This window comes from Microcoleus sp. FACHB-831 (assembly GCF_014695585.1).
GTDB lineage: Bacteria > Cyanobacteriota > Cyanobacteriia > Cyanobacteriales > FACHB-T130 > FACHB-831.
The window spans coordinates 1-167,853 of the sequence record NZ_JACJON010000034.1 but is presented as its reverse complement, the minus strand read 5'-3'; the positions used below and the strand labels follow the sequence as shown (position 1 = coordinate 167,853).

The following is a 167,853-nucleotide window of genomic DNA, read 5'->3' as shown; positions in this document are numbered from 1 at the left end:
GCGCAGGGGAATAGTAATATACCCGACCAGCCTACGAATACGAAGCGATCGCGCTTTAGCCAGTCGTCTACGGTGTCAAATATACCGCGTGACGCACTTGCGCGTCCAACTGCAATGGTCATTTCAAATCCTCTTACTATTGCGGTAAATCGTCTGAACTTGAGGAATTTACATTTCCCTTTGACACCATCGGCGCATAAACCACCGATTCTTGGAGAAGTTTGCTAATTATGTCAATTGACAAACTAACTTTATTCTCTCATAGGCCAACTCTAGACACCTGTGCCCCCTTTTCAGGTTGCAGGCTACTTTTGGCACTACCTGTCTGCACGTTCAGTTGACTTACATGATAAAAAAATATCAGAAATTTTACAATTTGACACTTCCCCTCTCATAAATTCCTGGGAAATCAGATAAATAACCCAATACCATAGATACTTGAAAAGCTAGATAATCTAGATCGGAGCTAGTGCGTTTGTAGTATTTGTGCTTACGCGATCGCTACCAACGTACAAACCCTACCTTTCTGGAAATCTTTCCTAAATAACTTTAGACTAATTTAAGCTTTAATTCATGGCTGCACCGACAACATCCACAGCAATATCCACAGATAACACCGTACTCCGTCAAGAAATTTTAGGCTCTCGCCGCTTCAGTAGCTACTTTTTCGCCATTATCGTCTCTATCGGAGCTACAGGCTTTCTTTTGGCAGGTATTTCCAGTTACCTCAAGGTCAACCTCCTGCCCTTTGCCGACCCTACGCAGCTACTCTTTATTCCTCAAGGAATTGCAATGACATTTTATGGGGTTGCCGGAATACTACTGGCACTATACCTGTGGCTGGTGATCCTTTTGAATGTGGGAGGCGGTTACAACGAGTTTAATCGCGAAACAGGATTGATAAAAATCTTCCGATTGGGATTTTGGGGTAAAAACCGCCAGATAGAATTAACCTGCAAGAAAGAAGACGTCCAAGCAATTCGAGTCGATGTTAAAGAGGGAATCAATCCGCGCCGTGCCCTATATCTGCGTGTTAAAGGACGGCGGAATATCCCCCTAACTCGCGTTGGACAACCAATAGCCATAACAGATCTAGAAAATCAAGCAGCGGTACTAGCGCGATTCTTGGAAGTGCCGATTGAAGGTCTATGAATCAATAACTTGAGCTGGAACCAATCTGCATGAGAAAATTCAGTAGCTATGGATACGAATAGGTAAATTCAAAATGCAGATAGTAATCCAGCGGTGTTTATTGTTACTCATAGTCATTAGCGGTTTGGTGCTGGGAGGCTGCAACACCCAGCAGGCTGCTTCTTTGGACTCTAACAAGCCCGCAGCGACAGAAACTCCGTCTGTCCCTCCTAGCCCGGTTAAAAGTCCCTCAGTTAGCGATTTACCTAGGCTTGAAGGTAAAGCTACAGTGGTCATAACAGTCAAGGGATCGCCAATTACGATTCAAGTCGATGGAACGAATGCCCCAGTCACAGCAGGCAATTTTATCGATTTAGTCCAACGAGGCTTTTATAACGGGCTAGTATTTCACCGCGTAGTTCCCCAATTTGTGGTTCAGGGTGGCGACCCGCAAGGTAAAGACCCGAACTTTCCTGTAGACCTGTTGGGAACGGGGAGTTTTATTGACCCAACTACAAATCAACCGCGTTACATTCCCCTCGAAATCAAGCCTAAAAAAGCACAAACCCCTGTTTACAGCAAGACATTCAAGAGTGCAGGCATCTCTGGCGTCCCCGAATTGAACCATACTCGCGGTGCTGTTGCTATGGCTCGTTCGTCTTTGCCAGACTCGGCTTCGTCGCAGTTTTACATTGCTTTAGTCGATCTTTCGTCTCTAGATGGTGACTATGCTGTTTTTGGCTATGTCACTCAGGGGATGGATGTGGTGGACAAGATTCAGCAGGGCGATCGCATTGAATCTATCAAGGTAACGCAGGGGATCGGCAACCTCAAAAAAGGGAAGTAAAATTCATTGGTCAAATATCAACGGATTGTTGGTAGGAATACCAATCCCTAATGGATGTTGTTGTTACAGGCATTGGTCTGGTTTCAGCCTTGGGCAAGAGTTTGGAAGCTAGCTGGCGACGGCTGGTATCTAGTAAATCTGCCATAGGGCTGCATCAACCTTTTGCAGAAATAGCACCACGACCTCTAGCCTTGATTGGAAATGCACCAGCTGAGTTTAAATCGCTAACTCAGTTAGTTGTATCCGCTGCACTACAAGATGCTGGGTTAGTTCCACCATTGCCCGACTGTGGGGTGGTAATTGGTTCGAGTCGCAGCTGTCAGGCGTCATGGGAGAAGTTAGCCCGACGATTATATCAAGACTATCCCCCTCAGCCCGCCTTTAGTAAGGAAGGGGCACAGGGGGATCTATTTTGGTTGGATACCCTACCACATATGGGGGCGATCGCTGCTGCTCGTCAAATCGGGTCAACTGGGACGGTATTAGCACCAATGGCTGCCTGTGCGACTGGAATATGGGCGATCGCGCAAGGGTATGAGCTAATCAAGACTGGGCAATGCGACAGGGCGATCGCTGGAGCAATCGAAGCACCAATTACACCACTAACCCTGGCTGGCTTTAACCAGATGGGCGCTTTAGCTCAAACTGGCGCTTATCCTTTTGACAGACACCGCGAAGGATTGGTACTGGGCGAGGGGGGAGCTGTGTTTGTCCTGGAATCAGCTGAATTAGCTCTGCGGCGGTCAGCACGGGTTTACGGTCAAGTGCTGGGTGCTGGCTTGACAGCAGACGCCTATCACCCTAACACCCCGGAACCCGGGGCTAAAAGCGCGATCGCGGCTGTAAGTTCCTGTCTCAAACGCAGCAGCCTTTCACTAAAGGAAATAAATTATATCCACGCTCACGGAACTGCTACCAACCTGAATGACCGAACTGAGGCACAGCTGATTGAGCAGATGTTTCCTCAAGGGGTGCCCATCAGTTCAACTAAGGGAGCGACGGGTCATACACTAGGCGCATCTGGAGCCTTGGGAGTAGCTTTCTGCCTGATGGCTTTGGAGCATCAAACTTTACCGCCTTGTGTGGGGTTGAAAGAACCAGAGTTTGAGTTGGATTTAGTGACTGCGGCGCGTCCGGCTGAGATTCAGAATGTGCTGTGTTTTAGCTTCGGATTTGGGGGCCAGAATGCAGTATTAGCGGTGGGCAAAGGTACAACACTATAGCGATGCCCTTCCCTAGAACGTCATATACAAGACCACAATTCATACAAAATTATAAAGAACAAGAGGGGTGTTACCCCCCACCTATGCTAGTTGCGATAAAATCAAGCATCTTACCCCAGTAAAAATTCCCGGTAATCTCCTATGGAGCTGCAATCCCACAGGTTTATATCCTCTTTTGAACCAGAGCAAGCTCTAGAACTATGTCGTCTCGCTGTTCTAGAACACTATCCCAATAAAACAGTAATTTTTGAAGAAGGCGAAATCCCAGATTATTTATACCTAGTTTTAGAGGGTCAAGTGGAGTTTAGAAAGCGCACCAGTTTTGAAAAATATCAAACTATAGCCTTAGCTAAACCTAACGACTTTTTTGGGGAGTTCGGGATTTTGGATGGTCAGCCCCGCAGCGCACAGGCCATTGTCTGCAAAGAGGCAACATTAGCCAAAATTCCGCGCGACCTCTTAATGGAAATTTTGAATAACACGAGAGGTAGCGCGGTACTAAAGCTGTTTGGTTACGTTATTGAACATATGCGCTCGACAACGGCGCAATATGTAAACCAAATGGTTCACAAAGAAAAAATGGCCTTAGTTGGAGAGATGGTTAACACTATCATTCATGATTTTAAAAGTCCTGTCACTGGCATCCATTTAGCAAGTGCAATGGTTAAAGAACTGCATCCTGATGAAGAGACAACCGAATGGTGCGATTTGATTCAAGCGCAGGTTCAGCGGATGTTGGTGATGACCGAGGAATTATTAGAATTTGGGCGGGGCAGCTCTACGTTGCAAAAACACCCTGTTAATTTATCTTTATTATTACAGCGTTTTGAGAAGCTGAATAGTGTATATTTTAAAACTTATCATTTAGAGTTTGCCTTTGAGGCAGCAGACGTAATAGTGAATGGAGATGAAAACAAGCTGATGCGTGTTTTCCAAAATTTAGTCGGTAACGCTGTGGAGGCTTTAAAAAATCGTGGTGGCAGGATAAATATCGCCGTTTGGGAGAACAGGAAAACAGCAGAAATCAAGATTTGTGATAACGGGCCAGGTATACCCGAAGAAATACGCGATCGCTTATTTGAACCTTTTGTGACGCATGGAAAGCAGGGCGGTTCGGGATTGGGGACGGCGATCGCTAAATCAATTATCGACGCGCATGGCGGACAAATATCTTTCCATTCCAGTTCGGAAGGAACAACGTTTCACATTATTTTACCCATTTTAAAAGTATAAAATATCAAATAATTACAGCAAGCTTTGTTTTGGTAGATTTTTCGTCATTATTATTTTTGCTTGCTAGAGTATTTGATTGTACAAGATATATTTGGGTTGAAAAATATGGTAAATTATATTACTTGATGCCTTATCTTATTTAAAAATATCACGATGAGCAGATATAGGAGCGCAAGTGTATAACTATAGATGCGATCGCATACATAAACTTTCATGAATTTAACCGAACAAATTCTCTCGCGTTTACCCGGAGATACGCTTGGAGGACTCCGTAAAGCTGATAACTTCTGGAAAGCATTGCGAGAAGGCACTTTACCGCTGCCGACAGTATTCAAAGAATCCTCAGAAGTTTTAGGAACTATAGACTGGGATATCGTAATTTGCGGAGGTACGCTGGGAATTTTTATTGGCGCTGCCTTAGCTAAACTTGGCTTTAAGGTTGCCTTGATAGAGCGAGGGATTTTGCGAGGCAGAGATCAAGAATGGAATATCTCTCGGAAAGAACTAGAGGTATTCTTAGAACTGGGACTGCTTTCTGAATCAGAACTAGAGACAGCGATCGCAACTCAATATAACCCAGCTCGCGTTAGTTTTCTCAATGGAGCCGAAGTCTGGGTGCGAGACATTCTAAACATCGGTGTCGATCCAGTATTTCTCCTCGATACCTTAAAATCAAAATTCCTCGCCGCTGGTGGCAAGTTATTTGAAAATACCAGCTTTGAAAGCGCCGTTGTTCACCCAGATGGAGTCCAAGTCAATGTTGGATTGCCTAACAATTCAGAGATTCTTGAAACTGACGAGCAGCTTAATAATCCAAAATCCAAAATCTCAAATCTAAAATCCCTTAAGGCGCGGTTGTTGATAGACGCGATGGGGCATTTTTCACCCATTAGCCAACAAGCGCGACAGGGGGAAAAACCTTCTGGAGTGTGCTTAGTAGTTGGCAGTTGTGCTAAAGGATTTCCCCAAAACGAGGCTGGCGATTTGCTGGTTTCTTTCACCCCAATTCAAAATCAATGCCAATATTTTTGGGAGGCTTTTCCAGCAAGAGATGGCAGAACAACCTACTTGTTTACTTACATGGATGCAGATCCCAACCGCCCCAGTCTAGAATTTTTGTTTGAGGAATATCTGCGCCTGTTGCCAGAATATCAGGGAGTTGATATTAATCAACTGGAATTTCAACGAGCGCTATTTGGCTTGTTTCCTTCCTATCGGCAAAGTCCAGTCAGGATACCAGTTAATCGTATTTTGCCAGTAGGAGATAGTAGCGGCAATCAATCTCCTGTAAGTTTTGGGGGATTTGGCGCTATGGTAAGACACTTGAAGCGTTTAACACAAGGAATTCAAGAAGCATTAGAAAACGATGCCCTTTCGCAAAATGCTTTAGCGCTGCTACAACCTTATCAGCCAAACATTGCCGTGACGTGGCTGTTTCAACGGGCAATGAGCGTGGGTGTTGAGCAGAAAATTGATCCTAATCAAATTAACCAGTTACTAGGTGGGGTATTTGAAGGAATGGAAAAACTGGGAGACAACGTTCTCCGCCCGTTTTTACAAGATGTGGTGCAGTTTGGCGGTTTGTCGCAAACGCTGCTAAAGACGGCAGTTACTAAGCCGGGATTAGTATTGCCAGTGATACCACAGGTAGGAATACCAACCCTAGTAGATTGGATGATGCATTACATAAATTTGGGCGGCTACAGCGCTTTATATCGAGCCGCGGAGTTGAGCAAGCCTATAGTAAAATCATTGCCCCCATTACAAAAATATTACTGCGATCGCTTGTTTGATGCTTGGCGATATGGCTCTGGAGGCGATTACTAAAAATGCATTTCATAAAATTATGATCGCCAGGACGTTTTTAATTTCAATTATAGGGTTAAAAAATGCTACTGCGGTACTGGATATTCTACTTTAAGCTACCTTTTAGTAATTAAAAATATACCGTTGTTTTATTCGCAAGATTACTAGCAATCGCACAAGCAAAACCCTCATTAGGAAAATTACTCCAAGGGCACGCAATTTAACAAACACCAACCTTGAGTAACGAATAATTATGGTGATAATTTAGAAGCGATCGCGCACTTTTTTATAACAAATTACCGAACGCATATAAAAAATAAATACCTTCTCCTTCACTTTGCCTTCTCGACTTTGTTACGGTAAGAAAATATTCAGCTATGTTAGCCAGAATAAAGCTAGCATAGGGAAGAGTAGGCCAGATAATTCCTCAACATGGACTTTCCTCTAGGGCGTCAATACTTATACCAAGAGATACACAGATCTGACGACAAGATCGATCTGGCTAAGGCAGCACTATATATTGCTCAGGAAGAATATCCCAACCTCGATCCAGATGAGTATCTCAACGCCCTGGATACTATGGCGGCTGAGGTGGCAGAGCGTTTGCCAGAGCAACGGTATCCCTTGCGTATTATTCAGACTATCAACAAATACCTATACGACGATCTGGGATTTACTGGAAACACTAGCGATTACTACGATCCGCGCAACAGCTTTTTAAATGATGTCATCGATCGGCGCACTGGCATCCCCATCGCTTTGTCCCTTCTGTACCTAGAGATTGCCCGAAGGCTTGATTTCCCTATGGTTGGCATAGGAATGCCAGGACATTTCCTGATTCGCCCGGAATTTGAGCAAGTGGGGATTTATGTTGATGCTTTCAATCGCGGCGAAATTTTATTTGAGCAAGATTGTCTCGATCGGCTAATTCAGATATATCAACAACCTATAAAGGCGATCCCGCCGACGTTTGTAGAACCCGTGCGTCCGAAGCGCTTTTTGGCGCGGATGCTGACGAATCTGAAAATGATTTATATGAACGGGCAGCAGTTACAAAAAGCCTTGGCGTGTGTTGAACGGATTTTGCTACTGATTCCAGAAGCAGCAGTGGAATTACGCGATCGCGGTCTTCTTTACTACCAACTGGGACGGTGGACTGAAGCCTGTAAGGACTTAGAGGCTTATTTAGCTAAAGTTCCCACTGCTGAAGATGCTACTGTAATTCGCCAGTTGCTCAGCCACTTGGATATGGATATTTAGGGAATAGAGTTATGAGTTTTGAATTGATAACTCATAACTTAAAACTCTCATTCTCCCTTGTATTTATCGAAAGCCTTGGTTGATTTCCTCTGCCACACGTTTGAGGCGTCGGAGTTGGGCTTTCATATCTTTTTGAGTCCAGGCGACGGCAAATAGGTTGAATCCCCAGTTAACAACAGGGTTAGGGATCTCGAACTCAAAGCGATTGAGTAGGCGCGTGCCGATGTCGGCTGGCAGACACTCCCAGCGATCGCGCCCTTTGAAAAATCCTTCAAACCCCCAAACAACCAACCCCGGCTCCCTTTCAATAACTACACTTTTGAGAGTCGGCTGCAATAAGGGAATTTGAATAACAAAGCGGCTTTCGCTCCCTACATCTGTGCGCCACTCACCTATTGGTTCGCAACGCAGCACAGGATTTAACCAGCGGTGCATCAGGGCGTTATCTGTAATACAGCGTTCAACGACAGTAGCACTAGCATTAATTTGGACTGATTGCTCAAATACGCGAGAACGTGGCATCTTTAACAACAACTGCATTACTATACTGCTGGGGACAAACAGCCTCGTTGAGGCATACCCTTAAAATTGTGCAAATATCCGATTTTTAAGCCTTAATTCACTATAAAGATAGATGCAAAACTCCTAATGTTGGTCTATATCTATCTCATCGTGTCTAAGTGGGTGATTTGCTAAATAAGCTTTAGGCAGAAAATCAAGAATTTCCTGTACTGGCAATAAATGTCAGTATATTTACCCATAGAATCTGAGGTTAACATAGCAAAGCCATGAATGGAACTTGGCAAGGAATTGCACAAACAATTGATGCTGGATTATCCGGGTCATCGCCAGCACTCTTGGCCCAGAATACAACGGGCTTCCCGGCGTTAGACACAATTAAGGCACAACTTGGCACGCAACTTGGTTCGTATTTTGGCACTTCGCTGCTAAATCTCATATATGGGATTTGTGCCCTAATAATCGGCTTCTTGGTCGCTAAAGGTGTCCAAGGTCTGACAGAAAACCTGCTGAACCGCACGAACATCGATAATCGAATAGCAGCCTGGATTACCGGACGCCAAGGCTCTGAAGCACCAGCGGTAGAAAAATGGATTTCGGGTGCCATTTTTTGGCTGATCATGCTGTTTGCTATCGTCGCATTTTTACAAGCGATACAGCTAACAGCGGTTTCCGGCCCCCTCAATAGTTTATTAGAGCAAATAACAAGGTTCGTGCCTCGCCTAGTGAGTGCAGGGATTTTGTTAGGGATAGCTTGGGTGCTAGCAACCCTGTCAAAGCTGCTGCTGACGCGGGGGTTGCGGACGTTTCGCTTGGATGAGCGTTTGGGTCAACAAGTAAACGGAGCGCCTGCAACAAACCAGTTTACGCTCAGCGACACCCTCGGAAATGCGCTCTACTGGTTCATTTTCTTACTGTTCCTACCGTCGATATTGAGTACCCTGGAGTTGCAGGGAACGCTGCAACCAGTGCAGCAGTTGCTCAATCAGATACTCTCGGTTCTGCCGAATATTTTCGGGGCGGTGCTGATTGGTGCTACGGGTTGGTTTATTGCCCAAGTGGTGCGGCGGATTGTAACAAATCTGCTAGCAGCAACGGGGACCGATGGGCTTGGTGCCAGATTCGGCATATCACCTGCAAGGGGCGGACAGACGCTATCCTGGCTGCTGGGGACAGCGGTCTACGTGTTAATTTTGATTCCGACAGCGATCGCGGCGCTTCAAGCTCTCAAAATTGACGCCATCTCTGCCCCCGCTGTCTCGATGCTGACCCAGATTCTCAATGCTATACCGCAAATTTTTACGGCGGCGTTGATTCTGGCTCTCGCTTACTTCTTGGGTCAATTTGTCTCAGACCTAGTAACCAACATCTTAACGAGCGTTGGTTTCAACAACATTTTCTACTGGATGGGATTGCAATCGCGACCCTATAGCCGCAATCAGGCTGTATCCCCTCCCCCTCCTGCTAATGAAGCGAACCTAGAGGATTTTACAGATCCCCCACCTCGTACCAGTTCAGTAGGAGAAGAATTTGGTTTACCTCGTACCAGTTCAACACCAGAAGAATTTGGTTTACCTCGTACCAGTTCAGCAGCAGAATATGGTTTACCTCGTACCAGTTCAACAGCAGAAGAATATGGTTTACCAACTGCACAATCTACCGCCCTTCAGTCAACAGCAACTCCAACTCGAACTCCGTCAGAACTGGCGGGTATTGTAGTTCTGGTAGGCATTATGTTGATTGCTACAGTCGCCGCAACTGACGTGCTGAGGATTCCGGCTTTAAGCGCAATTGTCAGCGGGATTGTTGGGGTATCCGGTCGGATTTTAGGTGGGTTGGTGGTATTTGCCATTGGTCTGTACCTGGCGAACTTAGCCTTTAACCTGATTCTTAGTAGCGGTACGAAGCAATCGCGGATACTGGCTCAGACGGCGCGGATTGCAATAATTGCCCTCGTTTCAGCAATGGCGCTGCAACAGATGGGGATTGCCAGCGACATAGTTAATTTAGCGTTTGGATTGTTATTTGGAGCGATCGCTGTTGCCATTGCCCTCGCCTTCGGTTTAGGCGGTCGGGATATTGCCGCACAGCAAGTCCGTGAATGGTTGTCATCATTCAAAGATAGCAATCCGTCTTAGTAGATAATTTCCATAGGGTGAGTCCTGCTCACCTTATTAATCCAACAAAACACACACAGCAACCGGGTATCTAAAAGAAATCCGGTTTTTTATTAGGTGCGTAGATTATGAGTTTTTTCTAAAAATATGGTCATATTTTCTGAACAAAGTGTTTAGCCAACTATCATATTAGTGTGAATAGAAATCTTTCGTATATTCAACGTTAAGTGTCTGGCAAGGATAATGCTTTTGACTTGCTTACTTGCTTACCTACTACCTAGCAGGATAAAAACATGACCCCAGAAGAAAAAAGGCTAGAAGAAGCACGAAATAAACAAGCTCATTGGAGGCGTTGGGGGCCATATTTGAGCGAACGGCAGTGGGGAACCGTGCGAGAAGATTACAGCCACAGCGGATCTGCGTGGGATTATTTTACACACGAACAAGCCCGCTCCCGCGCCTATCGCTGGGGTGAAGATGGAATTGCCGGAATTTCTGATAACCATCAGCGATTGTGTTTTGCGATCGCCCTCTGGAATGGCGAAGATCCAATTTTGAAAGAACGACTTTTTGGGTTAAGCGGAACTGAAGGCAATCATGGGGAAGATGTCAAAGAATACTACTTCTATTTAGACAGCACTCCTACCCATTCCTACATGAAATGTTTATATAAATATCCCCACCGAGCTTTTCCTTATTCCCAACTGGTTGAAGAAAATAAATCTAGAAGCCGTCAACAGCCAGAGTTTGAACTGCTTGATACGGGAGTTTTTGATGGCAATTGCTACTTTGATGTTTTTATAGAGTATGCAAAAAATTCTCCCGATGATATTCTCATTAAAATTACTGCCACTAATCGGGCAACTGAAGAGAAAACATTACATCTTTTACCTACTCTTTGGTTTCGCAACACTTGGTCGTGGAATCCCAGCAACGAGAAGCCATTACTGAAAGCCAGCAAAGCCGAAGCTGAATTTAGCATTATAGAAACTGAACATTCAACATTGGGAAAAAGATGGCTGTATTGTGACGGTTCCCCGGAACTTTTGTTTACAGAAAACGAAACCAATGAAGCAAGGGTATTTGGCGTCAGCAATAATTCTGCGTATGTTAAAGATGGTATTAACGATTATCTTGTAGGCGGTCGGAAAGATGCTATAAACCGCAATAAGAAAGGGACTAAATTTGCAGCCAATTATTTGCTAACTATTGGTGCAGTTGAAACTAAAACAATTCAACTACGCCTGAATGAATTACCGGATTTATTGCAACCATTTGGCTTGGATTTTAATAATATTTTTAAAAGTCGCAAGCAGGAAGCCGATGAATTTTATCAACGCCTTGCTCCATTATCGCTATCAGAAGATATGCGTAACATACAGCGACAAGCTATGGCAGGAATGTTGTGGAGCAAGCAATTTTATCATTATGTTGTAGAAGAGTGGTTGAAAGGCGATCCCGCTGCTCCACCGCCACCGAATGAACGCAGAAACGGGAGAAATCACGATTGGATTCATCTCTACAATGATGATATTCTCTCGATGCCAGATAAATGGGAATATCCTTGGTTTGCTGCTTGGGATTTAGCTTTTCATACTATCCCTCTAGCAATGGTCGATCCAGATTTTGCTAAAAAGCAACTGGATGTATTAACGAGGGAGTGGTATATGCACCCCAACGGGCAGATTCCGGCGTATGAGTGGGATTTTAGCGATGTTAACCCGCCAGTTTATGCTTGGGCTGCATGGCGTGTCTATAACATTGAGCAAAAAATGTATGGACGCGCAGATAGACATTTTTTGGAACGGGTGTTTCAGAAGTTATTGCTTAATTTTACTTGGTGGGTGAATCGTAAAGATGTAGCAGGCAAAAATGTATTCCAAGGTGGATTCTTAGGATTAGATAATATTGGAGTTTTCGATAGAAGTTCTCAGCTGCCAACTGGCGGATATATAGATCAGTCCGATGGTACAAGTTGGATGGGAATGTATTCTCTAAATATGCTAGCGATCGCGCTCGAATTAGCCAAGTCTAATTCAGCTTACGAAGATATCGCCAGCAAATTTTTCGAGCATTTTCTTTATATAGCTGACGCCATGAACCACATTGGCCAAACCAACGCCGAATTATGGGATGAAGAAGATGGCTTTTATTATGATGTTCTGCATCTACCCGACAAGCAAAATTTAAAGTTGAAAGTTCGTTCGATGGTTGGGCTGATTCCGCTTTTCGCCGTTGAGACACTTGAACCGGAAACTTTAAACCAGCTTCCAGGCTTTAAAAAACGGATGGAATGGTTTATTAGCAATCGTCCAGACTTGAAACAAAATGTTGCTTGTATGGAAACTCCCGGTATCGGTGCTATAAGACTCCTGGCAATTGTCTATCGCGGTAAACTCAAGCGAATTCTGCAAAAATTGCTGGATGAAACGGAGTTTTTGGGAGATTATGGGATTCGTGCGCTTTCCAAATTTCATGCCACCCATCCTTATATTTTTCATATAAATGGGTGTGAATTTCGCGTAGATTACGATCCAGCAGAATCTAGCAACAATCTTTTTGGTGGAAATTCCAACTGGCGCGGGCCAGTTTGGTTCCCGGTAAATTATCTAATCATTGAGTCTTTAAGGAAGTTTCACCATTACCTGGGAGATGATTTTAAAATCGAGTGTCCTACTGGTTCTGGTCAAGAAATGACTTTGGCAGAAGTTGCAACTGAATTATCTCAAAGGCTAGTGCGGATTTTTCTAAAAGATGCCGCTGGAAATCGTCCTGTGTATGGCGGAATTGAAAAATTCCAAACCGACCCTAATTGGCGCAATTTGATTCTTTTCTATGAATACTTTCATGGCGACAATGGGGCAGGTCTTGGTGCCAGCCATCAAACTGGATGGACGGGTTTAGTGGCAGAAATGATTCACATATGTGGCGCAGACTGGGGTTAACAATGACATTTAGCGATAGTGTTTAATCGGCTTAACCCACGATGCGATCGCTAACAACATTTACCCAGTTAATTTATAAAAACTTGGTATCTTTCCTCTCCAAGTTTCCAACCCAACCTAAGTTCCAATGCGCTTTTTTACTTATCCCCGCGCACGGGACAAACGTCCCATGCGCGTCAAGCGACATACTTTTCAAGTGCTGTATGTAGCTAGACAAATACAATTACTATATTATGATGTTCCGTTGCAAAACACAAGTAGTTTGGGAAAATTTTACATAATATTTTTTGGGGGGGGAAAGATGGGGTAATTTGGGATTGATTTAGGTAAGATTTAAACAAGGGCAAGCTCGTGGCGATCGCCCTCTAAAAAAAGCAAATAAAACCATTCAACTACCTAACTTCGCACTCAACTCATTCTTAATTCGATTAAGAATAGAAGTCTCATCAAGAGATGCAAGAATGCGGCTTACAACAGCTTTAGGGCCATCTGGCCCCCAAGACGCGCCATTAGCCAAATAAGTTTTAGTTACTTGCCCAATTGCATAAGATGAAACACCCGCAACACCCGCCTGAGTTATAGCGACCGAAAGATAAGGCGCTAACGAAATTCCCCCCGTTACAGGTGCCGATAATCCCAACAACCCTTTGAGCGAACTAAGCCCCAAAGTCGCCAAAAGTTCGCTAGCACTAATTCCACCCATACTAATAGCAATTCTTTTGAGCAAACCAACAGCACCCTGTTGATTCATCGATATTCCATATAACCTAGATAACCCCAAAATCATGGCAATATCGATCGCCGCGCCGCTGAGGAGATCTACAACAGTAACAGGATTGAGAGCGATCGCTAGCGCCTTCGTCATCACCGCCTTCCAAATTAACTGATTCGCACTCTCCTCCCTAATCTCCATCTTCCGCTGCACCAGTTGCTCGTTCACATCACCCGCATACAGCATCGTATTCAGCGCCACAAGGGATTTCCCCTCTCTATGCAAAATCTCGATAATTTTCCGCTTCAGTTCCTCAACTTGCGGCTTTCCTGGGACTCGCTGCACCCCCCTACCCCCATCCGCACGCCGCACCGCCTGCGCGACTAAGGGTGAAGCAGCAACCATGACAATTTCTTCTGGTGAGAGTAACTCCTTCACCCGTTCATCCCGAATTTTGCGGTAAATAGCCATGCGGTCTGCATCAGGATACTGGTCGATCTTGTTAAACACCAGCAACATTGGTTTACCAACTTCCCGGAGTTGCGACAGCGCCTCAAATTCCACTTTTGTCATATCGCCGGAAACGATAAACAGCAGCAAGTCAGCATTTTTCGCAACCTGATGTGCCAGTGCTTCCCTCTGCGTACCCTCCACTTCGTCAATTCCAGGCGTATCAATCAACTCAATCTGCGAATTCGCCACACCAGGGAACGCTACTCGCAAAACATCACCACTGTCGCCCGTCCAGTTAGCACCTTGGCTGGTGCGGGTGACGCCGTGCAGCGGGCCAGTTTCAAAGACATTCTGACCCAGCAACGAGTTGAGGACGGAAGATTTGCCTCGTCCCACCATGCCAAAAGCTGCTATCTGGATGCAAGTGCGTTCTAACTTGTCCAGCATCGTTGCCAATCCATTAATTTCTGACTCCAGACCCACTACTTCCTGTGCAGTTAGGTCGAGATTTTCTACCAGTTCCCGTAGTGAATCCTGTGCCTTTTTATAGTTGAGTTCCGCTTGAATTTCTTCAAAACTAAAAATGGCACTGTCGAATTCTCGGTCTAGATTTGAGGTTGGGTCAGACGATAAACGGGTCAAAATCATACCTCCTGTTGCTGTGCGTTACTTCTTCGATCCTAGTTACTCCTGGGATAGTATGGGTATTTTCTCGTACAAGCTGGATATCACCTTAGCAGGATGATGTGATGTTGAGCGCGATCGCAATCTGTTTGATATCGTGATTTGTTAAAGCAGCTAAAAATCAGTTCCATTGTGAAGAAGTATCTCCCTGAAACCACCGCCCACGTCCGCATTACCCAGCTATCCTGGCAACAGGGGCAAATCATCGGGGAAGTTACGGCGGCGGAATACCAGTGGCAGTTCCAGTGGTCTTTCCGTCGGGGTCAGCTATCGGTTAAGCCTTCCCTGGGACGCGCTTTAATTCAAGAACCGCTAGGCCGATTTTTAGAGCGATGCGATTACCAGCTAGAGCCTGGTGGCGATTATGCGTTTACTATCCGCGCTGAACTTTAAGACTTGTTAGATTGATTTTTTTTGATTTGTCGATTCACCCTTGAAAATTATTTGTAGACGTTAGTTGTTGCAGATATCGCTCGATGAGAAGGATGGCGACAATATCATCAACGGGTCGGGGTGGTTGCCGCAATCCTTGGGGTATCAAGCTAGAAAGACCTTTGGGGGGATACATTTGCCAGTAGCGATCGCGTGCTTCCAAACTACTGTAACGCTCATCAACCAAGACAATCTTCACCTCTTGTGACAAGGAGGTAGAAAGTTTTTGCTTCCATTTTTTGGAAGTAGTTTGATCTCCCATTACGAGAGTAGCGATAGGAAACTGCGTCTGCAAGCTTTCAATAGTAGCGATCGCATCTTCTGAGGGCACAACCTGATGGTAATGCAGTTGCCTATCAACCCCCAATACAGCTAAACCACACTTATCGCGCCCTGGATCGAATCCTAAAAACATATAAAGTATTGTTAGTTAATTGTTCATTGTTGATTGTTCATTGATCGTGGTTATTGTTGATTACAATAACCAATAAAACATAATATTTACGTGCTAAAAATAACTTGTCCTTTTTTAATTGCCACCAACTTCATTTTAAGGGGGCCAGCAGTGTAAGTATCTTCTGCTATCACTGCTACGAGATCTACAGGCTCTTGATACTGCTTTAGCTGCTCGATGAAATTGATCAGCGTAATGATGCGACCGTCACCAATTTGGACTTTATCACCCAGAATTCCACCACGACGCGCCCTGAATTGCGACGCTACAACTAGCTGCTCTAAGCGCTGTCGCATTTGTTCCTCACTCATCGTAGCGGAATCAGCAGAAGTTGTGGCTATAACATCACCAGCCTTAAAAACAACCTGATTAACAACAGCATTTGCCAAGACTTGTACTTGTTTTTCTCCCTTCACATAGTTCCCACCGGAGAGAATTCTCACCACATAGTCTCGCCCATCCTTAATCTCGCTCAACAACCGATCCACTTCTGCTTGGGTAATTTGCACCACCCGTTGATCTACATCGGTAGTACCCAGCTTAGTTTGCTCAATCGCAGTCCGGTTTGCTTCGGTTAACAACTGATCTACAGCTTTGCGAGCCGCTGAGGGATCGACAATACGAACGACGCCCGACGCCAGAACCTCACCTCGCAGCAAGGCGACGTTACCCTGGCGGAGAACTTGATAAGACTGATAATACTGCTCTAGGGCGGCTACTTCCTGTTGTAGGAAAGCTAGTTGTTTTTCTCGTTCTTGGAGTTGTTGCGATCGCTCTTGCAGTTCTCGATTTTTTTGGGAAATTTGTCTATCCTTTTGCGATAGGTTTTCCTCCAGTTGTTTGAGCCGAGTTTCGCGCTGGACAATCACTCGATCTTGCCCTGCTATTTTGTTCTCGCGCTCGGTAATAGTTCGCGCTTTATTAGCAATTTCCTGGTCGCGTTCCCTAACTTCAGCATTTAGTTGTTGGTTTTGAGTTTTTAGCTGATTATTTTGAGCGCCCAGTTGATTGTTTTGAGTTTTTAATTGATTATTTTGAGCGCTTAATTGAGTATTCTGAGCGCCCAGTTGGTTGTTTTGAGCGCTCAATTGAGCATTTCGAGCGTCCAATTGATTATTTTGAGCGCTAACTTGCTCGTTTTGAGCTTTCAGCTGCTCGTTTTGACCTTTGAGGGAATTATTCTCAGATTTTATTGAGGTGTTTTCAGCTTTGAGTTGAGTATTTTCAGCCAATGCTTGGGTATTTTCAGCTTTAAGTTGAGCAAGTTCAACCTTAACTAAATCCCGCTGTTGGATCAGTTGTTCGCGTTCTGCTCTTGTTTTTTGGATGTCGGAACGCAGCAACTCAGCTTGTGAAGAAACAGAACTCAACTGAGTTTGAGTGCGATTGAGCTGAGTGGCTGTTTCTGCTTGTTTGGCTATAGCCGTCTTCAAAAACTCATTAGTAGTATCTAAACGCTTCTGGGCATCAACTTGGTCGGCTCTAGCTTTGGTTAGTTCGCTTTCAATCTGTTTTTTTTGTTCAACAGCTGCATCTAAATCTCTACGGGCTGCTCTAAGCCTTTTCTGAATAGTTTCCAGCCTAAAAACTCCAATCCGCAATTGTTCGCTGGTAGCAAATAGAACTGCCAGAGTTGAGGCTGAAACCATAACACCCGTCAGCATTGTCACTACAACAGCAGTGCTGCGGGGACGCAGATTGAACAGACTCAGCCGCGCCTTTCCCACCTTCGTACCAATGCGATCGCCCGCAGTCGCGATCGCGCCGCCCAAAACTAAAATCGACAAAACCAGGACGAACGCGCTGGTGGTCATCTAAATTCCCTCGCTTCATCCCCATCCTAACTAGGCTTTACTGGTGCAGGGGAGAGTCGGAGAGTCAGAGAGCCGGAGATTAAACTCAAAACTCAAAACTCATTTTCCTTCCCCAAACCAAGTTTAGGTAAACTGCTGGGACAAGGCTACGGGGTTATGAACGGTAATTTTTTTCTTATGGATAGAAATCATTTTTTCCTGCCGAAGTTCTCCAAGTAAGCGCGTTACAGTAACGCGGGTTGAGCCAATTGCTTCGGCGATCGCCTGATGAGACAGCTTCAGATCGATCGTAATTCCATCACCCGTCGGCATCCCAAAATCGCGACAGAGAATCAACAAAAAACTCACCAATCGTGAACCCATATCTCGGTGCGCGAGGGTCTCGATCATCATTTCGGTTTGCAAAATCCGCGAAGAAAGACCCCGCAACATCAACATCGATAGTTCTGGATTGTCCTTCAGTGATTGCTCTACCTGATCGATCGGTGCCGAAAGCAGATCTACTGGAGTAAATGCAACCGCGTGGTAAAACCTATCAGAACGGTGTCCGGTAATCAGCGACAACACCCCGAAAACGCTGTTTTCTCGCAACAGTGCGACGGTTATTTCTTCTCCAGCCTCGTAAACCCTGGATAGCTTGACGGCACCTTTAAGCAAAAAATACACCCGTTCGGCTGGGTCTCCGGGGAAAAAGATAGTCTTGCCCCGTTCAAACGTCTCCACCATCGGTGGAAACCCTCCACCTCCCATTTGACGGAACACAGTTGCTAGTGGTCTATCTTGCGTCACGACCCTATCCATTGCTATAACTAACGCCCTGGCAACTTCTGCCAACAGATTGCCGATCTTACCCCATATATCGCCCCACCGAATGTGAGAGATTCTTGAGTGTAGTAAAGATTACTAAATCTGAGTCTAATACAGTTTTTTGTATAGTTTAATACAAAATAACTGAAAATCACGATCTGACCCCGCAATAAAATGTATTAGCGCGATCGCCGTAGATAATAGGGTAGCGCGGATTGCAATATTTCCAAAATACTGCCTATGCTCGTGCTGTTGGCTTTTTATCAACTCCTCATTGCCTATAAAATATTGCCTTTGTGTTTAGTTAGCTGCTCATTGCCTATAGGATAGAATATTATGCTGAATCTAACCGGAAAAAAAGCCCTTGTCACTGGCATTGCCAACAATCGCTCCATCGCGTGGGGCATTGCCCAACAGTTGCACAAAGCAGGAGCCGAGTTGGGTATCACTTACCTACCCGACGAAAAAGGCCGCTTTGAGAAAAAAGTCGCAGAACTGGTAGAACCCCTGAACCCCAGCCTGTTTTTACCCTGCGATGTCCAAAACGATAGTCAAATCCAGTCTACATTCGAGGCCATCGGCGACAAGTGGGGAAAGCTAGACATCCTCATCCATTGCCTCGCGTTTGCCAACAAAGACGATTTATCGGGTGACTTTAGCAAAACCACACGCGCAGGTTTCACCCAAGCCTTAGAAATCAGTACCTACTCGCTAGTCCAACTAGCTGGCGCAGCTAAACCGCTGATGACAGAAGGCGGCAGTATTGTCACCCTTACCTACCTCGGCGGCGTCAAGGTAATTCCCAACTATAACGTTATGGGAATCGCCAAGTCTGGCTTGGAAATGAGCGTCCGTTACCTAGCAAGCGAACTTGGCCCCTCTAACATCCGAGTCAATGCTATTTCTGCGGGTCCCATTCGTACCCTAGCGTCTTCAGCAGTGGGGGGAATTCTCGATATGATTCACCACGTTGAGGAAATAGCACCGCTGCGGCGCACGGTGACTCAGTTGGAAGTGGGAAATGCCGCTAGTTTCTTGTGCAGCGATTTGTCCAGCGGAATTACTGGCCAAGTTCTGTATGTGGATGCTGGTTACGAAATAATGGGAATGTAACAAACTGGGAATAGGGAATGGGGAATCGGGAATAGGGAATGGGAAAAATCCAATTCGCCATGCCTGATGACCGATTACCCAATACCGCACGCCCTCGAAGCAATTACCAATATGCAGACAAGCGATCGCGCAATTCCATCCTTACAACACCCACAACAGCTAGACGGTGCCCGAATTGCCTCTGTTAGCCGCAAGACTGGGGAAACAGATGTACAAGTTACTATCAATCTAGATGGTCAGGGACGCTGCATTGCGTCTACGGGAGTCCCATTTTTAGACCACATGCTCCATCAAATCGCCTCTCACGGGTTAATAGATTTGGAAGTTAGGGCAACGGGCGATATAGAAATTGACGACCACCACACTAATGAAGATGTGGGGATTACCTTGGGACAAGCATTGGGCAAAGCGCTGGGCGATCGCAAAGGTATCGTCCGCTTTGGTAATTTCCTTGCGCCCTTAGATGAAGCATTGGTTCAAGTAGCGCTAGACTTCTCTGGACGCCCTCATCTTAGCTATGGCTTAGAGATTCCCACCCAGCGAGTAGGTACTTATGACACCCAACTGGTGCGTGAGTTCTTTGTAGCTGTCGTGAATCACAGCCAAATGACGCTGCATATCCGACAGTTGGATGGAATTAATTCGCATCACATTATCGAAGCGACATTTAAAGCATTTGCGCGATCGCTCCGCCTAGCAGCAGAAATTGATTTGCGCCGTGCTGGTGCAATTCCTAGTTCTAAAGGCGTGCTGTAATTTAATTCTTTAAGGGATGGCGAACATAGCCATACTTGTCCCCAACCTTTACCCGCGCCATCCCTTGGGAAAAAGACAAAGCACCATCAAATTGCGGCTGGATTGCTAAGTTACCCTTTTTGTCGATATAGCCCCACTTATCGCCAATCTTGACCGCTGCCATCCCAGATGAAAAATCATATATCCTATCAAATTGCGGCGAGATGACGATGTTTCCCATTTTGTCAATGTAGCCCACCTTGTCGGCTATCGATATCGCCGCCAGACCTTCAGAAAAACCCCCGCCCCAATCAAATTGTGGTTCTATTGCCAAGTCTCCAGTCTTGTCAATATAGCCGCATTTTCCTTCCGTGTTTACCGCCGCCAGCCCTGAATAAAAGTCACCAGCCTCATTAAATTGCGGTTCGATCTCAAACTTGCCATTCTTATTGATATAGCCCCAATTGTCGCTAATCTTTACTGCTGCTAGACCTTCTGAAAAGCTTCTAGCCTCGTCAAATTGCGCCTTTATGGTAAATTTGCCAATATTGTTGATATACCCATATTTGCTACCGATCTTTACTACGGCTAGCCCTTCGGAAAATCTTCTATCCTCCTCAAATTCAGGCTGTATGGCTAACTTGCCATTTTTGTGGACATAGCCCCATTTTTTGCCTATCTTTACCGCTGCCATATCCGAGGAAAAATCATTACCATGATCGAATTGTGGCTGGATAACTAACTTGCCAGTTATATCGATATAGCCCCATTTGCGTCCCATTTTTATCGCTGCTAGACCAGAGGAAAAAGACAGAGCAACATCAAATTGTTTTCTAATTATAAATTTGCCAGTTTTATCGATATAGCCAAATTGGCGGCCTATTTTTACCGCCGCCAGCCCAGCAGAAAAGGTACGAGCCGCATCAAATTGCGGTTGGAGGGCAACTATTTGCGGGTTGATGGCTTGTTCCCTAGAAGAAACAGCGTTATTTTTAACTATATTTCTATTTCCTACTAATTCACAGCCGAATAGTAGAGCGATCGCTAATAGCAAAACTAGGCTTAATTTGCGGTTAAACCAACCGCCTAAACTCGATCTAACGGTCAGACGCGACTGCGATCGCATACTTTATATAAAACTAACTATGGATTCTGCCACCCTTAAAGAATACCAGGCCAACTTCTTAAAACTCTTATTTTATCGGTATCGCTATAGTTAAAAAATGTTGTTGGCGATCGCCAATTTTGGCATCTCAGCCTCGATAAAATTACCCTTGGGTATCTGCGGGAAAAACAAATAAAAAACCAGCCACGAAGGGCGGCTGGTACTAGCTTGCTGTGTTGGGAGGAGGAAAACCTTGATACCAAGACGGTTGAGCTATGCCAAATAATGTGCCAAAACTTCAGGCGTCCTCTAGTTCTATCGGCTTCCTGTAAATTAATGTAACAATTTTCCGCAGTCCTCGCAACATTTATTTATGATTTCTACCAAAAGTGGGAGTTGGTTGTTGGTCGTCAGGAGAGAGTGGGAGAGGGGCATCCGCGTAGACTACGAAAAGGTTATGCTAAAAAATCCTTTTTTTGCGCCCAATTGAAAATCCAAAATTAAGCGCTGGCTTGCCAGATAATCCAGGCTCCCCATACAGCAGACGCACAGGCAAGGGCAGTTACCCAAATTGGAAATTTCGCAGTAATATTTACCCCTCCTGGGGCGCTGATGGTCTCCAAGTCAATCCAGGCAGTTGCTCCCCGACGGAACCAGCCAGTAACTGTAACCTGCCGCTCTATAAAATCGCTGGGACGGACTGCCCGCGCCCAGAGGTTGCCAAAAGGCCCCAGAAAGGAATAAAAGTGTAGTTTGACCAGACCCTTTGGCGTTTCGAGAATTAAATCCTGTCCCAGCCAGTTGAGACAACCGGGACGCCCCAAGAGTTTGCCTGTTAATGCGACAGGAAGACTATCTGCAACCATTAAAGTGGGATTAGCCACTAGGTCAGGCAAACTAGATTGTTTTGGCAAATTGTCAGTTTTGATATCTGGAAAATAGGCGTTGATGTGCATGAAAATGCTGAGGCTAAAACCAACTAGCAGACAACCAACAAAAAGGGTGCTAGAGCCAAACATCCATATCAGTTGCCAAATGTTAAGTAGGTTGCCAATTCCTCCCAAGATCCAGAACAGTATCCTTAGCGCAATAGCTATCAGCAATCCAAAAAATAGCGCACTTTGCAATAAAGGCAATCCTTTGTGGCTGCCTAAAACTTTCTCAGCCTTAGCAGGTAAGGTACGGGGGAAAGGGGCGCTGGGCTGCAAATCTAGTTCCGTCTCTAGTTGCCAAAATTGGGCATAGCGGGAGAGGAGTTGCAAGCGATCGCCAGTGAGAGGATGAGAATAAGTAGTAACTAACCAGTTACGGTAAGGATTGATACAATCCCAGGCTAAGAGTTCTTCAAACGGCTTTTGGGGATAAAAACTGCCCAGCGCAATAGCTTGTCGATATCCCAGAGGTGTCAGCAAGTCAAAGCCTTGCAGAAGCCAACTGGTTAACCGCTGTTCTTTCACATCGGCACTCGTGCCCATAGCGATTTTCAGCAAAGCGCGAGTTAAGCCATTGGGATTGCCCGTCGTCTCAGCAGCTATGCGATCGCTATAGTAAATCCTAGCCCTAGAAAACCACAAACCAGGCCAACGCAGCAGCCAATATAAGCCGTAACTTACCGCAGCCACGACTCCGGCTGCATAAAGTTCCGCCCTATAAACGAAAAGGACAAAACCTTGCAATTTTTCGGTTTGTATTTTTAATTTGATGCCATTTGCCCACTTTGCCACTTGCCAGTATGCGCTGTAGGGTATCTGGATTATTAAGACGATCAGGGACATCAGGGCTAAATTAAACCCAACAGGTAAACACGCTATGGCAATCCACCAGCAATAGCCAGCCAGTTCAAAGTTGCCCGCCAGAGTTAACAAGCCGCCAATTAAGTACACTACAGCTGCGATCGCTAAACCTATCGGTTTGTGTTGGACAATATGCCCCAACTCACCAGCATAGATATTAGCTATCTCGTCATCTGTTAATTGCTGCAACAATCCCTGACTTACCACAATCCTCGCGTTACGAGGCAGATTTCCATAACTCAGTGCAATCGGTGCATTAGTTGGTAAAACCTTCAAAGCGGGCATAGAAACGCGATGCTGGCGGCAAACACGAGGCAACACCTTGGCTGCTTCTGGGCTGTGTTTTGCAAGCACTGGCAGAGATAGAGAGCTAATTTGGGGGTAAAAAAGTTTTAGCAGCGCGTCGATTAACCAAGGGGACGTGCAGAGAAGGACGAGCAGAAAAATTGAGAGGGGGAGAGTCGGAGCGTTATAGAAACTTATAATCTGTTGACCGAAGGGCAAGGAAGGGAGAATACCGTAAATACTGGCTAAAGCCCAGTGGATGAGGCTGTTAATCAACCAAAAAAGAGCGATCGCAGTTCCCGCTTGCACCATCCACAGGCGTCTTAGCTTTATTGGCTTCATCGTACGCCAAGAAGAGGCGCGTCCAGCCTGTCGCCAAGAGGCTAGTGTTGAGTTTTGAACGTTTACTAATTCTTCAGTTTCCGTTAGTTCTTCAGTTTCCGTTAGTTCTTCAGTGCTAGCTGAATAATTCTCTTCCTCAGCTTTTATTAGGGGTTTTTCTGGCTTTTCTGCTCTGTTGCTCTTCTTCTCTGCGGGAGGTACGGGGATACTGCTCCTACCTCCTTGGGGAGGGACGGAGGAAGGGGGGCGAGGCGATTTCTCTGTTGTTTTTCCCGCTTGAGACGTTTGATTTATTGGGACAAAACCCGTACTTTCTGATGCGGGCGATCGCGTCCGATTTGCAGGTGTCTGGTCTAATGACACGAAGCCCGTGACATCCGATCCTGCTGCGGATATCGGATTGGGAGGTTGCTTCTGGTCTATGGGCACAAAGCCCGTTACATCTGATGCTGGTTGTGGCGCGGAGTTGACGCTATTGGCCAAACCTCCAGGGTAACGCTTTGCTATATCTGCAAGAGCGCGATCGCCCCATTGTTTCACTTTGGGGTTCGAGCTTTGAGCTAGGGTTTGGCATAGCGCGATCGCTCTTTCGACTTCGCCAGCGCGTTCATAAGCTGCTACCAGCCCCATTTGAGCGCGTAATACTATATTTTCACTTAGCTCAAACTGGCAGACGTTTTCTAAGAGCGCGATCGCGCGAGGGTAATCAGACTTCTTTAAAGCCGCTAACCCGGCTTCTAGGGATGTTTCTGATGCCTTTGAGCCTTTGTTCTTCGATGAAGGGGGATCGGGAATCAAGGTTACAATTCCTCCCGTGACTTACTTCCCAACCATAACCCACTAACCTTTTGTAGTATGCAGCCGAGTTGTAATAGCGATCGCGCCACCAATTGCTCTGTGCCCATAGCAATTTTAACCTCTGATATCTTCAGGCATTGGCAGTATTCTCGCCTCTGCCTTATGAAATAACATTACATTCTCTTTAAAAAATCATTACAATTTTAAAGTTATGGTTGTTTTTGCAACAAACTGATAAAAGAGCTAGCCAATTATTTTATTAAATGATAAAGGAAAATTGTTGCTTTATAATTAACTAACAGCAGAAATGATAACCCTCATTTATGGCTTATAACTTTTTTAAAGTTGTTGCTAATAGTAATTTCATTTTGTTGGTGAAGCTACCAGGCTTTTACCATCCAGTGGGGAGACATTAGTTGGTAGAAGCATAATTTGGGCTTTTTGGCTTTTTATCTTAAATTAAGTATTAACAAGCGAACTGATAATTCCTAAACGCTTAAGTTCCAAAATCTGAACCAAAGCGCCCCCAGCGGCGATGTAAACTCAAAACTAAAGAACTCAACTATGGCAACGAGCGTCCTACAGCGGAATAATGTAAACGTGCTGGGCAATGGCAAGCAGACACTCGTGTTTGCCCATGGCTTCGGCTCCGACCAGACAGCTTGGAGACACCAAGTAGCGGCATTAGCATCGAAATATCGCATCGTACTCTTCGATCACGTAGGTGCGGGAAAATCAGATTTTAATGCTTACAGTCCGCGCCGCTACAGCAGCCTCCATAGTTACGCCGAGGATTTGCTAGAAGTGTGCTACGAATTAAAACTTAAAAATTGCCTGCTGGTGGGGCACTCAGTTAGCGGGATGGTGAGCATGCTAGCGGCGTTGGAAGATCCAGAACTGTTCAGCCATCTGATATTCGTAAGCGCATCGCCCCGCTACCTGAACGATACAGGATACGTCGGCGGCTTCGAGCAATCTGACCTGGATGCATTTTATGCTGCCATGTCATCCAATTACCATGCTTGGGCGAGTGGATTTGCGCCAATAGCAATGGGCAACCCAGAGCGTCCAGAACTGGCTACTGAGTTTGCAAATACCCTTTCGGCAATCCGCCCGGATATAGCGATCGCCGTAGCACGGGTGATTTACCAATCCGACCACCGCGCTGAATTGTCTCGCCTGAAAGTACCAACACTGGTTTTACAGTCGAACAACGACGTTGCCGTGCCTACAGAGGTGGGCACTTACATATCGCGAAACGTATCTACCAGTAAACTGCTACCCATAGCTGCAAATGGTCATTTACCTCACATGAGTTCGCCCGACGTAGTGACAAGCGCGATCGCCAAAGTTGCAGCAGCCGCCTGGAACTAAAAATCTACGTTCCCAGCCAGGTATTAAATCAGGCTACCATCTGTGTGATGGAACGAACATCAAAATATTGGAGTTTTACCATAGAATGTGGCCTGCTAATGCGGCAAAGTTGGCTATTTTTTACCAACTCTCCGCACAATCATCCGGCTCGGCTACCAACTTTTAGACCAACTTTAATAGGGCTAACAATTGCAATTGTGGGGTTGGGAGTTCTAGCCGGACTGTCTCCCGTTCTACTTCTAACACCGCTGCTATTGGCGGTAGGGGCAATGCTACCCCTCCCACCAGCGCAGGGTTTGCTAGCAGCAGGGGTAGCATCGTTGCTGACAGGAGCGCTCTTGGGTAGCGACGTGTTGCTGACGCATCAGGCGCATTTTGAGACAAGAGCGATCGCCAGCGCAATTGGGGCTGCCCTACTAGGTATACTATTACGCACATTTATCCTCCGTATTGAGTGGGATTTGGCATCTCGCTCAGTACTAGCTACGCTCACTAATGCCGATAACGCTGCTACTCCCGACAGCGTTATCGAGCAAGCGATCGCCTTGCTGCGAGACTTTGCGCTTGCTGATGCGGCTTTTGCACTGCGGCAACTCGACGATGTTACTGCTGAAGCATTCGTCTGCCTCCCCCCCAAGGGAGCCAAGGGCTGTGCGCCTCTGCCCAATAAACTAACAACTCCCAAACTATTTGAGTCGGCACTTACAGACAACCGCTGCCGCTACTACCCTGAGTATGCTTCTAGCCCTGATGCTGCGCGTATTTTGGTTGCTAAAGGAACCCAGTCGCTGGCGATTTTACCACTCCAACCCCCCTTCGATCCTGCCGTTAGTAAGGGAGACTCTTCAGGGGTGCAGGGGGCGATCCTGCTAATTTGGTATACCCGCACTGACATCTCTTTAAATCTGCGACGCTTCATCGAGTCGGTATTAGGGGGGCTGAGAACTGTATTGCGGTTTCAACACACCACCTTCAGCTTCGACAAACTACAAGCACGCTACAGCGCTATTTTAGAGACGATACCGCAAGGGGTGGTGTTTGTTGATGAGAGTGGCGAACATGGCTGGCTGAATCAGACTGCCGCAGATCTACTCAGTCTAATGCCAGGGGATGTCGAACCGCTGTTGATATCGCAGGCTATGGCAAAGTTACGGATGAGCGCTGAAAATCGCGAGGCGATCGCTGTTCAGGGGGCGCAGTTTTTTTCTCAACAGGGGGCTGAAATTCGCGATTGGCACTGGATTTTTAGCGGCGACGATCCAACGGTACTGAGTATTTCCAGTACCCCGACTAAGGTACGCGATGTGCCCGGTCGTCTCTGGCTGATCGACGATATCACCATTAAGTATTTCGGGCAAGTCGCCCTTAAAGAGCGCACCGCCCAACTGGAAGTAGTTAATCAAGAGCTAGAAAGCTTCAGCTACTCTGTATCCCACGACTTGCGTGCCCCGCTGCGCCGCATTGAAGGTTTTAGCAAAATGCTGGTGAGAGATTATGCTGACAAGCTGGGTGGTGACGGTCAAACATACATAGAGCGCATTCGTTATTCTACAAACCGGATGTCTCAACTGATTGAGGATTTGCTAGCGCTGTCGCGAGTTACGGGCTGCGAGATAAAGCGAGAGGAAATTGACATGAGTGCAATGGCTGGGGCGATCGCCAAAGAACTGCAAAAGACGCAACCGGAACGCAGTGTGGAATTTCAAATCCAAGCAGGAGTAGTTGCCAACGGCGATCGCAGGCTACTCCAGATCGTACTAGAGAACCTGATCGGTAATGCTTGGAAGTACACATCCCAACACGACCGCGCTAGCATCGAATTTGGCGTTATTGATGCTTCATCGGGACTAGAGACTCAGGAGTTAACCCCCAATCTAAAATCTAAAGTTCCAAATCCAAAATCGAACCAATCCCCATCCATAACTCCCAATCCCCCTATTTATTTCCTGCGAGATGACGGTGCTGGGTTTGATATGACCTATGCCGATAAACTCTTTGGAGCTTTTCAGCGCCTGCACGTAAATAGTCAGTTTGAAGGTACGGGTATTGGGTTAGCAACCGTGCAACGCATCATTCACCGTCACGGCGGGCGTATCTGGGCGAAAGCTGCTGTCGAGCAAGGCGCAACATTTTATTTCACACTTTAATTAGGGCTTTTTTAGTTTTTGATAGTAATTAATTGCTTGATTGAACTTTAGCCAAGTTACAACATATCAGACACAACCCTCTTGGTACTAAACCAATTAGAAAGGGGTATAAAAATTTAAATTTTTGAATGCAGATGTAATTTATGCGAACAAGCGAGCAAATCAAAGCGGAAATTGAGGATAAATTTGGGTTTTTCCCGACATTTTTTACTCCAGCCCAAGATAACCCCCAGGTTTTGGAAAATCTGTGGCAACAAACACTTGCTGCGTATGTCGGTAATCCTCTGTCGTCCCTGTTCAAAGAAAAATTTTCTGCATACCTCTCGCGATACTGTGCTGTTCCGTACTGCATGGTTTGCCACAGTTGTTCGTTGCTTAGCCTTGGGGTGAAGGCACTGGACGTGTTAGAACTGCTTGAAACACCTCCGCCAACGGAAACGGAGATCGACGAACACCTCAGAGTGCTAAATGCACATTCTGATAAATTAACCGCTATGGAAGACTGGAGTGCGGAAGTTGAAGAGAGTATTCTTAATTGTTCAATATTTACCTTTATCGCCGGAAATGACGCAGAATACTACCGAAACGAGCTGCGCCTGCTTCTGGGTTCTACCAATTACCAGCACATAGTCTCATTTGGCTGTTACGTTAAGACATGTCATGTGTGGATGGAAGCACATCCTGAAGTTGCCTATTCTTATCAAGCAGACAAGCGGGTTATTAATAATCTAGACGCATTAATAGAACAAGCGCCTGGGTTGGCTGATTTTTTCCGAGACTACCGGGAGATGGTAAGGCAAGAACAACTGAACTGGGCGATAAAGATAGCGCAAATAAACGAGCGCAAGCGGACGCAAGCCCAAATTATGCAGTTAAATGCAGATTTGCAGCGACAGACGGCGGAATTAGAAGTTGTTAATCAGGAGCTAGAAAGTTTCAGCTATTCAGTTTCCCACGATCTACGCGCACCCTTGCGTCGCATAGAAGGGTTCGCTGTGATGCTGCTGGAAGACTGCGATCAACACTTGAATACGCAGGGTAAAGAATATCTAAAGCGCATGCGTGTTTCTACTCAGCAGATGTCAAACCTGATTGAGGATCTGCTGTCGTTGGCGCGGGTGACGCGGGGCGAGATGAGGCGACAGGAAGTGGATATGAGTGCAATTGTGGGCGCGATCGCTCTAGATTTGCAAAAAACACAACCCTCACGCCAAGTGGAATTTGTTATAGCCCCAGGTATCGTTGCTAATGCAGATCGCAGACTGGTAGCGATCGCTCTAGAAAACCTTCTCGGTAATGCCTGGAAATATACAGCCAAACATCCAACCGCCCGAATAGAATTTGGCACCGTTAATTTTAGCTGGGGACAGGGAAACCCATCCGCGATCGCCAACACCCAATCCCTAATGCCCAATCCCCCTATTTATTTCGTGCGCGATGACGGTGCTGGATTTGATATGGCATATGCCGATAAACTATTTGGAACTTTCCAACGCCTGCACAAGAATACTGAATTTGAAGGTACTGGCGTAGGGCTAGCAACCGTGCAACGCATCATTCACCGTCACGGCGGGCGCATCTGGGCTAAAGCTAATGTCGAGCAAGGCGCAACATTTTATTTCACACTTTAAAACATTAATTCTTTTTACATTTTTGAAATTTTGTTGAGGCTTCATTTGTTTTATGCAGCCTGCAAAATGCTATGGCGATCGCCATAAAGCTTTTGGTAGGAAAACAATGATTTATTAGGTTTAAAAACTCCCAGTTTCTTACCTTCAGGCATTTTTTGAGTGGGGTTCTTTAAAAACCCGCTTGATTATAGAAAGCGGGTTTTTAATAATTTCCCTAAAGGTTTATAAACTTACTGGTTCTTGTCCAGCAACTACGGGGGCTGAAATATTCAACTTCAACTCTGGGTGATCCGTTTCTACTTGTTGCACGTTCCATTCATTTTTAAACAGCAACACTGGTCGTCCCCAGCTATCCTTCACCGTTATACTGTTGAACAAACGCCCAACTCTGTGCAATGCTTCCCAGCCACCAGCAACCCAACGAGCAACGCTATAAGGCAGCAATTCCAACTGAGTTTCGACGTTGTACTCATTTTGCAAGCGGAACTGCACCACCTCAAATTGCAAATTTCCTACTGCTGCCAAAATTGGGTCGCGCTTAGCATCATCGGCTGAGTACATAATTTGCACCGCACCTTCTTCTCGCAACTCAGAGACACCCTTTTGAAATTGTTTGAACTTGGAAGGGTTGGGGTTTCTCAGATAGGCAAATATTTCCGGCGAAAAGCAGGGAATGCCTTCATACTCCAGTTTCTTACCCGTATAAATAGTATCGCCAATCGCAAACACGCCAGGATTGTTCAAACCAATAACATCACCTGGATATGCATCTTCAATTGATTCGCGATCTTGGGCAAATAGTTTTTGAGGGCGCGACAAACGCACGGTTTTGCCACTACGAGCATGGTTTACAATCATATCCTTTTCAAACTTGCCAGTACAGACGCGGACGAATGCTACCCTATCGCGGTGCTTGGGGTCCATGTTTGCTTGCAGTTTGAAAACAAAACCGCTGAATTCTGGGTAAGTTGGGGGAATTTCCCCTAATGTGGAATTGTGGATACCTGGTTTGAGGGCGTAGTCGAGAAAGGCATTTAGGAATAATTCGACACCAAAGTTGGTCATGGCGCTACCAAAGAATACAGGTGTCATTTTGCCTTGGTGAACCAGTTCCAGATCTAGTTCTGAGCCAACGCCTTCTAGTAGTTCTACATCTTCTTTGAGTTGATTGAATAGGTCTCGATCCAACAACTGTTCAAGCTTGGGATCGCCTAAATCGATAACAGTATCGAGGGCTTCGCGTTTACCATGTTCGCTGCGCTCGAAGAGGTGAATTTTCTGCTGTCGGCGGTCGTAAACACCTTTAAAGCGATCGCCCATCCCTATCGGCCAGTTTACTGCATAAGTCTGCAAGCCTAGTTCCTGCTCAACCTCGTCTAGCAGTTCAAGAGGCTCGCGTCCGGGTCGGTCGAGTTTATTAACAAAAGTAAAGATAGGCAGCGATCGCATCCGACAAACCTCAAACAACTTGCGCGTTTGCGGTTCCAAACCCTTAGCCGCATCAATTAGCATCACCGCATTATCCGCAGCCGCTAGAGTGCGATAAGTATCTTCACTAAAATCTTGGTGTCCGGGAGTATCGAGCAAGTTAATCTGACAGTTGTGATATTCAAACTGCAAGACTGTCGAGGTAATGGAAATTCCCCGCTGTTGCTCCATCTCCATCCAGTCAGAAGTCGCCTTGCGCTGCGACCTGCGTGCTTTCACCGCACCAGCTTCGTGAATAGCGCCTCCGTACAGCAACAATTTCTCAGTCAGCGTCGTTTTACCTGCGTCGGGGTGAGAAATAATAGCAAAGTTGCGCCTGCGCTCAACAGCAGCTTCTAATTCAATTTCAATTGTAGGGTCTTGGACTTGTGAATCTGTAATCATGTGGATACCTATGTGGGGCTTTTACGCAAAAAAATTTAGGCGTTAACATTTATATTGGCAGAGATACACTATGACATATTTACCGCCACAACAGCCTGAAATCTCCGCAGCAAATGGGTTTGGGATGGCGATCGCCCAGATGTTCTATCTGCTTAGCCACGCTAGTCAAACACTTTTGTATAAGTTTAATCTTGGGCAACTTTTCGCGGCTGTATGAAGCAGGTGTCAATGATATCGATATCTGCAAAACTATTGATAACATAATCGCTATTGTGCTTCATCGCCTAAAAGAGTAACGGGGCCACGTTGCTATTGATGCGGTTAAACCCGTGCGGCTGCCATCATGTTTAGGATTGTCAATCAGCTATCCAAGAGGGGTAGAAAAACACGGCGAACAATTGCAATGTATTTTAGCGGCGGGGCGGCGGCGGAGTTAATAATATAGACTCCTCGAAGGTAGCGACCTGGAAGAAAAAGTAAGCTTTCTGGCTGTGCGGATGCAGAGTGCTAACCCTTAATTTTGGGTACGGGAAGCCGCTCTTAAGAGTGACCGCATCCAGGGCGATCGCGTGTTAGAGTCGAAACAACAGGAAAGATATGAGGGGGTTGAGATGTACGACACGGACAAGCGGAAGCTGTTATCGGCACTGTGTCATGGCTCGATATTTTTTAGCGCTGCGCTTGTGTCTATTGGGATACCCATTGCGATCTTGTTCGTAGCTGAAGATCCAGTTGTAAAAGAGAGTGCCAAAGAAGCCATCAACTTCCACTTCAATGTGTGGCTTTATGGGGCAATATTTGGAGTCCTGGCTTGGGTCTTAATTGGTATACCGCTGCTGGCGTTGTTGCTGTTTTTAAGTTGGGTACTGCCAATTCTGGCAATTATTCAGTCTCTGACCAATCCTGACCAGAGCTACCGCTACCCATTTATTTTTCGCCTTTTTTAGTGTCCCGCCGTTGGCAACAGTTAAATGTTTTGGCGTCGCTTCACTAGCTAGGCACAAACAAGGCAATCATATAAAAACCCGTTTTCTTAAAGAGAACGGGTTTTTTTGATGAAGCTCGAATCGAGCAGTAATCGCGTAGCAGTTCGGTCACTTGTGGTTGAAAGTAGTTGAGGTGGGATAAAAAAACTCCATCGTGCGGCGAGACGGGGAGGGCGATCGCAACACTAATCGAACGACTATGCGATCGCTTGTACATTCAACAGCCCCAAACCGCTAATATGATGATTTGACCAACTCAACTCTCCTCAAGCGAACGATGGCAGAAACCTTATTCTTCAACGCCCTCCGAGAAGCCATTGATGAAGAAATGGCTCGCGATCCCGCTGTATTCGTTCTTGGTGAAGACGTAGGTCACTATGGCGGCTCCTACAAAGTCACCAGAGACCTCTACAAAAAATATGGCGATCTGAGGGTTCTAGACACCCCTATTGCCGAAAACAGCTTTGCTGGGATGGCAGTCGGTGCCGCAATGACAGGTTTGCGCCCGATAATCGAAGGCATGAATATGGGCTTTTTGCTCCTCGCCTTCAACCAAATCTCCAACAACGCCGGGATGCTGCGCTATACCTCCGGCGGTAACTTCAAAATGCCAATGGTAATTAGGGGGCCGGGTGGTGTCGGTCGTCAGCTTGGTGCGGAACACTCCCAGCGACTAGAAGCTTACTTCCAAGCAGTTCCGGGTATTAAGATTGTTTCCTGCTCGACACCTTACAATGCCAAAGGTCTGCTCAAGTCTGCCATCCGCAACGATAACCCAGTTCTATTCTTTGAACACGTCCTCCTCTATAACTTGAAGGAAAACTTGCCAGACGAAGAATATCTAGTACCCCTAGATAAAGCTGAAATGGTACGAGAAGGCAAAGATGTCACCATTTTGACTTACTCGCGGATGCGTCACCACGTCATGCAAGCAGTGCCCAAGCTGGTTAAAGAAGGTTATGACCCAGAGGTAATTGACCTAATTTCCCTCAAGCCTCTCGATATGGAAACAATCACCGCTTCCGTAAAGAAAACCCATAAGGTGATAATTGTAGAAGAATGCATGAAAACGGGCGGAATTGGCGCAGAATTAATTGCATCTATTAATGACCGCTTGTTTGATGAACTAGATGCCCCCGTGCTGAGACTCTCTTCGCAAGATATCCCCACGCCTTACAATGGCGCTCTGGAAAGATTGACAATTGTGCAACCAGAGCAAATTGTAGAAGCAGTCGAGAAAATGGTGGCGTTGCGAGTATAAACGGATTTTAGATTTTAGATTAGGGGTGACAAGTTAAAACAAAAGAATGTGGGATTAACTTGTTACCCTTGAATCTCAAATCAAAAATCTAAAATTGAGTTATCCAAAATCTAAAATACAAAATGGGAAGACAGCAACGTGCATTATTAGCTCTAATCTTAATTCTGGTGGTCGCCTCAATTACAACGATCGCCAAAATTCCCATAAGACTGGGATTAGACCTGCAAGGCGGGTCGCAACTGACGCTTCAGGTAAAACCCACAGAGCAAGTTAAGGAAATCACCCAGCAAGATTTAGAAGATGTTCAGAAGGTAATAGAAAATCGAATTAACGGCTTGGGCGTGTCGGAAGCGCTTGTGCAAACTGTTGGCAACGATCAGCTTGTAGTGCAGTTACCCGGTGTTAATGACCCGCAACAGGCAGAACGGGTACTGGGCGGGACGGCACAATTGGATTTTCTCAAACAGAAGCCCGGTACAGAAGCTCGACTGCCGATTGAACAACAGGTGCGACAAGAAATTTTACTGAAGCAGGAGCAGTTGCTCAAGCTGGGCAACACGGAAGAACTTGCGGCTACTCGGGCGGCTCTAGAGCGGAGTAACAAAGCGATCGCCGAACTTTTTGAACGCGCTGGCTTAACTGGCACAAACCTCAAAGATGCTAGCGCCGAACCCCTTCAAACCAGCAACAGCTGGAATGTGGGCATCCGCTTTGATGAGGAGGGAGGCAAAAAATTTGCCCAGCTCACCAAAGATTTGGCGGGGACTGGTCGCAGCATTGGTATTTTTCTGGACCAAGCACTCATCAGCGCCCCCACCGTTGGACCTGAATTTGCTGAAAGTGGCATTGTCGGCGGTAATGCCGTAATTACAGGCAACTTCACTGCACAAACTGCTAACGATCTGGCTGTTCAACTGCGTGGTGGTGCCCTACCCTTCCCCGTAGAAGTTGTGGAAAACCGCACGATAGGAGCTACACTGGGGCGAGACAGCATCCAGAGCAGTATTTACGCTGGTCTTGGTGGTCTGTCGTTGGTGTTGATCTTCATGGGCGTCTACTACCGACTACCTGGCTTAATTGCCGATGTCTCCTTAGTCATCTACTCGCTGCTATGTTTCGCTGGCTTTGTTTTACTGGGCGTTACTTTAACCCTGCCAGGAATTGCGGGTTTCATCCTTAGCATCGGTATGGCGGTTGATGCCAACGTACTGATTTTTGAGCGGACTCGGGAAGAATTACAAGCAGGTAAGACTTTATATCGCTCGGTCGAGTCTGGTTTTTACCGGGCCTTCTCTAGCATTTTGGACAGTAACGTCACTACTTTGATTGCTTGTGGCGCGCTGTTTTGGCTGGGATCGGGTTTAGTAAAGGGCTTTGCCGTAACTCTGGCTCTGGGCGTTGCAGTGAGTATGTTTACTGCCATCACCTGTAGTCGTACCCTGCTGCTGTTGCTGGTGCTGGGAGTTCCAGCATTGCGTCAGAAGCCGGAACTATTTGCTCCAAATATCCCGGCGTCAGCAAGATAATAAGCAAGAGGTATTTAAGGTTGGGAGACTCGATGAATCGGCGTCTCTACAAGAACTGGTGGACGGGGAATAGGTCTGGGCGAGCAATTTTGAGTTCTAAATTAGAGAATTGACCTCAAAGCTCAAAAAGAAGCTCATACCTCTTCTTCCCAACCCCTAATTGGCGATCGCCAACCCCGTTTTTCACAATCTTAATCCCTAATCCCCAATCGCCTGCTTACAATTGCCCTACCTAGGTCAGTAAAATCATAGGGGGATAGAAATCAAGTTTTGAGTTTTGAGCAAAGATGAAATTCAGCGTTATTAAACAGCGGCGCTTGTGGTGGATTATTTCTAGTGTCGCCATTCTCAGTGGCTTGATAGCAATGGCAATTTCTTGGAGCCAGTTTGGTTCGCCACTGCGTCCCGGTCTTGATTTTGTGGGTGGTACTCGCCTACAGGTTGAACTGGATTGTTCTAAGCAGAACAACTGCGACAAGCCAATTGACACCAAAGCTGTGAGGGAAGTTTTAGACTCCAAGGGGCTAGGTAGTAGCAGTAGCATCCAAGTTCTAGGCAAAGACCAGCGCGGACTATCAATTCGGACAAAAGCATTAGATGTTGACCAACGCACCCAATTGGCAACAGACTTGTCGGCTAAAATTGGGGCTTTCGATCCTCAAAAAACTCAAATTGATACAGTAGGGCCAACCTTGGGCCGTCAGCTGTTTCAGTCTGGAATGCTGGCACTCGTACTCTCTTTCGGCGGCATCCTGCTATACCTTACCTTTCGGTTTCAGTTCGACTACGCCTTCTTCGCCTTCGTTGCCTTGTTTCACGATGTTTTGATCACCATTGGGAGTTTCTCAATATTGGGTTTGGTGCAAGGCGTCGAAGTTGATAGTTTATTCGTCGTTGCTCTTTTGACGATTATCGGTTTTTCAGTTAACGATACAGTAGTCATTTACGACCGAATTCGAGAAGTAATCCAGCTAGATCCGGATCAGCCTATAAACAAAATAGTGGATGATGCCGTCAATCAAACGCTAACGCGGTCGATTAATACAACATTAACAGTACTCCTGACCTTGCTTTCCATCTATCTATTTGGTGGAGAAACGCTGAAAAACTTTGCCCTTGCTTTAATTATTGGTTTCGCAGCTGGGGCTTATTCTAGTATCTTCATCGCCAGTACATTATTCGCATGGTGGAGACAGCGCAACGTTCAACGCAAGCCTGTTGCTGTAACAGATTCCATCCCTCCGAGTAATTAAGATTTGTGGATGGAGAATTGTTGATTTAAGGCAAAATTCATGATTCAAAACTCAAAGCTATTTGAGATTTCCCATGAGTGAAACACCAGCGACAGACCTTGATGCTAAGTTTAAAGATCAAGTGCAAAAACTATACGGCCTAACGGTTTGGGGGCGGTGGTTTGTTGTAGGAATACTTTGGATTAGCGTCGGCTCTTTGAGCCTGTGGAGCTTACGCTATCACATTAGTCTGTTGCTGGAATATTTTACTTGGGCAGCGGTGCGTTATAGCCTGATTTTCAATACGCTGCCTACTTTAGGGCTGTCTTTATGTATTGGTATGACTGTTGCTGTCTTGGTATGGCAAATTCGGAATAGTATGTTGGGGCTGCCCGCAGAAGAACAGCGACGCTTAGAGCAACAGGTACAGAGGATTCGTCAGCAGGGGCCAAGTCATCCGCTTTGGAAGCTGGTTTGTAAATCTTGACAGCAAGTGGATATTTTAAGCTGGTAAAGGAAGGGTTAGATAGCTACCATCTACCTCTAAATCAAAACTGATATGACGCCCTAGCTAAAAGTATCAGCGCGATCGCTTGATTGATTGCAAATTCCTACCGCGTTAGTTGAAAAACTCAAACTCTACAGACGGCGGCGAGTTCACAACCAACAACACTCAAGCAACCTATGTTTGTGCCTCCACACGAAGGCTTAAAACGGGGATACTGATAACACTTAAGAATGGGGATTAGGAGCAATTGGGGCGTTATTCCTATTCCCCAGCGATTGCTCTATACCCAAAAAACTCAACAATTTAACCCAGCGCAAGCTGTTGTTGAGCAGTGACTTCCGCCTGAGAAGATGCGGCGGCATAACTCGAAGGCGATCGCAATAACGCAGGTTCCTGGTATCGCGACTTTATGGGAATCTCAATCAAAAATTCTGCCCCATTACCAGGACTAGAAACACACGTCAGTTGACCGCCGTGCTTTTCGACAACAACATGGTGCGAAATCGACAAACCCAAACCCGTACCTTTGCCTACTGGTTTTGTCGTAAAGAAGGGGTCAAACAGCCGATTAAGAACATCCTCCTTAATGCCGGAGCCGTTGTCAGCAATGCGGATAAAAATGCGATCGCCGCCTTTGACACTGGTGCTAATCTTAATCGTGGGAGTTGCCATATCCGCCTGAACGGTCTCTTCTGCACTCACCCGCGCCGCACGATATTCCTCCAAAGCATCTATAGAATTGCTTAAAAGATTCATAAACACCTGATTTAGTTGCCCTGCATAGCACTCAACTAAAGGCAAATCGCCGTACTCTTTGACAACTGCGATCGCTCCTCTACTAGATGTGGCATTCAGGCGGTGTTGCAAAATCAGCAGCGTGCCATCAATGCCCTCGTGAATATTCACGCATTTCTTCTCCGCTTGGTCGTGCCGCGAAAAGTTTCGCAGCGACAACACAATCTCGCGGATGCGTTCGGCTCCTAACTTCATCGAAGATAGCAGTTTGGGCATATCAGCTAGCAGGAAATTTAGGTCGATGTCATCTATATGAGCCTGAATCTCCCCCACTGGCTGTGGATAATACTTGCCATACATCTTCAACAATTTCATCAAATCTTGTATGTAGCTACTTGCATGATCGAGATTGCAGTATATGAAACTGACAGGATTGTTAATCTCGTGAGCTACACCCGCTACCATTTGACCCAAGCTAGACATTTTTTCAGTTTGAATTAGCTGGGTTTGGGTTCGTTTTAATCTACGCAACGCTTGTTTTAGCTGTTGGGTTTGTTGCCTCAACGATGCCTCAGTTTTACGCAATGCTTCCTCAGCCTGCTGACGTTCCGCAATCTCTCGCCTGAGAAGCGCATTAGCTTTTTGTAGCTCTGCTGTACGTTCCTCCACCCGTTTTTCTAAGTCGTCGTGAGCTTGTTGCAGCGCCTCCTGTGCTTTTTTGCGCTCGGTGATGTCTCGCGTCACTGTAGCAAAGCCGCGCAGGAACCCATTATCGTCCCTTAACGAAGTAACTACGACATTTGCCCAAAACTCCGACCCGTCCTTGCGCTGGCGCAAAGTTTCGCATTCGCACCTACCCTGAGAAGCCGCTTTGTGCAAAACTTCCTCTGGCTTGCCGATCGATATCTCCTCGCTAGGAAAAAAACACGAGAAATGCTGACCGATAATTTCTTGCGCCTGATACCCGTTAATGCCCTCCGCCCCTTTATTCCAACTGATCACTCGTCCGCTGGTATCGAGCATATAAATGGCATAATCTTTCACATTCTTGACCAACAAGCGGAAGCGTTCTTCGCTTTGCCGTAGAGCCTCCTCTGCCTGTTTGCGTTCTGTGATATCGCGGGCGGCGACGTAAATCAATTGCTCTTGAGGACATATGGCTGCATTCCACAGCAGCCATTTATATGAGCCGTCTTTGCAGCGGAAACGGTTCTCATAAGAAATATTATCCCCCCCGGTGGCTAGTTCTTCTAATTTAGTAATCGTAGGTTCACGATCTTTGGGGTGGATCAATTTGATAAGCGGTTTGGCAAGCAATTCTTCACGTGTGAAGCCAAGCGCTTTTTCGCACATCGGGTTCATTTGCTTGAGATAGCCGTCAAAACCCAAGGCTAAAAATATATCCAGCGATAGGGTGAAAAACCGATTCTCAATAGCTTCGACTCCTCCACCCTCACTTATACAGATTTGTGCCACTTGATTTGCCATTTTTTTAACTACCTAGTCACAAGGGATCAACATTTTTGGGCTGTTTTAACAGTCAGATGCAGACTGAAGTGATTTAAAGTTGTAATTTTTATAGTAAGTTTATACTCGATTTATTTTTATATTAGTACTTTAACAATTATTTAGATTTTTTATGTCAAAGATAATGGTTTTGCCTTAAAATGCCGTAGAGGAGGGCTGCATTTGTCAAGGCTCAATCGCGCTCCCCTTAGTGTCTACAGGTAGTTGGTGGAGGCTATGTCTGTATTTAGTAGCGGTGTATATCTAATTACATATAAAAACATAAGGTGATGATGCGATCGCGTTGATAAGGAGCCGTTTTTTAAGTGCGATCGCATCTATCCCTCGTATGATATAAACCAAAATTAATGTAAGATTTCAACTAAAAATAATATAGCAAGAAAGAAAAATACCATTGCTTCTTATAATATTGAAAAAAGATAAAACCAAAGTTGCTATCAAGGGAAAAAATTAGTTTAAAAAATAGGTACTCGTTTCTTTGAACTGGAACTCAAATCAAAGTTTACTTTACCGCTAAAAAATAAACGAACTATCTGGTGGATATTTTGAGCCAGCGATCCCGCAACTATCTTATTTATGCTGTATTAATAAGTGTTTAGGGGAAAATAAAATTTTTCCTTTGTATAACAAAAAATATTTGTTTAGAGTGCAGGTGAAGATGGCTTATGGGTAACGCAAAGAGCGATCGCGTTGCAATATAGGGGAGCATCGCAATCCGTCCCTAGTTCGCGATCGCAAACTTTAATTATTTTTAATAATTCCGCTTCTGAGCTTCTTCAACGTATGTCTCTCTCTATCAGGCAGGTTCGCTGTTTGGCTCAGGTATCGGTTCTGCGCGTACTTTACCGTGAAAATACGCAGACATTTTATTAAGATAGCTAGGTATCCGTAATATTATCACTTTTAAACTTAAAATATAGTAGTATTGAACTGTCAAACTTAAAGCATCTATCTAAAGTATGAAAGTAAAAACTCCCTACACTGCGGCTATATTTCAAAACATGAACTCCTTTCAATTCGCTGAGGAAATCAGCCATAGTCGCGTGGATGCTGACGAAAGTAAGGAGAATTACTTAAACCATCCTACATTTGGCCTGCTTTACAGCCTGTGTCACCTTGAAGATAACCAAGAGTTATTCACTACCCTGTACGCCAAGCGTATATTTTTTGTGGCTACAAGCAGTGCTACCAAAATCAAACTTGAACCAATTAATCGTAATGATGCTCGTCTTCTAGTGGAAAGCCGTCTCCGCCATCTCAGCCGCATCAGTAAATCCCACGAGTACGACAAGCTTCAATTTGTGTATAGGCAAACGTTTTAGTGTTGCCAGTAAGTATTGTTACTTATAGCCATATCTTAATAGCACTGAGACGCGGTGGCTTAGCAGGTACTTGACGGCGCTTATCCTCCCCTCGCAAGCTAGTGACAATCCAGTTGAAGTTCTATTTTCAGGGGAGGAGGATGGTTGAGCGATCGCGATGTAGGGGAAAAGGGCGATCGCACTTAGCCTATTGGTATCAGTCTTGTAATCTCAACAACTGGGTAAACAACAACCTCACCTGCAATCTTATTTCCTACAGCTAGTAACTCCCATCGATTGCTATTAAAATGCTTTGAGCTGTTGTTCTTGGAACCTCCACCAAACTGGAGCAGTCAAAACGACGACAGCCACGATAGCCATCTATAAGCGTTTGACCAAGTTTGATAGATGTGGGGTGAGCGTCTTGTCCCTTAGTTAACAAATAAATAGTAATAATATCTGCCTTGGGATATATAAAAATTTAAGGCAGTGCTACGCTCGCACGCCATTAATGCATCACTTAACCTATGCGCGATCTTGCTAGTAATAATTACCTAAGCAGTAGGATAGGTAGTTATGCTATAAAACTTTAGACTTTGTGCTGATGTGGGTGGGGGTAGGAAAAGCGAAAGTAGTTATACATAAAGCGCAACAAATCTAAACAAATAGTGTATTATGAAATACACTTCTGTATCGAACTAAGAGGTGATATGTATGTCATTGGGTTTCCTAATTCCACTGGCGATCGCTCTAGGATCTGCCTATATCTTTGAAAAATCAGCAGAAGAGATGGCTCTCCTCGCCGCTTCAATTGGTATTGTCAGCCTGCTGCTGAGTTTAATACTGTTACCTTGGCAAATGCAGCTTATGCTTCTAATGTTTGTCTTAACCAAGGCTAATATGCTGTCGCTGCCTTTTAAGGGCAGATTCTAACTAATCCTCTACAAATATACAGGGCTGTTTGCATCAGAGTGGCTAGTACTGATAAAAATCAGAATTTAATTAAAAACTTTGTCCCCGTTCGGATTTGGGAAACATAAGTCAAGCGATCGCTTTGCTCTTAACCTACAATGGGCGGCTCATTGATAACCCCAAACCAGTGCTTTGCTGTACCTTTGGCGTGCCAAAATTCGGTGGTGCAAACGTCGATTGCAATCTGGCGTGAGTTTCACAAAAGCGACTAAGTAATATAAACGTATTCCCGCCAGGGAGTAAAGGCTGGGATGAAAAAGAACGGAAAGCTATGGCCTTTAATACTTTTGGCCAGTGATAAATAACATTCGCACGAAAAGTGTTACTGGTTGTTCAAAGCGATAATTTTATTACTTGAGCAACAGATAATATAGGTTTCCGGTGCTGACTGTGACGCCAGCGCGATCGCCCGCTTGTTTGCCAGTTCCTAAAAAATAATCTACTCGACCAGCTCCTTTAATCGCGCCACCTGTATCCTGGTCAAGAACGTAGCGGCTAACAATACGATGCTCTATTTTTCCAGAGTTATTAACAAAAGGAATAGAGGTGCGAATGAAGGCTAAAGCGCCAGGAGGCATTAGGGATTTATCTGTTGCAATGGAGCGTTCTGCTGTCACTGGTACGTTGATGCTACCCATCGCTGGTTTACCTTTGTTGTCCTGAAAGAAAACAAAGCTGCGATTGCGCGGTAGATAGTTATTCAATTCAAGAGGATGCTTGTTGAAATACTGGAGAATAATTGGCATAGTCATGCCCTCTAATGGTAATTTGCCATCTTCTGCCAGTTCTCGGCCTATGCTGGTATAGGAGTATTTTGTATTTCCGGCATAGCCTACAGTAGTCTGACTACCATCAGTCAACTCAAGTCGGGCAGAACCTTCGATTTGAGCTATGAATGCATCCATGCGCGATCGCAGCCAGAACAACTCCAACCCCCGCAACCGAGTTTTGGAAAATTGCAAACCATCCTTGCCTTCTAGTTGTTCCCTAGTAGGATGGGGCTGAGGCCAAGACTCCAAATCTGGTGGTAGCCGATAGATGGGATAGCGATATTCTGCGGTACGAACGCGACTGGCGGCATAAATCGGCTCGTAGTAGGCGGTAAACAAAACGCTTCCTTTGGCGTCGTGTCCCACAGACTGGTAAAAGATAAACTCGCGGTTGACGGCTGCTTGAAGTTCTGCGGCTGAATTAGACTTGAGTACCAGTTCGCGAAATCTTTTGAGACTGCGAAGGACGCGATCGCGGGTAATCCCAGCGACTTGATAGCGTTTGTAAACAGTAGCAGCATCCCCAGTTTGCAAGTATTGCAGACTTCGCGCGATCGCGTTCAACAGTGCTTTTTTATCTCCTGGTTGACCGTTTCGCTCCCATATCTGCACATCTAGGCAAGTGCTAAGCGGACAACAAGCCACAGTTTGCAACCCTTTGGTGGGTAAGAGGGGTACGCGCTTGGTCGCTTTTTGTTTCTGTGCGGGTGTCTTTTTAGGTTGGGGAATGGCGGCTATTGGTATATTCTTCTGTTTCACGGGACATTCAGACTGACTGAGTTCCCCATTCCCCAAAGGTTGCATGCGCCAGAGCAGAATAAAAAGAGCGACGGGTAAGCTGAGGGTGATGTAAGCAAATATCTTTTTCATCAGGAAAATGCAGTGCGATCGCATTAGTGGTGTCTTTGCTGCACCCTGGTAGGATTTTATATTTTAGATATAACTTAGCAAATAATTTGGCTCTGCTGGCTTACATTACATTAGCGATCTATTATAAGTAGCCACACTTAATTATTTCTAGAATGTGGATAGGGGAAGCGAAACCTCAACTCAATCTACAAAATGACAGGATTTCACTCAGTTATTTTACTTGTTTATGTATTATTAACTACAAATAATAGTGAAATACATATGCTGGTATATAACCAGTTATTTAAAGATTAAAACAAATCACGCAATCAGCCAGGGTAGCCAAATAGCTAAACTCAGAAGCGTTACAAACAAAACTGGCAGGGTGAGGATGATGCTGGTGCGAATATATTGAACCCAACTGATGCGGATTCCTTTGCGCGCCAATACGTCCATCCACAGCAGAGTTGCTAAACTACCAATGGGAGTTATTTTTGCTCCCAAATCGCAAGCGATCGCATTGGCGTAGATCATTGCTTCTCTAATATGAGGACTGGTAACATCAGTGTCTTGAATTGCTATAGCGTTAATCAGCACTGCGGGCAGATTGTTCATCACTGAAGCCAGCAAGGTAGCCAAAAACCCAGTACCAATTGCCACTTGGGTAATTCCCCAATGGGAAAGATATTGTAAGCGATCGCTGAGTCCGTTGGTTAAGCCAACATTGCGGAGTCCTGTGACAACTAAATACATACCCAAGCTAAATAAAATTACTTGCCAAGGCGCTTCCCGCAAAACTTGCTTTAAGTTAATTACCCTAGCTGTTTTTCGGTGAAACCAGCGTCCAGCTAGCGCCAGCATGAATAAGGCTCCCAAACCAGCAATGAAGGAAACTGGAGCCCCTAGCGGTTCAGCAAAGAAGTAGCCAAGCAGCAGCAATCCTAAAACAACAAAACTATAACGGAAAACGAGGGGATCTTTTATGATGCGATCGCTTGTTAGTTGTAAACCGCTAATATTATAAGTCTTGGGTATATAGCGACCAAAGTAGAACCATAAAACCCCCAAACTGGTTGCAATCGCTACTAAGGTACACGGAACCATAACCAAGGAATAGCGCAAAAAGGAAATTTTAAAATAGTCAGCAGTAATTATATTCACCAGGTTACTAACTGGAAAGGGTAGGCTTGTAGCGTCGGCAATAAAGCCGCTTGCTATAACAAAGGCCAAGGTTGCTTCCTTGCTAAAGCCCAGCGCCAGCAGCATTTCCATTACAGTTGGCGTCCAAATCAATACCGTGCCGTCGTTTGTTAATAGTGCCGTTACTGCTGCTCCCAACAACACCACAAGTGAAAACAACAACCCTCCTCTTCCTAGCCCCCACCTTGCAAGGTGCATTGCCAACCACCGAAAGAATCCGGCTGCATCCAGGATCAGGGAAATAATTATTAGAGCAACTAGGGTAAAAGTGGCATTCCAAACAATACCCCAAACCTGGGGAATATCTTGCCAACTGACAACGCCAGTAGCAAGAGCAAATATAGCTCCTGCGATCGCGCTAAATCCTATGCCCAGTCCTCGCGGTTGCCAGATAACTAGGATGAGAGTGACGATGAAGATCGCGATCGCCAAAGGTGCTGCATAGGCAGATTGCAAGATACCCATTAAATTACATCTACCTAAATATTTAAATAATGTAAAACTAAATAGTTATTTTTGCAACCGAAAAGGTAGTTAATTTTTTATATAGTAAAGAAGAGGATTAAATTTTTACTAGCACGAAGGGCGGGCGTTTGGCTAAGACAGCAAATGCCCGCTTTTACATCACTAATTATGTCATGAAACACCCTATTTCAAAGAAGGTGAATATGATTCAATCTAATAATCAATACTCCCTAGCCGTGATTCGAGATGAAGTGCGGATGCTTGTAGAGAAGGGAGTTGTTAGCCGTCGGCAACGCATAGTTAGCCTGTGGAGATACATTGCTGCTCGCGAATGGATTTATATGGAGCAGGAGTTAGAAAATAGCAACTTTCTGCTCAGGGATTACATTGGCGATTTGATTGGCTCGGAAGAATGGGACAACGACTAACTAGAATTGGTTAACAGGTCAATAAACGGAAGCGAGGATAATTAATTTTACAAAAAATTACCAATAATTAGTAAAATTATAAGTGCGATCGCACTGTGGTTAATATGAGCGAACCCAACATCAAATTAAGGTTTATTTAGGCATACTTTAGCTAGTCAGTATGCAGAGGTATCAGCTTCACTCATATTAGCCCTATCCCAAGTTAATATTCTTCTTAGCTTGCCTAACATTTTAACAAGAGTGATGCTTATCTGTTAGCAAGCGCCGCAGTTGATTTTTTGCACGCAGAAATTATGCGTTGATCGTTGGAACTAACTTGTTTGATGGGATACATGCTAGTCAGGTTAACTTTAACCTTAGCAACTTGGGAATCGTTAGGATTCTCCGACTTAACATCTAGCGCATTGTTTTTTACATTGCCACTAAAGCAGTCAAACCCAGAACTAGGGTAATAAAAAGCTCCCACAACTTTGCCCTTTTGACGTTGAAAGACCACATAAGCCATACCAAGTTGATTGGGGCGAGGAATTTCGCCAAATAGATATGTTCCATCAGCAAGGTTACTTAATGGAATAGACTTAGCGGGCGCGGCGTGGGCAACGCTCCCCAGTGTTTCCAAACTGAGGCAAGCTAGAGTTAGTGCAGCTCCCAAGGCAATTTTTGACATTTTCAAGTTAACAGATGCAGGTTGATTCATTAATTCTTCTCCTTGCTTTACTGTTAGGTATAGTTAAACGTTAAAACTGTTAAGGACAGGGGGTGTATTCCCACAGAAAGAATAAAGCATGGGCTTGATATATCTTTTGATGGATATCGACACCCAACGTTGTGCCCAAAACCCTTGAAAATGCCTTAAGCAAAGTTCTTTTATTTGTAATATCTGTAAAAAAAAAGCCTCTCATTTGAGAGGCTTGCTGTGAGGTTATCCAAAGATATCGGCTAGCGTTTAACCGCCCCGGACTGCTAATGCTCCAGCGATCGCGCTAGCAATTGCTGAGGTAGCTGCCGTGCCAAACAACCACCATGCTGCTGTAGCTGCGGCTTTGCGGGTTTCCTCGGCTTGGCGCTGGGCTTGCCGTTTAACATCTTCCACCCGTCGTTGCGCTTCTTGCTGCAAGCGTTCCGCCCGTTGAAGCACGCTCGTGCGCGTCCGTTCGATCTGGTCTACGATGCGATTGGCGTCAGCTTCCGAGATATCCTCGCGGGAACTGAGGAGCGCTACTACGGTATCGCGATTAAAGTGACCAAGGCGATCTTTGAGAGCATCAAAACCAGCTTGCGGGTCATCAAACAAGGTGCGAACATCGTGCTTGATGCCGTCATAGTTAAGTTCTGGCCGATCCAGCGAGTTGAGGTAATTGCGAATTTTGGCAAATACCCCATCAATAACCGATTGAATGCGACGCTGGATATCGCGAACTTGTTCTACAAATTGCTCGCGCACCGCCAAGACTTGATCCACAATTCGGTTCGCTTCTTCTTCAGAAATATCCGGGCGTTGCGACAAGAGCGAGACTACTGTTTCGCGGTCAACCTTAGATAGGCGGTCGGCAAAACTCTCCACTCCAGTTCGGGGATCGTGCAGCAACAATTGCAAGTCGCGCTTGATACCTTCGGGATTGAGTTCGTCCTTCCCAGTGTTCCGCAGGTACTCTTGAAGAGTTGATTGAAAATCCTGTACTTTGGCTTGAGTACGAGCAGCTAAGCGGCGGGGCGCTCTGACGATGCTGCGAAGGTTTTCTTGCACCTGATCGATGATTTGATTGACTTGCTCCTCGCTGAGATCTTGCCGTTGGCTGAGCAGCTTGACGAGGGTATCGCGGTCGATATTACTTACGCGATCGCGCAGCGCCAGCGCTCCTCCTTTGGGATCGTCCAACAATTTCTGCAAATCGCGCTTGATGCCTTCGGGGTTGAGTTCGTCCTTGCCAGTGTTGCGGAGGTACTCGGCGATCGTATTTGTTGTTTTGTCGTACTGGTCTTTAGCCGTACCAGTCAACTCTTTAGCTTTATCTGCTACTGCTTGCGGTGCATGCATAACGCTATTCCAGCGGCTCTGCACTTGATCTACGATCTGATTCGCTTGATCCTGGCTTATGTCTTGGCGCGATGAGAGCAATTGCACTAAGGTATCGCGGTCAAAGCGAGACGCACGGGCACGCACTAAACTCAATCCTATACGGGGATCGTCTAAGAACAAACTTAAATCCCGCTTGATGCCTTCTGGATTCAGTTCATCCTTACCAGTGTTACGCAGATAAGACTCTACCTTGAGCCACAACGCCTCTGCTTGAGATTTGGCTTGTTCTTCTTGCGACTGAGCATCTGTTAAGACGCGATCGCGGGTGCTTATCAAATTCGTTACTATCGGCTCGGCTTGTGCTGCATTTATATCTGTCCGAGCTAACAGCATTTGCAAAAGCGTGTCGCGGTCAAACACTGCAAGGCGACGACGCACCGTTTCATAGTCTGCGTCGGGATCTTCCAGCCACGCTGGGAAATCTCGATCGATTGCTTCTTGCGACAATTGTTCGACTGGAGTGTAGCGCAGATAATTTTCTACACTCTTGCGGAGTGTTGATATCTTTTCTTCTTCTTCAGCTTGCCGCACTGTTGCCAAAACATCTTGGCGGACGGCTTCTAGCCGATCGGCAATTTCGTTGATTTTGGCTTGAGTAAATATGCCCCGCTGTTGCAGCAAATCTACAAAATCTGACCGCTTCAACTGCTCTATTTGCTGGCGAACTTTCTTGGGATCTGCTTGCGGATCGTAGATAACATCCCGAAATTCCTGCGCCAGCACTTCTGGCTTCATCTGCCACGAGTATGTGTTGAGCAGGTAGTTATCTACGTCGGCGCGAATGGTGCTGTAAGGAAGCGCTGGGGTACCGCTAACCTCGCCTGCTATTTTATCGCTTACCTCGTTTACTTTGGCTTTAGCTGTTTGTAGCTGACCCAGAATTTTTTCGAGATCGAGATCCGATATATCGGTTCTGCCCATTACCACGCCAAGAACTGGGCTTAGCGTAGTGATTAAGCGATCCATCATACCTGGAGTTTGTTGATCTTGGTTTTCTCCCGGCTGTTTATTCGAGCGCATTTCTCCAATCAGCTGATCGAGCTTTCCGCCTAGTTCGTTCGTCAGCTTATCTGGGGAAGCCGATTTGAGATAGTCCAACAATTCGCCCATCCCATTTTTAGCTTGAGGCGCTTGCTGGTCTACAACCTGTTTCCAGACATTCTCTAGCTGATCGACGATTCTTTTCACGTCTCGCTTCGAGAGGTCGGTGCGACTGCTGACTAATTCAACAAACTTCGATCTGTCGATGTCGCGGAGATTTTCTGGAGCGATCGCTTTCAATTGGGGATCGTTGAGCAATTTTTCAAATTCGCCCCGAATTGATTTGAGGTCTAGTTCTGCTGGTCGCAGCCTATCAAAATAATCTTCTAGCGTCTCGCGTATGCTTGTTGGGTCTATCGCTGACCCCAATTCGCGGCGCACCGCTACGGCTGCTGCTTCGGCTGTCGCCACAACCTGATCGTTTACTGCTTTTGCTCCCAGTGCGGCGGTTGCTGTTCCAAAAATTGTTTGCAATCCGGAACTTGCGGCATTAACTACCGAACCGATTAAGGAACCGACTTTTGCCGAACCCACCCAGACGAGTAGGGAAAAATAAGTCCCCCAAATTACTAAGCCTATAATAGCTCCCAAGAAGCGATCGCTGTTATTTAGGCTCAGTTTCACTGCTAGGAAACAAGCTATGGATAAGGCAACCGTTACACTGATTAATGTTGCCAACCCTAGCGCGGTTCCAATTTTGCGAATGCTGGTTCCTAAGCTGTCTGCATCGTCATCATGCGATTTAGAATCTGAGGTATTTCCCAATAAGTAGGCAACACCCAAGTTTGTTATCAGCAATTGGATTGCAAACGCCAGAACCACCCCAGCAACCAATGCCATCAAAAACTGCGGCCCTGCAAATATAAACGCTGCCTCTTTGGGCGTGGTTGCTGTGTTATCCACGGGAACCTGACCGAGCCAGAATAGTGTTTTGCACAGCCCCCAAGTCATTCCTGTACTTTGTAACATGGTATTTCCTTCATCCAAGCTTATGTCCGCGCAAATTTTTTAGCCCTCAGCTCTCATCCGAAAGCACGATGCGTAAATTGTGAAGGATGAATTTAAACGTTTCATCCTTCATTGTTCACGCTTTTATGCTTATTGCTGGTGGCTTGCTGCTAGTTAGAGGTTTTTTAAGTAGAAGTCTGAATTTTTGCAAAACTACACTCTATAGCCCAGAATCACCGAATACGGTTGATTAAAGCATCCACCCAAGGAAGTAAACGCCTCACCACTAAAAGGAAGAATAATCTTTGGCTGTTATCCCTTTTTGTTTTGAGGATAACTAAGTTTGATTGAACATTTATGTTATGCACCTGCTGGGCGTACCACTTAGCAGGTGCTTTAAAGTTACATACATATCTCTATCGATAGATGTATTTTTAACAAAGCTAATAACTCCTCTGCCCTTAGCAATATATTTATCTTGTATCTTTAGACAGACCTCAGTGCCGATCCAGGAAATTAGGATGAAAGGGTAAAGATTTATAAAGGAGTGTAAAGAATGCAAACAAGCACACCTGAACTAGCTCCTAAAACTCTTGCTTATAACGGCAAAGACCGTAACACTTTTCTGTTTGGCTGGAATCCTCAAGCTGAACTTTGGAACGGACGCTTGGCAATGCTGGGCTTTGTTGCGTATTTGCTGTGGGATATTGCTGGTTATAGTGTGGTTCGGGACATCCTTCACTTGATCGGCTAATTTGAAACCTTAATTCCTAGCTATGTTCCGCGATCGCCCAGGCGGCTTTATTTAATAAAGCCGCCTGTTTCATTTATACGCTATCAACTTAATGGCTACTTCTTGCCAAGTTTGCCATTCTTTAGCTGTAGCAAAGAGTACATTTTTATAGCAAAAATAAAAATAATGTTATTAATTTTACATTTGCACTTTTCTCCTGTCTACCGTTAGCAATGCGTGCAGTTTGTACCTATAGGTATAGATCGTTAAGTGTTATTGTTGCTATTGTAAAGATAAGTTAAACAACGCAATTAAAGGAAAAAAAATGGAAACCCGCACACCTGATTTAGCTCCTAAAACTCTCGCTTATAATGGTAAAGATCGCAACGCCTTTTTGTTTGGCTGGAATCCTCAAGCTGAACTGTGGAACGGACGCTTGGCGATGATAGGTTTTCTAGCTTACTTGCTTTGGGATCTTGCTGGCTATAGCGTGGTGCGCGATATCCTCCACCTCGTTTCATATACTACTACAGTTCGCTAACATTAGAATTGGATAAAATAGAGCTGGAGGTTTTACTAATTAAAACCTCCAGCTCTATTTTTATATAAATAAAGTTAAAACTTAGCTACTTTTACTTAAATTAAACGTAGCCCGGCATTGCCCACTAAAGGTTTTATTGTCTTTTAATAAATTAACCCACGTATAGGTTGGGAAGTTACTCCTCGGCTAGGGCAAACCCCGTCGAACGACGTGTGTTTAAACCACCAAACCCTAGTGTTACAGAGGGTTTTTGGGTTCGATTCGTTTAATAAAACCACCACTTATTCTTGTTAATGAGATTAGCTTGTTATGATATCTGCCATTAGTAATGCGTCAACTTTGTACCTATAGACAGACATCAGTTTGAGGTCATGTTGAATAATATAAAGATAAGTTAATTAACAAAGTTTAGGAACAAAAACAATGGAAACTCGCACTACTGATTTACCTGCTGTTGCTAAAGCTTACAACGGCGTAGACCGCAATGCCTTTCTGTTTGGATTCAACCCCCAAGCTGAACTATGGAACGGACGCTTGGCAATGATCGGTTTTCTTGCTTACTTGCTTTGGGATTTAGCTGGTTATAGCGTTGTCCGCGACATCCTGCACCTGATTTCTTACTAATCGCTCAGCATCGTAATTTTAAAACATCATTTAGGAGAAACAAAATGGAAACTCGCACTACCGATCTACCTCCTGTAGCTAGCGCTTACAACGGTAAAGACCGCAATGCATTTTTGTTTGGCTTCAATCCCCAAGCTGAACTATGGAATGGACGCTTGGCGATGATCGGTTTTCTTGCTTACTTGTTGTGGGATTTAGCTGGGTATAGCGTTGTCCGCGACATCCTGCACCTGATTTCTTACTAATTAGGTCGGTAATATCATTAAGCTATAGGGTGGGCATTGCCCGCCCTATTTAAGTTCATGTGTATATATAAGCGGGTATGGTGGCGAAGAGCCGCGATCGCACAGTATAAATAATAAAAAACTAAACAAAAAATCCCAAATTATCGAAATTTGGGACTAAAAAACAGATTAAATTTGTTGCGAATAGCTAATCTTCTTGGTGGCAATCCGAAGGAATTCCCAAAACCGGGCAGGGGAAATCAGCACCTAATTTCTGGACAAGTGGATGATTCGCAGAAGTACAGCCCAAAAACAATAGAGCCGCCGCTTCAGATTCAACAACTTTTCTTAGTTCCGCAGCAACGCAACCAAAGCGGAGATGGGCTTTGAAGGAACCGCGCCATTCGTCAGCGAGACTGCGTGCTTGGGATAATATGCGGTTTGCTTGGTCTAAGTGATTATCTTGGTAAAAGGTAGCTCTTAAATAAGATGGCTCTATGGAGGTTACTCGTGGCGGTGTTGCCATAGCCATTTGTGATGGTTGAGTTAAAACAGGGGTAGGAGATCTTAATGCAGATGATTCGGCAAACTCCAAGGGTATGTGAGGGGTTGAGTTGACGATATCTGAACTTTTAGTGGGTAGTTCGCTATCTAAAACATAGACAACTTGAACTGTGACTTGCGCCTTTGTGACTAAACGAGTTTGATGGGCAATCCATAGAGTAAGATCTAGAGCTGTTTGGCTGCTAGGGGATCTGTTATAGCCAACAATTAGGTTAACCGATTTTGTAAATTGCTCCCGCTCTTCAGAAGATGATGCAGGAGTAGGCACCAAAAGCATTTGTTCCGTTAAGTCTTGACGACCCATTGCGCTTTCAAGGCGCAGTAACATTGACTTGATATTCACAGATTTAACCTCCTTAATTGCATTATTAGGCTACCTACTCAATAACTCACATAGGACAGCTATTAATTACTCGTCATGGGAAAAATAGCGATCTAGAAAGTTGAGAGCATGGTTGCGAAGTTCAAAATACTCGCGAGAGTTGCGTAACTCTTGGCGATCGCGCGGATGAGGAAAAGGAACTTCCAAAATTTCGCCAATTTTTGCGTGGGGGCCATTAGTCATCAGCACGATCCTATCTGACATATACAGCGCTTCATCCACATCATGCGTAATCATCATAACCGCTTGCTTATGGTTTTCCCAAATTTCCAGCACTTGCCGTTGTAACTTGCCCCTAGTCAGCGCATCCAGCGCTCCAAATGGTTCATCCATCAGTAACATTTTCGGACGAATTGCTAATGCTCTTGCAATGCCAACTCGCTGTTTCATTCCCCCAGAAATTTCATCGGGATATTTGTCAGCGGCTGCGTTTAAATTCACCATTGCCAAGTGTTCGTTAACAATGCTGATTTTCTCGGCACGAGTGGCATTCTTTAGCACTTCATCTACCGCCAAACGGATATTTTCCTTCACTGTCAGCCAAGGAAGCAGAGAATATTGCTGGAACACCATCATGCGCTCTGCACCGGGTTTGCGAATTTCTTTGCCGTCTAGTCGCACCGAGCCGGAAGTCTGTTGTTCTAAACCAGCGACTATTTTTAGTAGCGTTGATTTACCGCAACCAGAGTGACCAATTACGCAGATGAATTCGTCTTCGTTTATGCTGAGATTAACACCGTCTAGGACGACAAACTTACTGCCGTCAGCACTTGGATACGACTTTACAAGATTTTCAATTTCCAAAAATCCCTGGCGGGAGTTAACCATGATATTTTGTCCTGTGGGGTAAGAAGTAGATTGAGTCATAAAAGGCTCCTAGATAGTGTCATTTTTGGCAATTTTAAAGGCGTTAACAAGCAGACTTCTGTTAACAGAAAACAAATCATCAACTTCCGCTTGTTAAGACATGAAGAAAGAAACCGGGCTATTATGGCGGATTTCAAAACTTTTTAGATAGCCGACTGGATCGCTGGGATCGAAGCCTTTTTTGTCAATAAAGACTTCAGGGGATTCGACTTTGTAATCATCTTTGGGGCACTCAATTCCCATTTCGGCGGCAATATTGCGATAGAGATCGGTTCGCCAGCCTTTGCTTGCCAGTTCTTCGGCATTTTTAGGAAATTCCTTAATTTGTCCCCAACGAGCTGCTTGAGTCATCAACCAAATGCTTCTAGAGCGCCAGAGAAACGTTGAATGTTCTCCTGGCTGTTTGGGAATGCCGTTAGGAATATCGAAGAAAATTGTGCCGTCAGCGGCTTTTATAGTGCGGTCTTTGCTATCAAAGCCCCCATAGTTGTATTCACCCATAATTGCAGGGCGCGTAAACTTATCCACTGGGCCTTTTTTAGGTTTTGCACCCGTAAACGAGCGCTCGGTAAGTAGCGTGGCAACTTCTTGGTGGTTTTCGGGTTTGCTGCAATACTGGCAGGCTTCAATCATTGCCTTGACTAGGGAACGATAAGTTTTGGGATTTTTATCAATAAATTCTTCCATAACTCCCAAAAGTCGGTCTGGGTGTCCCAACCATACTTCTTTACCTTGAGCGAAGGTAAAACCGATTCCCTGTTCGCCAGTAATTGCTTTTTCGTAAATTGCTCGTGTATTCCAAGGTTCTGCAACCATGTAGGCTTGCATTGCACCAATCCGCACGTTACTAACCATCTGCGGCGGGGGAACAATGATGATGCGAAACTCTTTGATGGGATCGACTCCGGCGGCGGCGGATAAATAGCGGACGAAGTATTCGTAAATGGATGAACTTAGTACAACAGCCCAAACTCTCTGTTCTGGTGGTTGGCTGTCAAAGTAGGCTTTAAATTGTTTGCCAAATTCTTCTAAAGCGCGATCGCCGTACTGTTGTTGGTACTCGTACCAGGGACGCAACCCAAAATCCCACATGGCTTTGTTCATCGTCATGGCGTTACCGTGACGGTGAATTACCATAGCGGCACACATGGGAGCGTGGCGTGCGCCTTCGGCTCCGATTCTGGCATTGGTTACGGCTCCGGATACAACAGGCGCGGCATCGGTGCGACCGAATATTAATCCGTCGCGTGAGGTTGCCCAGCTAGCTTCGCGGACGAGTTTGACGTTAAGGCCGTATTTGCGGAAAAATCCTTTTTTCCATGCGATCGCAAAGGGCGCGCAGTCATTAACGGGAACGTATCCAACGGTAATGTCAGATTTTTCTAAATCGCCGGGTTTTACTACCTGTTCAATTGCCCTAGCTTCTTCCGTGAGGCCTTTGGCAGAGCGTGAAGCGGAGCTATCGCCGTCAGGCGAATCGCTGCTTACTGCACATGAAGAAAGTGCCATTCCCGCCGCCGTCGCACCCAACCCCGTGATAAAACTTCGCCGCGTCCAGTTCGTGGTGTCACTCATAGTTTGTTCCATTAATGCTTTAAGTCTGCTCAACCGCATTGGGTTGAGCTATTGCCAAGCTTTTGCCATACCATTGACGCCAAAGAAAACTTGCGATTGAAGTAGCGATCGCATCCAAGTAATAAGATTTTAGAAATTAGCACTTTTTCTATTTTGAATAGAAGTGCCAATCTAAAATCTCTGAGTTAATAACTAAGAAACAGGCTTCGGGCGGCGGCGAGTAACTAAAACCTCAAGTTGACCCACTGCATAATCTAGAAGCAGACCAGTTAAACCAATTACCAGCACTGCCAAAAACACGGAACTCAGGTTTAAGCGGCTCCATTCATCCCACACAAAAAAGCCGATACCAACACCGCCAGTTAACATTTCTACAGCGACGATTACTAGCCAAGCAATACCCAAACTTATCCGCAATCCTGTGAAAATATAGGGCAAACTTGCAGGCCAAATAATCTTGGTAATTCGTCGCCACCGGGGCATTTCCAGCACTCTCGCCACATCTATATAATCTTTGGAAACGCTAGAAACCCCAAGGGCAGTGTTGATAATTGTCGGCCACAAAGAAGTGATGAAGATAACAAAAATCGCCGATGGATCTGCCAAGTTGAATATTGCTAAAGCAATGGGCAGCCAAGCCAGGGGCGATACTGGTTTGAGAATTTGAATAACGGGATTTAGCGCCATCATTGCTGGTTTGGACATCCCGATGAGAAAACCAACCGGAATGGCAACAATAGCACCAAGTCCAAACCCAATTAATACCCGTCGCAAGCTGGCTATTAATAGCCACCCAATGCCTAAATCGCCGGGGCCGCGCTGATAAAATGGGTTGAGTATAAAGTCTAAATTTGCGACTAAAGCTTGAGCTGGGGTGGGCATCAAATCGCTTCGCCACAGGGCTATAATCCACCACAGCAGGATCAGCCCCAAAAACCCAAGGGCAGGAAGTATTACAACATCCCGTAATATTACGGGTTTCGCTTTTTTCCAGGCCATTTGCCCAGCAACAGCGATCGCAGACAAGTTTAGCTGCAATATCATTATTTATCCTCAGAGTTATGAGCAGGTACAAGAAAGCCGAGCAGTACCAGCCGAGAACACTGACGAGTTCAGAAATTTATAAAAATGCTGACTCTATCAGTCTTCTCTCAATGCCTACGAAGTTAGCTGACGGGCTAGGACTGAGAGATGTCCTTCTCTGCTCACCTCCCTAAGTAGAGATATACAAAAGCAGAGATACGCCCCAAAAGTTGGTTCCTCCGTTCCAATTTCACCTCGCATATGCGGGTGAAACATCGGATTAGGCTGACTTACTCAATTTTTTCACAATTTTAACACGTTTACTCAAAACCGTCTAGCTTGACGATTGCATAATTATTTAGTATCTGCTGGCCAAATTAAACTTTTAATAGCAAATTATAAATTTTTCTTAAAATTAACTTATTAGTTTTTTTGTATCTAAAAACACAATTTTTATTTATATAAATGCGAACTCTAGATAGAGCAAATTTAAGTCGAAAGATTTATAATTGAAAGGAAACAAAAAAATATAAGCTGAATAAAGATTCAAGGAAGAAAACAGGATGCAAGCAACTTATAATGTGGGTTCTGAAAAACTAGCTCAAGAAGGCGAAATATTTTTATGCTTTTATACCAACTACACTAGCAAAATCCAAGTTGCTAAAATTAATAATATTAAAGACTGTAACTTTGAGCGTGTTGTTTTTCCAGGACAGCGTATGTTATTTGAAGCAATGCCAAACGCTCAACTGGAAATTCATACGAGCGGGACGGGCAAGGAGATTTTATCAGATAGAATTAACTGCGACGGCCTGCGAGTAAATTAAAAATCGAGGTTGTGGCATCGGTAATTCAAGAGAATTTGGCACTTAAACCTCGCGATCGCTCTCTATACCATCAGGCTCAAGTAATTTAGCGCATCCTAAGTTAATCTATTCTAGGAATGCCTTTGCTACTGCTATGCGTGCCTGAGCCATGATGGATTTTAGTCAAGTACTGCGCGATAAAATTGACATAATTGTTGAAACGTGGGTGGAGGCAGTTCGCCAGGATGAGCAGATTGAAACTGCCAAAGATTTAACATACAAGGGCGTGCGTAATAGTCTTCCCATTGTTCTCCAAGCGATCGTTACAATGCTTTCCCAATCACAGGACAGCGATATTAAAACGCTAGTGGAGACAAGTTTGGAGCATGGCATTCTCAGGGCAAAACAAGGCTACGATGCAGAAGAAATGGCACGCGAGTACCGTTTAGTGCGCTGGACTATCTTCTCGGTATTAGAGGAAGATTTACTCAAAGGCTCACCATCGGAAGTGATTCGAGCCATGCGTCTGATTGATACAGCGCTTGATGAAGTGATTGCCCGATGTTTCAAAAGTTTTACAGAAGAGCGATTGCGGGAACTACAAGAGCTTCAAAGCCAACTACAGCTTACAAATCAGGAACTAACTCGCTTACTTCGTGCCAATCAAGATAATCTTTCGCACCTAGCTCACGAACTGAAAACGCCTCTTACATCAATTATTGGCTACTCAGACTTGTTTTTGCGGCTACAACGAAACAAATCTGCGACAAACGACACCGTTCCTAATTTAGGACATATCGAGCGCGTACTAAATAGCGGGCGGCAGTTACTTCACCTGATCAACGATACGCTAGAAATTTCAAGGTCTCAAGCGGGCAAGATGAAATTGCAGCCAAGAGCAACGGATGTACGCTCTATAGTTAACAACATTGTGGAGATGGTAGAGCCGTTGGCGCATTCAAAAAAACTAGAAATTGTAGTTGAGTGCGATCGCGCCCCCGAACAAATCATCACCGACTGCTTGCGATTGCAGCAAATTATAACCAACCTTCTAAGTAATGCGATTCGCTACACAGATGCAGGGGTTGTCAGATTAACCTGCGAAGTTGTATCAGATCAACAGTGGGCGATCGCCGTAACAGACACGGGTATTGGTATTTCTACAGAAGATCAAAAGCATATATTTGACGCTTACTTTCGAGCTGGCAAGAGCGGCAGTTTATTGCCAGAAAGTACCGGATTAGGTTTGGCTATTGTATTAAGCCTGGTAAAACTATTACAAGGAAAAATCGAGCTAGTTTCAGAGGTCGGGGTTGGCTCCACTTTCACTGTAACTTTGCCCCTAGAAGTTAAAATATCAGAAGCCATGTTAAAGCTTTAGTACTTAATATAATTGGCCTGAATTATTTAAGCTCATTTTACAAGCTTAAATTAATAGCCCGCCACTTATGTGACGGGCTATGGATTTTTCTAGAACTTTAACGCTTCGCGGCAAATAGGTTGTCTATGATGTTCAAAACCTATTAGTCATCACCAAAAACTTGGCGAGCCTTAAGTTCAATTGTTTCAGGAATATTTTCGCCGAGCTTTTTAATGTTCTTCAAGCCAGTCTCACCAATATCTCGGCGGCCCTCACCCAAATCTTCCGCCTGGTCTTGGATACTCTTAATAGTAGCCTTAGTACCAGCGTCGATATCGTTGTTGTCTGCCTGAATTATCTTAGCCCCTCCCCGTTCGCCAAAAGGACGGTTGCCCTCTTTGTTCGCTTTTGTAACGTCTGCCGGAATACCTGTCGCAGCGTCTGCCTGAACTGAGGCAGCGGGTAAGCCAATTAGTCCAATTAGACCCGCCAGCAGTACCATTAAGATTGTGCGGCGCAGTAACTTAAAGACTCTATTGATTTCAAACATTGGAGAATATCTTTTTACTAGCTTTTGGTTGTAACTTCAAATGCATTTTAAGAACTAACAGCTGAGTTAGCGTCTTCCCCAAGGCTGGTTTCTCAATAGAGTCTTCTACGGAAAAATCTCCTTTAAGAGAGATCGCTAATTGCTACTTGCACTCTATCATTAACCACTCTAGCCAGATAAGTGGGAACGCTTACAGTTTCATCATCAAAACATTGTCCAGTAATTAAGTTGAAATTTTGCTTGTAAATCGGTGATGCCACTTTGGGAATACCATTGCGATCGCCTATAATTCCCCTCGACAGCACGAACGTCTTGCTAAAAGGATCGTAGTTGCTAATTGCATACAAATCAGCATCTTTGCCCACTCGAAAAATTGCTATCTGTTGATTTTCTACTAAGGCACAAACTCCAGTATTAGGCTTAATAGCGGAAAGGTGACACACATCCACCCAATTGGTAATACGTTCGCGAATCGCTAATGCTTGAACCATGTTCTTTTCCTCTAAATTTTGCTTTTGTGTAGTCCGTTTTGTGTAGTCCGGGGCACTGCCCACCATCTCTATTTAGGCGAGCAATGCCACCCTATGCCAGCCCCGGTTAATTTAAGCTACCAACTGGGGATTTTTCGTGTTCGTAAGCTGGGCGCTTTTGGCCCCGCTCTTCTATATGCACCAAACTGGGATCGGGAGAATCATCATTCACGAAATGGCGGAAACGCTGAATTTTTTCTGGATCTTCTATCGTGGCTTTCCACTCACACTCATAAGTGTTTATCAAGTGCGTCATTTCTGCTTCCAACTCAGCACAAATTCCCAAGGAATCTTCAAGAATCACCTGCTTCAGGTAATCAATTCCACCTTCTAATTTGTTGAACCAAGTAGCCGTTCTTTCAAGTCTGTTCGCCGTGCGGATATAGAACATCAAGAACCGATCTACATACTTAATCAGCGTTTCCTTGTCAATATCCGAGGCTAACAATACTGCGTGTTGAGGCTTCATGCCACCATTACCGCACACATACAAATTCCAGCCTTTTTCTGTTGCGATAATGCCAAAATCTTTGCTTTGAGCTTCGGCACATTCCCGCGTGCAACCAGAGACAGCAGACTTGAGTTTGTGCGGCGCTCTTAAACCGCGATAACGCAATTCTACCTCGATTGCCAAACTTGTAGAATCCTGCACGCCAAAGCGACACCACGTACTACCGACACAAGATTTCACAGTGCGGAGTGCTTTTCCATAAGCGTGTCCAGATTCAAAGCCAGTATCTATCAATCGCCTCCAAATGTGGGGTAATTGATCTACACGCGCTCCAAACAAATCGATGCGCTGTCCGCCAGTAATCTTGGTGTAAAGTCCAAAATCTTTGGCAACTTCTCCTAATACAATCAGCTTATCTGGTGTTAGCTCGCCGCCAGGAACTCTAGGCACTACGGAATAAGTACCATCCCGCTGAATGTTTGCCAGGTAGTAATCATTAGTATCCTGCAAACTAACATGGGGAGTTTCTAAAATATGGTCGTTCCAAGTAGAAGCGAGAATCGAAGCAACAGCAGGCTTGCAAATTTCGCAACCCATTCCCTTGCCGTGTCTGTGAATCAAATCATCAAAGGTTTTAATGTTGTGGGTACGCACCAAATGATAGAGTTCTTGACGAGAATAGGAGAAGTGTTCGCAGAGATTATTTTTAACTTCTATCCCCGCTTTCTTCATCTCAGACTTGAGGATATCTGTCACGAGGGGAACGCAACCGCCGCAACCCGTACCAGCTTTGGTACATTTTTTGAGTGTAGCAATATCTGTAATATTGCCTTCTTGAATAGCTGTACAAATTTGAGCCTTGCTGACATTATTGCAAGAGCAAATTTGGGCTGTATCGGGTAGGCTGTCTACTCCCATACCCACTGCGGCGGCTTTCCCTTCGCGGGGCGGCATTAGCAAATCTTCGGGATGGGGTGGGAGAGCGATCGCATTCTGCATAAATTGCAGCAGCGTGCCGTAAGCAGATGCATCTCCTACTAGAATTCCACCTAATAAAAGAGTTCCATCCTGATTCAAAACCAACTTTTTGTAAACACCTTGGACTGAATCAGCGATCGCAATTTCTTTAGCACCAGGAGTTTTAGCAAAATTATCGCCAAAGCTGGCAACGTCCACGCCCAAAAGTTTTAGTTTTGTGGACATATCCGCGCCAGTAAAGCTGCTCTTCGCACTGTTGCTCAGGATATCTGCTACGACGCCTGCCATTGTGTAGCCGGGTGCTACTAAGCCGTAGATGCGATTTTGGTAGAGGGCGCATTCTCCAATAGCGTAGATGTTTGGATCGGAGGTTTGACAATAATCGTTGATAATAATTCCACCGCGATCGCCTACTTCTATTCCACTATTTCTAGCAATCTCATCGCGGGGACGAATTCCAGCTGAAAACACAATCATGTCTGTTTCCAAAAAGGAACCGTCAGCAAACAGCATCTTCACAACTTTGCCGTTTTCGTTGAGAATTTCCGTCGTTGATTTGTTGGTATGAACCGACACTCCAAGTTCTTCTATTTTATTGCGGAGAATGGCACCGCCAGCATCATCAATTTGTACTGGCATCAGTCGCGGTGCAAATTCAATAACATGGGTAGTCAAACCCATATTCTTGAGAGCGTTAGCGCATTCCAAACCTAATAAGCCACCGCCAATAACTACCCCAACTTTACAAGTTTTGGCGTAGGCAGACATTGCCTCTAGATCGTCGATTGTCCGATAAACAAAAGTGCCTTGCGCATCTTTTCCCGTAATAGGAGGCACAAAAGGATAAGAACCAGTTGCAAGAACAATCTTGTCGTAAGTAACTTCTACTCCATTCGCCGACGTAACTGTTTTTTCTTCCCGGTTGATGGCAACTGCTTTATCACCGATATGAATCTCAATACCGTTTTCTTGATATAAACCGGGTTCAACTAAAGATAAATCTGCGGCAGTTTTGCCTGAAAAGTAGCCGCTGAGGTTGACGCGATCGTAAGCTACGCGGGTTTCTTCACAGAAGGTAACTAAATTCCATTGCTGCGTCGCTCCTTTGGCGATCATCAACTCTAAGAACTTGTGCCCAACCATGCCGTTACCGATAACTACGAGATTCTTTTTGGCGGTCATAAATTTCTCAGCGCTTTGTGTCTTAGTCATCCTATAAGACCGCTCAAAAAATCTTCAAGTGGCATTTCGTATATTTGATTACAAACCAGTGTTTCGCTATGCAAGGTATGCTCGATCCCCATTTATTTTTTGCATTTAGTGTTTAAAAATCTCAGCCGCAAAAAAAATGCCCTACCCTGGAAGGGTGGGGCTATAGGACAAGAAGCTTTGACTAAGCGGGGTTTAGAGCAATACTCCAGCAATACTATTTGAGTTGTGAGATGGCAGAGGTTCAGATACCCGACTTCTTAGGGAAATCGGGTATCACGCCTTCACGAATCATGTAGGACGGCTATATGAGGCACAGCTTCGCGAAAGAATGGGCCTAATATAGTCTCTCAGCAGTAACGAAAACTCAAAGTTTTCCGCCGCCAAATTTGCACTGTCCCAAGTATTGTTAAAGGAAAATCAGAAATAATCTTTTCTTGTGGAGTGGGCATCTTGGTTGCCCTGTTCCATTGCTACCTGTTTTTCTTTTTTCCTTTACCTTTCCCCATCTGGGTAACGCCCCGATAAGCGCCGACGATCGCGCTGAGTGCTACCGCCGCTGGATGTGGTGACTTTCGCTTATTTTCCCGTTGCTGAATATTGTTAGATGCATTATCGCTTTCAGCTACTGCGTCGTTGAGATCTTGCTTATGGGGTATTCCTTGCTGTGCCCTAGTCTCTTTGGTGACGAATACCGCATTCTTATCGGGGACAATTTGGGAGCCAAACTTATTGGCATAAACCTGAGTAAATTCAGCCCCAAAAAACAGAATTTGTGCAGAATAATTCACCCACAGAAGTAGAACCACAAAGGAACCAGCTGCACCATAAGTTGAACCGACGCTGCTATTACCTAGATACAGCCCAATCAGCCACTTACCGATGCTAAATAGTAACGAAGTGATAGCAGCACCAATCCATACATCACCCCAGGCGATTTTTGCATCGGGCAAAATTCTGTAAATCATCGCAAACAGGACGGTGATGACGCCGAAGGAGATGAGGAAGTTTAAGGTTTGCCACAGTATGGCTAGATTGGGAACCAGATTGCCAAAATAATTTCCCAATGCTGCCAAACCCGCACTCAATACGAGCGACACCAGCAGCAAGAAACCAATCACCAACACCATTGTGAAAGACAAAAAGCGAGAGCGTAGGATGTTCTTAACGCCTGCATCCGGCTTTGGTGCTACTTCCCAGATAGTGTTGAGCGAATCTTGCAATTCGGCAAAAACTCCAGAGGCACCAAAGAAGAGGAGGACGAAGCTGATGATGGTGGCGATTGTGCCCTCGGCTGGTTTCTGGGAATTTTTAATCATGTCTTGGATGGCTGTTGCGCCTTCCGAGCCAATTAAACCTCTAAGTTGATCGTCAATAGTGCCTTGGGCGGCTTCTTGCCCAAAAACCAGACTAGCGATCGCGATCGCAATAATTAATAGTGGTGCCAGCGAGAATGTGGTGTAGTATGCCAGCGCTGCCGCCAGCCGCGACGCCTTATCTTCTTGCCATTCTTTAAATGTCTCTTTGAGCAGCCCAAAAATCACCTTGGGTGTCAGAGACACAGATTGTTTTCTGCGGGGAGGTGCCTGTGTCATTGCTGCTATTGTAAAAAGCTGGACGAACAACGCTGAAACTAATTCTGTCTTTATTAGTACGCGAGTTACTACAGCATTTCATCTAACCGCCGCCATAGATTAGTAAGCAACCAAGACTATTTTCCTAGCGCTCGCACTTTGGTTCATAGGATGCGGGCTAACATGTTTACATCAGCCCTCGTTTTTTCAGCTTCGCGATCGCATCTTCAGCTGCACGCTTTTCAGCATCTTTTTTGCTGCTCCCCGTACCGCTTCCATACTTGGTGTCACCCACACGCACTTCAACAGTGAACTTTTTATCGTGAGATGGCCCTTCCTCCTTGATTGTGAAGTACTTAGGGAGAAGCGAGCTAGTGTTCGCCTGCGCCCACTGCTGAAACACATTCTTGGAGTCTACAAGAATCTGAGAGTCTACATCGGACTGATAAGAAACCACTTCTTCAGCTACCGATGTAAACAAAGGTGACAACAAATCGCGGGCTGCATCAATGCCCGAATCAAGAAAGTAAGCACCGATAATTGCTTCAAAAGTGTTACTAAGCAATAAAGAATTTGTACGTCCTCCATCTATCATCGTCCCCTTACCTAGTCGCATCCATTTGCCTAGCTCTAGGGCATTAGCAAATCTTGCCAATTGTTCCTCATCGACTAACTCCGAGCGTAGACGAGTCATTTGAGCTTCATTCATTTCCGGGTAAAAACTATACATAAACTCGCTGCTTAGAAAACCCAGAACAGCATCACCCAGAAACTCTAGGCGCTCGTTGTCCTCGCTTACTTCTCTGGGGTTTTCATAAAGGTATGAGCGGTGGGTAAGTGCGCGATGTAGGAGAGAAGCATCCTGAAATGGCAGTTGTTTTAATAGTTCATCGAATCTCTCTCTAATGCGAGATTCTTCAGCTGAAATACGGCGATTTTCATAACGTGTTTGCTCTTGAGACAGGATTCGCATAACTTCTTGCTTCTGCTTTTCTACTGTATCTGCCTCTAATGCAGAAATAGCCTTGAGGAGCCGGGCAATACTGTCAAGAGCGCGATAGGTGTCATCTGTAGAAAAGGTAGGTTTGTGCGCCCATTTGTTGCGGATTTCAATTATTTCACTCACTAGAGCGCGTTCAACGTAACTCAGTTTTTGTTTGAAGACGCTATCCCACTGCCTTGACATGACTGTTAGTAAAGCAGAAACGTCCTCACGCATAACTTCTTCACCCCGGTCGTAGGGTAGGCTCGATGTGGCGGCTGTCAGCCAGCGATCGCCGTAAACGGCCTGCATTTCCCGCTCGACATACGGGTACAATCCTTGACGTAAAAAGGTTAAAGCTCTCCCAACTTGTTCGTGGTTGCTAATAGCCATTTTAAAATTTTAGATACTATAAGCTAGTATGTCATTTCCTCAAAAGGCTTCCGTCGTTATAATTTCTATTAAAATATAAATTTTACACAACTGGCTGCATACTTTTATTTGTTTGTTGTGAGAGGGTGCGATCGCGGCTCTCCTTAAATCAACCGCGCGATCGCACCCCTAATTCACTGCTTAACTATGTTCTGGCTTAATTAAGTTATAAGCATAAACAGCTAAAACCGCACCAATTATCGGCGCTACAATAAACAACCATAATTCTGTTATTGCCCATCCGCCCTGATAAACTGCAACTCCAATGCTTCTGGCAGGATTTACTGAAGTATTGGTTACAGGGATACCCACAAGATGAATTAATACCAGCACCAAACCTATAGAAATCCCTTCAAATCCGAGTGGGAATTTAGGATGGCTAGTTCCCATAATTGTGAATAACAAGAAAAATGTTAATACAATTTCCGTTACCGCTGCTGCAATCAGATTGTAGCCACCAGGAGAATGTTCTCCATACCCATTAGTTGCAAATCCTTTACTTATATCAAAATCAGCCGTTCCTGATGCTATTAAATACAACACGCCTCCGGCTATTATTGCTCCCGAAAGCTGACCAATTATATAAAAGGGCAGCAATCCTTTATCCATTTTTTTTGCAACAAATAAACCAACAGTGACAGCTGGATTAATATGGCATCCTGAAACTCCCCCAATCGTATAAGCCATCACTAATAACGACAAACCAAAGGCAATCGATACTCCCAGGTAGCCAATATTTTTTCCTGCTAAAACAGCACTTCCGCATCCACCTAAAACCAACACAAAAGTGCCAAACGTTTCAGCAAGCAGTATTTTTGCATTCTTGTTCATGTTTGCATCCTCCTTGAGTTAGATATTTACGAATTCCTTATATTGAAACTAAGGAATATCTTATGATATGTCAATCAATTATTAAGCTTAGTTAATAAATTTAGAGAATTTACTAACTCTAGACAGACTCTCCGGAACATATAGACAGTAGAAAGTAGGTAATCATGCCTGCTACCAGCTATAACGCGGTTATAGAGTCAGAATGATAGAAAAAATAGAACCATCGCTCAGTTTAGGCAGCTAATTTTAGTATTCCCAGCAGAGGAGGCGATCGCACAGGCAATAAAAAAACCCAACCATAACCTTTAGAACGGAGGGCAAAGTTGATATGCTAAAAACCTGGACTAGCGAAGATTAAACCGATGCCTGCGCCTACTACCACTTCTACAATTACTGCTTTTCCCCTCACAGCTGTTGTGGGACAAGAGGCAATCAAACTAGCGCTGCTTTTGGCAGCAGTCGATCCGGGACTGGGGGGAGTTGCGATCGCTGGTCGTCGCGGGACGGCCAAATCCGTTATGGCACGCGCCATACACGCACTTTTACCACCCATTGAAGTCGTAAAAGGCTCTTTCTGCAACGCCGACCCCAACGATGGATCGGAAACCGAAGTTATCCCAGCACCTTTTGTACAAATTCCTCTGGGAATAACAGAAGATAGATTGCTGGGTTCAGTTGATGTCGAGCAATCTGTAAAACAGGGAGACACCGTATTTCAACCAGGCTTGCTTGCAACTGCAAATCGAGGCGTTTTGTATGTCGATGAAATTAATCTACTCGACGACCAAATTGCCAACCAACTGCTAAGCGTATTATCCGAAGGACGCAATTTAATTGAGCGAGAAGGGATTAGTTTTGAACACCCTTGCAAGCCTTTGTTGATATCTACCTATAATCCGGAAGAAGGCGATATTAGAGAACATTTGCTAGACAGAATTGCAATTACTCTTAGCGCTGATGCCGTCCTGGGATTAGATCAACGAGTCGAAGCAGTAGATCAAGCGATCGCATACGCCAAATCTGCCCAAGATTTTCTCACTCAATACACCGAAGACATCGACGACCTCAAAACCCAAATCGTGTTAGCACGGGAATGGCTGAAAGATGTCCGCATCACCCACGAGCAAATCGAATATTTGGTGAATGAAGCAATTCGAGGCGGAGTGCAAGGACATCGAGCCGAATTATTTGCCTTGCGAGTTGCCAAAGCAGCAGCAGCGCTAGAAGGACGCACGGAAGTAACCGCAGAAGATTTGCGGCGTGCTGTCGAATTAGTAATAGTTCCTCGCGCCACAATCGTGCAAACTCCACCCGAAGAAACGCCACCACCACCACCGCCACCACCGCCACCGCCACAAGATGAATCTCAGCAAGAACAAGATGAGCAGGATGAACAAGATGAGGAGGAAAAGCCAGAAGAACCGCAACAGGATCAGCCAAATGTTCCCGAAGAATTTGTCTTCGATCCAGAAGGAGTAATTCTCGACCCCAGCGTACTTTATTTTGCTCAGATGGCGCAGCGACGGGGTAAGTCTGGAAGTCGCAGTAAAATCTTCTCGGAAGATAGGGGACGCTACATCAAACCGATGTTACCCAAAGGGCCAGTGCGAAGGATTGCAGTTGATGCTACTTTGAGAGCAGCTTCACCTTATCAAAAAGCAAGGCGAGCGCGTCAACCCAACCGCAAAGTAATAGTAGAACAGGGAGATATTCGCGGCAAGCGCTTAGTACGCAAAGCTGGTTCTTTAGTAATTTTTGTAGTTGATGCTTCTGGCTCGATGGCGCTTAACCGAATGCAATCTGCTAAGGGTGCCGTCTTGCAATTACTAACAGAAGCTTATGAAAGCCGCGATCAAGTGGCGCTGATTCCTTTCCGGGGAGAACAAGCAGAAGTTTTATTACCTCCGACTCGTTCGATTGCATTAGCGAGACGGCGTTTGGAGAGAATGCCATGCGGGGGTGGTTCGCCTTTAGCGCATGGTTTAACTCAAGCCGTGCGCGTGGGAACTAATGCTCAGATGAGCGGAGATATCGGTCAAGTTGTGATTGTGGCGATTACCGATGGAAGGGGTAATATTCCCCTCGCTCGTTCTTTGGGTGAACCGATGCAGGAAGGGGAGAAGCCGGATATTAAGAAAGAACTTTTGGAGATTGCTGCTAGGGTTCGCGCTTTGGGAATTCAGTTGTTAGTAATTGATACGGAGAATAAGTTTGTTTCCACTGGTTTTGCCAAAGAATTGGCTAAGAATGCTGGAGGGAAATATTATCACTTACCCAAAGCCAATGATAAGACGCTCGCTGCTATGACGAAAGGTGCGATCGCAGATATGAAATCCCGGTAACATCAACATATTCCGGCGATTTTAATCGCGCCTAGATACACAAACCCCACCTGGGCGGGTTTCAAGAAATTAAGGTGCGATCGCAGACATGAAATCCCGCTAGTCATCTGAGGTAATAGAACTTATTGTTGGTAGTAACAAAAGAGGAGAGCGATAGTCGCTCTCCTCTTTTCTTTGTATTTGGGGAATTAGCATCATCCAAAAGCGATCGCGTCATCTTAGATATACAGTTTCTGTTCTGGAGTCAACAAATCCCAATCTATTTTATGTTGCATATCCCAGCGGAACTCCGCCAGCAACACTACGCTCAGTCCCATCACAATCCCCGTCGTTAAAAACTGCCAACTCTCCACTAAAGGCAAAATTAATATAGCTAGCAAGTGGATTATCCCAGTCAGGAAAAAGGTGCGCGATCGCATTTCCACCCCAGTCCACAAATAACAAAACGCCACCAATCCCAACCACATCGGACACAGGCGCATCAAAACTTCCCCCCATCCCAGGAAAATGCTCAAATCTGTGATCGCCAGACCTGCAAGCATCATAGTTATCCAGCAATATAGTACAGAATGGAGTTTTTCCAGCCTTACCCGAAACCAAGTGAGATTAACCATGCAAATCGTACCAACAATAGTCAGCGTTGACCACCAGACTGCTTGATCTATCCAACTAATAGGCAGAAATTGGGCAGTTATAAAGATCGCTGCTGATATCAAACCCCACAAAATACAAGCTTGATCCAGCCTTGTATAGAAAGTTGAAAAAATTGTAAGTTTTCCAATATGCAAGTGTATCCTCAATATGCCTGGAGAATTTTGCACATCTTGAGTTATTTCTTTTCTGCGAAAAATCGGTGTCTGCAAGTTAAAGAAGCTCATTTGAAGTGTTGGTAAAAAATTAGATTTGTTAAGTGTTTCGCTTATCTAAAGTTTCGTCCGGAAGCCAGACTTAACACATTCAATATTTGCTCAATAATTCCTAGTTTATAATCTGCCCTCAGAAATAAGGATAATTTTTATAAGCTCTGCCTTCAGTGGTAATGTACTTGTATTATTGAAATTAGTTAATAAATCAGTATGAATTCGCACATTTCTTAAAAAATGTTCTTGTAAGCGCTCGCTTTTTTATATCGAGGCAGAGATTTATGTAAAGTTCCCTAGTTGTGATTTTATTATCTCTCTACTTCCTTTTTGTAGGTAATTTTGTATCATAAATAGCAATTGCGCTTATTGTAAAAGTCATTTATTTCTCTAGATTCCAGGCGCTATTCTTACAGTCGCTAGGAAGTAGAAGGTTTTCATCTGCCAAGCGATATAAGTGGAATAAGGGGGACGCTTAGAAATATGTAAACAATCGGATTATTAAAACCTGAAAAAAATAATTATTTTTGCCATTTTGTATCAAAAATAACTGTTAACGATGATATGGTTTGGGATTATGGATATTACTATTGGCTGAAAAAATCGCTTTGGCTTAGTAGGGCGCTGCGGGCAAGGGGCGATCGCGCCTATGAAGCCCACTCATAAATAATTCGCAGTAGCGAGATACCGGACTTCTTAGAGAAGTCCGGTATCTGAAGGAAAAAATTAAAAAGAGCGATCGCTCCCCCTTTAAGTAATTTATGTTTAGTAGCTAGGACAAGCTATAAAATCCTGCACGCGCTAAGTTCCTGCTACAAACTAGGCAGCTTCAAGGGTTAAACGTCCGAAATGCCATCAACCATTAAATAAATAGTGCAAAGGCGGGGAAATGCCGGATATACGACAATAGCAGCATTACCATAGTTAATTTTCACAAGTTAAGCCTAACGGCTGTGAAAAAAGCTGCTATCCCCGACAACTTTAAGCGAAACAGAAGCCAAAAGGCAAAAAGCTTCCTTTTAAATTTTCGTTGTAAATTGTAATGGTTTAGCTAGCCAGCCGCTCTGTAGCTTGAGGCTGCAACAGCAACACGAGCTGATCGATTCCTCGGTTAAGATGGCGCGTCACCGTCATCGGACTAACACCAATTCGCTTGGCGGCTTCCTTACGCGATAACTCCCGCAACAACACCAACTCAATTGCAGCCTGCGTCTTCTCTTCCAACAAGTTAAGAGCGCCTTCGAGCTGTTGCCGATCTTCTTCTAAATGCTGTAGCGCTAGTTCGCGCTGATCTGGTAGCGTATCTGCCAAAGTTATAGGTAAATCAACCTGTTGTCCTACAGCCGCATCTAAACTCACGGGCAGACGGTTCTCAGTCGCCGTCTTGCTTTCGCGCCACTCTTGAACAGATACGCGGAGTGCTTGGGCAATCTCAGCATCTTTAGGGGAACGTCCGAGTTTTTCTGTCAACTCTTTACGAACTTTTTTGCCTTCCTTTTGCAGTTCCTGCCAGCGGCGCGGGATCTTTACCACACTGCCTTTGTCGCGCAAATAATGCAAAATTTCGCCGCGAATATAGGGAACCGCAAAAGAGCTGAAAGCACAGCCTTGATGAGGGTTAAACCGCTCAACAGCTCGAATCAAACCAAGATAGCCTATCTGCTCCAAATCTTCATAAGGTTCAGCACACTGCTGGCTGGCTCTATGAGCCATTGTTCTTACCAACCCAGCATTCAACTGAACTAGCTGATTGCGAACTTTTATAGATGGATTGCGGTAGTAAGCAACCAAAAGTTCCATACCCCTCGAACAAAAAAACTGAGTTGCCATATCAAGAAGCCCCAGCAGTGAAAATAAATCAGTTTAAATTGATTAACTTTATCAATCCAATCTGAATTCATTGTCTGCATATACAAGGCAAGCCACCATCGTCGTTTTACGGAAATCCCCGCAGTGGGTGCTGGCAAACTACGCATAAATACGCAAAATACCTATTTACAGCAAGCTGAGAGGCAGTTTGAGGACAGAAAACCTATAAGTAGGTTTTATAACAACGCCGAATCTCAAAAAATCTCAGTCACAATAGAAGTAATTACCAGTTCCCGTCCATTACTTAAGTGTTTTGAAATATCCCTATGAGCAATACCAGCAACTTTCGTCAAGCGATGCGCGAGGCTAAAAATCACGCGCTTGTAGGCCCCAATGTTATTGCCAACGCTCTCCCCTATGTAGGCGGCGGGCTTGTTTTAACTGCACTGGGTACTTATGGAGGGCTGGGCGTTCTCCGTTCCAATCCAGGGCTATTTATGACAACCTTCTGGGTTGCGTTGGTTGTCGAGATTGGTCTCTTCTTTGTCGCCTCTGGCGTTGCCCGAAACGGTAACAAGAGCGTCGCCCTGCCTCTCCTTGCTACCTACAGCCTGCTGTCGGGCTATACTCTCAGCGGCTTGGTGTTCCTTGCTTTGAGGACACAGGGCGTTGGTATGGCAGGCATTGGTATTGCTGCCCTAAGTTGTGGCATTACCTTTATTGTCGCCAGACAGATTGGCTCGAACCTCTCCGAGTCTGACGGTATGGCTTTGAGTAAGACTGTACAGCTGGGTATAATTGCCCTGTTTGTAGTCGTACTAGCTCAGGTGGGATTTTCGTTCTTTGGCGTATATACACCCACATGGCTAGAAATTGGGATTTCTGGAATAGGGGTTTTTCTGTTCGCTGGTGCTGCTGTGGTGGATTTCTATATCTTGCCCCGCACCTACCGCGATGACGAATATCTGCCAGCAGCGCTGTCGATGTACCTGACTTACATCAATTTGTTTATCTTCATTTTGCGCTTGCTGATTGCTATCAATAGCCGCGACTAATGGCGCTTCTGCTCCGAGGGGGCAAAGTCTAAGTTAATAGAAAACCCCGTTAACCGTGAGGTGCGGGGTTTTTTCTTGGTATTGGACGTTGCTAACTAGAAGAGGCTGCAACATTGCAAGTGGCGATCGCTCTTCGTAGATACTCTAGCTGCTTTGGGACTGCTAGAATTTCAAGCCGACGCTGAACTGTTGCAAGAAGCCCAAACCAACATTATCCACCTCAACCAAGAAATAGAGCATTGGGAAAGACAAGAACTGTTGTCTCCCGCTTACGAACAAAACCCCGTATATCTAACCAGTAATCCTGCGGCTGGTGTCTAAGATACTTAGAAGAATCTGCCACTCTTTCTAGGCGTTCGAGCAATTGCCGAAATACAGCGCGATAAAATTGAAGCTGCCTATAGCAAAACAATCCGCGAATATGTCTTTGTTCCTTACCAAAAAGTGAAGGATCTGCGTACAGGAGTAGAAACAACTGCGATCGCGGAAGTTTTCAAAGGCGAAATCGACCAGTTCATTAACGCCTATGCGAAGCAGAACAACAAACCATTAGTCTAAACTAGAGTTTCTGCACTGCGAGGGAGACTCCAGCTAAGATCGACAACAAAGCAATAAAAGCGATCGCTCTCTAAATCACGCTAAGAACCATGATTGACATAACAGACATCAAACGCGCCGTCGAAACGTTGTCTCAGCGCCTGGGTAAAACCCAGGACTATCTTTGACGTACCCGCTCTGACTGCTAAAATTCAAGACCTAGAGCAGGTAGCGGCTCAACCAACATTCTGGGACGACCAAAATACAGCCCAAAAAACGCTCCAAGAACTTAACGACCTTAAATCCCACCTAGAGCAATTCCACCAATGGAAAACCAGCCTCGAAGACGCCAAGGCTGTAATGGAACTGCTGGAATTAGAAACAGATGAGGCACTGCTGCAAGAAGCCCAAACTAACCTTACCCAGCTTAACCACCAACTCGATCGATGGGAGCTGGAACAGCTGCTATCCGGTACATATGACCAAAAAGGCGCCGTCTTAACAATTAATGCTGGTGCGGGCGGCACGGATGCCCAAGACTGGGCGGAAATGTTGGTGCGGATGTACACTCGTTGGGCGGAAAATCAGGGCTATAAAGTAACGATGGCGGAAATTTCTGAGGGTGAGGAAGCAGGAATTAAGTCTGCCACCTTGGAAATTGACGGGCGTTATGCTTATGGCTACCTGAAGGCAGAGAAAGGGACGCACCGACTCGTGCGAATTTCCCCCTTTAACGCCAACGATAAGCGACAAACTAGCTTTGCTGGCGTCGAAGTTATGCCGCTGATAGATAACTCGGTAAAGCTGGACATTCCAGAAAAGGATTTAGATATCAGCACCACTCGTTCTGGGGGCAAGGGGGGCCAGAATGTCAACAAGGTGGAAACAGCGGTGCGGATCGTTCATATTCCCACTGGGATTGCTGTGCGCTGTACCCAAGAGCGAAGTCAGCTACAAAACAAAGAAAAAGCCCTTGCTATCCTTAAAGCCAAGTTGCTAATTATTGCCCAAGAGCAACGCGCCCAGGAAATTGCCCAAATTCGAGGCGATATAGTGGAAGCAGCTTGGGGCAACCAGATCCGCAACTACGTTTTCCACCCCTACCAGATGGTAAAAGATTTGCGTACTGCTGTGGAAACGACTGCGATCGCTGATGTGATGAATGGCGAAATTGACTCATTCATTGAAGCCTACCTTCGCCAAGAAAATCAGTTAGCCTAATTCTGGTAAAAGTTAGTACGTTCGGTAGGCAGTGCGCCTTAAAAAATCCAACCCCTAGAAACCCGTTTTCTCGCGAGAAAGCGGGTTTCCAGTTTCTACCTGCGAGTTGCGTAATTTAGCCTAATTTGTGAACAAACTGTTACATTGTTGGATGAATAGTTCCTCACCAACTTTTTGACTCACACCACCTACTCTTATGAGCAGTCCTTCCTCAGCCCCTCAATCGCCCCAGGCACCAACTAATGCTTCCAGCGAAAGCCAAGAACCCAGTTACGTCAAACTAGCGATGCGTAATATGGTACGCAAAGGAGGCACTTCCTTAAAACACTTTGCTCTTACAACCATCGGCTTACTGGCTGTTCTCGTAGGTCTTGCCTACTTGACTCATTAACTATAGAACAGCAAGGCATGACCATCCAAGTTGAAATTAGCGTCCAAGATTGTTTTTACAGCAGCCATATATCACCGTTGGCTGGTGCTGAAGCGTTAGAACCCCCCATTTCCGCTGAAACATGGGAAATATGGTTCCATCATTGGCTGCAAAATCTGCACTCAGATACTCAACCAGTAACGACAAACTACGAACTCAGCCTGCGTCTCACCGACGATGCGGAAATTCAAGCCCTGAATTCACAGTACCGTCACCAAAATAAACCCACAGATGTATTGGCATTTGCAGCCTTAGAGGTAGACTGTCCTCAACCCGCTGATTTAAGCGAGTGCGAGCCTTTGTATCTGGGTGATATTGTAATTTCTGTTGATACAGCTAACCGACAGGCTCAACAACAGGGGCATACGTTAAAAACAGAGCTAGCATGGTTAGCTGCTCATGGACTGCTACATCTACTCGGCTGGGATCACCCCGATGACGACAGCCTGACTCAAATGCTCAACGAGCAAGAAAGGTTGCTTAATATCGTCGGTGTGGATACAAAGTTAGCATAAAGCCTTTAGCTGGGGTTGTACGATTAGTTTGATTCAATTGCGACCTATCCAGACTAAAGTTTTATTTACTTAAACTGGATGAAAGGTTAATTTTTTAGAGGCACGCAAAAAATCCTGCCATGACTCAAGAACTTTCAAAGCCGACTTCTAATTGCTCTGTAATGCCCCAAAAGCCAAACCGTGAATTAGCGTGGAATATTGCTCCTAACTTAGTCACAAGTTTTAAATACGCTTGGGCTGGACTAAGCTATGCTTTTATAACTCAACGCAACTTTCGCATCGACGTTGTAATAGGAACGGGTGCGATCGCGCTAGGCGTGTTTTTGCATTTATCGCGTGTGGAAATGACGGTTATTGGGCTAACTATCGCCCTAGTTATGGGTATGGAATTATTAAATACGGCGCTTGAGTCTGTAGTTGACTTAACGGTTAAAAATTCATACCACGAGCTTGCTAAAATTGCTAAGGATTGTGCAGCAGGTGCGGTTTTAGTTAGCGCGATCGCGTCTGTGTTGGTAGCTGGTTCGCTGCTACTCCCCCCCTTGTTAGCTTTAATTCAATCTGCTGTGCGTTAGCAGCTTCTTAAGTTTTTGAGTAGCCCGGTATTGCCCACCATCCTTAGAAGGAGCGATGGCCTTTGATTATTGTTATTGATAACTACGACAGCTTTACCTACAACCTAGTGCAATATCTAGGCGAACTAAGCTATGAATTCCCCTCGTTGGGTGATATTCGGGTTTACCGCAACGACCAAATTTCTTTAGAAGAAATCCGCAAGCTGCAACCAGATGGAATTGTCATTTCTCCTGGCCCCGGACGCCCAGAAGATGCTGGTGTTTCCCAAGAATTGATCGAAAACCTCGGTTCTAGCATTCCTATTCTAGGAGTTTGTTTGGGACATCAAGGCATCGGTCAGGTGTTCGGCGGTAAAGTTGTTTCTGCCCCAACTTTGATGCATGGCAAAACCTCTGAAATCCATCACATGGGGGTCGGCGTTTTCCAGGGATTAGAAAATCCTTTCACCGCTACCCGCTATCATAGTCTGGCTATCGAGCGGCAAACTTGTCCAGATATCCTGGAAATTACCGCGTGGGTTGATGATGGAACTATCATGGGCGTCCGACACCGGAACTATCCGCACATTCAAGGCGTCCAATTCCACCCAGAGAGCATTCTTACGACTTCAGGCAAGCAACTGCTCAGGAACTTTCTGGAGTCGCTTTAGCGGTCGTTGGTCATTTACCAATTGACAACTAACGAGCGTGAGGTGGTAGTGTTGGTGCGATCGCTCTTTCGTGAATGCGATCGCCAAAAATCTACCAAAGCTAAACAGCTACAGACAAGGAACAACGAACAACGGATGATGAAACGGCGAGAGTTGATGCGCTATGCTGGGGCAGGCTTGCTTGCAGCTATGGGAACAGGCTTGACTTCTGGATTCAGGAGTTACCAAGCTGCAACGCCCAGTGGTTCGCTTTCAGTGCAATGGCTGGGCCATACCTGCTTTCTTTTTAGCGGGAGTGGTCTTAAAGTCCTGGTAAATCCGTTCCGCAAGCTGGGCTGCACGGCTGGGTATCGATCGCCCAAAGTGGCGTCAGATGTTGTGCTAATCAGCAGCCAGATGCTAGATGAAGGAGCTATTGAAGATCTGCCTGGTGAGCCGAAGTTCCTTTACGAACCGGGCGCGTATAAGGTGGAGGGTCTGCAACTCCAAGGAATTAGTTTAAACCACGATCGCGAGGGCGGGCGCAGATTTGGAACTAATGTTGCTTGGCGCTGGACCCAAGGGGGAATCAATATTCTCCACTTAGGCGGAGCTGCTGCGCCGATTGAGGTCGAACAAAAAATCTTAATGGGGCGCCCCGATGTGGTGCTGGTTCCTGTCGGGGGTGGACCTAAAGCCTACAAGGCTGAAGAAGCGATGCAGGCTGTGCAAGCTCTTAACCCAAAACTGGTGATTCCTACGCATTACCGCACGCAGGCTGCTGATGCCAATAGCTGCGATCTTGCCTCGTTAGATGAGTTTCTAGGATTGGCGAATGGAATGAACGTGCGTCGCGTCGCTAGTGACACGATAAGTATTAAGCCAGCCGATATTGCTGGTAATGGAAGCGCGATCGCAGTTTTGAGTTACAAGTTTTAAGATCGGGGTTGGTAATTGGGAATGGGGTATCGGGTATGGGGTCATTGAATTCCACAACCACCATTCCCTAGCATCTATGTGATTGCCAAATACAGGTTATTAAACTCATCATTTGGTATCAAACGCCTTGAAGTTAATGACAATCCTTCTTTAATCCCGGTGACAAGATACATATCGACTTCACCTTTATTTTTGGCATTAATCTTCCCACGATATTCACACTCAAAGAAATCCTTTGCTAACTCATAAGTTGCTTGGGAAATATTTATGCATCCAGGAAGACCCGATGATTCCATTCGAGATGCAATGTTAACAGTATCGCCCCAAACATCGTAAGCAAACTTCTTATGGCCAATTGTACCCGCTAGTAATGGCCCTGAGTGGATGCCAATGCGGATTTCCCAGTAGGGTTGATTGTTCTGCTGCTTCTCTAGCTTGCGCCATTGCATAAAAGCTTGAATTTGTAGGGCGGCTAGGATGGCATCAATTGCATGGGTTTGGTTAGGAGTAGGAATCCCCCCAACACACATATAACTGTCCCCAATTGTTTTCAATTTCTCCAAATTGTGTGCATCGATAATCATATCGAAGGAAGAAAAACAATAATCTAGTTCATCTACTAGCTCTTGGGGTGTTAAATATTCGGATAATTTAGTAAAGTTTTTGAAGTCCGTAAATATAACAGAAGCTGATTCATAATGAACTGGTTTGACTTTGCCAGTACGCTTCAATTCATCGGCAATATTGGCTGGAAGTACGTTTAAGAGCAGGTGCTCAGAATTGCGTTTTTCGGAATTTATTTGGGCATACAGGAGATTTAACTCTTCAAAACAATTAGCGTTGCGGATAGCTGCTGATACTTGCACAGCCAGTAAATAGCCGATACGCACGTCTTCTAGAGTGTAAACCGACCGTAGTGTTGTGGCAAAATTGATCGTACCCATAACTTGGCGATCGCTTCCCAATGGGATGATAATCTGCGAGGCATAAGGCTTGAGAAAATCGTTTGCAGAACCTTCGCGGATCAGTTGTGATTGATTGGTTTTGATGGCTTTATTCACAGGACTGCTATCTGCGATCGCGGATTCATCAAAGTCTACACGAGGGCCAAAAAGTTGAATGAAGCGACAGGAATCATTCTTGCAAAGATAGACGCTAAGGTGTTCAAAATCTAACAACCATTTAGCTTGTTTGCCCACTACTCGCAAAATTTCATCTAAGTTCAGAGAACGGTTAATTACTGTGGCAATTTCATTGACGGCGGCGATGCGCGAAGAAAGTGCTTGGGCTTCTGCAAGCAGGCGGCGGGCTGTCAGCAACAGTTGTTCGCGATCGAGATTATCCAGCCCATTGCCATTAATAGCCCGAGGTAAAGTGTTCATGCGGAGTGTTGCCCATTAAGTAAAATCATTGTCTGGAAGGGCGACGAATGAACGCATCATTCGGAACAAGCCAACGAGTTGCACCCTGAAGAAAATCACAGCATTTTATAAGGAGTCAATTTCGAGGGCGATCGCATCTGTATATCGATTGACGCTGGCGAATAAATCTGCTGTTGCTATAATCTCAAAAATTTCTGACTCATCCAGCCCCAAATCCTTTAGTTGTTGGTAATCCGCAGCCGTCAACTCATGGGGCTTTGTACCAGCCCTTAAACCAAAGCTAATGACAGCTTTTTCTCGTTCGGGTAGCGGGCAAGCAACAAAGTCTGAGACTAACGTCTTGAGAACTTCCTCGCTCATCCCCAAGGCTGATAATCCATGCAGGTGAACGTTTAGGGCATAGGGACTGTTGTTAGCTTGCGAGATGGCAACACCAACCATTTCCTTGAGCGTGCGAGGCACATCCCCTTGTAAGATTGTAGCGCGGAACTTTTTCCAGTTGGCTTCCAGTACGTCTGGGTTTGTAGCCATCGATTTAAACAAATTGGGGATGATGCCAAACCCCAGTTCTGCCATAATTTCCTCGTAAACTGCTTTCACCTTTGCATCGGTGACGCTATCGTATTCCAGTATGGGAAAGTGAGCCATTGTTGCTTTTTGTCTTGACTTCTACTATCTTCTTTAATAAATTTTTGGTTTGCTTCAGCAAAAATGCTTAAAAAGTATATTATTTAACCTAATTAATAAGCAATAAAATTTATTTTACCGATAACTTTAAAATCTTTCGCAAGACAGATGAATATAGAATTAATTCTAAACACTAACCTTGTTAAAACTAGGAGGTATATAGTTTTAACAAGGTAAAAAGTGGTTTGTAAAGATGTTAAGAAAACAAAGCTAGGGGAGCATGCAAGCAGAATACCGCGAGTCACTAAGGGATAGCTACGTTTCACGCCGCGAACAGTTGATGGCTAAGATTGGCAGAGGAACTGCTATATTTCGCAGTGCGCCAATGGCTGTGATGCACAACGATGTCGAGTACGTTTTTCGACAAGATAGCGATTTTTACTACTTGACGGGGTTTAACGAACCAGAAGCAGTAGCAGTTTTAGCACCGCATCACGATAAACACCGATTCATTTTGTTCGTCCAGCCGAAAGATCCGGTGAAGGAAACGTGGACGGGATACCGAGTTGGAGTGGAAGGGGCGAAGGAACGATATGGGGCTGATGAAGCGTATCCGATTAGCGAACTAGATAAGAACTTACCGCTATATTTGGAAAAAGCGGAGCGAATTTATTACCATTTAGGACGCGATCGCCCTTTCAATGACAAGATCCTCAAACACTGGCAAAACTTAATGGCGGGTTATCCCAAACGGGGGTATGGGCCAATTGCTATTGAAGACACAAACCCCATCGTTCATGCGATGCGACTGGTGAAAAGTCCCGCTGAGTTGGAGTTAATGCGAAAAGCGGCAGAAATCTCGGTTGAAGCGCACAACCACGTCCGTGAATTTACGCAACCAGGGCGTTACGAATACGAAATTCAAGCCGAACTCGAACACATATTTCGCCTGCGGGGCGGAATGGGGCCAGCTTATCCCTCAATTGTGGCATCTGGCGCTAATGCCTGCGTGCTGCACTACATCGAGAATAATCGGCAGATGCTGGATAACGAGTTGCTGTTAATTGATGCGGGTTGTGCATACGATTACTACAACGCTGACATTACTCGCACATTTCCAGTAGGCGGCAAATTTACGCCAGAACAAAAGGCGATATACGAGTTGGTTTTAGAGGCGCAACTACAAGCGATCGCGCAAGTTAAACCTGGCAATCCTTATAATCTAATTCACGATACAGCAGTGCGCGTTTTGGTTCAAGGTTTAATTGATTTAGGACTCCTAGCTGGTAATATTGACGAAATTATCAAAGAGGAGAAGTACAAACCTTTTTATATGCACAGCACCGGACATTGGCTAGGGTTAGACGTGCATGATGCTGGGGTTTATAAGCACGGTGAAGAAGTCTGGCAAAGTTTACAACCTGGACATGTGCTAACAGTAGAACCTGGAATTTATATCGCACAGAATATCAAACCAGCCGAAGGACAACCAGAGGTAGATGAAAAATGGCGCGGAATTGGAATTCGGATTGAGGATGATGTATTAGTTACCGCAGAAGGACATGAGGTATTAACTGATGCTGTACCCAAGGAAGTTGCAGCAATAGAACGCTAAAAAAATCACCAGTCCTTGATGCTAATAAGCGCAGTCAAACGCCTAAGTGTTCGCGTAGAATAGGGCTATCAAAGGTGAGTTTATCTGTGGCGATGCTGTCAATAATCTCGCCTTTGACCATGATATAAACTTGCTGTGCTAGAGACTGAACAACCTCTAAATTTTGTTCCACTAGGATTATGGTCGTTCCAAATAAAATATTGATTTCCTTAAGTTTATGAGTAATTTCAAGCACGATGGATGGCTGAATGCCATCAGAAGGTTCATCAAGTAGTAAAATTTTGGGACGGGATGCTAAAGCGCGTGCGATCGCTAGTTGCTGCTGTTGACCACCAGATAAGCGATCGCCTCTTTCATTCAGCTTTGGTTTCAGCATCGGGAAAATATCAAGCAGCCACTCCATGCTGGTGTTATCAGATTTTTTTCTCCCATACTGACCAGAAATAATATTCTCGCGCACAGATAGCGAAGCAAAAATTTCTCGACCTTGGGGGACATAACTAATTCCACGACGCACCCTTTGATGCGCTGGCAAATGGGTGAGGTCAACGTTGCTAATACTAATTTTCCCTGTAGTTATAGGTACTAATCCGATAATGGTCTTTAATAGCGTTGTTTTGCCAACCCCATTACGGCCCAAAACCGCAACAATAGAACCATCCGCCACATTTAAATTAACTCCCCTGAGAACTTGAGTTGAACCGTAACCCGAGGAAAGATTATCAACGCTAAACATGAGCTTTTCCCAGATAAACTTCAATTACGCGCTCATCTTGCTGGATGTTTTCTATCGTTCCCGTTGCTAATACTTTACCTTGAGCAAATACCGTAGTAAACGCACCAAGTTGGCGAACAAATTCCATATCGTGTTCAACTACAATTACTGTAGAATTATTAGCCAATTTATTGACAAGTTCAACTGTTTTTAGGGTTTCCCCGCGACTCATACCGCCCGTTGGCTCATCTAGCAATATTAGCCTGGGGTCTGTCACCGCCGCCATGCCAATTTCTAGCCATTGTTTTTCGCCATGTGAAAGTTCGCCTGCGCGAGTATTGAGGCGATCGCGCAGCCCAATTTCGTCCACAATTTGAGCCATTTTGGCGTGTTTTTCTACTAAATTAGGGTAGCGAATAGCTGCTGCCAGCCAGAGGTTTTCATATACGCTTAACTCATTGTAAATATTAGGAATTTGCAGCTTGATACTGATTCCCCGCCTAGCACGCTCAAAAGGCATTAACGCGGTGACATCCTCGCCATCATAAATCACCTGTCCACCAGTTGCTCTCAGGCGACCTGTGAGCAAGTTGAAAAAGGTTGATTTACCCGCTCCATTAGGGCCAATTATGCAGTAAGGTTGTCCTGTTTTAAACTCAAGATCTACGCCATCAACTGCCCAAAAATTACCAAATTTACGCTTAAGATTTTTAGCTATGAGAATTTCGTAGGATTTATTAATTTCCAGCGGTGTATCTACTAGAGAGATGGGCGTAGACAAAGGTAAGTCAACCTGGCAATTTATAGGGAAAACTTGCTGCCATAGTTTTTCAATCGCGGGCGCAATTCCTTCGGGTAGGAAAAGCACGAGCGCGATTAAGGTTGCACCCAAAATTAACGGGGTTGCGTACTGGGCTGTTGTACCCAAAAAGTTGGAAAAAGACTGGATGAGTGCTGCACCCAGAAAAGCACCCCAAAGTTTAGTTCGTCCTCCCACCATTACCCAAATTGCCACTAGAGTCGCTTGATCTAAGTTAAAAACTGTTGGGTTAATAGTGTTTCCCCAAGAGGTATGCAAGACTCCTGCTAAAGCCGCGATCGCTCCCCCAATTACAAACCCTGTAAGTTTTAACCCGCGCACATCATAACCTAGCAACTCCGTGCGTTCTTCGTTCACTCGTACTGCATTAAATACCCGACCAAAACGAGTGCGCCGCAGCGACACAAGCAATGCGAAAGCCACTACGGAAATAGCGGTAACTAGCCAATAGGTGAAGGTAATATCTAAATCCAGCAAAGTTGGCACTCTTTGCATACCATTAAACCCTCCCAACGCTGCTTCACCTATTTGGTATTGAGCGCCCGAAGTACTGACAAATAGGTTGTAAAATATCAAGGTAGTAGCGAGAGTAATAATAGCAACGTATAAGCTAGCAACCCGACCGTAAAACATGAAATAACCCATAATTGTAGCGGCTAAAGCTGCTATTATTATCCCAACGAGTAAACCTAAAATTGTCCCACCAATTCCCTGAATATTTAGGCTAACTATACCGTAGGTATAACCAGCCAGCCCAAAAAAAATAGTCTGCCCAAAACTAAAAATTCCCCCGATGCCCCAAACAAAGCTTAGGCTGAGGGCAAGCAATCCGCAAATCAGCCAATAAGTTGAATTGACGATAGTAAAGGGATCGGCGACTATTGGTAGCAGCAAAAGAGCTGCCAGCAAAATCAAACCTGGAGAAAATTGCAATAAAGTATTTAAATAAATAGTTTTAGCCATAAAGTGAAATGCATTTAATAAATAATTATGGGCGATTAAACATCTGTGGCATTTAGACCTTAATCTAAAATCACAATTAAAGCGACCTTCCCCAATTACCCGAAATTCCTTTAGGAAAAACACGCAGCAGCAAAACTGAAAAAGCCAACAACGCCACCTGGCCAAATACAGTCGTAGTTGCAAAAGCAACGACACTCTCGACTAAGCCAAGAACTCCCGCTGAAGTGGCTGTCCCCAATATAATTGCAGGGCCACCTACTAAAGAAGTCATAAACGCCCGCGCCATAAATAAGCCAGACATTGAGGGCGTAACTGCTGTGAAAGGGGCTAGCATTGCTCCCGCAATCCCCGCCAGCGCCGAACCAAAGGCAAAAGTCCACATATTAACTTGTGAGGCGTTGATACCTACTGCCGCCGCCATACTAGGGTTACTAATTGCTGCTCTTGCTTCCAATCCGTAGCGGGTGCGGGTGAAGATTAAGTAAGTGAAAACGCTTAGAGCGATCGCCACTACAATCGTTAATAATCGGTAGGATGCGATCGCTGTATTCCCAATCGTTACACTACCCAAAGGCATCTGTACGCTGCGGCTATCTGACCCGAACATCAATCTGGTAACTTGAATTAGAAACATACTTAATCCCGCAGTTGCCAGAAGCGTATCAATTACCCTTCCGTACAGCCTGCGAATAATTAAACGCTCAATTATTAATCCAAAAATTCCTGACACAATGGGCGCGGCTAGCATTGCTATAACTAAGGGAACTTTTGCCTGAGTTAGTACCACGACCGTATAAGCGCCGATCGTTACTAACTCTCCGTGAGCTAAATTTATAACGCCCATCATTCCTACTGTAACTGCAATACCTAAAGATACAATTAGCAACAGTGAAATACTTGTCAAAGCGTTTATGAAAAGTAGGGTAATTTGTTCCAAAGTTGCTCACCTATTAATAAACTAGGCAGACAGACCAACATAACAGGTAAAACTTCCACATTACACGGCCATAATTTTTTTGCTTTTAAAGGCATTAAATTTTTCATTAAAATTTAGGCACAAACTGCTTAGAAGTATTAGCCTTAGCCTTCAAATCGCATTGCCCCTGATCGTCAACAGCCCTGAGATTATTATAAGGGCCATCTACCAAGTTAAACCCCTGCTCTGCATTAGATTTGAGGATATAAATTGTGTGATTGACATGGTGGGTTTTATCAAAACTCTTAGAACCCAAAGGGCCGCGATCGTAGATTAATCCGTCTTCTAGTGCCTTAATTACTGCCTCATTTTCAGTCGTGCCAGCTTTTTTAACAGCCTCAGCCCAGAGCATTACACCCGTATAAGTATCTGCTCCAAAAAAATTGATATATTTGCGATCGCCATATTGCTGGTGAAACTTACTAACAAAGTTTTTGTTAGCTTCCCTTGGCTCGTTAATGTAATAAGAATGAGCTGAAATGTAGCCTGCTTTTTCAGGCCTTTTGCTGCCATCCTGGTCGTAAGGCTGCACAAAAGTTGGGGACAAATAGGGTATTTTGTTCTGCAACCCTGCTGCTGCCCACTGACCAAAAAAGCCCTCATGGTTGCTACCAACTAAAACAGAATAAATTACGTCTGGCTTGGCTTGCTGGATTTTGCCGATTGTGGTGCTGAAATCAGAAACATCAAGGGGTATAAATTCTTCGCTCACCACTTGCATATTATTTTTATTGGCATAAAGCTTTCCCCAATCGGCTGTAATTCGGCCAAAATTATAGTCAGCGGCGATAGTGTAGATTCTTTTTGCTTTAAGTTTTTTAGCGGCGTAGTCTATTAATAACTTCGACTGGGATGAGGGAGTCACCCCGGTACAAAAAACGTATTTGTCGCACACTCCCCCCTCATACTGGGTATTGTAGAAATAGAGTTTCTTGTACTTGTCAACAATAGGACGAATTGCCTCGCGAGAAGCGCTGGTGATGCCACCAACCAGCACATCAACTTTATCCCCCAGGATGAGTTGTTGGGCAAGTTGCGTATATTTCTGGATGTCGGATTGGGTGTCGTATTGCTTAAATTCTACTTGGCGACCTAGCAGACCCCCGGCAGCATTGATTTCCGCGATCGCCATTTTAGCCGCAGAAACCATCTGCACGCCGTATAGTGCGATCGCCCCCGTTTCATCATGGAGTCCGCCGACTATAATCGGCTTGCGGTCGTTGCTGCTAGAAGAAGTCTTTGCACAACCTTTCGCCAACAAGCTAGTGCCAAAAGCAGCGGAGCCATACAGGATAAATTTACGCCGATTAAGTTTTCTTTCCATAGTGCTTTTGTCTTAACGCTTATCTAACTAATACCAACGCCGCTATGTAGGTAGATAAGCTCTACATCTACATAAACTTAACCAATCAAATCTAAAATGAATAAGTATGTTTAACATGAATTAACTTAAGTGCCACTTTACTCATACATTTCGTAATACAACTCTTTTTGGCGGCAGGTAAACTTAAGTTTGTGGGATTAATTTGATAAAAATAGCAAGAGTAAATTGGAAAAGAATATTTATTGTAGCTGCTATTGTTTATGTATATTTTTACTAACTATTTTTAGCGTTTATACATTTATTTTAAGTGTTATTACTTAAATAGCGCTAGATGTTGATTACCCTCTAGCTCAGTAATAGTACGGCTTAAGTACATGAAAAACTATATTACCGGACAGGTAGGGAGCGCTTGCTGTTTTTTTAGTATCGCCCCAACTCATTTACTAATAGCTATATATTAATCTATCTGAAGATATGTAACAAATGTAACAAAATTGTTGGTCTTTGAAATAATTTGAATTACGATGAAATTTTAGGGCGCGATCGCCATTAATATTTAGGTATAAAGAAGCACTATGCAACCACTTGCCGGATATATTCTAGAGGACAAAATTCATGAAAGTGCCAAGACAGTAGTCTATCGCGGTCATCGCGACTCGGATGAAACACCAGTTGTTATTAAACTTCTAAATACTGCCTATCCTACACTCAGCGAACTTATCCGTTTGAGGAATCAATATACAATTGCCAAGAATTTAAATTTATCTGGTATTATCAAACCCTTGAGCTTGGAAAACTATCACAATGGGTTTGCGCTAGTATTAGAAGACTTTGGCGGCAAATCTTTAAAAGATTATATTACCTTTTATAAACTAACCTTAACTGAGTTTTTGAAACTAGCCATTCAGATAGCGGAAGCTTTAGAAGGACTGGTTTTAAATCGCATTATTCATAAAGATATAAAACCACACAACATCCTAATTAATCCCCAAACTTTTGAGGTAAAAATTACTGATTTTAGCATTTCTTCTCTACTACCTAAAGAACAAGCCAGCATAATTAACCCAAACCGACTTGAAGGCTCTTTAGCTTACATATCACCCGAACAGACTGGGAGAATGAATCGGGGCATTGATTATCGCAGCGATTTCTACTCTTTAGGAGTAACATTCTATGAAATGTTAACAGGTCAGCTGCCATTTACTACCAGCGATCCGATGGAATTAGTCCACTGTCACATTGCTCTTCAGCCGATGCCACCAAGATTTGTAAATTCCGCAATTCCTAGTGTGGTTTCGGATATTGTAATGAAATTAATGGCTAAAACTGCTGAAGAAAGATATCAGAGTGCCAGAGGTTTAAAAGCCGACTTAGAAACTTGCCTGAGTCAGCTAGAAAATAAGGGGAAGATTGAAAGATTTGTTCTGGGAAGGCGGGATATTTCTGAGAAATTCCACATACCTGAAAAGTTATATGGAAGGCAAGCAGAAATTGATACCTTGATGGCGGCTTTTGAGAGGGTAAGCCTGGGTAGCACGGAAATGATGTTAGTAGCTGGTTACTCTGGCATCGGGAAATCAGCCTTAGTCCATGAAGTTCATAAACCGATTGTAAGACAGCGCGGATATTTTATTTCCGGCAAATTTGACCAATTTAAACGAAATATTCCCTTCGCGTCTCTTGTCCAGGCATTCCGCGACTTAATACAGCAATTATTGACAGAAACTAAAGTTGATATTGCTATTTGGCACAAGAAACTTACCACAGCATTAGGCAGTAATGGTCAGGTAATTATCGATGTTATTCCTGAAGTTGAAAAAATCGTTGGTCAACAGCCTCCGGTGCAGGAACTGGGACCAACCGAATCGCAAAATAGATTTAATTTAGTATTTCAAAACTTTATCCGGGTGTTTACTCAAGCTGAACATCCGTTGGTTTTATTCCTGGATGACTTGCAATGGGCTGATTCAGCTTCCCTGAAGTTGATTCAGCTACTTATGACTGACCCCGATACAAAATACTTATTTTTTATTGGCGCTTATCGAGATAACGAAGTCAGTCCAGTTCATCCAACGATGCTGACTTTAGATGAAATTAAAAAAACGGGCGCTACAGTCAATAAAATTGTTTTGCATTCTTTAGGTCAAAGCGATGTAAATAGCTTAATAGCTGATGCCCTAAGCTGTCCGCAAGAACAATCAAAGCTACTTTCTGAACTGGTGTTTCAGAAGACAGAAGGCAATCCATTTTTTGCGACTCAGTTTTTAACGTCTCTGTATAATGACGAGCTGTTATCTTATGACTGCGATCGCGGCTATTGGCAGTGCGATCTTGCCAAAGTAAAAGCCTTAGCAGTTTCTGATAATGTAGTCGAGTTCATGGCTGCTCAATTGCAAAAATTGCCAATTCATGCACAAGGGGTATTAAAACTTGCTGCTTGTATTGGTCATAAATTCGACTTGGAAACATTATCGATTGTTTATGAAAAATCTCCTACTGAAACCGCTGCTGATTTGTGGAGAGCATTGCAATCAGGCTTAATCTTACCTTGCTCTGACATTTACAAGTTCTTTCATGCAGATACAATCCAAGATGGGTGGTCGCTAGAAGAACAACGGCCAACTAGCAATGGACAACTGACAGTTTCCTATAAATTTTTACACGATCGGGTACAGCAAGCAGCTTATTCTCTTATCCCAGAAGCCGATAAAAAAGCTACTCACCTAAAGATTGGTCAGCTTTTACTAAAAAACACTAAATCTGTTGATTTAGAAGAAAATATATTCGATTTGGTCAATCAACTAAATATCGGCAGTGAATTGCTAGCAAATAAGTCAGAAAAAAATAACCTGGCTTCTCTAAATTTAATAGCAGGTAGGAAAGCAAAGTTAGCGACAGCTTATGAACCCGCTGTCAGATATTTGAATAGTGGTCTGGATCTACTTGCGGCTGATAGCTGGACTGATAATTATGAATTAACACTACAACTCTATGTGGCAGCAGTAGAAGCAGAATACTTAAACATTAATTTTGAAAAGGCCAAGCAACTATCTGAAGAAGTATTGCGATACGCCAAAGATATCCTAGATGGGGTCAAAGTTTATGAGCTACAAATCCTGTTTTATGTAGCTCAAAACCAGCCGCGCGAAGCAATATCAACGGCTAGGTCAGTTCTTAAAATGCTAGGTATATCTATACCTACAGAAGAAGAGGAAATAAATATTTGCGCTACTAATTTGAAAAACGAGTTAAGTTGGAGTGTCAAACGAATCGAAGATCTAGCTAACTTACCAGTAATGACCGACCCTTATCAACTGGCAACAATGCGAATTCTTATGAGTACGTTAGCTCCAGCTTATCAGGCCGACCCTCTATTGTTGCAACTAATTGCTTGCACAATGGTCAAGCGTTCTATTCAATATGGAAATTCGCCCCAAGCTATTCCTGGCTATGGGTATTATGGGGTTTTGTTATGCGGAGTTTATGACGATTTAGACTCAGGATATCGATTTGGGCAACTAACTGTAAAGGTATGGGAGCAATTTAATGTTCCTGAACTTAAAGTTAAAGCAATAAATCTATTTAACTCGTTTGTAAGATACTGGAAAGACCATGTTAAAGACACTATTGAACCTTTGCGTGAATCGGTGCAAAGCGGAATTGAAGCTGGGGATTTAGAATATGCCTTTTATAATGCTGTCCATCATGGAAACCACCTATTTTTTATTGGGGAACCGCTAGAATCTCTTAATCTAAAGCTGGCGCAATATATAGAAATGACGGAAAAGCTCAAACTAGAGCTTCATATTTCTTGGTTCAAAATATGGAGACAGAGGGTTTTAAATCTGTTGGGTCAATCAGAAGATCCATGCCAGTTAGTAGGAGAAAGTTTTAATGAATTAGAAGTTTTGCCGATTTGGGAAAAAGAAAACTCTGCTCTTCTGGTTTTCTCCCTCTATTGTTGTAAAACTATGCTCATGTATTTGTTCCAAGAATACAAAGGGGCAGTTGAAGCGGCTAAGTTAGGAGAAAAATACGAACAAGGCGGCACGGGACTAATTTATGTGCCTGAGCATAACTTTTATTATTCTTTGGCGCTTTTAGCTCACTATGATGATGCCGATGTAGAAACCAAAAAGCACTATTTGGAGAAAGTACAGTCTAATCAGGAGAAAATGGCGAAATGGTCTAACAATGCCCCAATGAACTTTCAACATAAGTATGACTTAGTGGAAGCAGAAAAGAGTAGAATTTTGGGTCAAAATCATAAAGCTCAGGTGCTTTACGACCGCGCAATAAGCGGAGCGAGCAAGGCTGGATATATCCAAGAAGAAGGTTTAGGAAATGAACTAGCAGCCAAATTTTATTTATCTATAAGTAGAGAAAAGATTGGTCAAGTATATATGACTGATGCCTACTATGCTTATATCCGTTGGGGAGCGATCGCCAAAGCTCAAGACTTAGAAAAACAATATCCTCAGTACCTCCACAAAACTTCTAAACAGGATATTCCCGACTACTTGAATGCGTTCAATACAATAGAAACAATATCTATAAAATCCACTCATACAACTAGCCCGACTACCACAGGCGAATCCAGCGTGCTGGACTTAACAACGGTGATGAAAGCTTCCCTTGCTCTTTCTGAAGAAATTCTTCTTGATAAGTTGCTTGAGTCGCTGATGAAAGTCATCCTTGAAAATGCTGGGGCGCAAAAAGGCTGCTTGATTATGGAAAAAGCAGGCAAGCTAGTAATCGAAGCTATAGGGTCAATAAATCGTGATGATGTTGCTGTCTTACAATCTATTCCCATAGAAGATAGCTGCTTGCTACCAGTAACAATCATAAACTACGTTGAAATAACTCAATCAAATCTAGTGCTTAAAAATGCATTAAAAGAACCATTATTTAAGCACGACCCTTATATAAATAAATTTGAGCCAAAATCTATCCTGTGTTCCCCAATCATCTATAAAGGCAAACGCCAAGCAATCCTTTACTTAGAAAATAACTTGAGTACGGGAGTATTTACAGAAGATAGGTTGCAGGTTCTAAAGTTGCTGTCCTCTCAAGCTGCTATTTCTCTAGAAAATGCCTTGCTTTACCATAATTTACAAAGTGCTAACGAGGCATTGCAGCATTCCGAAGCGCAACTACAACAAAAAGCAACTCAGTTAGAACAGTCTCTGCACTCGCTCCAACAGACTCAGATACAACTAATTCAAAGTGAAAAAATGTCGAGTTTGGGTCAGTTAATAGCTGGTGTTGCCCACGAAATTAATAACCCTGTTGGCTTCATTACGGGGAATATTAGCCACGCTGAAGCATATGTAAACGACATGATTAATCTTTTAAACCTTTATGCGGAAAAATTTCCTAATCCTGGCTCTGAAATAGAGGAGGAAATAGAAACAATAGATTTAGAATATTTGAAGGAAGACCTGCCCCATCTCATTTGCTCCCTAAAAGGTGGAACCGAGCGCATCCGTAACATTAGCACTAGCTTACGCACGTTTTCACGATCTGATACTACCAGCAAGGTGCAATTCAACCTCCATGACGGCATTGATAGCACTCTGCTAATTTTGAAACATCGGCTCAAAGCAAACGGCAGCCGTCCGGCAATTGAAGTTATTAAAGAATATGGGTGTCTACCAGAGGTAAAGTGTTTACCAGGGCAAATTAACCAGGTATTTATGAATATTATTGCCAATGCGATTGATGCATTGGAAGAATCAAATATTGGGCGTTCTTTTGAAGAAATAATGCGATCGCCCAATAAAATTTCGATCCGCACTGAAATAAAACCAGGCGATCGCAGTGTAGTAATTCGGATTAAAGATAATGGCCCTGGAATGTCGGAATCGATACAAAAACGAGTGTTTGACCACTTGTTCACTACAAAACCAGTCGGTTCTGGTACTGGATTAGGCCTGTCTATCTCGCATCAGATTGTAGTGGAAAAACACGGGGGTAAGTTGAGTTGTATTTCTGCACCGGGAGTAGGAGCAGAGTTTGCGATCGAGTTGCCATTGTAGTAGCGATCGCGCCAGGAAAACATTTGGTATTCAGCACCCCTAGAAACATAATTTAAGCGTCTGCAACACCTAAATATAGCTAAAGAGTGATAAGGAGTGAATCTGCAAATAATTTGATTGTTACTTAAGACATATTTTGTTTAATAGCTAGAGCGCAGTAAGATCGCCTTAATGGGGATTATGGCGGAATTACGATTATGCAAACTATAGATTCACATATAAACGAACAGGCGGATCAATTTAGCCTTCTTCAGGGGTTACTGCGCGATCGCTCTCCTAGAGCCGAACTATTTGATAACAGCAATGGCGATATTTTGGTCATCCCCTCCCTCAGCCTCGATCAGCGAGAAATGCAGAAGATTCAAGGCGTTCATCACTATGAGGAACGACTGCTATTCTCGCTGATTCGCCTGCAAAACCCGCAAACGCGGCTAATTTATGTAACGTCCCAGCCGTTGCATCCCAGCGTTATAGATTACTATTTGCAACTGCTACCGGGAATTCCCTTTTCCCACGCACGCGATCGCCTGCTATTACTTTCAACTTACGATTCATCTCTCAAACCTCTTTCCCAAAAAATTTTAGAGCGTCCCCGCTTAATGGAACGCATTCGCCAAGCGTTGCGCCTAGAACAGTCTTATATGATTTGTTACAACTCTAGCTCTTGGGAGCGTGAGTTGTCCGTGCGGCTAGGCGTACCTTTGTTTGCTTGCGATCCCAATTTGCAGAATTGGGGAACTAAGAGCGGAAGTCGGCAAATTTTTGCAGAAAGCGGCGTTCCTCATCCCGATGGTAGTTCTAGCGCTTGGGATGCTCAAGAACTGGCGATCGCCGCAGCCGAATTATGGGAACGCCAGCCGACTTTACAGCGGATGGTCGTTAAACTCAATGAAGGTATTTCCGGCGAAGGAAATGCACTTTTAGATTTAAGACCAATTCCCAATATGGCTCCGGGAAACGCATCCCACCAAGAACGAGTAGCAGCAATGAGCGATCGCTTCCCATCTCTGCGCTTTCAAGCTAAATGCGAGCATTGGGAAAATTTCCGCAATCGCATCCCAGAGTTAGGGGCTATTGTTGAGGCATTTATTGAAGGAGAAGAGAAGCTATCTCCCAGCGTTCAAGGTCGCATTACACCAGATGGACAGGTGGAAATTCTCTCCACCCACGACCAAATTTTGGGTGGCCCGGACGGTCAAATTTATCTCGGTTGTCGCTTCCCAGCCGATGAAACTTATCGCTTGCGCTTGCAAGAATTAGGTTTAAAAGTTGGCATGAAATTGGCAGAAAAAGGGGCGTTAGAACGATTTGGTGTAGACTTTATCGCCGTTCGCCTACCCGACAATGACGGTATCCCTCAATGGGACATCCAAGCCATTGAAATTAACTTGCGTAAAGGCGGAACCACCCACCCCTTTATGACGCTCAAGTTTCTAACTAACGGTCGCTACGACCGCGCCACTGGTCTGTTTTACAGCCAGCAAGGACGAGCCAAATACTATATTGCCACTGATAATTTGCAAAAAGACAGATATCGCGGTTTGCTTCCTAACGATCTGATGGATATTATTGCTCACCATCACCTACACTTTGACACCAGCACTGAGACGGGCACTGTTTTTCATCTCATGGGTTGCCTTTCAGAATTTGGCAAGTTGGGATTAACCAGTATTGGTGATTCTATGCAACATGCAGAGGAAATTTATAACAAAGTTGTTAAAGTGCTAGATGAAGAAACTAAAACCAACTTCAAAAATTCTAATGTTTTACTATCGCAGCCGAGTACTCCTATTGCTTGGAATGCTGCGGGATAAAATAAAATTGCCTGTGGTTGATTACAGGGTGCTTGCGCTAAGCCGGGAGAGGCAGAAAAAGATTAAAAAAGACTAAAGATATAGCGTGGATATTATATTTACGCGCGATCGCTGCGCTCGCTTTGTCTCTGGGAAAAGGCGTGGTTACCCGCGCCCTTTTCTACGTGGCGGTGCGCCTCATCAAGCTGAGCGGTAATCTTAGCAATTCTGTGCTTCACCTTTTCAAAATCAACGCCAAGCCATACATGGCTATTTCTTGTTCTTTTATCTTCTTCAAGTTGAGCGGCAATTTTATCAACAGTTTGTTTAATTTTGTCAAAATCAAAACCAAGCCTGATAGTTCTTTCTCTAAGTTTTTTTTCTTCTTGATTAACCACGCCTCACCTCCTAAACATACTTAAAAACACATTGCATTTTATATATAAATTAATGTAACTTCTGCTACTTGGGGATCACTCCCTCTTGCGATGGAAACTATATAGATATATAAAATAACCCAGCCGATATAGGTTAGGCGCTCTTCCTAATCCCACAAATATAGGCGGGGTCTAAGCTAGAGATATGGATATCCTACTGCTGAGTAAGAAAATCTATTTATCCTAAAAAAGGTTAATGGATTATGTTTACAACAAGATATCAACACCCCCCATTGGGAGGTATGCACTAAGTCTTAGGCAAAGATGCGATCGCGTATCGGACAATACACTATAGCATCCCATGCGATCGCAATGAACTATCAGCGATAAATGAGCGAGGATTGTAGCGATCGCTTATAGTCTTCAATAAACTATTCAATATCTAATTTGCCTATAGTCTCAGGTGAAAAGCCTTGAAGCGCATAGCTTTTCTTGATTTTGCCTTTTAATTTTTACCTTTGGAATTCCTTAGCACCCTACCAAAATCCAGTTACTTATACTAAGCGCCAAACTTGCGTTGAACCTCTTCAAGCTGGCTGGTAATTTTATCAATTCTGTGCTTAACCTTATCGAAGTCAATAGTAAGCCAAAGAGTTGAGTTTTTTGAATTTATTTCTTCTTCAAGTTGAGCTGTGATTCTATCAATTGTTTCTTGAACTTTGTCAAAATCAAAGCCAAGTTCAATTGTTGTCTCCCTCAGATTTTTCTCCTTTTGAAGAGGCACATATACTCCATTTATGTATTCATAATTTAAATCAGATTGCCTTTTTTTTAATCTAACTTAACGTTAGGTAAAGCCATCGCTCATCTATCTCGCGATAGATAGTGCTGGATAATCAGCCACGTCCGGTTCCGCATATCCCCTGCTGCTATTACACATAACGGAGCGATCGCGCCGTTGTTACCCTTAGCACTAACTAGCCCAAGCGCCTCTTTTGTGTAAAATCGAGGGAGCCTGTGTTCTGTGCGATCGTGTCTCAGTCTGTTGCTACTGCTGCCTACTGCATTAATCCGGATTGTCCGCAGCCTGCGTCCCAGCCTTGGGATAACAAGTTTTGCAATAGCTGCGGGTCATTGCTGCGGCTGAAAAATCGTTATATTCCCATCGATCGTTTGGGTTCGGGGGGGTTCGCCTCCATCTACACAGTTTGGGATTTACAGACGCAATCCGAGAAAGTAATCAAAGTGTTAGTGTCACCCTCTGCAAAGGCACTAGAACTATTTGAGCAAGAGGCAGCAGTTATGGCTAGCCTGCATCACCCCGGCGTTCCCAGAGTGGAAACAGATAGTTATTTTCAAGTAACTGTGGGTAATCCTCGCACTCGCACGCTACCTTGCCTGGTAATGGAAAAAATCAACGGTAAAACGTTGGAAAATATCCTTGAAGAGAATCCCCAAGGATGTCGAGAAGAGTGGGTGCGAGATTGGCTAAAGCAGGCAGTAGAAATTTTAGACGAATTGCACTTGCGCCAGATTATTCACCGCGACATCAAACCGTCTAACTTAATGCTGCGTACCCCTCCTAAATCACCGTCTTCTAAAGGAGGGGCACAGGTAGGTCAGCTAGTAGCGATTGATTTTGGGGGGGCAAAACAAATTGGCAGACTTTCATCGAGTGGGGAGACGAGTTCGACCCGCTTGATTTCTCCAGGCTACAGTCCACCCGAACAGATTGCAGGGGCGGGAATAGGGCCAACGGCGGATTTTTACGCGCTGGGTCAGACAATGATTCATTTGCTTACGGGTCAATATCCTCCAGATATGGAAGATCCGGCAACTGGCCAGTTAAAGTGGCGCGACAAGGTGACGGTTAGCCCCAACCTAGCAAGTTTGCTGGATGACATGGTGCAGGTGGATGTACAGCGGCGACCAGCAACAGCAACGGAAATACTAGAACGGGTGGCTGGCGCTTCCTCAATGAAGACAGTGCCTATTGCGCCAATTTTAGATTTGTCGCAGATAGTCACCAAAGTAGCGCGAATCGGCTTGAAGTGGTCTTGGGTTGCGATCGTAGGATTGAGTAAAGCTTTTGGAACGAGTACGCTTTTACTTATCCAGGGCATAACCACAGTCATCAAAGCTTCCCTCGATACCGTTTGGGGAATGCTATTGGGCGCAATTGGGGGGCTTGTAGGTGCAGGCGTTGGGCTTTGGTTGGCCTATTTGTCTGTTTGGGGCGCTAGAATTACAAACTTAGTCTCTCAACTGCTGCCTCGTATTTTTCCACATATCGACCTCGCAGTGCAGCCAGCATTTCTGGTGTTTATGTTGGCTGGATTTGGCACAGCAATTGGTTTGACTGAGGCGGGTGGCTTTGGGCAAAAGCGGCGGTATGCAGTGGCCAGCCTGATGGGTATCTTGGGCTATGGTTTGGGCTGGTTTATTTGGCCGGGGTTGCCTAATGGAGATTTAGTAGATCGTTTGGTAGCATGGACTGCGATCGCGGTTGCTTCTCTAATTCTTGGTCTTGGTCTGCCCAGTCATCAATTGGTTCATTCTTTTGTTGTTGCAATTGGTACTTTTACTGTCTTTGCAGGTTTAGTTAGCCTACCAGTCTGGGACGCCGAGAGAATCCTCCAGAGTATCTTTTTCCCCACGAACGTAAACATCTGGCCAGAGTTGTTGTCTGCGATCGCTTTTTTCCCTGTTTTGGCAATTGCGATCGCCTTCTGGCTGGGCGTAAGTTCTTACCTCATCGTGCCTTTACTGCGTTGGCTGGGTTGGCGGTGATTAGGTTGGAGTTTTGAGTTTTGAGTTTTGAGTTTTGAGTTTTGAGTTAGTTTATCCCCCGTTGAGGTTTATCTAAGTAAATTCCCGGAACTCGCGATCGCGCCTTTGAAGCTGTACTTAAGTACGCAAATTTAAGGCGCAGACTATGATAAATAAAATTTCCCTTTTGGGCGGACTGCTCATATTTGCAGCTTCTAGTAGTGCAGCTAATTTCACTCAGTTTCAGGCAACTGCTTCTTCTTCACCTTCTAAAGTAGCTCAAGTTTCAGATGTCCAGTGCCAAGGACAAGTACCGCAGCAAGTTGTCGCAATTTTGGGTGATTATCGACTAGCGAAGCAATCAGATTTTGTAGCTTCCATCCGCAATTTAAAATTAAATTATAGTCCAAAAGAAAAGTTTACTTGTAGCATTTTTACGGCTGATTTCAATCAAGATGGATTGAAAGACTATGCCATGTTGTTAGTCAACAAAAAAAATTCTAACTTCCGCTTTCAGATGGCGCTGAATAAGGGCAAAAGCAAGTTTAATTCAGCCATCGTGAAAGATTATAAGCGCATAACGAAGCCTTCTGAAGGAGTTATTTACACCTCAATGAGCTTCAAGCCAGCAAAATCGCCTGGTTTAGCATTGCGCGACTATAGCCCCTTGAAACAAGGAACGGCAGAAAGGAAACAATACGAGGCGAAACCTGCAATTTCGTTATGGAAATCGCCATTGCAAACTAAAAATGGCGTACCGCAGAATTTAGATGTAAGCACGCTGGGTTACTGCTCTGAAGCTTTCTATTTGGTGGATGGCAAACAAAAAACTTTTGTAGTTTGCGATTAAAAATATCGCCGTTAAAGTCTTTTCTTGTAGAGACGACGATTTATCGAGTCTCGATGTATCTAAAGTAGAATGTTGTGAAGAAAACAATGAAGAAGATTATCTCTAGAAATTCAATCAGCTACGGTTTAGGCTTTGTTGCTTGCACAGCGATCGCCGGGGCGATCGCATCAGTTAACAGCCAGCCAGTTGGAGCAATATCTGCTATATCCTCACCAAATCAATCAGTAAAAAGCCAAACATTAGCCCGCGCTAATTGGCAGCGTTACAACAGTTCTACCTATCGCGTTAGCTTTCAGTATCCCCGCAACTGGAAACAAGTCAAAGACCAGCCGGAACGCTTTAGGGGTAGTGATGGCTCGTTTTTGGTATCGGCAATGTCAACACCAAGCTTACAGGAAGGGTGTCGGTCTTTAGCAAATCATAGATTGCTCCCCTATGGTTCTAAACCCAAAATACAGAATTTGAAAATTCAGGGACAATCAGCCTGTTTGATATTACCTTCTGCGGATCAAACACGGGATCAAAAGGGTGAATCTACCCTCATAGTTCGCTATCCTAAACCTGTTCGCGTCGGTTCGGGTACATACTCTTACTTTATGTTGTATGCAGACAAGCAACACATTGTAGAAATTGCCAAAACACTAAAGCTTACAACGTCAGCTAGGTAAATTCCACTAGAGTTGCGATCGCGCATTTAATAATTCTTGATTCTCCGGTGTGTGCGGGATTCTCGATCTAAACTAATGGGTGGAGGTTGCTATTATGACAGAACCATTAGACCAGGATGATTTCACACAAGAACCAGTCGCCAATACATCAAAGAGTTCAAAGGTTCCGAGTTGGGTTGCAGGGGCTTCAGGTTGCGGCTGTTTAAGTTTTTTCATAATTTCGCTTATTGGCGCGATCTCTTTGCCGACTTTTCTCACTTCATCCAATAAAGCAAAGCAATCGGAAGCAAGAATATATATAGGTTCTATGAACAAAAGGCAGCAAGCTTACCGGACAGAGAAACCTACATTTGCCAATTCCATCCGGGACTTGCAGGTAGAAGTCAGCCCCGAAACCAAAAATTATACCTACAAAATAGTGCCTCAATACGATAAGTCCAAAAGCGTGATGATGACAGCTGCGGCGAAGACTTCAGGTTTGAAAAGCTACACGGGTGCTGTCTTTGCCATCAAAAAGGGCAATGAAGTTACTACCGTTACAGTTATTTGTGAAAGCGATGCTGTTAGCACAGCCGCTACGCTACGCGCCACTAACACACCCCCAGCGATGCCAGCTACTCCCAAAGACGAATTAACTCCAATTGAGTGTCCCGCAGGTTCCCGCTCGCTGACTCGTTAGATGTTTAACAATTCTTTATCATGGGGGAAAAGCTTAATTAAATAATAGATGCTGACCCGTATCAAAGACTTAGCTCAAAATCTAGCGCCGCGCCTGATTGAAATTCGCCGCCACATCCACGCTCACCCAGAACTCAGCGGTGCTGAGTACCAAACATCAGCCTACGTTGCAGGCGTGCTGTCATCCTGCGGACTCCACGTAAAAGAATCAGTTGGTAGAACTGGCGTACTTGGGGAATTAATTGGCCAAGGCAGCGACGAGCGCCTTCTGGGGATTCGCACAGATATGGATGCGCTCCCAATTCAGGAGCGTACAAGTCTGGAGTTTACCTCCCGAAGTCCTGGAATCATGCACGCTTGCGGTCACGATGTCCACACAACCGTTGGTTTAGGCACGGCGATGGTACTATCGCAATTGGGAGAAGCTTTACCCGGAAATATCCGCTTCTTGTTCCAACCAGCAGAAGAAATTGCCCAAGGTGCTAGCTGGATGGTGCAAGATGGAGCGATGGATAAAGTGAGCGCGATCGTCAGCCTCCACGTTTTTCCTTCTATTCCAGCAGGATCGGTGGGAATACGCTACGGCGCTCTAACGGCGGCAGCCGATGACCTGGAAATTATCATAACCGGAGAATCGGGGCACGGGGCGCGTCCCCATGAGGCGATTGATGCAATTTGGATTGCCGCGCAGGTGATTACAACTCTTCAGCAAGCAATTAGCCGGACGCAGAATCCGTTACGACCTGTTGTGCTAACGATTGGGAAAATTGAAGGGGGTAGAGCGCCAAATGTGATTGCAGATCATGTGCGATTGGTCGGTACGGTGCGATCGCTCCATCCACAAACCCATGCCAATTTACCACAATGGATCGAGCAGATTGTCGCTGGTATCTGCAACTCCTACGGTGCTGGCTACCAAGTAAACTATAAGCGCGGAGTGCCATCGGTGCAAAATGACGCCGCGCTGACACAGTTACTCGAAAGTGCTGCCAAAGAAGCTTGGGGGTGCGATCGCGTGGAAATTTTACTCGAACCTTCCCTCGGTGCTGAAGATTTTTCTCTGTATCTGCAACACGCTCCAGGTATGATGTTCCGTCTGGGAGTTGGTTACAAGGACAAACTAAACTATCCCCTGCACCATCCGCAATTTGAGGTGGATGAAACCGCAATTGTTACTGGTGTCGTCACCCTCGCTTATGCTGCCTACCAATATTGGCAGCAGAGCTAATTACATTATGTGCAATTTTAATATACTAACCCCCCTGAAAAAAGGGGGTTATCTGCGTCACGCGCTAGCGTCGGCGAAGCCATTGTCTAAACTTTCTAACTCCAGAGGGATTAGGCTCTGAAAAAGCTAATTTATGATGCTAATAATTCAACTAAAAACCTGCTACTTAGCTACCCTAGCAAAATTCCAAACTAATTATGGCATCGCCCACACCGCTGAAGGATACTGACTTAATAGATTGTGCTAGAGCTAACGCAAAGTCGGGAGTTGCAACAGCTGCCGAGTTGTGCGGCTATGGCAATGATATTAAGACTTTTCAGCAAGAACTGAAACACGCCTGTGACAGAATCAACGTTAAGTTTACTGAGTTGAGCGACTTGATTACCGACCAGCAGGACTTAATAAGATTTGGTGGCGAGATTGTTGCTCCTGATAGTCCATCGGAGTTGTAAAATTTTTCTGGTAGAGACACAGATACAGCGTGTTTAATACTACCAATTGAGATACACCGACCCTCCCATATTCTCATCATCAGTACCAAAAATAACGCCACCATCTCGCCCCGGTAAAAGCTCAATTGCCTCTATTTTGTGAGCGTCGAAACGATAAAGGGGAACGAGTTGAGAATTTTGGTTAAACGATATGCGATCGCTGTTGATGGCGATCGCGCCTTCTACATAGACGGCAGAAGCAAATGGCCCATTATCTCCAGGATCGCTTGCTGAACTGATAAAAACAATTCCCGCAGGGTCTACTTTTAAATCGGAAACGTGGCGAACTGCTGAAACAGGCAAAGGTACTTGTAAGTTTGTCGAACCTGTTTGGGAAAACTGATATTTTTTTTCGTCGAGCAATCCCCAGTATATTACACCAGGGTCTTGGTCTTGCCCGCGATGTGCCCAAACAGCAAATAATTGACCGTTAATTTTTTGTAAGGCAAATGCTTCAATATTGCTTTTATTTGTAATATTAGGTAAATCGAAAACTTTAAGAATCGAGATTTGTTTCGTAGATGCGTCAAAGGTGAAATGATAAACCTTTCCCGTACTGCTAGCAGCCATGAAAGTAGGTTTAGAGACACCTGGGACTGTAGTTATAGACTCTAAATCTGCGGGTAGATCGCTATTATTAGGCCAATTTACAGGTAAATATTGGGGCGGCTGTTTGCTATTGATGGTGAGGATTGCTAGACGCCCTTGACCCTGCTTTTTATTGTCATGGACAATTAGAAACGAGTTAGAATCGCTTTGGCGATCTATTGTTGCCATACCACTAATTCCAAAGAGTATGCCACTCCGCACGGGATGCCACTCTTGGGAAACAGCCCGATCGGGCTTAAAAAAACAAAATACCAAAGCAGCTACAGCGATCGCTAAAATCAGTAAGCTTGGAAATTTACGCATCTTGGGAATTAGTCATTAAAAATTGGTGAAAGGAGATTAAAAGTCCGGCGTCAAGAGTCGCCAGTCCTTATCGAGACGCTAATTTATCGCGTCTGTGCAATCCCCAGTTGCAATTATCTATCCTTCTGAGACAGGCGAGAACGTTGTGCGTGAGTTGTTGAGCAGATAAATTCACAAGGGAGAGAGGCAGCTTAAGCGCATTATAATCATCTAATTCCCAACCCAACTACATTGAGCCAGTAGCAAATACCGTCGTACCTGTGGGGGTGTTGTAAAAAGATTTACACCCGAATATAAGGACAGCCTCGACATTTGGCCGCCTTTCCGACGACCAATATTCATCGCGTGCAACCGTAAGAAAAGTTTTATGCGATCGCAGCGTTCTAACCATCGCACTATGTTATATCCCCACCCAGAATTTGCAGTTATCCGCTTCGGTTGCAAGTTGGTCAAAAATTCACCTGCACTATAAGGATGACAAAAGTTTATCGGCTTGTTTTTCCTCGCTATTCGAGCAATAAAGAGACTTGTCACCCCAATTGTTATAACCCTGAAAAATTGTAATCCTATGGAAAATATAATCAGCTTAATGTGCCGCTAAAATGCCGCTGCTAAAAGTCTGATTGCATTTCTACACCCGGAAATTAAATTTAACTTAGTTCTCAATCAATAGCGCTGCCAAATTTTGATTTTACCATCTACATAACCACTGGCAAGCGTATGATTGCTGGGACTAATGGCAACAGATATTACCGAGTTAGGTGAATCGCCGCTGAGGGTACATAACTGTTTGCCCGTCTCCATATCCCAAATCTTGATAGTGCCATCCGCGCCTCCACTAATGAGGGGATGCCCGTCGGGATGAATAACAACTGATGTCACCTGTCGCGAGTGTCCTTGGAGGACGTGGAATATTTCACCCGTTTTTATATGCCAAATTTTGATAGTGCCATCGCCACTGGCACAAGCAAGGCGTTGGTTATCCGGCGCGATCGCGATCGCCCAAACTTGATTTAAATTCCCCGTCAGCACGCCAACCTGTTCGCGGGTGTCTAGCGCCCAGAGGGTAATTAGCCCATCACCGCCGCCACAAGCCAGGATTTGTCGATCTATTTGTCCTACTTGGGATGGTAATTTCTGGTAATGACTCAGCGCGATCGCATAAATTGGCTCCGGCGACGAGATGAGCGTGTCAATTAATTTACCCGTTTTTATATGCCAGAGTTTGATTGTCGCGTCAGTACTGGCGCTGAAGAGGGTTTGATTATCGGGACTAATGGCGATCGCTCTGACTGAACCGCAATGACCGCTGAGGGTACGGATCGCATGCTGCGTTTTGGGTTGCCACACCTTGATAGTTTCATCCCAACTGCCACTAGCGATGGTTTGCCCATCGTTACTCAAGGCGACGCAAAACACACCCTTGGAATGTTCCGATAGCGTATGGATAAGCTCCCCGCTAGTCAACCGCCACAGCTTGATGGTGCCATCAAAACTACCGCTAGCAAGGGTTTCTCCATCTGGGCTAATGGCAAGGGAGCGAACCCAGTCAGAATGACCTTTGATAGTGCGGACGCATTTCCAGATGCGATCGGGAGGATGGGATACAGAGTTAGTAATCACGAGTCAACTGGCGATAATTGAACTTGCTGTTGGAGTTAGCATCGGTTCCAAGGTTGGAATGAAGAAGAGGCGTTGGATATGGCTAGAGATAATAGCGATCGCTCCTCCCTTGGGTAGTTTGTCCAAATGCTATTAACACTTATTAGTTTTCTAGTCGCTGATTACTGATTCTCTGGCGGAGGCTCCATTACCCTCCTCGTGACAGAAACTGGTCTTTTTAGCGACTTAACTGACATTTTGCAATATTTGGATGGATAGGCGTCGATAAGTGGAAAAATTTACCCTACGAATATAGGATTAATTCATTTTTCTACCTCCCCAGCCGCGCCAGCATTGCTCCGAGTTGAACGCTGATAATCCCTAGAATTACACTACCGCAAGCATACAAACCAGCGACGTTCAACAGGCGATCGCGCAGCAGGCTAAAAGTCTCTAACCCATAAGTTGAGAAGGTCGTGTAAGCACCCAAAAAGCCAGTAGTTACCATTAACTTCACTTCTGGAGGAATGTTTGCAACCCTTTCCGATGCCAAAGTGACGAAAAAGCCCATCCCGAAACAGCCAGTCAAGTTAATAAAAAAAGTGCCTGCGGGAAAAGCGGTGGCAAAGTGCTGTTTAAACCACAAATTCAAATAGTAGCGGCTCAAAGCGCCAGCGATCGCTCCTAAACTAATAGCAATCGGATTGCGGAAATTGAGATCTTGCAACATTTATAAAAATTTATTTGTTAATTTTTATACAAAACATTCAACAGCTTAGTCGATAGTTTTTGTTCGATACGACACATTTTTAGACTCATCAGGTTAAATACTGGCGTTTCCAATTATAAAATTTCTTACCGCTTGAATTGTACGCTCCAAGATTCCAAATCGTGTAAGCCGTACCTAACAATGAGAGTAAACCATCCCTAGCAAAAGAGATTAGACCGATAGAATGAGGACAATATTGTATAGCAATGTTATCCATGTAATAGAGGCCTATTCCAAAGCTATGCCTAAGCAAGGAGGGCAGGCCAAGTGAATCAATTCAAAACTGTTGCCTTACTAGGTTTATTAAGCGTGCTAATTACAATTAGCTACTGGATAATTGGTGGTTGGTCGGGTGTATTGGTGGGCGTTGCGATCGCGGCTGTTATGAATCTGGGTTCTTGGTATTTCTCAGAGCGAATTGCTTTAGCGACTTACCCCCCCCAGCCAGTTACTCCAAGTCAAGCACCTGGATTGTACAGCATGGTACAACGACTGTGCGATCGCCCCGGCTTCCCATGCCAGCAATCTGCATAGTTCCTACCCCAGCAGCAGAAGCCTTCGCAACAGGGCAAGATCTAGAAAAGGCAGCAGTAGCAGTTACACAAGGCATCATCGAACTGCTACCAAGCGATCAACTCGAAGCAGTCATCGCCCACGAACTGAGCCACGTTCGCAATCGCGACAGGCTGACTCAATCTGTAGCCGCCACCATTGGGGGTGCTATCTCATTCCTAGCTCAAATAGTCAGCTACAGTATGTGGTTCGACTGCGGTTGTTCCACCTGGAAAAAGAACTATCAGGGTATACATCTCAGATGATGTCTATTTTTTAAAGTAGTAGGTTGGGCGCTGCCCGTCTTACTAATAGCTTGAATCACTTTTTAATAACGAGGAAAAACAATGAGTACCGAAAGTAACATTGCCAAAGAATATGCCATTGTGGAAGTCACCGAGGAGCAGAAAGCCCTTGCTGGAAATATTAGCGAGGAGACTAATGCTCTGGTGGAAGCGGAAATGGCTGGCGAATCTGATGCTCTGAAGGGCGAAACCAAAGCACTAATTGATGCTATTAAAAAACGGGCGCAGTCAGAGGCGCAAACTGCTGGCGATCTAACTCGCGATGCTTATCTCAATGCGGTGCGTCAGGCGCGGGAAAACATTGAACAAAATAAGCTAGTCGATCCTGAGAGAATTGCTTACTCAATTAAACTCATCCAGTATGAAGCTGAGAAGAATTGGGAATCGGTTCTTAAGGAAGTTGCCACATTAGGCGATCGCCTTGCGGATGCTGCAAAAGCTGCTTGGGATGCTTTTACCGCCCCTCGCCCTTCTGATAAACTATAAAACTCAGAAAAATCTGGTGATAGATAAATAAAGCCTGCGTAAACAGGCTTTATTTATTTTCGGGGTTGTCTGGAGGTAACTTGCGCCATCCCTCTAGTTAAACCTGCTTTTTATTTAAATTAGACATTCAAGGCGAGCGCTATTGTTCATAAACTGAAAATAATTTTCAAGCCGCGATCGCCTAATTTTTTACAAATTTTCTACTACTTCAATCAGTTCTTTGGGAGCGTCAATTATAAAATCTGGGTGATGCTTAGTTAATAATTCTTTGGAATTAAATCCCCAACTAACTGCAACAATTTTTATCCAACTTGCTTTGGCAGCTTCAATATCTCTGGCTTCGTCTCCTACATAAATAACGTCTTCAGGTTTTAAATGTTCTTTGGACAAGAAACTGTTAATTACTTTACTCTTACCAAAGAGTGTTGTTCCTGAGTAAACAAAATCAAATACTTCTTCCAATCCGTTTGCTTTAAGGAATATCACCACATTTTCTTTAGAGTTAGATGTGATAATACCTAATAAATGCCCATTGTTTTTCAATTGTATAAGCACTGGGCTAATTCCTGAGATTGGCGTTAATAGCTCAATCTCTTTATTTAACCTAACTTTCACTTTCCTTAAAAGCCCAGGCAACTTAAATAATGATATCCCTGATTGTTTAATAATTTGTCGGGGACTTAAATTTTTGAGGCGTTCGATATCGTCTGGATTGGCTCGTTTGTATCCAAACTCTTCAGATAGATCGTTTGTAATACTTACAAGCGCATCTAGGGTATCAGCAATCGTGCCATCAAAATCAAAAATAATTACTTTTAAAGTCATTAGTTTGGCCTAAACTTAAATTATTTTAAATCAACTAAGGTTTGTAAATATTAATACACCTTCGCATTAGCGGTATGGGGCGGGAATGGTATAATTTTAGTGCAAAAAAAGCCTTCATCCCAGGCAGCGCGAGCGCATTAAATCGGTATTAGCTATCGAAATTTAATCATATCTTGTAGCTAGCGAGGCTCCTATGGCTCTAACTGTTGCTACCATATAAAAAAATAAACAGTCGCCAAGGATTGCGTGTAGTGGGACTATTTGATGATTCCAAACGGTTTCTAGAAACCCAGTTAGAGGAATTTCTCCGGAATAATCCCCATCTGGAGTTACAAATGCTAGAGGAGCAACTGCGGGAGCAAGAGCAAGACACGCTCCGCTTGATTGCAGACCTCCAGCGCGGGGAAAAGCGATCGCAGGATGAAATTCTCTCTACAGCGCAAGAAATAAAGCGCTGGCATTCCCGCATAGAGAAAGCTAAAGCCTCTGGGAGAATGGATTTAGCCCAAGCTGCTCAAGAGCGAGAAGCTGCACTGCTACGCCAAGGGAATCAGCTTTGGGGACAGATGCAAGGCTGTAAAGAGCGTCTTGAGCAAGCTAAGGAACTACAGCGCAAAATTCAGCTGCGTCGCCAAGAGGTAAAAACAAAAGCCGCCTCAGCTCAAGCACCACGTAATAGTAATAAAGCCGAACAGAGAGCCGCTAGCACCGCTTGGAATCAGAGTAGCACCAACAGCAATACTCATACTGGCGCAGAGGGATTAGAAGAACAATTCCAGCGTTGGGAAACTGAGGACGAGTTGAATAGTATGAAGCGCAACTTGGGGCGCTAGGGAGCCGAAATGCTACTGCCTTTCGTGGTTTGAGCGACCAATTGTGAAAGAGATGGGGCGACGGGGTTGCACCGTTTGGTTTTTATCTCCTTGAGTCACATTCCGCATAAAAGGTGATGTCCGATCGGGGCTTGCTGTGGTTTCGTCAAGCCCGCCAGTCCAAGATACGCCAAAAACCCGCTTATAGTTGGAAGCGATCGCTAAAAATGATCCACCCAAAATATATATTGGCAGAGGAAGGGTGAAGTGCTTCACCCATTGGTAAACTTCTGCCGTCCCGAATAGCACGAGAAAACTAGCGAGCCACACTCTCATCGTTAATACCAGTTCTCATTTGGATACATTACAACGAGCGAGTCAATATCGTACAATATACTAAATAATCATGAGAGTTTGGCTTATTGGGGCGTGCCTAGCGATGTAGTAAGCCCTATTAAGGGATTATCGCTCAGAAAACCAAAATAAAACGCGAGAGCCAAAGTCAGGCATCTCGCGTTTATTAGATAAAAGCTTAGGAGCGATCGCGCTAGGTTTTTCTATGCCTTCCCCGCCAGTTGCTGGGTCTTGCCAGAAGTCAAGCGTTCGTAAGTCGCCCGCATTTTTAGACCCACCAGCACTTGGAACAATCCAGTACCGTTGTTTGAGCCTGGGTATTCGCGATGCTGTAGCAAGAGTTTAGTCAACTCGCCCTCGTACTTAGTAGAAGTTTTGCTCAGATGGCTCTCGATGTAGATGACTTCCTCTAGATTGTCAAACTGACCATCTACTTCTAGGATCGAGACTTCGTGGCCGTAATAAGCATCTGGCCCGTAGTACATCTTGATTCCAGGGTAAGAGCAAGTCAGCTTACGACCGCAAGGAGTCCAATTAATTGTGGAACCCTCATCAAACAGGTAAGCAGGCTCAAAACCTTCCACGCCTTCTCTCTGGATCATCTGTACCCGCAAAACCTTGCGTTCCTGGTCATCCTTGATCAAATTCGTGGGTAAAACCTGAATCACGACATCCGCAAACTCTTTTTGCGGATCTATGTAAGCGGAGAAGTCGGGACGACGGGAATTGATGGCAGCTAGCACATCCTCGTAGGTGTGGCCCCTCTCTGCCATATCGCGCTGAATTTTCCAAGCAATCTTGACCTCATCGCTGATGTCAAGATAGACGCTGAAATCTAGAAGCGATCGCACGCGCTCATCATATAACGGGTGCAGACCCTCAATCACAATAATATGATTTGGCTCCACCCTCTCTGGTGGGTCGATCATGCCCGTTTCGTGGTTGTAAATAGGCTTATCAATAGCCTGACCACTCTTCAGCGCTTTCATTTGCTCATACATCAGGTCAAAGTTGTTTGCCTTCGGATTAAGAGCAGTAATCCCCGTTTCCTTGCGCTGCTTCCGGTCCAGAGAGTGGTAATCGTCCAGGCAGATCACAGTCACGAAATCTTCCCCGAACAAATCTGTCAATCGGCGCAAAAAAGTAGATTTACCGCATCCGGAATCTCCGGCAACGCCAATTAGCACCACGCGGTCCGGCTTACTGGTCATAGGTTCCCTCTAACGAAAAATTGTTTACTAACCGAGTCCTGACTTCACTGAGCATCTTTAGCCTGTAACTAGCCCCATCCGCGTCCGGGAAGACTTAAGGGCTTTTCTAGTGAGTATTTACTACTAGCTGCTGATAGTGGATCTTACCAAAACGGGCTTTCCCATACAAGGCTTATCCCAATGGGATTCAGATGCCTCAGTACCTAGAATACGGTTATTTGCACCTTTTAAAAACATAAAATTGACTCAATAGTGACATTTTCTAAATTGATTACTCGCTACCTTAAAGGAGGCCGATGATGGCTTTCCCAATACAACTTGCTGCAAAAGTGCTTACTCCGCCTGCTCTAAGCGCCGGAGACACATGAGCATAGCCTTACAATGCTACGCTAGGTAGAAACTCAGCTCTAGGAGCCGGACGTTATCCGGAACCCAGGCTGGCATATGCTGGAAAGGACACGTTGCTACAACGTGTTGATTTGGGTTAGGAGATATCTAGTTAGCAATGTACAATCAAAGCGTAGCTGGCGGTACTACCAATACAACGTCTGGTAGCCGCGCCTTTGTTTATGAGGTAGTTGGTCTGCGTCAGAACGAAGAAACTGACAAAACGGGCTATCCTATTCGTCGCAGTGGCAGTGTATTTATCACAGTGCCTTACGACCGGATGAATCAAGAGATGCGACGAATTACTCGCATGGGCGGCAAAATTGTCAGCATAAAGCCTGTGACGGGTGCAGACATAGAAGTTAATGGGAAAGCCAAATCGGAACCTGCACAACAAGCGCCTGCGAAGTTAGCAGAAAAAACAAGTCCCATGACTCAAGCCAAAGAAAAAACCGAAAAAGCAGACATTCCTGTTAATCTATACCGTCCAAACGCACCTTATATTGGCAAGTGCCTGTCTAACGAAGAACTTGTGCGCGAAGGTGGGGAAGGCACAGTCCGTCACTTGACATTCGACCTTTCTGCGGGCAACCTGCGGTATCTGGAAGGCCAAAGTATCGGCATTATCCCAGAAGGAACCGACAAAAATGGCAAGCCTCACAAGCTGCGGCTTTACTCCATCGCCTCAACTCGTCACGGGGATCGTCTTGATGACAAGACTATATCCCTCTGTGTTAGGCAGCTAGAGTACAAGCATCCTGAAACTGGCGAAAAAGTCTTTGGGGTCTGCTCTACCTACCTATGCAACCTGAATAGTGGGGATGATGTAAAAATCACTGGCCCAGTTGGTAAGGAAATGCTTTTACCAGACGATCCGGAAGCCAATATCATTATGATGGCTACCGGAACTGGAATTGCACCATTCCGCGCTTACCTGTGGCGGATGTTCAAAGAAAAGCATGAAAACTACCAGTTCAAGGGTCTAGCTTGGCTATTCTTCGGAGTCGCCTACACTCCCAACCTTCTCTACAAAGATCAACTAGAGGAGATACAGAAACAGTACCCGGATAACTTCCGCCTGACATCTGCCATCAGCCGGGAACAGAAGAATCCCCAAGGCGGCAAGATGTACATCCAAAATCGGATTGCCGAACACGCCGATGAACTGTGGGAATTGATTCAAAAACCAAACACCCACACTTACATCTGCGGTTTGAAAGGCATGGAAGGTGGCATCGATGAGGGTATGTCGGGCGCTGCTAGCAAGTTCGGCGTTAACTGGACTGATTACCAGAAGGACCTCAAGAAGCAAGGACGCTGGCACGTAGAAACCTACTAGGTTTGTACTTGTTTGGAGATAAACCCCCAAACCTCTCCTACCCGTCGGGGGTGAGGCTACATATTACAGGCGGGACGGCAGCCTGCACAAGTTCTACAAGCTCTCTTGTGCGGGCTGTTTTTTTGTGAGAAATGGGGTTATATAGACGCTTACCAGCTTCCACCATCTCCACCGCCACAACTATCCCCACCTCCAAAACTGCTACCGCTATCGCTACTGCTGCTCCAAGAACTATCGCTGCTGCTACTCCAAGAACTATCGCTACTGCTGCTGGAACTGCTACCGCTATCGCTGCTGCTGCTACTCCAAGAACTATCGCTACTGCTACCGCTATCGCTACTGCTGCTCCAGGAAATATCGCTACTGCTACTGCTACTACTACCGCTATCGCTACTGCTGCTGCTCCAGGAACTATCGCTACTGTTAATGTTAGAAACGGCTTCAAAGAGAGGAATTGTTTCTTCAGTCTGATGGGTGTAAGAACAGTGATAGCAGCGATCGCTAACTAACAGCTTGCCTGTTTTATTTGTTGTCGCTGCTTCTAAAACCTCCGATTGGGTTGTCTTTGCCACTTGTCCGCAGCTAGGGCAGCTACTTATTTGGTAAGGCTTTAATGTAATCTCGTGTATGTGCATCCCTTGTCCGGTTAGATGCTGAAGACAGTTGGGACACTGCCAACCTTCATATCTCACATAACCCAGGTTTTGAAGAAATTTTTCAGCTATGTTGAGATGCAGCGGGAGTTTAGTAGATTCTACTTGTTCCATAGGTTGAAAGCATTTGGCGCAGTTTACAGATTGGTGCGACAAATTACGCGATCGCCCCTCTGGTTCAATTAAATTCGCCTTTGTCCTACCATCTGGCATTGCCTTTTTTGCGTAAAACATCGCGGCGATCGCAGCAGCTATGGAACCACCAGTAAATCCGTAGAATAGCCAATCGTACCAAGGTATATCGACATACCAAGGACGCTCGTCGCTAGAGTTCAATAGCGGCTCTGATGCTTGTAGGCTGATTACTAGCGCTTTGCTTCCAGCTAGCGTACCGCCATCAAAGTCGTCTTTTTTGAATCGCGGCGTAATTTCTTGCTTGATAATGTTGCCTACTTTGGCATTTGGCAGAATAGTCTCAACCCCATATCCCGTCTCAATTTCTACTCGGCGCTCGCGCTTGGAAATCAAAAATAAGACGCCATTGTTTTTATCTTTCTTACCAATGTGCCAGCGATTGAACAACGCCGTAGCAAACTCTTTCGGAGTTCTAGATGGCGCAGTTTCCGTTACCGTTACCACTGCGATTTCACTACCATTTTGAGCCTCCAGCGCTGAAATTTGTCTATTAATCTCAGCTTCAGTCGCAGGCGTTAGTATATTTGCCATATCCTCAACCCAACCGCCATTTAGCTTTCTTGGGTTTGGAACTTCATCTACAGTTACAGCAGAACTGGACACGGGGAAGTTGAGTAAAGCCAAACTTAGAAAACCACCACAGAAAGCTTGTTTGAACATAAATGCTACAGGTTGAGTTGCTGCGTGCGTTCTAGAGAAAACTCAGCTTTTTAGGCTAGCCTTTGGTTATGGCGCAAGATGAGATGCCAAACCAGCTTTTTGATTTGTAAAGGCTAGCTGCCTCTTACCTTCAATTTCTACAGATACCTTTACAGAAAAGTTATGCCTCTTACCTGTTTGTAACGCCGCGATGCCTGTAATTATCTATGTCTAATGTTTTCTAACTCTAACCTTGCTGGTATTCTCCGCTTCCTGCCTAAAACTTTGTTGTCTTGGGCTATTCGCGGAATGTACTTTCCCTAAGTACTTGATAAATATTATTTTTTATGATATATAGATTAACTTTCTTGCTGCAATCCTGAGAATTAGGTTAAATTTAATTAAGATTCATCTTCTTTTGGAAACGCTTTCATTTTTAGACCTATGTAGAGGCAACACATCTATGAAATTTTCTTGGAGAGTAATACTACTTTGGACACTGCCTGCTTTAGTCATTGGGTTTTTCCTGTGGCAAGGGGCATTTGCACCCGCTACCGCTGAAATGGGCAAGAACACTGCCAGTACAAGAATGACTTACGGGCGGTTCTTGGAATACCTGGATGCAGGTCGGGTGAAAAGCGTCGATCTTTATGATTCAGGCAGGACAGCAATTGTCCAAGCAATCGATCCAGAACTGGATAACCGGACGCAGGTGCTGCGAGTGGATCTGCCGAGCAACTCCCCAGAGCTGATTTCCAAGCTGGCGAGAAATTCCAACATTAGCCTAGATACCCATCCAGTTCGCAACGATGGGGCAATTTGGGGATTTTTGGGAAACTTAGTTTTTCCAATACTGTTAATTGCTGGGCTGTTTTTCTTGTTCCGGCGCTCTAGCAACCTGCCTGGTGGCCCAGGTCAAGCGATGAACTTTGGCAAATCGAAAGCGCGGTTTAGCATGGAAGCTAAAACAGGCGTTTTGTTCGATGATGTTGCTGGTATCGAAGAAGCCAAAGAAGAACTCCAAGAAGTCGTGCAATTCCTCAAACAGCCGGAGCGGTTTACTGCGGTTGGTGCGAGAATTCCCAAAGGCGTGTTGTTAGTTGGCCCTCCGGGAACTGGTAAGACACTGTTGGCGAAAGCGATCGCTGGTGAAGCTGGCGTTCCCTTCTTTAGCATCTCCGGCTCAGAGTTTGTTGAGATGTTTGTGGGCGTTGGTGCTTCCCGCGTGCGCGACTTGTTCAAAAAAGCCAAAGAAAACGCCCCCTGTATCATCTTCATCGATGAAATCGACGCAGTTGGCCGTCAGCGGGGCGCAGGCATAGGCGGTGGTAACGACGAGCGCGAACAAACCCTCAACCAGCTATTGACCGAAATGGATGGTTTTGAAGGTAACACGGGCATCATTATCATTGCCGCTACCAACCGCCCAGACGTACTCGACGCCGCCTTATTGCGTCCCGGACGCTTTGACCGTCAAGTTACAGTTGACGCCCCGGACATCAAAGGAAGGCTGGAAGTCCTAGAAGTACATGCCCGGAATAAGAAAATCGCGCCGGAAGTATCATTAGAAGCGATCGCCCGCCGCACTCCCGGATTCACAGGCGCTGACTTAGCCAACCTGCTCAACGAAGCCGCCATTCTTACCGCCCGTCGTCGCAAAGATGCCATCACCATGTTGGAAATCAACGACGCCGTTGACCGCGTAGTTGCTGGTATGGAAGGCACTCCCCTCGTAGACAGCAAGAGCAAGCGGCTAATTGCTTATCACGAAGTCGGTCACGCTATTGTTGGCACGCTCATTGTCGGCCACGACCCCGTACAGAAAGTAACCCTAGTTCCACGCGGACAAGCACGCGGTTTAACCTGGTTTACCCCAAGTGAAGATTCTGGCTTAGTTTCCAGATCTCAGTTATTGGCACGTATCACAGGCGCTTTGGGCGGTCGTGCTGCTGAAGAAGTGATTTTTGGCGATTCTGAAATAACCACTGGTGCTGGCGGTGACTTGCAACAGGTGACAGGCTTGGCGCGACAGATGGTGACGCGCTTCGGTATGTCTGACCTCGGCCCCTTATCGCTAGAAAGCCAGAGTGGAGAAGTATTCCTCGGTCGTGACTGGACGAGTCGCTCTGAATACTCTGAGGACATTGCCTCACGTATTGATGCCCAGGTACGCACTATTGTGGATCATTGCTACAAAGATGCCCTGCGGATTATGCGGGAAAATCGGGCTGCGATCGATCGCCTAGTCGATCTGCTAGTCGAGAAGGAAACTATCGACGGCGAAGAGTTCCGTCAGATTGTGGCTGAGTACACGGTTTTGCCTGAAAAGGAGCAATTCGCTCCCACCACTTAAAGAGTAAAGCCTGTAAAGGCAAAATTTAACAGGAAAAAGGCAAAAGAAAAGTTACCCTTTCTTTTGCCTTTTTCCTTTTTAGTTTTTATTGTTCAAGCCGAAGTCATCGCCTCAGTTTTCAACCTTTGACTACCTAATACCTCAACAGTTTGCCTCACCGGGATTTCAATCCAAAACTCCGTTCCTTGTCCCTTTTCTGACACGCACCTCAGCGCCCCCTGATGCTTCTGCACTATAATTCCATAGCTGATCGACAACCCCAACCCCGTGCCTTTACCCACTGGCTTAGTAGTGAAAAACGGGTCAAATAACCGTGTTTGCACTTCTTCGGTCATACCTGGCCCATTATCCACAATTCGCACCGCAACAACATTAGGGTTTAACATCTCAGTACGAATCCTAATAGTAGGGATTGGGAGTTTAGAGTCTGGAGTAGGGACTCTGGAGCCAATATCCAAAAATCCCTTATCCCCTGTCTCTATTTCCAGCGCCTCAATCGCATTGCTGAGAATATTCATGAACACCTGATTCAGTTGTCCCGCATAGCACTCAACTAATGGCAAATTGCCATAGTCTTTAATCACCTGAATTTCGTTATTTCCTGAATTTGTTTTCAGGCGGTTTTTCAGGATTAACAGCGTGCTATCAATGCCTTCATGAAGATCTACGGGCTTCATTTCTGCTTCGTCGAGGCGAGAGAAATTTCGCAGAGATAGGACAATCTGACGGATGCGTTCGGTGCCGATCTTCATCGAAGATAGAATTTTAGATAAATCTTTAACGAGAAAGTCAATTTCAATATTTTCAGTATGTTCTTGAATTTCTTCTGCTGGTTGGGGATAGTGCTTTTGATAAAGCTGTACCAGCGTTAGTAGTTCTTGAGTGTATTGGTCCAGATAGACGAGGTTGCCGTGTATAAAGTTAACAGGGTTATTAATTTCATGAGCTACACCAGCAACCATCTGACCCAATCCAGACATCTTTTCGGTTTGAATCAGTTGCGTTTGAGTTTGTTGCAATTTTTGTAGAGCTTGCTGAAGTTCTGTTTCTGCTAGCGTGCGTTCAGCAATTTCAATTTCTAAATTTTGGTTTAATCTTATTAGTTCGGCTGTACGATCAATTACTTTCTCCTCTAGGGAGTGATAAGATTCAGCGAGCCTTGTCGCCATCTGGTTGAATTCGCAGGAAAGTTGTTGAATTTCATCTTTTGTGTTGATATTCAAGCGATAATCCAAGTTGCCCATACCAATTTTTGCTGCTCCCATTTGCAGCTTTTCGATAGAGCGAATTACCGGAAGTAATATCAGCACTATTTGACCGCCAAAGAACAGCAGAATTATACCTGTGGTAGTGTACCTAACAACTTGGGTAGTGTATTTGAATTGATTTGCTTGTTGTTTCGCTAATGCATGCTGCTGTTCAACGCTACTCACCAGCGAATCTAGAGAGAAGTCAATATCATCTCTATAAGAATTGATCGTTCTGAAATCCTGCTGGGTCTGTTCGAGAGTGGAAGGCTCGTCACGAAGTTCTGTTGCTAAACGCACGAGAAAGTTGTGGCGACGGCGGATAATTGCCAGTTCTGAATTTTCTGGAATCAGGCTTTGCAAATCATCCAGGCTAAGTATAAATTCTGACATAGCTTTGTAGTACTTCGCCATGTCTGACGGGTCGTGATTGAGGATGATATAGTTCCTGAGTGCTGCGATTTGATCTCTTAAGGAGAGTTTTAGATTAACGGCTGCACTGAAGGCTCGATCGACTCTCTCGTGGCTGGTTTCTGTAGATATCTCCACTCTTTTTAATAGGAATTCACTTCCAACTGTAAGAGATACAATTAGCCCTATAAAGGCAACAGAAGAACCAATAAATTTAGTTAATATTTTCATGCGATCGCTTTTATTTCAATCCAAGGCGCTCTTGCAGTTTTCTAATCGGTGTGTAGTCTTCATCTTGTGCCAGAGTGTATCCAGCTGATTCGGAACCGGTAGCGTCTAATAGTCCATCAGGCGCATTGACAAATGCCTTCTTCAAATCCGCTATTAATTGTGGTGAAAGTTTACTGGAAGCAACAATTGGCGAGTTGGGAATTGGTTTAGATTCCCAGATAATTTTGTATTTTGATGGAGCGAATTTGCCTGCTTTTTGCTGGGCTAAATACGAGCGTTTATCATCTGCGATCGCATCTACTTCCCCTGCTATTAAAGCTGTTTTTACTTTGTCATGACTACCCGCATACTTGACCTGGCTAAAGTCGCGCTCCGGAACAATTTTCAGATCTTTAAACTGCGCCATAGGCACTAAGTAGCCTGAAGTTGATGATTTACTTACGAAGGCGAATCGCTTGCCTTTTAAATCTTTAAGAGTCTTTATCCCACTAGCATTATTAACAATAATCGCGCTTGTGTACCAAGGTCGTCCTGTAGTTTTGTCGATAGGAGCAACGATTGGCTGCACTTTAGGATCGCGAAGACGCGCCTTGATGTATGTGAACGCTCCCAAGTAGGCTAAATCAACTTTTCCTTCCACCAGTAAATTAACCGAGGTGTCGTAGTCTTTTGAAATCTGGAATTTAACTGGTCGGTTTAGAGTCTTTGTAAGATAGTCCGCTAATGGCTGGAGTTGTTTCTCTTGTTCAGCTGAAACCTGCCAAGGAATGATCGCCATATTCAGGGTTGCTAGTTCGTCCCCTGGCTTGTTACTGGTGCTAGTTGGCGCTGCTGTATCTTGCTGTGTTGCTATGCTGTTCTGAGGTGGTTGGGTACAGCCTGCACCGATCGCCATGACTGTTAAGGCTAGCATCAAGCTAGCTGCGGATCGTCTGCGCGATCGCTTCACTGTATGAGCTAGATGCTGTTGCATTGGGTAAAGGCTCCTTGAGTTGGTAATTTTTTTTGGTGTGGCAAATATTATTTTTAAAACAATTAATAGGCAAAATTTCTCAAGCCTGCTGTACTGGTTGTAGTTGCTAGAGGTTATGGTGAGATTAAGCTCTTTGCCAACTTCGAGACGCACCTATGGCAATTAGCTTATAATCTACCCTTGAGCTATATAAATATTAAGCAAGTTAGCGAAAAATAAAATCTGTGTTTTTACGGGTTTCTAAGCTTTTCTGTGCGAGCGCGCTTTTGCACTCTGCACTTATATTATCTGTATTACAACACACAGACTTTCTTGTAAATATTATTTGAAAAAATATATTTAATAACGTAATTGAATTTTTAATTACCTTGTTGGCGACTTTGGCTGACGGGAATTTCAATAGAAAATTCTGCCCCTTCTCCCGGTTTTGATAAGCACTGAATAGAGCCTCCGTGCTTTTCAACCACAATTTGATAAGTAATGGATAACCCCAACCCCGTCCCTTTTCCAGGTGCTTTTGTGGTGAAAAATGGATCGAATAACCGTTTACTTACCTCCTCCGTTATACCTGGCCCGTTGTCGGAAATAATTATTCTGACATAATTGGGCTTTAATATCTCAGTGCGAATCTTAATAGTAGGGATTGTCAGTCTGGAGTCGAAAGTCTGTAGTCCGGAGTCAAGATTCAACAGCGCTTTTTCACCAGTTTCTATTTCCAGCGCTTCAATCGCATTGCTGAGAATATTCATAAACACCTGATTCATTTGTCCGGCGTAGCATTCTATTTGGGGCAAGTTATCATATTGTTTAAGTATTTCAATAGCCGGACGATCTGACTTTGCTTTCAATCGATGTTGCAAAATTAATAGAGTGCTATCTATACCTTCATGAATATCAACCTGCTTCATTTCAGCTTCATCGAGGCGAGAAAAATTCCGCAAAGATAGCACAATCTGACGAATGCGATCGGCTCCAATTTTCATTGAAGACAGCATTTTAGGTAAATCAGCAATTAGGAAATCAAGGTCAATGGCTTCTGCATATTCCTCAATTTGGGTGGTTTGTTTACAGTGCATGTGGTAGAGGCGAAGTAGTTCCAGTAGCTGTTGAATGTATTCGTCTGCGTGGGTAATATTACCGTAGATGAAGTTAACTGGATTGTTGATTTCGTGAGCAACACCAGCCACCATCTGACCGAGGCTGGACATTTTTTCGGTCTGAATAAGTTGAGATTGGGTTTGCTGTAATTCTTGCAAGGTTTCGTGGAGTTGTTTGGCTTGAGCAGTGCGATCGCGCACCAATTGTTCTACCTGAAAAGTATGCCGCAGCGAAATTAGCACGTAGATAGTTAAAATGCTAGTTAACAGTAATCCGATTGCTAATGTCGTCAACGCTCCCCAGTGGGATTGAATTGCCGTATATTCTGAAGTGGGTAATATAAGCAATAACCACTGACGATCTGCAACTTTGAGGTTGCGCGCACAGGTAGTTTTTTTCAGGCATTCCGAAGCAGATTGTATAGCGGAAAATTTATTTTTATTTGCTTCTGATATTAACTTTTTTGTGCTGGATTTGTAATAAGACAAAAAATTATCTTTAACATAACCAGAGTTGTCAAAAAGATAAAAATCAATATTCTCTAGTTCCAAGTCTGACAAAGATGCTTCGATAATATCTGCAATTTGAAAAACGCCGGTAATAAATCCTTGGAAGTTTTCGCGGCGTAACGAAACAGTATTTATTGGCTGATTTTTGCGGTAAATGGGTAGTAAAGTTAAAAACCCAAGTTGGTCAGTCGTTACAATTTTGATCGCTCCCGTAGCAATCATTTTTCCTGTATCGCGTGCCTTTTTCAGTCCTTGACGACGCATCGGATCGGAGCCAAGATCGAAACCGAAGGCTTTGTTAAAATTATTATCTTTTTGGAATGGTTCGACATAAGTGATTGGGAAATATTCGGGTCGTCGGCGGGCTGAAATAAGCATACCCCCGGCATCTCTATCTTTAATCTCAAAGTTGGGAAAACCTTCTGCTCGAATTGCTTTCTCGAAGAGCGAGCGCTCTTTTAACGGGATGCGGCGCGTCCAATTCATTGCTCGCAGACTGGGGTAACGAACCAAGAAATCTTCAACGAAAATTTTAAATTCTTCGCGTTCGACCGTGCCGGATGCTGCATATAACTTGCCAGTTGCTTCGAGTATTTCCAAATTGCTGTCGATACTTCGCTGGATGGCTGTAGTCACTTTGTCTGCCTGGTTTTGGAAGGAGGACTGCAAGCGTTCTTGTTCCCAATTCCATACTGTTAAGCAGCCTATAATAGACAAAAAAGTACCCGCGCCTAGCATCAACAATACTGGAATATAACGACGATTCATTTATAAAGCTTGATTTATTAGATTTATTTTTTGACACCTAAGAGCTGCGTTTTTTGCTCTATATTACTTATTTTTAAAGATTATCGCCAAATATTTAATAAGCAATAAGCGCTATTTCTTATAGTAGCTTGATACTATTTTTAGGATGATTAAATATAGCTGTGATGCAAGGCATAGGATTACTTTCGGAGATAATGCTCATTCTCAGCAAACCCCAACTTTTGATGGATGTAAGGTCACGCAATGCGCGAATAAATATTCAATTCCAACAATACATCATGCAAATATAGCAATTCCCTTTTAGTTGTAAAACTTAAACATACTAGGGAAAAGGCAGCAGCAAGGGTAAAAATTCACAAATAATTTAGGACTATTAAATAGATATTCAAGAAGCTTTTAATGCTTTAATGCAGGATTTTTGCAGCAGCTTAGTTGCATCAGAGACTGATAAAGGTCGGCTAAACAAGTAACCTTGCATTACTTCGCACTGGAGACTACGCAAGAAATCTTTTTGTTCTTCCGTTTCCACACCCTCCGCCACAACGCTGAGATTAAGCCCGTGCCCGAGAGCAATAACGGCTGTCACGATTGCTGCATTATTTGGATCGGTAGTTAAATCTCGCACAAAAGATTGGTCAATTTTTAAACCGTGAAGCGGGAAATTTTTGATATACAACAGTGAAGAGTAACCCGTACCAAAATCATCCATAGAAATGCCGACGCCCATGTTATGTAAATCGCGCAGCATTGCCCTGCTAAAATCCATATTTCCCATGACGCTGCTTTCAGTGATTTCTAGCTCTAAAAATCGGGGGTCTAATCCTGTTTCCGACAAAATCCGCCCCACCATTTCTACCAAGTTTGGTTGCTGAAACTGTCTTGCAGACAAGTTTACTGCCACGCATACAGGAGGCAATCCGGCATCATGCCAAGCTTTATTTTGGGCACAGGCAGTTTTTAACACCCATTCGCCAATCGGCACGATCAATCCAGTTTCTTCAGCTAGAGGGATAAATGTCGCAGGAGAAACTAGACCGATATCTGGATGTTGCCAACGCACTAGGGCTTCAAGTTGGATAATTTCTCCGGTAGAGGTATTAACTTGAGGCTGATAGTGAACCAAAAATTCTCCCTGTTCTAGGGCGCGGTGGAGCCTATTTTCTAAAGTTAATAATTCCTCTGCTTTGGAGTTAAGCGCCTTAGTGTAAAGCTGATAGTTATTACGGCCTTGTTGTTTAGCACGATATAAGGCAGCGTCGGCATTTTTGATCAAAGTTTCCCCCTCTTCACCGTCATAAGGAGAGACAGAGATGCCAATGCTGCTGCTGATATGAAGTTGATGACCATCTAGATCGAAGCTAGGTTTAAAAGCTTCCAAAATCCTCTGGGCGATTTTAGCAGCGTCATCTTTACAGTTGATGTGAGAGAGTAACACAATGAATTCATCGCCTCCCCAACGGGCAACAGTGTCACCTTCTCTCAAACAGCCTGCGAGTCTTTGAGCCACGCATTGCAACAAGCGATCGCCTGCTTTATGGCCTAGCGTATCGTTAATAGTCTTGAAACGATCCAAATCCAAAAAACATACCGCCAACATACCGCCAAGTTGGCTTGCAGAAGTCAAGGAGATAGAAAGCCGCTCGTTAAACAGCATCCTGTTAGGTAAACCAGTCAGCAGATCGTGCAAAGCTTGATAGCGAATTTTTTCCTCTGCCTGCTGGCGCTCTGTTACATCGCGGATAATTACAATAACTTGTCGTTCAGGAAGAGGTAATAACCTCGCCTCAAAGCTTTTTTTACCTTTTGGTAACTCTAAAAAATACTCAATAGCAACTAATGAGTTAGCGTTCAAACTCTGAACAACAGCTTGTTGGAATTGCTGGGCGACGCCTGCTGGTAAAACATCTCTAATGTTTTTACCCAAAAATCCTCTGGGTGAATCGTACCGTTTAGAGGATGTTTCTGCATGATAATCTACAATCGTGCCATCCGCTTGCATCCGAAAATATAATTCAGGAAAAGTTTGAAATATAGCTTTCACGTCAGATGCTGCCATTTCGGGTTTACTTCCAGCATCGCCCAAGTTTAACCGTTGCATATTGAAATTTTTAGGTAAATTTTTGGCCTCTGCTAAGGCAACATATTGCGCCTGTAGTAGGAGTATATAATCAACTACCGAGTCTTGAACAGCGCCGTCGTTTAGGCTGCTCTCTAGCCTATTCTGGTCTTTATAATCTGCTAGCGGAGGAGAACCAAAAAAGAATATGACATCATTTTCCTCAACGTAAACCATATATCCCTCGATCTGCATCCCATTATCCAGGGATCTCATGATAAAGAGCGAATTAGTAAGTTTTTTAATAGCGTCAAATTTAAGCTGTACTTGGGGACTAAGGATGCAGAAGTGCTGATTTAGATGTTTCCCTGTAGACAATTCCGGGATTGCGAGGTGTAATGTATCTCCAACTTGTACAATTTCTCCATGTTTGTTGAAAACTATATTGAAAGGGCAAATTGACCCCAATATAGACGCGGAGAGACTGAAGCCGGGAGAATTTATTAGGCTCGAAGTTGTTCTTAAAGTTTGTGAAAAGCTTGTCATCGTCTGCACCCTATTCGCGATTGCTGGTTTGTATAATGTCAACTTCTATCTTCGATCTCACTCACAGTCCTTTTAACAAGTTCATTACAGTAGGGGCAAAATTTTCCCCGTTCAATTCATAACGCAGTTTCCAGGGCTGTTACTCGACATTTGTCTATTGCAAAAAAATTAGTGAGGCGCGGAAAAGTTAAGCTTATCCTCGCGTAAATATTGCCAGCGTCAATTTTCACAAGGTATGATTCTACGCCAAATCCATTAATGGCATTGTGTTGTCGATCACTTTTGAAGTTTATAAAAACTGCGATCGCAATAATTTCGCAGCTGTTTGGTGGCATTCTGCGCTGATTGAGCTAACCAAAAAGGTACGCATACACTTAATTTACGTTGGGTTAGTACTAAGTCGCTTAATATTCCTATTATGTAATACTTGGTGGCGGTAATTGCAATCAACCATGAACCAGTAACAACATTCTGTTTTGTAATTAACTGGGCACGATGCGACTTCTTAACCTTGCTTTAATCAACCACTAGCTAACTACTTCAATAAGTAAAACCAGTATTAAATAGCTGTAATATTATTTTTTTAACTGTGTCTAAAGTTCAACCGTAAAATTACTGATAATTCTACGCTAAATAGCTGAATTATAATGTCCGTGCAATTGTTAAACTGAGTGCGAACATAGAAATCGCCCCCATCAAGGCATAGATACTCTTACCACAAACAAAGCATTAGTCGGCAGGAAATTAAACGCAATTTGTATTAATTACTACAAATTTGCGTAAATTGCCAATAATATTTACGCGCGATCGCCGTCCTAAATTCCTATTAGGGATTGAAATAAAGGTTGAACTGGGGATAATTCTCCCCTACTTCCCTGTTCCCCTAATTTTGTTGCAGATAATTCCTGGGCGTGGCGGATGGGAATCTCAATGCAAAACTCCGTCCCTTGCCCTAATTCTGACACGCACGCAAGTGAGCCGTTATGCTTGTTAACCACAATCGAATAACTGATTGATAAACCCAGGCCCGTACCCTTACCGACGGGCTTTGTAGTGAAAAAGGGTTGAAATAATCGCGCCTTAACGTCTTCTGTCATACCTAAGCCATTATCAGCAATCCTCACGCTGACAACATTAGGGCGTGAAACTTCAGTGCGAATGCTAATAGTAGGGCGCGGGCATTGCCTATCGTCTACCCTTCCTTCGGGTGAATCTTGCGCGGTTCCCATTTCCAGCGCATCAATGGCATTGCCCAGAAGATTCATAAAAACCTGATTCATTAAACCGGGATAGCACTCTACCTGCGGCAAGTCGGCATATTTTTTAATAACTTGTATTCCTGAATAATTACCAGAAGCTCTTAGTCGATTTTGCAAGATTAACAGGGTGCCGTCAATGCCTTCGTGGATATCAACCTCCTGCATAACTTCTTCATCAGTGCGAGAGAAATTGCGTAGGCTACGCACTATTTGGCAAATACGATCCGCCCCCATTTTCATAGACGACATAACTTTGGGTAAGTCTTCCTCCAAGAAATCCAGATCGATGTCTTCGGAACGATCTTTTAAATAAGGCGTGGGGTTGCTTAATTCTTGTTGATAAAGCTGTACTAGCTCCAGCAAATCTTTGACATAATTGCTGGCGTGGCTCAGGTTGCCGTGAATAAAACTCACAGGGTTGTTTATTTCGTGGGCAACACCTGCTACTAACTGCCCCAAAGCTGACATTTTCTCTGTCTGAATTAGCTGCGTTTGAGCTTGCCGCAGTTCCTCTAAAGCTTGCTCTAATTGTTTGGCTTGTGCAATAGCCTGAGCAGTAGCCGCACAACTTTGTTGATATAGTTCAGCTTGATTAATTTCTATAGCTAGTTGTTCAGCTTCACTTTCTTTTTGATACTGGCTGACAACTGCATCTAAAGATTCAAGTAATTCTTTTGAAGCCGCTGTAAGAATGTAGCGCAGATGAAGATTATCGTGTGCGAGTTCATCAGCTCTCGAAAGCGCCAATGCTCTAGCTTCCTTAATATATTGACGTACCCGTTGGTCTAGATTAATAGGCAATTCAAAATACATTGCCTTGACAACTTTTGAAGGATGACCTGGTAGCTTCGCTTCTGCATCGCCGTTTAGCAGCCCGTTGTGCGATCGCTCCATTAAATCTAAGTCTGCTAGCAAACAAGAGCGCAATTTTTCCTGTTCCTCTCTGTCCGTAGTGCAGACCATTCTTAATGCTAACATTGCTGTTCGTTGGGATAGCATCCGCTGACGACCGCTCACGTTTACTACTGCTGCATTAATTTCGCGGACGGTGTGGAGTTCGTTCCAATTTAAGTAAGTCGCCAATGCCAGTACCGCCAACAATTGTAACTTCACTATTTTTCAGCATATTTTAGCACATTTTTTCTTTTTAAGCATCTTCCCTTAGTCTTCATTTTTCCCCAGAAACTAAAAAAATAACCGATTGTTTGTGCTGCTAGCGGCGAACGTTTAACCGAAATTAATGTAATTTGCTTAATTACAAAATAACCGCCCGCCTATTAATAAAAAAACCTTGAAAGCCTTAAATAATGTTGTGTACCCAATGACAAAATTAATTTATTATTCGAGAGTACTTACCCCAACTGGAAGTTAATATGAGCGCAGATCCACCCCCAAACAATAAGCAAGTCAAAAGTTAAAAAGCTGTCTGGCAAAAGAAAGAAAAGCTATGCGCTTCAAGACGTTTGACTGCTGCCTATAGGCAAATTAAATTTAGGACAGCTTAGTTTTACGGGGGTGGATATTACTTGACGCGGGCATAGCAGGGTAAAGATAGACCTAGATGGATAAGCTTAACTGAGAACCGTTTTGGGTTTTGTAAACTTCAATACGGGCTTGAAAAGCTTCTTTGAAATAAGGCATGTGGGTGACGGTGAGGATGCAGGCAAAATCGGAGGCGATCGCATTAATTGCTGCAACCAGGCGATCGCACCCTTCCTGATCCTGCGTCCCAAAACCCTCATCCACAATCAGCATTTGCAACGCCGTACCCGCCCGTTGCGCCAAGAGTCGCGCCAAAGCCAGACGAATTGCAAAGTTAATCCGAAACGCTTCCCCACCTGAATAAGTTTCATAAGGGCGCGTACCCCTAGCATCGGCAATTAAAATATCAAGGGTATCGATAAGTTTAGCCGCTTTTTTAGAAGAGCGACCGCTACGCCCAGCCCTTTGGGTAACAAATTGGACGTGCAATTGGTTTGCACTTAGACGCGACAAGAGAGAATTAGTTTGCGCTTCCAACTGAGGCAAAATATTTTCAATCATCATCGCCTGGATGCCATTTTTACCAAAAGCTAAGGCTAATTCTTGATAAACGCGATATTGTCGCTGCGCTGTTTGGCGTTGAGTGGTGAGGGAAGAATGCTGCGCTTGCAGACTTTCTAGATACTGTTGTTGTTGTTGCAGACGCCCCAGCTCTGCTAGCATTCCATCAAGCTGACGCCGCCGCAAGAATATCTGTTGTTCTAGAGATTGTATTTCTCGCTTGGTGTCCGGCGATCGCTCTAGCTGCTGGATAACAGCTTGTATCTGGACATTTGCCGCTTGCAGCTCTTTTTGGCGAGTTGCTAACAATTCTGCCAAATCCTGCGATCGCTGTCTTACATAAGGATATTGCTGCTGTGCTTGTCGCAGTTGTTCGTAGCGCAATTCCCAAGACTTAGCCTCGCGCACGGACTTTTTGAGCGCATCGTGCTGCGATCTATCATAGGCAATTTCAGTAATTCGTTGAGTTAGGAAAGCAATTTCTTCCGCTAATTCCGAAGAAGAAACCAATTCTTCTATTTGGCGTTGCAAGTTGGAAATTTTCTCCAACAGTGCTGGTATTTCGGCATCAATTTGTGTCTGACGCTTACTTGCTTCTTTTATTTTTCCTTGTTCAATTTCCGCCTTGCGCCACCGATCTACTTCACCTCTGGCTAAGGCGTGGGTTTGTTCGTTGTAGTTGAGTTGTTGCAGTTGTTGTTCGATTAGCTGCAATTGTGCTTGCACATCGATGGCATAGTCGTTAGAGGAGAGCGATCGCTCTATTCCTTCTGCTTCTTGTGCAAGTTGTTGCAACCGAGTTTGCACATCACCTGTTGCTTCCAGTTGCGCCACTAACTGCCCGCGTTGCTCTAGCAAAGAATTATAAGGAGCCAATTCTTGCGATAATTGCGCGTATTCGTGACGCAATACCTGGAGTTCGCGTTCAGAAGCCGTTAATTGCTCGCGCACTACCCAGAATTGCTGTTCGGCTTCTTGTTGCTGAGCTTGGGTTTTTTCCAAAACGTGGTGAGTGTGGTTTTCATCCATCGGGCGATCGCACAGGGGACAGCTAGCACCAGGTTCCGACAGCATTTGCAGCTTTTGCGTCAGTTCTCCGATTTTTACTTCATATTCCCGCTGCTTTTCCTGCAAACGTTCCACAAAGCTGCGCCGTTCTAGCCCTTTTTCCTGCACGCGCTGTTGATAGACGCGCTTCTTCTCTAGTTGTTCGAGTTGTCCGACAACTTCTATGACGGCTTGTTGTAGCCGGGGTTGGCGTTGCTGTTGGACTTGTAGCTGCGAAGCTGAGGAGCGAAGTTCGTCTAAACGGGCATTTAATCGAGTATGGACGCGATCGAGTTGGGTTTGGAGTGAGTTGCGTTGTTGAAGGATGGGAGTTACTTGAACTTGCAGTTGATCGAGATAATTTAGATAAGTTCGTGCTTGTTGGAGGCGTGCAAGTCCCGCTTCAACTTCGGGAATGCGGCTGAGTGTTTGCTGAATTTCCTGACGCGATCGCCGCTTTTCTTCTAACTGTCCTTCGGCTTGTCTGAGTTGTAGATTAAGTTCGGTGATTTCCTTATCAAGCTGTTTTTGAATTTCGCCGCGTTCGTATTTTATTTCTGTGTCGGCTTCAAATTTCGCGCTGAAAGATTCTTCCTGATGTTGCAGGTTTTGGTAAGTAGCGAGTCCGGCGCTAATTTGGTCTTCTTGAGATAGTAAGGCTTCGAGTTCTTGCTGTTGGCGGTGGTTGTTGGCGATTTCTTGTTGGAGGCGATCGCAGTCTTGTGAAAGATTGCGATATTGCTGGCGATGCAAAGTGAGCTGTTGTTCCCAAGTTTGGCGCTGGTGTCCAATAGCTTGGAGACTTTGCAGCTTTTCGGTGTCAGCGGTTTGTGCTTGTTGAAGTTCGGTTAGTTGGGTTTCGAGGGTAGCGCGTTGAGATGCGATCGCATCCTGTTGTTGCAGTTGTTGCTCTATTGAGAGTAAATTCTGTTCTAGTTGTTCCGCCTGTGCTTTGTGGTGCTTCGATGCATCTTTAGCCTGCTCCGCCAATTCTTCATAGTGAGAAAGTTTGAGCAAATCGGCGAGAATTTGTTTGCGCTCGTTAGGCTTTCTGAGCATAAATTCATCAGCCCGACCTTGACGCAGATAAGCTGAGTTTACGAAAGTATCGTAATCGAGCTTGAGGTGATGGTGAATTAACTGCTGAGTAGCCTTCATCCCGCGCTCAGTCAAAGGGATAAAGCCAGAGGGAGTTTGTACTTGAAATTCTATCGAACCGCCGTGTCCTCTGGTGCGGGCGCGAATGATGCGATAAATTACGGATTGATTTTGGAATGTGAAATCAACCCGAGCATCGTTAACACCCGCGTGGATGACATCATCTTCACTAGCGGCGCGGCTTTCACCCCAGATAGCCCAGGTGATAGCTTCGAGGAGGGAGGATTTCCCCGCGCCATTGGAGCCACAGATGCAGGCGGTATGCAAGCCGCTAAAGTCTAGCGTTGCATCGCGATAGCTGAGGAAGTTTTTTAGAACCAGTTGTAGGGGAATCATTCAGCTGAAAGCGCCATATCTTTAATTTATAAATACCAGTACATCTGCACTATTGACTAGAGTATAGGGTAATAAAAATAAATATTTGCGCTAGGTATCCGCAGTTACCCCCAGCGACAATCTTTGCCAAAAATGAATAAGCGATCGCGCTCTTAATGTTAAAAGAGGAGCGATCGCTCTACTCCTCCATCCTAAAAAAATAAAACCCGCCTGCGCGGGCTTAGTCTGTCTAGCCGCGATTTCTAGCCGCCAGATTCTGTTTTCTCAAGCACTGGTGCTGTCTGTTCCCCAGATAGAAGGTAGCGCGACTTCGTAATACCATTTTTGGAATTTCAGTGCAGTCTTGCGATTGGCAAGGCAAAGGACATCTAACAGTCCATCCTGTTTAACTGTCAATACTTGATGTTTCCAAAGGTAAAGTTGACCATCTTTGTCTTTCTGGATAGAACCCAATCCCTTAAACTCATCAGGAATTTTCATTGAGGCAGAAGGGCTAAGTTCAAGTGCAGAAACTAGGTCTACGGCAATCAACATTAAAGCTTCCGTTGTCTTGATGAATCGGACTAACTGACCGTTGAAATAAAGCTCTTTGTAGTTTTGTTCTGCGGTATTCATAGTAACGGCTTCAAATATGTACTTTTACAGCATCGCATGATGATCTTGAAACCAAGTTTGAGTAAAGGTTTGACTTCATGTAAGACTTGTAAAAGTTGTAATAGTTAGCCACTACAATAAAACTGCAAGATTAATTTTATTAGAGATATGGCAAGGCGATCGCTCCTGGCATCTTCAGACGGCATAGAAAAAATAAAATCTGCTTTTAAACGTAAAAAATGGACGCGGGAATTTTTGGCAGGAAAGGCGGGTTGTTCTCGCCAGACAATTTGGAGCTTGTTAAAAGGCAATTCTATTGACTGCGATTTTTTCATGGAAATTTGTTCTCAGCTTGGTCTAGATTGGGAAGAAATCGCTGAACCTGACTTAGCTGAACCAACACCCAAAAACACTGTTAATATCGATGCCCTAGTACAAGAACTACGCGAAAAGATAAAACCCAGCATTCAAGAGCGCTGCGGGACAATGCGTGTGCTGGATATGACTCAGCCTATCGGATTAAACGATATTTACACCAACGTAAATATTCTGGAGAAAATAACTGGACTGCGGCGCAAAGAAATTACTGAATTACTGCAAAATTATAACTCAGAAGATTTCGATCGCTTTGGACTGGGCAGAGTCACTGAAGAACGAGTGCCAGGACTGGATGCTGTCAGCAAATATAACAAGCTAATGATTTTGGGTAAGCCAGGAGCAGGTAAAACTACATTTTTAAAGCATATAGCGATTCAGTGTATTGGGGGCGAATTTCAGGCTAAGCGCGTGCCAATTTTTGTCACACTCAAAGACTTTTCTGAAACTGCAAATCAACCAACTTTACTGAAATACATTAGGCAGCAATTTTCTGCCTGGGGCGATGTAGAAAGGTTGCATGCACCGTCTCTAGATGAGGTGATAAATCACGGTAGGGCATTAGTTTTGCTGGATGGTTTGGATGAAGTAAGAGAAGAAGACCACAGGCGCGTATTAAAAGAAATTCGCGAACTATCTGCCCAGTTTCGTGACAATCAATTTGTTATTACCTGCCGTATTGCAGCGCGGGAACATACTTTTGATAAATTCACAGACGTGGAAGTTGCTGATTTTGATAAAGAACAAATTTCTACTTTTGCCCACAACTGGTTTAAGAATAAAGCTGTAAAAGCTGATATTTTTATTAAATACCTCAAGGACAATGAACCAATCCAAGAACTAGCGACTAATCCGCTGCTGCTGACGCTGCTCTGTTTGGTTTTTGAAGAGTCTGGGGATTTTCCGGCGAATCGTTCTGAACTATACAAAGAAGGACTGGATGCGCTGCTGAAAAAATGGGATGCAAACCGCGGTATTTATCGCGATCAGGTTTACAAAAAGCTATCAGTTCAGCGAAAGGAAGAGTTACTCAGCAAAATTGCCCTGACTACGTTTGAAGGGGGTGAATATTTCTTCAAGCAGAAAGTAGCGGAGCAATACATCACAGATTACATCCGCAATTTACCCGATGCTAATACCGATCCGGAAGCATTGCAAATAGACAGCGAATTGGTTCTGCGTTCAATTGAATATCAACACGGCTTATTGGTAGAACGAGCTAAAAGAATTTACTCGTTTTCCCATCTGACATTTCACGAGTATTTCACTGCTAGAGAAATTGTTGTTGTGAAGCAGTCATCAGAGGATGCGTTGCAAAATCTGGTCAGCCACATCACGGATAAACGCTGGCGGGAAGTCTTTTTACTAGCGGTTGGAATGTCGCCCAGCGCAGACCGTCTGTTGCTGTTAATGAAAGAAAAAGTTGATGCACTTGTAGCAGATGATGAGAAGTTACAGCATTTCCTCAGCTGGGCCAATCAAAAATCGCTTTCCCTCCAACTTCCTTATACAGCAGCATCTGTCCGCGCTTTTTACCTTTGTCTTGAGGATGCTGATACCTTCATAGATCACCTTTTTATTGATAATAGCCTTGACTTTGCCGATGCCCTTGGTCTTGAGCATCTAGAGTCTTATGTCGTCGAGTGTGGGGATGCTTCTTTGCTACAAAATGGTCTTGGTCTTGACCTAGCTCTCTATCGAACTCTTGACATTGGCCTTAGCGCTGGATTTTCCCCGGAGAATGCCCTTGCTGATGACCTTGATAACGTCCTTAATAACCATCAACTTGAGCCTGAACTAAAGCGAGCGTTACAACAACTCAAAGACGAACTACCTGACTCCAATAAAAACGAAGAAGGATTTAATAAATGGTGGAAAGATAACGGTGATATTTGGGGTAAAAAATTAAACGTTTTGATGATAAATTATCGCGATATTGCTTATAACTGGCCATTCAGCTATGAGCAGGAAAAAAATTTAGCGGAGTACTACGAGGCCACTTTGTTGTTGATGGAGTGCCTGGATAGCGATTGCTATGCGAGCGTTGAGCTGCGGTACCAGATAGAGGATACTTTGTTATTACCCATTGCCGAAATTGAGAAACGAAAAGCGCAATTAGTATAGCGCGATTTTGCTTACTGGGCAATTCACCAATTGACCAAGACATCGCACTGCAAGCTGGCAAAATTCGAGCTAGACACAATCTAGCACTACCAGATGCCTTTCAAATTGTTGTAGCTTTAGCAGCAGAATGTGAAGCATTTTTGGCTAACGATGCCATACTCAGGCGGGTGACAGAAGTGCAAATAATGGTGGTAGACGACTTGGGCGCTATATGACGACAAAGCGCGATCGCCTATCCCCCCTCTGCTCGCGGCGGTTCTACCTCTTCAAGACCTCCCAGTGCGATCGCTTCAACAAATAAATGCTATTTTTACATCATCTACCGTTAGAACACTTGATCTAAAAACTTATTATTGCTCAAATTAAATTACAAACATCTAACGGGGAATTGTACCCAAATTAACCAAAAACTTTAGCTACTGCCACCTTAAATTATGTCGTTGAATATTCTAGATCGGGCAGATATCGCCGCCCAGCAAAGAAACTGGTCTTTGCTAAATCAATGTCTACAAGAACTACTCGGTAAAGATAGCGAAACACTTCCAGATGCTTACCTAGACCAAATCCTAAATCTTGCATTAGAAGTTTTAGAATCTGGAGATTTTAACGAACGCTGGGAAGTGGCTAAAATTTTACCCAAACTCGGACGCATTGCGATCGCTCCCCTAATTTCCATCCTCGAAGACGAAGACGCCGAGCAAGAAGCACGCTGGTTTGCTGGTCGTCTATTAGGAGAATTTAACGATCCATCTGTTATAACTGCTCTGGTATCGCTTTTACAAACATCTGACGATGAAGACTTAACCGTAATAGCAGCAGAAGCACTGGCGAATCTAGGTTCCTCAACTGTTGACTCGCTCGCTACTCTACTAGCAACAGAAGACACTAGGCTTTTAGCAGTCCGCAGTCTCGCCCAAATCCGCAAGGGCGATACCATTACGCCTTTATTAAGTGTCGTCGAAGATCCTGAAGTCTCCGTCCGTGTTGCTGCTATTGAAGCACTCGGTAGTTTCCATGACGAACGCATACCGCCCGTACTAATAAACGCCCTCAAAGACACCGCCGCATCCGTTAGAAAAGAAGCCGCGATCGCTTTAGGTATGCGCCCTGATTTAGTCACAAAATTGGATTTGGTAAACCACCTCAAACCTCTACTATTCGACCTCAATCAAGAAGTTTGTCAACAAGCCGCGATCGCACTAGGAAGACTAAAAACAGACGCCGCCGCAATGGAACTGTTTCAAGTTCTCAGCTCTCCTCATACCCCGGTGCCTTTACAAGTTTATATCGTGCGCTCGCTCGGCTGGATGGCAACTCCAACAGCCCTACAATATTTACAACAAGCATTGAATGAAAACACATTATCGGCCACGTCTCTACAGGAAATTATCACAATTCTGGGGCGAATTGAGGAGCCAAATTTAACCCCATTAGCGGCTAATATTCTCATTAACGCCATAAACTCAGAACATCCCGCAATTCAGGCTCCCAGCGTCAAACAAGCTCTCGCTATGGGATTAGGACAATTAGCACAGTCGCCTGCTGTATCAGCACTAATTCAAATGTTGGCAGATTCAGATGCTGGCGTAAGATTGCACGCGATCGCCGCCTTGAAAAAATTTCCCCATGTCAAAGAGCGATTAGAGCTACTAGCAGCCGATGATAGCCTGACACCCGCATTAAAACAAGGAGTAGCGATCGCCAGACAAGAAATTAGTAATGGCGATTAAAAGTCCGGAGTCTTGGGAGGAGGGGAGAGTAGGAGATTAAACTCAAAACTCAGACGTGATGCATCGCGTCTCTACAACTCAAAACTCAAAACGTGCTACTTGGCTACGCTAACAAAACTCAAAACTCAAAACTCAAAACTCAAAACTCAAAACTCAAAACTCAAAACTCAAAACTCAAAACTCAAAACCCTATCCCCCCATATCTGTATCAAGCTCTACCAAAAGACATTTCTAAATCCGTTATGGTCAGTGCATTACAAAATGTGATCTAGCTTACAGCACCATGCGGATCGAACAGTTACAAGCCTTTCTGTCTGTCGCTGAAACTGGCAGCTTTCAGCAAGCGGCGCGAAAATGTGGCGTCACCCAGTCTACTATCAGCCGCCAAATCCAGGGACTAGAAGCAGACTTGGGTTTGCCACTGTTTTATCGCACGGCTCAGGCAAAATTAACGTTGGGCGGAGAGCGCTTTATGCCCCGCGCCCGCAAGATATGTCAAGAGTGGCAAACTGCAAGCCAAGAGTTAGAGGATTTAAAGGCAGGAAAGCAGCCAGAACTTTGCGTGGCGGCGATTCACTCGGTATGCGCCCACTACTTGCCACCAGTATTGCAACAATTTTGTCGCGACTATCCCGAAGTGCAGTTGCGAGTCACCGCACTAGGCAGCGATCGCGCTCTCAAAGTCCTCCGCGATGGCATGGTGGATGTAGCGATCGTCATGAATAACCGCTTTTTAACCGCTAGCCCAGAAATTGTCGTCGAAGTCCTCTACAATGAACCCATCGAAGTTTTGATGGCGGCAAATCATCCACTCGCACAGTATGACCGAGTACCTTGGTCAGCACTCGTCGGCTACCCGCAAGCGGTATTTAAGGATGGCTACGGTATGCAACGTTTGGTGCAAGAGCGATTTTTGCGGCAGGGAGCCAGCCTCCAAGCGGCTTTGGAGTTAAATACTCTTGATGCCTTCCGAGGCGTTGTGCGCCAGGGAGAACTGATTGCGCTTCTGCCTCAGTCAGCTTTGGTTGAGGCACGCTATGACAGCACTTTGGCTATCCGCCCAATTGCCCCCGTACCGACGTTAGACTCACGCGAAATTGCTGACTCGATAGTTGATATGGGCTTGACCCGCCAAGTCGTTTTGGTAACAACTCGCGATCGCGTCCAGATTCCCCCAATTCAGCATTTCTGCTCTCTAGTGCGGGAACTGGGAATGCCCCCAATTGATGCGAATGGTACAATCAAAGCCTTTGTTCAGCCCACAAGTGTGGCAGCTAGCTAATATATCAAGGGACTGGGAAAGCAAAAGTAAAAAGTAAAAAAGCAAAAGAAATAATTACCCGTGTTAGCTTTTTCCTTACCCCCAATTACCAATTACCAATTACCAGTATTTTTTAGATGAGCGCGGTCTTCAGGGAATTACTGAAAAAAGTAGGCAGCGGCCCCCACACCAGCGAGGATTTAAGTCGCGCTGAATCGGCATCTGCTATGCGGATGATGCTGATGAAGGAAGCAACCCCCGCACAGATAGGGGCGTTTTTGATTGCTCATCGGATTAAGCGGCCAACAGGGGAAGAATTAGCGGGAATGTTGGATGCTTATGATGAACTAGGGCCAAAGTTGCAAGAAATTGGCAGCAAAGAGCCACCAGTGATGGTTTTCAATAGCCCTTATGATGGGCGCGATCGCACCGCACCAGTCACTCCCCTAACCGCTTTAATCCTGACGGCAGTTGGGCAGCCAGTGGTGATACCAGGTGGCGGTGTAATGCCCACCAAATACGGTATCCCCCTAGTCGATATTTGGCAGGGTTTGGGCGTAGACTTCTCTAAACTAACTCTCGCCCAAGCACAGCAAGTGTTCGAGAAAACTAAGCTGGGATGCGTCTATTTGCCCCAACATTTCCCCTTAGCATACGAAATGGTGGAATACCGCGATCAACTGGGCAAACGACCGCCCATAGCCACCTTAGAGTTAATTTGGTGTCCCTACGCTGGTAATGCCCATGTCGTCTCTGGTTTTGTTCATCCCCCTACAGAACAAATGTTCCAAAAGGCTGTTGCTTTGCGGGGAACGCCAGGGAATTACACGACGGTGAAAGGATTAGAAGGAAGCTGCGACTTGCCACGCGATCGCACGGCGATTATAGGCTTTGGTTCGCCCGGTTCTGACATAGAACGCCTGCTGTTACATCCCCGCGATTACGACATGGCTGGTAAAGAAGTCCCCCTGGAATCTGCTAGCCAGTTAATTGAGCAAATGCAGGCGGCGATCGCGGGAAAATCTTGCGAATTGATGCCCGCAGCCATCTGGAATGCTGGGTTTTATCTATGGCGTTGTGGCGCAACCCCAGATTTACAATCTGGTCTAACTAAGGCAGAAGCTTTATTTACCAACGGTATTGCTGCCCAAAAATTACAAGAACTCAGCGCTGCCGTAGCTGCCTTACAACTCGCTCCTAGATAAAGGGTTTCGTTAGCGTAGTCACGTAGCACGTTTTGAGTTTAATTTCCCGGACTCCGGACTCCGGACTCCGGACTCCGGACTTCAGACATTAAAACACCGACAAAATCATCCCTTCAGCGGCTACTACCCCATTAGGGAATGCTGCGTGGATTTCCTCTTGCACCATGTCCAGAAAGTCGTCATCGTAGTCCGGTTCGTGACGGAACATCACCAACTGCTTGACGCCCGCTGCCTTGGCAAGGGCGACGCTAGTCTGCCAGGGCGCCTCTGATGAAGGAGTAATTGTAAAGGATGAAGGATGCAAGTGTCCGCCGGGAGTGGCATTGCAAATCAGCAAATCGGCATCGCTTGCCAAGTGCAGAAGATTTTGATTTAGATCTTCAGGGGAATCTTCCGCATCCACCGCGTAGACGGCGCTATGTCCGTGCCAAGTAACGCGATACCCTATCGCCTGATTTGTGTCATTTAGAGATGCCGTTGTAATCGTGACATCATCAAGAGTCACCGTGTCTCCGGGGTTGAGGTGATAAAACTTCAGATCGGACTGCATCACCTGAATCGGGACGGGAAAATTCGGATGCATCATCTGGTTGCAGAGACACTGCTGCATCGATTCTCCATTACCCGCATTTGCGCCGTAGATGTGAAAGCAATTACCGCGAATGAAAGCGGGTACAAAAAACGGGAACCCTTGAATGCGCTCCCAATGAGAGTGGGTAAAGAAGATATAGCCTTCTACAGGCATCTGCGCCAGCATTTTGTTACCCAGCACCCGCAAACCTGTGCCGCCATCAAAAATTAAGCGTTTACCACCTACGCGCATTTCCACGCAGGAAGTGTTACCGCCGTAGCGAATGGTGTCTTTGCCAGGGGCGGAAGTTCGGCCTCGGACTCCCCAAAACTGTACAACAAATTCGGCGGTAGGAGGTGTTGACCTATCGGTTCTACCAGGCAGTGCCTGGGGGTTTGGTGTCGCTGGATCGAAATCTGCCATCTTTTAAATTAAGTGAGCTGCTTAATCAGCAGATCGTCATAGCGGCGGACTTCCACCAGACGATTGTGTTCGTCTACCAGGACAACCGTCGGATGGTAAGTTTTTAGTTCTTCGGGGCTAACCTGTCCGTAAGTCATAATAATCAAGCGATCGCCCTTCATACCCAAACGAGCTGCTGCACCATTTAGTTCAATTGCCCCCGACCCAGCCGATGCAGCGATCGCATACGTGATGAATCGCTCCCCGTTAGCAACATTCACAACCTGCACCTGCTCATATTGTAATATCCCGGCTGCCGATAATAGGGTTTTATCAATACTGATACTACCCACATAGTTTAGATTGGCATCCGTGAGTGTGCAACTATGAATTTTGGCCAAAAGGAGCGTGCGCTGCATGGCTAGATGCTAGGGGGTCAACAGACAAAAGGCACAAGGCAAAAGTCAAAAGCTCCAAGTTCAAAGGCAAAAGCCAAAAGTTTCAAGTCAGTTGAAAAAAATATTTTCCTCTTCCTTTTTTCTTTATGCATACCTTTTTACTTTTTACTTTTTACTTCCTCCCCACAGTGATTGTACGGCTATTTTCAAGATTTGCTTGCGGCTTTGATGCACTTTTCTACCAGAGGTAGTACCTGATCGACATCTTTCCAACCGAGAATTTCCGTAACCTTCTTTTCTAAATTCTTATAGGTTTTGAAAAATTCTGCAATCTCGTCTAGCCGATGGGGTGCCAAATCTTGGAGGGAGCGTACCTTCGCATAGCGGGGATCTTTATCGGGGACGCAGAGAATTTTCTCATCGCGATCGCCCCCGTCGATCATTTCCAACATCCCAATGGGACGCGCTGCAATAACACACCCTGGGAACGTTGGCTCATCCATTATTACCATACCGTCTAACGGATCGCCATCATCAGCTAGAGTATTTGGTACAAAGCCGTAGTCATAGGGGTACTGCACAGACGAAGAAAGCACCCGGTCTAAAGCCAAGGCTTCCAACTCCTTGTCGTATTCGTATTTATTTTTGCTCCCGGCAGCAATCTCAATCAGAACATTGATCAGGCCGGGTTTAGGTTGAGCAGGAATGCGTGATAAATCCACGACTTTTCTCCAAGCAATACAGCGAATAGGGGGGTTGCACGAGAATTGTGGGTAATGGTCGAGCCTTCCCACCAAGTTTCGACTAACCCCCGCGATCGCATTCTACGGGAAGAAGGACATCTATCACGTTCTCTTGTAAAATCAGTTTTCCCAGAATTACTTTGCCTCTCTGGCTATAGAGGACGTATTTTGTTGCCAAGCCTCAACGCTGCTGCTTGAAGAGTAGTTAGCGATCGCAAACACTGGTAGCGTCAGAGTTACGACAGCAATGACAGTTCCCAAAATCTCTGCCCACCTTGGCGGAGGTTGGTCACTTGCGTTGGCAGACGAGCCACTGGATTCCATAAATTCGTTTTAAACTCAACTCGGTCAATTGAACGTAACAAGGGATAAATTTTTAAACCCCTCTAACCTTAATTGTAACCATTCCTCACTCGCCTACTGTCTTCTAGAAAACAATCTCGACTAGAATCTACCCTTTTATATACTTTTCGGTATTACTTACTACTTTTGAGGGATGAACAATTTTTTTAGCCGTTAAATATACCTACGCGATCGCTTAAAGTAACGGTAATGGCGATCGCAGCATTAACCAACAAGCCGTGCAAACCTTCCTCCAGTCAACCAACGGATTCATATTTAAAATAGCCAAAACTCTTGAAGCGCATTACACCCCTTGTTCCCTGGTGGGATGGAAATCGTTTCGACTTGCTTATAGTCATGCCCATAGCCAATAAAAAACCGCCTCTACAATAAGGGCGGTTTTCTTAAAGCAATCGGAGGGTGGTATTAGCTTACGCTGCTGCTTTTATTACCCGTTGTAACAAAATTTACTAAACACTACATTCCTTCAATTTATCTGCCAGCATAGGCATTCATCGGCTCTTTGATAAAGCGAATATAGAGATGCTTAAACGTCGAGCGAATTACGCGGGGCATACCGAAATCGATAGGCATTAAAGCCTCGGGCAGTTTCCAATCTTGCAGCTTTAGCTCCTCGGGTCGCAGTTGGGGAAAATCAATCGCCTCCAACGTTGAGCAAAGTCCTAGCCTCATAGAAGCCTCCACAGTAGGCACAAGCAGAGGATTTACATTAAGGATTTCCACCAACGCACGATCCAGAGCAAACACATCCTTAGATGCCCCTAGCAAGCCCAGGAAGCGTGGCTCGCCACCGCTGGGGCCATTTCCTTCGTGACCGATGATACCATCGATAATCGTCAAATCTGGGTTAATTGCGCGTGCCGTTTCTACCAACATTTGGCCAAAACGGGCGCTATCCTTCCCAGCCTCCATGTGCCACCACGCCTTCATTTTGCCAGGGACGCAGCCGAAGAGGTTCTTGACGCCCATTGTCATCGTTAGCTGGACGTGAGATTTCACCTTGGGCAAGTTAATCACCACATCAGCATCAATCGCCTCTTTGCACAGCAGCAGGTGGTTGAACTCTTCGCTGACCGTCTCATAACGCTTGCCGTGAAATTCCACAATAGGCAAATTCAGTTCCTCAGTTAGAGGCAAATAACCATTAGCCTTCGCCACACCCAGCGCGCTGCCAAAAGCGGGGCCATCGCCTAAAAACGGTTTACCGCCAGCTTCTTGCACCATTTGGGCGACGCAGTGAACTATCTCTGGGCGCGTAACGCATTCTTTACCGGGACGAGAGCCTGTGAGTAAGTTAGGTTTGAGAAGGACGCGATCGCCCTTCTTAACAAAACTGCTCATCCCTCCTAAAGGCTCCAACAGAGTTTCCAAATACGCCCGCAATAACTGGCGCTCGTAGGAGTTAGCGCGAATTAAACTAACACTTGGTGACATCATTTTTATTAATTCAAAACTCACGAGGGACACGGGGGCGATCGCCCCTACAATACTCAAAACTCTTATTATCGGCTTCTCGTGAGTGCCGTCACCCGTTCGCAATCGGCGAACACGCCCACTCCATAAAGTTGAGGCATAGGCGGCTTAACTTCAACTTTGACAACTCTGGCGGTACAGATAAAAACCGTTTGATCGAACAGATGCAGTATCAACCAAGGTCTTTCTAACAACAACTGTATTTGTGGCTGTAATTCTTCAGCAGGCAGAGGAAGATTAAACGACTCTGCATTACCGTTGTCATAATGAAATGTTATTTCTGTAGTGCCTTCTTGCATGGATATCTCCAAAAATCTGCTTTACGCAATGCTTACAGGGTGATAGCTACAGACTATCAGGATTAGAGCTGGGCATGGCGCTCATTTTATCGAGATCTAGCACTTTGGCTAGGTCTTCAGCACTCATCAATTGGCGCTCTAGGACTATCTGGCGCAGGGATTTTCCAGTTTCTAAAGATTCTTTAGCTACGGCAGCGGCATTGAGATAGCCTATGTGAGGATTGAGGGCGGTGACTAGGGCGAGACTACCTTCTGCATAAGCAAGACAGCGATCGCTCTTGGCTGTTATTCCCTTGATACACTGGTTTGTTAGTGCGCTTATAGCATTGCCCAAAATTTCAATACCGTTAATCAGGTTATAGGCAATTAGCGGCATCATCACGTTTAATTCTAGTTGCCCAGCTTGAGCCGCAAGCGCGATCGCTGTGTCATATCCCATAACCTGAAAACATACCATTGATGTCATTTCTGCCATCACGGGGTTGTACTTCCCTGGCATAATTGACGATCCTGGTTGTACTGGCGGCAGTTGAATCTCTTTAAACCCAGTTTTCGGCCCCGAATCCATCAGTCGCAAATCATGAGAAATTTTGACGCAATCTTGGGCTAAGTTCCGCAACGCACCCGACACGCTCACAAAAGGTGCCATACTCTGCATTGCCGCCATCATGTGCGGTGCAGGTCGCAAAGGTTGGTCGATTAATTCTGATAATATTTGAGCGACGCGATCGCGGTATTTTGGATGAGTATTTAACCCCGTCCCAGCAGCACTGCCACCCAACCCCAAACTCATCAAATCTTCAGACGCTCTTTCTATCCTAATTACGTGTTCTGAGAGGATTTGCGCCCAAGCGCGGAAAGACTCTCCCAGTCGCACTGGCACGGCGTCTTGCAAGTGGGTTCGGCCAGATTTGACGATATCTTTGAATTCATCGGCTTTGTTGTCCAAGGCGGCGATCGCGGATGATAATGCTGGTTCTAGCGATCGCTCTAACGCCACCAATCCACCAATGCGAATAGCCGTGGGAATTACATCATTGGTGGACTGACCGTAATTTACATGGTCGTTGGGATTGACGCGCTTGTAATTTCCCTTCTCATCGCCCAATATTTCTAGCGCCCGATTTGCCAGAACTTCATTAACATTCATGTGGTGCGAAGTACCAGCACCAGCTTGGTATACATCAACAACGAACTGGTCGCGGAATTTACCGCCAAGAACTTCATCGGCGGCGATTACAATTGCATTACTAATATTTTCGGGAATGCAGCCAAGTTCTGCGTTAGCGATCGCTGTTGCTTTCTTGATCAGCACGCAGGCATCTATGTAAGTTGGTAAAGGTTTGAGGGCGCTGATCGGGAAATTTTCTGTTGCCCGTAGCGTCTGGATGCCGTAGTAGGCATCGGCAGGGATCTGCCTTTCGCCCATCGAGTCGCGTTCGGTGCGGTATACAGAGCCTGGTTGTTCAGTCATGCTGTCTTTCTGTGCGTCTTCGTTAACATGAAATCATCGCACGTCAGCAAGCTCGATGCTATGAGCAATACTACAGAAAAAGTTGCTCAAGTGTTTTCCTAGCAGGGGAATTTGAACAAGCGATCGCCACCTATATTTCAATCCCCTAACAAGCTTCATTCAAGCACTTTGCTAGCGAGACTACAAAGCGTGCCGCGCTAGAGACGTTAACGCATTTTCTCACTAAGTATTTATTCGCTCCCTATGAATAGAGCGGTCTGTTAAAACAGAGCTAAGGGGCGCGATCGCCCTGCCGCCAGCAGCAGGTGATAAGTATATTTGCCTTGTTCCGTAGGAGCTGAATCCCTTACTAGATGGTTAATCTGATTCGACTTTGCGCTTAAGCAAAATTTATGTACGAAAAGTCGAACCTGGTTGTTGCATCATGCTATTGTTTTGGGCATTCTATACTTAGATACTCCTACAGGTAGAGGCGGAATTAATGATTGCTGCTCAAGATTTGGAAGTTCAATTCTTTTTCCAGAAAGGATTACAGCTGAACAGAGCTGAAGAATACGTTAAAGCAATAGCCAGCTACGACAAAGCCTTAGAGATTCAACCCGATTATCACGATGCTTGGTACAGTAGGGGCAATGCGCTGTATCACCTGCGCCGCTTTGAAGAGGCGCTCGCGTCTTTTGACCATGCTTTGGCGTTGAGACCGGGATTCCACGAAGCATGGAACAATCGGGGCAATGCGCTAGATGACTTGCGCCGCTTTGAAGAGGCGATCGCCAGCTATGAGCAAGCGCTCAAATTCAAATCCGACTATTACTGGGCATGGAACAATCGCGGCATTGCGCTGAAGAACTTAGGCTGCTACGAAGAAGCTATTAATAGCTATGATAGAGCGATTGAGTTTAAACCAAACTACTACTGGGCTTGGTATAACCGGGGTCTGGCGCTGCGTGAGTTAGGCCGTTATGATAAAACGCTTGCTAGCTTTAACAAGGCTGTTGAGTTTAAACCAGATTTCTATGAAGTTTGGAACAGCCGGGGCAATGCACTATATAACTTAAACTACTACGAACAGGCAATCAATAGCTATGACAGAGCGCTGGAATTCAGCCCGGATTACCATTGGGCGTGGTATAACCGGGGGCTGGCGCTAAGGAATATAGGTCGCCATGACAAAGCGATCGCCAGCTATGACAAAGCTTTGGCAATTAATCCTGAGAACGCTGACGCTTGGTATTTTAGAGGTTTGGGGCTGTATAACTTAGGGCGCTATGAAGAAGCGATCGCTAACTACGAACAAGCCATTCGTCTTCAACCCGATAAAGATAGCGCTTGGTACAACAAGGCGTGCTGTTATGCTTTGCAGGAGAATGTAGAAATGGCAATTCAAACCTTACAACAAGCCATTAATCTGAATCCTGTTAAATACCGCCAGATAGTCAGAACTGACTCAGATTTCGATAGAATTCGGCATTATGAGCGGATTCAGAAGTTGATTAAAGACTAAGAGGGAATTGGTATGGAGTTAGGAGTTAAGCGTACTCTTATGAGCTATTAATTCAAAACTCAAGACGCGGTTAATTGGCTTCTCTATAAGCTCAAAGCTCCTATTTACCCTCCTCTCGGTGTATAGTTCTTCCGAGCAAAGCATCTTATGTCAAGCGGCTAGGTTCTAATATGAATATTCCTATCTATAGACCTTTGGTAGGCGACCGGAAAACAATTGAGCTTGGTATCACTAAGCTCAATTGCTTTTGCATCTGGGTTGTTAAAAAGAAGCACTAGCAGTTTCTGCAAGCCCCAGATAGCCGAACATACGACTTCTGGGCGTAGTAAAGGCGCGGCGATGGGTTGTGCAATAGCTGGGGGTAATGATAAATGCGATCGCTTGTATCGATAAATACCTGGCGTGAAAACCAAACGAGGTATGCCAAAGGTTGCTGTTAGTCTAGCGAAGGGCAATGCTGACAAACCACTTGAAACCTTCCAACGAGCGATGGAACTTTATCCCACCGTCTATCAGAAAATAGCAAAAACAGTCTTTGATTTTGAAAGCATCAGGTGAGATGAAAAATTTCAATTTTGTATGTTAACGTGAAGGACTCTGTAACTTAGATTCGTCCTTTGTTGTGTAATAGATGCTATGAACAAAATTCAAGAGTTTGTCGGTGGGAAACATATACAAATAAGCAGCCGTGAAACGGCAGCAGAGCAAGCAGCATACTGGGATTGCTATCGGCGCGGCGAGGCACAGCGGATTCGAGGTAGGTATGAAAAAGCAATCGAATCTTATGATGAAGCGATCGCGTGCAAACCAGAAGACTACTGGGCGTGGTACAAGCGGGGTAATGCCCTAGATGAGTTAAATCGCTACAAAGAAGCGCTCAGATGCTACAACAAAGCTTTGGAAGTTCGACCGGGGGATTTCTGGAGTTGGTATCAGCGAGCAAAAGCGTTGCGGCATCTGGAACGATATGAAGATGCGATCGCCAGCTACGACAAAGCTACCCAAATTAGACCGGAAGATTTCTGGAGTTGGTATGACCGAGGCTGCTTGGCGCTGTACGACTTGCAAAACTGTGACGAAGCAGTAGCTAGTTTCGACCAAGCCCTCAAGGTTAGACGTAGAGATTACTCCGTTTGGTATCGGCGAGGCGAGGCGTTGAGGCTTCTGGGTAGATCGGAGGAGGCGCTAGCCAGCTATGACGAAGCTTTGGAAATTAAACCAAAATCTAGTTTAGCCTTGCACGGGCGCGGGAAAGTGCTAGATGGAATGGAACGGTGGGAAGAGGCGATCGCCAGCTATGACAAAGCGCTGGAATATTCACCCTCAAACGATGTTGTTTGGTATGACCGAGGCATTGCTCACTCTGAGTTGGGTCAGTGGGATGGAGCGATCGCCAGCTACGACAAAGCCATTGAGTTGAAGTTGGATAATTACTGGGCATGGTATCAACGGGCACACGCTTTGAGCGAGTCAGGCAACTGGGATGGAGCGATCGCCAGCTACGACAAAGCCCTTGAAGTACAACCGGACTGGAATAGATGTGGACAAGATTTAGGTTTAGCAAGTTGGGTGTGGTACGACCGAGGTGAAGCACTGCGCCACATTGGAAGACGAGTAGATGCGATCGCTAGCTTTGATCTAGCAACCGAACTCAATCCCAACGATGCAGAGGCTTGGTACAGTAAAGCTACTTGTGCTGCTGCACAAGGCATGATCGAGCTAGCGTTGGAAAGTCTAGAAGAGGCCATTTGTCTCAATCCCAGCCACTACCGATTACTAGCGATCGCCGAGCCAGCTTTTAACCCCCTGCGGAAGAATTACAGGTTTAAGGAACTAATTCGCGGATAATAAAAGCTATTAGCTATCAGTAGGGTGGGCAGTGCCCACCCTACTTAGTTAAAGCGGCCTAGCGCGTAAATAATTTAATGAAAAATTCCAAATCCGTGCATTCAAAATCGATATGACCTATTGCCTTGGCATCATCAACCAGTCTGGGTTAGTCATAGCAGCTGACTCTCGCACCAATGCTGGAGTAGATTATATTTCTACTTATCAAAAATTATTTGACTTTTCTTATCCTGGAGACAGGGTTATTTTGGTGTGTACCTCCGGCAATCTTTCCATCACCCAAGGCGTGATGACTTTGCTGCGTAAAGACCTCAAAACGCAAGAAGAATCCAATCTCCATACGCTACCGAGCTTATACGAAATTGCCCGTTATATTGGTAACAAAATCCGGATAATTCACGACCAAGACAAACAGTGGCTAAAGCAAGATGGAATTGATTTTAAATGTAGCATTCTCTTGGGCGGACAAATTAAGGGAGAAGAACCCCAACTTTATCTAATTTACAGCCAAGGAAACTTTATTCAAGCCACACCAGAAACGCCATTTTTACAAATCGGAGAAACTAAATATGGCAAACCGATTTTAGATCGCACCCTCACTTATCAAACTCCTTTAGAAGCAGCAGCAAAATGTGCCCTACTGTCGATTGACTCAACCATGAAATCTAATATTTCTGTGGGGCCACCGATTAGTATGGTAATGTACGAAGTAGATACATTTACCGTCAGGCATCGATTGCAACTGCGTCTGAGAGACCCGTATTTAGCTAAGATTCGCAATTTGTGGGAAGCATCTCTTAAACAAGCCTTCGACCATATGCCGAACCTGGAATGGGAACATTATCGGGAAGAGATTCTAGAAGATATCTCTACTGACGATTAGATGATTTTGGAGTTGTAGGGTGGGCATTGCCCACCTTCTCCAACTAACAACTAACAATAGATAAATCGTAATTAATAGCAGCTTGCGTACCGCCGCCGCGAATAGTTCCAGAAATAGGGGCAGCATTGCGCGGCAATGCACTAGCAACTATGGCTATGTGTCGGTCAGCAACAGCTAAACCCTGCGTGGGGTCATATCCGCGCCAACCCGCACCAGGGAGATAAACTTCTACCCATGCATGTAGATGTCGCTCGTTTTGGTCGGGATCGCCTTCATTATAGCCACTAACAAATCGTGATGCTAAACCAACAGCACGACAAGCTTCAATAAATACGATTGCTATATCGCGACAAGACCCTAATTTTTGATTCCAGGTGATACCAGCAGGCAGAGGTTCGCCTGTTTCGCGAATTGTTTGCTTGCAATCTTGGTATAATCTTTGATTGAGTTCGCCTAGAAAAGCAACAGTATTACCATTAGTAGAGTGCCAAACTTCTTGAGCTAAATTAGACACCGCCATGTCTACAGATGTAGCTATTCCTAATGGGTGGAAGTAAGGCTGTAGCTGAGTGAGTGTTGAGGCTGGGTAATCAATTTGTAGCTGAGTTGCCCAAGGGTCTAAAAGGTAGTTGAAAGGATTTTCACAATGAGTTTCAACCTGCGATCGCACTTCTATCTTGAGTTGCGAAGTTAGCTCTTTAAACCACATCTGCACAATCGAATTACCTTCGATATCAAGGATGTCAGAGATACCAGCAGGTTCGGGTACGACTTCCAATGAAAAAGAATGGAGTGTCTGAGAGCGATCGCTACGGGGGCGCAACCGCACGATATGAGGCGCTAACTCAACAGGTTGCGTGTAAGTATACGTGGTGATATGAGCAATTTTGTAACGCAAGTTTTTAATCTTAGTAGGAAAGTTTTTAGCAGCTAGCTAACCGATGGGTTTAAGTGAAAAGAATGTCTCAAATGTTTTAGCCCCAACATCATTAATCTGCCCCTGTAAATCGTCTAAAAATTCATGCAGTCCCCTTTTAATAATGTCTTCAATTGTTATATAGTCCAACTCCGCACGCAAGCGGCCTAAAGCACGCTCTGCGGGAGTCTGCCAAGTGCCTGCGGGTGTCCCTGTAATTTGATGCAGCGATCGCTCTGCTTCTAACAAACAAAATTGAATTGAACGCGGAAATTCTCTATCCAAAATCAAAAACTCCGCTACCCTCGTCGGCGTAATTCTATGTTGTTTGCATTTGCGATACATTTCATAAGCGCTAGCTGATTTGAGTAAAGCCATCCATTGAATTTCATCTAGCGCAGTGCCAACATAGTTAATTGAAGGCAGCAAAATAAAATATTTTACATCTAGAATCCGCGTAGTTTTATCTGCCCTTTCCAAAAACCTCCCTATGCGTCCAAAATGCCAACCCTCGTTATGCGTCAGCGTGGCATCCATCACCCCAGCAAACAAGTGACCCGCCAATTTTACCTCTGTAAAAAAAGCAGAAAGCTCTGATAATGACTGTTGTACAGCCGCTTCTTTCACCATTAAGTAAAATGCATTTACTTGCTCCCACATTTCCGAAGAAATGATTTCCCGAATAGAACGAGCATTTTCCCGCGCCGCCTGGAGACAAGACAGTATAGAGTTAGGGTATTTGCTGTCAAATGTGAGAAATTGAATTACATTTTCGGCGTTTGCCTCACCATATTGTTTCTGAAAAATTGGCAAATCGCCCGTAGTTCGTACCAAAGGTTCCCACTGTGCGCCTGTAGGAGAATCAAGAATTAGATTGAAATTGACATCAATAAACCGGGCAATATTTTCTGCCCTTTCCACGTAACGATTTAGCCAGTAGATTGAATCAGCAACTCGACTAAGCATTGGAAGTAGGGAATGGGGGGTGTGAAAGAACAATATTAACGTGGGGATTGCTCACCTTAATATTAAGACTGAGATTGAGACTGAAATGACTGAGATTGTGATTGAAATTGAGATTGAGGTCGTTCGCACAAAACCCAAGTATCTTTAGTTCCGCCGCCTTGGGAGGAGTTAACTACTAAAGAGCCTTTCCTTAGCGCAACGCGAGTTAATCCACCTGGATGAACGTGAATTTCTTTGCCATATAAAATATAGGGTCGCAAATCTACATGACAGCCCTCAAAACCATCCTCTACAAGAGTAGGAACCCGCGATAAACATAAAGTAGGCTGGGCGATATAATTACGGGGATTAGATTTGATACGCTGTGCGAAGTCTTGCCTTTGTTCTTGTGTGGCATGGGGGCCAACTAACATCCCGTAACCTCCAGATTCATTAGCGCATTTGACTACTAACTTATCGAGATTTGCAAGTACATACTCTAACTGCTTCTGTTCCCAACAAAGGTAGGTGGGAACGTTTTGCAAAATCTGTTCTTCACCCAGGTAATATTTAATCATCTGGGGAACGTAAGCGTAGATGACTTTATCATCTGCGACACCCGTGCCTAGTGCGTTGGCGATCGCTACCCTGCCAGCGCGATATACTTCCATTAACCCAGGCACTCCCAGCATGGAATCTGCACGGAAAACGGTAGGATCGATAAAATCGTCATCAATGCGACGATACACTACATCCACCCGTTGCAATCCTTTAGTTGTACGCATTTGCAGATAACCATCTGCTACTACCAAATCTCGCCCTTCTACCAGTTCTACCCCCATTTGCTGCGCTAAGAAGGAATGCTCGAAGTACGCAGAGTTGTACATTCCTGGCGTTAAAACTACTACCGTCGGATGCGGTAAATTTGCTGGTGCGAGATTTAGCAGCGTTTCAAGTAGATGGCTGGAGTAATCATCTACTGGTTGAATCCCCAAGGTGGCGAACAACTGGGGAAAGCAACTTTTCATCACCCGACGATTTTCCAGGACATAAGAAACGCCAGAGGGACAGCGCAGGTTATCTTCTAAAACGTACCACTGGCCATCGCGATCGCGCACCAAGTCCGTCCCGGTGATGTGACACCAAATTCCTCCCGGCGGCTTCAAACCAATGCACTGCTTGAAAAATCCTGTGGCTGAGTTAACTAACTCTGCTGGGATAACGCCATCAGAAATAATTTTCTGCTCGTTGTAAATATCTGCCAAAAACAGGTTCAGCGCGTGAATTCGCTGTTTTAGTCCGCGTTCTAGTCCAGCCCATTCCCCCGCTCCTAAGACGCGGGGAATTAAATCAAAGGGTAGAATGCGTTCAGTGCCCTGGCGATCGCTGTATACATTAAACGTAGCTCCCATTTTCATCAAAGCCGTTTGCGCCGCTCGTTGTCGCCGTCGCAACTCTTCTGATGCTAGAGAATTGATTCTCTCGATTAAAAGCTTTGCTTCAGGGCGGGGTTGTCCCTTAGCTGCAAATAGTTCATCATAAAAATCCCCCGGTTCATAAGTGTCAAATCGCACGGCTTACTATCAAACTATCTTCTATACATATAAATAGAGACTAGCAGTTTTTTTTGCTGTAGCGGCTAATACCCAGCAGATGCCAAAGTTGCTCTTCCCCATCCCAGTTTTCCATTACCCACTTCCCATCCTCCATTACAATCTTTATGAAATTTAACCTTGGGTGTAATTTAAACTACAGCGTAGCTCAGCCCAGTACGTTTGTTTTTAATATCAGCGTGGTGAGCAACGACTATCAAAAGGTATTGCAGGAAAATCTACAGATTGACCCAAAATTGGATTTTGATGATTATATCGATCCTGTTGCTGAAACTCGATACATCAGAATCAACGCACCAACGGGCAAGCTTAAAGCTTCATATCAGGCGACAGTTGAGTTATCGCATTTTTATGCTGAACCTGACACAATATCTGAAGTCCCCATCGCAGATTTGCCTCTTGAGACGTTATCTTATCTTTATCCCAGTCGCTACTGTCAGTCAGATAAATTAATGCAGCTTTGTCAGAGTGAATTTGGGGATTTAAAACCTGGATATAGCAGAGTACAAGCTATCTGCGACTGGATTTATGATAAAGTGACATATCTTTCTGGCAGCACGAATTCCCAGACTTCCGCTTACGATACGGCAACTGAAAGGGCTGGTGTTTGTCGTGATTTTGCTCATCTAGGAATTACTTTTTGTAGGGCTTTGAATATTCCAGCGCGGTTTGTGGCAGGATATTCATATAAGCTGACGCCCCCTGATTTTCATGCTTATTTTGAAGCTTATTTAGGGGGACGTTGGTATATATTTGATGCTACCAGACTAGCTCCTCGTATGGGTTTTATTCGCATTGGCACGGGACGAGATGCGGCTGATGCTTCGTTTGCTACTTTGTTTGGAGCAGTGCAGATGGAACAGATGCAGGTTTTTGTAGAGCCAGTCGAGGGTGCAGAGGATGTGACTAAGGGGAATGGGAAGGCGATCGCTACTACCTAAAATAGTTGATTTTTCGTTGACAAACGAACCACAATCGACTATAAAAACCTATCCATTAACAACTATTAACAAATTATCATGGCATACACTTGTGACTTAGGTGGGGGTCTGCGACTTTATGTTGAAGAGCAAGGAAGACAAACGATATTAACCCTAGCGACTATTAGTGCAGGTCAACAACAAAGTCAAAGCAGCAGTTTTGAAACTGGCGGTTGGGTGCTGGCACCAACGCTATTTCGCACACCAGAGGGATTGTTTGTGCGGATTCAGGGGACAGAGGGACAGTTTGCCATTCAGTTACAAGGCAGTGCAATGATCCTTCTGACTGATACACCCTCGCTAACTGATGCGGAGGTGTTGCCACTTGAACAGCAAGATGCTGCTGTTAGCCAAATGCCGCCGATGACTGGGATGAAGCCAATGGAGCCGATGAAGCCAATGCGGATGGAGCCGATGGAGATGCGGATGGGGAATATGGAAATGCGGATGGGGACACCAACAGTGCGTAGCGAAGCGACTGCGACTGGCGCATCTCGTTTCTGTCCCAACTGCGGTAATGGTGTGGACTTGAGCGATCGCTTTTGCTCTCAATGCGGCAACCGTATAACCACCAGCTAATTTATTGTATTAGCGTCGCTCCTTTTGATGGCACTACCGCCCGCTAGCGGAGTTAGCTTGCTCACATCAGCCAAGTTTAGCTGGTTAGTTGGCGACACTATAGAAACTCAAACGCTATAGCTGCCTAGTTACGCACAGGAATTGCAAAAAAACATATATATTCTAGGGTGATTGCAATCCATTTGATAGGAAGTAGTCGTAATGATCTAGGGACAGGTGCAAAAAGATCGTGGGTGCTTGGTAATTAGCCGGTGGTAGGTGATAGGTTGTCCATCCCCAGAACGCCGTAGCCGCATCGCAGCTAATTCCCAGACGGGAAGATCGAATTTCCCATGCGTACCTGTTCAGGTCTAATCTTTCAGGAAGGGAAAAGCTGTGCAAAACTTACTTTCCGCTGAACAAGCGATCGCCCAATACGATGAGTACCTGGCAAGTCACCCCCAAGACTGCTCTGTTTGGAACGCCAGAGGTCTTGCACTAGAGAAATTAAAGCGCTATGAAAAAGCGATCGCTAGCTACGATCTCGCTTTAGCACTTAAACCTGACATTTGGGAAGCTTGGCACAACCGAGGCAATTCTTTACAAGAGCTAAATCGCCATGTCGAAGCGATCGCCAGCTACGATAAAGCAATATCCCTTAACCCTAATCTCTCTACCGCCTGGAACAATCGCGGGATTTCTCTACGCAAACTGGGTCTTTATCAAGCGGCTGTCGCTAGTTACGATAAAGGACTCGCGATTAAACCCAACGACTACGAAATTTGGAACAACCGAGGACTAACTTTAGCTGATGTAGGTCGTTATCAAGATGCGATCGCCAGCTACGATAAAGCTTTAACAATCAAACCCGACCACTACGAAATTTGGACTAACAGGGGCAATTCCTTAGCGCACGTCGGTCGCTATGAAAGCGCGATCGCTAGCTACGATGAAGCCTTGATACTTAGTGCAGATATGCCTGCAATCTTTTACAACAAAGCTTGCTCGTACTCCAAGCTAGGCAACTTCGATCTAGCAATTCACTGCTTAAAAGCCGCGATCGCCCTGAATCCTGATAAATATTGCAAAATGGCTAAACAAGACTCGGATTTTGACAATATTCGGGGAAATGCACTTTTTATGGCATTATTTCGAGATTAGCCGCTATTTAACTAAAAAATAACACTGCTAAACTCTGCGTCACACTAGATACAACCAGCATTAAAACACAATTATGCAAACTCTCGAAAAAACTCACCCTAAACTCCAAGAACTAAAAACCCGTCTTATCGAAATCGACGATATCAACTCAGCCGCCTCCCTACTCTACTGGGATCAAGCAACATATATGCCTCCTGGTGGCGCCATCGCGCGGGGACGCCAACTCGCCACGCTACGGCAAATTGCCCACACCAAGTTTACCGATTCAGCTGTAGGGGAACTGCTGGAAGATTTGCGCTCTTATGAAGAAAGTTTGCCCTACGATTCAGATGAAGCCAGCTTGATCCGCATCACTAGACGCAACTACGATCGCTCCATCCGCGTTCCTGCTGGATTCATGGCGAAAATGTCTCTACATCGCGCTGAATCCTACCAGGCTTGGGCTAAAGCTCGACCTGCAAATGATTTTAAGGCGGTGCAGCCTTATTTGGAAAAAACCCTCGAACTTAGCCGCGAATATGCTAACTTCTTCCCTGGCTACGAGCATATTGCAGATCCGCTGATAGATGGTGCAGACTATGGCATGAAGGCTGCAAGCGTGCGATCGCTGTTTGCTCAATTGCGTGAAAGACTGGTTCCTATTGTAGATGCGATCGCCTCTAACCCAGTTACAGATGATACTTGCCTGAAGCGTAATTTCCCGGAAGCAGAGCAGCTTGCCTTCAGCCTCAAAGTTATAGAGCAAATTGGCTACGACTTTAAACGCGGGCGGCAAGATAAAACCTTACATCCGTTTATGACTAACTTCTCTATTGACGATGTGCGAATTACTACCCGCGTCAAAGAGAACGATTTGAATGATGGCCTGTTTAGCACCATTCACGAAATGGGTCACGCACTTTACGAGCAAGGCGTGAATAGAGAATTTGAAGCCACACCACTCGCTGGCGGCACGTCTTCAGGCGTTCATGAGAGTCAATCTCGGCTGTGGGAAAATTTAGTCGGGCGCAGTCGCAACTTCTGGCAATTCTTGTATCCGCAACTGCAAGCAGCCTTTCCTACGCAATTGAACGATGTTTCTCTTGATAGCTTCTACCGAGCAATTAATAAAGTAGAGCGATCGCTCATCCGCACTGACTCAGATGAAGTGACGTACAACCTGCACGTCATGATCCGCTTTGACCTAGAACTGGCGCTACTAGAAGGCAAACTTGCCGTTCGCGACCTCCCCGAAGCTTGGAACGAACGTTACAGATCCGATCTCGGTATTGTCCCTCCCAGCGACAGCGACGGCGTGATGCAAGATGTCCACTGGTACACTGGTGCAATTGGGGGAATGTTCCAAGGATACACGCTGGGTAACTTGATGAGCGCTCAGTTTTTTGCAGCCGCACTGGAGGCTAATCCAGAAATTCCCAGCGAAATTGAGAACGGTAAATTTAGCACCCTGCACGATTGGCTCAAAGCAAATATCTATCAGCACGGTCGCAAGTATACCGCAGCGGAACTAATCGAGCGCGTGACGGGCAGCCCTTTAAGCATTGAACCGTTCATCAGCTACATTCAGCACAAATTTGGTGAAATCTACGCCCTGTAACCCTCATCCCCGACCCTTCTCGCTCTGGGAGACGGCTAGGGTGAGGACGGCTAAGCTAGGCGGCGGTGAAACCATACCGCTATTGAGCAACGCGACATATACTTGCTTGCACACCAAGTAAGTATTGAGTATGGGGATTGAGTTTTGAGCGGAGCGTTTCCAGCTCCGCCTCTGCTTAAATGTCCCCTTTTTCCCAGACTCCGGACTCCAGACTGGCAGACTTCGGACTTTCGACCATTGCACTCTCTCCATCCTCAAGAGAGAGGGTGAGTTGAGTAGCATTCTGTAAGTTAGGTTTTATAAAAACTAATAAGTTGCAATAGGAGCTTTCATGTCCGAACTGTTCCAAGCTGTGCTAGACAGCGATCAAAAAAGCGATCTGCGCCAGTTTGTCAGCGACCTGCGCCATCAAGAAAAGCGCTACTTGCTGCGTAACGACATCCTCAACGCCTTCTCTGCATATTGTGCCAATCATGAGAAGCCTGAATATTTTTACCAATCCTCGAATTTAGGTAAATTAATTTATTACACTCAAGAAATAATTTTGGAGGAGCCAAACGCCTACCTAATTGTGCGCCCAAAAATTGCTTCGCAAGAAGTTTATCGGCTGACAGAAGATTTGAAAGTTGAGCCGATGACGGTGCAGGAGTTGCTCGATTTGCGCGATCGCTTTGTGAACCGCTTCCATCCCACCGAAGGCGACCTATTAGAGCTAGATTTTCAGCCATTTTACGACTATACCCCCACGATTCGCGACCCCAAAAACATAGGTAAGGGGGTGGAATATCTCAACCGATATTTATCTAGCAAACTTTTTCAAGACCCGCGACAATGGCAAGAGGGTTTGTTTGATTTCTTGCAGGTTCACCGATGCAACACCACCCAATTGATGATCAACGGGCGGATTGAATCGCAACAGCAGCTATCGGAGCGCGTTAAAAAAGCGATAACATTTGTAAGCGATCGCCCCGCCGACCAACCTTACGAAGCATTCCGCTATGAATTGCAAGCTATGGGCTTTGAGCCTGGTTGGGGGAATACCGCAGCACGGGTAGGAGAAACTTTAGAAATTCTCGATGAACTCATCGACTCGCCAGATCACCAAACCTTAGAAGCCTTTATCTCCCGCATCCCGATGGTCTTTAAGATCGTCTTGGTTTCTCCTCACGGGTGGTTTGGCCAAGAGGGAGTTTTAGGGCGTCCCGACACTGGGGGACAGGTGGTTTACGTCCTAGATCAAGCCAAGAGTTTAGAAACGCAACTGCAAGAAGATCTAAAACTGGCTGGCTTGGATGTCATGGGCGTTCAGCCAAAAGTTATTATCCTCACCCGCTTAATTCCTAATAACGATGGCACGCTTTGTAACCAGCGTCTGGAGAAAGTTCACGGCACAGATAATGCCTGGATTTTGCGCGTGCCGTTAAGGGAATTTAATCCCAACATGACTAATAGCTGGATATCCCGGTTTGAGTTTTGGCCGTATCTGGAAACCTACGCTATCGATTCAGAAAAAGAACTGTTAGCAGAATTTCAAGGCAAGCCAGATCTAATTGTTGGCAATTATTCCGATGGTAATTTGGTCGCTTTCTTATTGGCACGCCGCCTGAAGGTAACTCAGTGCAATATTGCCCACGCTCTAGAAAAGTCTAAATATTTGTTCAGTAACCTTTACTGGCAAGATTTGGATGAAAAGTATCATTTCTCGCTACAATTCACAGCGGATTTGATTGCAATGAATGCTGCTAATTTCATCATCAGCAGTACTTACCAAGAAATTGTGGGAACGGCGGATAGCGTTGGGCAATATGAGTCTTACAAATGTTTCACAATGCCGGATTTGTACCATGTGGTCAGCGGGATTGAGCTATTTAGCCCTAAGTTCAACGTGGTTCCTCCTGGGGTAAATGAGGCTTACTATTTCCCCTACTCGCGCATGGAAGATCGGCTTAGTAGCGATCGCGCCCGTCTCGAAGAAATACTCTTTACCCTAGAAGACCCATCTCAGGCATTTGGTAAGCTGGACGATCCTAGCAAGCGCCCGCTTTTTTCAGTTGCGCGTCTCGACCGAATTAAAAACCTCACTGGCTTGGCAGAATGCTTCGGTAAAAGCAAGGAATTACAAGAACATTGCAACTTAATTCTAGTTGCAGGTAAGCTGCGAGTCGAGGAATCGGGGGATAACGAAGAACGCGACGAAATTGTAAAACTCTACCGGATTATTGACGAGTACAATCTGCACGGTAAAATCCGCTGGCTGGGCGTGCGCTTGTCTAAAACTGACTCCGGCGAAATTTACCGAGTTATTGCCGATCGCCAGGGTATCTTTGTACAACCTGCCTTGTTTGAAGCTTTCGGTTTGACGATTTTAGAAGCTATGATTTCCGGCTTGCCAACATTTGCAACTCAGTTTGGTGGCCCCTTGGAAATTATTCAGGATAAGTTTAATGGGTTTTACATTAACCCAACGCACTTAGAAGAGACAGCAGAAAAAATTCTAGAGTTTGTCTCGAAGTGCGACCACAATCCCAACTACTGGTATGAAATTTCCACGCGAGCCATTGACCGAGTTTACAGCACTTATACCTGGAAAATTCACACTAATAAGCTGCTAACTTTGGCGCGGATTTATGGCTTCTGGAACTACACCTCGAAAGAAAACCGCGAAGATTTGCTACGCTACCTTGAGGCATTGTTTTATTTGATTTACAAGCCAAGAGCGCAAGCACTGCTAGAGCAGCAAAAGCATCGCTAAAGAGATTCCCAGCCTCCTTTTTCCTCGTTACCAGGTTCAACCTGGTAACGAGAATCTATGGGCTGCTGCCTCAATAAAGGGGGCTGGGGCGATCGCATAATGTGTTTTTTACTTAGGTAGCTGACTTAAAGCGTACCAAGTCTTACGACCGACAATTCCATCTGCCAATAGTTTTTCTCTAGTTTGAAAGCCTTTTACTGCATACTCTGTGCGATCGCCAAATACCCCGTCAACTCCTACGGCGTTACCCCCATTCAGCAACAGCAGTTGCAGGATTCTGACAGCAACACCAGTGTCACCGCGACGTAGAAGCGGCATAGCATCGGTGTCAGTACTCTTTTTGCGGTCGTTGTTGGTTTGATTGATAGATTGCATGGTTAATATTTGGTAATTTGGGGTTCAAAAATGTGAATGAGTAGATTAAATAACACCCTATTTGTTTGCACTTACGAGAATGCGATCGCTCTTAAATATCTCGTTCAAAACTAGCCAAAGCCAGCCAAGTTTTTGGCCCGACAAGTCCATCAGCCAAAAGGTTACAGCTACGCTGGAAAGTTTCCACAGCATCTTCTGTTTTCTTTCCGAAGATGCCATCATTGCTAACTTGATATCCTCTATCAAAGAGAAACCTTTGGAGAATTTTTACGGCTAAACCAGAGTCACCACGACGCAGGTTAGGCATTTTGGGGGTTTCAGTTTTGGTCTGATTGATAGATTGCATGGTCAGTATTTGATAATTTGTGTTTGTTTCGACTCTTTCAATGTAGTGTTGATGGCCAATCTCCCACCTCACCGATTCGGGTAGATTAAATATCACCCTAATTGCTCATCCTTTAGGGTGATGTTATTGCTCTGGCGGATTAGATAAGTGCTGCCAGTTGCACCTAGTTTCCCCTGCTAACTCTGTTGTAAATAAGCCGCACACCTCGCGATCGCCTTCACAAGTAGAAAACGCGAAGCATCGTTGGCAAAGAGCTAAAGCTAAAAGGCTCTTTGTCAAGAAAATATTAAGCGTGTAGTGTATATTAACGCAGTACACGCACCATTTAAATAATAAAAATTAAGTCTGATATAGTAGTGAATCCGCAACCGTAATAATTTAAAGTAAAAAGAAATACCATCAGCATAAAGCCAGGGTATTGAATAAAGATGCTGCGTCTTTTTTCCTATCTAATAATTGGAGACAACAGCAGCACAACAAATTATTCCTTTGGTTTCTTTGGTAATATTTTAGCTATTTCACCCGCCAAACCTTGATTGTGTTGTCATAACTACCGCTAGCTAAAGTCCTTCCATCTTGGCTGATAGTAAGGGCATAAACCGAGCTTGAATAACCGCTGAGAGTGCGGATTTCTTTGCCAGTGTTCAGAGCCCAAATTTTGATAGTACCGTCTTGGCTAGCGCTGGCAACACTCTCCCCATCGGGGCTGAGTGCTATTGCATAAATTAAGTCTAAATGCCCTTTAAGAGTGCGGAGCAATCGACCAGTAGAAAGGTTCCAAACTTTGAGCGTATGATCCGAACTGCCACTGACAAGAGTTTGTCCATCAGAGCTAATGGCGACGGAATTAACCCAATTTACGTGCTTTTTTAGGGTACGAATTTCTTGCCCGGTAGAAAAATCCCAAACTTTGATTGCCTTGTCCTGGCTTCCACTGACAATAGTTCTCCCATCGGGGCTGATGGCGACGGAATTAACTGAGTCTGTATGTCCCGCAAGGGTGCGAATTTCTCGTCCGGTGTAAATATCCCAAATTTTGATCGTGTGATCCAAACTACCGCTGACGAGGGTTCGCCCTGAAGGACTTACAGCGAGGGAAACAATTGCGTCTGAATGTCCATTTAGGGTGCGAGCGATCTGACCAGTGGAAAGGTTCCAAATTTTAATTGTCCTGTCCTCACTACCACTAGCGAGAAGCTGCCCCGAGGGGCTAACTGCAAGGGACATTACCGCGCGTGAATGCCCATTTAGGCTGCCCCTGACTCTACCTGTGGAAAGATTCCAGAGTTTGATGGAGTTGTCCCGGCTGCCACTAATAAGAGTCTGTCCGGAAGGGCTAATGGCGACAGCATTAACCCAATTTAAATGCCCCCTCAAGATGCCGTATAGTTGAGCATCTTGCCAATAGTTTGAGTATATTTGAGAACCCCGAACTCTCGGTGCTTCAATGACAATCTCGCGGGCATGAATAGCAACGCCAGGAGCGATTACTGTTGCGATCGCTCCTAGCGTAGCGATTAAATTCTTTGTGCGAACCGAAACCATAAAACTTATAGCCTGCTGGAGACAAACATTAGACTGGGTGATAGTAGAATGCCAACCCTAAAATTGTGTAAGTTGCTAACAGCAGAGTCCCTTCCAACCAGTTAGAGCGTCCGTCTACTGTAACTAAGTTGGCCACTACAACTGCTATACCAACAGCCACTACCTGAAACGGATCGAAGTCAAGATCCATTGGTTGGCCAATTGCCTGTCCTACCAAAACTAAAAGAGGAGCTACGAACAGAGCAATTAAAAGACTAGAACCCATGGCGACGGAAACAGAAAGATCCATTTTATTTTTTACTGCTACCGTCACAGCAGTTACATACTCGGCTGCGCCACCAACTAAGGGCAGAAGAATCACCCCCGTAAAGAGTGGACTTAGCCCTAATCCAGCAGTTGCTTCTTCCAAGGCTCCAACTAATAATTCCGATTCAACTGCTACTACTGTAGTAGATGCTAATAGCACAGCTATCCACAATCCTAGATTAGGCTTATGACTCGTTTCCTCTGGTAAAGTTCCTTTTGATGTTGCTTCAGATCCTTGCTCCCCATCGCCAACTTCTACAACAGCCACATCATAAAGGTAGCTGTGGGTGCGTAAAGAAAACACTAGAGTTAAAATGTAAACTACCATTAGCACGACGGCTACGGCGATCGAAAAATTGCGAATCGTTGCTGGTTCAACTAAGTTTGAGGTAGATATCACCGCAGCGGGCAGACAAATTGCGATCGCGGCTAATGTCATTGAGGAAGCATTTACCCGCGCCACCACTGGCTGAAATTCTTGCTCTTTATAACGGATGCCTCCTAAAAACATGGAAAGTCCCATGACTAGGAGTAAATTACTGATAATAGTTCCCGTCAGACTGGCTTTAACAATGTCAACCAAGCCTTCTTTAAGGATGACTAAGGCAATAATTAACTCAGTTGCATTGCCAAAAACTGCATTTAATAAAGCTCCAATTGATGGCCCAGTTACTACAGCAATTTCTTCTGTAGCAGTGCTTAACCAGATAGCTAGAGGAAGGATAGCTAAAGCAGAAGTGATAAATATTGTTAACGCACTCCACTCTAGAAAGTGAGCCGCTATTGAAATTGGTACAAAGACTAACAGAGCAAAAGAGATAATCTTTTTGATTCCCATAGCAAGTTTTGTTTTGATTAACTTAGCTGTAGTACAAGCAATGCATTTAAGTATATTACACTAAGCTTTGTTACTAAGAAAGTTGTTTGAATGCAACTCGCTATAAGCTAAATAACAGATGCATATTAATTTATCTGTCAGCTGTGGGTTATTTCCTACTAAGGATAGTTGACGAAAATAAAAAATAAAAGAATTAATTCTTATCCAGATAATCTAAAGCAATGAAGACAGCATTATAATCAAATGGCGATATGACTATGCTTCAAAGAAGAAATGCAAAAAGGCGATCGCTCTAAGTGTACCAAGAGCGATCGCCTCAATAATTTTATATTTGGTTACGACATAAAAGTGATGCACCCTAACCGCAACATACCGACAAACAGTTGCTTAGTGGGGGATTTTACTCAACTCGTACCAAGTTTTAGCACCCACAATCCCATCTGCTAGCATCTTGCGATCGCGTTGGAAAGTAATTAGAGCAGCCTTTGTTTTCGGCCCAAATATGCCATCAACTCTCAACTGTAGCAGACGCTGGAGGGTTTTCACCGCAGAACCCGTGCTACCTTCGCGCAGTTCTGGCATATCAACGGGCGCACCAGTAAACAGTGCTTGCCAGGTTTTAGCACCCACAATGCCATCTTCTAGCAGAAAAACGCGGTTTTGGTATGATTTAACGGCATTCTCTACTGGAATATCGAAAATATCATCGAAGGGAGTGGCGTAATATCCCCAATGAGCCAGTAGCTGTTGCAATTCGATAACAGCGCGATCGCGAACTCCGCGTTTCAGTACAGGCTTTTTGAGTGCAGTGCTAGCAGCGTCTTGAGAACTCAGGGCATCAAACTTATTGATGGATTGCATGATTTATACTCCGGGAAAACTTTGTCTCTACATTTCCAAAGTAATCGCCGCATCCATGCTTCCCCTTCGCCCTATTAGGTGTATTTGAACTCATCCTAGATGGTCGCCCATAAGCATGAGGTGATGCACTCTAAATTAAAGCTACGCGATCGCAATACCCCTTCTTAAATTTTGACTTACTTACTTCTGCAAGCGCCAAAACTTTATGGTGTTGTCGTAACTGCCACTGACAAGAGTCTCCCCATCCGGGCTAAACACAACCGACCGCACATGATCGGAATGCCCTGTAAATGTGTTTAGCAGTTCGCCAGTTTGCACGTTCCAAAGCTTGCTCGTGTAGTCTGCACTGCCACTAGCAAGAGTCTTGCCATCGGGGCTGAAAGCAACCGACCGAACCCAATCTTTATGACCGTTAAGAGTATGGCGAATTTTACCCTGGGAAATATCCCAAAGTTCAATATCACCCTCTGCACTACCGCTTGCCAGCGTTCGCCCATCGCTGCTGATAGCAAGAGTCAAAATCCTCTCAGTATCGCCCTTGAGGCTTTTTCTCAATTCTCCAGTCTTCAGATCCCACAGCTTGATGGTGTTGTCATAACTGCTACTTCCCAGAGTCGCACCATTCGGACTAAAGGCAACAGCAAAAATCCAAGCTGAATGGCCCTTGAGGGTGCGGACGACTTCTCCTGTATTGAGATCCCACAGCTTAATTGTTTTGTCATAGCTGCTACTGGCGAGGGTTTTACCATCCGGACTAAAGGCAACAGAAGATACCCAAGCTGAATGCCCCTTAAGGGTGCGGACGAGTTCTCCTGTCTTGAGATCCCACAGCTTGATGGTGTTGTCTGCACTGGCACTGGCAAGGGTTTCCCCCGACGGGCTGATAGCGACGGAATTCACTCCATGTGAATGTCCTCTCAGAGTGTTTTTCAATTGTCCGTTGCCCATTTTCCACAGATAAATCGTGCCATTTTGATTTCCGCTAGCGATGGTCTGCCCATCGGCACTGATGGCGATCGCATTAACTCCGCGTAAATTTCCAACGGGTGTTTCCAACCGAGAAATTTTTTGCTGCGAAACCTTTTCTATAGGAGATGAAATTAGTTGAGAATGTAAGTCTTCTGCGTCTGGTGAAACCCATAGCGATGACTGCAAAAAGGGGTTATCTGCAACATAGTTATAGAGTGTAGTTAGTGTTAATCCCAGCAGCAGCATCGAGCAGCTGATCGCCAGGTACTTTTTGGACTTTGCCGCTTTTGTCCGCAGTTTTTTGATTCCAACAAAACCACCACGAGAAGGCGATCGCCCCCTCTTACCCCCAGAGCCACCCTCATGCGTCTGAGTAGATAACTCCGGTAAATGGCTCGTTAGGTCAATAGCCTCCAAGCAATGCAAAATCATCTGAGCATTGTGAGGGCGATTGCCTGCAAAAGGAGCCATCAAATGATCGAGCAAATTTGCCAGCGGTCTTGAAACTTGCAGCGCATAATCGCGCCAAAGCAACTCACCCGTGCGCGAGTTTTCCGGAACGTCATAAGGAGATTTACCCGTCAGTAAATAAATAAAGGTACGTCCCAAAGCAAAAAAATCCGATTGCGGAACTGCTTTACCGTTGGCTTGCTCCATTGGCGTGTAGCCTGGTGAAACTATCCCCGTGACATCTCGCCCCCCACCAACTTTCACCAGATAAGTCAGAGTCATTTCCCTAGCACTGCCAAAGTCTATTAACGCCAGCTGTCCGTTGGGACGCAGCATGATGTTGGATGGCTTTATGTCTCGGTGAAAATAAAGTTGCTCGTGTACTTGATGCAAAATTTCAGTTAGCTGACGCAGCCAGATAATTGCTTGCCCTTGGGAGAGGGGTTCGTTATTCCTCTGCAAAAACCACTGCTCTAGATTTATTCCCTCAATTTTTTCCATTACCAGGCAGTGCAGCGGCGACTGGCTATCTTTGGGGAAAAAGGTGAAGTACCCGTCTGGCTCAACTTTAGGTATGCCGGGATGATTTAGCTGACTTAATACCCTGGCTTCTTGCTGAAATAGGGAAACAGCCTTGGGAGAATTTACTAGGAGGACTTTTAAAACTTTTGTTGTCCCCAGATCGTCAATTTCGTAGGTTTTGCCAAAGCCTCCTTCCCCTAGCAGGCGAATCACTCGATAGCGCTGTTGCAGCAGTAACTGGGTGCCGCACTGGCGACAGATGGGATTATTGGCGTTCAGAGGATCGCCTGGATTGGGGCAGGTGGGATTAAGGCAGAGCTGCATGGGAGGCGAGGGTGTGGTCGTATTTACTTAATATGATGGCGATCGCGTACCCTCTGCACATCGGTATATTTAACTAATTCAGTAGCAGTCAAAAGAAAGACAAAAGGCAAAAGCCTCTTTCTCTTTCTTTTGCCTTTATATCCTTTGCGGGAAGCTTCGCCCTTTCTAGTTTTACCCCATTGCCACCATTACGGGATGGAAATAAAAGGCGAGTCCCAAAACCAAATATGCCGCCAAGAGCAATGTGCCTTCCAGCCAGTTCGACCGACCATCAGAACTAATAGAATTGGCAATCAAGACGGCCACTGAAACGGCTACTAGCTCAAACGGATTAAATTCTAAATCCATTGGTTTACCCATCACCCAGCCTGCCAGAACCAATACAGGCGCTACAAACAGGGCAATTTGCAGGCTAGAACCCAGTGCAACGGAGACGCTTAGATCCATCTTGTTTTTCATCGCCACAGTCACAGCAGTGGCGTGTTCCGCAGCATTGCCAATAATCGGCACTAAGATCACCCCGGTAAACAATGCCGACAGCCCTAGCTGGTTTGTGGCTTCTTCTAGAGTACCTACGAGCAGTTCTGACTCATATGCCACAAGGAGAGTAGCTCCTAGTAGCACCCCAATCCACAGCGTAAGATTAACTTCACCTTTGGGGTCGTCTGGAGCCAAATTTGCCTCGGCTAACTCAGCTGGGTCCATCTCCGCTAAACCCACATCGTAGAGATAAGTGTGAGTTTTCATTGAAAATAGCAGTGTCAAACCGTAGACTGCGATTAACACAAAGGCAACAGCGATTGAAAGCTGCTGGATGGCGACTCGATCGATCCCCGTCGAGGTGAAGTCCATCGCCGAGGGCAGCAAAATCGCAATCACGGCCAAATTCATGGAGGAAGCATTCACCCGCGCCACAATCGGCTGAAATTCCTGCTCTTTGTAGCGCAGTCCCCCCAGCAGCATGGAGAAACCCATTACTAGGAGCAAGTTGCTGATAATCGATCCGGTGATGCTGGCTTTGACGACATCCATCAGCCCAGCGTTGAGGGCAACTAGGGCAATAATGAGTTCTGTCGCGTTGCCAAAGGTGGCGTTTAACAACCCTCCCATTGAGGGGCCGAGAACAACGGCGATTTCTTCGGTTGCTGTGCCCATCCAGGCGGCAAGGGGGATGATCCCCAGACAGGCTGTGATGAATATAATAGCCGCTCCCCAGTGTAGAAAGTGCGCTGCGATGGATACAGGGATGAACACCAATAGAAGGGAAATGAATGTGTTTAGGTTTAACATCAAGATTTTTCGTGTCTTGCAGCAGTCTCGAATCAGACTCTAGGATAATCGCTTAGCTGGCGCGATCGCCCCTTAAATATTCATTCTTTTGGTGGTTGCCTCCGTAATCTGCTGATAGGAAACTCTATCGAGTGAAGTAAATTTAGCAAAGGCGCTATTGTCTCACTTATCAGCCAAAAGACAAATTAATTACACTATAAATTTGTTTTTGGATTGCGGGATCGATACATTTTATGTAACGAAATCTTAATTTATTAACCCATTAGGTAGATATTGCAAAGTATTAATGCAAATCCGTCAATTGGCGGTTATGCTAACCCAAAGCGTGGGGTTTAATGTGTTAAGTTGCAGTTAAATTAGTAGCGCTTTGATCCCCACACCCATCGCTCCAGTGAGTTTTAAATGGGAAAATGGATTTAAACGCCTGCCGGAATGCTGATTGGCTGTAACGCGCGATGCTTCTAGGCCGCAAGGCTACGCGATCCCACCAATTTTGATTGCAACCCATAGTCTTCGATCTCGATTTTTTAACCGAGTCTGCTCTTAGTAGCGCAGTCGGGGCGGGCTTCAATTTGTGGATGTAAATAAATTATTCGATTTGGATGAAAAGCATGAATTCAGCTGCTGATATCGCATCTTCAATAGCTAAGAACGATGTTTCTGCCCATCTAGGCCCCGATCCCTTAAAAACGGCTACGGGTGTTTACGTTACAGTACACGGCCATTTTTACCAGCCACCCCGCGAAAACCCTTATCTAGACGCTATTGAACGTCAACCGAGTGCGTCTCCTTTCCATGACTGGAACGAACGCATACATCACGAATGTTACCGCCCCAATGCTTTCGCGAGGATCTTGAATGACTATGCGGACGTTGTGGGGATCGTTAATAACTATGAGTATTTGAGCTTCAACATCGGTGCGACGCTGATGAGCTGGCTGGAACGCTACGATGTTGAAGTGTATCAAAAAATACTAGAAGCTGACCGCAAAAGTGCCGAGCGCCTTAACGGGCACGGAAATGCGATCGCTCAAGTATACAACCACATCATCATGCCCCTGGCTAACGAGCGCGACAAATACACCCAAATTCGCTGGGGTATAGAAGATTTCCGTTCGCGCTTTGGTCGTATGCCCGAAGGTATGTGGCTGGCGGAAACCGCTGTAGACTATCCCACCCTAGAGGTGCTAGTAGCAGAAGGTATTAAATTTATCATCCTCGCTCCCTCTCAAGCACAGAGGTGTCGGATGATACCAACAGATGAACAGCCCGTAACCCAGTGGCTGGAGGTAGGCGGCTCTCAGATCGATCCCACACGCCCCTATCGCTGTTACCTAAAGGCAACCCTCAGCAATAGCGACCCACTCAGCACTAGCTCGACATTCGCCAGCAACGACGACACAACAGACACGCCATATATAGATATATTTTTCTATGACGGGCCGATATCGCGGGATATGGGTTTTAATGATGTCCTCAGCAGTTCCCATCACTTAGTCGGTAGGATAGGGCAAGCGGTGCGCGGGGATAATCGCCCCTCCCAGCTAATTTCTGTCGCCACAGATGGAGAAACCTTCGGACACCACAAGGGAGGAACTGAGAAGTGCCTAGCCTACGCATTCACAGAAGAGTTTCGCAGTCGCGGTTGGACTGTTACCAACTTTGCCCACTACCTCAGCATCAATCCCCCAACTTGGGAAGTAGAACTGAAGCCAGTCACAGCATGGAGTTGCGCTCACGGCGTTGACCGCTGGCAAGAAGATTGTGGTTGCGGCGGGGGCGGTAGTTGGAATCAAAAGTGGCGGCGTCCGTTGCGGAACGCGCTGAATTGGGTGCGAGATCAGCTAGTGCCGATTTTTGAAGAAACTGGACGCAAGTTCTTCCGCGATCCCTGGCTGGCGCGAGATGAGTATATAAAAGTAATCCGCGATCGCTCTCCTGCTAATATTGACCGCTTCCTCACCCGTCATCGAGTACGCAAACTCAGCCCCGCCGAACAAATAGACGCCCTGCGCCTATTGGAAATGCAGCGCCACGCCCTGCTGATGTACACCAGTTGCGGTTGGTTCTTTGAAGAACTATCCCGCCCAGAAGGGGTGCAAATTCTCCGCTATGCCTCCCGCGCTATAGAACTGGCTGGCGATGTCGCTGGAGTGCAGCTAGAAAAAGGATTTCTCAAACGGCTGGGTATGGCTCCCAGCAATGTGGAATTCTTTAAACACGGCGCTGAAGTTTATCGCCAATTGGTGCTATCGGCTCAGATTAGCTTCAAGCAAGTGGCAGCGCAATACGCCATCAGTTCGCTATTTACAACGTATCCCCAGCAACAGCGGCTCTACTGCTACGATGTCCATCAGCTAGATTACCAGTTGCAACGCATGGGATCGCTGACTGTTGCAGTCGGACAAGTGCGGATGGTTTCAGAAATTACTTGGGAAAGCGAACATTTGGTGTTCGCCGTGCTGCATCTAGGTGGCTGGGATTTCCACTGCTGCATTCAAACTTTCGCAGGTCGTCGCGCTTACAGTCAGTTGAAAGATAAAGTATTTGCATCGCTAAAACAAGCGAGTGCTGCCCATGCAATTTTGGCGATGTCCGAGTTGTTTGGCAATCAGTCGTTTAGCTTGCAGAACTTGTTTGCCGAAGAACGGCACCGGATCATGCGGCTATTGAGTCAGGAAACTCTAGCACGGCTGGATAAACTGTATGCACAGGTTTACCGGGATAACTACGGCGTGCTGATGGCGTTCCAGCGAGATGAGTTGCCAGTCCCGCAAGAGTTGCAGGTAGCGGCTGAGGTGGCGTTGGGGCATCGGTTCCTCAAATCTTTAAGGGCGCTGGAGCAAGAAACTGGGGAAGCGCAACAGATTAATCGTCATTTGGCAGAATTAGAGGCGATCGCTACTGAGGCAAACAATCTGCGGTGTAAGTTGAATATGCCAGAAGCACGTCCAACTTTGGAGCGGTTAATATTGCGATCGCTGTGGAACTTGTTGCACGATGCTAACCCAACTACGTTAGCTGGCGATGTTCAAAGATTGCAGCGGATGATTGAAGTGAGCGATCGCTTGAATCTTGGTTTATCTCTCGACCGCTGCCAGGAACTTTACTTTAGCTGTCTCCAGAGCCATATTGTGCCGCAGTGTCTTGAGGCTCTTCAATCCCAGCCGGGGGATAATTTTGGCGATGCTGCTATGCCAGAAACTCTAACTCGCATTGCAGTTTTGCGAAGCCTCCTACAATTGGGACAAAAGTTAGCTGTCGATGTTAGCGTTTGGTTCAACCAGATGGCTTAGAAGTCAAAACATTTTCAGGCATAGCCTGCTAACGAGGGCAAAAGTAAAAGAAATATCTTTTACTTTTGCCTTTTTAATTTTTAGTTACTAAAGATCGAAATGACGGCGGAAGCGGGGATCTAACTTGTCTGTTTTCTGCTGGTTGCAGGTGAGGCAAAGGGAGTGCAGGTTGCTGATATCGTTGCTGCCACCACGCGCTAGGGGTATGATGTGGTCGATGCTGAGGTTAGTTTCTAGCTTAGTTTTACCGCAGCTGCGACATTGGTAGCGATCGCGCTCAAAAACATATTTCCTTACTTCTGGCGGTATGCGAATTCGGGGTGTCTTACTCATATAAAATACTCCTGTACACGCGATCCCATGCTGCAATGTCTACTGAAACTAACCCACAGACTGAAACAACTACAGGCGCTGATGCTATCGATGTAGCTATAGCCAAGGGAGTTGATTTTGATGGCTCTCCAATTCCTACAGCCAAACTAGAACTTTATAACAAAGTAATGGGTTTGGAGGCTGGACGGCAGCGCAGCGGCGTATCTAATACAATGCGCTCTAGAATAGTCCGCATTGGAGCAAAGCACATTCCTCAAGACGAACTCAATCAGATGCTAACAGCCGCCAACTTTGCCCCGTTGAAAGATAAAGAGATTGCTTTTTACTATAGCGGTAAATAGTACCCTTCTTTCGTTCCCAGGCTCCACCCTTCTCTCGTTCCCAGGCTCCCGCCTGGGAACGTTGATCGGGAGGCTCCCGCCTCCAGCCGGAATTTTTTTCTTGTTGAGAAAAGATGTTTTAGACAAGCATTAATACATAGGTCAAACTCTCTGGTTTCCCTACATGTAATAAAACTAGGGGGTAATTTGCTGAGTAACTTTACTATTAACTTTCTTGGTTAATCATTCGACGAATATCATCAAGTGGTGATTCTGCTTGGCTGATTTCTGGAACGTCAGGGCAGAACTCGAAGCTGACTTTAACTTTAACTTTCTTTTCAAGTTCACGCTCATTAGGAACAACTTCTACCCCAACCTGAAATCTAAGTTTTCCTTTTTGCCAGCTTGTACTTCCAAGTCTTAAAAATTCACAATCTATTCCATTAATAGGTGATTTCCAGGTAATTTCACCGGACTTAATTTGCATTTCACCTATAGCCATACTGCTAAGTTGGCTAATTTGGCTACCAGCTTCTCGCCTTTGAAACTCCTTACTCCATCGCTCTATAAAGTTACCCACTTTAAATGTATGTTGTGCAAATGCCAAAACATCATCATCATTACATTGCAGTACCTTAAATCCATCGGCCATATCAATTTATATTTATTGTAATTATCGTATTAACTATTATCCGCTAGGATTTCAGTTTTGCAAAGATATCTGGAAAATTCTATTATCGGGTACACAAACAAAATCATCTTGTAGGTTGGGTTGAAGCACGAAACCCAACATTGAGAATAGTGTAATTTTCCCTCTGACATCATATAAATAATTAAATACGTCTATTTAGGGGGTAGTTATTAATTTTACGGTTGACTTTCTTGGTTAATTATCCGACGAATATCATCAAGCGGTGATTGTGGTTGGCTAATTTCTGGCTCCTTGCTGGCTGGTGTTTCTGGAATTTCTGGTTCATCAGGAATAAATTCTACAGTAAGTTTTATTCTCATTTTTCCTTTTTTCCAGCCGTTAACACCAATTCTTAGAACTTCGCAATCTTTACCTTCACGAAACCACTTCCAGTTAGTCTTATATGCAGCACCACGACTAGGAATTTCATATATAGCGTTTACTACTCTAGTGAGGTACAGTAACAGGAGTGAGTAAACCAGTTACGGATATCTTGTAGAGACACTTTATTAAAAGCTTCTTCAATTGCTTTGGCTAAATCTGGATAATTTCTGGGACTGAGCGAACGTAGTATACTTTTGACTTTCGACCAACAATTTTCAATTGGTGAGAAATCGGG

141 protein-coding genes, 3 pseudogenes and 1 riboswitch are annotated in these 167,853 nt (G+C 45.0%); of the genes and pseudogenes, 70 read left to right on the top strand and 74 right to left on the bottom strand.

The genetic code is table 11. The features are described 5' to 3' along the window. Positions 1-122, bottom strand: a pseudogene (locus H6F77_RS07760) (photosystem II D2 protein (photosystem q(a) protein)); the annotation flags it as partial. Between the two features lie 451 nt (positions 123-573). Here H6F77_RS07760 and H6F77_RS07755 point away from each other — a divergent pair. From H6F77_RS07755 to H6F77_RS07730, 6 genes are all read left to right on the top strand, one after another. Continuing rightward, complete coding sequence (locus H6F77_RS07755; protein ID WP_190486971.1) at positions 574-1,152, top strand: photosystem I assembly protein Ycf4; 579 nt, start codon at positions 574-576, stop codon at positions 1,150-1,152. Between the two features lie 73 nt (positions 1,153-1,225). Beyond that, entirely contained in the window at positions 1,226-1,978 is a 753-nt protein-coding gene (locus H6F77_RS07750; protein WP_190486969.1) for a peptidylprolyl isomerase, read from the top strand. A 50-nt stretch (positions 1,979-2,028) separates the two neighbouring features. Beyond that, entirely contained in the window at positions 2,029-3,201 is a 1,173-nt protein-coding gene (locus tag H6F77_RS07745; RefSeq protein WP_190486968.1) for a beta-ketoacyl-ACP synthase, read from the top strand. A 141-nt stretch (positions 3,202-3,342) separates the two neighbouring features. Next, positions 3,343-4,434, top strand: a complete 1,092-nt coding sequence (locus H6F77_RS07740) for an ATP-binding protein (RefSeq protein ID WP_190486966.1) — start codon at positions 3,343-3,345, stop codon at positions 4,432-4,434. A gap of 213 nt (positions 4,435-4,647) precedes the next feature. Next, a complete protein-coding gene (locus H6F77_RS07735) occupies positions 4,648-6,261 on the top strand; it encodes an FAD-dependent oxidoreductase (protein ID WP_190486964.1) in 1,614 nt (537 codons plus the stop codon). A 411-nt stretch (positions 6,262-6,672) separates the two neighbouring features. After that, positions 6,673-7,500, top strand: coding sequence for a SirB1 family protein (locus H6F77_RS07730; protein ID WP_190486963.1), 828 nt, complete (start codon positions 6,673-6,675; stop codon positions 7,498-7,500). Positions 7,501-7,563: 63 nt separating this feature from the next. On the opposite strand, the gene H6F77_RS07725 is transcribed toward H6F77_RS07730, so the two are convergent. Then, on the bottom strand, positions 7,564-8,022 hold the full coding sequence (locus tag H6F77_RS07725) for an SRPBCC family protein (protein ID WP_190486961.1): 459 nt from the start codon (positions 8,020-8,022) through the stop codon (positions 7,564-7,566). A gap of 266 nt (positions 8,023-8,288) precedes the next feature. Here H6F77_RS07725 and H6F77_RS07720 point away from each other — a divergent pair, with 266 nt between their 5' ends. Further along, positions 8,289-10,157, top strand: coding sequence for a mechanosensitive ion channel (locus H6F77_RS07720; RefSeq protein WP_190486959.1), 1,869 nt, complete (start codon positions 8,289-8,291; stop codon positions 10,155-10,157). A gap of 272 nt (positions 10,158-10,429) precedes the next feature. Further along, positions 10,430-13,081 carry an MGH1-like glycoside hydrolase domain-containing protein gene (locus H6F77_RS07715; RefSeq protein WP_190486957.1) on the top strand — a complete coding sequence of 884 codons (2,652 nt, stop codon included), beginning with the start codon at positions 10,430-10,432 and terminating at the stop codon, positions 13,079-13,081. Between the two features lie 388 nt (positions 13,082-13,469). Here H6F77_RS07715 and H6F77_RS07710 read toward each other — a convergent pair whose 3' ends face one another. Beyond that, positions 13,470-14,888, bottom strand: coding sequence for a GTP-binding protein (locus H6F77_RS07710; RefSeq protein ID WP_309228815.1), 1,419 nt, complete (start codon positions 14,886-14,888; stop codon positions 13,470-13,472). Between the two features lie 171 nt (positions 14,889-15,059). Here H6F77_RS07710 and H6F77_RS07705 point away from each other — a divergent pair, with 171 nt between their 5' ends. Next, positions 15,060-15,323, top strand: a complete 264-nt coding sequence (locus H6F77_RS07705; protein ID WP_190487010.1) for a DUF3146 family protein — start codon at positions 15,060-15,062, stop codon at positions 15,321-15,323. Positions 15,324-15,357: 34 nt separating this feature from the next. On the opposite strand, the gene H6F77_RS07700 is transcribed toward H6F77_RS07705, so the two are convergent. The 3 genes from H6F77_RS07700 to ntcA all read right to left on the bottom strand — a co-directional run bounded on the left by H6F77_RS07700 (position 15,358) and on the right by ntcA (position 18,431). Next, on the bottom strand, positions 15,358-15,777 hold the full coding sequence (locus tag H6F77_RS07700; protein ID WP_190486953.1) for a pre-16S rRNA-processing nuclease YqgF: 420 nt from the start codon (positions 15,775-15,777) through the stop codon (positions 15,358-15,360). A gap of 86 nt (positions 15,778-15,863) precedes the next feature. Then, a complete protein-coding gene (locus H6F77_RS07695; RefSeq protein ID WP_190486951.1) occupies positions 15,864-17,630 on the bottom strand; it encodes a DUF3084 family protein in 1,767 nt (588 codons plus the stop codon). A gap of 123 nt (positions 17,631-17,753) precedes the next feature. Beyond that, positions 17,754-18,431, bottom strand: coding sequence for a global nitrogen regulator NtcA (gene ntcA, locus H6F77_RS07690; RefSeq protein ID WP_190487007.1), 678 nt, complete (start codon positions 18,429-18,431; stop codon positions 17,754-17,756). A gap of 342 nt (positions 18,432-18,773) precedes the next feature. On the opposite strand from ntcA, the gene fabI reads away from it, so the two are divergent. Together fabI and hisB are read left to right on the top strand one after the other, a co-directional pair. After that, the gene (fabI, locus tag H6F77_RS07685; protein WP_190486950.1) at positions 18,774-19,550 is read left to right on the top strand and encodes an enoyl-ACP reductase FabI; all 777 of its coding nucleotides are present in this window, start codon (positions 18,774-18,776) and stop codon (positions 19,548-19,550) included. A gap of 111 nt (positions 19,551-19,661) precedes the next feature. After that, positions 19,662-20,306, top strand: coding sequence for an imidazoleglycerol-phosphate dehydratase HisB (gene hisB / locus H6F77_RS07680; protein ID WP_190487005.1), 645 nt, complete (start codon positions 19,662-19,664; stop codon positions 20,304-20,306). A 1-nt stretch (position 20,307) separates the two neighbouring features. Here hisB and H6F77_RS07675 read toward each other — a convergent pair whose 3' ends face one another. Both H6F77_RS07675 and H6F77_RS07670 read right to left on the bottom strand, forming a co-directional pair. Next, entirely contained in the window at positions 20,308-21,411 is a 1,104-nt protein-coding gene (locus H6F77_RS07675; RefSeq protein WP_190486948.1) for a WG repeat-containing protein, read from the bottom strand. Positions 21,412-21,890: 479 nt separating this feature from the next. Beyond that, positions 21,891-24,608, bottom strand: coding sequence for a M48 family metalloprotease (locus H6F77_RS07670; protein WP_190486946.1), 2,718 nt, complete (start codon positions 24,606-24,608; stop codon positions 21,891-21,893). Between the two features lie 564 nt (positions 24,609-25,172). On the opposite strand from H6F77_RS07670, the gene H6F77_RS07665 reads away from it, so the two are divergent. The 3 genes from H6F77_RS07665 to H6F77_RS07655 all read left to right on the top strand — a co-directional run bounded on the left by H6F77_RS07665 (position 25,173) and on the right by H6F77_RS07655 (position 29,760). Then, complete coding sequence (locus H6F77_RS07665; RefSeq protein ID WP_190486944.1) at positions 25,173-25,982, top strand: alpha/beta fold hydrolase; 810 nt, start codon at positions 25,173-25,175, stop codon at positions 25,980-25,982. A 47-nt stretch (positions 25,983-26,029) separates the two neighbouring features. Then, positions 26,030-28,129, top strand: a complete 2,100-nt coding sequence (locus H6F77_RS07660) for a sensor histidine kinase (protein WP_199321217.1) — start codon at positions 26,030-26,032, stop codon at positions 28,127-28,129. Positions 28,130-28,272: 143 nt separating this feature from the next. Further along, a complete protein-coding gene (locus H6F77_RS07655) occupies positions 28,273-29,760 on the top strand; it encodes a sensor histidine kinase (protein ID WP_242021979.1) in 1,488 nt (495 codons plus the stop codon). A 222-nt stretch (positions 29,761-29,982) separates the two neighbouring features. On the opposite strand, the gene prfC is transcribed toward H6F77_RS07655, so the two are convergent. Then, positions 29,983-31,632 carry a peptide chain release factor 3 gene (gene prfC / locus H6F77_RS07650; RefSeq protein WP_190486942.1) on the bottom strand — a complete coding sequence of 550 codons (1,650 nt, stop codon included), beginning with the start codon at positions 31,630-31,632 and terminating at the stop codon, positions 29,983-29,985. A 70-nt stretch (positions 31,633-31,702) separates the two neighbouring features. On the opposite strand from prfC, the gene H6F77_RS07645 reads away from it, so the two are divergent. Beyond that, positions 31,703-31,849 (top strand): hypothetical protein, encoded by a 147-nt coding sequence (locus tag H6F77_RS07645; protein ID WP_190486940.1) that lies wholly within the window; start codon positions 31,703-31,705, stop codon positions 31,847-31,849. A gap of 394 nt (positions 31,850-32,243) precedes the next feature. After that, positions 32,244-32,579, top strand: a complete 336-nt coding sequence (locus tag H6F77_RS07640) for a DUF4870 domain-containing protein (protein ID WP_190486998.1) — start codon at positions 32,244-32,246, stop codon at positions 32,577-32,579. A gap of 43 nt (positions 32,580-32,622) precedes the next feature. On the opposite strand, the gene H6F77_RS07635 is transcribed toward H6F77_RS07640, so the two are convergent. After that, positions 32,623-32,835, bottom strand: a complete 213-nt coding sequence (locus H6F77_RS07635) for a hypothetical protein (RefSeq protein ID WP_190486938.1) — start codon at positions 32,833-32,835, stop codon at positions 32,623-32,625. A 60-nt stretch (positions 32,836-32,895) separates the two neighbouring features. Here H6F77_RS07635 and H6F77_RS07630 point away from each other — a divergent pair, with 60 nt between their 5' ends. The 4 genes from H6F77_RS07630 (at position 32,896) to H6F77_RS07615 (ending at position 37,124) form a co-directional block, all read left to right on the top strand. After that, positions 32,896-33,879, top strand: a complete 984-nt coding sequence (locus tag H6F77_RS07630; protein WP_190486936.1) for an alpha-ketoacid dehydrogenase subunit beta — start codon at positions 32,896-32,898, stop codon at positions 33,877-33,879. 122 nt (positions 33,880-34,001) lie between these two features. After that, complete coding sequence (secD, locus tag H6F77_RS07625; protein WP_190486934.1) at positions 34,002-35,405, top strand: protein translocase subunit SecD; 1,404 nt, start codon at positions 34,002-34,004, stop codon at positions 35,403-35,405. A 287-nt stretch (positions 35,406-35,692) separates the two neighbouring features. After that, positions 35,693-36,658, top strand: a complete 966-nt coding sequence (gene secF / locus H6F77_RS07620; protein WP_190486932.1) for a protein translocase subunit SecF — start codon at positions 35,693-35,695, stop codon at positions 36,656-36,658. 73 nt (positions 36,659-36,731) lie between these two features. Then, on the top strand, positions 36,732-37,124 hold the full coding sequence (locus H6F77_RS07615) for a hypothetical protein (RefSeq protein WP_190486930.1): 393 nt from the start codon (positions 36,732-36,734) through the stop codon (positions 37,122-37,124). A gap of 324 nt (positions 37,125-37,448) precedes the next feature. Here H6F77_RS07615 and H6F77_RS07610 read toward each other — a convergent pair whose 3' ends face one another. Further along, positions 37,449-39,368 (bottom strand): PAS domain-containing sensor histidine kinase, encoded by a 1,920-nt coding sequence (locus H6F77_RS07610; protein ID WP_190486928.1) that lies wholly within the window; start codon positions 39,366-39,368, stop codon positions 37,449-37,451. Positions 39,369-40,366: 998 nt separating this feature from the next. Between H6F77_RS07610 and H6F77_RS07605 the strand changes: the two genes are divergently transcribed. Both H6F77_RS07605 and H6F77_RS07600 read left to right on the top strand, forming a co-directional pair. Beyond that, complete coding sequence (locus tag H6F77_RS07605; RefSeq protein ID WP_309228814.1) at positions 40,367-40,729, top strand: PipX family protein; 363 nt, start codon at positions 40,367-40,369, stop codon at positions 40,727-40,729. 693 nt (positions 40,730-41,422) lie between these two features. Next, the gene (locus H6F77_RS07600; protein WP_190486926.1) at positions 41,423-41,641 is read left to right on the top strand and encodes a hypothetical protein; all 219 of its coding nucleotides are present in this window, start codon (positions 41,423-41,425) and stop codon (positions 41,639-41,641) included. Positions 41,642-42,030: 389 nt separating this feature from the next. Here H6F77_RS07600 and mltA read toward each other — a convergent pair whose 3' ends face one another. Together mltA and H6F77_RS07585 are read right to left on the bottom strand one after the other, a co-directional pair. Beyond that, positions 42,031-43,320 carry a murein transglycosylase A gene (gene mltA / locus H6F77_RS07590; protein ID WP_190486995.1) on the bottom strand — a complete coding sequence of 430 codons (1,290 nt, stop codon included), beginning with the start codon at positions 43,318-43,320 and terminating at the stop codon, positions 42,031-42,033. Between the two features lie 300 nt (positions 43,321-43,620). Further along, positions 43,621-44,964 (bottom strand): arsenic transporter, encoded by a 1,344-nt coding sequence (locus H6F77_RS07585; RefSeq protein WP_190486922.1) that lies wholly within the window; start codon positions 44,962-44,964, stop codon positions 43,621-43,623. A gap of 203 nt (positions 44,965-45,167) precedes the next feature. On the opposite strand from H6F77_RS07585, the gene H6F77_RS07580 reads away from it, so the two are divergent. Continuing rightward, positions 45,168-45,392, top strand: a complete 225-nt coding sequence (locus H6F77_RS07580) for a DUF4327 family protein (protein ID WP_190486920.1) — start codon at positions 45,168-45,170, stop codon at positions 45,390-45,392. Between the two features lie 247 nt (positions 45,393-45,639). Here H6F77_RS07580 and H6F77_RS07575 read toward each other — a convergent pair whose 3' ends face one another. Beyond that, positions 45,640-46,089 (bottom strand): hypothetical protein, encoded by a 450-nt coding sequence (locus H6F77_RS07575; protein ID WP_190486919.1) that lies wholly within the window; start codon positions 46,087-46,089, stop codon positions 45,640-45,642. 249 nt (positions 46,090-46,338) lie between these two features. Then, positions 46,339-49,482 carry an MFS transporter gene (locus H6F77_RS07570; RefSeq protein ID WP_190486918.1) on the bottom strand — a complete coding sequence of 1,048 codons (3,144 nt, stop codon included), beginning with the start codon at positions 49,480-49,482 and terminating at the stop codon, positions 46,339-46,341. Positions 49,483-50,017: 535 nt separating this feature from the next. On the opposite strand from H6F77_RS07570, the gene H6F77_RS07565 reads away from it, so the two are divergent. The 4 genes from H6F77_RS07565 to H6F77_RS07550 all read left to right on the top strand — a co-directional run bounded on the left by H6F77_RS07565 (position 50,018) and on the right by H6F77_RS07550 (position 51,604). Beyond that, entirely contained in the window at positions 50,018-50,215 is a 198-nt protein-coding gene (locus H6F77_RS07565; RefSeq protein ID WP_190486916.1) for a chlorophyll a-b binding domain-containing protein, read from the top strand. Between the two features lie 304 nt (positions 50,216-50,519). Continuing rightward, positions 50,520-50,735, top strand: coding sequence for a chlorophyll a/b-binding protein (locus tag H6F77_RS07560; protein ID WP_190486914.1), 216 nt, complete (start codon positions 50,520-50,522; stop codon positions 50,733-50,735). Positions 50,736-51,158: 423 nt separating this feature from the next. Continuing rightward, positions 51,159-51,359 (top strand): chlorophyll a/b-binding protein, encoded by a 201-nt coding sequence (locus tag H6F77_RS07555; protein WP_190486912.1) that lies wholly within the window; start codon positions 51,159-51,161, stop codon positions 51,357-51,359. Between the two features lie 44 nt (positions 51,360-51,403). After that, on the top strand, positions 51,404-51,604 hold the full coding sequence (locus tag H6F77_RS07550; protein WP_190486910.1) for a chlorophyll a/b-binding protein: 201 nt from the start codon (positions 51,404-51,406) through the stop codon (positions 51,602-51,604). A 187-nt stretch (positions 51,605-51,791) separates the two neighbouring features. Here H6F77_RS07550 and H6F77_RS07545 read toward each other — a convergent pair whose 3' ends face one another. The 4 genes from H6F77_RS07545 to ntrB all read right to left on the bottom strand — a co-directional run bounded on the left by H6F77_RS07545 (position 51,792) and on the right by ntrB (position 56,015). After that, on the bottom strand, positions 51,792-52,490 hold the full coding sequence (locus H6F77_RS07545; RefSeq protein WP_309228813.1) for an adenine nucleotide alpha hydrolase family protein: 699 nt from the start codon (positions 52,488-52,490) through the stop codon (positions 51,792-51,794). A 66-nt stretch (positions 52,491-52,556) separates the two neighbouring features. Beyond that, on the bottom strand, positions 52,557-53,396 hold the full coding sequence (locus H6F77_RS07540; protein WP_190486908.1) for an ABC transporter ATP-binding protein: 840 nt from the start codon (positions 53,394-53,396) through the stop codon (positions 52,557-52,559). Positions 53,397-53,489: 93 nt separating this feature from the next. Further along, entirely contained in the window at positions 53,490-54,971 is a 1,482-nt protein-coding gene (locus H6F77_RS07535) for an ABC transporter substrate-binding protein (RefSeq protein WP_190486906.1), read from the bottom strand. Positions 54,972-55,163: 192 nt separating this feature from the next. Beyond that, positions 55,164-56,015 carry a nitrate ABC transporter permease gene (ntrB, locus tag H6F77_RS07530; RefSeq protein ID WP_190486904.1) on the bottom strand — a complete coding sequence of 284 codons (852 nt, stop codon included), beginning with the start codon at positions 56,013-56,015 and terminating at the stop codon, positions 55,164-55,166. A gap of 97 nt (positions 56,016-56,112) precedes the next feature. Beyond that, a riboswitch (cyclic di-AMP (ydaO/yuaA leader) is annotated at positions 56,113-56,291 on the bottom strand. A 266-nt stretch (positions 56,292-56,557) separates the two neighbouring features. Here ntrB and H6F77_RS07525 point away from each other — a divergent pair. Beyond that, a complete protein-coding gene (locus H6F77_RS07525; RefSeq protein ID WP_190486902.1) occupies positions 56,558-56,821 on the top strand; it encodes a DUF1830 domain-containing protein in 264 nt (87 codons plus the stop codon). 148 nt (positions 56,822-56,969) lie between these two features. Then, positions 56,970-58,181 carry a sensor histidine kinase gene (locus H6F77_RS07520; RefSeq protein ID WP_199321216.1) on the top strand — a complete coding sequence of 404 codons (1,212 nt, stop codon included), beginning with the start codon at positions 56,970-56,972 and terminating at the stop codon, positions 58,179-58,181. A gap of 142 nt (positions 58,182-58,323) precedes the next feature. Here H6F77_RS07520 and H6F77_RS07515 read toward each other — a convergent pair whose 3' ends face one another. From H6F77_RS07515 to aqpZ, 6 genes are all read right to left on the bottom strand, one after another. After that, positions 58,324-58,710, bottom strand: a complete 387-nt coding sequence (locus tag H6F77_RS07515) for a hypothetical protein (RefSeq protein WP_190486900.1) — start codon at positions 58,708-58,710, stop codon at positions 58,324-58,326. Between the two features lie 122 nt (positions 58,711-58,832). Beyond that, positions 58,833-59,201 carry a nitrite reductase small subunit NirD gene (gene nirD / locus H6F77_RS07510; RefSeq protein WP_190486898.1) on the bottom strand — a complete coding sequence of 123 codons (369 nt, stop codon included), beginning with the start codon at positions 59,199-59,201 and terminating at the stop codon, positions 58,833-58,835. Between the two features lie 106 nt (positions 59,202-59,307). Next, positions 59,308-61,881 carry a nitrite reductase large subunit NirB gene (nirB, locus tag H6F77_RS07505; RefSeq protein ID WP_305076073.1) on the bottom strand — a complete coding sequence of 858 codons (2,574 nt, stop codon included), beginning with the start codon at positions 61,879-61,881 and terminating at the stop codon, positions 59,308-59,310. Positions 61,882-62,351: 470 nt separating this feature from the next. Further along, positions 62,352-63,473, bottom strand: coding sequence for a YihY/virulence factor BrkB family protein (locus H6F77_RS07500; protein ID WP_190486896.1), 1,122 nt, complete (start codon positions 63,471-63,473; stop codon positions 62,352-62,354). Positions 63,474-63,639: 166 nt separating this feature from the next. Beyond that, the gene (rnc, locus tag H6F77_RS07495) at positions 63,640-64,827 is read right to left on the bottom strand and encodes a ribonuclease III (protein WP_190486895.1); all 1,188 of its coding nucleotides are present in this window, start codon (positions 64,825-64,827) and stop codon (positions 63,640-63,642) included. Positions 64,828-65,007: 180 nt separating this feature from the next. Then, positions 65,008-65,697: an aquaporin Z gene (gene aqpZ, locus H6F77_RS07490; protein WP_190486893.1), complete on the bottom strand. Its 690-nt coding sequence runs from the start codon at positions 65,695-65,697 to the stop codon at positions 65,008-65,010. Between the two features lie 362 nt (positions 65,698-66,059). On the opposite strand from aqpZ, the gene bchD reads away from it, so the two are divergent. After that, positions 66,060-68,039, top strand: a complete 1,980-nt coding sequence (gene bchD, locus H6F77_RS07485) for a magnesium chelatase ATPase subunit D (RefSeq protein WP_190486891.1) — start codon at positions 66,060-66,062, stop codon at positions 68,037-68,039. A 218-nt stretch (positions 68,040-68,257) separates the two neighbouring features. Here bchD and H6F77_RS07480 read toward each other — a convergent pair whose 3' ends face one another. Continuing rightward, positions 68,258-68,917 (bottom strand): hypothetical protein, encoded by a 660-nt coding sequence (locus H6F77_RS07480; protein WP_190486889.1) that lies wholly within the window; start codon positions 68,915-68,917, stop codon positions 68,258-68,260. A gap of 1,029 nt (positions 68,918-69,946) precedes the next feature. Continuing rightward, entirely contained in the window at positions 69,947-70,729 is a 783-nt protein-coding gene (locus H6F77_RS07475) for an RNA polymerase sigma factor SigF (RefSeq protein ID WP_190486886.1), read from the bottom strand. 305 nt (positions 70,730-71,034) lie between these two features. On the opposite strand from H6F77_RS07475, the gene H6F77_RS07470 reads away from it, so the two are divergent. From H6F77_RS07470 to H6F77_RS07435, 9 genes and pseudogenes are all read left to right on the top strand, one after another. Then, complete coding sequence (locus H6F77_RS07470) at positions 71,035-71,763, top strand: Bax inhibitor-1/YccA family protein (protein ID WP_190486884.1); 729 nt, start codon at positions 71,035-71,037, stop codon at positions 71,761-71,763. Positions 71,764-71,916: 153 nt separating this feature from the next. Next, complete coding sequence (locus H6F77_RS07465; RefSeq protein WP_190486882.1) at positions 71,917-72,084, top strand: hypothetical protein; 168 nt, start codon at positions 71,917-71,919, stop codon at positions 72,082-72,084. A 36-nt stretch (positions 72,085-72,120) separates the two neighbouring features. Next, positions 72,121-72,321: pseudogene (gene prfB, locus H6F77_RS28830) on the top strand (peptide chain release factor 2); the annotation flags it as partial. Between the two features lie 89 nt (positions 72,322-72,410). Further along, positions 72,411-73,521 (top strand): peptide chain release factor 2 gene (gene prfB / locus H6F77_RS07460; protein WP_199321215.1). Its coding sequence is split into 2 segments (ribosomal slippage): positions 72,411-72,485 and positions 72,487-73,521, totalling 1,110 coding nucleotides; the frame shifts between segments, so codons are not numbered across the junction. A gap of 196 nt (positions 73,522-73,717) precedes the next feature. Next, complete coding sequence (locus tag H6F77_RS07455; RefSeq protein WP_190486880.1) at positions 73,718-73,912, top strand: DUF3285 domain-containing protein; 195 nt, start codon at positions 73,718-73,720, stop codon at positions 73,910-73,912. A 23-nt stretch (positions 73,913-73,935) separates the two neighbouring features. Beyond that, entirely contained in the window at positions 73,936-74,466 is a 531-nt protein-coding gene (ybeY, locus tag H6F77_RS07450; protein WP_309228817.1) for an rRNA maturation RNase YbeY, read from the top strand. A gap of 119 nt (positions 74,467-74,585) precedes the next feature. Next, on the top strand, positions 74,586-75,041 hold the full coding sequence (locus H6F77_RS07445; protein ID WP_190486876.1) for a diacylglycerol kinase family protein: 456 nt from the start codon (positions 74,586-74,588) through the stop codon (positions 75,039-75,041). Positions 75,042-75,103: 62 nt separating this feature from the next. After that, positions 75,104-75,691: an anthranilate synthase component II gene (locus H6F77_RS07440; RefSeq protein WP_190486874.1), complete on the top strand. Its 588-nt coding sequence runs from the start codon at positions 75,104-75,106 to the stop codon at positions 75,689-75,691. A 138-nt stretch (positions 75,692-75,829) separates the two neighbouring features. Further along, entirely contained in the window at positions 75,830-76,609 is a 780-nt protein-coding gene (locus H6F77_RS07435; RefSeq protein WP_190486984.1) for an MBL fold metallo-hydrolase, read from the top strand. Positions 76,610-76,683: 74 nt separating this feature from the next. Here H6F77_RS07435 and H6F77_RS07430 read toward each other — a convergent pair whose 3' ends face one another. Continuing rightward, entirely contained in the window at positions 76,684-77,991 is a 1,308-nt protein-coding gene (locus H6F77_RS07430; protein ID WP_190486872.1) for an adenylate/guanylate cyclase domain-containing protein, read from the bottom strand. 105 nt (positions 77,992-78,096) lie between these two features. Beyond that, complete coding sequence (locus H6F77_RS07425) at positions 78,097-78,639, bottom strand: carboxymuconolactone decarboxylase family protein (RefSeq protein WP_190486870.1); 543 nt, start codon at positions 78,637-78,639, stop codon at positions 78,097-78,099. Between the two features lie 259 nt (positions 78,640-78,898). Here H6F77_RS07425 and H6F77_RS07420 point away from each other — a divergent pair, with 259 nt between their 5' ends. Beyond that, positions 78,899-80,233 carry an aminopeptidase P N-terminal domain-containing protein gene (locus H6F77_RS07420; RefSeq protein WP_190486869.1) on the top strand — a complete coding sequence of 445 codons (1,335 nt, stop codon included), beginning with the start codon at positions 78,899-78,901 and terminating at the stop codon, positions 80,231-80,233. 34 nt (positions 80,234-80,267) lie between these two features. On the opposite strand, the gene H6F77_RS07415 is transcribed toward H6F77_RS07420, so the two are convergent. The 4 genes from H6F77_RS07415 to H6F77_RS07400 all read right to left on the bottom strand — a co-directional run bounded on the left by H6F77_RS07415 (position 80,268) and on the right by H6F77_RS07400 (position 85,031). Then, a complete protein-coding gene (locus tag H6F77_RS07415; RefSeq protein ID WP_190486867.1) occupies positions 80,268-80,969 on the bottom strand; it encodes an ABC transporter ATP-binding protein in 702 nt (233 codons plus the stop codon). Further along, positions 80,962-82,731 (bottom strand): ATP-binding cassette domain-containing protein, encoded by a 1,770-nt coding sequence (locus H6F77_RS07410; protein ID WP_190486865.1) that lies wholly within the window; start codon positions 82,729-82,731, stop codon positions 80,962-80,964. Before H6F77_RS07410 ends, H6F77_RS07415 begins: the two co-directional genes overlap by 8 nt. A gap of 76 nt (positions 82,732-82,807) precedes the next feature. Beyond that, complete coding sequence (locus H6F77_RS07405; RefSeq protein ID WP_190486863.1) at positions 82,808-83,635, bottom strand: ABC transporter permease subunit; 828 nt, start codon at positions 83,633-83,635, stop codon at positions 82,808-82,810. A gap of 139 nt (positions 83,636-83,774) precedes the next feature. After that, positions 83,775-85,031, bottom strand: a complete 1,257-nt coding sequence (locus tag H6F77_RS07400; protein ID WP_190486861.1) for an ABC transporter substrate-binding protein — start codon at positions 85,029-85,031, stop codon at positions 83,775-83,777. Positions 85,032-85,606: 575 nt separating this feature from the next. Here H6F77_RS07400 and H6F77_RS07395 point away from each other — a divergent pair. Together H6F77_RS07395 and H6F77_RS07390 are read left to right on the top strand one after the other, a co-directional pair. Next, positions 85,607-91,069 carry a trifunctional serine/threonine-protein kinase/ATP-binding protein/sensor histidine kinase gene (locus tag H6F77_RS07395; protein ID WP_190486859.1) on the top strand — a complete coding sequence of 1,821 codons (5,463 nt, stop codon included), beginning with the start codon at positions 85,607-85,609 and terminating at the stop codon, positions 91,067-91,069. A 197-nt stretch (positions 91,070-91,266) separates the two neighbouring features. Continuing rightward, positions 91,267-92,883 (top strand): peptide ligase PGM1-related protein, encoded by a 1,617-nt coding sequence (locus H6F77_RS07390; RefSeq protein WP_190486857.1) that lies wholly within the window; start codon positions 91,267-91,269, stop codon positions 92,881-92,883. Positions 92,884-92,981: 98 nt separating this feature from the next. Here H6F77_RS07390 and H6F77_RS07385 read toward each other — a convergent pair whose 3' ends face one another. Continuing rightward, positions 92,982-93,260, bottom strand: a complete 279-nt coding sequence (locus H6F77_RS07385; protein WP_190486855.1) for a hypothetical protein — start codon at positions 93,258-93,260, stop codon at positions 92,982-92,984. A gap of 538 nt (positions 93,261-93,798) precedes the next feature. Then, positions 93,799-94,023 carry a hypothetical protein gene (locus tag H6F77_RS07380; RefSeq protein WP_190486853.1) on the bottom strand — a complete coding sequence of 75 codons (225 nt, stop codon included), beginning with the start codon at positions 94,021-94,023 and terminating at the stop codon, positions 93,799-93,801. A 248-nt stretch (positions 94,024-94,271) separates the two neighbouring features. On the opposite strand from H6F77_RS07380, the gene H6F77_RS07375 reads away from it, so the two are divergent. The 6 genes from H6F77_RS07375 to H6F77_RS07350 all read left to right on the top strand — a co-directional run bounded on the left by H6F77_RS07375 (position 94,272) and on the right by H6F77_RS07350 (position 99,884). Further along, positions 94,272-96,029 carry a protein kinase domain-containing protein gene (locus tag H6F77_RS07375; protein WP_190486851.1) on the top strand — a complete coding sequence of 586 codons (1,758 nt, stop codon included), beginning with the start codon at positions 94,272-94,274 and terminating at the stop codon, positions 96,027-96,029. Positions 96,030-96,174: 145 nt separating this feature from the next. After that, on the top strand, positions 96,175-96,858 hold the full coding sequence (locus tag H6F77_RS07370; protein ID WP_190486849.1) for a hypothetical protein: 684 nt from the start codon (positions 96,175-96,177) through the stop codon (positions 96,856-96,858). A gap of 86 nt (positions 96,859-96,944) precedes the next feature. Beyond that, a complete protein-coding gene (locus H6F77_RS07365) occupies positions 96,945-97,526 on the top strand; it encodes a hypothetical protein (RefSeq protein WP_190486848.1) in 582 nt (193 codons plus the stop codon). A 94-nt stretch (positions 97,527-97,620) separates the two neighbouring features. Next, positions 97,621-98,205 (top strand): type IV pilin-like G/H family protein, encoded by a 585-nt coding sequence (locus H6F77_RS07360; RefSeq protein ID WP_190486846.1) that lies wholly within the window; start codon positions 97,621-97,623, stop codon positions 98,203-98,205. 48 nt (positions 98,206-98,253) lie between these two features. Next, positions 98,254-99,432 carry a M20 family metallopeptidase gene (locus H6F77_RS07355; RefSeq protein ID WP_190486844.1) on the top strand — a complete coding sequence of 393 codons (1,179 nt, stop codon included), beginning with the start codon at positions 98,254-98,256 and terminating at the stop codon, positions 99,430-99,432. Between the two features lie 197 nt (positions 99,433-99,629). Continuing rightward, entirely contained in the window at positions 99,630-99,884 is a 255-nt protein-coding gene (locus tag H6F77_RS07350) for a hypothetical protein (protein ID WP_190486842.1), read from the top strand. A gap of 39 nt (positions 99,885-99,923) precedes the next feature. Here the strand turns inward: H6F77_RS07350 and H6F77_RS07345 are convergent, their stop codons facing one another. From H6F77_RS07345 to crcB, 5 genes are all read right to left on the bottom strand, one after another. Beyond that, positions 99,924-100,835, bottom strand: coding sequence for a hypothetical protein (locus tag H6F77_RS07345; RefSeq protein WP_190486840.1), 912 nt, complete (start codon positions 100,833-100,835; stop codon positions 99,924-99,926). Between the two features lie 226 nt (positions 100,836-101,061). Further along, positions 101,062-101,226, bottom strand: a complete 165-nt coding sequence (locus H6F77_RS07340; protein WP_190486838.1) for a hypothetical protein — start codon at positions 101,224-101,226, stop codon at positions 101,062-101,064. 275 nt (positions 101,227-101,501) lie between these two features. After that, positions 101,502-102,458 carry a WD40 repeat domain-containing protein gene (locus H6F77_RS28695; RefSeq protein WP_190486835.1) on the bottom strand — a complete coding sequence of 319 codons (957 nt, stop codon included), beginning with the start codon at positions 102,456-102,458 and terminating at the stop codon, positions 101,502-101,504. A gap of 3 nt (positions 102,459-102,461) precedes the next feature. Next, positions 102,462-102,584, bottom strand: coding sequence for a hypothetical protein (locus H6F77_RS28280; protein ID WP_255515700.1), 123 nt, complete (start codon positions 102,582-102,584; stop codon positions 102,462-102,464). Positions 102,585-102,768: 184 nt separating this feature from the next. Continuing rightward, entirely contained in the window at positions 102,769-103,167 is a 399-nt protein-coding gene (gene crcB, locus H6F77_RS07330; protein ID WP_190486834.1) for a fluoride efflux transporter CrcB, read from the bottom strand. Positions 103,168-103,473: 306 nt separating this feature from the next. Between crcB and H6F77_RS27815 the strand changes: the two genes are divergently transcribed. The 3 genes from H6F77_RS27815 (at position 103,474) to H6F77_RS07320 (ending at position 104,549) form a co-directional block, all read left to right on the top strand. Then, positions 103,474-103,740 carry a M48 family metallopeptidase gene (locus H6F77_RS27815; RefSeq protein ID WP_242021977.1) on the top strand — a complete coding sequence of 89 codons (267 nt, stop codon included), beginning with the start codon at positions 103,474-103,476 and terminating at the stop codon, positions 103,738-103,740. Beyond that, the gene (locus tag H6F77_RS07325; RefSeq protein ID WP_242021975.1) at positions 103,722-104,024 is read left to right on the top strand and encodes a M48 family metalloprotease; all 303 of its coding nucleotides are present in this window, start codon (positions 103,722-103,724) and stop codon (positions 104,022-104,024) included. The genes H6F77_RS27815 and H6F77_RS07325 overlap by 19 nt, the downstream gene beginning before the upstream one ends. Positions 104,025-104,105: 81 nt before the next feature. Further along, a complete protein-coding gene (locus tag H6F77_RS07320; protein WP_199321214.1) occupies positions 104,106-104,549 on the top strand; it encodes a hypothetical protein in 444 nt (147 codons plus the stop codon). Positions 104,550-104,738: 189 nt separating this feature from the next. Here the strand turns inward: H6F77_RS07320 and H6F77_RS07315 are convergent, their stop codons facing one another. After that, positions 104,739-105,374, bottom strand: coding sequence for an HAD-IA family hydrolase (locus tag H6F77_RS07315; RefSeq protein WP_190486832.1), 636 nt, complete (start codon positions 105,372-105,374; stop codon positions 104,739-104,741). 251 nt (positions 105,375-105,625) lie between these two features. On the opposite strand from H6F77_RS07315, the gene H6F77_RS07310 reads away from it, so the two are divergent. Continuing rightward, positions 105,626-106,207 carry a TIGR04376 family protein gene (locus H6F77_RS07310; RefSeq protein WP_190486831.1) on the top strand — a complete coding sequence of 194 codons (582 nt, stop codon included), beginning with the start codon at positions 105,626-105,628 and terminating at the stop codon, positions 106,205-106,207. A gap of 12 nt (positions 106,208-106,219) precedes the next feature. On the opposite strand, the gene H6F77_RS07305 is transcribed toward H6F77_RS07310, so the two are convergent. Beyond that, positions 106,220-106,522 carry a hypothetical protein gene (locus tag H6F77_RS07305; protein ID WP_190487012.1) on the bottom strand — a complete coding sequence of 101 codons (303 nt, stop codon included), beginning with the start codon at positions 106,520-106,522 and terminating at the stop codon, positions 106,220-106,222. 221 nt (positions 106,523-106,743) lie between these two features. Continuing rightward, a complete protein-coding gene (locus H6F77_RS07300; RefSeq protein ID WP_190486829.1) occupies positions 106,744-107,751 on the bottom strand; it encodes a phosphoribulokinase in 1,008 nt (335 codons plus the stop codon). Between the two features lie 505 nt (positions 107,752-108,256). On the opposite strand from H6F77_RS07300, the gene cpcD/petH reads away from it, so the two are divergent. After that, a complete protein-coding gene (gene cpcD/petH, locus H6F77_RS07295) occupies positions 108,257-109,477 on the top strand; it encodes a bifunctional rod-capping linker CpcD/ferredoxin--NADP reductase PetH (RefSeq protein ID WP_190486827.1) in 1,221 nt (406 codons plus the stop codon). Between the two features lie 149 nt (positions 109,478-109,626). On the opposite strand, the gene H6F77_RS07290 is transcribed toward cpcD/petH, so the two are convergent. Beyond that, positions 109,627-110,985 (bottom strand): TPM domain-containing protein, encoded by a 1,359-nt coding sequence (locus H6F77_RS07290; protein WP_190486825.1) that lies wholly within the window; start codon positions 110,983-110,985, stop codon positions 109,627-109,629. Positions 110,986-111,427: 442 nt separating this feature from the next. On the opposite strand from H6F77_RS07290, the gene ftsH2 reads away from it, so the two are divergent. Then, the gene (gene ftsH2 / locus H6F77_RS07285) at positions 111,428-113,317 is read left to right on the top strand and encodes an ATP-dependent zinc metalloprotease FtsH2 (protein WP_190486823.1); all 1,890 of its coding nucleotides are present in this window, start codon (positions 111,428-111,430) and stop codon (positions 113,315-113,317) included. A 92-nt stretch (positions 113,318-113,409) separates the two neighbouring features. On the opposite strand, the gene H6F77_RS07280 is transcribed toward ftsH2, so the two are convergent. The 7 genes from H6F77_RS07280 to H6F77_RS07250 all read right to left on the bottom strand — a co-directional run bounded on the left by H6F77_RS07280 (position 113,410) and on the right by H6F77_RS07250 (position 127,614). Then, on the bottom strand, positions 113,410-115,206 hold the full coding sequence (locus tag H6F77_RS07280; RefSeq protein ID WP_190486822.1) for an ATP-binding protein: 1,797 nt from the start codon (positions 115,204-115,206) through the stop codon (positions 113,410-113,412). Positions 115,207-115,216: 10 nt separating this feature from the next. Beyond that, positions 115,217-116,179 (bottom strand): substrate-binding domain-containing protein, encoded by a 963-nt coding sequence (locus H6F77_RS07275; protein WP_190486820.1) that lies wholly within the window; start codon positions 116,177-116,179, stop codon positions 115,217-115,219. Between the two features lie 359 nt (positions 116,180-116,538). After that, positions 116,539-118,554 carry a CHASE domain-containing protein gene (locus H6F77_RS07270; RefSeq protein WP_190486818.1) on the bottom strand — a complete coding sequence of 672 codons (2,016 nt, stop codon included), beginning with the start codon at positions 118,552-118,554 and terminating at the stop codon, positions 116,539-116,541. Positions 118,555-118,939: 385 nt separating this feature from the next. Next, positions 118,940-121,156, bottom strand: a complete 2,217-nt coding sequence (locus tag H6F77_RS07265; protein WP_190486816.1) for an EAL domain-containing protein — start codon at positions 121,154-121,156, stop codon at positions 118,940-118,942. Between the two features lie 815 nt (positions 121,157-121,971). Continuing rightward, entirely contained in the window at positions 121,972-123,528 is a 1,557-nt protein-coding gene (locus H6F77_RS07260; RefSeq protein ID WP_309228812.1) for an ATP-binding protein, read from the bottom strand. 444 nt (positions 123,529-123,972) lie between these two features. Beyond that, positions 123,973-126,999, bottom strand: coding sequence for an exonuclease subunit SbcC (sbcC, locus tag H6F77_RS07255; protein WP_190486814.1), 3,027 nt, complete (start codon positions 126,997-126,999; stop codon positions 123,973-123,975). 264 nt (positions 127,000-127,263) lie between these two features. Further along, the gene (locus H6F77_RS07250) at positions 127,264-127,614 is read right to left on the bottom strand and encodes a BRO-N domain-containing protein (protein ID WP_190486812.1); all 351 of its coding nucleotides are present in this window, start codon (positions 127,612-127,614) and stop codon (positions 127,264-127,266) included. A 147-nt stretch (positions 127,615-127,761) separates the two neighbouring features. Here H6F77_RS07250 and H6F77_RS07245 point away from each other — a divergent pair, with 147 nt between their 5' ends. The 5 genes from H6F77_RS07245 to H6F77_RS07225 all read left to right on the top strand — a co-directional run bounded on the left by H6F77_RS07245 (position 127,762) and on the right by H6F77_RS07225 (position 134,288). Beyond that, the gene (locus H6F77_RS07245) at positions 127,762-130,092 is read left to right on the top strand and encodes an NACHT domain-containing protein (RefSeq protein WP_190486810.1); all 2,331 of its coding nucleotides are present in this window, start codon (positions 127,762-127,764) and stop codon (positions 130,090-130,092) included. Then, complete coding sequence (locus H6F77_RS07240; protein ID WP_190486979.1) at positions 130,083-130,307, top strand: PIN domain-containing protein; 225 nt, start codon at positions 130,083-130,085, stop codon at positions 130,305-130,307. The genes H6F77_RS07245 and H6F77_RS07240 overlap by 10 nt, the downstream gene beginning before the upstream one ends. Positions 130,308-130,526: 219 nt before the next feature. Continuing rightward, positions 130,527-131,822: a HEAT repeat domain-containing protein gene (locus tag H6F77_RS07235; RefSeq protein ID WP_190486808.1), complete on the top strand. Its 1,296-nt coding sequence runs from the start codon at positions 130,527-130,529 to the stop codon at positions 131,820-131,822. Positions 131,823-132,105: 283 nt separating this feature from the next. After that, positions 132,106-133,104 carry a LysR family transcriptional regulator gene (locus H6F77_RS07230; RefSeq protein WP_190486806.1) on the top strand — a complete coding sequence of 333 codons (999 nt, stop codon included), beginning with the start codon at positions 132,106-132,108 and terminating at the stop codon, positions 133,102-133,104. Positions 133,105-133,220: 116 nt separating this feature from the next. Continuing rightward, positions 133,221-134,288, top strand: a complete 1,068-nt coding sequence (locus H6F77_RS07225) for an anthranilate phosphoribosyltransferase family protein (RefSeq protein ID WP_190486804.1) — start codon at positions 133,221-133,223, stop codon at positions 134,286-134,288. 88 nt (positions 134,289-134,376) lie between these two features. Here the strand turns inward: H6F77_RS07225 and H6F77_RS07220 are convergent, their stop codons facing one another. The 8 genes from H6F77_RS07220 to H6F77_RS28275 all read right to left on the bottom strand — a co-directional run bounded on the left by H6F77_RS07220 (position 134,377) and on the right by H6F77_RS28275 (position 140,170). Then, positions 134,377-135,282 (bottom strand): MBL fold metallo-hydrolase, encoded by a 906-nt coding sequence (locus H6F77_RS07220; RefSeq protein WP_190486802.1) that lies wholly within the window; start codon positions 135,280-135,282, stop codon positions 134,377-134,379. 8 nt (positions 135,283-135,290) lie between these two features. Beyond that, a complete protein-coding gene (gene panD / locus H6F77_RS07215; protein ID WP_190486800.1) occupies positions 135,291-135,680 on the bottom strand; it encodes an aspartate 1-decarboxylase in 390 nt (129 codons plus the stop codon). Between the two features lie 185 nt (positions 135,681-135,865). Continuing rightward, positions 135,866-136,381, bottom strand: a complete 516-nt coding sequence (locus tag H6F77_RS07210; RefSeq protein WP_190486798.1) for an inorganic diphosphatase — start codon at positions 136,379-136,381, stop codon at positions 135,866-135,868. Between the two features lie 156 nt (positions 136,382-136,537). After that, complete coding sequence (locus tag H6F77_RS07205) at positions 136,538-136,726, bottom strand: TLTLP motif-containing protein (RefSeq protein WP_190486796.1); 189 nt, start codon at positions 136,724-136,726, stop codon at positions 136,538-136,540. Between the two features lie 510 nt (positions 136,727-137,236). Beyond that, positions 137,237-138,199, bottom strand: coding sequence for an Npun_F2552 family protein (locus tag H6F77_RS07200; protein ID WP_190486977.1), 963 nt, complete (start codon positions 138,197-138,199; stop codon positions 137,237-137,239). A 68-nt stretch (positions 138,200-138,267) separates the two neighbouring features. Beyond that, positions 138,268-138,537, bottom strand: a complete 270-nt coding sequence (locus tag H6F77_RS07195; protein ID WP_190486794.1) for a hypothetical protein — start codon at positions 138,535-138,537, stop codon at positions 138,268-138,270. 46 nt (positions 138,538-138,583) lie between these two features. Continuing rightward, a complete protein-coding gene (locus H6F77_RS07190) occupies positions 138,584-140,011 on the bottom strand; it encodes an aspartate ammonia-lyase (RefSeq protein WP_190486792.1) in 1,428 nt (475 codons plus the stop codon). A gap of 33 nt (positions 140,012-140,044) precedes the next feature. Beyond that, positions 140,045-140,170 (bottom strand): hypothetical protein, encoded by a 126-nt coding sequence (locus H6F77_RS28275; protein WP_255515699.1) that lies wholly within the window; start codon positions 140,168-140,170, stop codon positions 140,045-140,047. 322 nt (positions 140,171-140,492) lie between these two features. On the opposite strand from H6F77_RS28275, the gene H6F77_RS07185 reads away from it, so the two are divergent. From H6F77_RS07185 to H6F77_RS07170, 4 genes are all read left to right on the top strand, one after another. Further along, on the top strand, positions 140,493-141,515 hold the full coding sequence (locus tag H6F77_RS07185; protein WP_190486790.1) for a tetratricopeptide repeat protein: 1,023 nt from the start codon (positions 140,493-140,495) through the stop codon (positions 141,513-141,515). Between the two features lie 402 nt (positions 141,516-141,917). Next, on the top strand, positions 141,918-142,073 hold the full coding sequence (locus H6F77_RS07180; RefSeq protein ID WP_206753447.1) for a hypothetical protein: 156 nt from the start codon (positions 141,918-141,920) through the stop codon (positions 142,071-142,073). A gap of 78 nt (positions 142,074-142,151) precedes the next feature. Then, positions 142,152-143,363 (top strand): tetratricopeptide repeat protein, encoded by a 1,212-nt coding sequence (locus H6F77_RS07175; RefSeq protein WP_190486786.1) that lies wholly within the window; start codon positions 142,152-142,154, stop codon positions 143,361-143,363. A 112-nt stretch (positions 143,364-143,475) separates the two neighbouring features. Further along, positions 143,476-144,246 carry a proteasome-type protease gene (locus H6F77_RS07170; protein WP_190486784.1) on the top strand — a complete coding sequence of 257 codons (771 nt, stop codon included), beginning with the start codon at positions 143,476-143,478 and terminating at the stop codon, positions 144,244-144,246. 43 nt (positions 144,247-144,289) lie between these two features. Here the strand turns inward: H6F77_RS07170 and H6F77_RS07165 are convergent, their stop codons facing one another. From H6F77_RS07165 to H6F77_RS07155, 3 genes are all read right to left on the bottom strand, one after another. Next, positions 144,290-145,144, bottom strand: coding sequence for a transglutaminase family protein (locus H6F77_RS07165; RefSeq protein ID WP_190486782.1), 855 nt, complete (start codon positions 145,142-145,144; stop codon positions 144,290-144,292). 36 nt (positions 145,145-145,180) lie between these two features. After that, entirely contained in the window at positions 145,181-146,128 is a 948-nt protein-coding gene (locus H6F77_RS07160; RefSeq protein WP_190486780.1) for an alpha-E domain-containing protein, read from the bottom strand. 62 nt (positions 146,129-146,190) lie between these two features. Further along, entirely contained in the window at positions 146,191-147,681 is a 1,491-nt protein-coding gene (locus tag H6F77_RS07155; protein ID WP_190486778.1) for a circularly permuted type 2 ATP-grasp protein, read from the bottom strand. Between the two features lie 146 nt (positions 147,682-147,827). Between H6F77_RS07155 and H6F77_RS07150 the strand changes: the two genes are divergently transcribed. From H6F77_RS07150 to H6F77_RS07135, 4 genes are all read left to right on the top strand, one after another. Continuing rightward, positions 147,828-148,661, top strand: a complete 834-nt coding sequence (locus H6F77_RS07150; protein ID WP_190486776.1) for a transglutaminase-like domain-containing protein — start codon at positions 147,828-147,830, stop codon at positions 148,659-148,661. 78 nt (positions 148,662-148,739) lie between these two features. After that, on the top strand, positions 148,740-149,279 hold the full coding sequence (locus tag H6F77_RS07145; protein WP_190486774.1) for a zinc ribbon domain-containing protein: 540 nt from the start codon (positions 148,740-148,742) through the stop codon (positions 149,277-149,279). Between the two features lie 375 nt (positions 149,280-149,654). Next, positions 149,655-150,419 (top strand): tetratricopeptide repeat protein, encoded by a 765-nt coding sequence (locus H6F77_RS07140; protein ID WP_190486772.1) that lies wholly within the window; start codon positions 149,655-149,657, stop codon positions 150,417-150,419. A gap of 73 nt (positions 150,420-150,492) precedes the next feature. Beyond that, positions 150,493-152,016, top strand: a complete 1,524-nt coding sequence (locus H6F77_RS07135) for a carboxypeptidase M32 (RefSeq protein WP_190486771.1) — start codon at positions 150,493-150,495, stop codon at positions 152,014-152,016. Positions 152,017-152,019: 3 nt separating this feature from the next. Here H6F77_RS07135 and H6F77_RS07130 read toward each other — a convergent pair whose 3' ends face one another. Beyond that, positions 152,020-152,259: a hypothetical protein gene (locus H6F77_RS07130; protein ID WP_206753446.1), complete on the bottom strand. Its 240-nt coding sequence runs from the start codon at positions 152,257-152,259 to the stop codon at positions 152,020-152,022. Between the two features lie 88 nt (positions 152,260-152,347). Here H6F77_RS07130 and H6F77_RS07125 point away from each other — a divergent pair, with 88 nt between their 5' ends. Then, positions 152,348-154,768 carry a sucrose synthase gene (locus H6F77_RS07125; RefSeq protein ID WP_190486767.1) on the top strand — a complete coding sequence of 807 codons (2,421 nt, stop codon included), beginning with the start codon at positions 152,348-152,350 and terminating at the stop codon, positions 154,766-154,768. A 108-nt stretch (positions 154,769-154,876) separates the two neighbouring features. On the opposite strand, the gene H6F77_RS07120 is transcribed toward H6F77_RS07125, so the two are convergent. The 7 genes from H6F77_RS07120 to cax (H6F77_RS07090) all read right to left on the bottom strand — a co-directional run bounded on the left by H6F77_RS07120 (position 154,877) and on the right by cax (H6F77_RS07090) (position 162,594). Next, the gene (locus H6F77_RS07120; protein ID WP_190486764.1) at positions 154,877-155,143 is read right to left on the bottom strand and encodes a peptidoglycan-binding domain-containing protein; all 267 of its coding nucleotides are present in this window, start codon (positions 155,141-155,143) and stop codon (positions 154,877-154,879) included. A gap of 91 nt (positions 155,144-155,234) precedes the next feature. Next, positions 155,235-155,489, bottom strand: a complete 255-nt coding sequence (locus H6F77_RS07115; RefSeq protein WP_190486762.1) for a peptidoglycan-binding domain-containing protein — start codon at positions 155,487-155,489, stop codon at positions 155,235-155,237. Positions 155,490-156,002: 513 nt separating this feature from the next. Next, positions 156,003-157,034, bottom strand: a complete 1,032-nt coding sequence (locus H6F77_RS07110; RefSeq protein ID WP_190486760.1) for a WD40 repeat domain-containing protein — start codon at positions 157,032-157,034, stop codon at positions 156,003-156,005. 28 nt (positions 157,035-157,062) lie between these two features. Beyond that, positions 157,063-158,178, bottom strand: a complete 1,116-nt coding sequence (gene cax / locus H6F77_RS07105) for a calcium/proton exchanger (RefSeq protein WP_190486758.1) — start codon at positions 158,176-158,178, stop codon at positions 157,063-157,065. A gap of 387 nt (positions 158,179-158,565) precedes the next feature. Continuing rightward, positions 158,566-159,039 carry a peptidoglycan-binding domain-containing protein gene (locus H6F77_RS07100; RefSeq protein ID WP_190486756.1) on the bottom strand — a complete coding sequence of 158 codons (474 nt, stop codon included), beginning with the start codon at positions 159,037-159,039 and terminating at the stop codon, positions 158,566-158,568. 180 nt (positions 159,040-159,219) lie between these two features. Further along, complete coding sequence (locus H6F77_RS07095) at positions 159,220-161,304, bottom strand: serine/threonine-protein kinase (RefSeq protein WP_190486752.1); 2,085 nt, start codon at positions 161,302-161,304, stop codon at positions 159,220-159,222. A 171-nt stretch (positions 161,305-161,475) separates the two neighbouring features. After that, on the bottom strand, positions 161,476-162,594 hold the full coding sequence (cax, locus tag H6F77_RS07090) for a calcium/proton exchanger (RefSeq protein ID WP_190486750.1): 1,119 nt from the start codon (positions 162,592-162,594) through the stop codon (positions 161,476-161,478). Positions 162,595-163,205: 611 nt separating this feature from the next. On the opposite strand from cax (H6F77_RS07090), the gene H6F77_RS07085 reads away from it, so the two are divergent. Further along, the gene (locus tag H6F77_RS07085; RefSeq protein WP_190486748.1) at positions 163,206-165,890 is read left to right on the top strand and encodes a DUF3536 domain-containing protein; all 2,685 of its coding nucleotides are present in this window, start codon (positions 163,206-163,208) and stop codon (positions 165,888-165,890) included. A gap of 87 nt (positions 165,891-165,977) precedes the next feature. On the opposite strand, the gene H6F77_RS07080 is transcribed toward H6F77_RS07085, so the two are convergent. After that, a complete protein-coding gene (locus H6F77_RS07080; protein WP_190486746.1) occupies positions 165,978-166,223 on the bottom strand; it encodes an HNH endonuclease in 246 nt (81 codons plus the stop codon). Between the two features lie 35 nt (positions 166,224-166,258). On the opposite strand from H6F77_RS07080, the gene H6F77_RS07075 reads away from it, so the two are divergent. Continuing rightward, a complete protein-coding gene (locus H6F77_RS07075; protein WP_190486745.1) occupies positions 166,259-166,564 on the top strand; it encodes a small RNA NsiR4-regulated ssr1528 family protein in 306 nt (101 codons plus the stop codon). Positions 166,565-166,769: 205 nt separating this feature from the next. Here the strand turns inward: H6F77_RS07075 and H6F77_RS07070 are convergent, their stop codons facing one another. The 3 genes and pseudogenes from H6F77_RS07070 to H6F77_RS27810 form a co-directional block, all read right to left on the bottom strand. Further along, positions 166,770-167,195, bottom strand: coding sequence for a KGK domain-containing protein (locus tag H6F77_RS07070; protein WP_190486975.1), 426 nt, complete (start codon positions 167,193-167,195; stop codon positions 166,770-166,772). Positions 167,196-167,410: 215 nt separating this feature from the next. Next, the gene (locus H6F77_RS07065; RefSeq protein WP_309228816.1) at positions 167,411-167,659 is read right to left on the bottom strand and encodes a KGK domain-containing protein; all 249 of its coding nucleotides are present in this window, start codon (positions 167,657-167,659) and stop codon (positions 167,411-167,413) included. A gap of 17 nt (positions 167,660-167,676) precedes the next feature. Further along, positions 167,677-167,853, bottom strand: a pseudogene (locus tag H6F77_RS27810) (IS630-like element ISMae26 family transposase); the annotation flags it as partial.

Bases quoted from the DNA above. Each gene is read 5' to 3' on its own strand.
- H6F77_RS07755 (WP_190486971.1), top strand. From the start codon at position 574: ATGGCTGCACCGACAACATCCACAGCAATATCCACAGATAACACCGTA.
- H6F77_RS07750 (WP_190486969.1), top strand. From the start codon at position 1,226: ATGCAGATAGTAATCCAGCGGTGTTTATTGTTACTCATAGTCATTAGC.
- H6F77_RS07745 (WP_190486968.1), top strand. From the start codon at position 2,029: ATGGATGTTGTTGTTACAGGCATTGGTCTGGTTTCAGCCTTGGGCAAG.
- H6F77_RS07740 (WP_190486966.1), top strand. From the start codon at position 3,343: ATGGAGCTGCAATCCCACAGGTTTATATCCTCTTTTGAACCAGAGCAA.
- H6F77_RS07735 (WP_190486964.1), top strand. From the start codon at position 4,648: ATGAATTTAACCGAACAAATTCTCTCGCGTTTACCCGGAGATACGCTT.
- H6F77_RS07730 (WP_190486963.1), top strand. From the start codon at position 6,673: ATGGACTTTCCTCTAGGGCGTCAATACTTATACCAAGAGATACACAGA.
- H6F77_RS07725 (WP_190486961.1), bottom strand. From the start codon at position 8,022: ATGCCACGTTCTCGCGTATTTGAGCAATCAGTCCAAATTAATGCTAGT.
- H6F77_RS07720 (WP_190486959.1), top strand. From the start codon at position 8,289: ATGAATGGAACTTGGCAAGGAATTGCACAAACAATTGATGCTGGATTA.
- H6F77_RS07715 (WP_190486957.1), top strand. From the start codon at position 10,430: ATGACCCCAGAAGAAAAAAGGCTAGAAGAAGCACGAAATAAACAAGCT.
- H6F77_RS07700 (WP_190486953.1), bottom strand. From the start codon at position 15,777: ATGTTTTTAGGATTCGATCCAGGGCGCGATAAGTGTGGTTTAGCTGTA.
- H6F77_RS07695 (WP_190486951.1), bottom strand. From the start codon at position 17,630: ATGACCACCAGCGCGTTCGTCCTGGTTTTGTCGATTTTAGTTTTGGGC.
- ntcA (WP_190487007.1), bottom strand. From the start codon at position 18,431: ATGGATAGGGTCGTGACGCAAGATAGACCACTAGCAACTGTGTTCCGT.
- fabI (WP_190486950.1), top strand. From the start codon at position 18,774: ATGCTGAATCTAACCGGAAAAAAAGCCCTTGTCACTGGCATTGCCAAC.
- hisB (WP_190487005.1), top strand. From the start codon at position 19,662: ATGCAGACAAGCGATCGCGCAATTCCATCCTTACAACACCCACAACAG.
- H6F77_RS07675 (WP_190486948.1), bottom strand. From the start codon at position 21,411: ATGCGATCGCAGTCGCGTCTGACCGTTAGATCGAGTTTAGGCGGTTGG.
- H6F77_RS07665 (WP_190486944.1), top strand. From the start codon at position 25,173: ATGGCAACGAGCGTCCTACAGCGGAATAATGTAAACGTGCTGGGCAAT.
- H6F77_RS07660 (WP_199321217.1), top strand. From the start codon at position 26,030: ATGGAACGAACATCAAAATATTGGAGTTTTACCATAGAATGTGGCCTG.
- H6F77_RS07655 (WP_242021979.1), top strand. From the start codon at position 28,273: ATGCGAACAAGCGAGCAAATCAAAGCGGAAATTGAGGATAAATTTGGG.
- prfC (WP_190486942.1), bottom strand. From the start codon at position 31,632: ATGATTACAGATTCACAAGTCCAAGACCCTACAATTGAAATTGAATTA.
- H6F77_RS07645 (WP_190486940.1), top strand. From the start codon at position 31,703: ATGACATATTTACCGCCACAACAGCCTGAAATCTCCGCAGCAAATGGG.
- H6F77_RS07640 (WP_190486998.1), top strand. From the start codon at position 32,244: ATGTACGACACGGACAAGCGGAAGCTGTTATCGGCACTGTGTCATGGC.
- H6F77_RS07635 (WP_190486938.1), bottom strand. From the start codon at position 32,835: ATGTACAAGCGATCGCATAGTCGTTCGATTAGTGTTGCGATCGCCCTC.
- H6F77_RS07630 (WP_190486936.1), top strand. From the start codon at position 32,896: ATGGCAGAAACCTTATTCTTCAACGCCCTCCGAGAAGCCATTGATGAA.
- secD (WP_190486934.1), top strand. From the start codon at position 34,002: ATGGGAAGACAGCAACGTGCATTATTAGCTCTAATCTTAATTCTGGTG.
- secF (WP_190486932.1), top strand. From the start codon at position 35,693: ATGAAATTCAGCGTTATTAAACAGCGGCGCTTGTGGTGGATTATTTCT.
- H6F77_RS07615 (WP_190486930.1), top strand. From the start codon at position 36,732: ATGAGTGAAACACCAGCGACAGACCTTGATGCTAAGTTTAAAGATCAA.
- H6F77_RS07610 (WP_190486928.1), bottom strand. From the start codon at position 39,368: ATGGCAAATCAAGTGGCACAAATCTGTATAAGTGAGGGTGGAGGAGTC.
- H6F77_RS07605 (WP_309228814.1), top strand. From the start codon at position 40,367: ATGAAAGTAAAAACTCCCTACACTGCGGCTATATTTCAAAACATGAAC.
- H6F77_RS07600 (WP_190486926.1), top strand. From the start codon at position 41,423: ATGTCATTGGGTTTCCTAATTCCACTGGCGATCGCTCTAGGATCTGCC.
- mltA (WP_190486995.1), bottom strand. From the start codon at position 43,320: ATGAAAAAGATATTTGCTTACATCACCCTCAGCTTACCCGTCGCTCTT.
- H6F77_RS07585 (WP_190486922.1), bottom strand. From the start codon at position 44,964: ATGGGTATCTTGCAATCTGCCTATGCAGCACCTTTGGCGATCGCGATC.
- H6F77_RS07580 (WP_190486920.1), top strand. From the start codon at position 45,168: ATGATTCAATCTAATAATCAATACTCCCTAGCCGTGATTCGAGATGAA.
- H6F77_RS07575 (WP_190486919.1), bottom strand. From the start codon at position 46,089: ATGAATCAACCTGCATCTGTTAACTTGAAAATGTCAAAAATTGCCTTG.
- H6F77_RS07570 (WP_190486918.1), bottom strand. From the start codon at position 49,482: ATGTTACAAAGTACAGGAATGACTTGGGGGCTGTGCAAAACACTATTC.
- H6F77_RS07565 (WP_190486916.1), top strand. From the start codon at position 50,018: ATGCAAACAAGCACACCTGAACTAGCTCCTAAAACTCTTGCTTATAAC.
- H6F77_RS07560 (WP_190486914.1), top strand. From the start codon at position 50,520: ATGGAAACCCGCACACCTGATTTAGCTCCTAAAACTCTCGCTTATAAT.
- H6F77_RS07555 (WP_190486912.1), top strand. From the start codon at position 51,159: ATGGAAACTCGCACTACTGATTTACCTGCTGTTGCTAAAGCTTACAAC.
- H6F77_RS07550 (WP_190486910.1), top strand. From the start codon at position 51,404: ATGGAAACTCGCACTACCGATCTACCTCCTGTAGCTAGCGCTTACAAC.
- H6F77_RS07540 (WP_190486908.1), bottom strand. From the start codon at position 53,396: ATGACTCAATCTACTTCTTACCCCACAGGACAAAATATCATGGTTAAC.
- H6F77_RS07535 (WP_190486906.1), bottom strand. From the start codon at position 54,971: ATGAGTGACACCACGAACTGGACGCGGCGAAGTTTTATCACGGGGTTG.
- ntrB (WP_190486904.1), bottom strand. From the start codon at position 56,015: ATGATATTGCAGCTAAACTTGTCTGCGATCGCTGTTGCTGGGCAAATG.
- H6F77_RS07525 (WP_190486902.1), top strand. From the start codon at position 56,558: ATGCAAGCAACTTATAATGTGGGTTCTGAAAAACTAGCTCAAGAAGGC.
- H6F77_RS07520 (WP_199321216.1), top strand. From the start codon at position 56,970: ATGATGGATTTTAGTCAAGTACTGCGCGATAAAATTGACATAATTGTT.
- H6F77_RS07515 (WP_190486900.1), bottom strand. From the start codon at position 58,710: ATGTTTGAAATCAATAGAGTCTTTAAGTTACTGCGCCGCACAATCTTA.
- nirD (WP_190486898.1), bottom strand. From the start codon at position 59,201: ATGGTTCAAGCATTAGCGATTCGCGAACGTATTACCAATTGGGTGGAT.
- nirB (WP_305076073.1), bottom strand. From the start codon at position 61,881: ATGACTAAGACACAAAGCGCTGAGAAATTTATGACCGCCAAAAAGAAT.
- H6F77_RS07500 (WP_190486896.1), bottom strand. From the start codon at position 63,473: ATGACACAGGCACCTCCCCGCAGAAAACAATCTGTGTCTCTGACACCC.
- rnc (WP_190486895.1), bottom strand. From the start codon at position 64,827: ATGGCTATTAGCAACCACGAACAAGTTGGGAGAGCTTTAACCTTTTTA.
- aqpZ (WP_190486893.1), bottom strand. From the start codon at position 65,697: ATGAACAAGAATGCAAAAATACTGCTTGCTGAAACGTTTGGCACTTTT.
- bchD (WP_190486891.1), top strand. From the start codon at position 66,060: ATGCCTGCGCCTACTACCACTTCTACAATTACTGCTTTTCCCCTCACA.
- H6F77_RS07480 (WP_190486889.1), bottom strand. From the start codon at position 68,917: ATGAGCTTCTTTAACTTGCAGACACCGATTTTTCGCAGAAAAGAAATA.
- H6F77_RS07475 (WP_190486886.1), bottom strand. From the start codon at position 70,729: ATGGCAACTCAGTTTTTTTGTTCGAGGGGTATGGAACTTTTGGTTGCT.
- H6F77_RS07470 (WP_190486884.1), top strand. From the start codon at position 71,035: ATGAGCAATACCAGCAACTTTCGTCAAGCGATGCGCGAGGCTAAAAAT.
- H6F77_RS07455 (WP_190486880.1), top strand. From the start codon at position 73,718: ATGAGCAGTCCTTCCTCAGCCCCTCAATCGCCCCAGGCACCAACTAAT.
- H6F77_RS07445 (WP_190486876.1), top strand. From the start codon at position 74,586: ATGACTCAAGAACTTTCAAAGCCGACTTCTAATTGCTCTGTAATGCCC.
- H6F77_RS07435 (WP_190486984.1), top strand. From the start codon at position 75,830: ATGAAACGGCGAGAGTTGATGCGCTATGCTGGGGCAGGCTTGCTTGCA.
- H6F77_RS07430 (WP_190486872.1), bottom strand. From the start codon at position 77,991: ATGAACACTTTACCTCGGGCTATTAATGGCAATGGGCTGGATAATCTC.
- H6F77_RS07425 (WP_190486870.1), bottom strand. From the start codon at position 78,639: ATGGCTCACTTTCCCATACTGGAATACGATAGCGTCACCGATGCAAAG.
- H6F77_RS07420 (WP_190486869.1), top strand. From the start codon at position 78,899: ATGCAAGCAGAATACCGCGAGTCACTAAGGGATAGCTACGTTTCACGC.
- H6F77_RS07415 (WP_190486867.1), bottom strand. From the start codon at position 80,969: ATGTTTAGCGTTGATAATCTTTCCTCGGGTTACGGTTCAACTCAAGTT.
- H6F77_RS07410 (WP_190486865.1), bottom strand. From the start codon at position 82,731: ATGGCTAAAACTATTTATTTAAATACTTTATTGCAATTTTCTCCAGGT.
- H6F77_RS07400 (WP_190486861.1), bottom strand. From the start codon at position 85,031: ATGGAAAGAAAACTTAATCGGCGTAAATTTATCCTGTATGGCTCCGCT.
- H6F77_RS07395 (WP_190486859.1), top strand. From the start codon at position 85,607: ATGCAACCACTTGCCGGATATATTCTAGAGGACAAAATTCATGAAAGT.
- H6F77_RS07390 (WP_190486857.1), top strand. From the start codon at position 91,267: ATGCAAACTATAGATTCACATATAAACGAACAGGCGGATCAATTTAGC.
- H6F77_RS07370 (WP_190486849.1), top strand. From the start codon at position 96,175: ATGATAAATAAAATTTCCCTTTTGGGCGGACTGCTCATATTTGCAGCT.
- H6F77_RS07365 (WP_190486848.1), top strand. From the start codon at position 96,945: ATGAAGAAGATTATCTCTAGAAATTCAATCAGCTACGGTTTAGGCTTT.
- H6F77_RS07360 (WP_190486846.1), top strand. From the start codon at position 97,621: ATGACAGAACCATTAGACCAGGATGATTTCACACAAGAACCAGTCGCC.
- H6F77_RS07355 (WP_190486844.1), top strand. From the start codon at position 98,254: ATGCTGACCCGTATCAAAGACTTAGCTCAAAATCTAGCGCCGCGCCTG.
- H6F77_RS07350 (WP_190486842.1), top strand. From the start codon at position 99,630: ATGGCATCGCCCACACCGCTGAAGGATACTGACTTAATAGATTGTGCT.
- H6F77_RS07345 (WP_190486840.1), bottom strand. From the start codon at position 100,835: ATGCGTAAATTTCCAAGCTTACTGATTTTAGCGATCGCTGTAGCTGCT.
- H6F77_RS07340 (WP_190486838.1), bottom strand. From the start codon at position 101,226: ATGGTTAGAACGCTGCGATCGCATAAAACTTTTCTTACGGTTGCACGC.
- crcB (WP_190486834.1), bottom strand. From the start codon at position 103,167: ATGTTGCAAGATCTCAATTTCCGCAATCCGATTGCTATTAGTTTAGGA.
- H6F77_RS07325 (WP_242021975.1), top strand. From the start codon at position 103,722: ATGCCAGCAATCTGCATAGTTCCTACCCCAGCAGCAGAAGCCTTCGCA.
- H6F77_RS07320 (WP_199321214.1), top strand. From the start codon at position 104,106: ATGAGTACCGAAAGTAACATTGCCAAAGAATATGCCATTGTGGAAGTC.
- H6F77_RS07315 (WP_190486832.1), bottom strand. From the start codon at position 105,374: ATGACTTTAAAAGTAATTATTTTTGATTTTGATGGCACGATTGCTGAT.
- H6F77_RS07305 (WP_190487012.1), bottom strand. From the start codon at position 106,522: ATGAGAGTGTGGCTCGCTAGTTTTCTCGTGCTATTCGGGACGGCAGAA.
- H6F77_RS07300 (WP_190486829.1), bottom strand. From the start codon at position 107,751: ATGACCAGTAAGCCGGACCGCGTGGTGCTAATTGGCGTTGCCGGAGAT.
- cpcD/petH (WP_190486827.1), top strand. From the start codon at position 108,257: ATGTACAATCAAAGCGTAGCTGGCGGTACTACCAATACAACGTCTGGT.
- H6F77_RS07290 (WP_190486825.1), bottom strand. From the start codon at position 110,985: ATGTTCAAACAAGCTTTCTGTGGTGGTTTTCTAAGTTTGGCTTTACTC.
- ftsH2 (WP_190486823.1), top strand. From the start codon at position 111,428: ATGAAATTTTCTTGGAGAGTAATACTACTTTGGACACTGCCTGCTTTA.
- H6F77_RS07280 (WP_190486822.1), bottom strand. From the start codon at position 115,206: ATGAAAATATTAACTAAATTTATTGGTTCTTCTGTTGCCTTTATAGGG.
- H6F77_RS07275 (WP_190486820.1), bottom strand. From the start codon at position 116,179: ATGCAACAGCATCTAGCTCATACAGTGAAGCGATCGCGCAGACGATCC.
- H6F77_RS07270 (WP_190486818.1), bottom strand. From the start codon at position 118,554: ATGAATCGTCGTTATATTCCAGTATTGTTGATGCTAGGCGCGGGTACT.
- H6F77_RS07265 (WP_190486816.1), bottom strand. From the start codon at position 121,156: ATGACAAGCTTTTCACAAACTTTAAGAACAACTTCGAGCCTAATAAAT.
- sbcC (WP_190486814.1), bottom strand. From the start codon at position 126,999: ATGATTCCCCTACAACTGGTTCTAAAAAACTTCCTCAGCTATCGCGAT.
- H6F77_RS07250 (WP_190486812.1), bottom strand. From the start codon at position 127,614: ATGAATACCGCAGAACAAAACTACAAAGAGCTTTATTTCAACGGTCAG.
- H6F77_RS07245 (WP_190486810.1), top strand. From the start codon at position 127,762: ATGGCAAGGCGATCGCTCCTGGCATCTTCAGACGGCATAGAAAAAATA.
- H6F77_RS07235 (WP_190486808.1), top strand. From the start codon at position 130,527: ATGTCGTTGAATATTCTAGATCGGGCAGATATCGCCGCCCAGCAAAGA.
- H6F77_RS07230 (WP_190486806.1), top strand. From the start codon at position 132,106: ATGCGGATCGAACAGTTACAAGCCTTTCTGTCTGTCGCTGAAACTGGC.
- H6F77_RS07225 (WP_190486804.1), top strand. From the start codon at position 133,221: ATGAGCGCGGTCTTCAGGGAATTACTGAAAAAAGTAGGCAGCGGCCCC.
- H6F77_RS07220 (WP_190486802.1), bottom strand. From the start codon at position 135,282: ATGGCAGATTTCGATCCAGCGACACCAAACCCCCAGGCACTGCCTGGT.
- panD (WP_190486800.1), bottom strand. From the start codon at position 135,680: ATGCAGCGCACGCTCCTTTTGGCCAAAATTCATAGTTGCACACTCACG.
- H6F77_RS07205 (WP_190486796.1), bottom strand. From the start codon at position 136,726: ATGGAATCCAGTGGCTCGTCTGCCAACGCAAGTGACCAACCTCCGCCA.
- H6F77_RS07200 (WP_190486977.1), bottom strand. From the start codon at position 138,199: ATGTCACCAAGTGTTAGTTTAATTCGCGCTAACTCCTACGAGCGCCAG.
- H6F77_RS07195 (WP_190486794.1), bottom strand. From the start codon at position 138,537: ATGCAAGAAGGCACTACAGAAATAACATTTCATTATGACAACGGTAAT.
- H6F77_RS07190 (WP_190486792.1), bottom strand. From the start codon at position 140,011: ATGACTGAACAACCAGGCTCTGTATACCGCACCGAACGCGACTCGATG.
- H6F77_RS28275 (WP_255515699.1), bottom strand. From the start codon at position 140,170: ATGAAGCTTGTTAGGGGATTGAAATATAGGTGGCGATCGCTTGTTCAA.
- H6F77_RS07185 (WP_190486790.1), top strand. From the start codon at position 140,493: ATGATTGCTGCTCAAGATTTGGAAGTTCAATTCTTTTTCCAGAAAGGA.
- H6F77_RS07175 (WP_190486786.1), top strand. From the start codon at position 142,152: ATGAACAAAATTCAAGAGTTTGTCGGTGGGAAACATATACAAATAAGC.
- H6F77_RS07170 (WP_190486784.1), top strand. From the start codon at position 143,476: ATGACCTATTGCCTTGGCATCATCAACCAGTCTGGGTTAGTCATAGCA.
- H6F77_RS07160 (WP_190486780.1), bottom strand. From the start codon at position 146,128: ATGCTTAGTCGAGTTGCTGATTCAATCTACTGGCTAAATCGTTACGTG.
- H6F77_RS07150 (WP_190486776.1), top strand. From the start codon at position 147,828: ATGAAATTTAACCTTGGGTGTAATTTAAACTACAGCGTAGCTCAGCCC.
- H6F77_RS07145 (WP_190486774.1), top strand. From the start codon at position 148,740: ATGGCATACACTTGTGACTTAGGTGGGGGTCTGCGACTTTATGTTGAA.
- H6F77_RS07135 (WP_190486771.1), top strand. From the start codon at position 150,493: ATGCAAACTCTCGAAAAAACTCACCCTAAACTCCAAGAACTAAAAACC.
- H6F77_RS07125 (WP_190486767.1), top strand. From the start codon at position 152,348: ATGTCCGAACTGTTCCAAGCTGTGCTAGACAGCGATCAAAAAAGCGAT.
- H6F77_RS07120 (WP_190486764.1), bottom strand. From the start codon at position 155,143: ATGCAATCTATCAATCAAACCAACAACGACCGCAAAAAGAGTACTGAC.
- H6F77_RS07115 (WP_190486762.1), bottom strand. From the start codon at position 155,489: ATGCAATCTATCAATCAGACCAAAACTGAAACCCCCAAAATGCCTAAC.
- H6F77_RS07110 (WP_190486760.1), bottom strand. From the start codon at position 157,034: ATGGTTTCGGTTCGCACAAAGAATTTAATCGCTACGCTAGGAGCGATC.
- cax (WP_190486758.1), bottom strand. From the start codon at position 158,178: ATGGGAATCAAAAAGATTATCTCTTTTGCTCTGTTAGTCTTTGTACCA.
- H6F77_RS07100 (WP_190486756.1), bottom strand. From the start codon at position 159,039: ATGCAATCCATCAATAAGTTTGATGCCCTGAGTTCTCAAGACGCTGCT.
- H6F77_RS07095 (WP_190486752.1), bottom strand. From the start codon at position 161,304: ATGCAGCTCTGCCTTAATCCCACCTGCCCCAATCCAGGCGATCCTCTG.
- cax (WP_190486750.1), bottom strand. From the start codon at position 162,594: ATGTTAAACCTAAACACATTCATTTCCCTTCTATTGGTGTTCATCCCT.
- H6F77_RS07085 (WP_190486748.1), top strand. From the start codon at position 163,206: ATGAATTCAGCTGCTGATATCGCATCTTCAATAGCTAAGAACGATGTT.
- H6F77_RS07080 (WP_190486746.1), bottom strand. From the start codon at position 166,223: ATGAGTAAGACACCCCGAATTCGCATACCGCCAGAAGTAAGGAAATAT.
- H6F77_RS07075 (WP_190486745.1), top strand. From the start codon at position 166,259: ATGTCTACTGAAACTAACCCACAGACTGAAACAACTACAGGCGCTGAT.
- H6F77_RS07070 (WP_190486975.1), bottom strand. From the start codon at position 167,195: ATGGCCGATGGATTTAAGGTACTGCAATGTAATGATGATGATGTTTTG.